222 protein-coding genes, 1 other RNA gene and 3 pseudogenes (2 of these 226 cut by a window edge) are annotated in these 225,721 nt (G+C 59.2%); 125 read left to right on the forward strand and 101 right to left on the reverse strand.

Annotated features, from left to right (window positions below):
* Positions 1-432 carry the 3' portion of a proteasome-type protease gene (locus tag AMM41_RS05760; RefSeq protein ID WP_089954311.1) on the forward strand. It extends 396 nt beyond the left edge of the window, so only the last 432 of its 828 coding nucleotides appear in the window; its start codon lies off the left edge, out of view; the stop codon is at positions 430-432.
* Complete coding sequence (locus AMM41_RS05765) at positions 432-1,235, forward strand: alpha/beta fold hydrolase (protein WP_089954314.1); 804 nt, start codon at positions 432-434, stop codon at positions 1,233-1,235. Before AMM41_RS05760 ends, AMM41_RS05765 begins: the two co-directional genes overlap by 1 nt.
* Before the next feature lie 19 nt (positions 1,236-1,254).
* Here AMM41_RS05765 and AMM41_RS05770 read toward each other — a convergent pair whose 3' ends face one another.
* The gene (locus AMM41_RS05770; protein WP_089954318.1) at positions 1,255-2,310 is read right to left on the reverse strand and encodes an HTH-type transcriptional regulator GntR; all 1,056 of its coding nucleotides are present in this window, start codon (positions 2,308-2,310) and stop codon (positions 1,255-1,257) included.
* A gap of 176 nt (positions 2,311-2,486) precedes the next feature.
* Here AMM41_RS05770 and AMM41_RS05775 point away from each other — a divergent pair, with 176 nt between their 5' ends.
* The 10 genes from AMM41_RS05775 to gndA are packed head-to-tail and all read left to right on the forward strand — an operon-like array spanning position 2,487 to position 11,271.
* Positions 2,487-3,470: a 2-hydroxyacid dehydrogenase gene (locus AMM41_RS05775; RefSeq protein WP_089954322.1), complete on the forward strand. Its 984-nt coding sequence runs from the start codon at positions 2,487-2,489 to the stop codon at positions 3,468-3,470.
* 2 nt (positions 3,471-3,472) lie between these two features.
* Positions 3,473-3,991 carry a gluconokinase gene (locus AMM41_RS05780; RefSeq protein WP_228769118.1) on the forward strand — a complete coding sequence of 173 codons (519 nt, stop codon included), beginning with the start codon at positions 3,473-3,475 and terminating at the stop codon, positions 3,989-3,991.
* A gap of 19 nt (positions 3,992-4,010) precedes the next feature.
* Complete coding sequence (locus AMM41_RS05785) at positions 4,011-4,349, forward strand: hypothetical protein (protein WP_053169794.1); 339 nt, start codon at positions 4,011-4,013, stop codon at positions 4,347-4,349.
* A gap of 40 nt (positions 4,350-4,389) precedes the next feature.
* Positions 4,390-5,364: a TRAP transporter substrate-binding protein gene (locus AMM41_RS05790; RefSeq protein WP_089954326.1), complete on the forward strand. Its 975-nt coding sequence runs from the start codon at positions 4,390-4,392 to the stop codon at positions 5,362-5,364.
* Between the two features lie 53 nt (positions 5,365-5,417).
* Positions 5,418-5,957: a TRAP transporter small permease gene (locus tag AMM41_RS05795; RefSeq protein ID WP_089954330.1), complete on the forward strand. Its 540-nt coding sequence runs from the start codon at positions 5,418-5,420 to the stop codon at positions 5,955-5,957.
* Positions 5,954-7,237 carry a TRAP transporter large permease gene (locus tag AMM41_RS05800; RefSeq protein WP_089954335.1) on the forward strand — a complete coding sequence of 428 codons (1,284 nt, stop codon included), beginning with the start codon at positions 5,954-5,956 and terminating at the stop codon, positions 7,235-7,237. The genes AMM41_RS05795 and AMM41_RS05800 overlap by 4 nt, the downstream gene beginning before the upstream one ends.
* Positions 7,219-8,001, forward strand: coding sequence for an SDR family oxidoreductase (locus AMM41_RS05805; RefSeq protein ID WP_089954338.1), 783 nt, complete (start codon positions 7,219-7,221; stop codon positions 7,999-8,001). The genes AMM41_RS05800 and AMM41_RS05805 overlap by 19 nt, the downstream gene beginning before the upstream one ends.
* 20 nt (positions 8,002-8,021) lie before the next feature.
* Positions 8,022-9,062 (forward strand): L-idonate 5-dehydrogenase, encoded by a 1,041-nt coding sequence (locus tag AMM41_RS05810; protein ID WP_089954342.1) that lies wholly within the window; start codon positions 8,022-8,024, stop codon positions 9,060-9,062.
* Between the two features lie 40 nt (positions 9,063-9,102).
* Positions 9,103-9,852 carry an SDR family oxidoreductase gene (locus AMM41_RS05815; RefSeq protein WP_089954346.1) on the forward strand — a complete coding sequence of 250 codons (750 nt, stop codon included), beginning with the start codon at positions 9,103-9,105 and terminating at the stop codon, positions 9,850-9,852.
* 9 nt (positions 9,853-9,861) lie between these two features.
* Entirely contained in the window at positions 9,862-11,271 is a 1,410-nt protein-coding gene (gndA, locus tag AMM41_RS05820) for an NADP-dependent phosphogluconate dehydrogenase (protein ID WP_089954351.1), read from the forward strand.
* A 98-nt stretch (positions 11,272-11,369) separates the two neighbouring features.
* Here gndA and AMM41_RS05825 read toward each other — a convergent pair whose 3' ends face one another.
* The 5 genes from AMM41_RS05825 to AMM41_RS05845 all read right to left on the reverse strand — a co-directional run bounded on the left by AMM41_RS05825 (position 11,370) and on the right by AMM41_RS05845 (position 16,379).
* Positions 11,370-12,563 carry a mandelate racemase/muconate lactonizing enzyme family protein gene (locus AMM41_RS05825; RefSeq protein ID WP_089954355.1) on the reverse strand — a complete coding sequence of 398 codons (1,194 nt, stop codon included), beginning with the start codon at positions 12,561-12,563 and terminating at the stop codon, positions 11,370-11,372.
* 87 nt (positions 12,564-12,650) lie between these two features.
* Complete coding sequence (locus AMM41_RS05830; protein WP_089954359.1) at positions 12,651-13,658, reverse strand: TRAP transporter substrate-binding protein; 1,008 nt, start codon at positions 13,656-13,658, stop codon at positions 12,651-12,653.
* A 39-nt stretch (positions 13,659-13,697) separates the two neighbouring features.
* Entirely contained in the window at positions 13,698-14,996 is a 1,299-nt protein-coding gene (locus AMM41_RS05835) for a TRAP transporter large permease subunit (RefSeq protein ID WP_089954363.1), read from the reverse strand.
* Complete coding sequence (locus AMM41_RS05840) at positions 14,993-15,574, reverse strand: TRAP transporter small permease (protein ID WP_089954368.1); 582 nt, start codon at positions 15,572-15,574, stop codon at positions 14,993-14,995. Before AMM41_RS05840 ends, AMM41_RS05835 begins: the two co-directional genes overlap by 4 nt.
* On the reverse strand, positions 15,558-16,379 hold the full coding sequence (locus AMM41_RS05845; protein ID WP_089955276.1) for a FadR/GntR family transcriptional regulator: 822 nt from the start codon (positions 16,377-16,379) through the stop codon (positions 15,558-15,560). Before AMM41_RS05845 ends, AMM41_RS05840 begins: the two co-directional genes overlap by 17 nt.
* A gap of 195 nt (positions 16,380-16,574) precedes the next feature.
* On the opposite strand from AMM41_RS05845, the gene AMM41_RS05850 reads away from it, so the two are divergent.
* Both AMM41_RS05850 and denD read left to right on the forward strand, forming a co-directional pair.
* The gene (locus tag AMM41_RS05850; protein WP_089954373.1) at positions 16,575-18,323 is read left to right on the forward strand and encodes an IlvD/Edd family dehydratase; all 1,749 of its coding nucleotides are present in this window, start codon (positions 16,575-16,577) and stop codon (positions 18,321-18,323) included.
* Between the two features lie 16 nt (positions 18,324-18,339).
* The gene (denD, locus tag AMM41_RS05855) at positions 18,340-19,344 is read left to right on the forward strand and encodes a D-erythronate dehydrogenase (RefSeq protein ID WP_089954377.1); all 1,005 of its coding nucleotides are present in this window, start codon (positions 18,340-18,342) and stop codon (positions 19,342-19,344) included.
* Positions 19,345-19,564: 220 nt separating this feature from the next.
* Here the strand turns inward: denD and AMM41_RS05860 are convergent, their stop codons facing one another.
* Positions 19,565-20,860, reverse strand: coding sequence for an amino acid deaminase (locus AMM41_RS05860; protein WP_089955278.1), 1,296 nt, complete (start codon positions 20,858-20,860; stop codon positions 19,565-19,567).
* A gap of 100 nt (positions 20,861-20,960) precedes the next feature.
* Between AMM41_RS05860 and AMM41_RS05865 the strand changes: the two genes are divergently transcribed.
* From AMM41_RS05865 to AMM41_RS05875, 3 genes are read left to right on the forward strand one after another with little or no spacing between them, the layout of a single operon-like run.
* Complete coding sequence (locus tag AMM41_RS05865) at positions 20,961-21,932, forward strand: sugar kinase (protein ID WP_089954381.1); 972 nt, start codon at positions 20,961-20,963, stop codon at positions 21,930-21,932.
* The gene (locus AMM41_RS05870) at positions 21,929-22,837 is read left to right on the forward strand and encodes a 2-dehydro-3-deoxygalactonokinase (protein WP_089954384.1); all 909 of its coding nucleotides are present in this window, start codon (positions 21,929-21,931) and stop codon (positions 22,835-22,837) included. The genes AMM41_RS05865 and AMM41_RS05870 overlap by 4 nt, the downstream gene beginning before the upstream one ends.
* A gap of 52 nt (positions 22,838-22,889) precedes the next feature.
* A complete protein-coding gene (locus AMM41_RS05875) occupies positions 22,890-23,528 on the forward strand; it encodes a 2-dehydro-3-deoxy-6-phosphogalactonate aldolase (RefSeq protein ID WP_089955280.1) in 639 nt (212 codons plus the stop codon).
* 24 nt (positions 23,529-23,552) lie between these two features.
* On the opposite strand, the gene AMM41_RS05880 is transcribed toward AMM41_RS05875, so the two are convergent.
* The 4 genes from AMM41_RS05880 to AMM41_RS05895 are packed head-to-tail and all read right to left on the reverse strand — an operon-like array spanning position 23,553 to position 26,501.
* Positions 23,553-24,425 carry a pirin family protein gene (locus AMM41_RS05880; protein WP_089954387.1) on the reverse strand — a complete coding sequence of 291 codons (873 nt, stop codon included), beginning with the start codon at positions 24,423-24,425 and terminating at the stop codon, positions 23,553-23,555.
* A gap of 55 nt (positions 24,426-24,480) precedes the next feature.
* A complete protein-coding gene (locus AMM41_RS05885; RefSeq protein WP_089954390.1) occupies positions 24,481-25,233 on the reverse strand; it encodes a tRNA-uridine aminocarboxypropyltransferase in 753 nt (250 codons plus the stop codon).
* Between the two features lie 15 nt (positions 25,234-25,248).
* Entirely contained in the window at positions 25,249-26,127 is an 879-nt protein-coding gene (locus AMM41_RS05890; RefSeq protein ID WP_089954394.1) for a PA4780 family RIO1-like protein kinase, read from the reverse strand.
* Positions 26,124-26,501, reverse strand: coding sequence for a VOC family protein (locus tag AMM41_RS05895; RefSeq protein ID WP_089954399.1), 378 nt, complete (start codon positions 26,499-26,501; stop codon positions 26,124-26,126). The genes AMM41_RS05890 and AMM41_RS05895 overlap by 4 nt, the downstream gene beginning before the upstream one ends.
* 222 nt (positions 26,502-26,723) lie before the next feature.
* On the opposite strand from AMM41_RS05895, the gene AMM41_RS05900 reads away from it, so the two are divergent.
* Genes AMM41_RS05900 through AMM41_RS05915 form a run of 4 tightly spaced genes read left to right on the forward strand, consistent with a single transcriptional unit; the run spans position 26,724 to position 29,208 of the window.
* Positions 26,724-27,518, forward strand: a complete 795-nt coding sequence (locus AMM41_RS05900) for an SDR family NAD(P)-dependent oxidoreductase (RefSeq protein ID WP_089954402.1) — start codon at positions 26,724-26,726, stop codon at positions 27,516-27,518.
* Between the two features lie 14 nt (positions 27,519-27,532).
* On the forward strand, positions 27,533-28,105 hold the full coding sequence (locus AMM41_RS05905) for a PaaI family thioesterase (RefSeq protein ID WP_089954405.1): 573 nt from the start codon (positions 27,533-27,535) through the stop codon (positions 28,103-28,105).
* The gene (gene gloA, locus AMM41_RS05910; protein WP_089954409.1) at positions 28,102-28,512 is read left to right on the forward strand and encodes a lactoylglutathione lyase; all 411 of its coding nucleotides are present in this window, start codon (positions 28,102-28,104) and stop codon (positions 28,510-28,512) included. Before AMM41_RS05905 ends, gloA begins: the two co-directional genes overlap by 4 nt.
* An 18-nt stretch (positions 28,513-28,530) precedes the next feature.
* Entirely contained in the window at positions 28,531-29,208 is a 678-nt protein-coding gene (locus AMM41_RS05915) for an SDR family oxidoreductase (protein ID WP_089954413.1), read from the forward strand.
* Between the two features lie 377 nt (positions 29,209-29,585).
* On the opposite strand, the gene eda is transcribed toward AMM41_RS05915, so the two are convergent.
* The 3 genes from eda to AMM41_RS05930 all read right to left on the reverse strand — a co-directional run bounded on the left by eda (position 29,586) and on the right by AMM41_RS05930 (position 32,534).
* Positions 29,586-30,233: a bifunctional 4-hydroxy-2-oxoglutarate aldolase/2-dehydro-3-deoxy-phosphogluconate aldolase gene (gene eda, locus AMM41_RS05920; protein ID WP_089954417.1), complete on the reverse strand. Its 648-nt coding sequence runs from the start codon at positions 30,231-30,233 to the stop codon at positions 29,586-29,588.
* Positions 30,224-32,065, reverse strand: a complete 1,842-nt coding sequence (gene edd / locus AMM41_RS05925; RefSeq protein ID WP_089954422.1) for a phosphogluconate dehydratase — start codon at positions 32,063-32,065, stop codon at positions 30,224-30,226. Before edd ends, eda begins: the two co-directional genes overlap by 10 nt.
* Before the next feature lie 235 nt (positions 32,066-32,300).
* The gene (locus AMM41_RS05930) at positions 32,301-32,534 is read right to left on the reverse strand and encodes a hypothetical protein (protein ID WP_089954425.1); all 234 of its coding nucleotides are present in this window, start codon (positions 32,532-32,534) and stop codon (positions 32,301-32,303) included.
* A gap of 51 nt (positions 32,535-32,585) precedes the next feature.
* On the opposite strand from AMM41_RS05930, the gene AMM41_RS05935 reads away from it, so the two are divergent.
* Both AMM41_RS05935 and pdxH read left to right on the forward strand, forming a co-directional pair.
* A complete protein-coding gene (locus AMM41_RS05935) occupies positions 32,586-33,212 on the forward strand; it encodes a gamma-glutamylcyclotransferase (RefSeq protein ID WP_089954429.1) in 627 nt (208 codons plus the stop codon).
* Between the two features lie 22 nt (positions 33,213-33,234).
* Positions 33,235-33,867 carry a pyridoxamine 5'-phosphate oxidase gene (pdxH, locus tag AMM41_RS05940; protein ID WP_089954432.1) on the forward strand — a complete coding sequence of 211 codons (633 nt, stop codon included), beginning with the start codon at positions 33,235-33,237 and terminating at the stop codon, positions 33,865-33,867.
* Between the two features lie 6 nt (positions 33,868-33,873).
* Here the strand turns inward: pdxH and AMM41_RS05945 are convergent, their stop codons facing one another.
* The 7 genes from AMM41_RS05945 to AMM41_RS05975 all read right to left on the reverse strand — a co-directional run bounded on the left by AMM41_RS05945 (position 33,874) and on the right by AMM41_RS05975 (position 40,174).
* Positions 33,874-34,779: an alpha/beta fold hydrolase gene (locus AMM41_RS05945; protein ID WP_089954436.1), complete on the reverse strand. Its 906-nt coding sequence runs from the start codon at positions 34,777-34,779 to the stop codon at positions 33,874-33,876.
* 44 nt (positions 34,780-34,823) lie between these two features.
* A complete protein-coding gene (locus AMM41_RS05950; protein ID WP_089954441.1) occupies positions 34,824-35,780 on the reverse strand; it encodes an AEC family transporter in 957 nt (318 codons plus the stop codon).
* An 82-nt stretch (positions 35,781-35,862) separates the two neighbouring features.
* Positions 35,863-37,872: a TonB-dependent receptor gene (locus tag AMM41_RS05955; protein WP_089954445.1), complete on the reverse strand. Its 2,010-nt coding sequence runs from the start codon at positions 37,870-37,872 to the stop codon at positions 35,863-35,865.
* A gap of 78 nt (positions 37,873-37,950) precedes the next feature.
* On the reverse strand, positions 37,951-38,373 hold the full coding sequence (locus AMM41_RS05960; protein WP_089954449.1) for a DUF2946 family protein: 423 nt from the start codon (positions 38,371-38,373) through the stop codon (positions 37,951-37,953).
* A gap of 25 nt (positions 38,374-38,398) precedes the next feature.
* Positions 38,399-38,638 carry a hypothetical protein gene (locus tag AMM41_RS05965; protein WP_089954454.1) on the reverse strand — a complete coding sequence of 80 codons (240 nt, stop codon included), beginning with the start codon at positions 38,636-38,638 and terminating at the stop codon, positions 38,399-38,401.
* Between the two features lie 83 nt (positions 38,639-38,721).
* Entirely contained in the window at positions 38,722-39,255 is a 534-nt protein-coding gene (msrA, locus tag AMM41_RS05970) for a peptide-methionine (S)-S-oxide reductase MsrA (protein WP_089954459.1), read from the reverse strand.
* 28 nt (positions 39,256-39,283) lie between these two features.
* Complete coding sequence (locus AMM41_RS05975) at positions 39,284-40,174, reverse strand: LysR family transcriptional regulator (protein ID WP_089954462.1); 891 nt, start codon at positions 40,172-40,174, stop codon at positions 39,284-39,286.
* A 99-nt stretch (positions 40,175-40,273) separates the two neighbouring features.
* Here AMM41_RS05975 and AMM41_RS05980 point away from each other — a divergent pair, with 99 nt between their 5' ends.
* From AMM41_RS05980 to AMM41_RS06010, 7 genes are all read left to right on the forward strand, one after another.
* Entirely contained in the window at positions 40,274-41,461 is a 1,188-nt protein-coding gene (locus AMM41_RS05980) for an acyl-CoA dehydrogenase (protein ID WP_062403789.1), read from the forward strand.
* A gap of 129 nt (positions 41,462-41,590) precedes the next feature.
* Positions 41,591-42,235, forward strand: a complete 645-nt coding sequence (locus tag AMM41_RS05985) for a TetR/AcrR family transcriptional regulator (protein WP_194944626.1) — start codon at positions 41,591-41,593, stop codon at positions 42,233-42,235.
* A gap of 32 nt (positions 42,236-42,267) precedes the next feature.
* Positions 42,268-43,446, forward strand: coding sequence for an efflux RND transporter periplasmic adaptor subunit (locus AMM41_RS05990; RefSeq protein ID WP_089954475.1), 1,179 nt, complete (start codon positions 42,268-42,270; stop codon positions 43,444-43,446).
* A gap of 13 nt (positions 43,447-43,459) precedes the next feature.
* Positions 43,460-46,615 (forward strand): efflux RND transporter permease subunit, encoded by a 3,156-nt coding sequence (locus AMM41_RS05995; protein ID WP_089954478.1) that lies wholly within the window; start codon positions 43,460-43,462, stop codon positions 46,613-46,615.
* A gap of 44 nt (positions 46,616-46,659) precedes the next feature.
* Complete coding sequence (locus AMM41_RS06000; RefSeq protein ID WP_089954481.1) at positions 46,660-47,319, forward strand: protein-L-isoaspartate O-methyltransferase family protein; 660 nt, start codon at positions 46,660-46,662, stop codon at positions 47,317-47,319.
* Between the two features lie 7 nt (positions 47,320-47,326).
* A complete protein-coding gene (locus AMM41_RS06005) occupies positions 47,327-47,656 on the forward strand; it encodes a rhodanese-like domain-containing protein (protein WP_089954483.1) in 330 nt (109 codons plus the stop codon).
* A gap of 49 nt (positions 47,657-47,705) precedes the next feature.
* Positions 47,706-49,022 carry a TolC family outer membrane protein gene (locus AMM41_RS06010; RefSeq protein WP_089954486.1) on the forward strand — a complete coding sequence of 439 codons (1,317 nt, stop codon included), beginning with the start codon at positions 47,706-47,708 and terminating at the stop codon, positions 49,020-49,022.
* Between the two features lie 105 nt (positions 49,023-49,127).
* Here the strand turns inward: AMM41_RS06010 and AMM41_RS06015 are convergent, their stop codons facing one another.
* Together AMM41_RS06015 and AMM41_RS06020 are read right to left on the reverse strand one after the other, a co-directional pair.
* On the reverse strand, positions 49,128-50,402 hold the full coding sequence (locus AMM41_RS06015; RefSeq protein ID WP_089955281.1) for a 3-deoxy-D-manno-octulosonic acid transferase: 1,275 nt from the start codon (positions 50,400-50,402) through the stop codon (positions 49,128-49,130).
* Between the two features lie 56 nt (positions 50,403-50,458).
* Positions 50,459-51,523, reverse strand: a complete 1,065-nt coding sequence (locus tag AMM41_RS06020; protein ID WP_089954489.1) for a glycosyltransferase family 4 protein — start codon at positions 51,521-51,523, stop codon at positions 50,459-50,461.
* Between the two features lie 119 nt (positions 51,524-51,642).
* Between AMM41_RS06020 and AMM41_RS06025 the strand changes: the two genes are divergently transcribed.
* On the forward strand, positions 51,643-52,437 hold the full coding sequence (locus AMM41_RS06025) for a glycosyltransferase family 25 protein (protein WP_194944627.1): 795 nt from the start codon (positions 51,643-51,645) through the stop codon (positions 52,435-52,437).
* A 1-nt stretch (position 52,438) separates the two neighbouring features.
* Here the strand turns inward: AMM41_RS06025 and AMM41_RS06030 are convergent, their stop codons facing one another.
* The 5 genes from AMM41_RS06030 to AMM41_RS06050 form a co-directional block, all read right to left on the reverse strand.
* Positions 52,439-53,353, reverse strand: coding sequence for a glycosyltransferase family A protein (locus AMM41_RS06030; RefSeq protein WP_089954497.1), 915 nt, complete (start codon positions 53,351-53,353; stop codon positions 52,439-52,441).
* Positions 53,350-54,144, reverse strand: a complete 795-nt coding sequence (locus AMM41_RS06035; RefSeq protein ID WP_194944628.1) for a glycosyltransferase family protein — start codon at positions 54,142-54,144, stop codon at positions 53,350-53,352. The genes AMM41_RS06030 and AMM41_RS06035 overlap by 4 nt, the downstream gene beginning before the upstream one ends.
* A 218-nt stretch (positions 54,145-54,362) precedes the next feature.
* On the reverse strand, positions 54,363-55,631 hold the full coding sequence (locus tag AMM41_RS06040; RefSeq protein ID WP_089954504.1) for an O-antigen ligase family protein: 1,269 nt from the start codon (positions 55,629-55,631) through the stop codon (positions 54,363-54,365).
* Entirely contained in the window at positions 55,618-56,487 is an 870-nt protein-coding gene (locus tag AMM41_RS06045) for a glycosyltransferase family 2 protein (protein ID WP_089954508.1), read from the reverse strand. Before AMM41_RS06045 ends, AMM41_RS06040 begins: the two co-directional genes overlap by 14 nt.
* 2 nt (positions 56,488-56,489) lie before the next feature.
* Positions 56,490-57,893, reverse strand: a complete 1,404-nt coding sequence (locus AMM41_RS06050; protein WP_089954512.1) for a phosphomannomutase/phosphoglucomutase — start codon at positions 57,891-57,893, stop codon at positions 56,490-56,492.
* A gap of 153 nt (positions 57,894-58,046) precedes the next feature.
* On the opposite strand from AMM41_RS06050, the gene AMM41_RS06055 reads away from it, so the two are divergent.
* From AMM41_RS06055 to AMM41_RS06065, 3 genes are read left to right on the forward strand one after another with little or no spacing between them, the layout of a single operon-like run.
* Complete coding sequence (locus AMM41_RS06055) at positions 58,047-59,642, forward strand: Ada metal-binding domain-containing protein (RefSeq protein ID WP_089954518.1); 1,596 nt, start codon at positions 58,047-58,049, stop codon at positions 59,640-59,642.
* Entirely contained in the window at positions 59,639-60,169 is a 531-nt protein-coding gene (locus tag AMM41_RS06060; RefSeq protein ID WP_089954521.1) for a methylated-DNA--[protein]-cysteine S-methyltransferase, read from the forward strand. The genes AMM41_RS06055 and AMM41_RS06060 overlap by 4 nt, the downstream gene beginning before the upstream one ends.
* Entirely contained in the window at positions 60,166-61,062 is an 897-nt protein-coding gene (locus AMM41_RS06065; RefSeq protein ID WP_089954524.1) for a DMT family transporter, read from the forward strand. The genes AMM41_RS06060 and AMM41_RS06065 overlap by 4 nt, the downstream gene beginning before the upstream one ends.
* 203 nt (positions 61,063-61,265) lie before the next feature.
* On the opposite strand, the gene AMM41_RS06070 is transcribed toward AMM41_RS06065, so the two are convergent.
* Both AMM41_RS06070 and AMM41_RS06075 read right to left on the reverse strand, forming a co-directional pair.
* A complete protein-coding gene (locus tag AMM41_RS06070) occupies positions 61,266-62,336 on the reverse strand; it encodes an RNA methyltransferase (RefSeq protein ID WP_089954528.1) in 1,071 nt (356 codons plus the stop codon).
* A complete protein-coding gene (locus tag AMM41_RS06075; RefSeq protein ID WP_053175127.1) occupies positions 62,336-62,557 on the reverse strand; it encodes a SlyX family protein in 222 nt (73 codons plus the stop codon). Before AMM41_RS06075 ends, AMM41_RS06070 begins: the two co-directional genes overlap by 1 nt.
* Before the next feature lie 321 nt (positions 62,558-62,878).
* Here AMM41_RS06075 and metK point away from each other — a divergent pair, with 321 nt between their 5' ends.
* A complete protein-coding gene (gene metK / locus AMM41_RS06080; protein ID WP_089954532.1) occupies positions 62,879-64,060 on the forward strand; it encodes a methionine adenosyltransferase in 1,182 nt (393 codons plus the stop codon).
* 405 nt (positions 64,061-64,465) lie between these two features.
* Here metK and ssrA read toward each other — a convergent pair.
* From ssrA to ompA, 4 genes are all read right to left on the reverse strand, one after another.
* Positions 64,466-64,854: a transfer-messenger RNA gene (gene ssrA / locus AMM41_RS06085) on the reverse strand.
* A gap of 13 nt (positions 64,855-64,867) precedes the next feature.
* The gene (locus AMM41_RS06090) at positions 64,868-65,533 is read right to left on the reverse strand and encodes an HAD-IA family hydrolase (RefSeq protein WP_089954536.1); all 666 of its coding nucleotides are present in this window, start codon (positions 65,531-65,533) and stop codon (positions 64,868-64,870) included.
* Positions 65,534-65,535: 2 nt separating this feature from the next.
* Entirely contained in the window at positions 65,536-66,246 is a 711-nt protein-coding gene (gene ubiG / locus AMM41_RS06095) for a bifunctional 2-polyprenyl-6-hydroxyphenol methylase/3-demethylubiquinol 3-O-methyltransferase UbiG (protein ID WP_089954540.1), read from the reverse strand.
* A 90-nt stretch (positions 66,247-66,336) separates the two neighbouring features.
* A complete protein-coding gene (ompA, locus tag AMM41_RS06100; protein WP_089954546.1) occupies positions 66,337-67,005 on the reverse strand; it encodes an outer membrane protein OmpA in 669 nt (222 codons plus the stop codon).
* Between the two features lie 231 nt (positions 67,006-67,236).
* Here ompA and gyrA point away from each other — a divergent pair, with 231 nt between their 5' ends.
* The 10 genes from gyrA (at position 67,237) to AMM41_RS06150 (ending at position 79,435) form a co-directional block, all read left to right on the forward strand.
* Entirely contained in the window at positions 67,237-69,918 is a 2,682-nt protein-coding gene (gyrA, locus tag AMM41_RS06105; protein WP_089954550.1) for a DNA gyrase subunit A, read from the forward strand.
* A 3-nt stretch (positions 69,919-69,921) separates the two neighbouring features.
* Complete coding sequence (gene serC, locus AMM41_RS06110; RefSeq protein ID WP_089954553.1) at positions 69,922-71,013, forward strand: 3-phosphoserine/phosphohydroxythreonine transaminase; 1,092 nt, start codon at positions 69,922-69,924, stop codon at positions 71,011-71,013.
* Positions 71,014-71,053: 40 nt separating this feature from the next.
* Positions 71,054-72,154: a prephenate dehydratase gene (pheA, locus tag AMM41_RS06115; protein WP_089954559.1), complete on the forward strand. Its 1,101-nt coding sequence runs from the start codon at positions 71,054-71,056 to the stop codon at positions 72,152-72,154.
* A gap of 18 nt (positions 72,155-72,172) precedes the next feature.
* Positions 72,173-73,072, forward strand: a complete 900-nt coding sequence (locus tag AMM41_RS06120; RefSeq protein ID WP_089954563.1) for a prephenate dehydrogenase — start codon at positions 72,173-72,175, stop codon at positions 73,070-73,072.
* Positions 73,073-75,064, forward strand: coding sequence for a bifunctional 3-phosphoshikimate 1-carboxyvinyltransferase/cytidylate kinase (locus AMM41_RS06125; protein WP_089954567.1), 1,992 nt, complete (start codon positions 73,073-73,075; stop codon positions 75,062-75,064). It begins immediately after the preceding gene.
* 216 nt (positions 75,065-75,280) lie between these two features.
* Positions 75,281-76,960 carry a 30S ribosomal protein S1 gene (gene rpsA, locus AMM41_RS06130; protein WP_089954570.1) on the forward strand — a complete coding sequence of 560 codons (1,680 nt, stop codon included), beginning with the start codon at positions 75,281-75,283 and terminating at the stop codon, positions 76,958-76,960.
* Positions 76,961-76,989: 29 nt separating this feature from the next.
* Positions 76,990-77,382 (forward strand): integration host factor subunit beta, encoded by a 393-nt coding sequence (locus AMM41_RS06135; protein WP_255350433.1) that lies wholly within the window; start codon positions 76,990-76,992, stop codon positions 77,380-77,382.
* 108 nt (positions 77,383-77,490) lie between these two features.
* Positions 77,491-77,781, forward strand: coding sequence for a lipopolysaccharide assembly protein LapA domain-containing protein (locus AMM41_RS06140; RefSeq protein ID WP_089954575.1), 291 nt, complete (start codon positions 77,491-77,493; stop codon positions 77,779-77,781).
* Positions 77,771-78,940 (forward strand): lipopolysaccharide assembly protein LapB, encoded by a 1,170-nt coding sequence (gene lapB / locus AMM41_RS06145; protein ID WP_089954583.1) that lies wholly within the window; start codon positions 77,771-77,773, stop codon positions 78,938-78,940. Before AMM41_RS06140 ends, lapB begins: the two co-directional genes overlap by 11 nt.
* A gap of 102 nt (positions 78,941-79,042) precedes the next feature.
* Complete coding sequence (locus AMM41_RS06150; RefSeq protein ID WP_089954585.1) at positions 79,043-79,435, forward strand: ComEA family DNA-binding protein; 393 nt, start codon at positions 79,043-79,045, stop codon at positions 79,433-79,435.
* Between the two features lie 276 nt (positions 79,436-79,711).
* Here AMM41_RS06150 and AMM41_RS06155 read toward each other — a convergent pair whose 3' ends face one another.
* Both AMM41_RS06155 and AMM41_RS06160 read right to left on the reverse strand, forming a co-directional pair.
* Positions 79,712-83,374, reverse strand: coding sequence for a hydantoinase B/oxoprolinase family protein (locus AMM41_RS06155; protein ID WP_089954588.1), 3,663 nt, complete (start codon positions 83,372-83,374; stop codon positions 79,712-79,714).
* A gap of 34 nt (positions 83,375-83,408) precedes the next feature.
* Positions 83,409-83,942, reverse strand: coding sequence for a winged helix DNA-binding protein (locus tag AMM41_RS06160; RefSeq protein ID WP_089954592.1), 534 nt, complete (start codon positions 83,940-83,942; stop codon positions 83,409-83,411).
* A gap of 214 nt (positions 83,943-84,156) precedes the next feature.
* Between AMM41_RS06160 and AMM41_RS06165 the strand changes: the two genes are divergently transcribed.
* The 5 genes from AMM41_RS06165 (at position 84,157) to crcB (ending at position 88,488) form a co-directional block, all read left to right on the forward strand.
* Positions 84,157-85,131, forward strand: coding sequence for a TRAP transporter substrate-binding protein (locus AMM41_RS06165; protein ID WP_089954595.1), 975 nt, complete (start codon positions 84,157-84,159; stop codon positions 85,129-85,131).
* Between the two features lie 4 nt (positions 85,132-85,135).
* The gene (locus AMM41_RS06170; protein WP_089954600.1) at positions 85,136-85,645 is read left to right on the forward strand and encodes a TRAP transporter small permease; all 510 of its coding nucleotides are present in this window, start codon (positions 85,136-85,138) and stop codon (positions 85,643-85,645) included.
* Between the two features lie 6 nt (positions 85,646-85,651).
* Positions 85,652-86,953, forward strand: coding sequence for a TRAP transporter large permease (locus tag AMM41_RS06175; protein WP_089954604.1), 1,302 nt, complete (start codon positions 85,652-85,654; stop codon positions 86,951-86,953).
* A gap of 79 nt (positions 86,954-87,032) precedes the next feature.
* Positions 87,033-88,043, forward strand: coding sequence for a recombination-associated protein RdgC (locus AMM41_RS06180; RefSeq protein ID WP_228769119.1), 1,011 nt, complete (start codon positions 87,033-87,035; stop codon positions 88,041-88,043).
* Between the two features lie 58 nt (positions 88,044-88,101).
* A complete protein-coding gene (crcB, locus tag AMM41_RS06185) occupies positions 88,102-88,488 on the forward strand; it encodes a fluoride efflux transporter CrcB (protein ID WP_089954609.1) in 387 nt (128 codons plus the stop codon).
* 101 nt (positions 88,489-88,589) lie between these two features.
* Here the strand turns inward: crcB and AMM41_RS06190 are convergent, their stop codons facing one another.
* From AMM41_RS06190 to AMM41_RS06215, 6 genes are all read right to left on the reverse strand, one after another.
* Positions 88,590-90,287 (reverse strand): FAD-dependent oxidoreductase, encoded by a 1,698-nt coding sequence (locus AMM41_RS06190; protein WP_089955286.1) that lies wholly within the window; start codon positions 90,285-90,287, stop codon positions 88,590-88,592.
* 110 nt (positions 90,288-90,397) lie between these two features.
* Positions 90,398-90,697, reverse strand: coding sequence for a hypothetical protein (locus AMM41_RS06195; protein WP_089954612.1), 300 nt, complete (start codon positions 90,695-90,697; stop codon positions 90,398-90,400).
* Between the two features lie 8 nt (positions 90,698-90,705).
* Positions 90,706-90,960 carry a sulfur carrier protein ThiS gene (locus AMM41_RS06200; RefSeq protein WP_089954616.1) on the reverse strand — a complete coding sequence of 85 codons (255 nt, stop codon included), beginning with the start codon at positions 90,958-90,960 and terminating at the stop codon, positions 90,706-90,708.
* A 15-nt stretch (positions 90,961-90,975) separates the two neighbouring features.
* On the reverse strand, positions 90,976-92,331 hold the full coding sequence (locus tag AMM41_RS06205; protein WP_089955288.1) for an NAD(P)/FAD-dependent oxidoreductase: 1,356 nt from the start codon (positions 92,329-92,331) through the stop codon (positions 90,976-90,978).
* A gap of 117 nt (positions 92,332-92,448) precedes the next feature.
* Positions 92,449-94,296 (reverse strand): aldehyde ferredoxin oxidoreductase family protein, encoded by a 1,848-nt coding sequence (locus AMM41_RS06210; protein WP_089954619.1) that lies wholly within the window; start codon positions 94,294-94,296, stop codon positions 92,449-92,451.
* 26 nt (positions 94,297-94,322) lie between these two features.
* Entirely contained in the window at positions 94,323-94,799 is a 477-nt protein-coding gene (locus AMM41_RS06215) for a 4Fe-4S dicluster domain-containing protein (protein WP_089954622.1), read from the reverse strand.
* Positions 94,800-94,952: 153 nt separating this feature from the next.
* Between AMM41_RS06215 and AMM41_RS06220 the strand changes: the two genes are divergently transcribed.
* Complete coding sequence (locus AMM41_RS06220) at positions 94,953-96,140, forward strand: helix-turn-helix domain-containing protein (protein ID WP_089954626.1); 1,188 nt, start codon at positions 94,953-94,955, stop codon at positions 96,138-96,140.
* Between the two features lie 12 nt (positions 96,141-96,152).
* Here the strand turns inward: AMM41_RS06220 and AMM41_RS06225 are convergent, their stop codons facing one another.
* The 3 genes from AMM41_RS06225 to AMM41_RS06235 are packed head-to-tail and all read right to left on the reverse strand — an operon-like array spanning position 96,153 to position 98,427.
* Positions 96,153-96,968 carry an ABC transporter substrate-binding protein gene (locus AMM41_RS06225; protein WP_089954631.1) on the reverse strand — a complete coding sequence of 272 codons (816 nt, stop codon included), beginning with the start codon at positions 96,966-96,968 and terminating at the stop codon, positions 96,153-96,155.
* Positions 96,965-97,687, reverse strand: coding sequence for an ATP-binding cassette domain-containing protein (locus AMM41_RS06230; protein WP_089954636.1), 723 nt, complete (start codon positions 97,685-97,687; stop codon positions 96,965-96,967). The genes AMM41_RS06225 and AMM41_RS06230 overlap by 4 nt, the downstream gene beginning before the upstream one ends.
* Positions 97,684-98,427 carry an ABC transporter permease gene (locus AMM41_RS06235; protein WP_089954640.1) on the reverse strand — a complete coding sequence of 248 codons (744 nt, stop codon included), beginning with the start codon at positions 98,425-98,427 and terminating at the stop codon, positions 97,684-97,686. Before AMM41_RS06235 ends, AMM41_RS06230 begins: the two co-directional genes overlap by 4 nt.
* A gap of 127 nt (positions 98,428-98,554) precedes the next feature.
* Here AMM41_RS06235 and AMM41_RS22185 point away from each other — a divergent pair, with 127 nt between their 5' ends.
* The 5 genes from AMM41_RS22185 to AMM41_RS06255 all read left to right on the forward strand — a co-directional run bounded on the left by AMM41_RS22185 (position 98,555) and on the right by AMM41_RS06255 (position 102,096).
* Complete coding sequence (locus AMM41_RS22185; RefSeq protein ID WP_228769120.1) at positions 98,555-98,698, forward strand: hypothetical protein; 144 nt, start codon at positions 98,555-98,557, stop codon at positions 98,696-98,698.
* Between the two features lie 60 nt (positions 98,699-98,758).
* Positions 98,759-99,247 (forward strand): substrate-binding domain-containing protein, encoded by a 489-nt coding sequence (locus AMM41_RS06240; RefSeq protein WP_228769121.1) that lies wholly within the window; start codon positions 98,759-98,761, stop codon positions 99,245-99,247.
* A 196-nt stretch (positions 99,248-99,443) separates the two neighbouring features.
* On the forward strand, positions 99,444-99,983 hold the full coding sequence (locus AMM41_RS06245) for a TRAP transporter small permease subunit (RefSeq protein ID WP_089954644.1): 540 nt from the start codon (positions 99,444-99,446) through the stop codon (positions 99,981-99,983).
* A 46-nt stretch (positions 99,984-100,029) separates the two neighbouring features.
* The gene (locus AMM41_RS06250; protein WP_089954648.1) at positions 100,030-101,544 is read left to right on the forward strand and encodes a TRAP transporter large permease; all 1,515 of its coding nucleotides are present in this window, start codon (positions 100,030-100,032) and stop codon (positions 101,542-101,544) included.
* Between the two features lie 57 nt (positions 101,545-101,601).
* Entirely contained in the window at positions 101,602-102,096 is a 495-nt protein-coding gene (locus tag AMM41_RS06255; protein ID WP_089954652.1) for a hypothetical protein, read from the forward strand.
* Between the two features lie 73 nt (positions 102,097-102,169).
* Here the strand turns inward: AMM41_RS06255 and AMM41_RS06260 are convergent, their stop codons facing one another.
* The 4 genes from AMM41_RS06260 to AMM41_RS06275 all read right to left on the reverse strand — a co-directional run bounded on the left by AMM41_RS06260 (position 102,170) and on the right by AMM41_RS06275 (position 106,441).
* On the reverse strand, positions 102,170-103,249 hold the full coding sequence (locus AMM41_RS06260; RefSeq protein ID WP_089954656.1) for a TRAP transporter substrate-binding protein: 1,080 nt from the start codon (positions 103,247-103,249) through the stop codon (positions 102,170-102,172).
* Between the two features lie 189 nt (positions 103,250-103,438).
* Positions 103,439-105,286, reverse strand: a complete 1,848-nt coding sequence (gene dxs / locus AMM41_RS06265) for a 1-deoxy-D-xylulose-5-phosphate synthase (protein WP_089954660.1) — start codon at positions 105,284-105,286, stop codon at positions 103,439-103,441.
* 1 nt (position 105,287) lies between these two features.
* Positions 105,288-106,190: a polyprenyl synthetase family protein gene (locus AMM41_RS06270; protein ID WP_089954664.1), complete on the reverse strand. Its 903-nt coding sequence runs from the start codon at positions 106,188-106,190 to the stop codon at positions 105,288-105,290.
* Positions 106,187-106,441 (reverse strand): exodeoxyribonuclease VII small subunit, encoded by a 255-nt coding sequence (locus tag AMM41_RS06275; RefSeq protein WP_089954668.1) that lies wholly within the window; start codon positions 106,439-106,441, stop codon positions 106,187-106,189. The genes AMM41_RS06270 and AMM41_RS06275 overlap by 4 nt, the downstream gene beginning before the upstream one ends.
* 287 nt (positions 106,442-106,728) lie before the next feature.
* Here AMM41_RS06275 and AMM41_RS06285 point away from each other — a divergent pair, with 287 nt between their 5' ends.
* The 3 genes from AMM41_RS06285 to AMM41_RS06295 are packed head-to-tail and all read left to right on the forward strand — an operon-like array spanning position 106,729 to position 109,638.
* Complete coding sequence (locus AMM41_RS06285) at positions 106,729-107,856, forward strand: aromatic ring-hydroxylating oxygenase subunit alpha (RefSeq protein WP_089954676.1); 1,128 nt, start codon at positions 106,729-106,731, stop codon at positions 107,854-107,856.
* A 13-nt stretch (positions 107,857-107,869) separates the two neighbouring features.
* On the forward strand, positions 107,870-108,748 hold the full coding sequence (locus AMM41_RS06290; protein WP_089954680.1) for a DMT family transporter: 879 nt from the start codon (positions 107,870-107,872) through the stop codon (positions 108,746-108,748).
* 26 nt (positions 108,749-108,774) lie between these two features.
* Complete coding sequence (locus tag AMM41_RS06295) at positions 108,775-109,638, forward strand: sulfurtransferase (RefSeq protein WP_089954684.1); 864 nt, start codon at positions 108,775-108,777, stop codon at positions 109,636-109,638.
* A gap of 8 nt (positions 109,639-109,646) precedes the next feature.
* On the opposite strand, the gene AMM41_RS06300 is transcribed toward AMM41_RS06295, so the two are convergent.
* Both AMM41_RS06300 and AMM41_RS06305 read right to left on the reverse strand, forming a co-directional pair.
* Positions 109,647-110,468, reverse strand: a complete 822-nt coding sequence (locus AMM41_RS06300; protein WP_089955290.1) for a ZIP family metal transporter — start codon at positions 110,466-110,468, stop codon at positions 109,647-109,649.
* A gap of 68 nt (positions 110,469-110,536) precedes the next feature.
* Positions 110,537-111,433 (reverse strand): dienelactone hydrolase family protein, encoded by an 897-nt coding sequence (locus tag AMM41_RS06305; protein WP_228769122.1) that lies wholly within the window; start codon positions 111,431-111,433, stop codon positions 110,537-110,539.
* Between the two features lie 141 nt (positions 111,434-111,574).
* On the opposite strand from AMM41_RS06305, the gene AMM41_RS06310 reads away from it, so the two are divergent.
* Positions 111,575-112,225, forward strand: coding sequence for a glutathione S-transferase (locus AMM41_RS06310; RefSeq protein ID WP_089955293.1), 651 nt, complete (start codon positions 111,575-111,577; stop codon positions 112,223-112,225).
* 139 nt (positions 112,226-112,364) lie between these two features.
* Here the strand turns inward: AMM41_RS06310 and AMM41_RS06315 are convergent, their stop codons facing one another.
* Positions 112,365-113,387: a metal-dependent hydrolase gene (locus AMM41_RS06315; RefSeq protein ID WP_089954691.1), complete on the reverse strand. Its 1,023-nt coding sequence runs from the start codon at positions 113,385-113,387 to the stop codon at positions 112,365-112,367.
* Positions 113,388-113,579: 192 nt separating this feature from the next.
* On the opposite strand from AMM41_RS06315, the gene AMM41_RS06320 reads away from it, so the two are divergent.
* The 10 genes from AMM41_RS06320 to AMM41_RS06365 all read left to right on the forward strand — a co-directional run bounded on the left by AMM41_RS06320 (position 113,580) and on the right by AMM41_RS06365 (position 122,207).
* Complete coding sequence (locus tag AMM41_RS06320; protein WP_089954694.1) at positions 113,580-114,083, forward strand: bacteriohemerythrin; 504 nt, start codon at positions 113,580-113,582, stop codon at positions 114,081-114,083.
* Between the two features lie 35 nt (positions 114,084-114,118).
* Positions 114,119-114,883, forward strand: coding sequence for an HpcH/HpaI aldolase family protein (locus AMM41_RS06325; protein ID WP_089954700.1), 765 nt, complete (start codon positions 114,119-114,121; stop codon positions 114,881-114,883).
* A gap of 8 nt (positions 114,884-114,891) precedes the next feature.
* Positions 114,892-115,713: an NAD-dependent epimerase/dehydratase family protein gene (locus tag AMM41_RS06330; protein WP_089954703.1), complete on the forward strand. Its 822-nt coding sequence runs from the start codon at positions 114,892-114,894 to the stop codon at positions 115,711-115,713.
* Positions 115,714-115,838: 125 nt separating this feature from the next.
* Positions 115,839-116,993, forward strand: a complete 1,155-nt coding sequence (locus tag AMM41_RS06335) for an alpha-hydroxy acid oxidase (RefSeq protein ID WP_089954708.1) — start codon at positions 115,839-115,841, stop codon at positions 116,991-116,993.
* Between the two features lie 113 nt (positions 116,994-117,106).
* Positions 117,107-118,339: a DNA polymerase IV gene (gene dinB, locus AMM41_RS06340; protein ID WP_228769123.1), complete on the forward strand. Its 1,233-nt coding sequence runs from the start codon at positions 117,107-117,109 to the stop codon at positions 118,337-118,339.
* 224 nt (positions 118,340-118,563) lie between these two features.
* Positions 118,564-118,854: a helix-turn-helix domain-containing protein gene (locus tag AMM41_RS06345; protein ID WP_089954716.1), complete on the forward strand. Its 291-nt coding sequence runs from the start codon at positions 118,564-118,566 to the stop codon at positions 118,852-118,854.
* Positions 118,855-118,864: 10 nt separating this feature from the next.
* Positions 118,865-120,226 carry a HipA domain-containing protein gene (locus AMM41_RS06350; RefSeq protein WP_089954720.1) on the forward strand — a complete coding sequence of 454 codons (1,362 nt, stop codon included), beginning with the start codon at positions 118,865-118,867 and terminating at the stop codon, positions 120,224-120,226.
* Positions 120,227-120,308: 82 nt separating this feature from the next.
* A complete protein-coding gene (locus AMM41_RS06355; protein WP_089954723.1) occupies positions 120,309-121,151 on the forward strand; it encodes an enoyl-CoA hydratase-related protein in 843 nt (280 codons plus the stop codon).
* A gap of 36 nt (positions 121,152-121,187) precedes the next feature.
* Entirely contained in the window at positions 121,188-121,667 is a 480-nt protein-coding gene (locus tag AMM41_RS06360) for a GNAT family N-acetyltransferase (protein WP_368664962.1), read from the forward strand.
* Positions 121,668-121,733: 66 nt separating this feature from the next.
* Entirely contained in the window at positions 121,734-122,207 is a 474-nt protein-coding gene (locus AMM41_RS06365; protein WP_089954729.1) for an OsmC family protein, read from the forward strand.
* Here the strand turns inward: AMM41_RS06365 and AMM41_RS06370 are convergent.
* A complete protein-coding gene (locus tag AMM41_RS06370; protein WP_368664963.1) occupies positions 122,164-122,484 on the reverse strand; it encodes a type II toxin-antitoxin system Phd/YefM family antitoxin in 321 nt (106 codons plus the stop codon). The two genes, AMM41_RS06365 and AMM41_RS06370, sit on opposite strands and share 44 nt — an antisense overlap.
* Before the next feature lie 443 nt (positions 122,485-122,927).
* Between AMM41_RS06370 and AMM41_RS06375 the strand changes: the two genes are divergently transcribed.
* From AMM41_RS06375 to AMM41_RS06385, 3 genes are all read left to right on the forward strand, one after another.
* A complete protein-coding gene (locus AMM41_RS06375; protein ID WP_089954738.1) occupies positions 122,928-123,365 on the forward strand; it encodes a GNAT family N-acetyltransferase in 438 nt (145 codons plus the stop codon).
* Positions 123,366-123,400: 35 nt separating this feature from the next.
* Positions 123,401-124,033, forward strand: a complete 633-nt coding sequence (gene yfcF / locus AMM41_RS06380) for a glutathione transferase (RefSeq protein WP_089954742.1) — start codon at positions 123,401-123,403, stop codon at positions 124,031-124,033.
* A gap of 77 nt (positions 124,034-124,110) precedes the next feature.
* A complete protein-coding gene (locus AMM41_RS06385) occupies positions 124,111-125,163 on the forward strand; it encodes a histone deacetylase family protein (RefSeq protein WP_089954745.1) in 1,053 nt (350 codons plus the stop codon).
* Positions 125,164-125,485: 322 nt separating this feature from the next.
* On the opposite strand, the gene AMM41_RS06390 is transcribed toward AMM41_RS06385, so the two are convergent.
* The gene (locus tag AMM41_RS06390) at positions 125,486-126,892 is read right to left on the reverse strand and encodes a Fic family protein (RefSeq protein ID WP_089954748.1); all 1,407 of its coding nucleotides are present in this window, start codon (positions 126,890-126,892) and stop codon (positions 125,486-125,488) included.
* Positions 126,893-127,082: 190 nt separating this feature from the next.
* Between AMM41_RS06390 and AMM41_RS06395 the strand changes: the two genes are divergently transcribed.
* Both AMM41_RS06395 and AMM41_RS06400 read left to right on the forward strand, forming a co-directional pair.
* Positions 127,083-127,436, forward strand: coding sequence for a type II toxin-antitoxin system RelE/ParE family toxin (locus tag AMM41_RS06395; RefSeq protein ID WP_089954752.1), 354 nt, complete (start codon positions 127,083-127,085; stop codon positions 127,434-127,436).
* Positions 127,433-127,756 carry a helix-turn-helix domain-containing transcriptional regulator gene (locus tag AMM41_RS06400; protein WP_089954755.1) on the forward strand — a complete coding sequence of 108 codons (324 nt, stop codon included), beginning with the start codon at positions 127,433-127,435 and terminating at the stop codon, positions 127,754-127,756. The genes AMM41_RS06395 and AMM41_RS06400 overlap by 4 nt, the downstream gene beginning before the upstream one ends.
* On the opposite strand, the gene AMM41_RS21775 is transcribed toward AMM41_RS06400, so the two are convergent.
* Both AMM41_RS21775 and AMM41_RS06405 read right to left on the reverse strand, forming a co-directional pair.
* Complete coding sequence (locus tag AMM41_RS21775; RefSeq protein WP_158273205.1) at positions 127,753-127,971, reverse strand: hypothetical protein; 219 nt, start codon at positions 127,969-127,971, stop codon at positions 127,753-127,755. The two genes, AMM41_RS06400 and AMM41_RS21775, sit on opposite strands and share 4 nt — an antisense overlap.
* 56 nt (positions 127,972-128,027) lie before the next feature.
* Entirely contained in the window at positions 128,028-128,834 is an 807-nt protein-coding gene (locus tag AMM41_RS06405; protein WP_089954759.1) for a molybdate ABC transporter substrate-binding protein, read from the reverse strand.
* 188 nt (positions 128,835-129,022) lie between these two features.
* Between AMM41_RS06405 and AMM41_RS06410 the strand changes: the two genes are divergently transcribed.
* The 4 genes from AMM41_RS06410 to AMM41_RS06425 are packed head-to-tail and all read left to right on the forward strand — an operon-like array spanning position 129,023 to position 136,877.
* Positions 129,023-131,800, forward strand: coding sequence for a DNA methyltransferase (locus AMM41_RS06410; RefSeq protein ID WP_089954762.1), 2,778 nt, complete (start codon positions 129,023-129,025; stop codon positions 131,798-131,800).
* Entirely contained in the window at positions 131,797-132,750 is a 954-nt protein-coding gene (locus tag AMM41_RS06415) for a hypothetical protein (protein WP_194944629.1), read from the forward strand. The genes AMM41_RS06410 and AMM41_RS06415 overlap by 4 nt, the downstream gene beginning before the upstream one ends.
* A 36-nt stretch (positions 132,751-132,786) precedes the next feature.
* Positions 132,787-134,508 carry a hypothetical protein gene (locus tag AMM41_RS06420; RefSeq protein WP_089954769.1) on the forward strand — a complete coding sequence of 574 codons (1,722 nt, stop codon included), beginning with the start codon at positions 132,787-132,789 and terminating at the stop codon, positions 134,506-134,508.
* A 5-nt stretch (positions 134,509-134,513) separates the two neighbouring features.
* Positions 134,514-136,877, forward strand: a complete 2,364-nt coding sequence (locus AMM41_RS06425; RefSeq protein WP_228769124.1) for an amidohydrolase family protein — start codon at positions 134,514-134,516, stop codon at positions 136,875-136,877.
* A 53-nt stretch (positions 136,878-136,930) separates the two neighbouring features.
* On the opposite strand, the gene AMM41_RS06430 is transcribed toward AMM41_RS06425, so the two are convergent.
* A complete protein-coding gene (locus tag AMM41_RS06430; protein ID WP_368664964.1) occupies positions 136,931-137,203 on the reverse strand; it encodes a C-terminal helicase domain-containing protein in 273 nt (90 codons plus the stop codon).
* Between the two features lie 223 nt (positions 137,204-137,426).
* On the opposite strand from AMM41_RS06430, the gene AMM41_RS06435 reads away from it, so the two are divergent.
* A complete protein-coding gene (locus AMM41_RS06435) occupies positions 137,427-138,593 on the forward strand; it encodes a baeRF3 domain-containing protein (RefSeq protein ID WP_194944630.1) in 1,167 nt (388 codons plus the stop codon).
* 229 nt (positions 138,594-138,822) lie between these two features.
* The gene (locus AMM41_RS06440) at positions 138,823-139,224 is read left to right on the forward strand and encodes a type II toxin-antitoxin system MqsA family antitoxin (RefSeq protein WP_089954778.1); all 402 of its coding nucleotides are present in this window, start codon (positions 138,823-138,825) and stop codon (positions 139,222-139,224) included.
* A 97-nt stretch (positions 139,225-139,321) separates the two neighbouring features.
* Here the strand turns inward: AMM41_RS06440 and AMM41_RS21780 are convergent, their stop codons facing one another.
* A complete protein-coding gene (locus AMM41_RS21780) occupies positions 139,322-139,678 on the reverse strand; it encodes a hypothetical protein (RefSeq protein WP_228769125.1) in 357 nt (118 codons plus the stop codon).
* Positions 139,668-140,855 (reverse strand): Fic family protein, encoded by a 1,188-nt coding sequence (locus tag AMM41_RS06450; RefSeq protein WP_089954782.1) that lies wholly within the window; start codon positions 140,853-140,855, stop codon positions 139,668-139,670. The genes AMM41_RS21780 and AMM41_RS06450 overlap by 11 nt, the downstream gene beginning before the upstream one ends.
* 155 nt (positions 140,856-141,010) lie before the next feature.
* Here AMM41_RS06450 and AMM41_RS06455 point away from each other — a divergent pair, with 155 nt between their 5' ends.
* From AMM41_RS06455 to AMM41_RS06475, 5 genes are read left to right on the forward strand one after another with little or no spacing between them, the layout of a single operon-like run.
* Positions 141,011-141,352 (forward strand): antitoxin, encoded by a 342-nt coding sequence (locus AMM41_RS06455; RefSeq protein WP_089954785.1) that lies wholly within the window; start codon positions 141,011-141,013, stop codon positions 141,350-141,352.
* On the forward strand, positions 141,349-141,756 hold the full coding sequence (locus tag AMM41_RS06460) for a type II toxin-antitoxin system VapC family toxin (RefSeq protein WP_089954788.1): 408 nt from the start codon (positions 141,349-141,351) through the stop codon (positions 141,754-141,756). Before AMM41_RS06455 ends, AMM41_RS06460 begins: the two co-directional genes overlap by 4 nt.
* Entirely contained in the window at positions 141,753-141,944 is a 192-nt protein-coding gene (locus tag AMM41_RS06465; RefSeq protein ID WP_089954791.1) for a hypothetical protein, read from the forward strand. The genes AMM41_RS06460 and AMM41_RS06465 overlap by 4 nt, the downstream gene beginning before the upstream one ends.
* Complete coding sequence (locus AMM41_RS06470) at positions 141,941-142,165, forward strand: type II toxin-antitoxin system RelE/ParE family toxin (protein WP_228769126.1); 225 nt, start codon at positions 141,941-141,943, stop codon at positions 142,163-142,165. The genes AMM41_RS06465 and AMM41_RS06470 overlap by 4 nt, the downstream gene beginning before the upstream one ends.
* A complete protein-coding gene (locus tag AMM41_RS06475; protein ID WP_089954800.1) occupies positions 142,146-142,502 on the forward strand; it encodes a helix-turn-helix domain-containing protein in 357 nt (118 codons plus the stop codon). The genes AMM41_RS06470 and AMM41_RS06475 overlap by 20 nt, the downstream gene beginning before the upstream one ends.
* 244 nt (positions 142,503-142,746) lie before the next feature.
* Here the strand turns inward: AMM41_RS06475 and AMM41_RS06480 are convergent, their stop codons facing one another.
* Together AMM41_RS06480 and AMM41_RS06485 are read right to left on the reverse strand one after the other, a co-directional pair.
* Positions 142,747-144,762: an AAA domain-containing protein gene (locus AMM41_RS06480; RefSeq protein ID WP_089954804.1), complete on the reverse strand. Its 2,016-nt coding sequence runs from the start codon at positions 144,760-144,762 to the stop codon at positions 142,747-142,749.
* A complete protein-coding gene (locus AMM41_RS06485; RefSeq protein WP_089954808.1) occupies positions 144,755-146,170 on the reverse strand; it encodes an exonuclease domain-containing protein in 1,416 nt (471 codons plus the stop codon). The genes AMM41_RS06480 and AMM41_RS06485 overlap by 8 nt, the downstream gene beginning before the upstream one ends.
* A 188-nt stretch (positions 146,171-146,358) precedes the next feature.
* Here AMM41_RS06485 and AMM41_RS06490 point away from each other — a divergent pair, with 188 nt between their 5' ends.
* From AMM41_RS06490 to AMM41_RS06520, 7 genes are all read left to right on the forward strand, one after another.
* Positions 146,359-147,021: an ABC transporter ATP-binding protein gene (locus AMM41_RS06490; RefSeq protein ID WP_089954811.1), complete on the forward strand. Its 663-nt coding sequence runs from the start codon at positions 146,359-146,361 to the stop codon at positions 147,019-147,021.
* 35 nt (positions 147,022-147,056) lie between these two features.
* Entirely contained in the window at positions 147,057-149,564 is a 2,508-nt protein-coding gene (locus AMM41_RS06495) for an FtsX-like permease family protein (protein WP_194944632.1), read from the forward strand.
* Between the two features lie 5 nt (positions 149,565-149,569).
* Entirely contained in the window at positions 149,570-150,685 is a 1,116-nt protein-coding gene (locus AMM41_RS06500) for a lipocalin-like domain-containing protein (RefSeq protein ID WP_089954819.1), read from the forward strand.
* A 323-nt stretch (positions 150,686-151,008) separates the two neighbouring features.
* Positions 151,009-151,263: an AbrB/MazE/SpoVT family DNA-binding domain-containing protein gene (locus tag AMM41_RS06505; protein WP_089954821.1), complete on the forward strand. Its 255-nt coding sequence runs from the start codon at positions 151,009-151,011 to the stop codon at positions 151,261-151,263.
* The gene (locus AMM41_RS06510; protein ID WP_089954824.1) at positions 151,257-151,577 is read left to right on the forward strand and encodes a type II toxin-antitoxin system PemK/MazF family toxin; all 321 of its coding nucleotides are present in this window, start codon (positions 151,257-151,259) and stop codon (positions 151,575-151,577) included. Before AMM41_RS06505 ends, AMM41_RS06510 begins: the two co-directional genes overlap by 7 nt.
* A gap of 176 nt (positions 151,578-151,753) precedes the next feature.
* Positions 151,754-153,511, forward strand: coding sequence for a DUF1800 domain-containing protein (locus AMM41_RS06515; RefSeq protein WP_089954828.1), 1,758 nt, complete (start codon positions 151,754-151,756; stop codon positions 153,509-153,511).
* A gap of 7 nt (positions 153,512-153,518) precedes the next feature.
* On the forward strand, positions 153,519-154,946 hold the full coding sequence (locus AMM41_RS06520) for a DUF1501 domain-containing protein (RefSeq protein WP_089954833.1): 1,428 nt from the start codon (positions 153,519-153,521) through the stop codon (positions 154,944-154,946).
* An 89-nt stretch (positions 154,947-155,035) separates the two neighbouring features.
* Here AMM41_RS06520 and AMM41_RS06525 read toward each other — a convergent pair whose 3' ends face one another.
* The 4 genes and pseudogenes from AMM41_RS06525 to yaaA all read right to left on the reverse strand — a co-directional run bounded on the left by AMM41_RS06525 (position 155,036) and on the right by yaaA (position 157,571).
* Complete coding sequence (locus AMM41_RS06525; protein WP_089954836.1) at positions 155,036-155,476, reverse strand: PACE efflux transporter; 441 nt, start codon at positions 155,474-155,476, stop codon at positions 155,036-155,038.
* Positions 155,477-155,656: 180 nt separating this feature from the next.
* Positions 155,657-155,866, reverse strand: a pseudogene (locus AMM41_RS06530) (DUF6429 family protein); the annotation flags it as partial.
* A 68-nt stretch (positions 155,867-155,934) separates the two neighbouring features.
* The gene (gene queF, locus AMM41_RS06535) at positions 155,935-156,792 is read right to left on the reverse strand and encodes an NADPH-dependent 7-cyano-7-deazaguanine reductase QueF (protein ID WP_089954840.1); all 858 of its coding nucleotides are present in this window, start codon (positions 156,790-156,792) and stop codon (positions 155,935-155,937) included.
* A 2-nt stretch (positions 156,793-156,794) separates the two neighbouring features.
* The gene (gene yaaA / locus AMM41_RS06540; RefSeq protein WP_194944633.1) at positions 156,795-157,571 is read right to left on the reverse strand and encodes a peroxide stress protein YaaA; all 777 of its coding nucleotides are present in this window, start codon (positions 157,569-157,571) and stop codon (positions 156,795-156,797) included.
* Between yaaA and AMM41_RS06545 the strand changes: the two genes are divergently transcribed.
* A complete protein-coding gene (locus AMM41_RS06545) occupies positions 157,570-158,280 on the forward strand; it encodes a pseudouridine synthase (protein ID WP_089954847.1) in 711 nt (236 codons plus the stop codon). The genes yaaA and AMM41_RS06545 overlap by 2 nt on opposite strands.
* A 274-nt stretch (positions 158,281-158,554) precedes the next feature.
* Here AMM41_RS06545 and acnB read toward each other — a convergent pair whose 3' ends face one another.
* The 4 genes from acnB to AMM41_RS06565 form a co-directional block, all read right to left on the reverse strand.
* Positions 158,555-161,146, reverse strand: a complete 2,592-nt coding sequence (gene acnB, locus AMM41_RS06550; protein WP_089954850.1) for a bifunctional aconitate hydratase 2/2-methylisocitrate dehydratase — start codon at positions 161,144-161,146, stop codon at positions 158,555-158,557.
* A gap of 25 nt (positions 161,147-161,171) precedes the next feature.
* Positions 161,172-161,777: a hypothetical protein gene (locus tag AMM41_RS22190; RefSeq protein WP_228769127.1), complete on the reverse strand. Its 606-nt coding sequence runs from the start codon at positions 161,775-161,777 to the stop codon at positions 161,172-161,174.
* Between the two features lie 29 nt (positions 161,778-161,806).
* The gene (locus AMM41_RS06560) at positions 161,807-162,733 is read right to left on the reverse strand and encodes an HpcH/HpaI aldolase/citrate lyase family protein (RefSeq protein ID WP_233261132.1); all 927 of its coding nucleotides are present in this window, start codon (positions 162,731-162,733) and stop codon (positions 161,807-161,809) included.
* A gap of 110 nt (positions 162,734-162,843) precedes the next feature.
* Positions 162,844-163,830, reverse strand: coding sequence for a malate dehydrogenase (locus AMM41_RS06565; RefSeq protein WP_089955300.1), 987 nt, complete (start codon positions 163,828-163,830; stop codon positions 162,844-162,846).
* A gap of 238 nt (positions 163,831-164,068) precedes the next feature.
* On the opposite strand from AMM41_RS06565, the gene AMM41_RS06570 reads away from it, so the two are divergent.
* The 18 genes from AMM41_RS06570 to accD all read left to right on the forward strand — a co-directional run bounded on the left by AMM41_RS06570 (position 164,069) and on the right by accD (position 181,685).
* A complete protein-coding gene (locus tag AMM41_RS06570; RefSeq protein WP_089954856.1) occupies positions 164,069-164,854 on the forward strand; it encodes a GntR family transcriptional regulator in 786 nt (261 codons plus the stop codon).
* Between the two features lie 129 nt (positions 164,855-164,983).
* Positions 164,984-165,415: a succinate dehydrogenase, cytochrome b556 subunit gene (gene sdhC / locus AMM41_RS06575; RefSeq protein ID WP_089954858.1), complete on the forward strand. Its 432-nt coding sequence runs from the start codon at positions 164,984-164,986 to the stop codon at positions 165,413-165,415.
* A 33-nt stretch (positions 165,416-165,448) separates the two neighbouring features.
* The gene (gene sdhD, locus AMM41_RS06580) at positions 165,449-165,814 is read left to right on the forward strand and encodes a succinate dehydrogenase, hydrophobic membrane anchor protein (RefSeq protein ID WP_089954861.1); all 366 of its coding nucleotides are present in this window, start codon (positions 165,449-165,451) and stop codon (positions 165,812-165,814) included.
* Between the two features lie 53 nt (positions 165,815-165,867).
* Positions 165,868-167,673: a succinate dehydrogenase flavoprotein subunit gene (sdhA, locus tag AMM41_RS06585; protein WP_089954865.1), complete on the forward strand. Its 1,806-nt coding sequence runs from the start codon at positions 165,868-165,870 to the stop codon at positions 167,671-167,673.
* 63 nt (positions 167,674-167,736) lie between these two features.
* On the forward strand, positions 167,737-168,441 hold the full coding sequence (locus AMM41_RS06590) for a succinate dehydrogenase iron-sulfur subunit (RefSeq protein ID WP_089954868.1): 705 nt from the start codon (positions 167,737-167,739) through the stop codon (positions 168,439-168,441).
* Positions 168,441-168,749, forward strand: coding sequence for an FAD assembly factor SdhE (locus AMM41_RS06595; protein WP_089954872.1), 309 nt, complete (start codon positions 168,441-168,443; stop codon positions 168,747-168,749). The genes AMM41_RS06590 and AMM41_RS06595 overlap by 1 nt, the downstream gene beginning before the upstream one ends.
* Positions 168,750-168,791: 42 nt before the next feature.
* Positions 168,792-170,090, forward strand: a complete 1,299-nt coding sequence (gltA, locus tag AMM41_RS06600; RefSeq protein ID WP_089954876.1) for a citrate synthase — start codon at positions 168,792-168,794, stop codon at positions 170,088-170,090.
* Positions 170,091-170,460: 370 nt separating this feature from the next.
* Positions 170,461-171,882 (forward strand): 3-isopropylmalate dehydratase large subunit, encoded by a 1,422-nt coding sequence (gene leuC, locus AMM41_RS06605; protein WP_089954879.1) that lies wholly within the window; start codon positions 170,461-170,463, stop codon positions 171,880-171,882.
* 17 nt (positions 171,883-171,899) lie between these two features.
* Positions 171,900-172,028, forward strand: a complete 129-nt coding sequence (locus AMM41_RS06610) for an entericidin A/B family lipoprotein (protein WP_089954882.1) — start codon at positions 171,900-171,902, stop codon at positions 172,026-172,028.
* A 4-nt stretch (positions 172,029-172,032) separates the two neighbouring features.
* The gene (gene leuD, locus AMM41_RS06615) at positions 172,033-172,680 is read left to right on the forward strand and encodes a 3-isopropylmalate dehydratase small subunit (RefSeq protein WP_089954886.1); all 648 of its coding nucleotides are present in this window, start codon (positions 172,033-172,035) and stop codon (positions 172,678-172,680) included.
* A 105-nt stretch (positions 172,681-172,785) separates the two neighbouring features.
* Positions 172,786-173,871 (forward strand): 3-isopropylmalate dehydrogenase, encoded by a 1,086-nt coding sequence (gene leuB, locus AMM41_RS06620; protein ID WP_089954889.1) that lies wholly within the window; start codon positions 172,786-172,788, stop codon positions 173,869-173,871.
* A 249-nt stretch (positions 173,872-174,120) separates the two neighbouring features.
* A complete protein-coding gene (asd, locus tag AMM41_RS06625) occupies positions 174,121-175,251 on the forward strand; it encodes an aspartate-semialdehyde dehydrogenase (protein ID WP_089954893.1) in 1,131 nt (376 codons plus the stop codon).
* A gap of 97 nt (positions 175,252-175,348) precedes the next feature.
* Entirely contained in the window at positions 175,349-177,061 is a 1,713-nt protein-coding gene (locus AMM41_RS06630; protein ID WP_194944634.1) for a FimV/HubP family polar landmark protein, read from the forward strand.
* Positions 177,058-177,843, forward strand: coding sequence for a tRNA pseudouridine(38-40) synthase TruA (truA, locus tag AMM41_RS06635; protein ID WP_089954900.1), 786 nt, complete (start codon positions 177,058-177,060; stop codon positions 177,841-177,843). Before AMM41_RS06630 ends, truA begins: the two co-directional genes overlap by 4 nt.
* Positions 177,840-178,547, forward strand: a complete 708-nt coding sequence (locus AMM41_RS06640; RefSeq protein WP_089954904.1) for a phosphoribosylanthranilate isomerase — start codon at positions 177,840-177,842, stop codon at positions 178,545-178,547. The genes truA and AMM41_RS06640 overlap by 4 nt, the downstream gene beginning before the upstream one ends.
* 86 nt (positions 178,548-178,633) lie before the next feature.
* A complete protein-coding gene (gene trpB / locus AMM41_RS06645) occupies positions 178,634-179,917 on the forward strand; it encodes a tryptophan synthase subunit beta (protein ID WP_089954908.1) in 1,284 nt (427 codons plus the stop codon).
* 10 nt (positions 179,918-179,927) lie between these two features.
* Entirely contained in the window at positions 179,928-180,737 is an 810-nt protein-coding gene (gene trpA, locus AMM41_RS06650; RefSeq protein ID WP_089954911.1) for a tryptophan synthase subunit alpha, read from the forward strand.
* 75 nt (positions 180,738-180,812) lie between these two features.
* Positions 180,813-181,685, forward strand: a complete 873-nt coding sequence (accD, locus tag AMM41_RS06655) for an acetyl-CoA carboxylase, carboxyltransferase subunit beta (protein ID WP_089954915.1) — start codon at positions 180,813-180,815, stop codon at positions 181,683-181,685.
* Positions 181,686-181,775: 90 nt separating this feature from the next.
* On the opposite strand, the gene AMM41_RS06660 is transcribed toward accD, so the two are convergent.
* Positions 181,776-182,324 (reverse strand): YggT family protein, encoded by a 549-nt coding sequence (locus AMM41_RS06660; RefSeq protein WP_089954919.1) that lies wholly within the window; start codon positions 182,322-182,324, stop codon positions 181,776-181,778.
* A gap of 32 nt (positions 182,325-182,356) precedes the next feature.
* On the opposite strand from AMM41_RS06660, the gene AMM41_RS06665 reads away from it, so the two are divergent.
* Positions 182,357-183,043 carry an LON peptidase substrate-binding domain-containing protein gene (locus tag AMM41_RS06665; RefSeq protein WP_089954921.1) on the forward strand — a complete coding sequence of 229 codons (687 nt, stop codon included), beginning with the start codon at positions 182,357-182,359 and terminating at the stop codon, positions 183,041-183,043.
* Positions 183,044-183,136: 93 nt separating this feature from the next.
* A complete protein-coding gene (gene lysS, locus AMM41_RS06670; protein WP_089955304.1) occupies positions 183,137-184,693 on the forward strand; it encodes a lysine--tRNA ligase in 1,557 nt (518 codons plus the stop codon).
* A 9-nt stretch (positions 184,694-184,702) separates the two neighbouring features.
* Here lysS and AMM41_RS06675 read toward each other — a convergent pair whose 3' ends face one another.
* The 20 genes from AMM41_RS06675 to AMM41_RS06770 form a co-directional block, all read right to left on the reverse strand.
* A complete protein-coding gene (locus tag AMM41_RS06675; RefSeq protein ID WP_228769128.1) occupies positions 184,703-185,737 on the reverse strand; it encodes a serine hydrolase domain-containing protein in 1,035 nt (344 codons plus the stop codon).
* Between the two features lie 68 nt (positions 185,738-185,805).
* Complete coding sequence (locus AMM41_RS06680) at positions 185,806-186,042, reverse strand: hypothetical protein (RefSeq protein ID WP_146186291.1); 237 nt, start codon at positions 186,040-186,042, stop codon at positions 185,806-185,808.
* Between the two features lie 84 nt (positions 186,043-186,126).
* The gene (nagZ, locus tag AMM41_RS06685) at positions 186,127-187,209 is read right to left on the reverse strand and encodes a beta-N-acetylhexosaminidase (protein ID WP_089954931.1); all 1,083 of its coding nucleotides are present in this window, start codon (positions 187,207-187,209) and stop codon (positions 186,127-186,129) included.
* Positions 187,210-187,244: 35 nt separating this feature from the next.
* Positions 187,245-187,670, reverse strand: coding sequence for a holo-ACP synthase (gene acpS / locus AMM41_RS06690; protein ID WP_089954935.1), 426 nt, complete (start codon positions 187,668-187,670; stop codon positions 187,245-187,247).
* Between the two features lie 252 nt (positions 187,671-187,922).
* Entirely contained in the window at positions 187,923-188,681 is a 759-nt protein-coding gene (locus tag AMM41_RS06695) for a pyridoxine 5'-phosphate synthase (RefSeq protein ID WP_089954939.1), read from the reverse strand.
* The gene (gene recO, locus AMM41_RS06700; RefSeq protein WP_089954943.1) at positions 188,678-189,427 is read right to left on the reverse strand and encodes a DNA repair protein RecO; all 750 of its coding nucleotides are present in this window, start codon (positions 189,425-189,427) and stop codon (positions 188,678-188,680) included. The genes AMM41_RS06695 and recO overlap by 4 nt, the downstream gene beginning before the upstream one ends.
* An 11-nt stretch (positions 189,428-189,438) precedes the next feature.
* Entirely contained in the window at positions 189,439-190,494 is a 1,056-nt protein-coding gene (era, locus tag AMM41_RS06705) for a GTPase Era (protein WP_194944635.1), read from the reverse strand.
* A complete protein-coding gene (rnc, locus tag AMM41_RS06710; RefSeq protein ID WP_089954948.1) occupies positions 190,491-191,177 on the reverse strand; it encodes a ribonuclease III in 687 nt (228 codons plus the stop codon). The genes era and rnc overlap by 4 nt, the downstream gene beginning before the upstream one ends.
* 25 nt (positions 191,178-191,202) lie before the next feature.
* Positions 191,203-192,168 (reverse strand): signal peptidase I, encoded by a 966-nt coding sequence (lepB, locus tag AMM41_RS06715; RefSeq protein ID WP_089954953.1) that lies wholly within the window; start codon positions 192,166-192,168, stop codon positions 191,203-191,205.
* Positions 192,168-193,976, reverse strand: a complete 1,809-nt coding sequence (lepA, locus tag AMM41_RS06720) for a translation elongation factor 4 (RefSeq protein WP_089954957.1) — start codon at positions 193,974-193,976, stop codon at positions 192,168-192,170. Before lepA ends, lepB begins: the two co-directional genes overlap by 1 nt.
* 440 nt (positions 193,977-194,416) lie before the next feature.
* Positions 194,417-195,874, reverse strand: a complete 1,458-nt coding sequence (locus AMM41_RS06725) for a DegQ family serine endoprotease (protein WP_089954961.1) — start codon at positions 195,872-195,874, stop codon at positions 194,417-194,419.
* 87 nt (positions 195,875-195,961) lie between these two features.
* On the reverse strand, positions 195,962-196,459 hold the full coding sequence (locus tag AMM41_RS06730; RefSeq protein WP_089954965.1) for a hypothetical protein: 498 nt from the start codon (positions 196,457-196,459) through the stop codon (positions 195,962-195,964).
* A gap of 14 nt (positions 196,460-196,473) precedes the next feature.
* Positions 196,474-197,718, reverse strand: a complete 1,245-nt coding sequence (gene fabF, locus AMM41_RS06735) for a beta-ketoacyl-ACP synthase II (RefSeq protein WP_089954969.1) — start codon at positions 197,716-197,718, stop codon at positions 196,474-196,476.
* Between the two features lie 6 nt (positions 197,719-197,724).
* The gene (acpP, locus tag AMM41_RS06740; RefSeq protein WP_019427049.1) at positions 197,725-197,961 is read right to left on the reverse strand and encodes an acyl carrier protein; all 237 of its coding nucleotides are present in this window, start codon (positions 197,959-197,961) and stop codon (positions 197,725-197,727) included.
* 62 nt (positions 197,962-198,023) lie between these two features.
* Positions 198,024-198,767, reverse strand: a complete 744-nt coding sequence (gene fabG, locus AMM41_RS06745; protein ID WP_089954972.1) for a 3-oxoacyl-ACP reductase FabG — start codon at positions 198,765-198,767, stop codon at positions 198,024-198,026.
* Positions 198,764-199,714, reverse strand: a complete 951-nt coding sequence (gene fabD / locus AMM41_RS06750; RefSeq protein ID WP_089954975.1) for an ACP S-malonyltransferase — start codon at positions 199,712-199,714, stop codon at positions 198,764-198,766. Before fabD ends, fabG begins: the two co-directional genes overlap by 4 nt.
* A gap of 78 nt (positions 199,715-199,792) precedes the next feature.
* Entirely contained in the window at positions 199,793-200,770 is a 978-nt protein-coding gene (locus tag AMM41_RS06755; RefSeq protein WP_089954978.1) for a beta-ketoacyl-ACP synthase III, read from the reverse strand.
* Positions 200,767-201,831 carry a phosphate acyltransferase PlsX gene (plsX, locus tag AMM41_RS06760; protein ID WP_089954982.1) on the reverse strand — a complete coding sequence of 355 codons (1,065 nt, stop codon included), beginning with the start codon at positions 201,829-201,831 and terminating at the stop codon, positions 200,767-200,769. The genes AMM41_RS06755 and plsX overlap by 4 nt, the downstream gene beginning before the upstream one ends.
* A gap of 110 nt (positions 201,832-201,941) precedes the next feature.
* A complete protein-coding gene (rpmF, locus tag AMM41_RS06765) occupies positions 201,942-202,124 on the reverse strand; it encodes a 50S ribosomal protein L32 (protein WP_005794249.1) in 183 nt (60 codons plus the stop codon).
* Between the two features lie 134 nt (positions 202,125-202,258).
* Positions 202,259-202,807 (reverse strand): YceD family protein, encoded by a 549-nt coding sequence (locus AMM41_RS06770; RefSeq protein ID WP_089954985.1) that lies wholly within the window; start codon positions 202,805-202,807, stop codon positions 202,259-202,261.
* Between the two features lie 104 nt (positions 202,808-202,911).
* Between AMM41_RS06770 and AMM41_RS06775 the strand changes: the two genes are divergently transcribed.
* On the forward strand, positions 202,912-203,478 hold the full coding sequence (locus tag AMM41_RS06775) for a Maf family nucleotide pyrophosphatase (protein WP_089955311.1): 567 nt from the start codon (positions 202,912-202,914) through the stop codon (positions 203,476-203,478).
* A gap of 2 nt (positions 203,479-203,480) precedes the next feature.
* Positions 203,481-204,260, forward strand: a complete 780-nt coding sequence (locus tag AMM41_RS06780; RefSeq protein WP_089954989.1) for an SAM-dependent methyltransferase — start codon at positions 203,481-203,483, stop codon at positions 204,258-204,260.
* 3 nt (positions 204,261-204,263) lie between these two features.
* Here the strand turns inward: AMM41_RS06780 and AMM41_RS06785 are convergent, their stop codons facing one another.
* From AMM41_RS06785 to AMM41_RS06800, 4 genes are read right to left on the reverse strand one after another with little or no spacing between them, the layout of a single operon-like run.
* Positions 204,264-205,208, reverse strand: a complete 945-nt coding sequence (locus AMM41_RS06785; RefSeq protein ID WP_228769137.1) for a S49 family peptidase — start codon at positions 205,206-205,208, stop codon at positions 204,264-204,266.
* 56 nt (positions 205,209-205,264) lie between these two features.
* Positions 205,265-205,630 carry a Rieske (2Fe-2S) protein gene (locus AMM41_RS06790; RefSeq protein WP_089955001.1) on the reverse strand — a complete coding sequence of 122 codons (366 nt, stop codon included), beginning with the start codon at positions 205,628-205,630 and terminating at the stop codon, positions 205,265-205,267.
* A 12-nt stretch (positions 205,631-205,642) separates the two neighbouring features.
* Positions 205,643-206,323 carry an HAD family hydrolase gene (locus AMM41_RS06795; RefSeq protein WP_089955005.1) on the reverse strand — a complete coding sequence of 227 codons (681 nt, stop codon included), beginning with the start codon at positions 206,321-206,323 and terminating at the stop codon, positions 205,643-205,645.
* On the reverse strand, positions 206,313-207,308 hold the full coding sequence (locus AMM41_RS06800; protein WP_089955007.1) for an RluA family pseudouridine synthase: 996 nt from the start codon (positions 207,306-207,308) through the stop codon (positions 206,313-206,315). The genes AMM41_RS06795 and AMM41_RS06800 overlap by 11 nt, the downstream gene beginning before the upstream one ends.
* A 589-nt stretch (positions 207,309-207,897) precedes the next feature.
* Between AMM41_RS06800 and AMM41_RS06805 the strand changes: the two genes are divergently transcribed.
* The gene (locus AMM41_RS06805; RefSeq protein WP_089955009.1) at positions 207,898-211,035 is read left to right on the forward strand and encodes an Rne/Rng family ribonuclease; all 3,138 of its coding nucleotides are present in this window, start codon (positions 207,898-207,900) and stop codon (positions 211,033-211,035) included.
* Positions 211,036-211,130: 95 nt separating this feature from the next.
* On the opposite strand, the gene AMM41_RS06810 is transcribed toward AMM41_RS06805, so the two are convergent.
* Genes AMM41_RS06810 through hemC form a run of 4 tightly spaced genes read right to left on the reverse strand, consistent with a single transcriptional unit; the run spans position 211,131 to position 215,235 of the window.
* Entirely contained in the window at positions 211,131-212,420 is a 1,290-nt protein-coding gene (locus AMM41_RS06810; RefSeq protein ID WP_089955015.1) for a heme biosynthesis protein HemY, read from the reverse strand.
* A 6-nt stretch (positions 212,421-212,426) separates the two neighbouring features.
* Entirely contained in the window at positions 212,427-213,449 is a 1,023-nt protein-coding gene (locus AMM41_RS06815; protein WP_228769129.1) for a uroporphyrinogen-III C-methyltransferase, read from the reverse strand.
* Between the two features lie 14 nt (positions 213,450-213,463).
* Positions 213,464-214,303 carry a uroporphyrinogen-III synthase gene (locus tag AMM41_RS06820; RefSeq protein ID WP_089955020.1) on the reverse strand — a complete coding sequence of 280 codons (840 nt, stop codon included), beginning with the start codon at positions 214,301-214,303 and terminating at the stop codon, positions 213,464-213,466.
* A gap of 14 nt (positions 214,304-214,317) precedes the next feature.
* On the reverse strand, positions 214,318-215,235 hold the full coding sequence (gene hemC, locus AMM41_RS06825) for a hydroxymethylbilane synthase (RefSeq protein WP_089955025.1): 918 nt from the start codon (positions 215,233-215,235) through the stop codon (positions 214,318-214,320).
* A gap of 184 nt (positions 215,236-215,419) precedes the next feature.
* Between hemC and ppc the strand changes: the two genes are divergently transcribed.
* From ppc to AMM41_RS06835, 4 genes are all read left to right on the forward strand, one after another.
* The gene (gene ppc / locus AMM41_RS06830; RefSeq protein WP_089955028.1) at positions 215,420-218,275 is read left to right on the forward strand and encodes a phosphoenolpyruvate carboxylase; all 2,856 of its coding nucleotides are present in this window, start codon (positions 215,420-215,422) and stop codon (positions 218,273-218,275) included.
* 116 nt (positions 218,276-218,391) lie between these two features.
* Positions 218,392-218,592, forward strand: coding sequence for a hypothetical protein (locus tag AMM41_RS21785; protein ID WP_194944636.1), 201 nt, complete (start codon positions 218,392-218,394; stop codon positions 218,590-218,592).
* A gap of 47 nt (positions 218,593-218,639) precedes the next feature.
* On the forward strand, positions 218,640-219,275 hold the full coding sequence (locus AMM41_RS21790; protein ID WP_194944637.1) for a hypothetical protein: 636 nt from the start codon (positions 218,640-218,642) through the stop codon (positions 219,273-219,275).
* A 137-nt stretch (positions 219,276-219,412) separates the two neighbouring features.
* The gene (locus AMM41_RS06835; protein WP_089955031.1) at positions 219,413-219,934 is read left to right on the forward strand and encodes a hypothetical protein; all 522 of its coding nucleotides are present in this window, start codon (positions 219,413-219,415) and stop codon (positions 219,932-219,934) included.
* A 560-nt stretch (positions 219,935-220,494) separates the two neighbouring features.
* On the opposite strand, the gene AMM41_RS06840 is transcribed toward AMM41_RS06835, so the two are convergent.
* Entirely contained in the window at positions 220,495-221,502 is a 1,008-nt protein-coding gene (locus AMM41_RS06840; RefSeq protein ID WP_089955035.1) for a tetratricopeptide repeat protein, read from the reverse strand.
* Between the two features lie 655 nt (positions 221,503-222,157).
* Here AMM41_RS06840 and AMM41_RS21795 point away from each other — a divergent pair.
* From AMM41_RS21795 to argH, 4 genes and pseudogenes are all read left to right on the forward strand, one after another.
* A pseudogene (locus tag AMM41_RS21795) lies at positions 222,158-222,298 on the forward strand (phosphoenolpyruvate carboxylase); the annotation flags it as partial.
* Between the two features lie 54 nt (positions 222,299-222,352).
* A pseudogene (locus tag AMM41_RS22195) lies at positions 222,353-222,496 on the forward strand (type II toxin-antitoxin system Phd/YefM family antitoxin); the annotation flags it as partial.
* 115 nt (positions 222,497-222,611) lie between these two features.
* Positions 222,612-223,871, forward strand: coding sequence for a serine hydrolase domain-containing protein (locus tag AMM41_RS06850; protein ID WP_089955038.1), 1,260 nt, complete (start codon positions 222,612-222,614; stop codon positions 223,869-223,871).
* Positions 223,872-223,925: 54 nt separating this feature from the next.
* Entirely contained in the window at positions 223,926-225,374 is a 1,449-nt protein-coding gene (argH, locus tag AMM41_RS06855; protein ID WP_089955042.1) for an argininosuccinate lyase, read from the forward strand.
* Positions 225,375-225,402: 28 nt separating this feature from the next.
* On the opposite strand, the gene AMM41_RS06860 is transcribed toward argH, so the two are convergent.
* Positions 225,403-225,702 (reverse strand): type II toxin-antitoxin system RelE/ParE family toxin, encoded by a 300-nt coding sequence (locus AMM41_RS06860; RefSeq protein WP_089955046.1) that lies wholly within the window; start codon positions 225,700-225,702, stop codon positions 225,403-225,405.
* Positions 225,702-225,721 carry the final stretch of a type II toxin-antitoxin system ParD family antitoxin gene (locus AMM41_RS06865; RefSeq protein WP_089955050.1) on the reverse strand. 244 nt of this gene lie beyond the right edge of the window, so 20 of the gene's 264 nt are visible here — the last part of the coding sequence; its start codon lies off the right edge, out of view; its stop codon occupies positions 225,702-225,704. The genes AMM41_RS06860 and AMM41_RS06865 overlap by 1 nt, the downstream gene beginning before the upstream one ends.

Consider the following 225,721-nt stretch of genomic DNA (forward strand, 5'->3'; position numbering starts at 1 on the left):
CAGGTCTATTCACCCGGCAACTTCATCGAAGCCACCGACGAGACGCCCTACTTCCAGATCGGCGAATCCAAATACGGCAAGCCCGTGCTCGACCGCGTCATCACCCCCAACACCCCACTGGACGAAGCCGCCAAATGCGCTTTGGTCTCGATGGACTCCACCCTCAAATCCAACCTGTCGGTGGGCCTGCCGCTGGACATGGTGGTCTACCAAGCGGGCAGCCTGCAAACCGACCGCGTGATGTGCATCGACGAGCACAACCCCTATTTCAAAATGTTGCGCAGCAGCTGGGGCGACAAACTGCGCCAGATGTTCGACAGCATCGAAGACCCGATGTGGCATGGCGGCGCGACCGAGGTGCCGCTCATGGTTTCCCCGGTGCGCAACGCCTTGCTCAAAAAAATCACCACCCCCGAAGAAAAGCTGATCTGATGAACGCCCGCATCATCTTCTCGCACGGCAACAGCTTCCCGGCCAGCACCTACCGCGTCATGCTGGACAACCTGCGCCAGCGCGGCTTTCTGGTTGATGCAGTGGAGATGTACGGCCACGACCCCCAGTACCCGGTGACCAACAACTGGCCCCACCTGGTGGAGCAATTGGCCGACTTTGCGCGGGACAAGCAAAGCGAGGGGAAACCGGCTTTTTTGGTCGGCCACTCACTGGGCGGCATTTTGAGTTTGATGTGCGCCGCCCGTCACCCCGAACTGGCGCGTGGCGTGCTGCTGATCGACTCGCCCGTGCTGGGCGGCTGGCGGGCCACCACGGTGGGCTTGGCCAAGCGAACACCCCTGATTGGGGCCCTGTCCCCCGGTCGCATCAGCCAAAAACGCCGCCACCAATGGCCCGATGCACAAAGTGCGCTGGAAAGTTTCCAGCAGAAAAAAACATTTGCCCGCTGGGAACCGCAAGTTCTGCGCGACTACATCGAACACGGCACGCACGATGCCGATGGCCAGCGTGTACTCAGTTTTGACCGCAATGTGGAAACCGCCATTTACAACAGCTTGCCGCACAAACTCGACAGCCTGCTCAAACGCAAGCCCCTCAAATGCCCTGCGGCCTTCATCGGCGGCACCCATTCCGTCGAAATGCGCCAAGCGGGTGCTGATTTGACGCACAAAGTCGTCAAGGGCCGCATCATGATGCTCGACGGCTCACACCTCTTTCCCATGGAAAAACCCCTGGCCACCGCCGCCGCCATAGAGGCCAGCTTGCGCAACCTCGGAGCCTGATTCAGCACAAATTGGGGGCTCAGGTGCTTTGACGCTGCAAGATGTCAAAACCCAAATCGATCTGTGGCGTCAGGGGCTCTTCGCCCCGCATCAGACTCAGCAGCATCTGCGCAGCTGCCTCGCCAATTTGCGCACGAGGTGTGCGCACCGTGGTCAACGGCGGCAGCATCTGGTCGCTGCCGGTCAGGTCGTTGAAGCCGGCAATGGCCACCTGCGAAGGCACAGCGATGCCTCTGCGCAAAGCGGCCATCAAAGCCCCTTGTGCCAAATCGTCGTTGCAAAAAAAGATGGCATCGACGGCAGGCCGCTGCTGCATGATTTGCTCAAACATCACCGCCCCCAAAGCCAACGATGAGGGTGCGGGGTTGAGGAACTCCAGTGTGGCCTCGTAAACACCGGCTTCTTGCAATGCGCTGCGCCAGCCGAACAACCTTTGCATGACCCGGGGATCCAGCTGCGCTGCAGCAAAGGCAATTCGACGCCGACCGGTTTGCAACAAATGCCGCGTCATGGCCGCACCGGCATCGGTTTGCCGAAAGCCCACGCAGTAAGGGCCAGCAGAGTGCGGGTCCGATGGCAAGTCCATCAGGTGCACACAAGGCACCAAGCTGCTTTCCATGAGTTTTCGGGTCACCGCGTTGTGGTCCAGCCCCGTGACCAAGAGGCCCGCTGGTCGGTGCAGCAGTTGCTCGCGCAGCAGTTGCTCTTCTTCGCTGGCGTCGTAATGCGTCACGCCCATGAGGGTTTGGTAGCCCGAGGCTCGCAATGTTTTTTGGGCTGTATCGAGCAAATCCACAAACAAGGCGTTGGACAGCAGCGGAATCAGGATGGCCACATGGTTGCTGCGCTGGGAGGCCAAGGCCCGCGCCGCCGGATCGGGCACGTAGCCAAGCCTGGCGGAGACGGCCTGCACGCGTTCGATCAAGGCGGGATCCACCGCACGCTCGCCCCGCAAAGCCCGGGACACGGTGCTGGGGCTGACGCCTGCAGCTTGCGCGACGTCGGTCAAGGTCACGCGGCCCGTGGCGCGGTGACTTTTGGTGGTCTTGGTGATCGGAGGAATGGCGTTGGGCAAGGGTTAATCCGGAGCAGGAAGGACAAGCGAAGTCGATAGGATAGCGCTATCCAAGAGTCAGGGATACAAATTGACCCAATGCAAGGGAAACCTTGATGTGCAAATGGAACTGGTCTTTTTCAGCCCTGCCTTTTTTTTGATTTTTTTGGACAGCGCTGTCCAAAGCCGAATGAACCATGGGAGTGATTGACGTGTCCAAACCCGATGTGCTGGCCGTGGCCAAACTGCACCCCTTCTACCAAAAAGCCCTGGAGTTGCTGTACACCGTGCACGACCGCACCCATGTGACCGACCCGGCCGCTTTTGCCGCCCTGGCCCCCCGCATCGTGGGTGTGGCGGGCACGGGCGAGGCCAGCGTGCCACGCAGCCTGCTGGCGCAGCTGCCCAACGCCAAAGTGGTGGCGGTGTTTGGTGTGGGTTATGACGGCGTGGATGTGCCCGCCGCGATCGAGCACGGTATCCCCGTGACCCACACGCCCGATGTGCTGACCGACGATGTGGCCGATCTGGCCATGGGCCTGGTGCTGTCGGTGGGCCGCGCCATCCCGCAAGCGGACCAATTTGTGCGTGCAGGCCAATGGCCCAGCGGCCCCATGGCCTTGGGCCGCAAGGTGTCGGGTGCCCGCTTGGGCATCGTGGGCCTGGGGCGCATCGGCAAGGCCATCGCGCAACGGGCACGCGCTTTTGGCATGTCCATCGCTTACACCGCCCGCAGCGAAAAACCCGATTCGGGTTTCCAGTTTTACCCCTCGGCGGCAGAGCTCGCAGCCAACGTGGATTTTCTGGTGGCCATCACGCCCGGCGGCGCTGGCACCAAGCACCTGATCAACGCCGAAGTGCTCAAGGCCCTGGGCCCACGCGGCTTTTTGATCAATGTGGCGCGTGGCAGCGTGGTCGATGAAGAGGCGCTGATCATGGCCCTGCAAAACGGCACCATTGCAGGCGCAGGCCTCGATGTATTTGCCAACGAGCCCCATGTGCCCGAGGCGCTGTGGAGTCTGCGCAACGTGGTGCTGACCCCCCACATGGCCAGCGCCACCACCGAAACCCGCCAGGCCATGGCCAATTTGGCATTTGCCAACATGCAGGCCGGCATTGCTGGGCAAGCCTTGCGAAGCCCCGTGCCTGAATGCGCCAACATGACGGCACGGAGCTGCTGAACATGTCCGCTTTGCGCCTGATCGTCATGGGCGTGTCCGGTTGCGGCAAGTCGACCATGGCTGCTGCCTTGAGCGAACGCCTGGGCCTCGACATGGTGGACGGCGATGACCTGCACCTGCCTGAGAGCGTGGCCAAAATGCGCTCGGGCATTGCCCTGCAAGACGCCGACCGCTGGCCTTGGCTGGACCGCATTGGTCAGTGCCTCGCGCAAGCACACGAGCCTGGGCGTGTGGTGGCTTGCTCGGCGCTCAAACGGGTCTACCGAGAGCGCATCCGCGCTCAAGCGGGCGATGTGTGTTTTGTGTTTCTGGATGGTGACTACGATTTGATTGCGCAACGCATGCACCAGCGCGTGGGCCACTACATGCAGCCGGGTTTGCTCGACAGCCAGTTCCGCACCCTCGAAAAACCCCAGGCCGACGAAACCGATGTGATTCGCCTGCCCATCACCGAACCGGTTCAGGACATGGTCGCGCAAGCGATTTTGGCTTTGCACAGCCGCCTGCACCCTGCCCTCTGATTTTTTAGAAAGTCCCCTCATGTTCATCCGCTGCGCATTTTTCCAAGGCCAAGTCAAACCCGGCATGGAGGACGCCTTCAACCGCTACATCCGCGAGAACTTGGTGCCGCTGTGGACCCGCTTCCCGGGCGCACAAGAAGTGCGGGTGCTGCGCCAAGTTGAAAGTGACGTGAATGATCCGCACTTTGGCATGGTGCTGTCGGTGCGTTACCCCAGCCGCGAGGCGATCGAGATCGCCCTGGCCTCTGAGGTGCGCATGAAGAGCAAAGAGGTTTCCAAAGACATGATCGCCATGTTCGATGGCACCGTGTTCCACACCGTCTTCAGCGCAGATGAGTACGCGCTGCCCACCGATTGAGTTTTGCGACAGTCCTTTAAATCAACCCGGAGACAACACCATGAAACTTTCCCGCATCCTGCTCGCCTGCCTGGTGGCCGCCGTCGGCTCCAGTGCTTACGCTGCCAAGTTCAACCTGAAAATGGGCCACGCCGTCAACGCCACCGACGGCCAGCACGCCGCTGCCCTCAAATTGGCCGAGCTGGTCAAGCAACGCACCAACGGCGATGTGGAAATCACCGTGTTCCCGGCCAACCAGCTGGGCAACGATGCGGCCATGATCAACGGCACACGCGGCGGCACGATCGACATCGTCTCCAGCGGCGCGTCCAACTTCAACGGCATCGTGCCCAACACCGCCGCGATGGAACTGCCCTTTGTGTTCCGCAGCGCGCAACACGCCTACAACGTGCTCGACGGTGCGGTGGGCACGGGCGTGCTCAACGAATTGGCCCCTCACGGTCTGAAAGGTCTGGCCTATTGGGAAAACGGCTGGCGCGCTTTCACCAACAACAAGCGCCCCGTGAACAAGCCTGACGACTTGAAGGGCTTGAAGATCCGCTCCACACCCAACCCTTACCACATCCAGGCTTTCAAGTTGCTGGGCATGAACCCCTCGCCCATGCCGATTGCCGAGCTTTACACCGCACTCGAAACCGGTACCTTTGACGCCCAAGAGCACCCGATCAACGTGACCTGGTCCTCCAAGTTTTACGAAGTGCAAAAACACCTGACGGTGAGCAACCACGTTTACTCGCCCTTGGTGGTGGCCATGAACAAAGCCAAGTTCGACAGCTTGCCTGCCAACTACCAAAAAGTCGTGGTGGATGCTGCACGCGAAGCGGCCACCTACCAGCGCAGCTTGAATGCTTCGAATGCGGGCAAGGTGATCTCTGAGCTGAAAAAATCTGGCATGCAAGTGATCGAGAACGTGGACATGGCCCCGTTCCAGAAGATCGTGTCGGCCGAAATCGCCAAGACCTTTGGTGAGAAAAACGGCCCGGCTTTGCTCAAGGCCATCGAAGACACCAAGTGATGGTTTGAGTGAGAACACGCCCCCTCTTTGGAGGGGGCTTTTTTGATGGCACTATGAAAAAAATCAACGACCTTTTCTTCAAGCTGGCAGAGCTCACCCTGGTCATCATGTTGTCGGCCATGGTCATCATGGTGTTTGGCAACGTGGTGCTGCGCTACGGCTTCAACGACGGCATCATCAGCTCGGAAGAGTTGTCGCGGTTTTTGTTCATCTGGATCACCTTTTTGGGTGCCATCGTCACCATGCGTGAAAACGGCCACTTGGGTTTGGACTCTGTGGTGCGCAAGCTCAGCCTTGGGGGCAAAAAAGTGGCTTTTGCCCTGTCCAACCTGTTGATGCTGGGCTGCTGCGCTCTCATGTTTTACGGCACCTTGAAGCAACACGGCATCAACGCCAGCACGCGCTCGGCCGTGACCGAAATCCCCATGAGCTGGGTGTACGGCGTGGGCTACATCACCAGCGTGGCCATGGGCCTGATGATCGTGGGCAAGCTGGTGCAGCTGGCCAAAGGCAACTTCAACGAATCCGATTTGATCCAGGTGCAAGACTCCGAAGAAGTCGTGACCGCCCACACCCAAGGGGCCTCCAAATGACCGTCATCGTGTTCATTGTGTCGCTGCTGGCGGCCATGGCGCTGGGCATGCCGCTGGCGTTTTCACTCATCGTCTCCGGCGTGGCGCTGATGCTGCACCTGGACAACTTCGACACGCAGATCGTGTCGCAAAACCTGATCAACGGCGCCGACAATTTTCCATTGATGGCCGTGCCCTTTTTCATGCTGGCCGGTGAGCTGATGAATGCGGGCGGCATGAGCCGACGCATTGTCAATTCGGCCATGGTGTGGGTCGGGCACTTTCGGGGCGGCCTGGGTTATGTGGCGGTGTTTGCCGCCATCGTCATGGCCAGCTTGTCGGGCTCGGCGGTGGCCGACACGGCAGCACTGGCTGCCGTGCTCATGCCCATGATGCGCGACGCGGGATACCGCATGGACCGCTCGGCGGGCCTGATTGCAGCAGGCGGCATCATTGCCCCCGTGATCCCACCCTCGATTGGTTTCATTTTGTTTGGCGTGATCGGCGGTGTGTCGATCTCCAAACTTTTCATGGCCGGCATTTTCCCGGGCATCTTGATGGGTTTCGCCCTGATCGTGACCTGGTGGATCGTGGCCCGCAAAGACAATGTGGTGGTGGCCGAGAAGGTGCCGTTCAAAAAACGAATCTCGGTGACCATCAACGCGTTTTGGTCTTACCTGCTGGCCATCACCATCATCGGCGGCATGAAGATGGGCGTCTTCACCCCCACCGAAGCGGCGGTGGTGGCGGTGGTGTACTCCTTGTTTGTGGGCCTGTTCATCTACCGCGAAATCAAGCTCAAAGACCTGTACGGCATCATTTTGTCGGCCGCCAAAACCTCGTCTGTGGTCATGTTTTTGGTGGCTGCGGCTTTGGTGTCGGCTTGGCTCATCACCGTGGCCAACATCCCGGCCCAGATTGTCGAAATTTTGCGGCCCTTCATCGACAACAAAACCCTGCTGATGGTCATGCTGATGCTGCTGGTGATGATTGTGGGCACGGCACTCGACTTTGCGCCGACGGTGCTGATCCTCACGCCGGTGCTCATGCCTTTGGTGCGCGAGGCCGGTATTGATCCGGTGTATTTTGGCGTGCTGTTCATCATCAACAACGCCATCGGTTTGCTCACCCCGCCTGTCGGCACGGTGCTCAATGTGGTTTGCGGCGTGGGCCGCATCCCGATGCACGACGTCATTCGTGGCGTCATGCCTTTCCTGGCTTCGCAGGTGGTGGTGATGGGTGCACTCATTGCCTTCCCGAGCCTGGTGATGGTTCCTCTGAAATGGATGCTGATGCGATGAATGTTCTGAATTCCTTCAATTTATCGGGCCACCGCGCCCTGATCACCGGCTCTTCGGCGGGCATTGGTTTGGCCCTGGCCGAGGCCCTGGCGCAAGCCGGGGCGCACGTCGTCCTGAACGGCCGCACGGCCAATAAAGTGGATGCCGCTGCGCAGAGTTTGAAAGCCCAAGGCTTGTCCGTCAGCACCTCGGTGTTTGATGTGACCGATGCCGACAGCGTGCGCTCGGCCGTCGATCAGATCGAGGCCGAGGGGCCGATCGACATCCTGGTCAACAACGCGGGCATGCAGATTCGCGGCCCGCTGCATGAGTATGCGGACAGCGACTGGCACACCCTCATGAAGACCAACCTGGACAGCGTGTACTACGTGGGCCAGGCGGTGGCCAAAAAAATGATCCCGCGTGGACGCGGCAAGATCATCAACATTTGCTCGGTGCAAAGCGAGCTGGGCCGCCCCGGTATTGCGCCCTACACCGCCACCAAGGGCGCGGTGAAGATGCTGACCAAAGGCATGGCCATCGACTGGGGCCAGTTTGGCATCAACGTCAACGGCATTGGCCCGGGCTACTTCAAGACCGAACTGAACCAAAAGCTGGTCGATGATCCGGCCTTCAGCAGCTGGCTGGTGGGCCGAACACCGAGCCGCCGCTGGGGCGATGTGCAAGACCTGGGCGGCGCGGCCGTCTTTCTGGCCTCGGACGCCTCACGTTTTGTGAACGGCCATATCCTTTACGTTGACGGCGGCGTGACCGCCACCCTTTGAAGCTTTTGCAAGGACATTCCATGAAATCCGTTGTCTGCCACTCGGCCAAAGACCTGCGCATCGAAGACACCGAGCTGCCCGCCTTGGGTGAAAACCAGTTGCGTGTGAATGTGGCCTATGGCGGCATTTGCGGCTCGGACCTGCATTACTACCAGCACGGTGGCTTTGGCACCGTGCGCATCAAGCAGCCCATTGCACTGGGCCATGAGATTTCGGGTGTGGTGGATGGCGTGGGTGCAGGTGTGAGCGGCGTGCCCCAAGGCCAGCGCATCGCCATCTCGCCGTCGCGCCCCTGCGGCCACTGCCGCTTTTGCCAGGCGGGCCAGCACAACCATTGCCTGAATATGCGTTTTTACGGCAGCGCCATGCCCTTTCCGCACATCCAGGGCGGCTTCAGCGAGCAGCTGATCATCGAGGGCTACCAGGCCCACCCGATTGCCGACCACCTGAGTCTGTCTGAAGCCGCTTTGGCCGAGCCTTTGTCGGTGGGCCTGCACGCCATCCAACGCGCAGGCAGCGTGCTGGGCAAACAGGTGCTGGTGACCGGTTGCGGCCCGATTGGCTCGCTCTTGATTGGTGCTTTGCGCCGTGCAGGTGCGGCCCGCATCGTGGCCGCCGACATCGCCGATTTGCCCCTGAAGTGCGCCAAGGAAATGGGCGCAGACGAGACCATCAACCTCAAGTCTGATGCAGCAGCCTTGGACAAATACAAAGTGGACAAAGGCCAGTTTGACGTGGTGTTCGAGGCCTCGGGCAGCGAAGCCGCTTTGCGCGTGGGCCTGGACACCATCGTGCCACGCGGCGTGCTGATCACCGTGGGCATGGGCGGCGACATCAGCCTGCCCATGACGCAGCTCGTGGCCAAAGAAGTGGACCTGCGCGGCACCTTCCGCTTCCATGCCGAATTTGCCACGGCTGTGCGCTTTTTGAACGAAGGCCTGGTCAACGGCAAGCCTGTCATCACCAGCGTTTTGCCACTGGACCGCGCCATCGAAGCCTTTGACTTGGCGGCCGACAAAAGCCAGTCGCTCAAGGTACAGATTTCTTTCCAAAACGCCTGAGAATCAGGGGTTTTCCAGCACACTTTAGAAAGTAAACACCATGTCCAAAATCGCCCTCGTCACCGGTGCCAGCTCTGGCATTGGCAAAGCCTGCGCCCTGGCCCTGTTGCAAGAAGGCTGGCAAGTCGTTTTGGTCGGGCGTCGCGCCGATGCGCTGGCTGCAGCCGTGGCTGAAGCGGGTGCCAACGCTGGCAATGCCCACGCCATCCCGACCGACCTGTCCAAAGAACCCGAAGTCAAAGCGCTGTTTGAGCAGATTCGCTCGCGTTTTGGCCGCCTCGATTTGGTGTTCAACAACGCGGGCATTTCCCTGCCCTACACCTTGCCGGGCGACTTGTCGGGCGACGAATGGCGCCGTGCAGTGGACATCAACCTGAACGGCGCGTTCTACACCTTGTCGTATGCCTTCAAGCTGATGCAAGAGCAAAGCCCACAAGGCGGCCGCATCATCAACAACGGCTCGATCTCGGCCCATGTGCCGCGCCCTGGCTCGATTGCCTACACCGCCACCAAGCACGCCATCTCGGGCCTGACCCGCGCTGCGTCGTTGGATGGCCGCCCTTACAGCATCGCCGTGGGCCAGATCGACATTGGCAACGTGGCCTCGGACATGACGCTCAAAATGGCCTCGGGCGTGCACCAGGCTGACCTGACCATCAAAGCCGAGCCGCGCATGGACATGTCCGCCGTGGTCGAGACCTTCTTGACCATGGCACGGTTGCCTTTGTCGGCCAACATCTTGTTCACCACCGTGATGGCCACCAACATGCCTTTTGTGGGTCGGGGATAAATCGGACCTATGCAGAAGATGGACATCGGCCTGGTGGGCCTGGGCGTCATGGGCGAGAACCTGGCGCTGAATTTGGCACGCAACGGTTTTGGCGTTTGTGGTTTTGATCTGGACGCGGCCAAGCGCGACAGCTTTGGCCAGCGTACACAGGGGCTCAAGGCGCAGGCGGCAACTTCTTTGGTGGACCTTGTAGGCAGCTTGCAAACACCGCGTTGTGTTTGGCTGATGGTGCCCGCAGGGGCTGCGGTCGACGCCGTGCTGGCCCAACTCTGCCCATTGCTGAGCGCGGGCGATGTGGTGATGGACGGCGGCAACACACTCTACACCGACACCCAACGCCGCATGCGGGCGCTGGAAGACTCGGGCATCCACTATGTGGGTGCGGGCGTGAGCGGTGGCGAAGAAGGCGCTTTGCGTGGCCCGGCTTTGATGCCCGGCGGTGCAAATGAAGCTTGGCCGCGCCTGAAACCCATGCTGCAAGCCATTGCCGCCAAAACCGATGGCGGTGAGCCCTGCTGCGAATGGATGGGCCCAGGCGGCTCGGGCCACTTCGTGAAGATCGTGCACAACGGCATTGAATACGCCGACATGCAAACCATCTGCGAAGCCTATTGGTTGATGCACCACTTGCTGGGCATGAGCCCGCCCGAAATGAGCGCCGTGTTCCACGAATGGAACCAGGGCGAGATGGCCAGCTACCTGATCGGCATCACCGCCGACATCCTGGCGCACACCGACCCCGAAACAGGCAGCGCTTTGGTGGACCTGATTTTGGACACCGCCGAACAAAAAGGCACGGGCAAATGGGCCAGCCAAATTGCACTGGACCTGGGTGTCACGGCCCCCACCATTGCCAATGCGGTGTTTGCACGCACGGTGAGCGGCTTGCATGCCGAACGGGCCAAAGCTTCCAAGGTCTTGCCAGGGCCCGCAGCCCGCGCCGCAGGCCCACGCGAAGCGGTGCTGGGCCAGATCAAAAATGCGTTGCTGGCCTCCAAAATTTGCGCCTACGCCCAAGGCTTCAGCCTGCTCAAGGCCGCTGACCGCGAACACCAATGGCAACTGCCCATGGGCACCGTGGCCTCGGTCTGGCGTGCGGGCTGCATCATCCGAGCGAATCTGCTGGAGGACATCCGTGCCAGCTTTGAACGCTCGCCAGACCTCGACAACCTCTTGATGGACCAGCACTTTGCCGGCGTGATGGGCCGCTGCCACCAGGACCTGCGCGAAGTGGTGGCCATGGGCGCCCTGCACGGCGTGGCCGTGCCTTCGTTCATGAGTTCACTGAGCTACTACGACGCCTACCGCTCCGCCCGTTTGCCCGCCAATTTGCTGCAGGCGCAGCGCGATTATTTTGGGGCGCACACCTACCAGCGGATTGACCGGCCGGGCAAGTTCCATACACGTTGGAACGGTTGAGTTGATCGCCCCGAGGGCGGGGCTCCTACAAAGAGCCCCCCCTCCTGTAGGAGCGACGCCCTCGTCGCGATGGAGCTTTCGCCCCGAGGACGGGGCTCCTACAAACTCACCCGCACCACCGCATCGGCCCGTTGGTGCAAATCGGGCAACAACTCCAACCCCAAACCCGGCTTGTCGTTCAGGCTGATCATGCCGTTCTTCACCTGCGGCAACTCGGTCACCAACTCCTTGTACCAGCCACTGTAAAAAGCCCGCACGCTTTCTTGAATCAGCGCATTGGGCGCGTGCAAAGACAAGTGCGTGGAAGCGGCCCACACCACTGGCCCGGTGCAGTCGTGTGGGGCCACAGGCAACTGCCAGGCGTCGGCCATGGCGGCAATTTTTCGGGCCTCGGTCAGGCCCCCGCACCAGCTCAAATCGAGCATGGCCACACCTGCCACGCCGGTTTGCAAATAGTCTTTGAAGCCCCACTTGTAGCTGAGCGTTTCGCTCGCACAAATCAGCGCCTTGCAGTCCACCGCGTACTGCTTGAGCAAATCGAGGCTGTCCATGCGGATCGCGTCTTCGTGCCAGAAGGTGTCGAACTCTTGCAGGGCGCGTGAAATCTTTTGCGCCATGGGCAAGCGCCACAGGCTGTGGAACTCGACCATGATGTCCATCTTGTCGCCCACCGCATTCCTGATTTTGCGAAAGGGCTCGAGCGCCGTGTTCAAGTCTTGTGGGCTGATGTACTGGCCGTGCGACTTTTCTGCGGCCACATCAAAGGGCCAAATCTTCATGCCGGTGATGCCTTCGCTCAAAAGCGACTCGGCCACCTCGTCGGCGCGGTGCAAAAAGCCTTGCAGGTCTTCGTAGGGCCCTGCGTTGTTACCCAGGCCCCAGTTGCTGCTGGTTTGGTTCACGTTGCTGCGGATGTACTGGTAACCCGCGCAGGTGTTGTACACGCGGATCTCGTCGCGGCTTTTGCCGCCCAAAGCGGTGTAGACCGGCATGCCAGCGGCTTTGCCAAAAATATCCCACAGCGCAATGTCCACCGCCGAGTTGCCGCGAGTCTCCACCCCGGACCCACGCCAGCCCAAGTAACCCGTGATGTCACGCTGGCGCGACTCGATGGCCAGTGGGTCTTGGCCCACCAGTTTGGGCGCAACCCATTCGTGCAAATACGCTTCGACCGCTTGCGCCCCCATGAAGGTTTCGCCCAGACCCACCAGGCCTTCGTCGGTGTGCAGGCGCACCCAGATGATGTTGGGAAATTCGCCCAAGCGGATGGTTTCGAGTTGCGTGATTTTCATGGCAAGTCCAATTTCAGTCGTTAAAAAAGCCCCACAGCGGGCGGCTGTGGAGCTTGTGGATTCAGCAAACAGGCTGAGTGCGGGGGATCAACCGCCGCGTGACTTCTTCAACTCGTCTTGCACCACCTTGATGGCGTCGGCACCGATCGAGTCCTTGTGCTTGTCATACACCGAAGCGACTTTGGCACGGATGCGGTTTTGCTCGGCCGCGCTCACCTCGTTGACTTGCATGCCTTTGGTCTTCAGGCTGGCCAGCGATTTCTCGTTCAAAGCGCGGTTGGCGGCGCGTTGCACTTTCTGGCCTTCCATGGCGGCTTCACGCAACACGGCTTGCTCTTGTGGGTTGAGCTGGTCCCACAGTTTCTTGCTGTACAAAATCAGGAACGGTGTGTAGGCGTGACGCGTCACGCTCAGGTACTTTTGCACTTCATTGAACTTGGAAGTTTCAATGGTCACAAAGGGGTTTTCCTGGCCGTCGATGGTCTTGGTTTCCAAGGCGGTGAACACCTCGCCAAAGGCCATGGGCACAGCGTTGGTGCCCAAAGTCTTGAAGGTGTCCAGGAAGATGTTGTTCTGCATCACGCGAACTTTCACACCGTCAAAGTCTTCCAGTTTGGTGACCGGGCGCTTGCTGTTGGTGAGGTTGCGGAAACCGTTCTCCCAATAGGCCAGGTTGACCAAGCCAGCAGCCTCGAGCTTGGCATTGAAGTACTTGCCAGCTGCACCGTCGAGCACAGCATCGGCTTCTTTTTCGTTGGCGAACAAAAAGGGCAGATCAAACACACCCAATTCTTTGATGATGCCCACCAGCGGCGAGCTGGAGGTGCACACCATCTCTTGCGTACCTGCACGCAAGGCTTGGGTGGCTGGCAAGTCACCGCCCGCTGCACCGCCCCAGAAGGCGGTGATCTTCATCTTGCCGCCGGTCTTGGCCGCCAGCACTTCTTGCATCTTCTTGACGCCCACGCCCACGGGGTGGTCTTCGTTCACGCCGTTGGTGAACTTGATGTTGCGGTCGGCAAACTGCGCCATAGCGCTCGAAGCCACCAGGAATGTACCCGCGATCAGGGTCACCAAATTTCTGCGTTTCAACATGACTGTCTCCTTTTAGAAAAAACACACAGGGTTAAGAAATCATCTCAGCATCCATTTCATCGGCTCGATGACGATGGCAGGGAAAGCAACCAACAAGGCCAGCACACCGAGCTGCGCCCACAAGAACGGCAAGACCCCTTTGAAGGCCGTGTCCATGTTGATCTTGGCCACGCCACACACCACATTGAGCACGGTGCCGACGGGCGGTGTGATCAAACCGATCGCGTTGTTCATGATGAACAACACACCAAAGTAAACCGGATCGATGCCCGCCTTGATCACCAAGGGCATGAGGACCGGCGTCAAGATCAACACCGTGGGTGTGAAGTCGAGCGCAGTTCCGACCACCACCACCAAGAGCATGAGCACCACCATGAGCAAGGTCTTGTTGCCCATGAGTGGCTCCATCATGCGGGCCACTTCGGCCGGAATGTTGGCCACGGTGATCAGCCAGGCGCTGACCATGGCGGCCGCCACCAAAAACATGATGACCGAGGTGGTCTTGCCGGCCGCCAAGGTCAGGCTGTACAACTTGGACCACTGCAACTCGCGGTAAACAAATGCACCCACCACAAAGCTGTAGACCGCTGCCACCACCGCTGCCTCGGTGGGCGTGAACACACCGAACTTCATGCCGCCAATGATGAAGACTGGCAAGCCCAGCGCCAAGATGCCTTCACGCGTGGCTTTGAGTTTTTCAGACAGGGGCATGCGCGGTGCGGGCTGCACGTTCTCGCGCTTGGCCAGCCACCACCAGGTCAGGCCAATGGCCACGCCCATCAAAATGCCCGGCACAATGCCCGCCAAAAACAGCTTGGTGATGGACACGTTGGCCGCCACACCAAAAATGATGAAACCAATCGAGGGCGGAATCACCGGCGCAATGATGCCGCCCGAAGCGATCAAACCCGCCGAGCGGCCGACGTTGTAGCCCGCCCGCTTCATCATCGGAATCAGCAAGGCTGCGAGTGCCGCCGTATCGGCCACCGCCGAGCCCGACAACGAAGCCATGATCACCGCCGCCATGACGGCCACATAACCCAGACCGCCCCTGAAATGGCCCACCCAGGCCATGGCCAGGTTCACGATGCGGCGGCTCAAACCACCCGCGTTCATGAACTCACCCGCCAACAAGAAGAAGGGCACCGCGAGCAAGGGAAAGTTGTCCGCGCCATCGACAAAGCGCTGCGCCAGAATCTGGCTGTCAAAGGCATTGATCATGCCGTTGCTGGCCATGTAGGCCATCAGGCTCAGGCCACACACCAGCAAGGCATAGGCAATGGGCATACCCAAGGCCATGGCCCCCAGCAAACTGAACACAAAAACGGCGATGGTCATGCGCGGCCTCGCACTTCTGAATTCAGGGACACGGGCGATGCAGCTTTGGGCGTCAGCTCATCCAACACCACGGTGTCTTCTGATTCGACCACCATCACCAAGTCTTCCTCTTTCAGACGACCGGTCAGCAGCAAGCGCAGCTGGTTGAGGTTCATCGCGGCCATGACACTGGCCGTCACATAGCCAATGCCATAAATCCAGATCATGGAAATGCCCACCACCACCGAAATGTTGGTCACTTGCAAATCATGCATCTTCCAAGTGCCCCAAAAGAACAGCACATTGCAGCCGAGCATCATCACTTCGCTCAAGAAAAAGCACAGCTTTTTGCCCCCGAGCGACAAGCGGCGCACCAAAGTGTCCACACCCAAGTGGCCCTTTTCGCGCATGGCCACCATGGCCCCGAGGTAGGTTAACCAAATGAAGCAGTAACGCGACATCTCGTCCGAGATGGAGATGCCCGAATTGAAACCGTAGCGCAGCACCACGTTGCCAAACACCATGATGACCATGGCCACCAGGCAAGCCACCACCAGAAACTCCAGCAGTTTGAAAAAGAGATCAATGATTTTTGGCAAGTGCAGCCCCTGATTTTGAAATGTTCATTTTGGACATGGCTTTGGACATCGTTTTGGGTTGAGCTTGGGTCTTGATCGGTGTGGCCATCCCCGAGACCATCGGTAACTTTTTGCGCGACGACAGCACCAAGTCGATGTCGTCTTTGGCCCCTTCAATCAGCACCATGATGGCGCGTTCGGCCTTGGCCGGTTCGCGGGCAATCACAGCATTGAGCACCGCGCGGTGCAGCGGCAGCGAATTTTTCGGGCCATCCTTGATTCGGGTCGAAATTTCGAAACTGGTGCGCAGCAAAGCGTTGAGGGCCTTACTCATTTGCACCAGCATGCGGTTGTGCGAGGCCTGCAGCAGGCCTTGATGAAAACGCATGTCGTGCGTGACGTAATCGCCCCCCTCTTCCACTGCTTTTTTCATCCCGGCGTAAGCCGCTTCGATCACTGCAATGTCTTCGGACGTGGCCCGCTCGGCCGCCAAACGCACGGCGGCAGGCTCCACCACGCGGCGCAGCTCTTGCAAGTCTTTCAAAAATTCAGGGGTCAGGCCACACTGAGCTTGCCAGGCCACCACGTCGGGGTCAAACCAGTTCCAGTCGGCATCGGGCAGCACTCGCGTGCCCACCTTGGGGCCCGTGAACAGCAAACCTTTGGCCACCAAGGACTTGATGACCTCGCGGATCACGGTGCGGCTCACGCCAAATTCTTCGCACAGCAGCGGCTCGGGCGGCAAACTGGCGCCCACCGCATAACGACCCGACAAGATGGCGTGACCCAGCAAGTCGAGGGTGTGTCTGTGAAAGTTTTTACTCATGGTGGTGTCACTGATTTGCTTATCATATGATGATTGAGCGGACACTTGGGATTCTGGAAAACCCTAGGACAGTCATCTTGGCGTCAGGGGTTTCCCTGAATGTCGCTGGCTTTACAAGTGGTGCTTGTTTTTTAATCGTCATACGATAGTATTTTGAAACCTTTGGCCATTTGACCTTTCACCGGAAGCACCACCATGAGCGACAACAACGGCAGCCCACCCCGCAAAAAACCCGAAGACCTGCGCAGCCAGCAATGGTTTGGCCGCCAAGACCGCGACGGCTTTGCCTACCGCAGCTGGGTCAAGGGCAAGGGCGTGCCGCACGACCAGTTTGATGGCCGTCCGGTCATTGGCATCTGCAACACCTTCAGCGAACTCACGCCCTGCAACTCGCACTTTCGCACCCTGGCCGAGCAGGTCAAGATCGGTGTGTACGAGGCGGGTGGCTTCCCGCTCGAATTCCCCGTCATGTCGTTGGGTGAAACACTGCTGCGCCCCACCGCCATGCTGTACCGCAACCTGGCGTCCATGGACGTGGAAGAGAGCATCCGTGGTAACCCGATTGACGGCGTGGTGCTGCTCATGGGTTGCGACAAAACGACCCCCAGCTTGCTGATGGGCGCGTCCAGCGTCGGCCTGCCCACGATTGGTGTCTCTGGCGGCCCCATGCTGAACGGAAAATGGCGCGGCCAAGAGCTGGGCTCGGGCACCGGCGTGTGGAGCATGAGCGAGCAAGTTCGCGCAGGCACGCTCAAACTGACCGACTTCTTTGAAGCGGAGAGCTGCATGCACCGCAGCCACGGCCACTGCATGACCATGGGCACCGCCAGCACCATGGCCAGCATGGTCGAAGCCCTGGGCATTGGCCTGCCCGGCAACGCCGCCTACCCCGCAGTAGACGGCCGCCGCAATGTGCTGGCCCGCGATGCCGGACGGCGCATTGTCGAGATGGTGCATACCGACCAAACCATCAGCAAGGTGCTGACCCGCGAAGCCTTTGAAAACGCCATCCGGACGCTGGCGGCCATCGGCGGCTCAACCAACGCGGTGATCCACCTGATCGCGATTGCGGGCCGTTTGGGACTGAAGCTCACGGTGGACGACTTCGAGCGCTTGGGCAGCGAGCTGCCTTGTCTGCTGAATTTGCAGCCGTCTGGTGAGCACCTGATGGAAGACTTCTGCTACGCCGGTGGCTTGCCGGTGGTGATGAAAGAGATCGAGCACCTGCTGCACAAAGACATCGTCACGGTGAGCGGCAAGACGGTGAGCGAGAACATCGCCAGCGCCGTGAACTACGACCCACGTGTCATCAAGACCTTCGAGGCCCCATTCAAAGAGAAAGCCGGCATCGCCATCTTGCGCGGCAACCTGGCCCCACGTGGCGCGGTCATCAAGCCCAGCGCTGCCACACCTGCACTGATGGTGCACACCGGCCGCGCCGTGGTGTTTGAGGACAGCCACGATTTCCACAAACGCATCGACGACGAGAGCTTGGATGTGGACGAGAACTGCATCTTGGTGCTCAAGAACTGCGGCCCAAAGGGCTACCCCGGCATGGCCGAGGTGGGCAACATGCCGCTGCCGCCCAAGGTGCTGCGCAAAGGCATCACCGACATGGTGCGCATCTCGGACGCCCGCATGAGCGGCACTGCCTACGGCACCGTGGTGCTGCACACCACGCCCGAAGCCGCGGCGGGAGGGCCTCTGGCCGTGGTGCAAAACGGCGACATGATCGAACTGAACGTGCCCGAGCGCAAACTGCAACTGCTGATCAGCGACGAAGAGCTGGCACGCCGCTTGTCGCTGTGGGAAAAGCCCGCGCCCGCCATGAATTCGGGCTACTGGAAGCTTTACATCGACCATGTGCTGCAAGCCGACGAAGGCGCAGACATGGACTTTTTGGTCGGCCAGCGCGGCTCGGCTGTGCCCAAAGACAACCATTGATTCCCAAGGAAAAACCATGCGTATTTTGATCACCGGCGGTGCCGGATTTTTGGGCGCTCGGTTGGCCCGCGAAATTTTGAAGCGCGGCCAATTGAACGGCCAAAGCGTGAGTGAATTGGTCATTGCCGATTTGTTCCCCGCCCCTGCCGATTTGTTGGCCGACCCAAGGGTCAAGGGCCATGCGGGTCCCATGCTGGAGCAAGGCGACTTGTTCAAGAGCGGTTTTGACGGCGTGTTCCATTTGGCCTCGGCCGTGTCGGGCGAGTGCGAGCTGGACTTTGATCTGGGTCTGCGCTCCAACGTGGACAGCTCGCGCTTGTTGCTCGACAGCATCCGCGCATCCGGCAAGGCATCGCGCTTGGTGTTTGCCAGCTCTGTTGCGGTATTCGGCCCGGATGCGGCCAACCCCATGCCTGCGCTGGTGGCCGACACCACCTTGCCCACGCCACAAACGTCGTATGGCACCCACAAGTTGATGATCGAGTACATGGTGGCCGACTACACCCGCAAGGGCTACATCGACGGCCGCGCCGCCCGCCTGATGACGGTGGCTGTGCGCCCCGGCAAGCCCAATGGCGCAGCATCCTCTTTCTTCAGTGGCATCATCCGCGAGCCTTTGGCGGGCACCGCCACCACTTGCCCAGTGGACGCCACCGTGTCCCACCCCATCTCTTCGCCCGGCAACACCGTGCATGGTTTGATCACCGTGTTCGAGGCCAGCCGCGAAGCCTTTGGTGGCCGCATGGCGCTGAACCTGCCCGGCTTGAATGTGAAGGTCAGCGACATGCTGGCTGCGCTGGAAAAAGTCGCAGGCCCTGCCGTGCGTGCCCGCGTGACTTTTGAAAAAGACGAGCGCATCGCGGGCATTGTGGACAACTGGGCCAAAGGTTGCACCTTCGAGCGTGCGCATGCCTTGGGTTTGCGGGCCGATACCAGCTACGAGGCCATCATTGAGCAGTACATCGAGGACTGCAAAACCCGCCCGGGCTACCCGGCCGAGGCCTTGAACGGCTTCAAGTGAGGTACCTCAAGGCCTTCACACCCCAAAAGTGTGAGGGTCCGCCAGCCATGGACGAAGCATCGTGTAGGTCGGTGCCTTCAGGTCCGACATCTTCGGTGCACCACCGCCTCTTGAAAATGTCGCTTCGCGAAAGATGGCTGTCGGACCATAAAGGCCCGACCTACGGGGAGATGGGATGCTGGAATTTGACACTTCGCAGGGAAGCATCGATAAGCTGACTTCAAAAATGCGTGCTGATCGCCCCGCTGATGCGCCCATCGTCTTCGATGACCGCCATCCAGCGCCATTTGTCGAAAGTGGTGCAGGGGTGAGAAATACCCAGTGCCACCCGGTCGCCCACCTGCGGCCAGACGCCATCCGCGTCAAACACCATGTGCGCATGCTGGTCACTCAGCGCTTTGACTTTCCAGGACTCGGGTGTGGCCTGCATGGCCCCCTCACCGCTTTGCCCATTCGCTGCCCAGCGCACCGGCATGGGCATGCACTGGTCAAAAGACAGATCGCGCCGACCCGCGCTCAAAATGGCCAGCCCCGGCTCGGGCACCGACTGCACCTTGGCCCACACCTCCAGCGCGGGCAACAGCGATGCACTCAAGCCTTCACGCGCCTCCACCAGCTTCAGGTAACGGGCGTAATTCCAGTGGTCGTGCGTGACATAACAGCCCGAACGCAACACGCCTTGCACCGGCCGGCTCTTGACCTGGGTTTTGAGCATGGGGATCACCAAATCGAACACCGCCGAGCCGCCTGCCGACAACAAGACCTCCTCACCGCCCCACAGGTGCTGTTCATCGATTTGTTGCACCAGGGCCTGCACGCTGCGCACCAAGGCGCTCACGGCTTCCATGTCGTGGGCACTGTCGCATTGGCCGAGTCCACCCTCGTAACATTCCACGCCGCCCAAGCGCACAACGGGCGACGCTGCGATGGCTTGAGCCAAAGCCAAGGCTTGTTCGTGCGTGCGGCAGCCGGTGCGGTAACCGGCAATGCCCAGCTCCAGCAGCACATCCCAGCACCGGGCATTGCCCCGACGTGCGCCCCAGTCAGCCAGGGCATCGAGCTGCGCCAGCGAATCGACCAAAAACCAAACACGCACTTGCGGGTACTGGTTGAGCAAGAAGTCCAAGCCGTCCAGGTCCGCATCCGACACCAACTGGTTGGCGATGATGGCGCGTTGTGCGCCTGCGGCCAGGCCCACACGCAGCTGGTGCACGTTGGCAAAAGTCAAACCCCATGCCCCGGCTTGCAGCTGCATGCGAAACAGCTCAGGCGACATGGTGGTCTTGCCGTGCGGGGCCAGGGCCACGCCTTTGCGCTGCACAAAATCCTGCATCCAGGCCAGGTTGTGCGTGAGCGCTGGGCGGCGCAGCACGGCCACCGGGTAAGCCAGCGCGTCATCGAGCAGGTGCCAGCCTCGCTGCCCCAGCTCCGAAACACGGCAAGGCTCGGCCGCCAAGGGGTAGCCCTTGCAGCTCGCATTCAGTACAAAATCGCTTTCAGTGCCTGCTGTCCACATGTTGTTTGTCTCCAAGATGTCGCCCATGGCGTCCACGGTTGACGATGATTCTCCCACCTCCACCCCCGAATTCACTTCAGCCCCGTCGCCCTTTTTTGACATGACCCACCCCAACAAAACCCTGGACATCGTGGCGCTTGGCGAAGCCATGGTCGAGTTCAACCAGCGGCCTCATGAACAGGCCGACGACGCCCCGCTCTACCAACAAGGCTTTGGCGGCGATACCAGCAACGCCGCCATTGCCGCGGCCCGCGCCGGAGCGCGTGTGGCCTACCTGACGCGTCTGGGCACCGACCGCTGGGGTGATCGCCTGATGGACCTGTGGCAGCGCGAAAACGTGGACACCACCACCGTGGTGCGCGACACCCAAGCGCCCACCGGCATGTACTTTGTGAGCCACGACGCACAAGGCCACCACTTCAGCTATGCGCGTGCAGGCTCGGCCGCCAGCCGCATGCAGCCACAAGACATGACGCATTGGGCCGATTCAATCGCCCACAGCCAGTGGCTGCACCTGTCGGGCATCTCTTTGGCCATTTCCGCCTCGGCATGCGACATTGCGTTTGCGGCCATGCAGCACGCCCGCAGCGTGGGCACGCGGGTGGCGCTGGACTCCAACCTGCGTTTGTCGCTGTGGCCCCTGGCCCGGGCGCAGGCCTGCATCCGCCATGGGGTGAGTCTGTGTGATCTGTTTTTGCCCAGCCTGGAAGACATGACCGCACTCACCGACCTCACCCAAGCGGCCGACATCATCGCCTGGAGCCATGCCCAGGGTGCTGCGCAGGTGGTGCTCAAACTGGGGGCCGACGGGGCGCTGGCCAGCGACGGCAAAAACCAGCAACGCCTGCCAGGCCATGCGGTCACGGCCATCGACGCCACGGGCGCGGGCGACTGTTTTGCAGGCAACCTGTTGGCGCGTTTGTCAGCGGGCGACGACCTCTGGGCCGCCACCACTTACGCCAACGCCGCCGCCTCCCTGTCGGTGCAGGGCTTCGGTGCGGTCGGCCCCCTGCCCACACGCGAGACCGTGCTGAAGGTGTTGAACACTTCATCGAAAGGCGCAACAGCATGAGCAGCACAAGACCCTTGATCGCCATCGACTGGGGCACCTCTTCGCTGCGCGGTGCGCGGCTCGGTGTCAGCGGCCAGGTGCTCGAATCCCGTGAATTTCCACGCGGCATCCTCACCGTGCCGCCCGGCCAGTTTGAAGCGGTGTTCCAAGAATTCTTTGGCGACTGGATGCAAGCGCCGGGAGCGCTGTGCCTGATCTCGGGCATGGCGGGCAGCCGCCAGGGCTGGCAAGAAGCGCCCTACTGCCCCTGCCCCGCAGGCTTTGCCGAATTGGGCCAGCACCTGCTGTGGCTGCAGCCCGGACGAATCGCCCTGGTCCCAGGCCTGAGCTGCCTGGGTGCAGACGCCCTGAACACACCCGATGTGATGCGCGGCGAAGAGGTGCAAATTTTTGGGGCATTGCACATGGCGGGCCGCGACAGCGCCACGCTGGTGCTGCCCGGCACCCACAGCAAATGGGTGCAGGTGCAAGGCGGGCGCGTCACGCAATTCCAGACCTTCATGACCGGCGAGGTGTTTGCGCTGATGAGCCAGCACTCGATTTTGGGCAAGACGATGGACCTGCAGGGCGCTTTTGACGAAGCGGTTTTTTTGCAAGGCGTGGACACAATCCAGCAAACCCAGCAAAGCGGCAGTGTGTTGCACCACCTGTTTGCGGTGCGCACACTGGGCCTGTTTGAACGCCTGAGCGCGGCCCAATTGCCCAGTTATTTATCGGGCTTGCTGATCGGAGAAGAGCTGCGCCACCAGACGGCATCAGCCCACACCGAGCCGGTGATTTTGATCGGCAGCGAAGCCCTGACCCTGCGCTACACCCTGGCCCTGCAGCACCTGCGCATTCCATGCCAAAGCCGAGGGTCCGAGGCCACTTGGGCGGGCTTGTTTGCGCTGGCATCGGCATGCTGATTTTCAAACGCTCCATCGCGGCGAGGGCGCCGCTCCTACCCAATACCTCACCATGACATCCACCACCCAACCCGCCCACGCCTTGGCACAAGCCCTGGCCCAACTGCCCTTGATCGCCATCCTGCGCGGCCTCACCCCTGCTGAAGCACCGGCCATCGGCGAGGCGCTGGTCAGCAGCGGCTTTGTCATCATCGAGGTGCCACTCAACTCGCCCGAGCCCTTGCAGAGCATCGCCGCCCTGACAAAGCTTTTTCCGCAAACCCTGATCGGCGCTGGCACGGTGCTGAACGCGCAGCAGGTCAAAGACGTGCACGCTGCGGGTGGCCGTTTGGTTGTGGCACCCAACTTCAACCCCGCCGTGGTGGCGCAAGCCCTGGCCTTGAACATGGTGGTGCTGCCCGGTGTGGCCACGCCCACCGAAGCCTTTGCCGCACTCGATGCCGGTGCGCACGGCCTCAAACTTTTTCCGGCCGAGATGATTTCACCCGCCACCGTCAAAGCGCTTCGGGCCGTGCTGCCCAAATCGGCCGCCCTCATGCCCGTGGGCGGCATCACGCCCGACAACATGGCGGCTTACCGCACAGCAGGCGCTTCAGGTTTTGGTTTGGGATCGGCCTTGTACGCGCCGGGGCGTTCGGCGCAAGCGGTTCAACAGCAGGCCCAGGCCTTTGTGAAGGCCTTCAGGGGCTGAGCCTGGGTCCAGTGCCTCGAAAATTCAGGCCTTCTCGCCCAGACGCCCGTCCCTGAAATCCGCCAAGGCCTGGTAAATCTCTTCCTTGGTGTTCATGACAAACGGGCCGTATTGCACGATGGGCTCTTTGAGCGGTTGGCCCGCGACCAAGATGAGTTTGGCATCGGCACTGGCTTCGATCACCACGCCATCGGCCTGCGGCGTGTTTTTCAAAATGGCCATGCGCTGCAGAGGCACGGCCTGCCCTGCGATGCGCACCTCGCCCCGGTACACGTACACAAAGGCGTTGTGCCCGGCGGGCAGTGTTTGCTCAAAACGTGAGCTTGCGGGCATGTGCACGTCCAGATAAATCGGCTGGGTGATGCTGCGGCTCACCGCGCCTTGCACGCCGTGGCTGGCCCCGGCAATCACCGTCACGGCCACGCCTTCGGGCGTCTGGAACTGCGGCAGCTGGTCGTTCTGAAAATCGCGGTACCACGGCGCCTTCATCTTCTCGCTGCTGTGCAGGTTCAACCAGAGCTGAAAGCCCTCCATCACGCCGTCGGCTTGCTGCGGGATTTCAGAATGGATCACGCCTTGGCCTGCGGTCATCCATTGCACGCCACCGTTTTGCAGAAGGCCTTCGTTGCCCGCACTGTCGCGGTGCAGCATGCGCCCGGCGATCATGTAGGTCACGGTTTCAAAACCCCGGTGGGGGTGGTCCGGAAAGCCTGCTATATAGTCGTCAGGCTTGTCGCTGCCGAAGGCGTCGAGCATCAAAAACGGGTCGAGCCGGTGCTGCAAATCTTGGGTAAGGATGCGACTCAGCTTGACGCCTGCGCCGTCTGACGTGGCCTGGCCGGTGACCAGGCGCTCCACAGTGCGGGGCAGCTTGACGGTATCTGGGGTGTTGGACATGGGGGTTCCTTGTGCAAATTCAGGGGCTCGGGTTCCGGTCGACTTCAGGCCGAATTCAGGCCAAGGTCAAGCCACGTAATTGTGAATGCGCCGCGCCTTCCAGGTCAGGTGGCAGCTGGTGCTTGGACTGCAAGTAGTGGTGGGTGTACACCTCAAGCCAAGCCTGAAGCGTGTGGGCTGCATGGGTTTCACCTGCCAGATCGAGGCACAGCGATGCCACTTCGCTGGTGCAAAAGTGGTCATCGCGGCGCGAACGGCGCAACTTGTAATTTGAAATCTGCTCAGGGTGCAGACTCAGCACCGGCAACTTGTCCAGATAGGGACTTTTGCGGAACATCTTGCGCGCTTCGGGCCAGGTGGCGTCCAGCAAGATGAACAAGACTCGCTTGCCCACATCGGGGGTCTGGACCGTTCGCACCACCCGCTCAGGCTCCACAAAATCACCCGGAAAAACCACAAAGGCCTGCCACTGCGGATCGGCCAGCAGCGCCAGCAAAGCCGGGTCCACCTCGGTGCGGGCCCAGCCAAACGCAAAGGTGTCGGGCACCACGTCGGCAATCAGCCAGCCGGTGTTGCTGGGTTTGAGGGGCTCGATGTCGGCCATCAGCAAACACACGCCCGCATGGGTGGGCACCACCGACCGCAAGCCGCACAGGCAGTGGCTGAGCACCAAGCGGCAGCCCGGGCAGCGCTCACCCTTGATGCCGCCCCGGGCCAAAAAGGGTTTGGCGCTGCGGGCCAGCCGGGCGGTGCGCAGACGCGACACGGCGTGGGGCGCTGGAGCCAACTCAGGCTGGGTTAAACGCATGGGCTTGGCAAAGCCTCAAACCGCCGTGGCCATGCGCAAACGTCGCGCTGCTTCTTCGTCGCGCGCATCGTCGATTTCTCGCAACACGGCCTGCATGTCCACATTGGCCGTCGAACGCTCGAAGTGGCCCGTCAGCGGCGTCTCGTTGCTGAGCAATCCTGCTTGGTACAGGCTCCAGATTTCGGGGCCGTATTCGGTCTTGAGCAAGGCGGGCGCAAATTGCCCGAAAAAATCTCGCAAATTGCCCACGTCGCGCAGCAGCATGCGTTGGGCGTGGTTGTTGCCGGCCGCGTCCACCGCTTGGGGCAGGTCGATGATGACGGGCTCGTCCACCCCGGGCTGGTCGCCCTCACCAGGAATGTGGGCCAACAAAATGTTGAACTCCGACAAGTCGCCATGCACCACACCTGCGCACAGCATGCGCACCACTTCGGCAATCAAGGTGGCGTGGTGTTGCAGGGCTTGTTCGGGCGTGAAGGCCACATCGTTCAAGCGCGGGGCCGCGTCGCCATGGGCGTCGGTCACCAGCTCCATGAGCAATACGCCGTCAAAAAAGTTAAACGGTTTGGGCACACGCACACCGGCTGCGGCCAGGCGGTACAGCGCATCCACCTCGGCACTTTGCCAGGCGGCTTCTTGCTCCTGGCGACCAAACTTGCTGCCCTTGGCCATGGCGCGGGCCGAGCGCGAGTTTTTGACCTTGCGGTTTTCGGTGTAGTCCACCGCTTGCCGAAAACTGCGGTGCGTGGCTTCTTTGTAAATCTTGGCGCAGCGGGTCTCGTCGCCACAACGGACCACGAACACCATGGCCTCTTTGCCACTCATGAGCTGACGCACCACGGTGTCGATCAGGCCCTCTTCCACGAGGGTCTGCAGCCGGGGGGGAGCCTTCATCCAGGGCGATGCAAGACGCAGATTTTGTGGCCGTCGGGGTCGCGCAGGTAAGCCAAGTAGAGTTTGCCGGCAGCGCCTTCGCGCCAGCCTGGAGGGTCTTCACAGGTCACGCCACCATGGGCCACACCCGCCGCATGGAAGGCATCCGCTTGCTCGGGCGAAGTCGCCTTGAAACCATAAGTGCTGCCATTGCCCACCGAGGCGGCTTCACCGTTGATGGGGGTGGTGATGCCAAAGGTGCCGGTCGGGCTGCGGTAAAAGTAGCGCTGGTTGTTGGCCATTCCGGGCGCAATGCCGACAGTGCCCAAAACGGCGTCGTAAAACTTTTTGGAGGCTTCGAGGTCTTTGACCCCGACCATGACGTGACTGAACATTGTGTTCTCCTTGAAAACCCGGTGGTGGGCGAATGATCGGGGTCAATGGTACTTGATACCCGTGCTTGGCATGCCGACCACAGGGGCCTTTTTGAAACCCCCTTTGAAGTCCTGGGGGTTGGTGCTGTCCGCCACACGACGAGCTTGTGCGACAAAAGGACCTCCCTTGTGGCAGCATGGCAACTTTCGCAACCAACCTTTGAGCCCCCTGAGGAGACCCCCATGACCCCATCGAACACGCTTTCATTCGGCTTGCAAGGCCGCGTCGCCATCGTCACCGGGGCAGCCAACGGCATTGGCGAGGCCTGTGCCCGCCGCTTTGCGGCAGAAGGTGCCCATGTGGTGCTGGCCGATGTGAACAGCGAGCGCGGTGCCACCGTGGCCGCCGAGCTGCGCAGCGAAGGTCACAGCGCCGGCTTCATCGCCTGCGACGTGTCGCGCAAAGCCGATGTGGATGCGCTCGTGAACCATGTGCTGCAGGCTTTTGGCCGCCTGGATGTGCTGGTCAACAACGCGGGCATCTTCAAAGCCGCCGATTTTCTGGACGTGACCGAAGAAGACTTTGATGCCGTCATCAACGTCAACATCAAGGGCTCGTTCTTGATGGGCCAAGCCGCCGCCCGCGCCATGAAAAGCACCGGGGGCGGCTCGATTGTCAACATGAGCTCGGTGAACGCCGTGATGGCCATCCCCAACATCGCCAGCTACAACGTGAGCAAGGGCGGCATCAACCAACTGACCCGAGCCATGTCGCTGGCTCTGGCCGACTTTGGCATCCGCGTGAACGCGGTGGCACCGGGCACGATTGCCACCGAACTGGCCCGCCAGGCGGTGCTGACCAGCGAAGCGGCTGAAAAGAAAATCATGATGCGCACACCCATGAAGCGTTTGGGCGAGCCGGACGAAGTCGCCAAGGTGGTTGCCTTTTTGGCCAGCGATGCGGCAAGCTACATCACCGGTGAAATCGTCACCGTGGATGGCGGACGCATGGCGCTGAACTACACCGTGCCTGTTTGAAGAAAACCCATTTTGTGAACCCCTCTCCATCTACATCCTCCTCTTTACTCGACACCTGGTTGGCCCAAGAACAGGTGGTGCGTCAACGCCTGGATGCAGGTGCTGGCCCTGGTGTGGCGCGGCCTGACCAAGTGGCTGGCAAAACCGGCCTGCAAGTCATGCAAGGCCTGCTGAGTGGCGAACTGCCCTACGCCAGCATCGCCAAGACCCTGGACTTTGTGCTGATCGAGGTCAGCGCAGGCCAGGCGATTTTTCAGGGCGCACCGGGCTTGAACCACATGAACCCGCTGGGCACCGTGCATGGCGGGTGGTTTGCCACCTTGCTCGACTCGGCCTTGGGCTGCGCGGTGCACACCATGATGCCGCCCGGGCGCGGCTACACCACGGCCGATCTGAGCGTGAAACTCGTCAAGGCCCTCACCCCCAAAGTGCAGCGCGTGCGGGCCATTGGCCAGGTGGTGCACTGCGGCCGCCAGTTGGCCACCGCCGAAGCCCGACTCGTCGGGCCCGACGGCACCCTGTACGCCCATGCCAGCACGGCCTGCCTGGTTTTTGAAATGCCATCACCCACCGGAAACAAACCATGAGACTTCTTCACACCATGCTGCGCGTGGGCGACCTCCAGCGCTCCATCGACTTCTACACCAAGGTGCTGGGCATGAAACTGCTGCGCACCTCGGAAAACCCCGAGTACAAATACTCGCTGGCCTTTGTCGGGTACGGCAACAACCCCGACCATGCCGAGCTGGAGCTGACCTACAACTGGGGCGTGGAAAGCTACGAGATGGGCACGGCCTACGGCCACATCGCCCTGGGCGTGCCCGATGCCTATGCCGCCTGCGACAAGATCAAAGCCGCTGGCGGCAAAGTCACACGCGAGGCCGGCCCCGTCAAAGGCGGCACCACGGTGATCGCCTTTGTGACCGACCCCGATGGCTACAAGGTGGAGCTGATCCAACGGGCCGAGTACGCAGCGGGACAAGGACTGCGCTGAAAAAAACGGAGCCAAGACATGATCGATCTGACCGGCCAACGCATCCTGGTGACCCAGTCCCAAGATTTCATGGGGCCCGCCCTGTGCCACGAGTTGCGGGCCTGTGGCGCTGAAGTGATCGCCGATGAGCGCCTGCTCACCCACCCGCTGGACGCGCAGGCCGTGATCGAGGCGGCTGGCCCGCTGGATGCGCTGGTGATCAACCTGGCGCTGCCTGCACCGTCCACCCCTGTCACGCAAATTGACGAAGCCGAGTGGCGGCAAGTGTTTGAGGTGATGGTGGACCCACTGCCTCGCTTGGTGCGGGCGGTGGTGCCCTGCATGAAGGCCCGGGGCGGCGGCAAGATCGTGGTCATGGGCAGCGCCTCGGCCTTGCGCGGCATGAAGCGTGCCGCCAGCTACAGCGCCGCGCGGGGTGCACAGCTGGCCTATGTGCAAGCGGCCGGCGTGGAGCTGGCCCCGGACAACATCCAGCTCAATGCTGTGGCGCAAAACTTTGTCGACAACCCCACCTATTTCCCACCCGAGGTGCAGGCCAACCCACGTTTTCAGGAGCGCCTGAAACGCGAAGTGCCGCTGGGCCGCTTGGTCAAGGCCGAAGAAGATGCCCGCTTTGTGGCCTACCTGTGCAGCAATGCAGCCAGCTGCTTTGTCGGGCAAGTGTTCCCGATCTCGGGCGGGTGGGCCGTGCGCTGACAGGTGACGGTGCAGAAGTTATGGATTTGGCCCGATTAAGTTTGCAAGAACGCTTTTTGTGAGTGCCGCGTCCTTGTCGCGATAGAGTCTCGCAGATCACTACCCATCGCCCCGAGGGCGGGGCTCCCACACGGACCGCTGTGCTCACTTTTGTGGGAGCGGCGCCCTCGCCGCGATAGAGCCGCGCAGAACACTCCCATCGCCCCGAGGGCGGGGCTCCCACACGGATCGCTGTGCTCAAGCAAAGCCATTCACTTCAAACTTCACAAGGCTGGATCCATAAGACCTGCGGGGGTATTTGCAGGTCGGCGGCTTCAGCCCCGACCAGTTTCCGTAGCGCACAAGCCATATCGGACCTGAAGGTACCGACCTACAAATCAACGTGTCAGCTGAGTCGCCTCACGGGCCAACGCCTCGATGCGAGCCCAATCGCCTTGGGCCAGTGCATCGGCAGGCACCAGCCACGAGCCGCCCACGCAGGCCACGTTGGGCAGGCTCAAAAACTCGGCGGCATTGCCCGGGGTCACGCCGCCCGTGGGGCAGAACTTCACATCAAAAAACGGACCGCTCCAGGCCTTGAGCATGGCGGGGCCGCCCGCCTGCATGGCCGGGAAGAATTTGAGTTCGGTGTAGCCATCTTCTTGGGCCATCATGATTTCGCTGCCGGTGGCCACACCGGGCAGCAATGACAAACCGTGGTCGCGGCAAGCCTGGCCCACAGCGCGGGTGTAACCGGGACTGACCGCGAAACGGGCACCGGCTTTGGCTGCTGCTGCTGCGTCAGCTGGGCTGCGCACGGTACCCGCACCGACCACGGCACCAGGCACTTCTTTGGCAATGGCTTCCATGCAAGCCAGCGCCTGCGGCGTGCGCAGCGTGACTTCGAGCATGCGGATGCCACCGGCCACCAGGGCGCGGGCCATGGGCACGGCGTGGGCTACATCGTTCAAGACGATCACGGGGATCACGGGGGCGTCCTGCATCACTTGCAGGGCGGTCAAACTTTGACTCAGATTCACAGCCATGTGCAGGCTCCTTCTTCGGCTTTGAGCGCGTTGCGGCGCAGGTTGGCAAACAGTTCACGGCCCATGCCCACACCGTTGGCGGCACGCAGCTCGGCGGGCATTTGGGCCAGCGGGCGGGCGGCCCATTCGGCCTCGCTCACCAGCACATGCAGGGTGCCCAACACGCCGTCGATCCGGATCAAATCGTCGTCTTGCACCTTGGCCAGTGGACCACCGGCTGCGGCTTCGGGTGAAACGTGGATGGCGGCAGGCACTTTGCCCGAGGCACCGCTCATGCGGCCATCGGTCACCAGCGCCACCTTGTAGCCCTTGCCTTGCAGCACGGCCAGCGGCGGCGTGAGTTTGTGCAGTTCGGGCATGCCGTTGGCTTGCGGGCCTTGCCAGCGCACCACACACACCACATCACGGTCGAGCTCTCCGGATTTGAAGGCTTGCTGCAATTCATCTTGTGAGTTGAACACGCGGGCCGGGGCTTCAATCACATGCAAGGCTTCGGGCACGGCTGAGATCTTGATCACGCTGCGGCCCAGATTGCCTTGCAAAAGTTTGAGGCCACCCGTGGCGCTGAAGGGGCTGCTCGCCGGGCGCACCACGGTGTCATCTTTGCTGGCACCGGCCTCATGCCAGACCAGTTGGCCATTTTGGGCAGACGGGATGCGGGTGAATTCACGCAGGCCACCGGGGCGCACAGTCAACACATCGGCGTGCATCAGGCCCGCATCGAGCAGTTCGCGGATCACATAGCCCGGGCCACCTGCGGCCTGGAACTGGTTCACGTCGGCACTGCCGTTGGGGTACACGCGGGTGAGCAGCGGCACCACGTCTGACAAGGCCGAGAAGTCGTCCCAGTCGATCACGATGCCCGCCGCACGCGCCACCGCCACCCAGTGGATCAAGTGGTTGGTCGAGCCGCCCGTGGCCAGCAGGGCGACCATGGCGTTGACGATGCAGCGCTCGTCGACCAAGCGGCCAATCGGCGTGAAGTTTTTGTCCTTGACCAGCGCCAGCACGGTGCGGGCTGCTTCGCGGGTCAGGTCTTGGCGCACGCCTTCGCCGGGGTTGATGAAGGCGGTGCCGGGCACATGCAGGCCCATGGCTTCGAGCAGCATCTGGTTGCTGTTGGCGGTGCCGTAAAAAGTGCAGGTGCCTTCGCCGTGGTAGGCCTTGGACTCCGCTTCCAGCAATTCAGGGCGACCCACCAAACCCAGTGCCGCTTGCTCGCGCACCTTGGATTTTTCGTTGTTGGACAGGCCGCTGGTCATAGGGCCAGCCGGAACAAACACCGTGGGCAAATGGCCAAACTGCAAAGCGCCAATGAGCAGGCCCGGCACGATCTTGTCGCACACACCCAGCATCAGGGCCGCGTCAAACACGTCATGACTGAGCGACACAGCTGTGGCCATGGCGATCACATCGCGGCTGAACAGGCTCAGCTCCATGCCCGGCGTGCCTTGCGTGACGCCATCGCACATGGCGGGCACGCCCCCGGCCACCTGGGCGGTGGCACCCAGTTTGCGGGCCTCGTCTTTGATCAGGTCGGGGTAATGCTGCAGCGGCGCGTGAGCCGACAGCAAATCGTTGTAGGCATTGACGATGCCGATGTTGGGCGCACGCGGGGCCACCACTTTGATTTTGTCGAGCGCGGTGGCGCGGCCTTTGTCGCCTTCGGGCATGGCGGCAAAGGCATGCGCCACGTTGGCACAGCCCAGGCGCTGGGCACCGGGGTCTTGGCTGGCGGCGGCATCGACCTGCTGCAAATAAGCCTGGCGGGTCGGGCGGCTGCGTTCGGTGATGCGGGTGGTGACCGCCATCAAAATCGGGTGAAGGGTCATGTTTGGACGCCGGGTCAGGCGTGGTAACTAAATTACATGCCCGATGGTAACCGCCTTACCGCCATTTGGCGCCATCTCTCGGTTACAGACAGGGTACAACCCGCAAGACAAGCAGCCGATGGACCGCTGAAGGCCCCAAAACGCCTCTCTTGAAAAGCCAGCCCTGCTGTGCTTACGGTTGCTTGCACGCGAAAAAAAACCCGCCGAAGCGGGTTTTTTCAGTGCGCCATCACGATCACTTGGCCGCAGAAGCATCAGCAGCGGGGGGCGCTGCAGGTGCAGAAGCGTCAGCGACGGGGGCAGAGGCATCGGCAGCAGGCGCTGCCACCGCAGCGGGTGCGGGTGCAGCAGGAGCGGCTTTTTTGCTTTTGGCCAAACCAAAACCAATGGCCAAGCCCACGGCCAGCACGATCACGGCCACCAAAACGGCCCACACTACAGGTTGATTGTCATCTTGAGGGGTCGACATGTTTCTTTTCTCCGAAAATGGTGGCGAGATTGTAATGGGGTCTGATTGCACATGACTGACACACCCGCCACAAGCCCAGACACCAAGGTTCTGGACCCAGGGCACCACATCACGCCAACATCCTTCAAACCGGACCTGCTTGAGCGCTTCAGAGCGCAAACCGCAGGCCAGGATTTGTGGGTGTTTGGCTATGCCTCGCTGCTGTGGCGACCCGAATTTGAAGCACAAGAACAACACATCAGCCGCGTCTGGGGCTGGCACCGTGCCCTGAAAATGTGGAGCCGCCTGAACCGGGGCAGCCCCGAATGCCCCGGCCTGGTGTTTGCCTTGTTGCCCGGCGGCAGCTGCCAGGGCGTGGCCTATCGGGTGGCCCGCGAACAAGCCGACGAGGTGCTGGTGCGGCTGTGGGAGCGGGAAATGCCCATGGACGTCTACACCCCCAGCTGGTTGCCTTGCAACACGCCACAAGGCCCCGTTCAGGCGCTGGCTTTTACCCTGCCGCGCAGCAGCCCCAGCTTCACCGGCCAGCTGCCAGCCGACGCTTACCGGCAAATTTTCAAGCAGGCCTGCGGGCGATTTGGCACGACGCTGGACTATGCCCGGCAAACCTACAGCAGTCTGCAGGCCCACGGCATCGAAGACCGGGCGCTGGCCGCCTTGCTGCGCTATGCCGACTGAGCGTATCCCTATACTCACCACCATGAACATCGCCGACCTGCGCAAGAGCTACGAAAAAGCCGAGCTCAACGAAAACGCCTCCCATGCGGACCCGCTCCAGCAATTTGAGCAATGGCTGCAAGAAGCCATCGCGTCCGAAGTGCCCGAGCCCAACGCCATGACCTTGGCCACCGTGGCCAGCAACCTGCGCCCCAGCACGCGGGTGGTGCTGATCAAGGGCTACGACGAGCGCGGCATCGTCTGGTACACCAACTACGCCAGCCAAAAAGGCCAGGAACTGGCAGGCAACCCCTTTGCCGCGCTGCAGTTTCACTGGGTTGAACTCGAACGCGTGGTGCGCATCGAAGGCCGTGTCGAGAAAGTCAGCGACGAAGAAAGTGACGCCTACTTCCACAGCCGCCCACTCGATTCGCGCATCGGGGCTTGGGCCTCGCCGCAAAGCCAGGTGATCGAGGGGCGCACTCTGCTGGTGACCAACGCCGCCAAATATGCCGCGCAATTCATGCTCAAACCACCACGCCCACCGCACTGGGGCGGCTACCGCCTGGTGCCCGACCAGTGGCAGTTCTGGCAAGGCCGCAAAAGCCGTTTGCATGACCGGCTGCGTTACACGCAAAACGGCGATCAGTGGCTGAGGGAGCGCTTGGCGCCTTGAGACAAGTCAGGCCAATGGCTTGCAAGCCGCAGCCTCAAACGCCCGGAACCCCGCCATGAAAGTCTCGATGTCTTCAAAGTAAGGCATGGCCCCGGCTTGCATCACCGTCACCTGCCAGTTGGGGCGATGGCGCACCAGGTCCAGCGCCCGGTAATCGGTGAAGTCGCCCCGCGTGCCATGCACCACCCACACCGGCAGGCGCAGGCTCTCGTACACGTTGTGCATGTCGGCGCTGAACAAACCCCCGCTCAAAAACGACAAAGGCGCTTGCTCGGCGTTGGGCACATGGGCCGTGCGCACGGCATAGGCCCACAGCGTTTCGTCAATGTCTTTGCCGCCCCAGGTGCGTTGCAAGTAGTAACGCACCACCGAAGGCCGTGACAACTGCCGGAACAAAAACCGGCCCCAGCCTGGCCCCGGGCGACGCAAAAATTGGTCAAACCCCGCCATGAAAAAAGTACTGCCCTCGGGCTTGCGCAGCGACTTGCCGCCCCGAAAGCCGGTGGGGCTGACCAAGGTCAGGGCAGCCAACAAGTCCGGCGACTGCTGGACCACGCGGGCTACAAACTCGCACGACAGCGACACCCCCACGGCTTGCAGCGGCTGGCCGGGGTGCCGCTGTGCCACCCATTGCGCGACCTGAAGAATGGCGGCGCACATGTCAGCCACCGAATAAGCACGCGGCAGGCGATCAGACAGGCCGTAGCCCGGCAAATCCAGCGCATAGACACTGTGGTCCTGGCGCAGGGCCTCAAACAGGGGACGGATTTCGGCCGCCGAAGCCAGGGCGTTGACGCTGTGCACCAGCAACACGGGTGGCCCCAAGCCGCCCGCATAGACAGCCAGACGACCACTGGCCCCACTGAGGTGATGAAGTTCAGCTGGGAGCGCGGGGGGCAAAGGTGTGTTCATGGCCTGATGTTAGGGCATGCGCTCAGCGCGAGAGAACCCCTGGATCAAACCGGCAGCACGGCCAGCAAGGCCATGGTCAGCGAGATGCCCAGCATGGAAATGAGTGTGGACACGGCCACGGCAGCCGTCACCGTGTCTTCTTCCTTGCGGTAGCGCTGAGAGAACAAGAACACATTGGCCCCAATGGGCAAAGCCGCCGCCACAACCATGACCGACAAATGCAAGCCACGCAGGCCCAGTGCCCAGCCCACCGCCAGCATGAGCGCCGGGTGCAGCACAGTTTTCACCAGCGACGGCTTGAGGGCCGATGTGAACTGCCGCCCCACAGGCGTTTGCGACAAGGTGATGCCCACCAGCACCAAGGCGATGGGGCCAAAGGCGCTGCCCAGCAAAGCCAGGGGACGGTCTACCACGGGATGCAAGCCCCAGCCGGTTTGGGCGTAGGCCAAGCCCAGCAAAATCGGCAAAGGCACGGGGTGAATGATGGCGTTGCGCACGGCCGAAGCCACGGTGCGCCAAACCGGACGGCGCTCGCCCGACAAAGTGGCTTGCTCGTGCGCCACTTGCAACTCCAGCACCAGCGTGGCGGCACTGAGCAAAACCAGGGCATGCAGCGATATCAAGGTGAACAGCAGCACCTGACCTTCTTGGCCATAGGCCAGACCGATCAGGGGCACACCGATCATCAAGGTGTTGCTGAAAATGCCAGCCAGCGCCAGCACCGAGGCCCGGCTGTTGCCGCCATAAGCCCACAGCATGGCCACAAACAAAATGCCCGCCGCCAAAAAGTATTGCGCCACCGGCTTGAAATCGAGCTGCTCGATGTGCACGCTGCTCATGGTGCGAAACAGCAGCGCTTGTGTGAGCACCAGAAACACCAGGTTGGACAAATCGCGCACCGACTCACCCCGCACCAGCTTGGCTTTGCCCGCGACAAAGCCAATGAAAATCAGCAGCACCACCGGCAAAAGCGAAGAAAGAACGGGATGATCAAGGTTCATGGCTGGATTATCCCGGCCTGCCTTTGTCTCACTGCAGGGGAAACCACGTAGCGCCGCCACTTGGGCGACGCCACGCAGCCCATCAGAACGTGGCCTGAACCCCCAACTTGACACTGCGGCCCGGCAAAGGCGACTTGCCAAACGCGGTGCTCGTGAGGATGGAACTGGCGCTGTAGGCCAGTTGGTCGCTCAGGTTGTCCAGTCGGGCAAACCAGTTCAGCACCGTGGTGTCCAGCTTTTGGCGGTAAGACACGCTGGCATTGACCAAGGTGTAGGCAGCTGTGGCCACACTGCCGTCGGGCACGCGCTTTTGGGCCGCATGCCAGTCGGCCCCCAGCTTGGCGCTCCAGGGGCCTTGACCGTGCACCAAGGTCGCGCCCACACGCATGGGGGCGATGCGGGGCAAGGGCTCGCCCGTGCTCGTGTTGCTGGCCCGCACGGTGTCGGCACGCCAATCGAGGTCGAGTGTCGAAGCGCCCTGCCACAGGCGCTGGCGGCCGCTGGCCTCCAGGCCTCTGAATTGGGCCTTGACGCCTTGATAACGCTGCACGGGCAAGTCGTCCTCCACGTCCTGCGTGTTCATCAGGCCGATGTAGTTGGCAAACTGGCTGGCAAAGGCCGTCACATTGGCACTGTTGGGGCCGGACTTCCACTGCACACCCGCATCGAGGCTCTTGGACTTTTCCAGACCCAGGTCTTTGTTGCCGATTTCCCAGGCGTTGGTGGCCAAATGAGGGCCGTTGGCAAACAGCTCGTAATCTTTGGGCGCACGCTGCGTGAGGGCGGCATTGCCGGTCATCGACCAAGTGGGCGACAACTTGAACACCGCCCCAGCGGCCACACTGAAGGGCGTGAATTTTTTGGCCCCGATGCCCTCGTCAAAACGGTCCAGCTCGGGGTTGCCCAAGGATTCGACCCGCACCGACTCCCAGCGCGCCCCGGCCGTGACTTGGCCCCAGGCGGTGGGCCGCTCTTCGTGCACAAAAAGGGCTTGGCTGCGTGTGCGGCTGAAGGGCGCAAAGGCTTCATCGCCCACCGCAGAAAAGCGGCTCGATTCGGTCTGCACCCCCACCACGCCTTGCCACCCCGCCACCGGGCGGTGCCGCGCCTCAATGCGCAGGTCCTGGCCCTTGTTGGCAAACACGGTGCCCGCTTGCCCCCCCTCAAACTCGGTGTGCTGGTAATCGGTGTGGCTCAGCCGGGCTTTAACGCTCTCAAACCAACCCGACAATTGGCGCACTTGCCCCTCCAGCGCGTAGCGGGTGGTCTTCATGCCAATCGTCACCTCGTCTTCGGCTACCGTGCCGTAATCGCTTTGGTAGGTGTTGACCGACGCGCCCAAATAGCCGTGGTCCCAGAAGGTGCTGGCCCCGAAAGCACCACCCCGGGCGGTGCTGGCCGAGTTGCAGATGCGCCGGGCGTTGGCAGGCGAGCCGGGTTTTGTGCAATCGAGCGACACCGGCACCCGCACATCGCCGGTGCGGCGGTCAAAAGCGTCCAGGTGCAGGGCATAGCGCTCATTACCCGCCTCGACCAAACCCGCCACGCTGCGCTCGTCGTTGCCTGTGCCCGCTTGCAGCTGGGCCTTGCCCAACACGCCCGAGACCGGCGCGCGTGGGATGCGGTTGTCGATCACGTTGACCACGCCGCCCACGGCGCTGCCGCCATAAAGCAAAGCGGCCGGGCCGCGCAACACCTCAATGCGGTCGGTGGACAAAACATCGAGTGGCACCGCATGGTCGTAGCTCAGCGCCGAGGCATCGAGGCTGGAGGCGCTGTTGTTCAGCACCCGGATGCGGTCGCCATCGAGCCCGCGAATGGTGGGGCGGCTGGCGTTGGGGCCAAAGTAGGTGCTGGACACGCCGGGCAAACCATTCAAGGTTTCGCCCAACGTGCTTTGCCCGCGCTCGAGCAGGTCGGCGCGGCCCATGGTGCTGACAGGCACGGTGGTGATGTCGCGGCCCAAGGGGTTGCCGGTGATGACAATTTCACCGGGTGCACCCGGTGCGGCGTTTTGCGCCCAAGCATTTGAAAAAGACAAAGTGGCCACGCAGGCGCAAGCCAAGGCCGAAAGCTGAAAAGAATGAGTCATGACAATGTGATTTGAAAAACAGGAACAGCCCAGCGCCTTCCGCCACAGACGGAAAGCCAGCCAGACAAGATCAGGGATTCAAATCAGCGCAGGCGGCGCACGGGCTTGCGCCGGGGACCAGAGGTCTTGGTCCGGAGGAAAAGCCACCCCAAAAATGGGGGGAGCCATGGCGACCATCGGGGCCAGGCCGGGTGAGCAAGGGGCACTCAGCCGTTCGGCTTGGGACAGGTGGTCCAGCAGACGACACAGATCGGCGTCGGCCTCGTGGCCCAAAGCATCCGAAGGCCCTGCATGCCAATGTTCACCATGCACCTGCCCTGCATGCGCATGCGCCGTTTGCAACTCACCGGAGGCCGAAAGCGCATGCCGAGTCCCGCGTTCACTGACATGCTCACTGCCGTGCCCAATGTTGTGCAACTGCCCCCACAGCGGAGCCCACAGCAAGGCCGCCACCAGCAGGGTGTGCAGACAAACAGGCAGGCGTGAACGCGAAAAACTCATGACAACTCAGGTGAACAGCGGCGCATCAATGCGCGTGTTTCATGCCGCAGTATTTGCCCAGCGCCAGGCCCTTGCAGGCGGTTTGCAGCTCTTTGGTGCACTGATCCGGTTTTTTGCCGGACTCCAGGCATTTGGCTGCCGCCTCGTGCGCCTCGGCCATGGCGCGGTGACGGGCGATGTCCTGCTCGACCTCCTTCTTGCTGTGTTGGGCCACAGCACTCCAAGACAAGCTCATGGCGGCAAGAAAAAAGGCAATTTTGTTCATGGTGATGCGGGGGTGATCGGGTAAACCACATTGTGAAAGGAAAGATCGGATGGGATACCAGACGATACCCGAGGCCGACATTGTCACTCACGCACCAGACGCGCAAACGTCTTTTTGAATTTGCTCACCTTGGGCGCGGCCACGGCCATACAGTAGCCTTGGTAGGGGTTGCGTTCAAAAAAGTCTTGGTGGTAGTCCTCAGCCGCACTGTAGTTGGCCAGCGCCAGCACCTCGGTCACGATGGGCTGGCCAAAGGCGCGCGCCGCCGCAAGCTCGGCAAGCATGGCTCGCGCCTCTTCGGCTTGCTCGGGTGTAGTGAAGTAGATGCCACTGCGGTATTGGGTGCCCACATCGTTGCCCTGGCGGTTCAAGGTGGTGGGGTCGTGGATCACAAAAAAGATTTCCAGCAGTTCGCGGGTGCTGACCTGCGCCGGGTCGTATTCGAGCTTGACCACTTCGTTGTGGCCGGTGCGGCCGGTGCAGACCTGCTCATAAGTGGGCGAGACGGTTTGACCGTTGCAATAACCCGACTCCACGTCGCTCACGCCGCGCACCTTGACGTACACCGCCTCGGTGCACCAAAAGCAGCCGCCGCCCAAAACCAGGGTTTGCATCATGTGGATTCCTTGTTGAAGAGGGATTGAATTATCCGTGGGGCAGCAGCCCGCCCCGCACCGCCTGCACAAAGTCCCCCAGCGCCGTCTGGTCTCGGTCGCTGCGCCACAGGCAGCGGGTGTCATAACGGGCATCGACCTCGCGCAGCGGCACAAACACCGCGCCCGCCAGGGCCGACTGCTGCAAGGCCTGCGGCACCAGCGCCACGCCCAGGCCTTGCGAGACCAGAGACACCACGCTCAGCCAATGACGCAACTCGTGCACCACCTGCGGCATCCAGCCGGCCTGTTCGCACAGCATCACGATGCGCTCGTGGTAGTCGGGCGAAACGGTGCGGGAGACCACCACCAGGTCTTGCCCGGCCAGTTCTGCCAGCGCCACACTGGCCGCCCTCGCCAAGGGGTGGCTGGCGGGCAAACACGCCACCAAGGGCTGGCTGGCCACCAAAATCTGCTCAAAGCCCAGCGGCACCCGAGGCGTGTGCACAAAGCCCACATCCAGCCGGTCGCGCAGCAATTCAGACAACTGCTCGGACGAGCTGAGTTCGCGCAGCACCAGGCGCAAACGCGGGTGGCTGGTCTGAAAACGGCTGAGGATTTGCGGCAGGCCGCAATACAACATGGTCCCGGCAAAACCGATGTGCAGCTGGCCCGACTGGCCCTCGGCCACATCACGCGCCTCACGCGCTGCAGCACTGGCCTGCGCCAGCAAGGCTCGGGCGGCGGGCACAAAAGCCTGGCCTGCCGCCGTGAGCTGCACGCCCCGGCTGTTGCGGGTGAACAGCTGCGCCCCCACCGAGGCTTCGAGCTGCTGGATGTTCAGGCTGAGCGGCGGTTGTGAGATGGACAGGCGTTGGGCCGCGCGGCCAAAGTGCAGCTCTTCGGCCAACATCAGAAAATAGCGCAGGTGACGAAATTCCATGAATTAAAATAATGTATCAATGGATAGCCAATCGATATTAGACAACTATTCATCTCAGCCTGACAATCGGCTACAAGATTTTTCAAGGAGACATCCACCATGGCCACCACCAAAAACACCTTCAGCTGGGAAGACCCCTTCAACCTCAGCGCACAACTGACCGACGACGAGCGTCAGGTGCAAGAAGCGGCCCGCGCCTACTGCCAGGAACGCCTGCTGCCCCGGGTGAAAGACGCTTTCCTGAACGAAACCACCGACGTGGCCATCTTCCGCGAGATGGGCGAGCTGGGCCTTTTGGGGGCCACCATCCCCGAACAATACGGCGGCGCAGGCCTCAACTACGTCTGCTACGGCCTGGTGGCGCGTGAAGTCGAGCGCGTGGACTCGGGCTACCGCTCCATGATGAGCGTGCAGTCTTCTTTGGTGATGCTGCCCATCAACGACTTTGGCTCTGAAGCCCAAAAACAAAAATACCTGCCCAAGCTGGCCCGTGGCGAGTGGATCGGCTGCTTTGGCCTGACCGAACCCAACCACGGCTCCGACCCGGGCAGCATGATCACCCGTGCCAAAAAGGTGGACGGCGGCTACAGCATCAGCGGCGCCAAGATGTGGATCACCAACAGCCCGATCGCCGACGTGTTTGTGGTCTGGGCCAAGGACGACGGCGGCCAGATCCGCGGCTTCATTTTGGAAAAAGGCTGGAAAGGCCTGAGCGCCCCCGCTGTGCACGGCAAGGTGGGCTTGCGCGCGTCGATCACCGGCGAGATCGTCATGGACGAAGTCTTCTGCCCTGAAGAAAACGCTTTCCCTGAAGTGCGCGGCTTGAAAGGCCCCTTCACTTGCCTGAACAGCGCCCGCTACGGCATCGCTTGGGGCGCCTTGGGCGCTGCCGAAGACTGCTATGCCCGCGCCCGCCAGTACGTGATGGACCGCCAGCAGTTTGGCCGCCCCTTGGCCGCCAACCAACTGATCCAGAAGAAACTGGCCGACATGCTGACCGAAATCAGCCTGGGCCTGCAAGGCTGCCTGCGCCTGGGCCGCATGAAGGACGAAGGCACCGCTTCGGTGGACCTGACCTCCATCCTCAAGCGCAACAGCTGCGGCAAAGCCCTGGACATCGCCCGCATGGCACGCGACATGATGGGCGGCAACGGCATCAGCGCCGAATACGGCGTGGCCCGCCACCTGGTGAACCTGGAAGTGGTCAACACCTACGAAGGCACACACGACGTGCATGCTCTGATTTTGGGCCGCGCGATCACCGGGATTCCTGCTTTCTCGAACTGAGGCTTGGCTTTCCACCACCCCAAAGGCTGCCCATGGGCAGCCTTTTTTGTTGTCGCCCAGCGTGCGCTAGCGCCTTGACGAAGACCTGTGCAAGACGTACATTACTAACCAATCAGTCATTAAATTTTCGTGAACCCCGTCGACACCCTTCCGCCCCACAAACGCGAACGCCGCAAACAAGACCGCCCGGGCGAACTGCTCGAAGCGGCTTTGGACTTGTTCGTGGAAAAAGGCTATGCCGCCACCCGCGTCGAAGAGGTGGCTGCTCGGGCGGGCGTGTCCAAGGGCACCTTGTTTCTGTACTTTCCCAGCAAAGAAGACCTGTTCAAAGCCGTGGTGCGGGCCAGCGTTGTGGAGCCCGTCGCCCAAGGTGCCGCCGAAGTGGCGCATTTTCAGGGCACATGCGGCCAGTTGCTGGAATGGATGATGCTGCAATGGTGGCACCGCTATGGCGACACCAAGGCCTCGGGTATCTCCAAACTGGTGATGAGCGAGGCCAGTAACTTTCCCGAACTCGCACAGTTTTACCGCACCGAAGTCATCGAGCCTGGCCACGCTTTGGTGCGCAATGCCTTGCAAAAAGGCATCAGCCAAGGCGAGTTTCGTCTCGTGAATGTCGAGCTGGCCTTGCATTCGGTCATGGCCCCCCTGCTGTTTTTGGTCATGTGGAAACACTCCATGGGGCCGTGCTGCCCCAACCATGAACAGATCGACCCGGAAGCCTTCATTTCGCAACACGCCCAATTGTTGATGCGTGGCTTGGCCCTCGGTTGAGCGATCACCCCCGATTTTTGCCCCCTATTCCCATGAAAAAATCAACCCTCTGGATTCTGTCGGCTGTGGCTGTGGCCGCTCTCGTGGTGATTGGCGCTCGCTGGAACAGCCAGCGCAAGGCAGCCCCCGTCCCCACAGCCACCACAGTCGCCACGGCCATCTCCAGCATTGAGCTGGCCCGCACCGATGTGTTCACCGCCCAAACCCAAAACCTGAGCTTGGGCATTGCGGTTTCAGGTCCCCTCAAAGCCACCCAAAGCGCTGTGGTCAAGGCGCGTGTGGCCGGTGAGCTGCAAGAGCTGAACGTGCGTGAAGGCGACCGCGTGCAGGCCGGGCAAGTCATCGCCCGCATCGACCCCAGCGAATACCAGGCCCGCGTGCGCCAAGCACAGCAGCAAGCCGATGCGGCCAAAGCCCAGGTGGACATTGCCCAGCGCCAGTTTGACAACAACCAGGCGCTGGTGAACCAGGGCTTCATCTCGCAAACCGCTTTGCTCACCTCGCAGGCCAGCCTGAACGGAGCCAAGGCCACACACGCGGCGGCGCTGGCGGCGCTGGACCTGGCCAACAAGTCGCTGGCCGATGCCACGTTGCGCTCGCCCTTGACGGGCGTGGTGGCGCAGCGTCTGGCCCAGCCAGGCGAGCGCGTGGCCATTGAGGCACGGCTGGTCGAGGTCATCAACCTGTCGCAATTGGAGCTGGAAGCGGCCCTGACGGCCGAAGACGCCAGCCGCGTGCGCGTGGGCATGACCGCGCAACTGCAGGTCGAGGGCGTGGCCGAACCGGTGTCAGCCAAAGTTTTGCGCATCAACCCCAGCGCCCAGATGGGCAGCCGCAGCATCGTGGTGTACCTGGGCATCAACGGACGCGAGGGCTTGCGCCAAGGCCTGTTTGCCCAAGGCAGTTTGGGCACACAAACCATGCAAGTGCTGGCCGTGCCCGTGAGCAGCGTGCGCACCGACAAACCCCAGCCTTATGTGCAGGTGGTGCAAGACGGCCAAGTGCGCCACATCACGGTGCAGCCCGGCGTGCGCAGCGAGGGTGACCGCCAAAGCCTGGTGGCGGTGACCGGCGTGTCCGAAGGGGCGCAAGTGCTTGCGGGCAGTTTGGGGGCTGTGCGCGAAGGGGTTCAAGTCCAATTCACCGCACCCGCCAAGTCAGCGCAAACCCCTGCAGCCGCTTCGGCCTTGCCGGCCAGCGCAGCCAAATAAAAGGGTTTACAGCATGTGGTTCACCCGCGTCAGTTTGCAAAACCCGGTGTTTGCCACCATGGTCATGTTGGCCTTGGTGGTGCTGGGCATTTTTTCCTTCCAGCGCCTCAAAGTTGACCAGTTCCCCAACATCGACTTTCCGGTGGTGGTCATCAGCACCGAATACCCCGGCGCATCACCCGAGATTGTGGAGAGCGAGGTCTCCAAAAAGATCGAAGAAGGCGTCAACTCGATCGCGGGCATCAGCACCCTGACCTCGCGCAGCTTTGAAAACCAGTCGGTCGTGATCATGGAGTTTCAGCTGCAGATCGACGGCCGCAAAGCCGCCGAAGATGTGCGCGAAAAAGTCGCCTCGCTGCGCCCCCTGCTGCGCACCGAAGTCAAAGAGCCCCGGGTGCTGCGCTTTGACCCCTCCAGCCGCGCCGTGTGGTCGCTGGCCGTCATCCCCGAAGGTGACAAACTCAATGCCGTGGAATTGACCAACTGGTCCGAGCAAGTGCTTAAAAAGCGCCTGGAAAACGTGCGCGGTGTGGGCTCGGTCACCTTGGTGGGTGGCAGCAAACGCGAGATCAACCTGTATTTGCAACCGGCCCATATGGAGGCGCTGGGCGTCACGGCCGAGCAGGTGGTGGCCGCCGTTCGCAACGAAAACCAAGACTTGCCCGTGGGCGCGATCCGCTCGCTGCAGCAAGAACGCATGGTCCAAATCAGCTCGCGCATGGCGCGGCCCGAAGACTTTGGCCGCATCATCGTGGCGCGCAAAAACGGCACCCCGATTCGCCTGTCGCAAGTGACCACGGTGCAAGACGGCGCGCAAGAGCTGGAGAACCTGGCGCTGTACAACGGTCAGCGCACGCTTTTGATGTCGGTGCAAAAGTCGCAAGACGAAAACACCATTCAAGTGGTCGATGGCCTGGTCAAGGCCGTGGCCGAGTTGCAAGCCCAACTGCCACCGGGCCTGCGGCTTGAGCCCATCACCGACAACTCACGCCCTATTCGGGTGTCGGTGAACAACGTGCGCCAGACCCTGATCGAGGGGGCCATCCTCACGGTGTTGATCGTGTTTTTGTTCCTCAACTCCTGGCGCTCCACCGTCATCACAGGCCTGACGCTGCCGATCTCGCTGATCGGCACCTTCATGTTCATGCAGATGTTCGGCTTCACGATCAACATGATCACGCTGATGGCGCTGAGCCTGTGCGTGGGCCTGCTGATCGACGACGCGATTGTGGTGCGCGAGAACATCGTGCGGCATGTGCAGATGGGCAAAAGCGCCTACAAGGCCTCTTTGGAGGGCACACAAGAAATTGGCCTGGCCGTGCTGGCCACCACCTTGTCCATCGTGGCGGTGTTTTTGCCCATTGGCTTCATGGAAGGCATCATCGGCAAGTTCTTCCACGAGTTCGGCATCACCATCGTGGCGGCGGTCATGATCTCAATGTTTGTGAGCTTCACGCTCGACCCGATGCTGTCGAGCATCTGGCACGACCCGGCCATTGATGCACACGGCAAAAACCAAGCACCCGCCAACTGGTATGACAAGAGCATTGGCCGCGTGACCGGCTGGTTTGACCGTAGCACCGAGCGCCTGGCCGACGGCTACCAGAGCATCTTGCGCTGGGCGCTGGTGCACAAAAAGTCCACCGTGTTTCTGGCCCTGGCGATTTTTGTGGCCAGCGTGTTCATGACCCGCCTGCTGGGCACCGAATTTGTGCCCAAGGCCGACTTTTCTGAAACCTCGCTCAAGTTCGAAACCCCGGTGGGCACCTCGCTCGAAGCCACCGAGGCCAAAACCCGGCAGGTCGAAGCCATCCTGCGCGACTTCCCGGAAGTGCGCTACACCGTCAGCACCATCAACACCGCCAACGCGCAGGGCAAGAACAACGTCAACCTGTACATCCGTTTGGTGGACCGCAAAAACCGCAGCCGCAACGCCGACCAGATGTCCGCCGCCCTGCGCGACCGCCTCAAACAAGTGCCGGGCATCGCGGTCACGCACGCCGGTTTGCTCGACGCCATTGGCGGCAACAAGCAAGTGGAGTTCTCGCTGCAAGGCCCCGACCAAAAAGAGCTGGAACGCCTGGCGCTGCTGGCCTTGGCCAAGGTGCGGGACATTCCCGGCTTGGTTGACCTGGACTCCAGCGTCAAGCCCAACAAACCCGTGATTGGCGTGGAGGTGCTGCGCGATGCAGCATCTGACTTGGGCCTGGGCACGGCGCAACTGGCCGGCCCCCTGCGCACCCTGGTGGCCGGGCAAACCGTGGGCAACTGGCGTGCACCGGACGACCAGACCTATGACGTGAATGTGCGTCTGGCACCCGAGGCCCGCAACAGCCCCCAAGACCTTGAACGTTTGCCCTTCATGGTGACACCGGCCGCTGATGGCAGCCCACGCATCGTGCGCCTGGGCCAGGTGGCCAAGGTGAGCGAAACCACCGGCTCCAACCAAATCAACCGACGCGACATGATGCGCGAGGTGGCCATCAACGCCAACGTCTTCGGACGCTCCGCCGGGGAAGTCTCGGCCGACATCCGCAAAGCCATGGACAGCCTGAGCCTGCCGCCCGGTTACCGCTACAGCTTTGGCGGCTCGACCAAAAACATGGCCGAGTCCTTTGGTTATGCCCTGTCGGCCCTGGCCATGGCGGTGATCTTCATCTACATGATTTTGGCCAGCCAGTTCAAGAGCTTCTTGCAGCCCCTGGCCCTGATGACCGCCCTGCCGCTGACCCTGATCGGCGTGGTGCTGGCCCTGATGGCATTCCGCTCCACTTTGTCGATGTTCTCCATCATTGGCGTGATCATGCTCATGGGCCTGGTCACCAAAAACGCCATCTTGCTGGTGGACTTTGCCATCCGTGCCCGAGAGGATGGACTGGAACGCGCCGAAGCCCTGCTGCTGGCGGCCAAAGTGCGACTGCGCCCCATCTTGATGACCACCTTGGCCATGATTTTTGGCATGGTGCCGCTGGCCTTTGCGCTGAGCGAAGGTGCCGAGCAACGCGCGCCCATGGGCCAGGCGGTCATTGGCGGGGTCATCACCTCCTCGCTGTTGACGCTGGTGGTGGTGCCGGTGGTGTACTGCTACATGGACGATCTGGCGCAGTGGCTGCGCCGCAAAGCCGGCCTGAGCCCGAGCCGTCAGGGCCAGGTCACGAGCGCCCCTTAAAATCATGGCTTATTTGACTTAGACCCCCCGCAGGAGTAAACGAGATGGACATGAACCAGGCCCGCTTCAACATGATCGAGCAGCAAATCCGCCCTTGGGAAGTGCTGGACCCGCAAGTGCTGGCCCTGCTGTCCACCGTGCGCCGTGAAGACTTTGTACCCTTGGCGCACAAGGCGCTGGCCTTTGTGGACATGGAAATCCCGCTGGGCGCTGCGCCCAACCAAGTCATGTTGGCCCCACGCGTGCAAGCCCGCTTGCTGCAAGACCTGGCTGTGCTGAACACCGACAAAGTGCTCGATGTGGGCACCGGCTCGGGTTTCATGGCGGCCTTGCTGGCCCACCAAGCAGCCAGCGTGTTGAGCCTGGAAATCGATCCCGCTTTGGCCAGCCAGGCCCAAGCCAAGCTGCAACAAGCCGGCGTGAGCAACGTCACCGTGCGCTGCGCCGATGGCAGCCAAGGCGCTGCTGCTGACGGCCCCTTTGACGCCATCGTGCTCAATGGCTCGGTGGCCGAAGTGCCCGCCACCTTGCTGCAACAACTCACCGAGGGTGGCCGCCTGGTGGCCATCGTGGGCCAAGAGCCCATGATGCGGGCCACCTTGATCACCCGCACCGGGCAAAACAGCTGGACCACCACCGAGCCTTGGGACTGCAATGCCCCGCGCCTGTCAGGTTTTGCCGAACCCTCCAGCTTCCACTTCTGAGACCCTTATGGAACAGCTTTACCCCTCCCAAGTGGCCGAATGGGCCAGCCAACAAACCCAACGCCCCATATTGCTTGACGTGCGGGAAGGCTGGGAACTGCAAACCGCCAGCACCCAGCCTGAAGCCTTGGATCTGGTGCACATGCCCATGCAAACCATCCCGGCGCGACTGAGCGAACTCGACAAAACCCGCCCAATTGCCTGCCTGTGCCACCACGGCGGTCGCAGCATGCAGGTGGCCAACTTTTTGCTGCAACACGGTTTCCAAGTTGTGAACGTGGCCGGTGGCATTCACGCCTGGTCGGCCCAAGTGGACCCCAGTATTCCAGTTTATTGAGTGAGCTTTTGGCCCGATGCTGGCCTGACATTTTTCAAAAAGATCCGCCATGAAACTGCGCACCCTGCCCCTGACCTTGGCCCTTATGGCCGCCTTTGCAGGCACGGCCCAAGCCCAAAACTTGGCTCAACTGTACGAATCGGCCAAAAGCCACGATGCCACCTTCAAGTCGGCTCGTTCGCAATTCGAGGCCACGCTGGCCAAGGCTGAGCAGGCCAAGGCCTTGCTGCGCCCCACCGCAGGTTTGGGTGGCAGCTTGTCAGAAACCGATCTGGACAACCAATCGAACGCCTCGGGCAGTCGCGCTTTCGGCACCCGTGCACTCACACTCAGCGCCAGCCAACCTTTGTACCGCCCGGCCAACCAGGCCAGCTACGAACAGGGCATGAAGCAAGTGGACTTGGCGCAGGCCCAGTTGAAAGTGGCCGAGCAAGAACTCATCGTGCGGCTGAGCCAGGCTTACTTTGACGTGCTGACGGCACAAGAAAGCCTGAACTTTGTCAAAGCCCAAAAGACTGCCGTGGCTGAACAATTGGCCGCTGCCAAACGCAACTTCGAAGTTGGCACCGCCACCATCACCGACACGCGCGAGGCTCAAGCCCGTTTTGATCTGGTCACAGCTCAAGAGATTGCCGCTGACAACGATTTGCGCATCAAAAAGCTGGCCTTGGATGACACCGTGGGAAAACGCGAGGTCAACCCCGCCCCTTTGGCAGGTGCAGTCAACATGGACCGTCTGCAAAGTGGCAGCATCGAATCGTGGGTGACGCAATCGGCCCAAAACAATGGCAACTTGACCCAAGCCCGCATCGCCTTGGAAGTGGCCCAGCTTGAAATCACCAAAGCCCAAGCCGCCCTGCGCCCCACGCTCGATCTGACCGGCAGCTACGGCATGACGCGCTACCGCAATGGCAGCCCCACTGCCCAGTTCAACACCAACGCCGCCACCATTGGCCTGGCCTTCAACTACCCGCTTTACACCGGGCAGGCCAGTCAAAACCGCATTCAAGAAACCGTGGCTTTGGAAGACAAAGCCAAAAGCGACCTTGAAGCAGCGCAACGCAGCGTGGCCCAAGCCACCCGCACCGCCTTTTTGGGTCTGCAATCAGGCCTGAGCCAGGTCAAGGCCTTGCAAGCGGCCGAAGCCTCCAGCCAAAGTGCCTTGGACGCCAACAAACTGGGTTATCAGGTGGGTGTGCGCATCAACATCGATGTGCTCAACAGCCAAAGCCAGCTGTTTCAGACCAAGCGTGACCTGGCCAAAGCGCGTCACGATGTCATGCTGGGCCAGTTGCGCCTCCTGCAGGCCAGCGGGACCCTCAAGGCCGACGATCTGCAAAACCTGTCTACGCTGCTGCAGAAATAAGCGGCATCAGGCGTTTGGGCGGGGCTTGAGCCCAGCGCCTGGGGTTTCAGGCCGCTGTGTCACTCTGGGCTTGGCGGCTCTTTTTCATTGTGGCTTGGAATGGTCTCAGGCCCATCGTGTGATGGCCTTAGCGTAGCGCTGGGCGGCACCCCGGCTTTGGGCCACCAAGTCCAGTCCCTTTTGGCGGGCCTTTGCCAGGTCTTGAGGTTGACGCAGCCATTCCATGACCTGGTCCAGCGCCCCGTCCATGCCGTTGACCCGCACTGCGGCCCCCGCTTGCTCGGCATTTTGGGCAGCTTCGGCAAAGTTGAAGGTGTGTGGCCCCATGATCACCGGGCAGCCAAAGGCGGCGGCCTCGATCAGATTTTGTCCGCCCAAGGGCATGAAACTGCCACCCAACAAGGCCATGTCGGCGCTCTGAAAATAAACAGGCATCTCGCCCACGCTGTCGCCCAGCCAAACGGGCACATTGTCAGCGTGAACAGGTAACGGCTGACCCAAGTCCCAGTTCGAGCGACGAACCACGCTCAGACCCTGCGCAACCAACAGATCGTGGACTTCGTCAAAGCGCTGGGGGTGCCTGGGCACCAGCAACCAGACCACGCCCGCGGCCTGGAACGCGGCCAGCCGATCCGCTTTGGCCGTCAAGGCCTGCAGCCACAGGGCCTCCTCACCTTCGCGGGTGCTGGCCAACATGACTACCGGCCGGGCTTTGCCGTCGTGCTGCCACTGTCGGCGCAAATGCTGGGCCCATGCGAGTGCCTCAGGCTGAGGCTGCACATCAAATTTGAGGTTGCCCAACACCCCCTGCACTTGGGCACCCAATTGCCCAAGGCGGGCCGCGTCTTCAGGACTTTGTGCCCACACCGCATGCAAACCCCGGTAAGCCGGGCCTGACAGCAGCGACCAGCGCAAGCCCGAGCGCAACGACTTGTCGTTCAAGCGGGCATTGGCCAGCACCAAGGGCAGCTGCGCCTGCACGCAGGCTTGCACCAACATGGGCCAGACCTCGGTCTCCATCAAGATGCCCAGGCGCGGCCGGTGGTGCTGCAAAAATTGCCGGGTGGCCTCAGGGGTGTCCCAGGGCAACCAGGCCTGCGCATCTCCGGGGCGCAACAAAGACTGCCCCTGGGCCCTGCCCGTGGCCGTGCTGTGGGTCAGCAGCAAACGCATGTCGGGCCACGCATCGCGCAATGCCCCGATCAAGATGGCCGCGGCCCTTGTCTCCCCCAAGGAGACGGCATGCACCCAGACGCGGTCGGGCTCCGGTGGGCTGCCATCGTAAAAGCCAAAGCGCTCGGGCATGTGCGCCAGATAACCAGGCTCTTGTTGGCCCCGGCGGTGGAGTTTGCGGCGCAGCAGGGGCTGCAAGGCTCGCATGATGACACCGTAGGCCCACAGCGCCAGGCCTTCTGCCCAAGACAAGCCTTTGCCCGTCAAGGCCGAGCCGCCTGGTCAAACAACTGCTGGTAGACCCGGCCAATACCCTCAGCCTCTTTGGCCAACGAGAACACCTCCGACACCCGATCGCGTGCGGCATGGCCCATCTGCACGGCAGTGGGCAAATCGGCCAACACTTGTTGCACGACTTGGGCCAGACCGGGCGCATCGCCGGTATCGACCAGCTCGCCCGTGACGCCGGGCAACACCAGTTGGTCAAACGCCCCGGTGCGTGAACACACCAGCGCACAGCCCGTGGCTGCCGCCTCGAAGGGGGTCAGGCCAAAGGGTTCGTAACGCGGGCAAGCCACGCACAGCAGGCAACGTTGGTACCACCGATGCACCTCGCCAGCGGGCACTTCGCCCAGAAACACAATGCGCTCGGACAGGCCCGCTTGGGCAATTTTGTCGATCAGGGCTTGTTGGTAGGCTTGGTGCTGAGGCTGTGCCAGCCCGGCAATCACCGCAGTGGCACCCGGCAGATGCGGCAGCGCCTCGATCATGGCGTCCACAAACACATCACTGCCTTTGTCGGGTCGGACACGGCCAAACACCCCGATGCCGTACTGCCCGGGCAAGCCTGAATCAGCCCAGGCTTTCAGCTTGTCGGGCGACGGCGCAAAACGCGACAGGTCAATGCCATGCGGCACCACAGCGGTGGTGTTGGGCACAAAAGAGGCCGCCAGCGGCGTGGTCGAGATGACCGCGTCCATTTTGGAAATCAGCCAGCGAGGAAACCGCCCATGCAAATGCTGCGCAGCCGAGGTGAAGACCAGCTTGATCGGCAAGCGCAGCACATCGCGGGCAAAAATGCCCAGCATCATTTCAGGGTCACGGCGCACATGCCAGATGCGGAATGCGCGCCCCGGTGGCGGCTGGCGCGACAAGGCAATGGCCTGTCCAGCACTCATGCCCACCACACCATTGGACAGGGTGTTGCCGCAATAGCCCAAGCGCCATTGCTGCAGTTGCAAAGGCACCAAAGCGTTGATGGTGGCGGACACACCCGTGTAGCGCTGCTTGATGTTGAAGACAATGACGTCGGGATTGGAATGGAGCACGGGGTCCGAAGCTGAGTGGGTATCGGCAAATTATAGGGAGCGCCATCGGGCCAAGGTGTTGCATCTCCAAGCCACAAGCCATGCAGGTATATTTGGCCCACGACTGGAAGACACCCTGGATGAAAACCTACATTTTGAATTTACCCTCAGCGCTGGAACGCCGGAAGTTTCAGACGCAGCAAGCCCTGCGCTTGGGCTTGGAGGCTCAGTTCATCGATGCGCAAACTCCGGCCGATATTCCCGATGCGTTTTTTCAGGCCCATGCCTTTTCTTGGGAACGTCCGATCAAAATCACCGAAGTGGCCTGCTTCATGAGCCACCACCAAGTTTGGCAACAGATTGCAGACAGCCACGAACCGGCTCTGGTGCTGGAAGACGATGCCATCTTGGCGCACAACACGCCCAACTTGCTGAAACACTTGGAAATGATCAATGGGCTGGACCATGTATCACTCGAAACCCGGCAACGCCAAAAACTGCTGGGTCGGCGCAGCAAGGCCATGCCGGATCTGAATGCCCGTTTGCACCCCCTGCTGCAGGACCGCACGGGAGCCGCCGCCTACGTGCTTTGGCCCTCTGGCGCACGCATCCTGCTGGCCAAATTTACCCAGCATGGCATGGGCTTGGCCGACGCATTCATCTCCAGCACTTACCAGCTCAAATCATGGCAAACGGTTCCAGCTTTTGCCATCCAGGCGGACATGGCCGTGGCCTATGGTGTGTCTTGCCCCATCGCATCCCATTCCCTGATTGCCCGAGAGAAAGTGCCCAGCCCACCCACCCGGGGCGGTCTGCACGACTTGCAATTGAAATGGCGCAGATTGCGCGGACAACTGCGCCTGGCCGCTCGGTATCTGGGGTGTTTTTGGCGAGCCCGACGTCAATTTGTCGGCATTGACATTCAGCAGTTCTGAATCAGCGACGCCAAAGACGCCGCCCCAACAACTCCAGCTTGTTCAGAATCAAGGGCAGCCATCGGGTGCGGTAAGCATTGAACTTGTAGGGCTTGCGCACCCTTGGATCAACCGTGTCCACAAAATCTTCGGCAAAGGGGTACACACTCAAATCCCTTTGTGCAAATGCCGCGCAGGCCTGCACACCCATGTCCTGAAAAGACTTGACCTGGTTGCCCGACATTCTGACCGCCAGTTTGGCCCCGTAGGTGAGCACGCGCCCACGGTAAGCGGGCTCCTCGGGGACATAAAAAACCCAAGGCTCGGCCGCCTGAACCATGTCGCCAAACAGGCTGTCGGCCAATGCGCCATTGGCCTCTTCGGATCCTGCAAAGCGCCAGCCACTTTGACGCAAACGAGCAACATGCAAGACGGCGATATCGGCGTACTTCTGAGGCACTTTGCCCGTTTCTAGCGGATCGGCTGACCAGCGATAGCAACGCAGTTGAGCGTCGGGTTGGTAACGTTGCTGAAAATAGGCCCTTTTGCTGCCCTTCATGAACAAGGGGCTGATGAAGACCGTTGTCGGGCTTTGTTCGAAGACCTGGTCTATCCTGAACAGGTCTTCAGGCGCAAATGGCCGGACCACCTGCAAATCGTCTTGCAACATCAGCAGGTAATCGGCCTGCGCCGCATCCAAAGCGGCTTGCATGTTGTTGTAATAGCCGCCATGACGGTCATCGCCCGCTGCCTTCATGGGCCGAACGGCCCCGCCTAAAGTCTGCAAATAAGCCACGGTTTCGGGCTCATCGCTCCCGTCGTCATAGACCGTCCAGCCGATCCCGGGCATGTTGCGTTGCAAGGAATCAACGCAGTTCTTGAGGTAGGCCCCTCGGTTGTACGAAAAAATAGCGACGTGCAGGCTGGGAGTGCTCATGCCTTCAAACCATGTCCGTTCAAACCCATCCAATTTAAAAATTCAAGCATGTCCGTGCGCTCCTGTTCAGGGGAATAAGTCTTGGCCAATGCCCGAATGGTGGGCAAACAAACGTCAAACCCTTGGGCTTGATCGATGGCCTGTACTTTAGCAAGAACCCGCTGGGCAAACCCGGCCACATCGCCCGAGGCGACTTCATCAAAGATTTCCGGCCGCCAGTATTCCTTGGCACCTTGCCCGGTGTAGCCAATGACTTGGTTGCCGCTCAAAGCCGCTTCCAGCGGGGGCAAAGGACAGCCTTCAAAATGGCTGAAGGCCATGAAAATTTTGGACCGCTCCAGCAAAGCAGCGACCTGAACTTCGGTCATGCCGTCAATGGGCACGATGGACCAATGGGCTGGCAAATGATGGCGCAGAAAAAACAGCACCTTGGAGGAATGGTCGGCCAACTTGCGAGGCATGTAGGTGATGATGTTTTCTTTGGCTTGATCGGGTTTGAAGCGCTGCGCATCCACGGCGTAGTGCACCCGCAAAATCCTCGACTCGACCCCGGGAAACGCCAGGGCCACACACCGGGTGGCATCGTCCGAGATGGTCAAAATGCAACGCGCGCCCTGGTAGGCCTTGTCCAGGTCAGACGGACGGCCCTTGGTGATGTAGTAACCGTTTTGCACGTAAATGGCATAGGGCACGCCCATCAAGGCCAATTGGGCACCGTATTTTCGGGCCCAAAGCTCGGGAATGACCACCGTGTGTTTGTTGGGATTGAATGCGCCAGCGATGTTGGACATGGAGGGTTTGCCCATCCAGCGCCATTTAAAAAAAGCGCGTTTCAAAGGCACAGTGGAATCAAACCAGCCGACCTTGAAAAAAAAAGTATTAGGGTGCATCACGGCGGCAGAAAAACCTCGTGATTGGCCCAATGTGTGAATCAACTCTGCTTGCCTGTAAATGACCTTGACCCCGCCTACAGCCTTTCGAATGGCCGGGCATAAAAAAATGAGCTCCATCACTCTCCCTTGTGTTTCCTCTCCGACATGATCACAAGGCTCAGAAGCATCACAGACAGGGTGCAAAAAGAGTATCGAAAGGCATTGCGTCCCAAAGCATTGACCGTCAGGCCAAACTCAAAAAGCATGACCACGAGCAACATGCCCAACAAAACAAAAGCCGAGGTCTGTGCCTCTTGAACTTGCTTTTTGAATTGCCAAAACCCGAAAAACACACCCACGTACAAACCCAACACAGATAAAACGCCCACCGAGCCCGCCACAGCGGCAAAGTGTAGCAAATCGTTCTCAAAGACCGGCGCAATGCCTACAGGAACATTAAAAGGCTTCAAGTGTTCGGCCAGTTTGGCAAGCGCCTCGCCCCCAGACCAGCCCAGCAGCGGCTTTTGGCTGAACAACTCCCATGCGTAAGACCACAACTCCAGGCGAATGCTGACGGACCAATCGGTGACTTCACCGGTGTCAAACCAATGCTTGGCACTGCCCCAGACCCCTTCCAAACGGCCCCAAACCAAGGCTTCAGGCGCCAGCAAGACCCCTTTGATGATGAGCGCCACGATGCACAAAAGCCCCAAAGCCCGCCACATCAACGCTTTGTCGGCGGTCAAACGCCAGGCAAAAACAAACATGACCATCACAATCGACAACCAGCCGCCTTTGGTCCCGCTCAGCAAGGAAGCCCAAACGCCCATGAGTGCGCCGAGCAGCAAATACGCCCTGAGGTAGAACGAGGATTTGGACTGCTGCGAATAAAGCACACCAAACAAGGCAATCGACGCCAGCACGACCGACAAGTCGCCAAAAATGATGGGGTGGTTCATGGCCCCTTTGGCACGCCCCACATCGAGCACCAAACTTTGGTAGCTGGCCAAGACGCCTGCCAGCACTGCTGCGCTGGCCGCGCCCAACCACAACACACCCGCTTGCAATCGTGCCGTCAACACCCCATGCAGCATCAAAGGGGCCATCAAAAAGGGAATGTAGGCCTCGTAATAGCCCGGCCCATAGCCGTACCAAACCCCGATAAAAACACCCGCCACCACAAACGCTGCAAACCCCCAAGCCACTGAGCGCAACTGTGGCCAAGCCCAAAGCGAAGCCAGACTTTGCTGCAATTGCGAGACGCCCAGCAACCCCAATGTGGTCAAGAGCAAGGCCAACAACAAAGGCCCTCCCGGGACCACCAAAATCCAAGACAAGAACAGCCAGACCAAGCCATTTTGGAGCCGCTCACCCCGGGTCAGGGTTTCAAAATCACATCGGTTCATCGGCTTGCCACCGCAACAGGCCCATCCATCGCCCGGCCATGCGTGCGATGCGTTTGGGTGAAAACAACACCACACGCAAAGGCAGCGCCAGAGATGTGGACAAAAGCAAGCTGCGCCGCTGACTCAAAGCGCGTGCCCGAGAACCATGTTTTTGCTCAAAAATCAGCTTGGACTGGGCGTGGTGAAAACCGCGCACGTACTCACTTTTTAAGGGCGAGCGTCCCTTGACCGAGCCCCGCGAGCGGTGCACCGCCTGAATGTCCGGCAACAGCAACATGGGGCGTCGGGCATTAAATAGACGAAGGCACAAATCATCGTCTTCGTAATAAAGAAAAAACCGCTCGTCAAAAAAACCCACAGGTTCAAAACGGTGCATGCGAAACAACATGGCCGCACCGCACACAAAGCCCACACAACAAGGCCCTTCAGCCGCAGGCCCTTGGGACGTCCATAAAGTGTGGGGCCAGCGGTAATTGACTTCGGCTTGCCCTTTGGCAGTGACCAACTGCGGGGCCAGCAAAGCCGCATCGGGCATCGCCTCGGCTGCCGCCATCAAGGCCAGCAAACCTTCTGGGGTGATTTCGCAATCGGGGTTGAGCAAAAAGGCCAGAGGTGTTGTGACCCGACTCAAAGCGCGGTTGTTGGCTGCGCCAAAGCCCAAGTTATGGGGGTGGGCCAAGACCTGGGCTTGGGGCCACAAGGCTTGGGCTTGTGCGGGTGTGCCATCGTTGCTGGCATTGTCTGAAACGATGATGTGCGGACAATGTGCGAGCAAGGCATTCAAACCGGCCAAGCAGTGGGCACTGTGGTGGGTGACCACCACCACCGTGACCTGATCGAGCGTTGGCAAGTCCATGCTCAGTGCGCAGAGGCTTCGATCTGCGCATCGGGCTTGACCGAACGCAGCAGGGCCAGCATTTCGCCTTCGATGCGGTGCAGCGCCGCCTCGGTCTGGCCTTCAAAGCGCAGCACCAGCACGGGGGTGGTGTTGGACGCCCGGATCAGGCCAAAGCCATCGGGCCAATCCACGCGCAGGCCGTCGATGTCCGACACTTTGGCGGGTGCACTGAAGGCGCTGGCCGCCTTGGCCTGCAGGGCGCGGGTCACGCTGTGCGGCTCGCCTTCGGCGCACTTCACATTCAGCTCGGGCGTGCTGAAGCTGGTGGGCAAGGCGTCGAGCACGGCGTTGGCATCGGGGCTCTTGCTGACGATTTCCAGCAAGCGGCAACCGGCGTAAGTGCCATCGTCAAAACCGTACCAGCGCTCCTTGAAGAAGATGTGCCCGCTCATCTCGCCGCCCAGAGGCGCCTGGCCGCCTTCGGCCTCAATCGCCTTCATCTTGGCCTTGATCAAGGAGTGACCGGTTTTGTACATCAGGGGCTTGCCACCTGCGGCCTCGATGGCAGGGGCCAGGCGCTGCGAGCACTTCACGTCAAACAAAATGGTGCCGCCGGGCACGCGGCTGAGCACGTCCTGGGCAAACAGCTGCATCTGGCGGTCGGGGTAAATGTTGTTGCCGTCTTGGGTGACGATGCCCAAGCGGTCGCCGTCACCGTCAAACGCCAGGCCCAGCTCAGCCCCGGTGGTTTTCAGGGCGTTCATCAGGTCTTGCAGGTTTTCGGGCTTGCTCGGGTCGGGGTGGTGGTTGGGGAATTCGCCATCAACCTCGCTGAACAGTTCGATCACTTCGCAGCCCAAGGCGCGGAAGATGCCGGGCGCAGACGCCCCCGCAATGCCATTGCCCGAGTCCACCACGATCTTCATGGGGCGGGCCAAGCGAATGTCGCCCACGATGCGCTGGGTGTAGTCGGCCAGCACATCCAAGTGCGACACGCTGCCACCGGCCTTGAGCTGCCAGGTTTCGGCTTCCATCATCTGGCGCAGGGCCTGGATTTCGTCGCCGTAAATGGCACGGCCCGCCAAGACCATCTTGAAGCCGTTGTAGTCCTTGGGGTTGTGGCTGCCGGTGACCTGGATGCCGCTTTGGCAGGCGGTGTTGGCCGCAAAGTAGAGCATGGGCGTGGTGGCCATGCCGATGTCGATGACCTGAATGCCTGCGGCCACCAAGCCGCGAATCAGCGCAGCCGACAAACCAGGCCCGCTCAAGCGGCCATCGCGACCCACGGCCACCTGGGTCTGGCCCTCGGCCAGCGCCTGGGTGCCAAAGGCCTTGCCCAGGCCTTCGGCCACTTGCTCGTTCAGCGTGGACGGCACCACGCCGCGGATGTCATAGGCTTTGAAGATGGAGGGGGTCACTTGCATGGGATGAAGCAATCAAAAGCCATGAGGCTTGGTTTATGAATTGAATGAGCATTGTAGGCGGCAAGGGTTACAAAACAGAGACACCATCACGGGTCCGAAAACAGCACAAAACCCATGGTTCTGTGCACAGATTTGCCGATAACATGGCTGTCGATGCATCACCTTCCATTTGCCCCACCCAGCTCGACAGCCGGATCGAGCGCAGGCCTGGACGCGCAGCGCTGTTACCAAGCCATGGCCGACAAGGATGCGGCGTGGGATGGGCTTTTTTTCACCGGGGTGACCTCCACCGGCATTTATTGCCGCCCAGTTTGCCGGGTGAGACTGCCCCGCCCAGCCAACTGCCGCTTTTTTGAAACAGCCGCTCAAGCCGAGGCACAAGGCTTCAGGCCCTGCCTGCGCTGCCGCCCAGAACTAGCCCCCGCTCGTCGCTTTTGGTCCACCACCGATGCCCAGGCGGTGCTGGCCGAAAGCGCGGCCCAACAGCTGCAATCGGCCATTCAGCAAGGCCTCAAGCCGCCGAGCATGGCGGCATTGGCGGCGCAGCTGGGCGTGAGCGACCGGCACTTGAGGCGTCTGTTTTTGCGCCATTGGCAGGTCTCGCCCCTGCAATTCCTGCAAACCCAAAGGCTGCTGCACGCCAAACAGTGGCTGCAAGACAGCCCCCTGTCGGTGGCCCATGTGGCGCGAGCCAGTGGCTTTGGCTCGGCCAGGAACCTTTACGCCGCATTTGCCCAGCACTACCAACTCAGCCCGGGGCAACTTCGAACCGCAAGCGCGCCGCTGCGCAAGGCACCCCAGCCCGGCACCGCCCTGGTTTTGCCCTACCGTCCGCCTTGTCAAATCGCCACGCTTTGGCAGTTTCTGCAAGACCGCAGCTTGAGCGGCATGGAAAGCTGGGAGGGCCAAGGCCCGCACGCCGTGTTGCGCAGGACGGTGCGCTGGCCCCATGCAAGCCACGCCACCACCGGCTGGCTGGAGCTGCGCTGGGACCGCACGCAAGCCGTGGTGCACCTGCGGGTCAGCGCCTCATTGGACCCCGTTTTGCCCCAAGTGGTGGCGCAGGTGCGGGACTGGCTGGACCTGGACGCCGAGCCCGCCCGCATCGCACAGGTCATTGGGCTTGATTTTCCGCAAGCCCTGGGCCAACGTCTGCCCGGCTGCCTGGATGGTTTTGAGCTGGCCGTGCGGGCCATTTTGGGTCAACAAATCAGCGTCAAAGCCGCCCGCACGTTGGGCCAGAGGCTGGTCAACACCCTGGGCGAGCCCTGCAACACCCCCTGGCCCGAGCTGAACCGCACGTTTCCCAGCCCGGCCACTTTGGCGCGCGAAGAAAATGCCGCACTCATGGGCAGCCTGGGCTTGGTGCGGCAACGTCAAAGAGCCATACAGGCCCTGGCGCAGGCGGTCGAATCGGACAGCCTGGACCTCAGCCGCCGCGCGCAGCTCGAGCCCACCTTGCAGGCGCTCATGGCCTTGCCGGGCATCGGCCCCTGGACGGCCCACTACATCGCCATGCGCGCCCTGCGCTGGGCAGACGCCTGGCCCGTGCAGGACGTGGCCTTGCAAACCGCCTTGGGGGTGCGTCAGCACCCGCGCCCCACCCAAGCCCTGGAAGTTTTGGGCCAAGCCTGGCGGCCCTGCCGCAGCTATGCCCTGATCGCGGCCTGGCAGCGCTTGGCCCCTCAACCCGAGCCCTCCGATCACCCCGAGCCCCACAACCAGAACCACAACCACCCCGCACCATGACACCCCTGTTGACCCAACAATGGAACAGCCCCTTGGGGCCGATGACCCTGGCCGCCTCAGACCTGGGCCTGTGCGGCGTCTGGTTTGAAGGCCAGCGGCATGGCCCCAGCGATGAACGCCTGCGCGGCTGGACAAGCGTCACCGCACACCCGCTGCTGCAAGACGCCAGCGCGCAATTGCAGGCCTATTTCACGGGCGATTTGAACCGCTTTGATCTGCCGCTGGACCTGTCGGCAGGCACCGCATTCCAGCAATCGGTTTGGCAGGCTTTGCTGGCCATCCCGTCTGGCCACAGCCAAAGTTATGGCGACCTGGCCCGGCAACTGAACAACCCCAAGGCTGTTCGGGCGGTGGGCGCGGCCGTGGGGCGCAACCCGGTGAGTATCATCGTGCCCTGTCACCGCATCCTGGGCGGCGGTGGCCAACTCACGGGCTATGCAGGCGGGCTGTGGCGCAAACAGGCGCTGCTCAAACTGGAAGGCCACCCCATCGCCCTGCCCTCCTCTGATTCCCTCTTTCCTGAATGACCACTTCTCACGCCAAAGGCTGGCTGGCCGACTTTCTGATTCTGTCGGCCATCTGGGGCTCGTCCTTTTTGTTCATGCGCATGGCGGCCGTCGAATTAGGTGCCTTGCCCACCGCCGCCATTCGGGTGGCCATTGCCGCTGCTTTTTTGCTGCCCATCATGCTGGCCAAAGGGCATTGGGCTCAGCTGCGCCGTCATTGGAAACCCGTGCTGTTTGTGGGCGCACTCAACAGCGGCATTCCGTTTGCCCTGTATTCCTTTGCGGTCATGCACATCACCACGGGTTTTTCATCCATCTTGAACGCCACTGTGCCTTTGTTTGGCGCAGTGGTGGCCTGGCTCTGGCTGGGCGACAAGCCCAGCCTGTCACGCACCGTGGGTCTGGCCATCGGCTTTGGCGGCGTGGTGCTGCTGGCCGGTGGGCAGGCCAGCTTCAAGCCCAACGCCTCGGGCATAGCGCCCGCATGGGCGGTGCTCGCTTGTCTGGCGGCCACCACCTGCTATGCGCTGTCGGCCAGCTTCACCAAAAAGCACATCCCCAGCCTGCCCCCGCTGGTCACCGCCACCGGCAGCCAGATCGGGGCCACCTTGGCTTTGCTGTTGCCAGCGCTGTGGTTTCATCCCGACCAATGGCCCAGCGCCTCGGTCTGGTGGTCCTTGATCATCGTGGGTGTGCTGTGCACCGGCGTGGCCTACATCCTGTATTTCAGACTCATCGAAGTGGCGGGGCCAGCACGCGCTTTGACGGTCACGTTTTTGGTGCCCGTCTTTGCCATCGCTTACGGCGTGCTGTTTCTGGGCGAAACCGTCACCGCCTGGATGCTGCTGTGCGGCGCGGTGATTTTGCTGGGCACATCGCTGTCCAGCGGGCTGGTCAAACTGCCTGGACGTTGAGCGGGCAGCCATGCATTTGTAGGTCGGCGGCTTCAGCCCCGACATGTGACCTTCGCAAAACCAGCAACGTCGGACTCTGCGAGTACCGACGGGGAATTCGGCATTTTGTCGGCGCGAAGACCCGGGGCGTTTTGTAGGTCGGCGGCTTCAGCCACGACATGAGCTTTCGCAGAAACCAACAATGTCGGAGCTGAAGCTCCGACCTACGGGGCGTGGCGTGTGGCCTGGGGCTTCGAGCCTGACATGAACATTTTCACGGGCTGTACGCGCTGCACATCGCGGGCGCGCAACTGGCCGCAGCCGCCGTCCACGTCCTGCCCGGCTGACTGGCGCAGTTTGGTCAGCACGCCGCGCTGGTGCAGGGTGCGGGCGATGTCGGCGGCGCGTTCCCAACTCGGCCTGGCATAGGGCAAGTCGGGCACCGCGTTGTAGGGGATCATGTTCATCAGCGCGTATTTGCCTTTCAGCAAACGCACGATGCCTTCGATTTCTTCGGCACTGTCGTTGACGCCTTCGATCAAGGTCCATTGGTACTGGATCGGGTAACCGGTGGCGCGGGCATAAATCTCACCCGCTTCCACCAAATCTTGCGGGTCAAAACGCGGGGCTCGCGGCAGCAGCTGCTCTCGAAGATCGGCACGCGTGGTGTGCAGCGACAAAGCCAAGGCAGGCTTGACGCGGCCTTGCGGCAAACGCTCGAACACGCGTGCATCGCCCACGGTGGAAAACACCAGATTCTTGTGCCCGATGTTGCCCACCGTGCCCAGCAGGTCGATGGCGTCCATCACCGCATCCAGGTTGTGCGAAGGCTCGCCCATGCCCATGAACACCACTTTTTTGACGGGCCTGAGCGTGCGGGCCAAAGCCACCTGCGCCACGATCTCGGCACTGCCCACCTGGCGAATCAGGCCCTCACGGCCGGTCATGCAAAACACACAGCCCACCGCGCAACCGACCTGGCTGGAGACACACAGGCCATCGCGCGGCAGCAAGACGCTTTCCACCGTCTGGCCGTCTTGCAGACCCACCAGGAAGCGGGCCGAGCCGTCTTGAGCCGGGTGCTGTTCGCGCAAGTTGACCAAGGCTGCGAGGGCCTCACTCAAGACAGGCAGTGCCTCACGCACCGCCGTGGGCATGAAGCTCTCCAGCGGCCTGCGCCCACTGTTTTGCGGTTTGGCTTGCGCCCACAAACGCAGCACACGCTGCTCGTGCAAGGCGTTGGCGCCCAGGGCACGCAAATGGTCCCGAATGTCCTGAATGCTGTGAAATTTCATCAGTAATGCGGCGGAATCTCGTCACGCAAATTGCGCACTTCAGCGCCACCGCCCGACTCGGGCAGGCGTTCGCGCATCTGGCGCAGTTCCTGAATGAGCGCGTCAATTTGTTGTTGCTGGCGGTACACCTGCGCATTGAGCTGGTCCAGCAGGTCTTCGGTAAAGCCCGCCTTGATTTCCAGATCAACCAGGCGGTTTTCAATAGGGGTTGGAATGTCCATGGGCTGTATTGGACATGATTTTTGATGCACGCGGACAAGATGCCAACCACGTTGGCGCTGAAGCAGCAGAACGAGAGGGCTTCGATTTGGAAGGCCGGCACAGAAGCGCACAGACGATCAGCCTTGAGTGAGAGTCGGGCTCAATTTCATTGACAGTGCGTTCTCCAACACAGACTGCCAGCAAATTGATACAATCAAAAAATCGCCGAGTTAACTGAACTACTTGCAGGGCGATTCATAAATTCTGCTAAAGCGTTCGCCAGGCTCCGGGTTTTCAGGGTCGGCAACGCCGACAAACCATTGAAAACAGGAGCCTTTTTTATGTCCAACGACTTCCTCTTCACCTCCGAATCCGTCTCGGAAGGCCATCCCGACAAAGTTGCAGATCAGATTTCTGACGCAATCCTTGACGCCATCTTTGAACAAGACCCCCGCAGCCGCGTGGCCGCCGAAACCCTGACCAACACCGGTCTGGTAGTCTTGGCCGGTGAGATCACCACCAACGCGCACGTCGACTACATCCAGGTCGCCCGCGACACCATCAAGCGCATCGGCTACGACAACACCGATTACGGCATCGACTACAAGGGTTGCGCGGTCATGGTTTGCTACGACAAGCAATCCAACGACATCGCCCAAGGCGTGGACCATGCCTCTGACGACCACCTCAACATCGGCGCGGGCGACCAAGGCCTGATGTTCGGCTACGCCTGCAGCGAAACGCCCGAGCTGATGCCCGCCCCCATTTTTTACGCCCACCGCTTGGTCGAGCGCCAGGCCCAGCTGCGCAAAGACGGCCGCCTGCCATTTTTGCGGCCCGATGCCAAGAGCCAGGTGACCATGCGTTACGTGGACGGCAAGCCCCACAGCATCGACACCGTGGTGCTGTCCACCCAGCACAGCCCCGACCAGTCGGAAACATCGACCAAGATGAAGGCCAGCTTCACCGAAGCCATCATCGAAGAGATCATCAAGCCCGTGCTGCCCAAAGAGTGGCTGCAAGACACCAAGTACCTGATCAACCCCACCGGCCGTTTCGTCATTGGCGGCCCCCAGGGCGATTGCGGTTTGACTGGTCGCAAGATCATTGTGGACACCTACGGCGGTGCCTGCCCCCACGGCGGTGGTGCCTTCTCTGGCAAAGACCCGTCCAAGGTGGACCGCTCGGCCGCCTACGCAGCCCGCTATGTGGCCAAGAACATTGTGGCCGCAGGCTTGGCCACCCAGTGCCAGGTGCAGGTGGCCTACGCGATTGGCGTGGCACGTCCCATGAACATCACCGTCAACACCGCCGGAACGGGTGTTATTTCAGACGACAAATTGTCCGCCTTGGTGGCTGAGCACTTTGACCTGCGCCCCAAAGGCATCATCCAGATGCTGGACCTGCTGCGCCCAATCTACAGCAAGACCGCAGCGTATGGCCACTTTGGCCGTGACGAGCCCGACTTCACTTGGGAACGCACCGACCGTGCTGCTGCACTGAAGGGCGCTGCAGGCCTTTGATTCCAGCCTGCCAGCACTGGGTCAGACTCAAGCCACCCGGCATGATACGGGTGGCTTTTTTTATGCAGGATTGCCCGCTGGAGGGCATTCCAACGCTTCTTTAAAAAGCGCTAAAACGGGGCTTGCAGGGTCAAAACCATGTTTGGGGGAATGCGATCTAGATCCCAAAAAACCCCGCCAAGACTTGCATCGATCAGCATGGGGGCGTTCTCTCAGGTGTCCGGGGGGCAAACCGGGGAACGTTCCCCGTTTTTTCAGATTTTGCCCCGGTTGTTCCCCGCTTTGTTCCCCCGTTTGGTTTGGCTGTCAACGAACGCTAATGAACGTCCTTGCACTGCAAACACTTGATTTCCCAAAGAAAAAGGGCGTTTACTGAAACTCAGTAAACGCCCTTGAGCTTGCATATGGTGGAGCTGGGGGGATTTGAACCCCCGTCCATAAGTCTTTTTCGTACAGTTCTACATGTGTAGTCGTCTGATTTGAGTCTCGCCAAATGAACCGCGCAGCGACACGCTGAACACCCAGCCAGCACCCTTTTTTCTCACACCACCTCAAGGTACCCGAGGTGATGCCAGCCCATATGTTTTACCTTGCAGCCAGGACTTTGAGGGGTTTAACCCCCTCATCACCCTAACCCAGCCTATCGGCCAACTGTTGCAAGGCTCACCGGATTAAGCGGCGAGTGCGAAACGTTCGTCGTTTGCAGTTAGTTTTTTTTCCGAAGATTAACGAGGATCAGAACCTCGACATGCCCTGCCACGCGTCCGAACCCATGTCGAAACCAGTGCAGCCCCTGAACGTTCTATTTTAGGCGCTCTTGAGGGATTTCAAGAGGTCCATCGGAGAATCAATGTGCAAATGGGCATTCCAGCGCGAAATATCGGTCTGTTGGCCCAAATAACCGTAAGTGGCTGCCACCGTGCCCATGCCTGCGGCCAAACCCGCCACGATGTCACGCTCATCGTCGCCCACATACACGCACCGGGCCGGATCGATGGCCAAACGCCTTGCGGCTTCGAAAAGAGGTTCGGGATGCGGTTTGGCGTGTGGGGTAGTGTTGCCGCTGACGATGGTCCCGGCCGTAGCGAACAAAGGCATGGCCGATGTGAGCGGATCGGTGAATCTGCTGGATTTGTTGGTCACCACACCCCAGGGCATGCCTTGCGCCACCAAACTCGCAATCAGCTCAACCACGCCATCAAAAATGCGGGTGCGCTCAGTCATGCAGCGCTCATAGTTGACGAAGAACTCTTCCTTCATCGCCTCAAAGTCGGCGTGATCGGGTGTCATGTCAAAGCCAATGCCCAACATGCCTCGGGCACCCGCACCAGCCATGTGGCGGTAGTGGTCCAAGGGAAAAGAAGACAAACCACGGTCAACCCGCATTTTGTCTACCGCTGCGCCCAAATCAGGGGCACTGTCAATCAAGGTTCCGTCCAAATCAAACAAGACGGCTTGTACGTTGTGGAACATGTTCAGGCTTTCCTGCACGCCAGCAAATAGTTGACACTGGTGTCTTGACTGAGCCAATAGCGCTTGGTGAAGGGGTTGTATTCCATGCCTTTGAAGCCTTGGGCGTCCAGCCCTGCTTCACGCGCCCAAGATGTGAGTTCGCTGGGCTTGATCAGGCGGGCAAACTCATGCGTGCCCTTGGGCAAGAGTTTGAGGATGTACTCGGCACCGACGATGGCAAACAGAAAGGATTTGGGATTTCGGTTGAGTGTGGAAAAGAACACCCAGCCCCCAGGCTTGACCATTTGGGCGCAGGCCTTGACCACCGAGGCCGGATCCGGGACGTGTTCCAGCATTTCCATGCAGGTGACCACATCAAATTGCTGGGGTTTTTCTGCGGCCAAAGCTTCAGCACTGACTTCGCGGTACTGCACGCCTTGCGTGCCCGCTTCGAGGGCATGCAATTGGGCCACTTTGAGGGATTTGGTGGCCAAATCAATGCCCAAAACCTCTGCCCCTTTGCGGGCCATGGCGTCGGCCAAAATGCCGCCACCACAACCGACATCCACCACTTTCAATCCCGTGAGTGGCACCAAGCCGTGAATCCACTCCAAACGCAAGGGGTTGATTTGATGTAAGGGACGGAATTCGCTTTCGGGGTCCCACCAGCGGTGGGCGAGGTCTGAAAACTTGGCCAATTCGGCCGGATCAACATTGGATGAGCTTGGATTCATGGGCTGGATTGTCGGTTAAAGCACAGCACTCAGAAAATTTGAGGCAAAAAAAAGCCCCATTGCTGGGGCTTTTGGGCAATCCAGAGAGGATTACTTGTTGGCGCGGGTGCCGACCACTTCGATTTCAACGCGGCGGTTTTTAGCGCGGCCAGCAGAAGTCTTGTTGTCAGCCACAGGCTGCTTCTCGCCTTTGCCTTCGGTGTAAACGCGGTTCTTTTCGATGCCTTTGGACACCAAATAGGCCTTCACAGCGTCAGAGCGCTTGACCGACAGCTTCTGGTTGTAAGCGTCAGAACCCACGGAGTCGGTGTGACCGACAGCGATGATGACTTCCAGGTTCACGCCTTTGACTTTACCAACCAAGTCGTCGAGCTTGGCTTTGCCTTCAGCTTTCAACACGGCTTTGTCGAAGTCAAAGAACGCGTCAGCAGCGTAAGTCACTTTGGTCGCAGCAGCAGGCGCAGGAGCGGGTGCTGGTGCTGGTTTTGGAGCGGGTGCTGGAGCAGCCACTGGAGCTGGAGCTGGTGCAGGAGCGGGAGCAGGCGCTGGTGCAGCTTTAGGAGCCACGATGGCACCGTCGCAACCGACAGCAGCTGTAGCAGGTGTCCAGTTGGCATCGCGCCAGCACAGTTCGTTGGTGCCGTTTTTCCACACCAAGTCGCCGGAGCCGTTGCGCCAGTTGTCAACGGTTTGAGCGCCGGCTGCGGTTGCGAGAGCTGCGGAGGCAAACAACATCGCCACTTTGTTGAGTTTCTTCATGGTCTTCCTCTTGAGGGATAAAGCCGCAGACTCGCTGCGTAAAAATGACACAGCAAATGACCGTCACTTACTGCGTTGACATTTATTGTGCCATAGACGGCGGTGACTTCTGTCAAATGCTGAACAGACGATAAAAGCATTCGTTGAAAACACTGACAAATGTTGCAACGAAGCTACACTCGCATGCACTTAAAATGAGTGGTTTACACCGCGTTACTTTTCTTCCTACATATGACCCAGTTCGCCAAAGAAACACTGCCCATCAGTCTGGAAGAGGAAATGCGGCGCAGCTACCTCGATTACGCCATGAGCGTGATCGTGGGTCGCGCCCTGCCCGATGCGCGCGATGGCCTGAAACCCGTGCACCGCCGTGTGTTGTTTGCGATGCACGAGCTGAACAACGACTGGAACCGTCCGTATAAAAAGTCGGCCCGTATCGTGGGTGACGTGATTGGTAAGTACCACCCTCACGGTGACCAGTCGGTATACGACACCATCGTGCGAATGGCACAAGACTTTTCCATGCGCCACATGCTGGTGGACGGCCAGGGGAACTTTGGCTCGGTCGACGGCGACAACGCGGCGGCGATGCGTTACACCGAAATCCGCTTGGCCAAGATTGCCCATGAGATGTTGGCCGACATCGACAAGGAAACCGTGGACTTCGGGCCCAACTACGACGGCTCCGAAAAAGAACCCCTGGTCTTGCCTTCGCGACTGCCCAATTTGCTGATCAATGGCTCAGGCGGCATCGCTGTGGGCATGGCCACCAACATCCCGCCGCACAACTTGAACGAGGTGGTGGACGCTTGCTTGCATTTGCTGCGCAACCCCGAAGCATCCATCGACGAACTGATGGAAATCGTGCCCGCGCCGGATTTCCCCACGGGCGCCATCATTTACGGCATGACCGGCGTCAAGGATGGCTACCGCACCGGCCGCGGCCGCGTTGTGATGCGAGCCAAATGCCACTTTGAAGACATCGACAAAGGCCAACGCCAGTGCATCGTGGTTGACGAACTGCCTTACCAGGTCAACAAAAAGACCCTGCAAGAGCGCATGGCCGAACTGGTGCACGAAAAGAAAATCGAGGACATCAGCCACATCCAGGATGAGTCCGACAAGTCGGGCATGCGTTTGGTGATCGAGCTCAAGCGCGGCGCAGTGCCCGAAGTGGTGCTGAACAACCTGTACAAACAGACGCAGCTCCAAGACACCTTTGGCATGAACATGGTGGCCCTGATCGACGGCCAACCCAAGCTGTGTAACCTGAAGGACCTGATCCAGGTCTTCTTGCAGCACCGCCGCGAAGTGGTGACACGCCGCACGGTGTTCGAGCTGCGCAAAGCACGTGACCGTGGCCATGTGCTCGAAGGCCTGGCCGTGGCTTTGGCCAATATTGACGACTTCATTGCCATCATCCGCAATGCGCCCACACCACCCGTGGCCAAAGCCGAGCTGATGACCCGCTCTTGGGACAGCCAGATGGTACGCACCATGCTGACGCGTGCCCGTGACGATGGCTCCGTGGTCAATGCCGACGACTACCGCCCCGAAGGACTCGATCGCGGATACGGCATGGGTCAAGACGGCCTGTACCGCCTGTCAGACACGCAAGCGCAAGAGATTTTGCAGATGCGCCTGCAGCGCCTGACCGGTCTGGAGCAAGACAAGATCGTGGCCGAGTACAAAGAGGTCATGTCCGAAATTGAAGACCTGTTGGACATCCTGGCCAAGCCCGAACGCGTGTCCACCATCATTGGTGACGAGCTGGGCACCGTGCGCCAAGAATTTGGCCAGACCAAAATTGGCGCTCGCCGCAGCGAGATCGAGCACAGTGCGCAAGACCTGTCTACCGAGGACCTGATCACGCCCACTGACATGGTGGTCACGCTCAGCCACAGCGGTTACATCAAGAGCCAGCCTTTGAGTGAATACCGCGCCCAAAAGCGCGGCGGTCGTGGCAAACAAGCGGCCGCCACCAAAGAAGACGACTGGATAGACCAGCTCTTCATCGCCAACACACACGACTACCTGCTGTGTTTCTCCAACCGTGGCCGTCTGTATTGGCTCAAGGTCTGGGAAGTACCGGCCGGCTCACGCGGCTCACGCGGTCGCCCCATCGTCAACATGTTCCCGCTGCAAGAAGGCGAGAAAATCAACGTCGTGCTGGCCCTGACCGGTGCAGCACGCACCTTCCCCGACAACCAATATGTGTTCATGGCCACCTCCATGGGCACGGTCAAGAAGACATCGCTGGACGAATTCAGCAACCCGCGCAAAGGCGGCATCATCGCCGTCAATTTGGACGAGGGTGACTTCTTGATTGGCGCTGCCCTCACAGACGGGCAGCACGACGTGATGCTGTTCAGCGACGGTGGCAAGGCCGTGCGTTTTGACGAAAACGATGTGCGCCCGCTGGGCCGCAGTGCACGCGGCGTGCGCGGCATGATGATCGAAGACCACCAAAGCGTGATCGCCATGCTGGTGTCGGAACAAGAAAACCCCGACACCCCCGCCGATGAAGCCAAAGCCCGCGCCAGTGTGCTCACGGCCACCGAAAACGGCTACGGCAAACGCACCAGCATCACCGAATACACACGCCACGGTCGTGGCACCAAAGGCATGATCGCGATCCAGCAATCCGAGCGCAACGGCAAAGTGGTTGCCGCCACCTTGGTGCATGCCGACGACGAGATCATGCTGATCACCGACACCGGCGTTTTGGTGCGCACCCGCGTGTCCGAAATCCGGGAACTGGGCCGCGCCACACAAGGTGTGACCCTGATTGGTCTGGACGCCGGTGCCAAGCTGTCAGGCCTGCAACGCATTGTGGAAAACGACGCGAATGCCAGCGATGGTGAAAGTGACAGCACCAACACTTCTGATGACAACACACCCGCAGCGGAATAAGGCATGAGTCGCGCTTTCAATTTTTCGGCCGGTCCGGCCGTCATGCCCGAAGAGGTCTTGCAACAAGCCTCGTCCGACATGTTGGACTGGCACGGCTCGGGCATGAGCGTGATGGAGATGAGCCATCGTGGCAAGGAGTTCATCAGCATTTACGAGCAGGCCGAAGCGGACCTGCGTGAACTGTTGGCCGTGCCCGCCCATTTCAAGATTTTGTTCATGCAAGGCGGTGGCCTGGCTGAAAACGCCATCGTGCCCCTGAACCTGTCGCAAGGCGGGGCCATGGACTTTGTGCTCACGGGCAGCTGGAGCCAAAAGTCGCTCAAAGAAGCGGGCAAATACGGCACCGCCCGCGTGGCGGCCTCGGCGCAAGCCGACGGCTTCACCACCCTGCCCGCGCCAGCCACTTGGCAAATTGGCTCGGACAGCCGCTATGTGCACATTTGCGGCAACGAAACCATCCACGGCGTTGAGTTTCATGAACTGCCCGACCTCAAAGCCTTGGGGTGTGACGCCCCGCTGGTGGTGGATTTTTCGTCGCATGTGGCCTCCCGCCCTGTGGACTGGTCCCGTGTGGGTTTGGCTTTTGGTGGTGCACAAAAGAACCTCGGCCCCGCAGGCCTGACTTTGGTCATCGTGCGCGAAGACCTGATCGGCCACGCCCTGCCCCATTGCCCCAGCGCCTTCGACTACAAACTGGTGGCCGACAACCAGTCGATGTACAACACGCCGCCCACCTACAGCATCTACATCGCCGGGCTGGTGTTCCAGTGGCTCAAGAAAAACGGCGGCATTGCCGCCATGGAACAGCGCAACATCGCCAAGGCCCAGCTGCTGTATGACTTTCTCGACAGCTCCAGCCTGTTCGAAAACCGTGTTGCCCAAGACTGCCGCTCACGCATGAATGTGCCCTTCTTCTTGCGCGACGAATCGCGCAACGACGCCTTTCTGGCCGGGGCCAAAGCCGCCAATTTGTTGCAGCTCAAGGGCCACAAATCAGTCGGTGGCATGCGGGCCAGCATCTACAACGCCATGCCGATCGAAGGCGTGCAGGCCTTGGTGGCTTACATGCGCGAATTTGAAAAAACACAGGCTTGAAGTTTTCTCCCGAAACAGGCCGCCAGAAAGTAGAAGAGACATGAGCCAACAACCCATTCAGTCGGATGCCTTGGGCGCTTTGCGTGTGCAAATTGACGCGCTGGACAAACAGCTGCTGAGCCTGCTCAACCAACGTGCCCATGTGGCCGAACAAGTCGGCGAAATCAAACGCGCCGAAGGCTCGCCCTTCTTTCGCCCCGACCGCGTGGCCCAGGTCATCGACAAGATCACCCACGCCAACCCCGGCCCGCTCAAAAACGAGCATGTGGCCTCTATTTGGCGCGAGATCATGTCGGCCTGCTTGGCCTTGGAAGCCCCGCAACGCGTGGCGGTGCTCGGCCCGCAGGGCACGTTTTGTGAACAGGCGGCCATCGAGTTTTTTGGCAGCGCGGCCAACCTGATTTACTACGCTAACTTCGACGAAGTCTTCCACGCCACCGCAGCGGGCACCGCCCAATACGGCGTGGTCGGCATGGAGAACTCCACCGAAGGTGTGGTCGCGCGGTCGCTCGATTTGTTCTTGCGCTCGCCCGTGCATGTGGTGGGCGAAGTCAGCCTGCAGGTGCGCTTCAATTTGCTGCGTCAACTCAACTCCGACGCGGGCATTGAGGTGGTGATGGCCCACCCGCAAGCGCTGGCCCAGTGCCAGGGTTGGTTGTCCAAACACTTGCCGCATGTGGAGCGCCGCGCCGTGTCGAGCAACGCCGAAGGCGCGCGCTTGGCCGCCACCAACCCGGCTTGGGCCGCTTTGGCCAGCGAACGCGCAGCCAGCCAGTTTGGCCTGCACATCGTGCACCACGCCATCCAGGACGAAGCGTTCAACCGCACACGCTTTGCCGTGATCAGTTTGCCCCAAACCCTGGCCACGCCACCGGCTTCGGGCAAGGACTGCACCAGCTTGGTGGTGTCGGTGCCCAACCGCCCCGGTGCCGTGCACGACTTGTTGGTGCCGCTCAAAAACAATGGCGTGTCCATGACGCGTTTTGAGTCGCGCCCCGCCAAATCCGGTCAGTGGGAGTATTACTTCTACATCGACCTGCAAGGTCACATCAGCGAGCCGCATGTGGCGGCGGCCTTACAAGAGCTGCAAGGCCTGTGCGCGTTCTACAAGGTGCTGGGTTCTTACCCCGTTCCTGAATGACCCCCGAGTGAGCGCACAGTGAAGTTCCAACGCCTGGCCCTGATTGGCTGCGGCCTGATGGGCGGCTCGTTTGCGCTCGCCCTGCGCCAAGCGGGCCTGGTGCAGCACATCACCGGTTTCAGCGCCTCCGAAAAAACACGCCAACGCGCCCTTGAGTTGGGTGTCATCGACCAAGCCTGCAGCAGCGTGGCCGAGGCGGTGCAAGGTGCGGATTTGGTCTTGCTGGCCGTGCCTGTGGGCGCCATGCACAGCAGCTTTGCTGCATTGCGAGACGCCCTGTCCCCCAACGCCTTGCTGATGGACGTGGGCTCCACCAAATGCGATGTGATCGCAGCAGCGCAGGCCGCTTTGGGCGAACGCCTCAATTGCTTGGTACCTGCCCATCCGATTGCGGGCAAAGAAGTGGCCGGCATCGAGCATGCCGAAGGCACGCTTTACCAAGCGCGCCGCACCATCCTCACGCCATTGCCACACAACAGCATCCACCAAATCAAAACGGCGAGCGAGGTCTGGACCGCCATCGGCAGCCATGTGAGCCACATGACGCCCGAGGTGCACGACGCCACCTTTGCGGCCGTCAGCCACCTGCCCCACCTGTTGGCCTTTGCAGCCGTCAATGCCCTTACCGCACAACCGCAAGGCGCTGCGTTTTTGGAGATGGCAGGCCCGGGCTTTCGAGACTTTTCACGCATCGCCGCCAGCGACCCGTCCGTCTGGCGCGACATCCTGAGCGCCAACCGGGCCGAAGTGCTCACGCAGATGGCGCACTTTCGCGCTGCACTCGACCAATTTGAAAACACCTTGAAGCAAGGCGACACCGCCGCGCTGCAACAGTTGATTGAACAAGCCAGCGATGTGCGCTCGGCTTGGACCTTGCAAGCGGGCAACGCTTGCAGCAAAGTTTCTGAAAACCCTTAAATGTTCTCCACCCCTTTTCTCGACCTCCCTGCGCTGCAAGGCGCGTCCGGCACTGTCACCCTGCCCGGCTCCAAAAGCATCTCGAACCGCGTGCTGCTGCTCTCGGCCCTGTGCCAAGGCACCACCGTGGTCCACGACCTGCTGGACTCGGACGACACCCGCGTCATGCTGGCCGCGCTGCGCCAACTGGGCTGCGGCGTGAAGGTGCAAGGCACAACAGTGACCATCACGGGCCTCGGTGGCCGTACCTGGCCCAGTGAAGCCATTGAATTTTTCATGGGCAACGCGGGCACGGCCATGCGCCCGCTCACTGCTGCGCTGGCCGTTCAGGGCGGCGACTTCACGCTCAAGGGCGTGCCCCGAATGCACGAGCGCCCCATTGGGGACCTGGTGGACGCCCTGCGCGAGTTGGGCTGCGCCATCGACTACCTGGGCAACGAGGGCTACCCGCCGCTGCGCGTACGCCAACCAACACTGCAGCTGGACAAACCCATCCCCGTTCGTGGCGATGTGTCCAGCCAGTTCCTCACGGCGCTGCTGATGGCCTTGCCGCTGGCAGCGCAGGACCGCGCCATCACCATCGAGGTGGTGGGCGAACTCATCAGCAAGCCTTACATCGAGATCACGCTCAACCTGCTGGCGCGTTACGGCATTGCCGTGGAGCGCCAAGGCTGGGAACGTTTTGTCATCCCGGCGGGCAGCCGCTACCAGTCGCCCGGCAGCATCCACGTCGAAGCCGATGCCTCTTCGGCCAGCTACTTCATCGCGCTCGGTGCCATCGCCCAAGGCAGCGGCATCCGCATCCAGGGCGTTGGGGCCGACTCGATTCAGGGCGACATCCGCTTCATGGATGCCGCAGCGCAAATGGGTGCCAAGATCACCAGCGGCCCCAACTGGCTGGAGATTCAGCGCGGGGCCTGGCCGCTCAAAGGCATCACGCTGGACTGCAACCACATCCCGGACGCCGCCATGACGCTGGCCGTGATGGCGCTCTATGCCGACGGCCCCACCACGCTGCGCAACATCGCCAGCTGGCGCGTGAAAGAAACCGACCGCATTGCGGCCATGGCCAACGAAAGCCGCAAGCTCGGTGCCACCGTCGAAGAAGGCCCGGACTGGATCACCATCCACCCCCTGCCTGCGGACCAGTGGCAACGCGCCAGCATCCACACCTACGACGACCACCGCGTGGCCATGTGCTTCTCTCTGGCAGCGTTCAACGCCGACCAAGTGCCTGTGCGCATCGAAGACCCCAAGTGCGTCGCCAAGACCTTCCCGGACTACTTTGAAGCCCTGTTCTCGGTGGCGCACACAGCCGCACAAAACATCCCGGTGATCTGCATCGACGGCCCCACGGCCTCGGGCAAAGGCACGCTGGCCAGCCGCGTGGCCGCTCAGCTGGGCTACCACTACTTGGACTCGGGCGCGCTCTACCGCGTCACGGCCCATGCCGCTTTGCAAGCAGGCCTGACGCTCGAAGCCGCCGACGAAGCCAAGATCGCCGAGCTTGCCCGCAGCCTGCCCGTGCGCTTTGAAGGCGAGCAAGTGCTGCTGAACAACGTGGACGTGACCGATGCGATCCGCAGCGAGCAAGGCGGCATGAACGCCTCCAAAGTCTCTGTCTTGCCAGCGGTGCGCCAAGCGCTGATCGACCTGCAACACAGTTTTCAGCGCCTGCCTGGCCTCTTGGCCGACGGCCGTGACATGGGCACGGTGATCTTTCCAGAAGCCGCGTTGAAGGTGTTTTTGACCGCCAGCGCTACCCAAAGGGCTGAAAGACGGCATAAGCAATTGATTTTTAAGGGTTTTTCGGCTAATATCGACGCTCTTCGCGCTGACTTGGAAGCACGCGACGCCCGGGACATGTCCCGCAGCGTGGCGCCTCTGAAGCCCGCACAAGATGCCTTGCAACTGGACAACTCGTCCTTGACCATCGAAGCCTCGGTGGAACAAGTGATGGTCTGGTGGCAAAGTCGGCAGGTTTTTGGTTGATCGACACAAATTGATCCACTGACAACAGCCACCCCAGCCCGCCGAGTGCAGGCTGACCTGAAGTTCCACCCGGCTCTCCTCGTGCAGCTTGCACACTGGCCAGGTGGTTTTTGACAAACCAACCGCGGCTCACACCGCACAACCAACCGCCACAGTCAGCTCCTGGAAACGACGCATTCCGCGCTCGTCAGTCCTGTTTGTGGATGAGGAAATCACATGTCTGAATCTTTTGCCGCCCTCTTTGAGGAATCCCTGCAACGTACCGAAATGCGCCCTGGTGAAGTCATCACCGCTGAAGTGGTGCGCATCGAACACAACTTCGTGGTCGTCAACGCTGGTCTCAAGTCCGAGTCCTACGTGCCCCTCGAAGAGTTCAAGAACGACCAGGGTGAAGTCGAAGTCCAGGTCGGCGACTTTGTCTCGGTGGCCATTGGCTCCATCGAAAACGGTTACGGCGACACCATCTTGTCGCGCGACACCGCCAAGCGTTTGGCTTCCTGGATGTCTTTGGAAAAAGCCCTGGAATCCGGCGAATTCGTCACTGGCGTGACCAGCGGCAAAGTCAAGGGTGGCCTGACCGTGTTGGTCAACGGCATCCGCGCTTTCTTGCCCGGCTCTTTGGTCGACACACGTCCTACCAAAGACCTGTCACCCTATGAGAACAAGACCCTGGAATTCAAGGTCATCAAGCTCGACCGCAAGCGCAACAACGTCGTGTTGTCACGCCGCGCTGTGGTGGAAGCCTCCATGGGCGAAGAGCGTGCCAAGCTGATGGAAACATTGCGCGAAGGCTCCATCGTTCACGGTGTGGTCAAGAACATCACCGAATACGGTGCGTTCGTGGACTTGGGCGGCATCGACGGCTTGCTGCACATCACCGACATGGCATGGCGCCGTGTCCGTCACCCCTCCGAAGTGGTCACGGCCGGTCAAGAAATCACCGCCAAGATCCTCAAGTTCGACACCGAGAAAAACCGCGTGTCCTTGGGTCTGAAGCAAATGGGCGACGACCCATGGATGGGCGTGAACCGCCGCTACCCACAAAGCACCCGCATGTTCGGCAAGATCACCAACATCGCCGACTACGGCGCGTTTGTGGAACTCGAGCCAGGCATCGAAGGCTTGGTGCACGTGTCCGAGATGGACTGGACCAACAAGAACGTGGCTCCTTCCAAGATCGTTGCCTTGGGTGACGAAGTCGAAGTCATGGTCCTCGAGATCGACGAAGACAAGCGCCGCATCAGCTTGGGCATGAAGCAGTGCCGCGCCAACCCATGGCAAGAGTTTGCTCAAAACACCAAGCGCGGCGATCGCGTCAAAGGCCCGATCAAGTCGATCACCGACTTCGGCGTGTTCGTGGGCTTGGCTGCCGGCATCGACGGCTTGGTGCACTTGTCTGACCTGTCTTGGAACGAAACCGGCGAAAACGCCGTGCGCGAATTCAAGAAGGGTCAAGAAGTCGAGGCGTTGGTCTTGGCTGTGGACGTGGACCGCGAGCGCATCAGCTTGGGCATCAAACAGCTCGACTCCGATCCTTTCACCACCTTTGTGTCGATCAACGACAAAGGCCAGATCGTCACCGGCAAGGTCAAGACTGTGGATGCCAAGGGCGCTGAAATCGACCTGGGCGAAGACATCGTGGGTTACCTGCGCGTGTCCGAAATCTCGCGTGACCGCGTGGAAGACGCCAGCCACGTGCTCAAAGTCGGTGACGAAGTCACTGCCGTCGTGGTGAACGTGGACCGCAAGACCCGCAACATCCAGTTGTCGATCAAGGCCAAAGACCAAGCTGACCAACAAGAAGCCATGGCGAACTTGTCTCAGCAGTCGTCACGCGAAAACGCGGGCACTACCAGCCTGGGCGCTTTGTTGCGTGCCAAGTTGGACAACAACTGAAGTGAAAGCTGAGCGTTGAGCGTTTGACGTTGAGCGACAAGCCGGGTTTTCCGGCTTGTTCAGCTCAACGCACAACCCCCAACGCTCAACATCCAACGCACATGACCCGCTCCGATCTGGTTGAAGAACTTGCTGCACGATTTGCGCAGCTGACCCACCGTGACGCCGAACTGGCGGTCAAAACGGTGCTCGAAGCCATGAGCGATGCCCTGGTCAAAGGCCACCGCATCGAAATTCGCGGTTTTGGAAGCTTTTCCATCAATCGCCGTCCACCTCGCATTGGCCGCAACCCTCGCTCTGGGGAAAGTGTGCACATACCCGAAAAACGGGTCCCTCACTTCAAGCCAGGCAAAGCCTTGAGAGAAGCCGTGGATGCAGGCACTTTGGCTGCCGCACAAACCAACCCCAAGACCCATGCCTGAGGCCCAAGGCCCAGCCACACACCAATACCGAGGGCTAGGGCTTGTTCGTGGTTTTGCTGGCCACTGAAATTGCGCCATTAGAATGGTTTCAGCTTCCAAGGTCGAATCATGAAACGTCTGCTCCGGCTGCTTCAGTGGCTACTGAAGGCGGCTGTTTTTTTTACCCTCTTTGCTTTTGCGCTGAACAACCAGCAAGAAACGCGCGTGAATTTCTTTTTTGGCACCCATTGGTCTGCGCCCACCGTGCTGGTGGTTTTGTCAGCCTTCACTCTGGGTGTGGTGGTTGGCGTTTTGGGCATGGTGCCACGCTGGTGGCGTGAACGGCAAGCCGTGAAACACCGACTTAAACCCGCCAGCGATGCGGTATCACCCCCACAGGAGGCCCCACGTGGAGTTTGACCTGACCTGGATTTTGCTGGGTTTACCCGCGGCTTTTGCATTGGGGTGGATCGCTTCTCGTTTGGACTTGCGCCAGATGCGCATTGCCAACCGCCAAGCCCCTCGCGCTTATTTCAAGGGCTTGAATTACTTGCTCAATGAACAGCAAGACCAAGCCATCGACGCCTTCATTGAAGCCGTACAAAACGACCCGGACACCTCGGAATTGCATTTTGCATTGGGCAATTTGTTTCGCCGCCGTGGCGAATACGACCGAGCCGTCAGGGTCCACGAACACCTGCTGCAACGCGCCGACATCAGCACTGCAGACCGTCAAAGAGCGCAACATGGTTTGGCACTTGATTATTTGAAAGCCGGCTTGCTGGACCGCGCTGAAGAGGCGCTGCGCAAGCTGGAAGGCACCTCTTACGAAGGGCAAGCCAGGCTGGCACGCATGGCCATTTACGAACGATCACGCGAGTGGCCTGAAGCTGCGGCCGTGGCACGCTTGCTTGAAAAATCAGGCGAATCCAACTTTGGCATTCGTTTGGCCCATTACCAATGTGAGCAAGCGCGAGAAGCGGTACAAAAAGGAGACAGTGCCAAAGCCCTGGCCCTGCTGGCACAAAGCCTGAAAGAACAATCCGAAGCGGCGCGGCCTCGAATTTTGCAAGGGCAATTGCTTCTGAGCCAAGGGCAGGCTGTGCCCGCCTATGCCAGCTTGGCCGTGTTGTTTGAGCGCAATGACACAGCGGCCCCATTGGCAGCGGCCAGCTTGGCGCAAGCTGCTCTGGCCTGTGGCCAAACAGACGAGGCCCTGGCCCTGCTCCAAGCCCACTACCAGCGCAAGCCCTGTATTGACGTGCTGGATGCCATGATGACTTTGAGCCCCAGCGACTCACTCACCGACCCCGTGGCACAAGCCAAGGTGATGCAGCGCTACTTGGATCATCTGCAAAAATACCCTTCTTTGATGGCAGCCAGTCGCTGGCTGAATGGCGTCCAAAACAGTGACCATGCCTTGCCGGCACCGGTGCAAAAAGCACTGGAACACGCCACCAAACCCCTGGCCCGTTACCGCTGTGCGGCCTGTGGTTTTGAAGCCAAAGAGCACTTTTGGCATTGCCCTGGATGCCAGGCTTGGGACAGCTACCCCCCCAGACGGATCGAAGAACTCTAGCCCTGCGAGGCTGACAAGGGGTTTACCCTGTTTTCAAAATAGCATTTAAGTTCTCAAAATAAAGATCTGCAAATTTTTGCAGTGAACCAAAGGGGAATAGACATGCTGAGGAAAATTGCAGGGGTATTTCTGGCATTCAGCTTTGCGGGACTGAGTTGGGCACAACAAATTGACTTGAACAAAGCCACCGAAGTCGAGCTCGACGCCCTGAAAGGCGTGGGGCCGGTCCTCACCAAGGCAGTGATGGACGAGCGCAAAAAGGCCGCGTTCAAGGACTGGGAAGATGCCACCAGCCGGGTCAAAGGATTAGGCCCTCAAAAGGCCAGCAGCTTGTCTGAGCAAGGTGTGCGGGTGCAAGGCAGTGCATACAAGGTCAAAGTGGCTGATCAAAAGCCTGCCCCCAACAAGGACGTGAGCGCCGACAAGGCAGCGGCCAAACCCGCCAAACCGGCAGCAGCAGATGCCAGCGGCAAACCCGCGCCCGCGAAAAACTGAAAACTGCCACACCCGGCCTGCCGAATCGGCCCAATCGGTCAATTCGGCAGGCATGACCGGCCTACAGACGGTCGGTCGTACAACTTATTGATCCGGCCCTGTGAAGTTCGAAGTGCAAGGCTTGCCTTGGGGACAGTGATCAGCGATGGGGGCATTGTGGGAGCCCCGCCCTCGGGGCGATTCTTGGTGGTCTGCGGGGCTTTATCGCGACGAGGGCGTCGCTCCCACAAAAAAGCGTTCATGCAAACTTCACCTGGCCGGATCAATTGCCGCTGCCTAGGCCTTGCCAAACCCGCCGCCGCCGGGCGTGTGGATCTCAAACACATCGCCCGCCTGCATCTCCACCTGGCCAATGTGCGCCAGCTCTTGCACGCTCCCGTCGCTGCGCACCACGCGGTTGATGCCCGGCAAGCCACTGTGACCGCCTGCCATACCAAACGCGGGGTGGACACGCCCATTGGACAAAATGCCCGCCGTCATCGGCTCCAAAAAGCGCACGCGGCGCACACCGCCATCACCGCCATGCCAGCGACCCGCGCCGCCTGATCCCTGGCGGATGGCATAACTTTCCAGCCGGACCGGAAAGCGGAACTCCAGCACCTCGGGGTCCGTCAGGCGTGAATTGGTCATGTGGGTTTGCACCACCGAGGTGCCGTCAAAACCCCCCACCAGTTGGCCTTGCGCATCAAAGCGCCCACCCGCACCGCTGCCGCCTGAGATGGTTTCGTAATACTGCACCCGCGCATTGCCAAAGGTGAAGTTGTTCATGGTGGGCTGGCTGCCTGCCATCACGCCCAAAGCGCCAAACAGCGCGTTGGTGATGCAGGTCGAGGTTTCTACATTGCCCGCCACCACCGAAGCCGGGGGATTGGGATTGAGCATGGAGCCTTGAGGAATGATGACCTTGAGCGGCTTCAAGCAGCCAGCGTTCAGCGGGATGTCGTCGTCCACCAAACTGCGGAACACGTAGAGCACGGCCGCCATGCACACCGCCCGGGGTGCGTTGAAGTTGTTGGGCAATTGGGCGCTGGTGCCGGTGAAGTCGATCTCGGCCGTGCGCTCAGCAGCGTTCACGCGCACCGCCACCTGGATCTGCGCACCGTTGTCCAAGGGGAAAGTGAAAGCGCCGTTTTTGAGGCGTGTGATGACACGGCGCACCGATTCTTCGGCGTTGTCCTGCACATGTCGCATGTAGGCCTGTACCACGTCCAAACCAAACTGATCGACCATGCGGCGCAGCTCCTGAACGCCTTTTTCGTTGGCGGCAATTTGCGCTTTCAGGTCGGCCATGTTTTGCGCCGGGTTGCGCGAAGGGTATTCACCGCTTTGCAGCAAGGTCACCATCTCGGCTTCGCGCAGATGGCCCGCCTCGACCAGCTTGACGTTGTTGATCTGCACGCCCTCTTCTTCGATGCGCGTGGAGAACGGCGGCATGGAGCCGGGTGTCAAGCCGCCCACATCGGCGTGGTGGCCGCGTGAGCCCACATAAAAGACCGGGGCGGCGTGGCCATCCAGGTACACCGGGGTGATGACCGTGATGTCGGGCAAGTGCGTGCCGCCGTGGTACGGGTCGTTCAGCACAAACACATCACCCGGCTGCATGCGTCCCTTGTTTTCGTGGATCACGGTCTGGATGCTCTCGCCCATGGAGCCCAGATGCACCGGCATGTGGGGTGCGTTGGCAATCAAATGGCCTTCGGCGCTGAACAGCGCACACGAAAAGTCCAGCCGCTCCTTGATGTTGACCGAGTAGGCCGTGTTTTGCAGCTGCAGCCCCATTTGCTCGGCGATGTTCATGAACAAGTTGTTGAACACCTCCAGCAGCACCGGGTCGGCCTGCGTGCCCGCCGCATGCTGTACCGCCCGCGCTTGCACGCGCACCAGCAACAAATGGTCGAAAGCAGTCAGCCGTGCCTGCCAACCGGGCTCCACCACCGTGGTGGCATTTTTCTCGGCAATGATGGCCGGGCCGTCGATCACATCGCCGGGGCGCATGTCTTCGCGCACCACCAATGCAGCCTCCTGCCACTCGGCCACGCCTTGTGCATTCGCGGCGTACACCCGCACCGTGTCGCGGCGCGGCACCTCGCGCTCAGCGTTCAGCACATGAACAGCCTCTTCGGGCGCATCGCCGGGCAGCACGGCCTCCACCGATACGGCCTCCACTACCAAAGCCTTGCCCTGCATCAAGAAGGCAAAGCGCTGGCGATACGCCGCCTCAAAACCCGCCACCAAGTGGTCCAAATCGCCCCAGGGCACGACCAGCGCCGAGTCGGTGCCTTCGTAGCGCAAATGCACGCGTTGGCGCAACTCGATGCGGTCGGCATGGGCCGCGTCCTGGCCCATTTGCGCCAGCAAGGCCAGGCGGGTGGATTCGCCCAAAGCTTGCAAGCGCTCGGCCATCAGGGGCATGGCGGCAGCTTCCAGTCGTCGCTCCACCGATTCTTCGCGCATCACGTTCTGGTCGGCCAAGCCCATGCCATAAGCCGACAACACACCCGCCAGCGGGTGCACCAACACCTGCGACATGCCCAAGGCATCGGCCACCAGACAGGCGTGCTGCCCACCCGCACCGCCAAAGCATTGCAAGGTGTAGCGCGTGACGTCGTAGCCCCGCGCCACCGAAATTTTCTTGATGGCATTGGCCATCTGCTGCACCGCGATCTGGATGAAACCATGCGCCACGTCTTCGGCAGCGCGGCCGGTTTGCGTGGCCAGTTTTGCAAAATGGCCATGCACCACCTCGGCGTCCAACGGCTGGTTCGCCTCCGGCCCAAACACCGAAGGGAAAAACTTCGGCTGCACCTTGCCCACCATCACGTTCGCATCGGTCACGGCCAGCGGCCCGCCCCGGCGGTAACTGGCTGGGCCGGGATTGGCCCCCGCGCTTTGCGGGCCCACCCTGAAACGCGCACCGTCATAAGCCAGCAGCGAGCCACCACCCGCAGCCACGGTGTGGATGCTCATCATGGGCGCACGCATGCGCACACCCGCCACCTGGGTTTCAAACTCGCGTTCGAACTGCCCGGCAAAGTGCGACACATCGGTGGAGGTGCCACCCATGTCAAAACCAATCACCTTGTCGTGACCCGCCAGCTGGGCCGTACGCGCCATACCCACAATGCCACCCGCCGGGCCACTCAAAATCGCGTCTTTGCCCGCGAACACCTGCGCGTCTGTGAGGCCACCCGACGACTGCATGAACATCAGTTTCACGCCCGGCATCTCGCTCGCCACCTGGTCCACGTAGCGGCCCAAAATCGGTGACAAATACGCATCGACCACCGTGGTGTCGCCCCGACTGACCAGCTTCATCATCGGGCTGGTCTGGTGCGAAGTGCTGACCTGGGTGAAGCCCAGTTCTCGTGCCAGCCTCGCTGCCGCCTGCTCGTGCGCGGTGTGCCGCCAGCCGTGCATGAAGACCACCGCCACCGAGCGCACGCCTTGAGCAAAACTGTTCACCAATTGGGTGCGCAAATGCACCTCGTCGAGCGGCAACAACACCTCGCCGTCCACCGTCACCCGCTCCTGCGCCTCCACCACCGCGCTGTAGAGCAACTCGGGCAAGACGATCTGGCGGTCAAACAAACGCGGGCGGTTTTGGTAAGCGATGCGCAGCGCGTCGCCAAAGCCCTGTGTGGTCACCAGCAGCGTGGCCTCGCCCTTGCGCTCCAGCAGAGCGTTGGTGGCCACAGTGGTGCCCATCTTCACGCACTCGACTTGTTCAGGTGTGACGGGTTCTCCAGCTTTGAGGCCCAGCAAATGGCGAATGCCCGCCACCGCCGCGTCGCGGTATTGCTCGGGGTTTTCGCTCAGCAGTTTGTGCGTGACCAAAGTGCCGTCAGGCCGCTTGCCCACCACGTCGGTGAAGGTGCCGCCCCGGTCAATCCAAAACTGCCAACGGTTTTTGCCAGCGGGTGTGATGGTGGGTTCGTTCATAAGTCGCTCAACAATCAGAATATAAATACCAAGGTCACAAAGAAGCCGCCGCACGCGCAGCCTGGTCGTACATGCCCGACAGCACACGCAGCAATCGGGCCAACTCGCCAATGTCGCGGTTCAAGCCATCATCGGCCTTCAAAGCGTCAATCAAGCAGCTCTCGCGGATTTCGCGGTAACGCTGCACATAAGCACGGCCTTCGTCGGTCGCGGCATAAGTCACGTCTTTGCCATTTTTTTGAGACACCACCACGCCCAAGCCTTGCAGCTTTTTCAGGGCGTAATTCACCAAATGGGTGTCTTCGATGTTCATGATGAAGCAGATGTCGGCCAGGCGCTTGTCACGCGCACGGTGCGTGACGTGGTGCAGCACCAGCACATCGAGCGGCGTCAGGTCTTTCAAGCCCGCCGCCGCCATGCAGTGGATGATCCAGCGGTGAAACGCGTTGCCCGCCACGATCAGGCCGAACTCGAACTCGCTCATCTCGGCGCTGTCAGGCGAGACCAAATGGGCCGAGGACACGATGGGGCTCGGGGCAGAGATGCTCAGAGAATTTTTGCGCGGCATGGGTTCAGTCCAGGCTGGAGAGATGAGAAAGTCTATGCCCGATGCCGACAATTTGCCAACAATTTGTTGACGTTAAGGGAAAACACCGATCACGGATTGGCTCCGCCTTGCCTACAGTGGGCACCAGACAGATGCACCCGATGCACGCGTGAAGCGGGCACCTTTCTTGCACTGCCCAGTGAACCGTACATTCCCATCTTTCACAGGAGTTTTCATGCAACGTCGCGCCCTTCACCTCAGCCTGCTGGCTGGCCTGCTCGCTGTTTCCGGCTTCGTGTCGGCCCAAACCAAATGGGACCTGCCCGCCGCTTACCCGGCCACCAACTTCCACTCGGTCAACATGACCCAGTTTGCGGCCGATGTGGACAAAGCCACGGCGGGCAAGCTGAAGATCACGGTGCACGCCAACGCATCCCTGTTCAAGGCCCCCGAGATCAAGCGTGCCGTGCAAGGTGGCCAAGCCCAGTTGGGCGAGATTTTGCTGGTCAACTTCCAGAACGAATGGCAACCCTTTGGTGCGGACGGCCTGCCCTTTTTGGCCGACAGCTACGACGAATCCATGAAGCTCTACAAAGCGCAAAAGCCGCTCTTGGAAAAGAAATTGGCCGACCAAGGCATGATGCTCTTGTACTCGGTGGCCTGGCCCCCACAAGGCATTTACAGCAAAAAACCGATCAACAGCGCCGCCGACCTCAAGGGCATCAAATGGCGTGCTTACAGCCCCACCACCGCCAAGATCGCTGAACTGGTTGGCGCCCAACCTGTGACCGTGCAAGCGGCCGAGTTCTCGCAGGCCTTGGCCACGGGTGTGGTCGAATCGACCATGACCTCGGGCGCCACAGGCGTGGACAGCAAGCTGTACGAGCACCTCAAGTACTACTACGACGTGCAGGCCTGGTTGCCCAAAAACGCGGTCATTGCCAACAAAAAAGCCTTTGACGCGCTGGACAAGCCCACCCAAGACGCCTTGCTCAAAGCCGCCGCTGCGGCCGAAACACGGGGCTGGGCCGAATCGCGCAAGGTCAACACCACCACCCTGGAAACCCTCAAGGCCAATGGCATGACGGTGGCTCCACCGTCTGCGCAACTCAAAGCCGACATGAAAAAAGTGGGCGACACCATCATGAAAGAGTGGCTTGAAAAGTCTGGGGCTGAGGGGAAGGCCATCGTCGACGCGTTCAACCGCTGATCGCATGCGCCGACTGCTCAACGCCATTTATGACAGCACCGCCGCCTTGGCGGCGCTGTGCATGTGCGGCCTGCTGTTCATGGTGCTGTTGTCCGTATTGAGTCGGCAGCTCCATGTGCATGTGCCCGGCACCGACGCCTATGCGGGCTACCTCATGGCCGGGGCGGGCTTTTTGGCGCTGGCCCACACTTTAAAGCGCGGTGAACACATCCGAGTGACTCTGGTGCTGGGCTTGTTTAAGGGGGCCGCACGCCGGGGCATGGAAGTGTTCAGCCTCTCGCTGGCCAGCCTGCTGGCTTGCTTGTTCGCCTTCTACAGCTGCCGCCTGGTGTGGCAATCCATCGAGTTTCATGACATCTCGACCGGCAATGACGCCACCCCTTTGTGGATACCGCAGCTGGCCATGGCGCTGGGCACGGTGATTTTTGCACTGGCCTTTGTGGATGAACTGGTGCTGGAAATCCGGGGCCAACGTGCCGCGCCCGAAAGCGGCGAGATGCTGCGCAACGAATGAGCCGCCATGAATGACTTGATGATCACAGGGCTCTTGGTCCTGACCTTGTTTCTGATTTTGGGCAGCGGTGTTTGGATTGGCCTCACGCTTTCGGGTGTGGCCTGGGTCGGCATGCAAATGTTTTCCGCCAGACCCGCCGGAGACGCCATGGCGGTCACCATCTGGGGCTCGGCTTCAAGCTGGACACTCACCGCCTTGCCCCTGTTCATCTGGATGGGCGAAATTTTGTTTCGCACACGCCTGAGCCAAGACATGTTCAAAGGCCTGGCCCCTTGGATGCAAGCCCTGCCCGGGCGCTTGCTTCACACCAATGTGGTGGGCTGCGCGATCTTTGCAGCCGTGTCGGGCTCGAGCGCGGCCACCTGCGCCACGATCGGCAAGATGACCCTGCCAGAGTTGCAAAAACGGGGCTACCCTGAAGACATGGTCATTGGCACCCTGTCCGGCTCCGGCACCTTGGGTCTGTTGATTCCGCCGTCCATCATCATGATCGTGTACGGCGTGGCGGCCGATGTGTCGATTGCCCAGCTCTTCATTGCCGGGGTTTTGCCCGGCTTGCTGCTGGCCGGGCTGTTTTCGGGTTACATCATTTACTGGTCACTGCGCCATCCGGACCAGATCCCGCCGCGTGACGCGCCCATGAGTTTCATGCAAAAGCTCGAAGCCTCCAGCAGCCTGATCCCGGTGGTCTTGTTGATTGCGGCCGTTTTGGGCTCGATCTACACCGGCTTTGCCACCGCCACCGAAGCAGCGGCGGTGGGTGTGGTCGGCTCTTTGGTCTTGTCGGCTCTGCAAGGCTCCATGAGCTGGGCCGTGTTCAAAGATGCCTTGATGGGGGCCACGCGCTTGTACTGCATGATCGCCCTGATCTTGGCGGGGGCCGCATTTTTGACCTTGTCCATGGGCTATATCGGCCTGCCGCGCCACCTGGCCGAATGGATTGGCAGCCTGGGCCTCAGCCCCTTTGCGCTCATCATGGCCTTGATGGTGTTTTTCATCCTCTTGGGTTGCTTTCTGGACGGCATCTCGATGGTGGTGCTGACCATGGGCGTGCTCATGCCTACCGTGCAAAAAGCGGGCATCGACCCGATCTGGTTTGGCATCTTCATCGTGTTTGTGGTGGAGATGGCGCAGATCACACCCCCTGTGGGCTTCAACCTGTTTGTGCTGCAAGGCATGACGGGCAAGCAACTGCCGTACATCGCCCGGGTGTCCATGCCCATGTTCTTTTTGATGATGGGCGCGGTCTTGTTGATTTACTTTGTGCCGGGCATCGTGACCTGGCTGCCCACCCAGATGAAACTCTGAGCTTGCAGGCAAGTTCATCCTCTATGATTCAACCCGTCCCCAAAGGACGGGTTGTTCATTTGGGCAGTAAGGATTGTTTGTGTTCAAAAATGTGATGGTTTACCGCATCGGCGAGGGCTTTGCGCCCACATTGGCCGATGTGCAAGCGGCCTTGGAGCCGGTGCAGTTTGTGGAATGTGGCGCCAGCCAGGAAAAATCCATTGGCTGGGTGCCCCCACGGGGCGAAGCGCATGGCCCCTTGGTCGAATCGGTGGCCGGGCAGTGGATCATGAAACTCATGATCGAGTCCAAGGCCGTGCCCGGCAGCGTGGTGCGGCGCAAAGCCGACGAGCGCATCGCCGAAATCGAAGCGGCCACTGGGCGCAAACCCGGCAAAAAGGAAAAGCGCGACCTGATGGACGACGTGCTCCTGTCGCTGCTGCCCCAGGCCTTTGCCCGCCAATCGAGCGTGATCGTGTGGATGGACCTGGAAAACCGCCGTTTGGTGCTCAACGCAGGCAGCCAGGGCAAAGCCGACGAAGTGATGTCGGCCCTGATGAACGTGCTGGCAGGCCTGTCGGTCTCGCTGATCCAGACCGTGACCTCGCCCCAGGCCGCCATGACCCAATGGCTGCTGGCCCCGACCGAAGACGAATGGCCGTCCGACCTGACCGTGGAACGCGAAACCGTGCTCAAGTCCACCGGCGAAGATGCTGCCAGCGTGCGCTTTACCCGCCACCACCTCGCCAACGACGACGTGCGCAAGCATGTGATGGAAGGCAAACTGCCCACGCAACTGGCGCTCAGCTGGGACGGCCGCGTGGCCTTTGTCCTGACCGAGACCTTGCAGCTGAAAAAAGTGCAGTACCTCGACGGCGTGATGGACGAATCGGGCACCGACAAGAACGAAGACCGCTTCGACGCAGACGTGGCCCTGTCCACCGGCTTGCTGGGGCCTCTGATCGACAGCCTGATCGAAGCCCTGGGCGGCGAGATGGAGCTGGGTGCCGCTGCGGCCGATGCCAACACGTCGAACCCGACCCGCACCGTGCTCAATTCCACTGTCACAACGGGTGCCGCTGCAGTCGACGAAGAAGACCCGCCTTTTTAAAACCTGGGGCTTCAAGGTCCCCCTCATCCCCTAACGCCCTGCCGAAAGGACCCACCCCATGCTCACGGTGATCGCGATTTGCATTGGTGCCAGTGTGGGCGCACTCTCGCGCTGGCAGCTCGGCTTGTGGCTCAACCCCGCCAGCGCTGGTCTGATGCCTTTGGGGACTTTGGCGGCCAACCTGATCGGCGGCTATCTGGTAGGCGTGTGTGTGGGTGTGTTCCAGCAACTGCCGGACCTTGACCCGGTCTGGCGACTGGCCCTGGTGACCGGTTTTCTGGGCGCACTGACCACGTTTTCCAGTTTCTCGGCCGAAGTGGTGGGCATGCTTCAGCAAGGGCGTTTGGCGTGGGCCCTGGGCACCGCCACCTTGCACTTGCTCGGCTCCTTGATGCTCACGGTGCTGGGCCTGTACACCGTCACATGCTGGTTCAGCCAGAACTGAGCGGCGGCTCCATCCCCTTCAAACGCATGAAACACCAGGCGGGTGACGGGCCGCCTACCCGAGGAACAAACCCTGCCCGCTTTCGCCCATGCCGGGCGTCTTTAAAACCCAATGGCTTGGCGCAGCACCTGCAAGGCGTGTTGGTCATCTTGCCCTCTCCAAGCCACGATCTGATCGGGTCTGATCAGCACCCATGGGGCTTGGTAGAGTGGGCGCAAGCCACTGGCGCTGTGGTCCAAACGCTTCAGGTTCAAACCCAGACTCTGGGCGGCCACCTCAAAACCCGCACCTGCCGAATTACTGGCGTCCAGCTGCAACAAGGTCCATTCGCTGTGAAACGTGTCGTACAGCGAGCGACCATCGGCCAGCCAAGCATGCGGCGGTCGACCACCTGGGCAGGCACTGGGCTGGTAGCTGTTGGCGGCGTCGGGTGGGGGCGTGGTGCCGTCTCTCACCACAATGGGCGAATCGTCGTATCGGCCCCCAAAGGTCACGCCGGGAATGTTGAATTCCATGCGCACATGACCGTTCAAGTGAACGCTGGCCTGTTGGCGAGCTGCTTGACCGGAGGGCTTGTCGTCTTCCAAGGCCGATGTGGCTTCAAACAAGCCGACCGAATCGGCAAATTGCCGGGCATAGGCGGTGTTGCGGTGGGCCAAAGGCATGCGCTCTGAGGCATAACTGTCGAGCAAGCTGGGCGGTGCGATGCCTTGAACCACACTGGCCAGCTTCCAGCCCAGGTTGATGGCATCTTCGACGGCCGTGTTGTAACCCAGCCCACCCGTGGGGGTGAAGAGATGCGCGGCATCACCGCCCAAAAACACCCGCCCTTGCCCAAACGATTCGGCCACCAAGGCGTGCCCCGCCATCCAGGTGCCCACCGACAAGACCTCGATGGGCAGCTCACAACCCATGGCTTGGTTGAAAATGCGCTGAGCGTCTTCGGCCGTCCAAGCATCGGCGTCTTCACCATCGTGCACCGCCGCATGGAAGGCAAACTCACCTGCCCCGTCCACCGTGGCCATAAAGGCCCGGCGCTGCGCGTTGACCGTGACATACATCCAGGCTTGGCCATGCTTAAAAACCTGCTCAAAACCTGGCGCACGCAGGTACACGGCAAACATTTTTCCACCCATGAAGTCGCGCTTGGCCCAGGTGCTGCCGCCCCAAGCAATGCCCAACTGGTGACGAACCGGGCTGCGGGCCCCGTCTGCACCCACCAGGTAACGGGCTCGCACCACAACAGGCTCACCACCGGCCAAAGGGGTCACGGTGGCATCGACCCCCTCAAGGTCTTGCACAAAATGGGTGAGCGACCAGCCGTAACGCACATCGTTGGAGGGACAAGCCTGGGCCTGCTGGCGCAAGGTTTTCTCGACAAACTTTTGCGACACGCGGTGAGGCAACTCGGCCGCACTCCAAGAGCCCTGCAGGGTCTTGATGGTCTGAGTGGCTTGCGCGGCCGTAGGCAAAGGCAAACGCGCCAATTCATGGCCCGTGAAACGGGTGAAATAAGCGATATCGGTGGGGTGATCGGCAGGCAGACCTTGCGCCCGGATCTCGGCGGCAAACCCCAGACGCCTGAAATGCTCCATGGTGCGAGCTTGCGTGGCATTGGCCTGGGGGTTGAACGCGGTGCCCGGTTTGGGGTCCACCAACAAAGTCCGCACCCCACGACGCCCCAACTCGATGGCCAGCATCAAACCAAAAGGCCCACCGCCTGCGATCAGCACATCCACAGTCAAGGGTGGGGTTTGAGGTTTGCCGCTGTGGGTTGAATTTGCAAAAGAAGCACTCATGGGCTGATCCATTCCGGTTGATCCATGGGCTCATTCTGACTGAACAGTTGCCTCAAATTTCTAGGGTTCTCATACGTCCCTTGAGAGTGCCCCACCACTCTGCAGACAGCTCACCCACCCCCGCGCTGGGTGTACAGGTCAAAGTGGCGCATGAAGGCGTAGCGTTCTTGTTCGCTCAGGCCTTCAAACTGGAAGTGCATGCGCAGCACGGGCAGGCGAATTTGTGCAATGACGCGTGGGGGCATGACTTGCCAGCGCAATTGCAGATGCCCCGCACCGATGGTGATGTTTGCGCTGCTGGCCTGGCATTGCAGCGGGTGTTGGCCCACCGCGCGAGGCAGCCACCCCAGCCATTCGGCTTCGGTACAGCCCATGTCGCGCTGGAAGGTTTCGGCGTAGCTTGCTTGCATCGAAGACTTCAGCCGCCTGCAACAGGCGGCCAGATGGCCAGCACATCGTTCTCAACCAGGGCGTGCGTGCCTCGGTCTTCGGGGGCAATGTATTTGCCATTGACCAAGACCAGATGCACCAGCTTGGGGGGCAGACTGAAGGAGTCGATGACTTGCATGATGGTGGTGCCAGATGCCACGTCCATGACGATCTGATTGCTGCGGCGAACCTCGGCAGGCAGATAGTCGGTGAGCGTGGCAAACAGTTTGAAGGTGATGTTCATGCGAAGATTGTCACTTCATCGGCGACGCGTGTCTGCCGCACCACTCCATTGACCCTGGCCTTGTGCACAGGCCAGATAGGCGTCCACGAGGCGGGTGGGGTCTTGCATCAGGCGTTCTTTCCAGTCGCCCAAACGCACTTGGCCTTCGACCAGCCCACGCATGACGCCCACATGCTCGGTCCAGCCCACCGAGTTGCAGCCCACCATGACATCGTCCTTGAACTGCAGGCTCAGGTGTTTGCCAGCGGCTTGGTCGGTCAGCTGGGCTTGTTCGCCACCTTCCACCCCTTGCCAATTGCCAAAACTGGTGGAAATCAGGCCCAGGGTGTCGAGCACGTTGATCTGGGTCACGCCCTTGAGGGTGGTCTGTTGACCGGCCATGTTGAGCGCAGCCACGCGGGCTTGTTCAGCCGCGTTGGGCTGGATGGCGCTGACGATGGTCTGGCCACTGACTTTGTCAAAGGCTTCGGCACAGTCCCCGGCGGCATAAATGCCCGGCACATTGGTTTGCAAGAACTCGTCGGTCAAAATGCCTTGCAAACAAGTGATGCCACTGTCTTTGAGGAAGCCGATGGCCGGGCGCACGCCGGTGGCGCTGATGACCAAATCGGCCTCGACGGTTTGACCGTTGGACAGGCGCACATGCAAACCTTGAGCTGCTGGGGCTGGACTGCCCAGGCCAATGGCGCTGGCCAATTTGCCCAAGATGCCGCTGGGGGCAGCGGCCGCAGCGGCAGGTGCAATCGACTCGACACGGGTGCCCACATAGACTTTCACGCCTTTGGTTTCGCACCAGTCGCGGATCATGCCGCCCGCCATGGGACCCATCATGCGGGGCACCATGCGGTCACCCATCTCGACCACCGACAATTCGACGCCGCGTTGCTTGAGCGCTTCCATGATGATGCAGCCAATGAAGCCCGCGCCCATTTGCAAGACCTTGGCACCAGGCTGGGCCAGTGCGGCAATGGCACGGGCGTCGGCCAGCGTCCAGCAAGGGTGCACACCGGGCAGGTCCATGCCTGAAATGGGGGGACGCACGGGCTGCGAGCCGGTGGCGATCAGCAGTTTGTCAAACGCCAGCTTTTGGCCGTTGTCCAGCACCACTTGCCGCGCCACGGTGTCCACCTGGGTGGCGCGTGCGTTCATGATGTCGATGCGCAAGTCGGCAAAGTGGGTGTCGCCCTTGCGCAGCCAAGTGCCTTTTTCTTCGACGTTGCCAATCAGCAAATAAGGAATCGCCATGCGCGAATAAGGCGCTTCATTTTCGTCACCGACGATGGTGATGCGGTCTTGCGGGCAGTGCTTGCGCAAGGTCTCGGCGGCGATGACGCCTGCAGGGCCAGCGCCCAGAATCACGTGATGGGTCATGGTGTTTTCTCCAAAAGCAGGCAGCGGCCATTGAAGGCCGCTGCGCATTTCATTCAAGCCTCACCAAGCGGGGACCATGGGTTTGACGACATGACCACGCCCTGTGGGCAATGACCGTCAAAGTCCCAGACGTTCCCGGGTGGCCGATGTGGGTCGGCCTTCGCCATCCCAGCCACGCGCGTCGTAGTACTTGGGCAGCATCTCGTCCAACTTGCTGACCATGCCTTTGCCGGGGCCGGTTTTGGCGGCTTCGGTCATCAGGCGCTTGGGCAGGTTGTCGTCGGCCTTGGTGAAGCCTGCGGCGTTGTTGAACTCGCGCTCCATGTTCCAGATGCGCTCACCAATGTGGGCCAAGTGTTCCATGGTGAACTCTTCGCCGCATGCAGCTTGCACCTGAGGGGCCACGTCGGCCAGGGTCCAGGCGAAGCTGGTGAAAACACAAATACCGGCCGAGTCAAACGCAGCGGTCGCGTCCTGGAAAGCCTTGACCAGTTCTGGCTTGCCTTCGTGCTCGGTAGGCTCGGTCTTGACCGGGATGCCCAGCACTTCAGAAGCGATGGTGTAACCACGCAGGTGGCAGGCACCACGGTTGGACGTGGCGTAAGCCAGGCCAATGCCCTGGATCACACGTCCGTCATAGGCTGGGAATTCCTGGCCCTTGACGCTCATGGACAGGTCGGGGTGGCCGTACTTGGCGGTCAGGCGCTTGGAGCCCAAGCCAATTTCCTTGCCAAAACCAATGCCCTTGGCGGTCATGTCGACAAACTCGCACAAGGCTTCGGCGGAGCCAAAAGGCGCGTCCACACCAATTTGCTCTTTGGTCAGCACGCCCATTTCGTACAGCTCCATGACGGCGCCAATGGTGGCACCGAAGCTGATCGGGTCAAAGCCTTCTTCGTTGCAAATCATGTTGGCGTATTGCAGGGCTTCGAGGTCCTTCACACCGTTGGCTGCACCCAGCGCCCAAGCGGCTTCGTATTCGAGACCACCCGATGCGCCCCAGTATTCGGGCTTGTTCTTGACCGAGAAGTGGCCCTCGTCCATCTTGCTGATGCGGCCGCAGGCGATGGTGCAACCGAAGCAGGCTTGGTTGGTCACCAGGTGCTTTTTGCCGTCGGTCTCGCGGGGCGTGACCATGGCTTCAGCCGAGATGTCCTTGGCGCTTTCGAATTGCACGTCGCGGTGGTTGCGGGTAGGCAAAGCACCGACTTCGTTGATCACGTTCATCAGCACTTGAGTGCCGTAAGCAGGCAGGCCCTGGCCGGTGACGCCGTTGTCGGCCAGCACCTTTTTGGCGGCCTTGGTCGCCGCCATGAAGGCCTTGGGGTTTTGCACGTTGCCCACACCAATCGTGCCGCGCACGGCGATGGCCTTGAGGTTTTTGCTGCCCATGACGGTGCCCACGCCCGAACGGCCAGCCGCACGGTGCAGGTCGTTCACCACAGCGGCATACAGCACACCGTTTTCACCGGCCTTGCCAATGCTGGACACGCGCAGCAGCGGGTCTTGCAGGCTGGACTTGAGGATTTCCTCGGTCTTCCAGACGCTTTGGCCCCACAGGTGACCGGCGTCACGCAGCTCGACTTCGTCGTCGTTGATGTAGAGGTACACCGGCTTGGCCGATGCGCCTTCAAAAATGATCATGTCCCAACCGGCCATTTTCAGCTCGGCACCCCAGTAGCCACCCGAGTTGGAGCAGGCAATGGCGCCCGTCAGTGGGCCTTTGGTGATGACGGTGTAGCGGCCACCGGTAGAGGCCATGGTGCCGGTCAGCGGGCCGGTGGCCCAGATGATTTTGTTGTCGGCCGACAGCGGATCGACTTTGGGGTCGACTTCGCTGATCAGGTATTTGCTGCCCAGACCGCGTGAACCCAGATAGGCCTTGGCCCATTCCATGTTCAGAGGTTCAGATTTGACGGTGCCCGCGGTCAGGTCGACGCGGAGAATTTTTCCAGCCCAAGACATGTTGATGCTCCTTAAGGGTGGGGGGTTTAAGCCGCAGAGGGCTGATTGCCCAACTTGTCGGCCCACTGTTTCATTTTGTCCATACCAGTCCAGTTGGCATCGACGAAGGTGATGGCGCCGGTGGGGCAGGCATCAGCGCAAGCTGGATCGCCACCGCACAGGTCGCACTTTTGCACCTTGCCAGTTTCTTGCACATAGTTGATCGTGCCAAATGGGCAGGCAATGGTGCACACCTTGCAACCCACGCAGGTGGACTCGTTGACCACCTTGGCGCCCGTGACTTTGTCCACGGTGATGGCTTCCACTGGGCAGGCGTGCAAGCACCAAGCCTCGTCGCACTGGGTGCAGGTGTAAGGCACTTTTTTGCCGGTGTGGTGGAAGTCGAACACCTTGATGCGCGACTTGGATGTGGCGTATGTGCCGTAGTTCTCGAAAGAACAGGCCATTTCGCACTGCAAGCAGCCGGTACATTTGTCCGGATTGATGTGCAGGACTTTCTGCATGTGGATCTCCTGTGAATTGGCGGGCTGGTCAAGCTCGCGCTTATGAATCAGAATGCATAGCCATTGTTGGTACTTGCCCCCACAAACCGATGCGTATTAACCCTAGGTTTTGCAGGGTTGCCGCAAAAATTCTCAGCTTGATACACATCTGACATGCCCCTGACTGCCCACAACAGCGACCGCCTGGAGCGGATAGAACGAGCCCGTGAACTGGTGTTGGAGGGGCGCACTGGCCACTTGCGACCCGGTGAATCACTGGCAGGCGTGTCGCCTTGGCTGACCCAGTCCTGGAAACGCTGCCTGGCCATGGGCCTGCAGCCGCAGCAAAGCGTGGGGTTTGACACCGTTTCGGCTCAGCAAATGCGCCGCGTACAAGAAAACAGCCGCCCACTGGTGCAGGCGGCCCAGCCTGTGCTGGTGGAGCTGGCCCGTGCGATTGCCGACATCCGCTATTTCGCCATCTTGACCAATGCACAGGGCATCGTGGTCGATGTCCACGGCCCGGTGGACCGCCAAGACCGCCGCGCCGACGCCATTGCCCGTGTGGGTGTGGACCTGTCAGAACGCTCGGTGGGCACCACGTCCATCAGTGCTGCCTTGAGCGAACTGCAACCGGTCTGGCTGCACCGGGGTGAGCATTTTTTTCAGGACAACAGCGTCTACAGCTGCGCCGGAGCACCGGTTTTTGGTCCTGACGGCTTGTGCGCGGGCATGCTGGACCTGACAGGCATCGAAACCACCGAACGCCCGGCCCTGAAACATCTGGTGCGGCGCTCGGCCCGCAGCATCGAAAACAGCTGGCTGCTGTCCACCGGACACGCGCTGGTGCTGCGCCTGAACTGGCCCGGCAACCAAGCCGGCGACGACAGCGACGGCTTGATCACCTTGGGCCCCAACGGCCACATCTTGGGTGCCAACCCGACCGCGCGTCAAATGTTGTCTTTGTCGCCCACGCCGCAAGGCGAGTCCTTGCACGCCAGCGATGTGTTTGCCTCTGCCTGGGAAAACCTGTTCGACGCCGCCCGGCGAAACAGCAAAGGCGCAGCGCAGACCCAAGAGTTGCCCCTGTGGTCAGGGCTGCGCTTGCAAACGCAGGCTTGGCTGGCAGGGTCTTCGGCGCAAGCTTTTCACGCTGCACCGTCAGGCCATGGTGCCCACACCGCGCACTCCGAGCCCCAATTTGCGGCCATGGTCCAGGCCCCCAAAGGCCTGAAAGACGCACAAACCGAGATGATCCGCGAAGCCGTCAAACAGGCGCGAGGCAATGTGGCCGAAGCGGCCCGGGCCTTGGGCATCAGCCGCGCCACGGTGTACCGCAAACTCGGCTTGCCCAAAAGCTGACCCAGTGTCAGATCACTTCCCCGCGTTCGGGAAAAACAACTGCTCGCCGCCGATTTTGTAGTCGGCAATCACACCCTGACCTGCGGCCGAGGTGATCCAGTCAACAAACTTCTGCGCATCGGCCTGCTTGACATGCGCATGTTTGGCCGGGTTGACCACCATGACGCCGTATTGGTTGAACAGACGTTGGTCACCCTCCACCAAAATGGCCAGATCGGCGCGGTTTTTGAAGTTCAGCCAAGTGGCGCGGTCGGCCAACACATAGCCGCCGGAAGACGCCGCAATGTTCAAAGCCGGGCCCATGCCGCAGCCGCATTCCTTGTAGCCGCTGCCTTTTTTGTCGGTCAAGTTGGCCATTTTCCAAAAACGCAGTTCGGCCGCGTGTGTGCCGCTCTTGTCTCCGCGCGACACAAAGGCGGCATTGCCTGCCGACAACTTGGCCAGGGCCGCCACAATGTCTTTGCCTTTGGTGGCTGCCGGGTCAGCCTTGGGGCCGATCAGCACAAAGTCGTTGTACATCACAGGCAAGCGCTTGATGCCAAAGCCATCGGCCACAAATTTCTCTTCGGCCACTTGGTCGTGCACAAACACCACGTCGGCGTCACCGCGCCGCGCCATGTCCAGCGCCTGGCCCGTGCCCAGGGCCACCACTTTCACATCCAACCCACTGGCTTTCTTAAAGGCGGGCAAGAGGTGCGCAAACAAACCTGACTGCTCAGTCGATGTGGTGGACGACATGACGATGGACTGGGCTTGTGCCCAAACCGAAGTGGTGGCCAACACCGCGCACACCAGAGCGCGACGGGTCATAGAAGATGGGAAGGTCATGAAAGTTCTCCTTGAACAAAAGCATGGGCCGCCGGGCTGCATTCAGCCAACACGGCGGGGGTGAAAAAATCGGCCACGGGCAAGTCGGCCATCACTTGACCGAACTCCAGATAAATGACGCGGGTGGCCAAGCGCTTGACTTGGCCCAGGTTGTGGCTGGCCCAGACCAAGGTCAGCGGCCGTTCTGGGGCACAGGCAAAGTCGGCCATCAGGGCTTCGACTTCGCGTTTGGCATGCGGGTCCAGGCTGGCCGTGGGCTCGTCCAGCAGCAGCACATCGGGCTGACGCGCCCAAGCGCGGGCCAAGGCCAAGCGCTGCTGCTGCCCGCCCGACAACTGGCGGCCGTTTTGCTGCGCCACAGACAACAAACCGACGCGCTCTAAAGCCTGCAGTGCCAGCGCTTTGGCGGCCGACCAAGACAGGCCGCGTGCACGGTCCAGCCACAAGCCCAGCCCGACATTGTTCAAGGCGGACAGGCGCAACAAATGCGGCCTTTGGAACAACATGGCCTGGCGCACCCCCGGCACTTGCAAAACCTGGCCTTGCGAGGGCAGCACCAGACCATGCAGGGTGCGCAGCAAAGTGCTTTTGCCCGAGCCATTGGCTCCCACCAGCGCCACGCGCTCGCCCGCTTCGATGCGCAAGCTCACGCGCTTCAAGGCTGCTTGTGACCCCAGTTGCACGCTCACGGCGTCCAAGCCAATCTGCGCGGCACTCATGGCTGCACCTCAGTGGTTCTACCCTCTGGCGCGGGTCGCGCGGAGCGCCGCTCACCCCACAGGCGAAGCCCCGCCACCAGCGCATTGAGCAGCAGCACCACCGCCAGCAAAACCATGCCCAGCCCCAGCGCCAGCGGCAAATCGCCTTTGCTGGTCTCCAGGGCAATGGCGGTGGTCATGACGCGCGTGAAGCCGTCGATGTTGCCGCCCACGATCATGACCGCGCCCACCTCCGAGATGGCGCGGCCAAAGGCGGTGACGCCAATGGTCAGCAAGGCCAGCCGTTCATCCCAAGCGAGCAACAAACTGCGCACCCAAGGCCCTGCGCCCAGTGAGGCCCACTGCTCGCCATGCTGGCGCTCCACGTCTTCAACCACTTGGCGCGTGAGCGCGGCCACCACGGGCACCACCAAAATAAACTGGGCCAGCACCATGGCCTTGAAACTGAACATCCAGCCCAAAAAGCCCAAAGGCCCGGTGCGCGACAGCAGCAAATACACCACCAAGCCCACCACCACCGAAGGCAGCGCCAACAAGGTGTTCAAGCCCACCAGCACAGCGCCCCTGCCGCGAAATCGCGACACCGCCAGCCATGCCCCCAGCGCCACGCCCACGCCATAGGCCAGCAGGCAGGCTGTGGCACTGACGGCCAAAGACCGGGTGACGACCACCCACAGGGCAGGATCGAAAGAGGTGACGAGGTTCAGCGCCGTCAGGACGCTGTCGGAGAAGGTGTTCATGAGCTGGGATGGATGCTAACGGACGATACGTCCCGTTTTCGTAAGGGATGTCCGCTATGAATTACCTTGCATAGGTCCAATCTGCACCACGAATCGCTGCCGCGCAGAATGAGTCAAACTGATTCCCGTGCAACACATCAACCTCTCTTACAGCTGGACACCGCACCAAGCGCAAGCCGATGTGCTGGTCAAACACAGGGAACACAGCGCCCGCCAATCCCTGCACTTGGACATGCGCTTTCGTGGCAGCGTGGACGCGATTCGCGCCTAAATGGAAAGCCGCTGCGTTTTAGCGGGCTTTCACGCCCCTTCGCAACCTGATGCCGACTCCTTGGTTGCACGCACTTACAAGCCACTGCTCAAGACGGGTCTGCACGATTTGACGCGTGCAGGCGTGAGATTTGTGAACCGCAGCCCCGGTACAGGCACCCGTTTGTTGTTGGACCAGTGGCTGAGACAAGCATCGATCGACAGCGGATCACTCTTGGGTTATGGGCTAGAAGAGCCTTCCCACGCTGCTGTGGCTGCAAGCATGGGATCTGGTCAAACAGATGCAGGGCTGGGTATGGAGTCCGCTGCGGCAGTGCAAGGCCTTGACTTTGTGCCCTTGGCCGCCGAGGACTACTGGCTGGTTTGCCTCAAAAGTGCGGTGAACTCGCCAGCAGTTCAATTGTTGATGGACACACTGCAATCGAGCGGCTGGGCGACACAAATGAATGCCTTGGCCGGCTACATGATCAGCTCAGCGTCTGGGCAAATTCAGTCCCTGAAACAGCGACTGCCTTGGTGGGCCCATAGCACCCACAAACCATCGACCTAAGTAAAACTACTTAGCCGAAGGGGTTTTTTCACCCTTCTTGAACAAAATTCAAAGCATCCTCAAGAAATATCCGATTGACATAGCCAAGATGGTCAACAGAAGTCCTCTGGCGTTGTTAACATCCCGGGTTATCGCGAAATTGATGTTCGCTACGGGGGCTGTGCAAAGCCCTTTTCTTTTTGAATGGAGAGATGTCTTGACTGCCTTACTCAAATTCGCAAGCTTCATGGACTGGGTGAGCAAAGGCTTTGGCATGCTGGCTTCATGGGCGGTTTTGTTGGCTGCCATGATTTGTGCGGGAAATGCTTTTGTGCGCTACGGTTTCGACTGGAGCTCGAACGGCCTGATCGAAATCCAGTGGTACCTGTTTGCGTGGATGGTCATGGTGGGATCGCCCTACGTGCTCAAAGTCAACGAACATGTTCGAGTGGACCTGATTTACGGCAAGCTCAAGGGCAATGGTCCTGTTTATGTCGATATTTTCGGCATCATCGTCTTTCTGATGCCCATCATGGGCTACCTGGCTTGGCTGTCCTATCCCTATTTCATGAACACCTTGGTTTCGGGTGAGGTGAGCCAAAACGCAGGCGGTCTGATCCGCTGGCCAGCCACCCTGGCATTGCCTTTGGGCTTTGCGCTGGTTTGGCTCCAGGGTTTGGCCGAATTGATCAAGCGTGTAGGTTACTTGACTGGCCAATACGCCATGGACACCCACTATGAAAAACCCCTGCAATAAAACACAGAGCTTTCAAGGTCTCTGAAAACAAAAGCAAGGAAACAAAATGCAAATGGAAAATTTCGCCCCGATCATGTTCGCGGGCCTCGTTGTGGTGATGTTGGTGGGTTTCCCCGTCGCTTTTTCGTTGGCAGCTCTGGGTTTGGCCAGCGGTTTTTACGCCATTGAAATGGGGTGGTTTCCGGTCGCTTTCATGAGCAACCTGCCCATCTCGATTTTCTCCATCTTGAGCAATGACTTGTTGCTGGCGATCCCTTTCTTCACTTTCATGGGCACCATCCTGGAAAAGTGTGGGCTGGCCGAAGACATGCTGGACTCCATGGGACAACTGTTCGGCCCTATGAAGGGGGGCTTGGGCTATTCGGTCATCATTGTGGGTTTCATTCTTGGCGCGATCACCGGCACTGTGGCGGGTCAAGTCATTGCCATGGCATTGATTTCCTTGCCCGTCATGATCCGTTATGGCTACAACATGCGCTACGCCACTGGTGTGTTGGCGGCATCGGGCACCATCACACAGCTCGTTCCGCCATCTTTGGTTCTGGTGGTTTTGGCTGACCAGTTGGGCAAACCCGTGGGTGACATGTACAAAGGTGCATGGGGCCCGTCGTTGATACAGATTGGGATGTTTGCTCTGTACACCTTTGCTTTGACTCGTATCAAACCAGATTATCTGCCGGGCATTCCCAAGAAAGACCGCAGCCTCAACGGCTGGGCGCTTTGGAGCAAATGTCTCAAGGGCATCATCCCTTCGGCTATTTTGATCTTCACGGTCTTAGGCTCCATGGGTGGCTTGCCTTTCCAAGACTCCGCTTTGGCAACCCCTACAGAAGCGGGTGCCATGGGTGTGGTGGGTGCGATGATCTTGGCGGCCATGCACAAACGTTTGAACTGGGCCGTGTTGTGGGAAGCGATGCATGGCACCATGCGCTTGACGGCGATGGTGGTGTTCATCCTCATTGGTTCACGGGTTTTCAGTCAAGTCTTTCAAGGCGTTGACGGTCACAAATGGGTTGAACATTTGCTGACGGGTTTGCCAGGGGGCCAAGTGGGTTTCCTGATTGTGGTGAACCTGTTCGTATTTTTCTTGGCTTTCTTCCTCGACTTCTTCGAGATCGCTTTCATCATCGTGCCCATGCTGGCCCCGGTAGCTGACAAGCTGGGCATTGATTTGATCTGGTTTGGCGTGCTGCTGTGCGTGAACTTGCAGACCAGTTTCATGCACCCTCCGTTTGGCTTTGCACTGTTTTACCTGCGTGGCATCGCAGACACCTTGTTCAAGGACAAACGAATCCCGGTGGCGGTCAAATCCAATGACATTTACATGGGATCGATCCCCTGGGTGATCATGCAGCTTCTGCTGGTGGTGATTGTTATTTTTATGCCCCAGACCGTGACGGCATTTCTTGACAAAGAAATCAAGGTTGACATCGACAAAGTGGTCATTGAGATGCCACAGGACAGTCCAGTCGAAACCGAAAACACGCTCAAGACTGAAGAAAATTCAGACTCATCTTCAAAAGACGAGCAACAAAAAATTGACGATTTATTCAAGAAATAAATCTCTCATTCACACTGAAACGCCTCTCTAGAGAGGCGTTTTTTATTCGCTGCTCACATGACATCACCTCACGACAATCCTCTCACCGAGCATTTGGGTCCCGCCCCTTTTCGCTTCACCCCTTCACATGAAAAATTGACCGTGACGTCCTACAGTCGCACGTTCAAACTGCTGGCTGTGAGCTTGCTGGCGGGCTTGGGATTTTGGGCTTATCAGTTACATGGCCCTCAAGTGGCCCAATCCAACCATCTGTGGATTTGGGGTGCCTGGGGCATCATGGCCTACACCGTTGGTCATGTGCTTTTCGGACGAACCAGCCTCACGGCTCAAACGCTTGAACAAACCTGGATTTGGCACAAAAAAGTTGAATTGCGTGATCTCGCATATGCCAAGCTGATCCGAATCCCCGGATTAGACGCCGTGGTAGCGCCACGGCTTTATGTTCGGACGTTGATGGGCAAATTCACTGTGATTTACGCAAGCAGCCCAGAAATGGTGGATGAATTCAAGCGCTTGGTTTCTGAGTTGACTCAATTCCGTAAACTCAGTTGATACTCATCAGTCCAACAGGTCAATTTTGATGATAAAAAAACCGGCCTAAGCCGGTTTTTTTATAGAGCTCAAATCAGAGTTTCTGTGCTTGCATGAACTTGTCAAAAGTCATCTCTGTAAATCGGAACCACAAGTTTTGGTCAGCTTGGAATTTACGGTAGTCACCGTATATTTTCTTCCAATCAGGGTTTTTCGCGTTGAGTTCCTCATAAACCGCCATGGACTGATTGAAGGACTCCTTCATGACCGCTTCTGGGAATGCGCGCAGCTTGGTGCCTTTACCCACAAGCTCTTTCAAAGCAGCAGGGTTTTTGGCATCGTACTTGGCTTGCATGGAGGTGTGGGCCACAGCAGTGGCGGCTGCCACGATGGCCTTGTTTTCAGACGACAGCGCATCGTAGGCTTTCTGATTGATGAAGAAGTCCAACTGAGGACCGCCTTCCCACCAGCCTGGGTAGTAATAGAAGGGGGCCACTTTGTTGAAGCCCAGCTTCTGATCGTCGTAGGGGCCAATCCACTCAGCCGCATCGATCGTGCCTTTTTCCAAGGAGGTGTAGATCTCGCCACCAGGAATGTTCTGGGGCACAGCGCCCATACGCTCCATGATTCTGCCGGCGAAACCACCAACCCGGAATTTCAGGCCCTTGATGTCCGCGACAGTTTTGATCTCTTTGCGGTACCAGCCACCCATTTGGGCACCAGTATTGCCGCCCAAGAAGTTGATCATGTTGTACTGGGCGTAAAACTCGCGCATCAACTTCAGACCATTGCCCTCGAGCATCCAAGCGGTCATCTGGCGGCTGTTCAAACCGAAAGGAATGGAGCAGCCAAGCGCGAAGGATTCGTTCTTGCCAAAAAAGTAATATGCGGCGGTGTGTGCCATCTCGACAGAGCCTTGCTGCACCGCGTCCACCACGCCAAAAGGTGGGGTGATTTCACCGGCTGCGTGCACCGAGATTTCGAACTTGCCGCCCGACATGGCTTTGACGTTATCGGCGAACACGCTGGCTGCGCCGTGAATGGTGTCCAGAGCCTTAGGAAAGCTGGAGCTCAGGCGCCAGCGAATGGCGGCTTGTGCGTGAACGGCAGGTGCAACACCAGCGGCCAGCACGCCAGCCAAACCAGTGTTTTTGATGACGGAACGACGATCCATGAATGGACTCCTGTTGAAATTAAATGACACATCCGGGACAACCGGACATCGACTCACAAGTCAAATCTTATTGTAAGAAGCTGAACAAGCCAAAAATGGGGGGGTTTACCCTTTTAATGGGGATTGAAATTCAACAAAGTTGAAGCAACAACAAAAATTGAAAGCTTTTCAAAACTTGTTGAATTGAATTCAAGCAGGCCAACGCTGACCAATGGACTTTTCTATGCCCGCCGCATCAAGCCCTTGCATGGACAAAAGCTTGGCCGGGTCGCCATGCTCAATGAACACGTCGGGCAAGCCCAGGTGCAAGACGGGCCGGGTGATCTGCAAGGTCTGCAGGGCCTCGGCCACAGCGCTGCCCGCGCCACCCATGATGCAGCCCTCCTCCACCGTCACCAAACGCTCGTGGCTTTGGGCGATTTGGGCCAACAACGCCACATCCAGTGGTTTGACCCAGCGCATGTTGACCACGGTGGCATTGAGCTTTTCAGCGGCCTGCAGGGCCGGGGTCAACAAGGTGCCGAAGGCCAAGATGGCCAGCTTTTCGCCTTGGCGGCGCACTTCGCCTTTGCCAAAAGGCAAGGTGTCCAGGTCGCGCCCGGGCTCTGTGCCCACACCTGCGCCGCGCGGGTAGCGCACCGCCACCGGGTGGTTTTGTGCATAAGCCGTGCTCAGCAGCTGGCGGCATTCGCGCTCATCGGCCGGGCAGGCCAGGCTCATGTTGGGGATGCAGCGGATGTAGGCGATGTCATAAGCCCCCGCGTGGGTGGCCCCGTCGGCACCCACCAGGCCCGCGCGGTCCAAGGCGAACACCACCGGCAGGTTTTGCAGCGCCACGTCGTGGATCAGCTGGTCATAGCCGCGTTGCAAAAAGGTGGAGTAAATCGCCACCACAGGCTTGAGCCCTTCGCAGGCCATGCCCGCAGCAAAAGTCACGGCGTGCTGCTCGGCAATGCCCACGTCGTAATAGCGTTTGGGAAAGCGCTGGTGAAAGGCCACCATGCCCGAGCCCTCGCGCATGGCGGGGGTGATGCCCACCAAGCGCATGTCTTTTTCGGCCATGTCGCACAGCCACTGGCCGAACACCTGGGTGAAGGTGGTTTTAGAAGGTGTGGCCGCAGGCATCAGGCCCACATTCGGGTCGAACTTGCCGGGGCCGTGGTAGGCCACCGGGTCGGCCTCGGCCTTTTCATAACCTTGGCCCTTTTTGGTCACCACATGCAAAAACTGCGGTCCGTCCAGGTGCTTGATGTTTTCCAGCGTCGGAATCAGCGACTCCAGGTCATGGCCATCAATGGGGCCGATGTAGTTGAAGCCAAACTTTTCGAACAGCGTGGCGGGTACGACCATGCCCTTGGCGTGCTCTTCCAGGCGCTTGGCCAGCTCAAACAGGGGCGGTGCGTTTTTAAGCACATTCTTGGCCCCGGCCTTGGCCGCCGAATAAAAACGCCCGCTCATGAGCTGAGCGAGGTAGCGGTTGAGCGCCCCCACGGGTGGGCTGATCGACATGTCGTTGTCGTTCAGGATCACCAACAGCTTGCACTCTTCGACGCCCGCGTTGTTCAGCGCCTCAAAGGCCATGCCTGCGGTCATGGCGCCGTCGCCAATCACGGCAATCGAATGGCGCGACTCGCCTTTTTGGCGGGCCGCCACGGCCATGCCCAAAGCGGCCGAAATGCTGGTGGACGAGTGCGCGGTGCCAAAGGTGTCGTATTCGCTCTCGTCGCGGCGCGGAAAACCCGACAGGCCGCCAAACTGACGCAGCGTGGGCATGCGGTCACGACGGCCGGTGAGGATTTTGTGGGGGTAAGTCTGGTGGCCCACGTCCCAGACGATGCGGTCTTCGGGGGTGTTGAAGACGTAGTGCAAAGCCACTGTCAACTCCACCGTGCCCAGGTTGGAGCTCAGGTGCCCGCCGGTTTTGGAGACATTGTCGAGCACGCAGTGGCGCAGTTCGTCGGCCAACTGGGGCAAGTCGGTGCGCTGCAGGCGGCGCAGATCGGCCGGGGTGTCGATGTTTTTGAGCAAATCGGACATGTCAGTTGTTTCTTTCTACCACCATGGCGGTCAAGGCACGTAAAGCAGCCAAACGAACTTCAGGCAAGCCCGTGTCGGTCAAGGCTTGGGTGGCCTGTGCGGCCAGTGCGTCGGCAAATGCTTTGGCACCCTCCAAGCCCATGAGGGCCACATACGTGGGTTTGTCGGCAGCTTCGTCTTTGCCTGCAGTTTTGCCCAAGGTGGCCGAATCTGCCGTCACATCGAGCACATCGTCCACCACCTGAAAGGCCAGGCCCAAGGCCTCGCCAAAACGACACAAAGCGGCCTGAACCGAGTCGGATACGCCAGGCACACAAGCCGCCCCCATCTGCACGCTGCACAGCAGCAGCGCCCCGGTTTTGAGGCGGTGCATCTGGCGCAACTGGTCTTCGCTCAGGCGTTGGCCCACACTGGCCAGGTCAATCGCCTGGCCCCCAGCCATGCCCTGGTAGCCCGAAGCGCGGGCCAACAAAGCCACACAGGCCGCTTGCACCGCCGCAGGCACACGGTCGTCCAGCGGGGTCAAAAATTCGAAGGCCAGGGTTTGCAAGGCGTCACCCGCCAACAGGGCTTGCGCCTGCCCAAATTGCACATGCACCGTGGGTTTGCCGCGCCGCAGCACGTCGTTGTCCATGCAAGGCATGTCGTCGTGCACCAAAGAATAGGCATGGATCAACTCGATGGCGCAGGCGGCATTGAGCGAGGCCGGACTGCTCAGGTCATCGCCCACCGCCTCGGCGGTGGCCAGCACCAACAAGGGGCGCAGGCGCTTGCCGCCGTCGAGCACAGCGTAGCGCATGGCCTGCCCCAAAGCAGCGGGTGACTCGGCCACCATGCCGGTCGACAAAGCCGACTCCACTCGTTCCAGATGCGCTTGCATCCAGGCTTTCAGGTCCAGGCTCATGCGCCACTCCAGGGTTTGAGTTGTCCGCCGTCCAGCACCTGGATTTGGTCTTCCACGGCTTTGAGTTTGTCACGGCAATAGGCCAACAGCACCGCGCCGCGCTGGTAGCCCGTCAACAGCTGGTCCAAAGGCATTTGCCCAGACTCCAACTGGCCAACCAGCAACTCCAGCTCCGACAAAGCTGCTTCGTAATTCGCAGGCAGGTTGACCGCCTCCGTATCGGCGGGGTCGGGTTTGGCAGCCTTGGGCATGAGGGTATTCCGGCAAAAAACCCGATTTTAGGCCTTAAGCCTTGATGGAGCTGACAGTGCCCCATGTCAAGCCCATAAGACAAAAATGGGCGATGGGTGCTGTCGCTCAGGGGAACAAAGACCGGAATTTTCACGGCCTGTGTCCTGATGCACAGCAGCGCAGACCCCCCGGGGTAGAATCGGGCTACATCGGCAGGATTTTCCTGTCATTTTTTTGCGCCGTTTTCCTTGAATTCAGCGCTTTGTCCCTGCCCCTTCATAGGGGGAGTCTCTAGGTCAGGTCACCCATGTCTGATTTAAGTCTTCAACTGCAGCAGGCCGCAAGCCAACTACCAGTTTCAACTTATTTCGATGAGGCGCTGTTTCAGCGCGAATTGAAAACCCTCTTCCAGCAAGGCCCACGCTATGTGGGTCACCAACTGGCCGTGCCCCATGTGGGTGACTATTACGCCCTGCCCCACGAGGCCCAAGGTCGCGCTTTGGTGCGCAACGCCCAAGGCGGGGTCGAGCTGGTCTCCAATGTGTGCAGGCACCGCCAAGCCATCATGCTCAACGGTCGGGGCAACCTGCAGACCCAGCAAAAAGGCAGCGCAGGCGGCAACATCGTCTGCCCGCTGCACCGCTGGACGTATTCGCCCAAAGGCGAGTTGCTGGGTGCCCCCCATTTTGGGCACGATCCCTGCCTCAATTTGAACAACTACAAGTTGCAAGAATGGAACGGCCTCTTGTTCGAGGACAACGGCCGCGACATCGCTGCCGATTTGGCCGGCATGGGCCCCAGAGCCCAACTGAACTTTGAAGGCTACGCACTCGACCGGGTCGAGCTGCACGAGTGCAACTACAACTGGAAAACCTTCATCGAGGTTTATTTAGAGGACTACCATGTCGGCCCCTTCCACCCGGGGCTGGGCCAGTTCGTCACCTGCGACGACCTGAGCTGGGAGTTCAAGGAACACTATTCGGTGCAGACCGTGGGCGTGTCGGGTGGTTTTGGCCAGCCTGGCTCAGACGCTTACAAAAAGTGGCATGAGGTGTTGCTCCAATACCGCAACGGCCAACTGCCCGAGCGCGGCGCCATCTGGCTGACGTATTACCCCCACATCATGGTCGAGTGGTACCCGCATGTGCTCACCGTGTCGACCCTGCACCCCATCAGCCCGACCAAGACGCTGAACATGGTCGAGTTCTACTACCCCGAAGAAATCGTCGCCTTTGAGCGTGAATTTGTCGAAGCCCAGCAAGCGGCCTACATGGAAACTTGCATCGAGGACGATGAGATTGCAGAGCGCATGGACGCGGGCCGCAAAGCCCTGCTGGCACGCGGCGACAACGAAGTGGGCCCTTACCAAAGCCCCATGGAAGACGGCATGCAACACTTTCACGAGTGGTATCGCCGTCAAATGAGCACGCTTTGAGCTGAAAGCGCCGATGCAAGCCTCCTGGATGATCCTGGCGTCGTTGTTTTTTTCAATGATGGGGGTTTGCATCAAATATGCGTCGGCGCACTTCCACACCTTTGAACTGGTTTTTTTCCGGGGCTTGATTGGCGTGGTCTTCATGGCCTGGATCTGCCGCATGCAAGGCATCACTTTGCGCACCCCCATCCCCATGATGCACGTCTGGCGCTCGGTGGTGGGCGTGACGTCCTTGGCGGCTTGGTTTTACGCGCTGGGCCATTTGCCGCTGTCCACCGCCATGACCCTGAACTACATGAGTGGTGTGTGGGTAGCGGTTTTTTTGGTGGGTGGCACCTTACTGAGCGGGAAACTGCGTGAAATCCGCCGCCAAGTCCCGATTGTTTTGGCGGTGTTGGCCGGTTTTGGAGGCGTTGTCTTGCTGTTGCGCCCCACCATCGAACAGGACCAGTGGGTGGCCGGTGTGGTCGGTCTCTTGTCGGGTCTGATTGCCGCCCTGGCCTATATCCAGGTGGCTGCACTGGGGCGACTGCATGAGCCCGAAGCCCGCACCGTGTTTTATTTCTCAGTGGGCACCACCGTGGTCGGGGCCGCCTTGATGCTGATCACCGGCATGAGCACTTGGCTTTGGCCCAGCGTCTTGTGGCTGCTGCCTGTGGGGGTGCTGGCCGCATTGGGGCAGCTGTGCATGACCAAAGCCTACAGCAGGGGCTCCACGATGGTGGTGGCCAATTTGCAATACTCGGGCATCGTGTTTGGTGCCTTGTTTGGCCTGCTGCTGTTTGGTGACCAAATCGCCCTGATGGGCTGGCTGGGCATGGCCTTGATCATGGCCAGCGGTATCGCATCCACCATTTTGCGCAACCGGGGCCTGCCCCGCACACCGGATTGACAACCCCCAACGGAGACTGAACTTTCATGCACACCCTGCTGATCACCGCCACCGAACTGCAACAACTGCAAGCGCAAGGAAGCCCATGCGCAGTGCTCGACTGCAGCTTTGATTTGATGAAGCCCGAGCTGGCCGATGGTTTTTTTGACAGCGAACGCATCGCAGGTGCCTGGCCAGCCCACTTGGACAAGGACCTGAGCACACACGCCCCGGGTCAAGCTGTCAATGGCGGTCGCCACCCCTTGCCGCAGCGCGAGATCGTGGCGCAATGGCTGGGCAGTCTGGGCATTCACAATGGCATGCAAATCGTGGTGTACGACCGCAACAAAAGCCAGTACTGCGGCCGGCTGTGGTGGATGCTCAAGTGGTTGGGGCACGACGCGGTGGCCATCCTCGACGGCGGCTTGCAAGCCTGGAAAAATGCTGGCGGTGCGGTGGACTCAGGCCCAGTAGCCACAGCCCCAGCCACCCCCGCTCAATTCAACTTGAATGCCCCCCTGCGCCAGCTGGTGCTGACCGACACCGTGTCAACCGCCCTGGGTCAAGACACCCAAACCGTGGTGGATGCACGCGCAGGTGCCCGTTACCGGGGTGAGGTGGAGCCGCTGGACCCGGTGGCGGGCCACATTCCCGGAGCGCTGAACCGCCCATTCACAGAAAACTTCACTGACGATGGGCGCTTCAAAAACCCTGACTTGCTCAAAGCCGAGTGGGACCAAGTGCTGGCGGGCCGTCCGGCCAGCACCGTGATGCACCACTGCGGCAGCGGCGTGACTGCCGTGCCCAATTTGTTCGCGATGGAATTGGCCGGATTTGGCCCCACTGCCCTGTATGCGGGCAGCTGGAGCGAATGGTGCCGAACGCCCGGCCTGCCCTGCGCCAAAGGCTAAGACACCAGTCAGTGCTGATGCCCCGCTAAAGCACTGACCAGCACCACCATGCCAATGCCCAAGCCCAGCCAAATGATCTGGGCGGCCGTCTCGCGAGCAGACAGGCGTTTTTGCAGTTGGGGGATCAGGTCGGCCAAAGCCACATAAACAAAACTGCTGCTGGCCACCACCAGAAAATACGGCAGCCAGTCGTGCAGGGCATCGACCAACACATAGCCCACGGCACCGCCCAAAGCGGTGATGGCGCCGGCCATTGAGACCTTGAGGATGGCCGCTTGGCGGCTGCTGCTGCCTTGGCGCAACACGGCCAAATCGCCCATGTGGTGAGGAATTTCGTGGGCCAGCACGGCCAGCGCGGCAATCACGCCCAAACGCATGTCGGCAATGAAGGCCGAGGCGATCAGGATACCGTCACCAAAACAATGCACGCTGTCGCCTGCCAACACCGCCCACTGCCCGCGAAGCGGCTCTTGGTCGGCATGAGCGCTGTGCGCATGGGCATGGTCGGCGTGATGCACATGGTCGTGCCCATGACCGTGTCCATGGTCGTGGCCATGTTCATGTCCGTGGTGCCAAAGTTCGGCCTTGTCGAGCAAAAAGAAAAAGACCAAGCCCACCAACAAGGTCAAAAACAGCTCGTGCGCCCCAGCCTCACTCTCGAAGGCCTCGGGCAAGAGGTGCAAAAACGCGGTGGCCATCAAGGCCCCTGCGGCCAGGCTCAGCATGTGCTGGGTGTAGCGGCTCAAAATGCCAAAACTGAGCCAAGCCGCCACCCAGACGCTGCCAATGCCCGCCACCAAAGTGCCCAACAAAATTGCCAATAAAGTCATCATGTTTCCCGAGGTGCCCTGCACCCCATTAGAAACCGCCCCGAAGGGCGGTCTCTGCGTTCAAAAAATCAGGCCACGCCATGGCGTTTGAGCCAGGCCAGCAAACGCTGCCAGCCGTCTTCAGCGGGTCCTTTGCGGTAGCTGCCCCGGTAGTCGGCATGAAAAGCGTGCGGAGCCTCAGGATAAACCACAAACTCACTGGCTTTGGCCGCTGCGGGCCCCTGAGCCAGTTCCGATTTCATCTTATCCACCGTGTCAAGGGGGATGCCCGTGTCGGCTGCGCCATACAAGCCCAACACCGGGGCCTTCAGGCTGCCCACCAACGCCAGCGGGTGAGCAGGCGTTTGCGCCGTGGCATTGCCCACCAGGCGGCCATACCAGGCCACACCCGCCTTCAGTTTGGGCTGGTGCGCCGCATACAGCCAGGTGATGCGACCGCCCCAACAAAAGCCCGTGATGGCCAGTTTGTCGGTGTTGCCCCCGTTGGCCGCTGCCCAGGCCACACAGGCGTCCAGGTCGCCCATGACCTGCGCGTCGGGCACTTTGGAGATGATTTCGGCTTGCAGCTTGGCGATTTCGCCATATTCATTGGGGTCGCCCTGGCGCACAAACAACTCAGGCGCAATGGCCAAGTAACCGGCTTGGGCCAAGCGGCGCGTGACGTCGGCAATGTACTCGTGAACCCCAAAAATTTCGGAGATCACCAACACCACCGGCAAACCGGTCTTGCCCGCAGGCGCACTGCGGTAGGCGGGCATCTTGAACCCATTCACCTCGATGGTCACTTCGCCCGAAACCAGGCCCGTGACAGGGGTTTTGATGGCTGTTTGCGCCATGATCGGTACGGCAGCGGCGGCATAGCCCACGCCCAAAGCCGCTTTCAAAGCCGTGCGGCGAGTGGCCACGGCGTCTCCCAAGTGTCCGCCCAGCAAGGCTTGTGTGTCTTCAATCAGGTTGTTGTTCAAGGGATGTCTCCTCATTCGAGCCATAAAAAGGGGCTTATCTTGGCACAGTCGCTGAGCGATTGCACAAGACCCACTCGGAAGGCAGCGATGGGCCGCCATGGCGCACAAAAAGCAATGGCGTCAGACATTTACACTGCCCCCATGTCTGACACTGCCCTGCCTGTCCTGTATTCGTTTCGCCGCTGCCCCTACGCCATGCGAGCCCGGCTGGCCCTGCACGCCAGCGGCTTGGCGCATGAACACCGTGAAGTGGTGCTGAAAAACAAGCCTGTCCACATGCTGGCCCTGTCACCCAAAGGCACCGTGCCGGTTTTGTGGCTGCGCGGCACGGCAGGCGAAAAGGTGCTCGAAGAAAGCCTGGACATCATGCTGTGGGCGCTGGGCCAACGCGATCCGCTGAGCTGGCTGCCCGCCTCGGATGAGGCCATGGCCGATGCCCGGACCCTGATCGCACACAACGACGGCCCCTTCAAACGACAACTGGACCGCTACAAATACCCGAATCGATCAGGCCTGGAAAGCGGTGCAGCCGACCGCGATGAAGCGGCACTTTGGCTGCAAACACTGGATGCACGCCTTGGCCATCAGCTTTTTTTGGCCGGCGATCGCTGGAGCTTGGCTGACGCCGCCATCGCGCCCTTTGTGCGTCAATACGCCCACACCGACCCGGCCTGGTTTGCAGCGCAGCCTTGGCACGCGTTGAGGCCATGGCTGGCGGCTTTTGAAAGTTCAGCGCTCTTTGCAGCCATCATGGTCAAGTACCCGCCCTATGGGCCAAGGGAAGTGGCCTGACAGGCTTGCTCAAGTTGTCCCTTTCTTCTGTGCATGAAGCTGTGGACAAACGCAGGGGAATCCGTGCAAACCCTGATGCCATGCGCCCTGCCACACCGTGCGCAAAAAACAGGCAAGGCGATGCAAAGCAGTTTTGGGCTCAGTTGTTGACCGTGCCTGGCGCAGGAAGGTCGCGCCCCAACATGCGCTGGCCCAGCCATGTCAGTCCCTCAGCCACACGCATGCGGCGGCTCAATGACTCGGACTGGGGTGGGGTTTGGCCACTTTGCAAGGGCGCTCCAATGTCGAATGCGAAAACGTAATCGGGCTCTTGTCCCATTCGCAAATCGGTCACCACCAAGCGATCGCCCTGGGTGTGGACCTTGAAAAACCCATCGGTGAACCTGGCCAAACGCTGAATTTGCGGGTGATCCGCGTTTTGCGCAGCCAAAGCGCCACCGCGTGGGTAGGTCACAAATCGGATGGCGCGATCGCCATCCAGCCATGAATAAAAACCTTCATGAAACTGATCACCGTCCAAGGCCACCACACGCCACAGCAGCGTGTTCAAAGGTGTGGGTGTCACGAGCAGGGACTCGCTGGGCAAATTCAGTGCCTGCAAGGACTGGCGGGCATGTTGTGCGACCCCAGCTTGCCCCAGTGCACTCCAGACCAAATAGGCCGTGCTGAAAGCCAAGGCCCAGCCATTGATGGCCAAAGCTCGCCCCACCGTCTTGATGCGCAAAGCCGCCACCACCCCCCACAGCAAAGGCAATGAATAGACAGGGTCCACAATGAATATGCTGCCCAGGCCATAGGCTTCATCGGTGAATGGCTGAAAAACCTGGGTGCCATAAATGGTCATCAGGTCCAACAAAGGGTGTGTGACCAGCGCCAGCATGATGGCCCACCACCATCGCCCATACAACTGTGGCTGGCGGTGGATGCGGCAAACCGCCCAAGCCATGGGAAAGGCCCACAAGGCCAGCAACAGCAAGGCGTGGCTTTCAGCACGGTGTCGGATCATGTTGAGGATCGGGTCACCGTGGTTGATCAACACATCCAAATCGGGCAACAGACCCGCCACGCCGCCCCACAGTGCAGACTTCCAAAGCGCCGTGCGCCGCCCCATGACGGCCACACCCACAGAGGCCCCCAGCAGTATTTGTGTGACGGAATCCATGGTTTTGACTCAGCGCTAAAAAAACCCTGAGATTAACGGCATTTCAATGCCCCATGCACCTGCGCACCCTCTGGCGGCGCAGGGCCACCGTCTTGACTTGGCCCCTGCCCTGTGGGGGCTGCTGATGTGGCGTGATAATCAAGCGCTGGCCCATTAGCCGCCTGATTGATCCACTTTTTCAACTGTTCAGCCATGTCCCACACCGCCACTGAAATCGCCACACGCCCCACGCTCATGCCCTGGACCGATTCGCTCTACACCGGCGACGCCCGCATGGACGAGACGCACCAGGAGTTTGTGGACATGATCAACCAGATTTTGGCCACCCCCGAAGACCAGCAGCTGCCGGTTTACAAGGCGTTTTTGAACCACACGGTTGAGCACTTCGCACAAGAAGAGCGCTGGATGCTGGCCACCGGGTTTTCGGCCGACAACTGCCACGCCGAGCACCACGCCACCATTTTGGAGACCATGCGCGTGGTCGAAGCCCATTACCTGGACAGCGACCCCACCATCATCACCCGCATGGCCGAAGCGCTGGCCGAGTGGTTTCCGGGTCACGCCAACAGCATGGACGCGGGCCTGGCCGCGCACCTCAAGTCAGTGGGTTTTGACAGTGTGACCGAAACCCTGACCGACCCCTCGTCGATCAAAAACGTGACCATGTCAGGTTGCGGCAGCGTCAGCTGCAGCTGATTGACCGCTCAAAGCCAAACACGGAGACAAGCCCCATGGACATGCCCATCAACCATTTCAAACACGCCATCCAGTCCGGCCAAAAGCAAATTGGCCTGTGGTCGCACCTGTGCAGCAACATCAGCACCGAAATTCTGGCGCACTGCGGTTTTGACTGGCTGCTGCTGGACATGGAGCATTCGCCCAACGACCTGAGCGAAATTTTGGCGCAGTTGCAAGCCATGAAGGGCAGCCCCACCACGCCCATCGTGCGCCCACCGTGGAACGACATGGTGACCTTCAAGCGTTTGCTCGATGTGGGCGTACAAACCCTGTTGGTGCCCTACATCCAAACCGAAGAAGAAGCCCTCCAGGCCGTGTCCTACACCCGCTACCCACCCCACGGCGTGCGCGGTTATGCGGGTGCACCCCGGGCCAGCCACTATGGCCGCATCAAGGGCTACGCCCACCACAGCAGCGAAGAAATTTGCGTGTTGCTGCAGGTGGAGACCCTGCAAGGGCTGGACAACCTGGAAGCCATCGCCAACGTCGACGGTGTGGACGGCGTGTTCATCGGCCCTGGCGATTTGTCGGCGGCCCTGGGCCACTTGGGCAACCCCAAGCACCCCGAGGTGCTCCAGGTCATTGACGAATCCATCGCACGCATCAAGGCCTGCGGCAAAGCGGCCGGCATCTTGACCGGCGACGAAGCCCTGGCCAAACACTATGTCGAACAAGGCTGCCTGTTTGTGGCCGTGGGTGCCGACCAGAACGTGCTGCGCGACAGCGCCACCGCCTTGGCCAGTCGCTTCAAGGCTTGAGCACAGCCATGTTGACCACGCCTGCGTCGCCTCTGCGCTTTCACCGCTTGTTGCTCACAGGTGCCGCCGGTTATCTGGGGCGCGAGCTGCGCCCGCGCCTCAAAGCCTACTGCGAGGTGCTGCGCCTGAGCGACCGCGCCGACCTGAGCCCTGCCACCCAAGGCGAAGAGGTGCAAATCACGGCACTGGAAGACAAGGACCAGGTGCTGGCCTTGCTGACCGAGGTGAGCGCTGTTGTGCATTTGGGTGGTGTGTCCACCGAACAGCCCTGGGACGCCATCTTGGCTGGCAATATTTCGGGCATGGTCAATTTGTATGAAGCGGCACGCCTGAAGGGCGTTAAACGCATCGTGTTTGCCAGCTCCAACCATGTCACGGGGTTTTACCGCCAAGACGAAGTCGTCAACACCCGCATGCCCCCCAAGCCCGATGGGTTTTATGGCCTGTCCAAAGCCTTTGGCGAAGACGTGGCGCAGATGTACTGGGACCGCTGGGGCATCGAGACGGTGAGCATCCGCATTGGCTCTTCCACCCCCGAGCCCAAAGACCGCCGCATGCTGGCCACCTGGCTGAGTCATGACGACTTGGAGCGCCTGGTGGTGGCCGCGCTCACTGCGCCCATCGTGGGCCACAGCATCGTCTACGGCATGTCGGACAACCAGACCACCTGGTGGGACAACACGCACGCCAGGCACCTTGGTTACCGACCGCTCGACTCCTCCGACGTTTTCAGGAACGCCGTCGAGGCCCGCCAGCCCAGCATCGACACCCAAGACCCTGCAGCTATTTTTCAAGGCGGCGGCTTTGTCAAGGTTGCTCCGCACGGCTGAATCCCCTGCCGGAGGGCTCAGAAATTAATTTCAAACGCACTGTCCCAAGTTTCACAGCCTGCAGTGCGGCCAGCCGATACGATAGGTGCCACTGACTTACGCATCCAACCCTCTGGAGACAACCCATGCCCGTGATCACCAACATCGAAGACCTGCGCGTTCTGGCCGAAAAGCGCGTGCCGCGCATGTTCTACGACTACGCCGACAGCGGCTCCTGGACCGAGGGCACCTACCGCGCCAACGAGACAGATTTCCACAAGATCAAGCTGCGCCAGCGCGTGGCGGTGAACATGGAAAACCGCACCACGGCCACCCAAATGGTCGGCATCGACACCAAAATGCCCGTTTGTATTGCCCCCGTGGGCCTCACGGGCATGCAGCACGCCGACGGCGAAATGCACGCCGCCATGGCCGCCAAGAAGTTCGGCATCCCCTTCACGTTGTCGACCATGAGCATCTGCTCCATCGAAGACATCGCGGCCCACACGCAAGCGCCGTTCTGGTTTCAGCTGTACATGATGCGCGACCGCGAGGCCATGGCCCGCATGATCGACCGCTGCAAAGCCGCCAATGTGAGCGCCATGGTGCTCACACTCGACTTGCAGGTGATTGGCCAGCGCCACAAAGACCTGAAAAACGGCCTGACCGCGCCCCCCCGCCCCACCATCGCCAACATCATCAACCTGATGACCAAGCCGCGCTGGTGCTTAGGGATGGCCGGCACCAAACGCCACACCTTTGGCAACCTGGTGGGACACGTCAAAGCTGTGACCAACATGAAGTCGCTGGCCTCGTGGACCAACGAACAGTTTGACCCAACGCTCAACTGGGAAGACATCGCCTGGGTCAAAAAGCAATGGGGCGGCAAGCTGATCTTGAAGGGCATCATGGACGTGGAAGACGCCAAGTTGGCCGTGGCCAGCGGTGCCGACGCGATAGTTGTGAGCAACCACGGTGGTCGCCAACTCGACGGCGCACCCAGCTCCATCGAAGCCTTGCCAGCCATCGTGGCGGCTGTGGGCGACCAAATCGAAGTCTGGATGGACGGAGGCATCCGCAGCGGCCAAGACGTGCTCAAAGCCTGGGCGCTGGGTGCCAAGGGCGTGATGATCGGCCGCGCCATGGTCTATGGCCTGGGCGCCATGGGCGAAGAAGGCGTGACCAAAGCACTGCAAATCATCCACAAAGAGTTGGACGTGACGATGGCCTTTTGCGGTCACACCGACATCCAGAACGTCAACACCAACATCTTGCTGCCGGGCACTTTTCCGACCGCATAAAACCTCGCTGGGCACCTCCCGCCACATGAGAGGCCCAGCGCTGGCGCTATGCTCCAAGGGTGACTGAAACTGCACCTTCAACCCCTCTGCCTAGGCGCATCGCCCACCTCGACATGGACGCGTTTTACGCGTCCTGCGAGTTGCTACGCTACCCGCAGCTCAAGGGCCTGCCCGTGGTCATTGGCGGCGGCCGCCGCAAAGAAGATGATTTACTGGGCAAGCTGCAAACGGCCTACCCCGACGGTGAATGGACCGAAGAGACTTTTGCCGAACGGCTGGACCGCATCCCGGTCGACTTCTTCCCTCGCTTGAATGGCTACACCGGTCGCGGCGTCATCACCACCGCCACCTATGCGGCCAGGCAGTTTGGCGTGGGCTCGGCCATGGGCTTGATGAAAGCCGCCAAGCTCTGCCCGCAGGCGATCCTGCTGCCTGTGGACTTTGACCGCTACCGCTACTTCTCACGCACCTTCAAAAGCATCATTACCGACATCGCGCCCGTCATGCAGGACCGGGGCGTGGACGAGGTCTACATCGACTTCACCGACGTGCCCGGCGGCCAGCGTGAAGGCGGACGCGTGCTGGCGCGGCTGATCCAGAAAAGCATTTTTGAGGCCACGGGCCTGACCTGCTCGGTGGGCGTGGCCCCCAACAAGCTGATCGCCAAGATGGCCAGCGAGTTCAACAAACCCAACGGCATCTCAGTCGTGCACGAAGCCGACCTACAGACCCACATCTGGCCACTGGCCTGCCGCAAGATCAACGGCGTTGGCCCCAAGGCCGATGAAAAACTCAAGGCCTTTGGCATCCACACCATCGGCGACCTGGCTGCACGCGAACAGCACTGGCTGATTGAAAACTTTGGCAAAAGCTACGGTGCTTGGCTGCACGAAGCCGCTTGGGGCCGCGACGACCGCCCGGTCGAGACCGAGAGCGAACCCGTCAGCATGAGCCGCGAAACCACCTTTGAGCGCGACCTGCACGCCGTGCGCGACCGCGCCGAGTTGGGGGCCGTCTTCACCCGGCTGTGCGAACAAGTGGCCGCCGATTTGCAGCGCAAAGGCTACGAAGGCAAAACCATCGGCATCAAGCTGCGGTACGACAACTTCCAGGCCGTCACCCGCGACCAAAGCCTGACGGAATACACCGCAGACGCCAAACGCATCCGGCAAGTGGCCGGCCAGTGCCTCAAACGCGTGGACCTGTCGCGCCGCATTCGGTTGCTGGGTGTGCGGGTGGGCTCGCTGGTCAAGGCGGGGACAGCGCCTGATTTGGTGAGTCACCCCATGAAGGCCGAAGAGCCGGGTCATGAATGGCAAACGCAGCTTCTGTTCACAGACGACTGAGAGGCATGCCGCTGGTCTGCGGTTTGGGTCCAGAACTGTCCCGGAAGATGACACTTTTCATTTCGGAATAACTGAAATAAGTTCCTGGCCACGCATACCAAGATGTAAATTTCTGAAATACCGAAATATTTGTTGACGACGGAAGCAAAACCCGATAGTTTCGGATTGTAAGAAATACCAACCCCAAACCATGCCCCCGGATGCCTCTCAACCGAAAGTTCCACATGGATGATCAGCCCACCCGACAAGCCACAGTTTTGACGACAGCCAACGCACTCGGCCCCATCGTGCGCGAGCGGCGCAAATCCCAATCGCTGCGCATCGACGACGCGGCCGGGCTGCTGGGCGTGTCGGTGGACCTCATGTCCCGGCTCGAAAACGGTCAAGGCACAGTGCAACTGGACAAAGCCATGGCTGTGCTCGACGGCTTGGGCCTGGCGCTGATGGTCTTGCCCAAAGAACACCCTTGGGCGCGCGAAGCCAGCACCCAAGGCGGCGGCTCGCCCAAGGCATGAAAGCACTGCCATGACCGACGCGCTGCATGTCTGGACCGACCAAACACCCATTGCTGTCATCGAGCACGAAGGCCGCGATGACCAGTGGCGCTTGCGCTATGCACCGCCCTGGCTCGCCAACCCCCAAGCTTTTCCGTTGTCTCCCGCGCTGCCCTTGGCCAGCGCAAAAAGCGCACACGATGGGTACGGCTCTGCCACGATCAAGCGCTTCATCGAACACCTGCTCCCAGAAGGCCGGGCACTGGACGTGGCGGTCGTCTACAAGGGCCTGACCCCAAGCAATGTCTTTGGACTCATCCGGGCGCTCGGTGCCGAGACGGCAGGCGCCTTGCAATTCACAGGTGATGCCACGGCCGCACCCGCCGATGCGCCCATGCAGCGCGAAATACCCCTGAGCGAACTGGCAGAGCGGATCGCCCAGCGCGAGCAGCTGCCGCTGACCGTGTGGGACGGCCAAGTACGCATGTCGGTCGCAGGCTTGCAAGACAAGCTGGTGGTTTTCATCGACACACCGCTGGCCGAAGGGGGGCGGCTGTGGCTGGTGGATGGGCAGCGCCTGGCCTCCACACACATCCTCAAACCCGACACAGGCAACCCCAAGACACCGCACCTGGCCGTCAACGAGCACTTTTGCATGTCACTGGCCCGACGCATGGGCCTGCCGGTGGCTGAGGTGACCTTGTTGCGCACACCACGCCCCGTGCTGGTGGTGCGCCGTTTTGACCGGGCGATTCTGGGCTCTGGCGATCCGGTGCAGGTCCAGCGCCTGCACATCATCGACGCCTGCCAAGCCTGCGACTTGCCGGTGAGCTACAAATACGAACGCAACCTGGGCAACGCTGCCGAAGTGCGGCACATCCGCGATGGCCTGAGCCACGAAAAGCTATTCGCCTGCGCCGAACTGAGCGGCAACAAGGCCAGCACGCGGCTGGCGATGCTGCGCTGGGCACTGTTTCAGTTTCTCATTGGCAACAGCGATGCACATGGCAAGAACTTTTCGTTTTTCGTGCGCCCTGGCGGACTGCTGGAGCCGACGCCTTGGTACGACCTGGTGAGCGTGGTGCAGTACGACGGCTTTGACACCGAACTGGCTATGGCCTGGGGCGATGTTTTCGAGCACGAAGCTGTGAGCCCCTTCGCCCTGGCCGACTTCGCCACCCGCTGCGGCATCGACCGCAAACTGCTGCGCCGAGAAGGTCAGCGCCTGGCCAAACTGGCCGAACCCGCAGCCATGGCACAAGCCCAAGCAGCGGATTACGAACAAGACGAACGAGCCTTTGCCCAAGACATCGCCAGCTTTGTGGCCAAACAGGCCAAACGGCTGACACAGCTTGTCGAAGACGCTGCCCGCATCAAGGCCGAGTATCTGTGAATGCGACAACCCACCGACAGGTCAAAACCGAGACACAGCCGACCTTCCGCAACGGCTACATTGCAAAAACAGGAGACCACATATGAACAAACTCAACTGCTTTTCCCTAACGACTGAAGGCCACGTCGCCCACCTGGTGATGAACCGCCCCGAGGCGATGAACACCATGCACCCGACCTTTTGGCGCGAGCTGCACGAGGTGCTGACCAACATCCACAAGGCGGGCACCGCCCGGGCGCTGGTGATCTCCAGCACGGGCAAACACTTCAGCGCGGGCATGGACCTGCAGACCTTTGGCAGCGCCATTCAGATGGACGACACCAGCGCCGAAGGCCGCTCGGCCGTGTACGACCTGCTGACCGACATGCAGCACACCTTCACCCTGCTTGAAGAACTGCGCATCCCGGTCATTGCCGCCATCCACGGCGGCTGCATTGGCGGCGCGGTGGACATGGTGACCGCCTGCTGCATGCGTTATGCCTCAGCCGACGCGTTTTTCTGCATCCAGGAAATCAACATCGGCATGGTGGCCGACGTGGGCACCTTGCAACGCCTGCCCAAGCTGCTGCCCATGGCGCTGGTCAAAGAACTGGCCTACACGGGTCGCCGCCTGAGTGCCGACAAGGCGCTCGCCCACGGCCTGGTGAACGAGGTGCTGCCCACCCACGAAGCCACCGTGGCCGCCGCCCTGCAAGCGGCCAAAGAAATCGCCAGCAAACCACCCGTGGCCATCTGGGGCACCAAGCAAGTGCTGCACTACGCCCGCGACCACAGCACCGAAGACAGTCTGCGCCACATGGGCTGGCTGCAAGGCGCGATCTGGAGCAACGCCAACGTGCGCGAAGCCATCAGCGCCATGCAACAAAAACGCGAGGCCAACTTCGCGCCGCTGCCAGCGCTCAAGGGGTTTCGGGAATTTGGCTGAGGCGAGTTGGGCCACCACACAAAAACACCACACGCCATGTCAATGACCATTGCACCCGACGATCCCGCTCGGCCAGATGTGTATGCGCTGCTCGACGAGCACTTGCGGCACATGCATGAACTTTCACCGCCTGAAAGCGTGCATGCACTCGATGTGGCCCAACTCAAACGTCCCGAAATCACCTTCTGGACCGCTCGCGATGGCGATCTGCTTTTGGGATGTGGTGCCCTCAAGGAACTGTCCCTTGATCATGGCGAGATCAAATCCATGCGAACCCCAACGGTCCAGCGACGTCGGGGCGCGGGTCGTGCCATTCTGAATCACATCATCAGCGAAGCCATCGTGCGTGGCTACCAACGACTGAGCCTGGAAACCGGGCCAGCCAGTACGTTTGCGCCAGCGCACCAACTGTATAAAAGCGCCGGATTCCGGCCCTGTGGCCCCTTTGGCGACTACCAACTCGACCCCCATAGCGTCTTCATGACCATGGACCTCCAAAGTCATACGGCAGCTTGACTTCAGGTCACGCACGCCTGCGTTAAAGCTCTGAAAAAAATCACGCACAGGGAAGCGACAAACCACATGGCCATCTACACCGCCGAAATTCTTTGGGCTCGGTCTGATCAAAAGTTCACCGACAACCGCTACAGCCGCCAACACATCCTGCGCTTCGACAGCGGCATTGAGATTGCGGGGTCTTCATCCCCTCACGTTGTTCCACTGCCCTATTCCGTGGTCGATGCGGTAGACCCCGAAGAGGCCTTCGTCGCGTCACTGTCCAGCTGCCACATGCTTTGGTTTTTATCCTTTGCAGTCAAACATGGTTTTGTGGTCGACACCTACCATGACGCAGCAGAGGGCGTGATGGGCAAAAACCCAGAAGGCAAGCTCATGATGACCACCGTCACGCTCCGCCCTGAGGTCAAATTTTCTGGGGACAAACTACCGACCCAGGCTCAGCTGCAAGAGATGCACCACTTGGCGCACGACGAATGCTTCATCGCTAACTCTGTCAAGACAGACGTGCGTTGCGAGCCAAGGCAAGTGGCTCACTGAATTCCGCTGGCTTCTGAGCCATTTTTTTGACTTGTCCGCGTCGCGGGACGAGCATGTCGGTTCGTGCTTGGTCTGAGAGCAGCAGTTCTTTCAACGAAGGGCGTGCTGCAGATTGCAACCGTCGCCACTGCAGCAACGGCACCAAAACAGCGACCCCAATGCCATGCCGCGTGACCATTTGGGGCCCTTCGGACAGGCATGCATCCAACAATTCACTGAACCGGACTTCCGCGTCTTTTACTGGCCATGTGCGCATTGCTAGCCCTGAACTGGTCATCTCAATTGCCAGGTGACTTCATTGTTTGTCATCCCGAATGCCACCGTCCTATCCTTGGGCATCGTAGCCAAAAATAATGCGAAAAAATTTTCAAGATGATTGCGTTTGAGAAAAAATCATCAAAAATTACACCATAATTTCTTGAACAACTAATCCGAGCTCTTAGCGTGGCATGACCATCTGGAGCACGGGGGGAAAAGCCGGCAAAAGCCGGTTTTTTCGTTTCAGGGGGTCCTTTGGCTTCGTACCGCGTTTGCATCGACAGCTGCCTGAAGGGTACAAGCGACAAATGGCTTGACCTGGGGAGGTTGTTCAAAGACAAGGTTCTTCCGTCCTTCTCAGCGCAGCCAACGGCGTGCAAAGGGTTTTGAAAATTTGGGTGTATCGACTTTCCCTTAGGGTTTATGTAGCGAACGATAAATCACAAAAATTGGAGGACTGACATGAACGAATTCACCATCACATTTGATCAATCACGTTTTGACGTGGATGCCATTCATGCGTTTCTCACCGAGGCTTACTGGTGCGTTGGCATTCCTCACGAGGTTGTGCGCAAGGCCATTGAAGGCTCCTTGTGCATCGGGGCACTGGCCGATCAACAACAAGTAGGCTTTGCACGCCTTGTGACAGATCGTGCAACTTTTGCGTACCTGGCTGATGTGTATGTTCTTCCTGCGTATCGCGGACAAGGCCTGTCTTACCGGATGCTCAATGCCTTGTTTGATCATCCTGATGTTCAAGGACTCAGGCGTATGCTGCTCGCCACACGCGATGCACATGGTCTCTATGCCAAATTTGGGTTTACACCACTGGCCGCTCCACCCCGTTTCATGGAGCTGCACAAACCTGATGTGTATCACACGCCAAACATCAGCCCATAGAAATCATCCACAACACCCACCGCAGCAGGAGCCTTATGGAACACGCCACCCTACGCCTTTATGTTGATGCGCAATTCGCAAGTCCGTACGCGATGTCTGCATTCGTCGCGCTTCATGAAAAAGGCTTGTCATTTGAAGTCTCGACCGTAGACCTCGCCGCGAAAGAGAATCACGCTGACGACTTCGCCAGCATGTCCATCACACGCCGAGTGCCCACCTTGGTTCACGGCGACTTCTCTCTTTCGGAGTCGTCAGCCATCACCGAGTACATCGACACATTGTTTCCAGGGCCACCGCTGTATCCCGTTGACCCACGCGGCAAAGCCAAAGCACGCCAAGTTCAGGCTTGGCTTCGCAGCGATCTGATGCCCATCAGACAAGAAAGGTCTACCGAGGTTGTTTTTTACGGTCCAAAGATGCCACCGCTTTCCTCTGCCGCACAAGAATCGGCGCAAAAGCTCTTCTCAGCTGCAGAGTCCTTGCTTGTTGACGACTCCGAAAACCTGTGCGGCCAATGGTGCATTGCGGATGTAGACCTTGCGGTCATGCTCAATCGGCTCATCATGAATGGTGATTCGGTTCCAGAAAGACTGATCGCTTATGCCCAGCGACAGTGGCTTCGCCCCACCATACAGCTCTGGATCAACCAAACACGACCGCCTTTGTGATGACATGGGCAACACTTGACTTCAATCGATAAGACCTGTGGCGATACATTCATCAAGTCAACCGCAACACAATCACCATGAAAATCTTCCACAACACCCACCACGCCCAACACGCAGGCCGCCAGGAAATGTTCCGGGGCCGCTTGGTCGATTGCCACGAAGTGCCTGACCGTTTGCGATATGTGCTCGATGAACTGCAGCGCCGCCCTGTGGTGCAGTTGCTGACGCCCGATGCCGCGGCGGATGTGAACGCCGCCATGGCCCGCGTACATGCACCGGACTATTTGGCTTTTTTGGCTCGGGCGTGGAACGACTGGGTGGCGCTGGACCCGACCAATGCCGAGCGCGACGCCCTGCCCTCGGTCTGGCCGCTGGCCTCCAAACACGGCTTTCGCACCGATGTGCCGCCGCTCAACTTTGCGGCGCGGCTGGGGCAGTTTGCGTTTGACTCGGGCACGCCTTTGACGGCGGGCAGCTGGGCCGCCGCCCGCGAGGGCGCGGCCTGCGCATTGGCGGCCGCGCAAGCGGTGCTGGCGGGCGAGCGCTTCGCCTTGGCCCTGACCCGCCCGCCGGGCCACCATGCGGGGCCCAACTACATGGGCGGTTATTGCTTCATCAACAACGCCGCCGTGGCCGCGCAAGCCCTGCGCGACGGTGGGCTGCAGCGCGTGGCCGTGCTGGATGTGGACTACCACCACGGCAACGGCACGCAGACCATTTTTTATGAGCGCAGCGACGTGTTCACCGCGTCCATCCACGGCGATCCGCGCACCGAATACCCGTTCTTTTTGGGCCATGCGGATGAGCGCGGCGCGGGGGCTGGCGAGGGCTACAACCTGAACCTGCCGCTGCCGCGTGGCACCGGGTTTGACGTTTGGTGGGCCACGCTGCAAACCGCCATGCAAGCGGTGAGCGACTTTGCCCCGCAAGCGCTGGTGGTGCCGCTGGGGCTGGACACGTTTGAGGGCGATCCGATCTCGGGATTCAAATTGCGCAGTGCCGATTACCTGAAGCTGGGGCAAGCCATTGCGCAGCTGGGCTTGCCGACGGTGCTGACGTTTGAAGGCGGGTATGCCGTGGCCGAGGTGGGCGTGAACACGGTGAACGTGCTGGAGGGTTTGCGCGGCTGACAGGCTTGGCCATAGTGGTTCACCAGCGCCACGTCGGAGCTGAAGCTCCGACCTACGGGGAGCGTCTCTTGTAGGTCGGCGGCTTCAGCCCCGACATGGACCTGCGCCAAATCGGATCGATGTCGGAGCTGAAGCTCCGACCTACGGGGGGCGTCTCTTGTAGGTCGGCGGCTTTAGCCCCGACATGGACTTGCGCCAAATCGAATAAACGTCGGAGCTGAAGCTCCGACCTACAGGGAGCGTCTCTCGTAGGTCGGAGGCTTTAGCCCCGACAAACCTGCGCATGTCGGACCTGAAGGTGCCGACCTAAAAATAAGACTAATCACCCCTGAATGCTGCGCCAGCGCTCCATCTCTGCAGGGCGCAGGCCATAGCGGGCCAGCACGCCTTCGTGCAAACGGCGCAGCTCTTGCATGACCAAAGCCCGAACATTTTCACGATCTGGCCCGGGTGCGGCCAGGGCCACTTGGGTGGCCACCAGCGCCAGCGGGTCTTGCTCCGGGTTTTGCACCACGGCTTTGACAATGTGGCGAATGGCATCGCGGTAAGTCAGGCGCAGCACATCGGGCTCCACCACGCTCGACTTAGCAGTGAGGTATTCCTTGGTCGAGCGCTCATAGGCCCACATGAACAAATCGCGCAGCAGCTCCACGCGCCTCATCTCGTAAACGCCCAGCACCGAGGCGGTGTACCAGTCCTGCGACACGCCCAAAAACGTGAGCGGGCACAGGTTCGCCTGCAGCAGCGGCCAGTTGGCCAGAAGGCGCGACGTGCGCTTGTTGCAGTCGGCAAAGGGCTGCAAATACGGCAAGTGCACCATGGCAAAAAACGACTGCTCAAACGGGTCTTCGATGGCGTTGAATTTGGCCAGCGCTTCATCCAGCAAGGTGCCAATCAGCGACTGACCCGACGGCGGCTGGTATGGGCTTTGGCCTATTTGCACCGGATGCAACCGTAAGCGGCCTTCGTCCTCGGGTCTTTCGAGCAAGTTTTCTGACAAAGCGCTGTGCAGGTTCATCAGCAGGTAGCGGCTGAACTGCGGCGCGTCCATGTTGTCCATGAGCAGCTCGATGGCAGCCTTGTGGTTCAGGATCATCTGCGTCTCGGTCACGCCATGGCCTTGCGCCTGCTGACCGTGGGCGATCAGGGCGCGGGTGTCCAGGCGCGTGTAGGTGTTGCCCTCCAGGTGGCTGGACGCCCAAGACAAATCGATCAACAAACGGTCGAGCACGGCACGGCCATAAGTGCCCGCCGGTTGCGGCCCCGGCCCGGTGCGGCCCATGCGGTGCAACTGCGCCCGCACAGGCTGGGGCAGATAAAACGTGGCGTTGGGCTGGTAGGCCTGCAAAAACTCAGACTGGTAACCCACGGCTTGGCGCGTGCTCCAGGGCTGGGCCAGATAGGCGCGGATGTCTTTGCTGTCGGGCGAGAGCGGCCACTGGCCGCTAGAGAGTTCTTCTTCGGCCCGCCAAGTGGATGACTCGGACAAACCCACCGAAGTGGGTAAAGCGTGAACCACCACTTTTGGCGCGATTTCAATATTAGCCACATAACGGGTAGCACGAGCCTTGCCAACTGGCGCGATTTCACCTTCCGCCACCCACTTTGCCAAAGCTCTTTGCATGCTGCGGCGCGGCACATCGGGCCATTTTTCAGAGGCCTCTGCAAGCGACAAGCCGTCCGACTGGGCCTGAATGACGGTCAAGAGTTGGGTATTGAAGTCTGACATGATTGGCGCGATTATAAATAATCGCGCCAATTTGGCAAATCACGCCATAAGCTGTTAGCGGATTTCTGGTCTGCTTGGACTCGAAAAAATCAACGCTTGTCACCACGCCCAACGCTTCCTACACTGACTGGAAAAAAAGGGAGGCACAGATGATGACCAAGAAAAGTAACACAAGTGTTACCATTGAGCCATGAAGCGCCGGCTCGAAGAATACGTCCGGGAGGATGGCGGTAACCCCTACCAAAAGTGGTTCAACGGATTGGATGCCCAAGCGGCGGCCAAAGTCACTGTCGCCAAGGCCCGTCTGGAATTGGGGCACACCTCCAACTTGGAATGGTTCAGGGGAATCGGTGAATACAAGATCGATTGGGGTCCGGGGTATCGGATCTATCTGGCCAAAGAAGGTGATGCCTTGATCATTTTGTTCGGTGGCAGCACCAAGAAAGACCAGCAAAAGGCGATTGATCAGGCTGTCGCCCTGCATGATGAATACAAAGCCAGAAAGAAGGCCTTGGCTGTCAACAAAAAAGGAAAGTCAACATGACCTTGACGCGTGATTTCAGGCAAACCGTGGTTGAACGTGTGCAACGTGATCCGGCTTTTGCCAAAGCATTGCTCGACGAAGCGGCCACGCTGTTTCTGAGCGGTGAGCCCGATTCGGCGCGATTGATCCTGCGCGATCTGGTCAACGCCACGGTGGGGTTTGAAGGCTTGGCCGAACTGACCCAAAAACCCAGCAAGAGCCTGCACCGCATGCTTTCGCCCAAAGGCAACCCCAGCATGGACAACCTGGCCGCTATTTTTGATGCCATCAGAAATTGGCTCAAAGTGACTTTCGATGTTCGCGTTGTCGAGCTGGCTTAGACCCAAAAAAATGAATTATCTTTTTCCAGATAAAAATGGGTAATTGCTTGATCGCATTCCAACGTACAGCCTTGGGCCAGCAGCTGGGTCAGGCATTGCAGGGGCGTTCTTTGATGGGCGATGCCCACAACGGTGTGTTTTTGGCTGCTCCCACGCCAACCAGCAAAAGTACTTTTTTGCAAGGCGGCCTGCCCTTCGACGACGAATGAAACCATTCGGCATTCCAAAGTCAGCCAAGCCAGTAAGCCACTGACCTCACCCACTCAAAAAATCAAGGGCTGCCAAAGCCATAGCGTGCAAAGATGGTCTGTGCGCTGGGTGCCAGCAGGGCGTCGGCGAAGGCCTGTGCAGCGGGGTGGGCACCACGGCGCACGGTGAGGCCATAGCCCGCAGAGACCTGCAACTGCGGCGGCACGGCCACGATCTTCAAACGCGGTACCTCTTGTTGTGCCGCCACCGCATTGGTGCAATAGGTCAGAAAAATGTCGGCTTGCCCCTGGTCCATGACCCAAGCGTAGGCACCGCGACCTGCCGGGGGTTTGGGCGAACTGGGGCCGCCGGTCAACTGCAAAGCCTTGCGGTCCAGCGTGGCGTAAGCGCCTGCGCTCAGCGCATCGGCTTTGCGAAACAGTGCCCACGCATAGTCACCCGCCGGATCGGCCTTGGGCGTGCTGGTGCCCAGGCGGATGGCTGGATCGAGCAAGGCACCCAGTAAACGCTCAGGCGTCAAATTCAGATGGGCTTGGGTGAGCGCACACAGCTGGTTGCGCACAAACACGCGGGGCGGGCTCCAACTGCCAGCGTCAGCCAGCCTTTGAGGATGGCCCATGTCGGCCGACGCAAAAACCTGGGCCGCTTCCCCCTTTTCGATGCGCTCGCGAAGCAGGCCAGAGGCAGCAAAAGACAAAGTCAATTTTTGACCGGTACGCGCTTCATGCGCTCTTGCAATGTCGGTCATCGCTTCACGCAAACTGCCCGCCGCGACCACGGCAATGGGGTCAGCACTCAACGGCGTTTGGGGCGTGGCGCAGGCGGTCAGCAAACTTGTTGCCAGCAAAGCAGGGGTGATGAGTCGCATGGTGATGTTGGGGGCTCGGTCAGTAACAAGGGCAAGAGACCGATGCTAACCAGCCCCAAGGGTTGTGCCATACGTGAAGACACGGTAGGAAATTCTTTGCATAGCCCGTTTTGTGATCCATATAGATCCAACAATCTTAAAAATAGAGAACTTTCCATTAACATCCATACTCACTTTATGAGTACCAAATGGGTCTTAATTGGAACGAAATCAAATCCAGGGCATTGCAATTCAGCAAAACCTGGGCCGACGCCTGCAACGAAGACAGCGAAGCCAAGCCCTTTTGGATCGACTTTTTTGAAATCTTTGGCATCACCAACAAACGCGTCGCCACCTTTGAGCTGAACGTCAAAAAGCTGGGCGGTGCTCAAGGCTTTGTGGACCTGTTTTGGCCCGGCGTGCTGTTGGTGGAGCACAAATCACGCGGCAAAAGCCTGGACGACGCGGTGGACCAAGCCATTGGCTACCTGCACAACCTGCCCGAGCGCGACCTGCCCCAGCTGGTGGTGGTGTGCGACTTTGCCCGCTTTCGGGTGCGGCGGCTGGCCACGGGCGAGACGGCGGAGTTTGAGCTCAAGCACCTGCACAAACACGTCAAGCTCTTTGGCCTGCTGGCGGGCTACAAGGTGCAAGACATCCAGGCCGAAGACCCGGTCAACATCAAGGCCGCCGAACGCATGGGCCGCCTGCACGACGCCCTGAAGGCCAGCGGCTACAGCGGACACGCGCTTGAGGTGCTGCTGGTGCGCCTGCTGTTTTGTTTGTTTGCCGACGACACGGGCATCTTTCAGCCCGCGCAATCGTTCAGAGACTTTGTCGAAGAACGCACCGCGCCCGACGGCTCGGACCTGGGGCCACGCCTGGGGCAACTGTTTCAGGTGCTCAATACACACGAAAGCCAACGCAGCAAAAACATCGACGAACAGCTGAACCAATTTGCGTACATCAACGGCCGCCTGTTTGAAGAAACCCTGCCCATGGCCGACTTCAACACCGCCATGCGCGAAGCCCTGCTGGACGCCTGCGGGCTCGACTGGTCGGCCATCAGCCCGGCGATTTTTGGCAGCCTGTTCCAAAGCATCATGGACGAAAAAGCCCGCCGCATTTTGGGCGCGCACTACACGTCTGAAAACAACATCCTCAAAGTCATCAAGCCCCTGTTTCTGGACGAACTGCACGCCGAGTTTGAGCGCGTCAAAGGCAACCGCAACAAGCTGTTTGAGTTTCACAAAAAGCTGCGCCAGCTGACGTTTTTTGACCCGGCCTGTGGGTGCGGCAACTTCTTGGTGATCAGCTACCGCGAACTGCGCGAGCTGGAGCTGAAGGTGCTGCGAGCCGACCACGAACTGAGCGCCCACAAAGGCCAGCTGACGATGGATGTGCACAGCCTGATCGGCGTGAACGTGGACCAATTCTTTGGCATTGAGATCGAAGAGTTTCCGGCCCAAATTGCCCAAGTGGCCATGTGGCTGGTGGACCACCAAATGAACCTGCGCGTGAGCGTGGAGTTTGGCCTGTACTTTGCCCGCATCCCGCTCAAAAGCTCACCCGGCATCCGACACGCCAATGCGCTGCGGCTGGACTGGCACGAGGTGCTGCCTGCGGAGCGGTGCAGTTATGTGTTGGGCAATCCGCCGTTCATTGGTCATCAGTGGAGAACGCCAGCGCAAGCAGAGGACATGAGTTACGTGTGGGGTGACGAGGGGAAATTCGGCCGCCTCGACTTCGTTACTTGTTGGCACAAGAAGACGGTTGACTACATGAAAGGCAGCAGGATTTGCAGCGCTGCTTTCGTTTCAACCAATAGCATTTGCCAAGGGGAACAAGTTGGCGTTTTATGGAGCTGGATGCTTTCACAAGGCGCAATCATTCACTTCGCGCACAAAACCTTCGCATGGTCAAACGAAGCAAGAGGCAATGCCGCCGTTCATTGCGTGATCATCGGATTCAAACTCTCCAATTCAACTGAAAAAATACTGTTCGAGTATGAGGACATTAATGGTCAACCTCATGTCACACGGGCACAGAACATCAACCCTTACTTAGTAGATGCTCCTAACGTCATCCTTCCTTCAAGAGCCGATACGCCAAGAGGATTACCGCAACTCATAAAGGGCAGCCAGCCAACAGATGGCGGACACCTGATCCTGACCGATTCTGCAAAAGAAGAATTAATTGCAGCAGAGCCAAATGCTGTGCAATGGATTCGACCGTACGTTGGCGGTGTCGAGCTGATCAACTCAATACCAAGATGGTGCCTTTGGTTAAAAGGCATATCGCCAGCTGAGCTACGCGCTATGCCGAAAGTTCTTGAACGCGTAAAACGTGTGACTACCGCAAGAACAGAAAGCCCAACAAAAAGCGTAAGAGATTTCGCTGCACAACCTACGCTGTTCACTCAAGACCGCCAGCCGACCACAGACTACCTAGCCATTCCTGAAGTCTCCTCGGCAAATCGTCGATTCATTCCAATCGCCTTTTTAACTACGCAGACGATCGCCAGCAATAAATTGCAGATCATCAGTAACGGCTCACATTTTCACTTCGGAATTTTGTCTAGCACTATGCACAACGCATGGATGCGAACTGTTTGCGGGCGAATGAAAAGTGACTACAGCTATTCGCCTGCTGTCTACAACAACTACCCTTGGCCCGGCTTCGCTGGCGAACCACTCAGCGACAAACACCGCACCGCCATCGAACAAGCCGCCCAATGCGTGCTCGACGCCCGCGCCCAATTTGCAAGCTCGTCACTGGCCGACCTCTACGACCCGCTCACCATGCCCCCGGCCCTGCTCAAGGCCCACCAAAAACTAGACACCGCCGTAGACGCCGCCTACCAACCCAGCGGCGGCAAAAAGACCTACGCCTCCGACGCCGAACGCGTGGCCTTTCTGTTCGAGCTGTACCAACGCATCACCAGCTTGCTGCCTAGTGGAAAAGAATCTAAAAGGAAATTGAAATGAGCAACCCCGACACAAACTCACAGGAAACAACAAACAAGGTTGCAGGTTCTAGCAATTTATCCACTATCTGCATTGATTTGGAGACGGTACATGCACAAACAGAGCTAAAAGAAGATGGCCTGATCCAGAAACATGTGTTCGACGCGCTTAAGACTCGAATTTCCAAGCGACTGGCATGGGTGCAAGCCAACACCAAGGGAAAGGAGAACCCTAACCCGCTTGACGCGTACATCGCCGTCCCCTCAGGCTCTGGCTGGGTCAGCTTCATCGACGGCACCCGAGGGGCGGGCAAGTCCACCTTCATGCACACCGCCCTCAGACTTATTTGCGAGAACAAAACCAAAGAATTCGAAAAATTGGCCGTTGTTGGTTGCATAGACCCGAGTCGCATTGAGTCGAACGAAATTCTTTTGCTAACGCTGCTGCATGCGCTCAAAGAAAAGGTGGAGGAGGCACTTAGACGTCCATCTCAATGCGAAAAAGGCCACACCAATCGCAAATACTGGGAAAAAGCCTTTCGCAAAGTGGCGGGTGGCTTGGTGATGTTTCAGAAAGATCACCACCCTTTGAAAGATCTGGACGAAGACCTGTTTTTAGACATCGGCATCGAACAGGCGGGGCACAGCGCCAAACTACGCGAAAACTTGACCCAATTGTTTGAGGTGGCATGTAACTTGATGGATGTGAATGCATTGTTGTTTGCTTTTGACGATGCGGACACCAATTCAAAGCATGCCATTGCCTTGCTAGAAATGATTCGAAACTACCTGGACACGCCAAGGGCATTGGTTTTGCTGACCGGTGATCTGGAGATGTACTCGCTTCTGGTCCGTCAACACTTTCGACACGAACTGGCCTGCGGCAAACGTGACGAGTGGGGCACCGAAGGCTCTGCTGGTGGACGAGCGACACAACAAATGCGAATGCTTGACCATTTGGAGGAGCAATAACTGCTCAAACTGTTCCCGCTTCGTGAGCGCCATCACTTGTTTCCGCTTTGGCGGTTAACCGATGATTCAGGCAACCGCAAAGCAGCAGCCAACTTTAAAGTCAGCACGAAGATCGCAAATGATCAAGAGCTGAAACCTTTCACCAGAAAGCTGATTCAAAAAGGGTTCCGTTTAACGGACAGTGACACCGGTCTTTACACAGAATACCTGCTGATGCAACCAATACGCAGCGTTCTGCAAGTTCTCTCACGCATACAAGAAGACGAAAGTGTCGATGGCAACAACCAATTTGGATTGGCAATTCAGGATTTGGCTTTGCAGTACTTCTACCACTACAACATTGCAGCAGAAGAACTTGCGATGGGAGATTTCCGCACATTGGTAGAGGCTGTGTTTGAAGTGGCGATGGATGATGGCGACCCAGACACCTCGGCTTATCTTCGCCCGAGCAACGCACAACCCCACAACCGAGGCGCAATGTATGGCTTGTCCGCCGCAGTGTCGCAACAACTCCGTGGCAAACCCAGCACCTGCATTGCATATTTGCTGCGTGGACCAGGCATGGTCAAACTCGCACACGATGCTGCCAACTCAAATCTCCGTAAGTTAGACGAGAAGGTATTGCTTCAAGAATTTAAACGTTACATGGGCGTCGGCAAAAATGACGACGCATTGGGCTGTGCAAGATTAGCGACTGTGGCCTTGGTGAGCGAGCATGCCATTGCGCATAATCAACGAGTGATTAGGTACGGCATCGTAGGCCTTAACCAAGACAGCAGTAGCGGCTACACAGGCTACCGGAAAGTATTCGCAGACCTCGATCACATCCCAGCTGCTGCATTCAGTTTGGTTAACTCTTCAGGAACGGGGCCAAGAACATTTGCCTCAATTTACAACGTCTTGGGTTTGATGGGGCGTTTGTTGGAACTACCTGAAACACAAGTATGGCAGGCATTTGGACCCGGCCAAAAGAAAAAAAGTATCAGGCGTGCACTTTCTGGCTTTTATCCAAACACCAACAGCATCAGTGTTCCGCCTTGGATTGCAATTGCAAATACTGACAACGACAAAGCAACAACCAGTTCACAGGAAAACAGTGATTACGAAGAAGGCGGAGATAACTCACCTCAAGATCTGCACGAGGCAGGCATTACAACTGCAATCCATACACAAGAGAACGTATCGATAGAGCTGTGGACTGAGCGCTTGCTCACGTGGCTAAATGCGACACAACTTATCACGCCACATATTCAACCGTCTTCAGTTTTCATGGGCAAAGTGTGGCCGCGCTTATTCTTTGGATTAGAGAATATTTCTGATGCTCTTCGTCCGCTGCACACAAAAACAGATCGTGACTTTGCGACCCTAATGGAGTTGTTTGCCTTGTGCGTGGTCAACGCCTTCCTGGCTGAGGAGTCGACCTATCACTTAACGGGTTCAACAGTTGACGAACTAAATCCAATTGTTTTGGCCAATCCACGCTCGTCCGCAACTGACTACTTAAACCGTTTAAGTACAGTCAGAAATGAACTTTCTACCGAGCGGCTGCCATTAACCCACATCGTGGCAACTTGCCCACTGATCACTGGATTAATTTCTGACGCGAAAGTCTTTGATGCCAAAGGTTGGCCTTTTACTCTTGCTCGAAAAAACAAACAACCCGCCGCTTATGATTTCATCTCGGATGCAGCGTGGGAAGAACTCACGAAAGTTGCTATACAGGGCAAAAAGATTGTCTTGAAAAGCCCTGTTGCATAACCACGATGACAGAAGCTCGCCTTTCAGTTCCTGGTCTTCTGTGCGTCTGGTTGCTTTCCAACCATCGGCTTCTCACTGAACAACCCCTTCGCGAGGCCTTGTACGACTGTTACCACGCCTGGTTGACCCGAAGCCCAGACCATGTGTTTGACAACGCGTGGCGCATGCTCAACTTTGATAACAAAGAACGGCACCCCTGCATCGAATCGCTGGATTTCTTACAAAATGAGTTGCTGGTGCGGCGGCACCAGCGTTGGTACGTCAAACCCGACTCCATGGGCGCATGGCAGCAGGGTTTGTGCAGCCGCATGTCGAAACTGCCTTTGATGGCGTGGGTAGATGCTAAACACCTACCAGTGAAGCCGCATTCCGAGATAGTGGAAGACTACCTCAGCCGTGAGGGCCTGCACGAAACCCACGTTCACCTCAATGGCAGCAGCCATGGGGAAAGGGCCTGGCTACACGCCTTAGAACACCCCCTTGAAAGCACTGCGGATTTCAGCAAGAAATTCCGCAATAAACCAAACAAAGAAAACGCGACTCGCGACTTGGCGCGCAACATTGACCCAACTTTAACGCCCACCAGTCTGATTCATCACCTGCGAGAAGCCCGCAAGCTTCGACGTCTGTTGAAGCGTGCAGCATTCGATGATTGCTGGTGGGCACCTGCAAAGGTCATCGACATTGAAGACGCAGAGTCCTACCCTGACAGAAACAGCTTTTGTTTGAAGACGGAGTTGCATTGGCAGACTGCTTTTCTAAGCAAGTGCCGCGATCACCCTGGGCACCGTGTACTGCCTGAGGCTTATCACCAATACCTATTGTTGATGAACCAGTACTACCAACTCACGGTGCAAAATGAACAACGGGTAGGGTTTGATCAATTTCAAAAACACGCCGATGCAGGCTTGCGCGAACATTTAGAAGACGATTTTTTCGAGCGGTTCAAAGACGCCCACGGCAACAACCTGCGCCGAAGTCGCGTGCAGTTTTACGAAGGCCGATTTGCACCGAAAGAAAACACGACCAAACTGCAAAATTTACTCTTGAAAATCTTGCATGGCTACCACCGCTATTTGTCGTCATGTCTTCCGCAAGAATCCGTTCTGCAGAAAAAACGCCCACCCCATCAGTTGCCGGTTTTATTGACCGAACTTGATGAACTCACCGCTGCATTAGCAAATTCAGGCATTGAGCCACTTCGACTGACGTTGGTTTGTCACTTCATAAAAAAGCGTTGGTCAACAAGTGACATCAAACATGCGCCTTACCGCCATCATGCATTGGTTAAATCACTGCGAAATAGCACCAATGCGCTGCTGTGGCTTTTGAAACGCTACCCCAGGCTAAAAGACTGGGTGCGCGGCATTGATGGTGCAGCCAACGAACTGCATGCACCGCCCGAGTTTTTTGCACCCGTCTTTCGCAAGTGCGCAGCCCATGGCGTTACTCACAAAACCTTTCATGCAGGGGAGGACTTTCCGCACTTGCTTTCTGGCCTGCGCTACATGCTGGAGGCGTTGGTATTTTTGGACTTGCAAGCGGGGGACCGCTTGGGGCACGGCACGGCCATGGGCATCAACCCCCAGCTGTGGCTCAACCGCATGCCACAAACCATCATCATCAAACGGGGCGATTGGTTTTTGAGTGTGCTGGCCGCATGGCGGTTGATGTGCAAACAACATGCGGGCTTAGAAACCGTTGCTCACACACTGACTGCGGAGTTGGGGCAGCTCGCTGTCAAGTTATTTGGAAAACACCTGACGCCCTACGAGTGCGAAAACGCCATGGCGCTGCGAAGCCTCAGCTTGCCGGAGGTGTTCAGGTGGGTTAACAACGACCGGCAGTTGCCGATTGCGCAGCCCCTCAACGAACATTGGCGCAACGAGATACAAGACGTGCATGCCAAGGGCACCGCCAATTCCGCAGCTTTTGATGTGTATTGGCAATGGCAAAGCGACAAAGGCCTTTGGAAAGGGGCAGAGGAATTGATTGAAGTCAGGAGTGATTTTTTGCAAGCTGCACATTACCTGCGTTTGCAACAAGCCCTGATGCATGAGGTGGCAGACCGTGGTGTTGTGATAGAGACCTTGCCGAGCAGCAACGTGCGCATTAGCCAGTACAAGCATTTTTCTGAACACCACGCATTGCGATGGATGAAGGCGCCGTCGGCTGTTCAGCCGGACGATCCAGACATCCTCGTTTCATTGGGCTCAGACGACCCTGGCATCTTTTCGACCGACATTGAAACCGAATTTCATCACTTGTTCCTCGCACTTAAAAACAGCAACCTCAACGAAGCCGAAGCTTTACAGCGTGTTACCCAGGTCAACGAACGTGGGCGAATTTATCGGTTTCACCCAAAGTGAGGATCAAAGAATTTAGTTTTCAGCACGGCCTTAGCTAGGTTGATTTGCTCATCTCATGCGCAGTGCGCAATCCCCACCCCCCTCACATACGCCAACAACTCCCCAAAAAACGGATGCCTGCAAAGCGTGGATGAATCGCCCACCAGCAGCAGCTTGCGCTGTGAGCGGGTCATGCCCACGTTCATGCGGCGGATGTCAGACAGGAAGCCGATCTCGCTTTGGGGGTTGCTGCGTGTCAAGGTGATGGCCATGATGTCGCGCTCTTGGCCCTGAAACGAATCAACGGTGCCCATGCTGAGCCTGCGTTGCAGCAGCTGTTCACGCAGCCGTCAAAGGCAACATGCGCACCACGGCACACGCACCCACAGCACGGGCACAGCGCTAGACCGTTCGTTGAAGTACAGACTTTGCAGGGTTGACAACGCAGACTGCATGCAAACCTTGGCTCGAGCCCAGGCCCCAGGTGCCGCGCTCTGCGGCGCTGTCAGCGCACTGCCCATGGGCCAGGTCTCGCCGTCATGGTGTCAACACCAACAAAGAGGAATTTGCATGCAAGCTCGTCACACCCCACTCAATCTGACCAGCGCCAGCCTGGAGGAACTTGTTGGGTTGCACACCCGGCCCTGCCTGTCTCTGTACATGGGCACCCACCGCAGTCACCCCGATAACCAGCAAGACCCGATCCGTTTTCGCCATCTGGTTGGTGCACTGAAAACATCTCTGCACCACCAAGCGCCCGATGCCCTGCGCGCCCTCATTGCGCCATTTGAGGCCTTGGAAAACGACCACGCGTTTTGGGAGCACACGCTCGACGGGCTGGTGGTGATGGGGGCGACTGATTTTTTCCGCATCTACGTGTTGCCCAGACCGGTGGCCGACTTGGCGGTGGTGGCCGACAGCTTTCACACCCAACCTTTGCGGCAATTTTTGCAATCGGTTGAGCGTTACCAAGTCTTGGCTTTGAGCTTGAACAAGGTGCAGCTGTTCGAGGGCAACCGCGACAGCCTGGAGGCTTTGAGCTTGGCGTCAGAGGTCCCGCGCTCTTCAAGCGACACGAGCAGCGATCGCCAACAAACGGCGCACAGCTCGGTGTCATCGTACGGTGGCCTGGGCGCTGGCCATTCGGCCATGCACCACGGGCAAGGCGGCAAGAAAGACGGCATGGACAGCGAGGTGGAGCGCTTTTTCCGGGCGGTGGATCGGGCGGTGCAGGCGCACCACTCCGACGTTTCGGGCTTGCCCCTGATGCTGGCAGCTTTGCCTGAACACCACCACCTGTTTCAGGCCATCAGCCACAACCCGCGGCTGATGAAGCAGGGCCTGCTCATCAACCCCGAGAGCCTGAGCCCCACCGAGTTGCAGCAACGCGCCTGGGCAGTGGCCGCCCCGGCACAACAGGCCCAACAAAGCGCTTGGTGCGACGAATACGCCGCAGCCAAAGCAAAGGGGCTGGGCAGCGACAACCTGGCCGATGTGGCGCATGCGGCCACAGCCGGGCGCGTAGGCACCTTGTTGATCGAAGCCGGTCGCCTGGTCCCCGGGCGCATCGATGGCACAACAGGCCGCATCGACTTTTCCGAACTCGGCTACCCCAGGGTCGACGATGTGTTGGACGACCTGAGCACGTTGGTTGAGAAATTAGGCGGCCAAGTGCATGTTCTGGCGGCCGAACGCATGCCCACAACCACGGGTGTTGCGGCGAGTTATCGCCACTGAAACCACCAAGCCCCATCCCTGTCATTCGTGGATGGTTTTTCCAATCCGTTCACGGGCCGGCTCAAACTCGGGTGCCTGTCCACCGTCAAAAACATATCGAGGTCTGATTTTGAAGATGCCGCATGGCTTGACCGTTAAGCTACCTGCCTAATCAACCTACTTGCTTATGATTTGCCATGGAGAAAAGTACCCCTCACTGGGATCACCTTATTTGGCAGGAGCTGTGACCATGAAATGCCCATGCTGTGGAGCGGCTGAACTGATCCACGATACCCGCGACTTGTCCTATGTCTACAAGGGCGAAAGCACCACCATTCCTGACGTGACGGGTGATTTCTGTCCTGCCTGCGGCGAAGTCGTTTTGAACCGCGAACACGGTGACCGATACAGCGAGTTGCTTGGGGTGCATCAAAGGCAAGTAAACGCTGCTTATGTTGACCCCAGCTACATTGCCAAAGTCCGCAAAAAGCTCGACCTGGACCAACGTGAAGCTGCCGATATTTTTGGCGGTGGCGTGAATGCGTTTTCTCGCTACGAGAACGGCAAGACCAAACCGCCGCTGGCTTTGGTCAAGTTGCTCAAGGTGCTGGATCACCACCCCGATTTGCTGAGCGAGGTCAGAGCGGCCTAACGCCCTCCATTGATCTGGCAGAGGATTTGCGCAATGGTGGATTGGCGCAGCACCGCACGGATCCAGATGTTGTCGATCCTGAACGATCGCTCAAAACTCATGTTGCTTTGGATTTGAGCTTCTTGAGGGTTTGAGCACGTTGTCGTGCCACATTGAATTCAGCAACGACGGCGTCCACATCAACACCCTTCAGCGCAAGCAGACGATCCAGCGTTTTGCTCGCTTTTTGAAGCGAGGCATGATCGGCATCGCCTTGCGTCAGGTCCCCTAGCGTGCGTGCTGCAATCAGTTCACGGGCCAGCTCAAACTCTGGCGCTTGTGCGTCATATGCTTTGCGAGCAACGGGGTTGGCCAACAGTTGGGCTTTTACGTCTTTCAAGCTTTTCACGTCGATTCCTCCAAGCGTTTCAATGCGGCATAAACCGCGCTTTGTGTCATGCACCTCAAGTCCCACTGGCTTTTCCCAACTTGGCATTGTCCTCGGCCCAGCCTTCTATCGCAGGGTAATACCGTGTCGAACGGCCCTCACCGTATCGGGTGAGCAGCCCAAGCCGTTCCAGATCGATGAGATCTCGGGCTGCGGTGGGTGTGGAGGTTTGCGCAATACGCTCGTGCTTGCGCGTGGTCATGCCGCCTTCGTAACCTTTGGGGCCAGCATCCAGCAGCTTCTTCATGGTTTTTTGCTGACGCTCATTGAGCGAGACCGATGACATTTGGGCCTGAAACCGAATGCGTTGAATGGCCGAATCAATGGTGCGGTTGGCGAACTCGCTGGCCAGTGTGACTTGCTCCAGCATCCATTCGACCCATGCCGTCACGTCCATGCTTTTGGAACGCTGCGCCCGCTCCAGCTCGCTGTAATACCGGTCTTTGCAGGACTCGATTTGCCTCGACAGCGTCACGATGCGCCCAGGCTGCCCCATGTCTTGGCCCAGTGCCAATTGCAAGATAGCCCGGCCGATGCGCCCATTGCCATCGTCAAAGGGGTGCAGCGTCTCGAACCACAGATGCGAGACAGCGGCACGCACCAAGCCGTCCATGGGGTGAGTGCCGACCTTGGGCTGGGTTTGGTTGAACCACGTCAAAAAAGCGTCCACTTGGCTAGCCAGGCCTTCAGCGGGTGGCGCGGCGTAATGCACCTTGCTGTGGCCCACGGCCCCACTCACGATCTCCATGGGCACAGAACGCAGTGCGCCCACATCGATGCGCTGCATGCCCGAAAAACCCGTTGGGAAAAGCGCCCCGTGCCAGCTGCACAGCCGCTCCAGCGTCAAGGGTGAATCGGTGTTCAGGGTGGCGTCTTGCAGCACATCGATCAGTCCCTCGATGTTGCGCCTGCCTTCGCGTACGGGGGCACCAGACGTGTCCAGCCCCAAGCGCCGGGCCACGGAGGAGCGAACGCTTTCAGGGTCCAGCTTTTCGCCTTCAATGGCTGAGGTGGTCAATGCCTCTTGCGTCAGCGAGTCGCGGATGTGGGGCTGCAGCCCTTCCAGGCCAATCGCCTCCGCTTTGCCAAGAAGAATTCCTTGGGATGTTCTTGCGGCCGCCAATGCCGCCTGGATTCGCTTCGCGTCGAACACCAATGCTGGCCACTCTGGCAGCTGCCAAATCCAACGTTGATATGATTTCATGGCTTAATCATATCAATATATGATTTGAATGGAATGGAAATCGTATCGTGCGCGGTGTCAAGATCAATTCAGCTGTGGGTTTTTGACTTGGCCTGAATCATTTTCTTGGTGATAAAGTAGGTACGTTTTCATAGATACATTCCAAGGAGGGTGCCATGCTCGCTACCGCCAAAGTTTTTACCAACGGCAACAGCCAGGCGATTCGCTTGCCCAAGGCATTTCGTGTGGATGTCGATGAAATGTGGATTGCCCGCAACGAGGTGACGGGAGAGATCACGCTCAAGCCCAAGGACGCGGAAACATTGCGTCAGCGTCGACTGGATGCGCTGATGGCTGCCATTGCGGACAACCCATTGCCCGACGACTTTTTGTCGGATGCCCTCCGGCAAAACAATCCACCCAAAAATCCGTTTGCGGACTGGGATACGCCAACAGCTCCCAAAGCCACAGCAAAAGCCTCTGCTAAACGCACAGTCAAAACCAAGGCCCGCAAGTGATCAAGTTCTTGGTGGACACCAACATCTTGGGCTACTTTGCACGCAACAATTCTGCCGCGCTGCAAACGCGCATGTTGGCGGCGCTCAAAAAGCAGGAGGTCGCCATCTCCGCCATCACCCGCGCCGAAACACGGTTTGGGCAGGCACTGCTGCAAGCCGAAGACAAACGCCGTCGAACCATTGATTTGCTGCTGAATGAGTTGCCCGTTTTGCCATGGACACTGGAGGCCGCAGACCGATATGGCGAAATTGCCGCCCACCTGCAGCAAACCGGGCAGCCCATTGGCGACATGGACACCCAAATCGCCGCGCATGCATTGGCGCTGGGCCTGCCCTTGGTAACCCACAACACACGGCACTTCAAGCGGGTGCCGGGTTTGAAAATTGAGGACTGGATGACGTGAAAAAGAAGATCGTTTACACGGATGAGCCCATGGGCGATGTTGAGGTGGTCGCGGATTTTCTGCTCTCTCCTGCCGAGCTGGCATTCAAGGAAGATGGTGTGAAAGTCACGCTGGCCTTGAGCAAGAGCAGCGTAGACGAATCGCAGCAAGATCAGGCCTCAATGTCCACCTCATGCGCCGCAACATGAAGGAACTTCGGTTTTCCTGGAATGGTCAGGTTTGGCGAGTGGCCTTTGCCTTCGATCCCCGCCAACAAGCCATCTTGCTGGTGGGTGGAGATAAAGGTGGGGCAGATCAGCGCAGGTTTTACAAGCGCTTACTCACGGTGGCCGATGCGCGTTACGACGATCATCTGGGCACTTTGAGTCAATCAACCAAGGAGTCCAAAAATGGCAAGAAAACTCGATGACGTGATGGCTGCACTGCCCAAAGATCGCAAAAAACGGGTGGAGGATCGGGCCATGGAGTTGGCGACACTCAAAGACCTTCGCCATGCAGCTCAGCAAACACAAGAGCAAATGGCTGCCGCCTTGGGGGTGCGTCAGGACACCATTTCTCGTTTGGAAAAGCGCAGCGACATGCTGCTTTCAACGATGCGCCACTATGTGGAGAGCATGGGCGGCAAGCTGGAACTGGTGGCCAAGTTTCCTGATCGCCCGTCCGTGGTGATCGACCACTTGGGAGGTGAAGTCACCCTCAACAAGCGCGCAGGTGCTGCCCGCCGATCACGGGCAGCGGCCTATTGATCCGGCCCTATGAAGATTGAACTGCCCCTGTGTTTGTCGGTTGTAGGTCGGTGGCTTTAGCCCCGACATGCAGCCTACGCCGAAGCCAGCAATGTCGGGGCTAAAGCCACCGACCTACGGGATGTCTGTGCAATAAATTTCAAACATCAGCGTGCCGGATCAATAGTTGCCAACTGGGGTACAACTTGCACCCCCCTTGCGCTGCAAGTCCCTGACGGCAAACAGCGCTCAAGCAGGCACCCATTTAGGCCACCTCACGCGCCGTGCGATACCCCCCCACCCCCTTCACATAAGTCAACAAATCCCCAAAAAACGGATGCTTGCACAGCGTGGACGAATCGCCCACCAGCAGCAGCTTGCGCCGTGCGCGGGTCATGCCCACGTTCATGCGGCGAATGTCAGAGAGGAAGCCGATCTCGCCTTGGAGGTTGCTGCGCGTCAAGGTGATGGCAATGATGTCGCGCTCTTGGCCCTGAAACGAATCGACGGTGCCCACGCTGAGCCTGCGTTGCAGCAGCAAACCATTCAGCACTTCGCTGTCTTCGATGGCGTCTTTTAAATAGTTGATTTGGGCGCGGTACGGTGCGATCACGCCAATGGTCAGCGGGCGCTGGTCTGGGTCGGTGGGCTCGCCCAGCGCGAGCAGCTGCGCCAGGCGCTCCAGCAGCAAGTGGGCTTCTTCGGGGTTGGCGTTTGAACGGCTTTCGGGGATGGCCAGTTCTTGATAACCGCAACCCGCCGTGTCGATGAACTCCACGGGCAGGTCGGGCGAAAAACGTGGGTCATCAAAGCGCGGGTCATAAGCGGCCAAGTCGGCGTGGCGCACGCTGGGGTGCGCCACCAGTTGGCCGCCATAAAACTTCTCGGAGCTGAAGCCCATGATGTGCGCGTGCATGCGGTATTGCACCTTCAGCATGCGGGCCGTGTTGGGTTGGCGCTGGATGCACTTTTCAAACAGGGTTTCGCGCAGGCCTTCGCGGGCGGCTTTTTCGCTTTTCACGGTGGGCGGCAGCTGGTGGTGGTCGCCCGCCAACACCAGACGCTGGCCCTTGGCAATCGGAATCCAGCAACCCGGCTCCAAGGCCTGGGCGGCTTCGTCGATGAAGACGGTCTCAAAGCCCAGGTGGCGAATGTGGCGGTGGCTGGCGCCCACCAGCGTGCAGGTGATGACCTGCACCGATTCGAGCACGTCTTCGGTCATGAAGCGCTCCAAATCGTCGGCGGCTTGGCGCAGCGTGCGGGCTTCTTCGCGCAGCCATAGGCGGCGCTCTCGCTCTTCAAAACCAAAGTTGCGCACACGTTCGCTGGCAGCCTCTCGGTGCTGCTCGGCGGTTTGGCGCATGGCGTGCATCTTGGCGTAGCTGGCGTGGGCCATCACCCCGGCGTCCAGCGTGTGCTGGAGCAGCAGCTCCGACACGCGGCTGGGGTTGCCCAGGCGGATCACATTCACACCGCGCTCGGCCAGCTTTTCGGTCAACAGGTCCACGGCGGTATTCGAGGGCGCGCACACCAGCACGCGCCGCTCGCGCCGAATGGTTTCCAAAATGGCTTGCACCAGCGTGGTGGTTTTGCCCGTGCCGGGCGGGCCGTGAATGATGGCCACGTCTTGCGCCGTAACCACATGGCGCACCGCCGCCAGCTGCGAGTCGTTGAGCGCACTGGGGTAAAAAATGTCGTCGGCTTGCGGCTCGCGAAAGCGGGCGGCCTGAGCGCCCAGCAGCACGTCGCGCAGTTCGGCCAGGCGGTTGCCGTGTGCGGCCATGACCGCGCTCAGGGCCTGGTTCATCTCGCGGTAGCTGACCTCGTCAAACGTCAGGTCAATGCCGAGGGTGCTGCCGTCCAGCACCCAGTCGGGCAGCGCTTCTTTGGTGGTGGCCAATAGCAGCTTGTTGCGCCGCACGCGGGTCACCACGCCGCTCACCACGGGCCGGTCTGGCCCCGAGTAGCCAGGCGCACTGCTGAACAGCGCCACAGCCGCCCCCACCTGAAACAAATGCAGGTCTTGCCGATGTGCAGGCCGCTCCAGCTCCAGCACCACCTTGCCCCCAAAACCGATGTCTTCTTGGGTGATGGTGACGGGGTACCAGGTCAGGCCACGCCGACGGCGCTCTTTGATGCTGGCACTGGCGTTTTTGAGCTTGAACTGCGCTTGGTCTTCCTGTTGCTCAAGGTGCATGAGGGCACGCACATGGCGCAACTCACTTTGAACATCATGTTGAACAGCGCCAGGGGCAGTGGGGGTCGGGTCTTGGTCAGTCAAAGGAATAGGTGTGAGACGAAAGTTTCACCACATTGGTTTTGTGAGAGCCAGCCATGGCTTTTTTGACGACCTTGTAAATGTCGAGATCAAACTCAAAATCTTCTGATCGAGCGATGACGTCCAGCTCATCGTGGTCGTTGGCGGTGCCCAAGTAACACCATTTGTTGATGACCAGCAGGCTGTGCCCGTCTTGGATGGCCACCGCCCCCTCAAATGGCCAAACGGGAACCTTGTAAAGCTGAAGGGCCATTTGCAGCTTCAAGTTGTGCACCGCCAAGGACACTTGGCCAATGCAAGCGCCTTGGCATTGTTTGACTTGGTAGCCAAAACAAGGCTTGCCCTCCTCCACCTTCTCCAGGCCCATCAAGGCCTCGCACAGTTGGTATTTTTTGGCGACGGCAGCCAAGTAAGCCAGTGCTTCTTTCTTGTTGCTAAAGAGCCCGTACAAATGGTCTTGAAAGCCAGGCTGCAAATGCTTGTGTGTGATGAGTTTGGGGCGTTGCAGGCCGGAGGGTTCTGGGCTCAATTGCCAGGCGCACAGGTCTTTGGAGCGGCGCAGCTTGATGTTTGCGCTCGGCATGCGCTCTTTGATCAGCTTGGCCTCCAAGATCAAAGCGCTCAACTCACCACCCGTCTCGATCCATTCGATGTGGTGCACCTGTTGAGACAGTTTCATTTCTTTGCGCACGGTGAGCGCACTCTGAAAATGGCTCATGACGCGGCTGCGCATCGTGATGCTTTTGCCGATGTACAAGGGCGCTTTGTGCTCGCCATAAAAGATGTAACAACCCGGCGTGTCGGGTATGGCGTCAATGACGGATTGGTTGATGTTGGGCGGCAGGCTCACACTGCCCAGCAACTCATTGACCGCTTCCAGCAAGCGTGCGGAGCCAAAAGTTTTTTCACACACGCGCCAAAACTGGAGCAGCAAATCGGCGTCGCCCAATGCCCGGTGCCGCGCACTGACCGTGAGCCCGTGCGCAGCGACGATGGTGTCCAGGTTGTGCCGGGCCTGATGCGGAAACAGCAGCCGCGAGAGCTTGACGGTGCACAGCACCTTGGGTCGAAAATCCAGCCCCAGGCGTTTGAATGAGGCTTTGATGAAGCCATAGTCAAAGCGGGCGTTGTGCGCGACAAAGATCTTGCCTTCGAGCTCTTTCTTGATTTGCAGCGCCAGTTCGTCAAATGGAGGCTGGCCGGCCACCATGTCTGGCGTGATGCCCGTCAGTCTTTGGATGTTCTGCGGAATGAAGGTTTGGGGGTCTAGCAGGCTCTCCCAAACCGTTTCTTGGCCTTGGTCCAGTGTCTTGATGCCGATTTCGATGATCCGGTCACGTTCGGAGTTGCCACCCGTGGTTTCGATGTCGACAAAGGCAAGAACAGGAAATTCGGTGTCTGGGGGTTTCATTGAATAGCCATGGATGGGCGCGTGTGAGGATCGTACCTAAACCCACAAAGTGTGATGGTTGTCAGGCCCATTGCGCAAAGCTTGGCGGCGCGAACCATAATCAGCGGCACAAGCGTTCTGGCATCACGCCTTAAGCACTTCTCCCTCCACACTTCGCCCTCTCCCCTCACGCACCACGACTTGGATCCATGTCTGTTTTAAGTTTAATTTCAGTGGGCCACGCCCATCTGCCCGGTGAATGGCTGTTTGAAGACCTGTCGTTTGACCTGGCCTTGGCCGAGCATGTGGCCATTCAAGGCACGTCGGGGTGCGGCAAGTCCACCTTGCTGAACATCATGGCCGGGCTTGAAGTGCCGACCCATGGTGCGGTGCATTGGTCTGGCCAGCCCACGTCGGCGTGGTCGGCTGAGCAGCGGCGCGCTTGTCGTCAAGCCGACATGGGTTTTGTGTTTCAGGCGTTTCACCTGCTGCCACATTTGTCAGCGCTTCAAAATGTCATGGTGCCTTGTTTGTTGGGCGGCGCGTCTGGCCAGAACGCCACTCAGTCGGCGCGGGAACTTTTGGGCGATCTGGGCTTGTCCTCACGGCTAGACGCCAAACCCACGAGTTTGTCGGGTGGTGAACAGCAACGCGTGGCACTGGCACGGGCGCTGGTGCATCGGCCCAAAGTGGTGTTTGCCGACGAGCCCACCGGCAATCTGGACACCGACACCGCCGCCAAGACCCTGGCCCTGCTGATTGGCTTGTGCACAGAGCGCCAGACCAGCCTGGTCATGGTCACCCATTCAGACGAGGCGGCAAAGGCCATGGGCAGAACGCTGCGCCTGACCAAAAAGGGTTTGGTTTGTTGAGCTTGACGGGCCAGCAGGTCCTTTTCCTTTGGCTCTTGAAAGGTGCTTCCATCCAAGCCTGGACGCGCTGGTTGGTCGCGCTGGTGATGGTGGCCATCGGCGTCATGCTGGCGGTGGCCATTCACACCGTGAACCATTCGGCACTCGCCTCGTTTGGCCAAGCCTTGGACACGGTCAATGGCCAAGCATCGGCGCAGTTGGTCGCGCCTTTGGGCGAAATGGATGACCGGCAAATCGAACATTGGGACCGCCGCCGGGCGGCTTTGGGCATTCACACCGTGAGCCCTGTGCTGGTGGTGCGCACCGAGCAACTGACGGTGCTGGGCCTGGATATTTTCAAAGCCGCCGTGGTGTCGCCGTCTTTGCTGCCTTCTTTGTCACCCTCTTCCACAGGCGATGCCGGTGATTTTTTCAACGCCAAGACACTGTTTTTGTCGCGTGCAGCCTTGGACGGTTTGAATGTCAAAGTGGGCGACAGCATCACTCTGCGGCATGGCCTGGATTCGGTGTCCTTGCGGGTGGCGGGTGAAGTGCCAGGCGCTGAAGGTCAAGTGATCGGTGTGATGGACATTGGCAGTGCGCAATGGGCCTTCAAGCGACTGGGTGTGGTGTCCAGACTGGACCTGCGCCTCGAAGACTGGCAAAGCACTCAGGGGCTGAGTGATGCCTTGAAAGCGCAGTCTGAACCCCTGCAATTGGTGGCCACACAAGACCGCGACCGGCGCATGTCGCTGCTGTCGCGGGCCTACCGGGTGAACCTGACGGTGCTGGCCATGGTGGCCTTGCTCACGGGGGGATTTTTGGTGTCCACAGCGGTGCATTTGTCCGTTGTTCGTCAGCGGGGCGAGTTGGCATTGTTGGGCGTGCTGGGGGCCAGCGAGTCGTGGCTTCGGCGCTTTGTTTGGGCGCAAGGCGGGCTGATTGGTGCTTTGGGCGGTGCCTTGGGTGTGGGCATGGGCTTGTTGTTGGCGGCCGTTTTGATGCGTATCGTGGGGGGTGACTTGGGCGGCAACTACTTTTCGGGCGCACCCGCTGCCATGGTCATTGACTGGGTGGCGCTGTTTGTTTTTGCCATGGCCGCGGTGCTGATGGGCTTGGCATCTGCTTGGCTGCCTTTGTCGCAAATCCATTGGCGTCGGCCCATGGCTTTGTTGCGTGCGGGCCAAGCCGAAACCCTGGTGCTGAGCTTGCCCACTTTGAAATGGAGTTTGTTGAGCGCTGCGCTGGCCGTTGTGTTGCTGATGTTGCCCACGCTGGGTGGCTTGCCCTGGGCGGCCTACGGGGCGATTGCAGCGCTGCTGTGCGCCGGGCTTTTGGCGGTGCCGTGGATTTTGTCCAAGCTCTGGGGTGCGCTGTCGCGCAGGGTGGCGTCTGTGCGCGTGCCTGCGGTGGTGCGCTTGGCCGTGTGGCGGCTGGCGCAAGCGCCCTCTGCGGCCACGCCTTTGATTGCGGGCACGGTGGCGGCGTTTTCATTGACCGTGGCCATGATGGTCATGGTCAGCAGTTTCAGAACCTCGGTGTCGGATTGGTTGGGTTTGGTCTTGCCCGCTGACCTGTACACCAGCAGCCAGTCCATGGTCGATCAGCCAGGGTTTGACCCGGCGGTGCAGTCTTTGGTGGCCCAAGTGCCTCAAGTGCAAAAGGTGGAAACCAGCCGTCAAAGAAATCTGCGCATCGTCAACGACCGGCCTGAGGTGGTGTTGATTGCGAAGCCTGTGAACTTGCAAGACCCGATGCAGTCGGTGGCCTTGGTGGGTTTGTCCAAGTTGCCAGCTGTGGATGGGCAAAAGCATCGGGTGGTTTTTGGCTCTGAGGCCATGGCCGATTTGTACGGCTGGCGTGTGGGCGAAGAAGCCAGCTTGCCACTGGGCCCACAAGGCCCGTCCAAAGTGTGGGTCGGCGGCTTGTACAGAGACTACGGCCGCCAACACGGCTCGGTGATCATGTCGACCGCAGACTACGAGGCCATCACGGGCGACCGTTCGCGCTCCAGCGTTTCGGTTTGGGTGGAAAACGGTGCAGACACGGCGCAAGTCATCGCCAACATCCAGCGCCAAGTGCCTGAACTCACGCAACTCAAATGGATCAGCGCCAGCGATGTGCGTCAGCTGTCGCTCAAAATTTTTGACCGCAGCTTTGCCATGACCTACGCCCTGGAAGCCGCAGCTTTGTTTGTGGCCCTGTTCTCGGTGGCGGCGGGTGTCACCGGTCAGTTGCTTTTGAGGCGGCGCGAGTTCGGCTTGCTGGCGCACTTGGGTCTATCACACCAAGACAGCTTGCGCCTGGTGTCTTTGGAGGTTGGTTTGCTCTTGGCTGTGGCCGTGGTGTGGGCCAGTGTCTTGGGAGGGTTGATGAGCCAGATCTTGATCCACAAAGTGAACCCTGAGTCTTTCCACTGGACCATGAACACGCATTGGGATGTGGGGCAGTGGTTGGCGATCAGTGCTGTGCTGCTGATGCTGGGCGTGCTGGCGGCGCGTTGGGCGGCAGGCCAAGGGCTGGATTCCAAACGCTTGGCAGAGAGCTTGAGGGCCGATTGGTGAATGACATGACACAACCCCCTGCAAATCGGCGGCTCGCCCTACAAACCGCCGCCATGATGGTGGCAGGCCTGTCAGCCTGGCCCACGCAGATTGCCGCTGCGTCCACTTTAGAGGCTCCGTTTTATCCACCCGTCAAACCGCGTCGCTTGAACTTTCCCAGAGATCACGGTTCACACCCCGACTACCGCACCGAGTGGTGGTACCTGACGGGATGGCTGGGCCAAGGCCCGACGGCCATGGGTTTTCAGTTGACCTTTTTCCGCAGCCGAACCCAGCATTCGCCAGAGAACCCCAGCCGACTGGCCCCAACCCAATTGCTTTTTGCGCATGCGGCCGTGGCGGTGGCCGCCAAAAATGTTTTTTCACATGCCAACCGGGCGGGTCGTTTGAACGGAACCCTGCTTCGCGCAGAGACAACGGACACCGATGTGCAGTTTGAAGATTGGCACTTGCGCCGTGTGCAAGGCGCAGCGGGCGAGGTGTACGCAGGCCGCTTTGCAGGCGAAGGTTTTGCCGTGTCTTTGGATGCCAGCGCTGCGCAGCCCGCCCTTTTGCGTGGCCAAGAGGGCTTTTCGTCCAAAGGCCCAGCCGCCCTGCAGGCCAGCCACTATTACAGCCGTGCGCCATTGCGTGTGAAAGCCGCTGTGACTTTGGCAAAGCAAACCCAAACGCTCGAGGGCAAAGCTTGGCTCGATCACGAGTGGTCCAGCCAATTGATGATGCCTGGGGCCGTGGGGTGGGACTGGTTGGGCATCAACTTGCTCGACGGCGGCACGCTGATGGCTTTTCGGATTCGCAACGACAAAGCGGCTGCGATTTATGCCCATGTGGACGCCCGTGACGCAGCAGGCCGCCCTGCCAAAGGCTGGCAGGGTATGCGGTGGCAGAGCGCAGGCCGTTGGCGTGCCAAGTCCTTGATCGACTACCCCATCCCCATGGACTTGTGGGTGGGTCAAGAGCGCTATAGCTTGGTGCCGCTCATGCTGGGCCAAGAGGTCGATGCACGGGCCAGCACGGGCGGTTTTTATTGGGAAGGTGCGGTCAGTCTGATGCATGGCGAGCGTTTGCTCGGCCATGGTTATTTGGAGCTGACGGGTTACGGCGCACCTTTAAAAATTTGACCCTTGCACGATTTTGGCTGTCTTTTGGTGCGATCTGGCCCTGAACCATGGGGCCAATCGCTTGGACTGGCAACATGTTGCAGTGGCCTTCTTGAATGGCTTTGACCCCAGCTTGAGGCCATCTTCCCAATCGGGTCTTGGGAATTGGCTTGTCAGGGCAAACTCTTTTTTTCATATGCGCCCATTCATGGCTACGCCATGACCTACACAAGGACAAGCATGATCCGTCTTGGCAAGCGCCAACGATGAGCTCAAATGGCTGCCAATTTTCTCTTGAGAATCCATCCATCATGGAATAACATTGTTGCAACAGGAGGCCTCTCATGGAAATTGCAATTCGAAACATCGGAAACAGCAAAGGCGTGGTGTTGCCCAAGCCGTTTCTGGCCCAAGTCGGGCTGGACGGTCAGGCAACCGCCATCATCCAAGTGGAAAACGGCTCGATCGTCTTGCGAAAGCCCGTCAAAACCGTTCGTGCGGGTTGGGCAGAGGCTGCTGCAGCCGTGTCCGCCAAAGGTGGTGATGCGCTTTTGATGGGTGAGTTCGGCAACCTGGACGACGAGGAGTTGGGCTGGTGAAGCGCGGCGACATTTGGCTGGTGAACCTGGACCCGACCGTGGGCAGCGAAATCAAGAAGTCGCGGCCCTGCGTCGTGCTGTCCCCGGCAGAGTTGAACGACCACCTGCGCACCGTGATGGTGGCACCCATGACCTCCAAGGGTTTTGCCGCGCCGTTTCGGGTGCCAGTCACCCATGCTGGCACCAAGGGCTTGATCGTGCTGGATCAGCTTCGGGCGGTTGACAAGCTGCGCTTGGTCAAGCGACTGGGCGCTGTGTCTGCCAAGACATTAACGGCGGCCCTGACCACGCTGCAGGAAGTGTTCGCGGCGTAAGCAGGCAAAACCCCCATCAATCCACTTTCCGACTGGCTTTGCCCAACTTGGCATCGTCCTCGGACCAGCCTTCTATTGCGGGGTAGTACCTTGTTGAGCGGCCGTCACCGTACCGGGTGAGTCTCAAGTGATTACAAAATAACTAAAATCAGGTGATCATGTCCACATGAACACCTATGAATCCCGTCCAACCCTGCGCCCCACACACTGTCCCCTCTCTTGGCGCAGCAGTGTGCAGCCAAGCGCCATCCGAGGTCTTTGCCCCGTCTGTTGAGCCAACGGCTTCTTTGGGCTTGTCCTCGCCCACGCTCAAGAGCACGCCCTTGGCTGCGACCGGCCTGCTGCTGACAGCGTGCGGGGGTGGGAGTGGCGGGAGTGGCGGCAGTGAAAATGGCACAAATTCTGCGTCCGCCCCCTCCGACGCAGAGGCTGTTCGCTTCCTGAATCAAGCGGGGTTTTCAGCTTCGGCCGAATCCATTGCAGCGGTCAAAGCCTCGGGCTTCGCCAACTGGTTGGATTCGCAATTGGACCTGCCTGTGCAAGCGATCACGCGCTACGACTGGATGGTGGCCAACGGTTATGCCGTAGAAGCCAACCGAAGCAACTTCACGGGGACTGACAACGCCATTTGGCTCAAGTTGATGAGCAGTCCCGACCCCGTGCGTCAGCGCATGACACTGGCCTTGTCCGAGATTTTTGTGGTGTCCATGCAGGGTTTGCCCATCGAATGGCGGGGCCTGTGCATGGCCCATTACGCCGACTTGCTGGAGAAAAATGCCTTTGGCACTTACAGACAGCTTTTGCAAGAAGTGACCCTCAGCGTGGGCATGGGCAGTTACCTGAACATGTTGGGCAACCGCAAGGAAGACACGTTCACGGGTCGCGTGCCCGACGAAAACTACGCCCGCGAAGTCATGCAGTTGTTCAGCATCGGCTTGGTGCAACTGAACAGCGATGGCACGCCGCGCCTGAACAACGGCCAAACCATCGACAGTTACTCGCCGCAAGACATCAGCCAACTGGCCAGCGTGTTCACTGGTTGGGAACGCGATCGCGTGGATGCGATGGATTACGCGCATGTCACCCGCCCCATGAAACACAACACCGCCAACTTCCAAACTGGCGACAAGACAGTTTTGGGCACCACCATCGCGGGCTCACTCAGTGGCCCACAAGCGCTGTCTTTGGCCTTGGACACCTTGGCCAATCACCCCAACGTGGGGCCTTTTATGGGGCGTCAACTCATCCAGCGCTTCACCATGAGCCACCCCAGCCCCGCTTACGTGGGCCGTGTTGCCGCCGTGTTCAACAACAATGGGCGCGGCGTACGCGGTGACTTGAAAGCCACCCTGCGCGCCGTTTTGCTTGACTCTGAAGTACGCGCTGCGCCCTCAGGCAATGCATCGGGCCGCCTGCGTGAGCCGGTGCACCGTTTTGTGCAATGGGGGCGCAGCTTCGGCATCACCAGCACCACAGGTCGCTGGGCCATTGGTGACACCAGCGACCCTGCCAGCCGCCTGGGCCAAAGCCCCTGGCGCAGCCCATCGGTGTTCAATTTCTTTCGCCCAGGCTATGTGCCACCGGGCCATGAATTGGCTGCCAACCAGATCACGGCCCCGGAGTTTCAGCTGCTCAACGAAAGCACAGTGGCGGGTTACCTCAACTACATGCAGTCGGTCATCGGCAATGGCATCGCCAGTGGTGATGTCACCGCCAATTACGCTCACGAGCTGAGCCTTGCGGCTGACGCACCCAAGCTTTTGGCGCACCTGAATTTGCGCCTGGCGGCAGACGCCATCCCCGCCACGACTTTGTCTGAATTGAGCACCGCCGTGGCCACCATCAGCGCAGCGAATGCAACAGGCCAACTCAACCGCGTCAAAGCGGCCATCTTGTTGGTGATGGCCTGTCCTGAATACCTGATCCAGAAATAAGCCGCCCATGAAACTCAATCGACTGCCTGAATTACAGCGCCGCGAATTTTTGCGGCGCTCTGCACAACTGGGCTTGGCTGGCATGGCTGCGCCTTGGGCCTTGAACCTTGCGGCCCTGGGTGAAGCCGCCGCTGCCGATGCCCGTGGAGGCTACAAAGCGCTGGTTTGCGTCTTTTTAGCGGGTGGCAACGACAACGGCCGCACCTTGGTGCCCGTTGACGTGGCCAGTCACGCCAATTTGGCGAGCTTGCGTGGAGGCACCACCGACCTGGGTGGCTTGGTGGCTCCACGGGCCAGTTTGATCGCTACCACCTTGTCACCCAGAGTGCCGCTGACAGGCACTGGCGTCAATGGAACACAACTGGCCATGGCGGCAGAACTGTTGCCGCTCAAACCCTTGTTTGACGCCGGCCAACTGGGCTGGCTGCTCAATGTGGGCTCTCTGATGGAGCCCACCACCAAAGTGCAATACCTGGCCAAGTCAGTTCGATTGCCGCCCAAGCTGTTCAGCCACAACGACCAACAATCGTTTTGGCAAAGCAGCGGTGCCGAAGGGTCCACCAAAGGCTGGGGCGGTGCCATGGGCGACCTGTTTTTGTCCAGCAACGCCACCAGCACATTCACCTGCATCAACGCCAGCGGCAATGCGGTTTTTTTGATGGGTGATCAGGCGGTGCAATACCAAATCAGCAACAGTGGCGCGGTCCCCGTCAACGGGGTGGTCTCGAATTTGTTTGGGTCAGCGGCATGCAGCCAAGCTCTGAACAAAATGATCACGGCGTCGCGCACGCACTGGATGGAGGCCGAACTCAACCGCGTGGCTTTGCGCTCCATCAACGCCCAAGCCACCGTCAAAGCCGCATTGGGCAATGCCAATGCCTTGCCGTTTTCAGCCACATTCGACACCACCCAAAGCCTGGGTCGCCAATTGCAAATGGTCGCCCGGCTGATTGCGGGACGCAGCACACTGGGTGCGCAACGACAGGTTTTCTTTGTCAGCATCGGGGGCTTTGACAACCACGATTTTTTGCTCACCCAGCACCCCGGCTTGCTCGGGCAACTGGCCAACGGCTTGAGCACCTTCCAATCCGCCATGACCGAGTTGGGCATGGCAGACAATGTGACCACCTTCACGGCCAGCGACTTTGGCCGCACGCTGAGCAGCAACGGTGACGGCAGCGACCACGGATGGGGTGCGCACCATCTGATCATGGGTGGTGCCGTTCGCGGTCGGCGCTTTTGGGGCAAGTGGCCCTTACAGGCCCACAATGGCCCGAACGACCTGGGTCAGGGGCGCTTGATCCCCACCACCAGCGTCGACCAACTGGGCGCCACCTTGGCCAAGTGGATGGGGGTCAGCCCGACCGAGGTCAGTGCTTTGTTCCCCAACATCAACCGTTTTGACCAGCCCGACTTGGGGTTTTTCAGCGCCTGAATCTCCGCCGTGGACATGGGACACGGCGTTCAGAGCGAGTGTTGTGCACGTCTACCGCGCCATCAACCCTGCGCCACCAACACACACCATCAGGGCCGATCTGCAGCGCCCACTTGGGCCGATGCGGGCAAGCCGAAGACCCGGTCGAAACACCAGGTGAATGCAATGGCATAAAAGAAAAAGAAGGCCAGCAGGCCCAAATTGGCCACCAAGGCAGCGGTGAGCGAGATGTCCAGCCACAGCGACATGACAGGCAAAAGAATGATGACCAAGCCGCCCTCAAAACCCGCCCCATGAGCCAGCCGTCGGGCAAAGGAGCGGCCACGCACCGATTGGCGCGACTCCCAGCGCTCAAAGAGCGAGTTGAAGACGTAGTTCCATGTCAGTGCAATGCTCGACAACACCACCGCCAGGCCCAATGTGGAGGCGGGCGACTTGTCAAAGGCCAGGCTCAACACGGGCCCGACCACGGCGATGGCAATGGCCTCGTACAAAAGGGCTTGGAGAACGCGGCGGCTAGTGGGGGTCATGTTGGCGAACGCGGTGAGGTGGGCGGTGAGGTGGCCAGCAAGGCGTTGCAGAATTCAAGAAGGCAACACATCCTGATCTTCAGGGGCTTGCCCGCCTTGACGGCTCAAGAATGCCAGCGCTGCATTCACATCGCCAACTCGTTGGCCGTTTGCGGCCAACGGCTCGGCTTGGGGCCGGTTGAACAATTCCTCAAACAGCTGGCGCGAGGCTTTCAAACCCTCTTCTGTCAAGACCACCGATTTGCTCTTGTTGATCGGGTCACCAATGAAACCCTGGTCGCAGAGGCGGTTCAGAACATCCCAGTCAAACCCCTTCCAGGCCCGGTTGCCATCGTGCAGGGTCAGTTGCAACAGGGCCAGCACGGCCTTGTCAATGCGGTCGGTGTCCATGGTGGCTTGATTCTTTTGTGGTTGATTTGAAGGCGACAGATGTATGCGCTGGTTCATTCGCATAAATTTCACTGCCGCGCCGTGCGCACATTGGGCGGCAATGCGCCCGGTGCGCTGGTGCGCCAGGGGTTGATGTCCAGCCCGCCGCGGCGGGTGTAGCGGGCGTAGACCGTCAGCTTGGTGGGTTTGCAGCGCGTCCAGATGTCCATGAAGATGCGCTCGACGCATTGCTCATGAAACTCGTTGTGGTTGCGAAAACTCACGATGTATTGCAGCAAACCCGCTTGCTCGATCTGCGGGCCGCTGTAGGTGATTTGCACGCTGCCCCAGTCGGGCTGGCCGGTGACCAGGCAATTGCTTTTGAGCAAATGGCTGACCAGCGTTTCACTGACCGGCTGCTCGTCTTGCTTGGCCGTCAGCAAGTCGGGCGCGGGCTGGTAGCGGCTGCATTCGATGTCCATGCGGTCGAGGTTCAGGCCGTCGAGCTCGTGCACGGGCTCGGCGTCAAACTGTTCTTGCAGCAGCAGCTTCACACCCACGCTGGCCTGCATGGTGCCGCCGTGCCAGATGGCCGCGCTGATGTCGCGGCGGATCATGTCGCGCACCACGTCGGCACTCTCCAGCCGCGTGTTGTTGAAGCTGTTGAGATACAGCTTGAAGGACTTGCTCTCCACAATGTGTGTGCTTTCGGCAGGCACGGTGATGTGCGCCAGTGCCACCTGCGGCTTGCCCTTGGTGTTGAGCCAGGACAGCTCAAACGCGGTCCACAGGTCGGCCCCAAAAAACACGGGCTGCCCGGTGACACCGATTTCGGCGCGTTTGGTGGCGCGGGGGATTGGGAACAGCAGGCTGGCGTCGTACTGGTCCACATAGGCGCTGGACTTGCCCAGCTGTGACTGCTCGGGTGTGTGTTCTGGGGAGTTCATACTCATGCTTGCACCTTGCGACGGAAAACGAGACGGTCTGGCTCGGACACGGCCGAGTCGTAGGCGTAGCCTTCCAGATCAAAACTCAACAGGCCTTCGGGGTGGGTGATCTTGTTTTGGATGGCGAACCGAGCCATCAAGCCCCGCGCCCGTTTGGCGTTGAAGCTGATGATTTTGTATTTGCCGCCTTTGAAATCTTCGAACACGCACTCGATCACGCGGGCCTTGAGGGTTTTGCGGTCGACCGACTTGAAATACTCTTGCGAGGCCAGGTTCACGATGACCGGGGTTTTGTCTTTGGCCAGCTGGGTGTTCAGGTACTCGGCAATTTGCGGCCCCCAAAACTTGTAGAGGTTGCTGCCCTTGTCGGTTTGGAGCGTGGTGCCCATCTCCAGCCGGTAGGGTTGCATCCAGTCCAGCGGGCGCAACACGCCGTACAGGCCACTCAAAATGCCCACATGGGTTTGCGCCCAGTCCAGGTCTTGTGCTGACAGACTCTTGGCGTCCAGGCCTTCGTACACGTCGCCATTGAAGGCCAGCACGGCCTGCTTGGAATTTTTGGCAGTGAACTTCGGAACCCAGGCCTCGTAGCGGGCCACGTTCAGGGCCGACAGCGCGTCCGACAAGTCCATCAATTCGGCGATTTGCTGCGGCGACTTTTGGCGCAGCACCTCGATCAGGGCCTGCGATTGCGGCACAAACTGCGGCATCGTGTGCGGCACGCCCGCAGCGGGGGTTTCGTAATCCAGAGATTTGGCGGGTGACAATAAGAACAACATGCTCGACATCCTTTACTTGGACGATTATCTCGCCATCGTCAACAAACCCGCCGGCTGGCTGGTGCATCGCACGCCTTTGGACAGGGGTGAAACCCGCTTTGTGCTGCAAACCCTGCGCGACCAAATCGGGCAACACGTCTGGCCCGTGCACCGGCTCGACAAAGGCACCAGCGGCGTGCTGGTGTTTGCGCTGAGCGCCGAGGTGGCCCGCTCGTTGGGGCAGGGTTTTGAAAGCGGCGCTGGCCTGCTAAAAACCTACCGCGCTGTGGTACGCGGTTGGCCTTTGCCTGAGGGCCTGATCGACCACCCCTTAAAGCGCATGCCCGACGACATGCGCACTGAGCGCATCGAAATTCAGCCCGCCCAAAGCCGATTTGCCACCTTGCGCCGCTTTGAACTACCGCTGCCGCAGCAAGGCTTTGCCACCACCCGCTGCGCCGAAGTGGCGCTGGAGCCGCTGACCGGCCGCCGCCACCAGCTGCGCCGCCACATGAAGCACATCGCCCACCCCATCATTGGCGACGCCACACACGGCAAAGGGCCACTCAACCGGGCTGTGGCAGATTTGATCGGGTTGCAGCGGCTGTGGTTGCATGCAGAAAGTCTGGAACTACCTCATCCGGTCAGCGGGCAGCGGCTGCATCTGGCATCTTCCCTGCCCAGCGAGTGGGGGCTTTGGGATGCTTTTCAGATGCCTATCGTTGCTTGAATCGAGTGAGGCATCTCGATGCGGGGTGGACTGCGGGGGTTTTCGCGACGGGGGCGTCGCTCCTACAGGTGACTAGCCCCGCACTCGGGGCGATGCGGGGTGGTCTGCGGGGGGTTTCGCGACGGGGGCGTCGCTCCTACAAAATTGCTGCACCTTGATCTGGTTCATGCCTTCAGGCTGATCGGGCGCAATTCGCTGTTGAAGTTGCCGCCAGTTAAAAAAAAACGGCCCAAGGATCACTCCTTGAGCCGTTTCTTCAGTTTTGCGCCAACACTTAAGCGGTCACACCCTTGGCGTTCTCCACGTACTCTTCAATCTGGTTGAAGTTGAGGTACTTGTAGATGGCTTCGCCGTCCTTGTTCACCACACCCATGGCTTCGTGGTATTCGGCCACAGTGGGGAACTTGCCCATCTTGGAGGTGATGGCGGCCAGCTCGGCAGAGGCCAAGTACACGTTGGTGTTCTTGCCCAAACGGTTGGGGAAGTTGCGGGTGGAAGTCGACACCACCGTCGCGCCTTCGCGCACTTGCGCCTGGTTGCCCATGCACAGCGAGCAGCCGGGCATTTCGGTGCGGGCACCGGCTGTGCCAAACGCGGCGTAGTGACCTTCTTTGATCAGCTCGCTCTCGTCCATCTTGGTGGGGGGTGCCACCCACAACTTGACAGGGATGTCGCGCTGGCCGCCGAGCAGCTTGGCGGCTGCGCGGAAGTGGCCGATGTTGGTCATGCACGAACCGATGAAGGCTTCGTCGATCTTGGTGCCAGACACTTCAGACAGGAACTTGGCGTCATCGGGGTCGTTGGGGCAGCAAACGATCGGCTCTTTGATGTCGGCCAAATCGATTTCGATGACGTGTGCGTACTCGGCATCTTTGTCGGCTTCGAGCAAATCAGGCGCGGCCAGCCATTGCTCGACTTTTTCGATGCGGCGGGCCAAGGTGCGGGCGTCTTTGTAGCCGTCGGCGATCATGTTTTTCATCAAGACCACGTTGGACTTCAGGTATTCCTGCACAGGCTCTTTGTTGAGCTTGATGGTGCAACCCGCAGCAGAACGTTCGGCAGACGCGTCGGACAACTCAAATGCTTGCTCAACTTTCAGGTTAGGCAGGCCTTCGATTTCCAGGATGCGGCCTGAGAATTCGTTGATCTTGCCAGCCTTGGCCACGGTCAAGAGACCTTGCTTGATGGCGTACAGCGGGATCGCGTGCACCAGGTCGCGCAGGGTCACACCAGGCTGCATGTCGCCTTTGAAGCGAACCAGGATCGACTCGGGCATGTCCAAAGGCATCACGCCTGTGGCCGCGCCGAAGGCCACCAGACCGGAGCCAGCGGGGAAGCTGATGCCGATGGGGAAACGGGTGTGCGAGTCGCCACCGGTGCCGACGGTGTCGGGCAACAACAGGCGGTTGAGCCAGCTGTGGATCACGCCGTCACCAGGACGCAGGGACACGCCGCCACGGTTGCTGATGAAGGCGGGCAATTCGCGGTGGGTTTTGACGTCCACGGCCTTGGGGTACGCTGCGGTGTGGCAGAAGGACTGCATGACCATGTCGGCCGAGAAGCCCAAGCAAGCCAGGTCTTTCAGTTCGTCGCGGGTCATCGGTCCGGTGGTGTCTTGTGAACCCACGGTGGTCATCTTGGGTTCGCAGTAAGTGCCGGGGCGCACGCCTTGGCCTTCTGGCAGACCGACGGCGCGACCGACCATCTTCTGGGCCAATGTGAAGCCAGCTTTGGTGCTGATCGGTGCTGTGGGCAAACGGAACACGGTGGATGCGGGCAAACCCAAGAACTCGCGCGCCTTGGCGGTCAAGCTGCGGCCGATGATCAAGTTGATACGGCCACCAGCACGCACTTCGTCAAACAGCACATCGCTCTTGAGTTGGAAGGTGGTGATGGTTTCGCCATTCTTCACGATCTTGCCGTCGTAGGGCAACACGTCCACCACGTCGCCCATGTTCAGGGCAGTCACGTCCACTTCGATCGGCAAAGCGCCCGAGTCTTCTTGGGTGTTGAAGAAGATGGGGGCAATCTTGCCGCCCAAAGTCACGCCACCAAAACGCTTGTTGGGCACAAAGGGGATGTCTTCGCCAAAACCCCAGATGATGCTGTTGGTGGCTGATTTGCGGCTGGAGCCTGTGCCCACCACATCGCCGACGTAAGACACCAAGTGGCCTTTTTTCTTCAGCTCTTCGATCATGGCCATGGGGCCGCGCTTGCCGTCTTCTTCGGGCTTGAAGGGGGCGCCTTCACGGGTGTTTTTCAACATCGCCAAGTAGTGCAATGGGATGTCGGGGCGGCTCCAGGCGTCAGGCGCTGGCGACAAATCGTCGGTGTTGGTCTCGCCTGGCACCTTGAACACGGTGATGGTGATTTTTTTCTCGACTTCAGGGCGGGTGGTGAACCACTCGGCATCGGCCCAGCTTTGCATGACTTCCTTGGCCTTGGCGTTGCCAGACTTGGCTTTTTCAGCCACATCGTTGAAGAAGTCAAACATCAACAAAGTCTTTTTGAGGGCTTCAGCGGCCACGGCGGCCACTTCGGCGTCGTCCAGCAACTCAATCAGGGGGTGCACGTTGTAGCCACCGACCATGGTGCCCAGCAACTCGGTGGCCTTGGCTTTGGAAATCAGGCCAACTTGAACTTCACCATGGGCGACAGCGGCCAAAAACGAGGCCTTGACTTTGGCCGCATCGTCCACGCCTGGGGGCACGCGGTGGGTCAGCAGGTCCATCAAAAAGGCTTCTTCGCCTGCGGCGGGGGCTTTGATCAACTCGATCAGTTCAGCCGTTTGCTTGGCGTCCAGTGGCAGTGGAGGGATGCCCAGCGCTGCGCGCTCGGCTACGTGGTCACGGTAGGCTTTCAACATGGTTTTTTTCTCCGGTCAGTCAAAATTAATCGTTGGGACGCCCCATGCCTGTTGTGTCAAACAGGACGGGGGGTGGGTTGGTTTTCATGTTTTCGGCAAAGGCCATTTGTTCGGGGTGTGCGCACTCGTCAGCCAGACGACGGCCTTTGCTTTGGTCCATCAACATGGATTTGTTGGCCAATTGCAGCCAGACAGCGCCGGCTTTTTTGTCTTCCAGCCGAATGGCTCCCGTGGTGGTCGTCACAGGGTGCATGCGGTAATGAAAGCCCTTGCCCAAGACGTGGAAGTAGCCAGGCTGGGTGGCATCGGCTTCGAGCCTCACACTGGCCCCCAATTCGCAGGGCAAACGGCCCAAATGGACCCGCTCTGCGATGGCCAATTCGTCGACTCCCATGGGCAGGGGGGTGTGCACCGCCGCCGCTGGCTGCAACCACTGGGGTCGTGAAAGAGGGTCGGATTGGCGTGAAACGCGGGTCTTGGGTTGGGTCTTCTTTTTGTCCACCGCTTTTTTGGACGACGCTTTGTAGTTTGCCGACTTGCTGACGCCAGGCTTGGTCACAGGCACTGCGGTTTGTGCACCCACGGCCCAAGGCAGCAGCAGCACCGAGACAATGACAAAAACTGGTTTCATGACAAGCGACCTCAGGTTTGAAACAGCCATCATGAACCAGTTCCGGACAAAGCCACGGGTTCAGAAAAAAACAATCGGATTTCGGGGGGCAAGGAACAACCGGTCTGATGGGCTCGCTCGAGCAACTGCCAGAAAAAGCGGTAGCTGGCCCGATCATGCAGCTGTCCCGCATGACTGATCGGTGCCCATGCAGCGGCCTGAGCAGCCAACACGATTGCGCTGGCCTGCTCAATCTGCGCCTCGCTGGGGGACATGGCAGCCAAAATGGGGCGAATCTGGTCCGGGTGGATGCTCCACATGCGTGTGTAACCCAGCTCACAAGCGGCTTTGTGGGCGGCCATGCGCATGGCCTCGGTGTTCTTGAATTCGGTCACCACGCAGTGCGAAGGCACCTTGCCGTGCGCGTGACAGGCACTGGCGATGTCGAGCTTGGCTCGCAGCACCAAGGGGTGCGTGAATTGGCCTTGGATGCCCATGCCTTCTGCGGGTATGGCCCCGCCATGGGCCGAGACAAAGTCCATCAGGCCAAAGCTCAGCGACTGCACACGGGGGTGGGCAGCGATGTCAAATGCCCGGTGCACGGCTGCCGGTGATTCAATCAACACATGCAGTGGCAAATGGCCTGCCCCTGCTTGCAACAGGGCCGCTTGCGCACGCTCAACATCGGCCACGGTTTCGACCTTGGGCACCATGATGTGCGACAGGCATGAACCCGCTTGGGCCGCAATCAGCGCCATGTCGGCATCAAAAGAGGGGTGATCGACAGGATGGACACGCACGGCCACACGGGCCCCAGGGTTGGCAGCCGTAGCGGCCAATGCCAGCTCGGTGACCAAGGCGGCATGTTCGGCTTCGCCACCCACGGGTGCACCATCTTCGCAATCCAGGGTGACATCAAAGACGCAAGCACCGAACTCTTGCATCATGTCTGCCTGCAATTGAAGGCTTTTACGCATCCTCGCTTCGACACCAGAGTAATGGTCACACACCGGCAGCTGGACGGCTCCGGCTTGTGCTCCCAACAGTACGTCGCGAGGATGGCTCACTTGGACTTCTCGGCCTGAAATCAGATCAGGTGAGCGACGCCAGCTTGCTCGTCGGTCAACTCTTTGAGCGTCTTGTCGATGCAGCCTTGGCTGAAGGCGTCGATGTCCAGACCTTCCACGACTTTGTATTCGCCGTTTTCGCAGGTGACGGGGAAACCGAACATGACGTCTTTAGGAATGCCGTACCAGCCTTGTGATGGGATACCCATGGTGACCCACTTGCCGTTGGTGCCCAGGGCCCAATCGCGCATGTGGTCGATGGCCGCATTGGCAGCCGAAGCCGCCGAAGACAGGCCACGGGCTTCAATGATGGCTGCGCCGCGCTTGCCCACGGTGGGCAGGAACACGTTGGCGTTCCATTCCTGGTCGTTGATCATGTCCTTGACCGATTCGCCGTTGATGGTGGCAAAGCGGTAGTCGGCGTACATGGTGGGCGAGTGGTTGCCCCAGACGCACAGTTTTTCGATGTCGGCCACGGCTTTGCCAGTCTTGGCTGCGATTTGTGACAGAGCACGGTTGTGGTCCAAACGCAACATGGCAGTGAAGTTGCCGGGCTTGAGGTCAGGCGCGGCCTTCATGGCAATGTAAGCGTTGGTGTTGGCGGGGTTGCCCACGACCAGCACTTTCACGTCACGCGAAGCCACCGCGTTCAGGGCTTTGCCTTGTGCAGTGAAGATGGCGCCGTTGATGGCCAGCAACTCGGCACGCTCCATGCCAGGGCCGCGTGGACGCGAACCGACCAACAGGGCGTAGTCCACATCCTTGAATGCGGTCATGGGGTCGCCGTGGGCTTCCATGCCCACCAGCAATGGGAATGCGCAGTCTTCGAGTTCCATCATCACGCCCTTGAGCGCTTTTTGGGGGCCTTCAACGGGCACTTCGAGCAATTGCAGGATGACGGGCTGGTCTTTGCCCAACATTTCGCCTGAGGCGATGCGGAACAACAATGCGTAACCGATTTGACCTGCTGCGCCGGTGACGGCAACGCGGACGGGCTTTTTGCTCATGGTGGAAAACTCCAGAAGTGTTGTAAACAAGGGTTGCAGTCCGTTGCCAACATCTGTGTCAGCAAGGCTGTCCAGCGCACCGGACCCGCACCCCCAACCCACCAAATAGGCCAAAAGCGCTGGCAAACAGCCAAGGAGTGTACCCGCGAAAACCCTGATTCGTCAATTTGTCTTATGTCTTATATAAGATATGATGCGGCATCTGACATGCACCTGACCGCATGAAGCATTGGCGCCCATGAACCTCCCTTTGACACCGACCGACGCTGCCTCGCCTGCTGTACAGGCCGCCGCCGTGACTCCGGCATTCAGCCCCCTTTATCAGCAAATCAAAGGGTTGATTTTGCAAAGTCTGCAGTCCAGCGAGTGGAAGCCCGGCGAGTCCATCCCGAGCGAAATGGAACTCGCTGCTCGTTACCGGGTCAGCCAGGGCACGGTGCGCAAGGCCATCGACGAATTGGCCAGTGACCACCTTTTGATCCGCAAGCAAGGCAAAGGCACCTTTGTGGCCACCCATGCCGAGCACCAGGTGCAATACCGTTTTTTGAAACTCGTGCCCGACCAAGGTGACTTGAACACCGAAGGCCCTGCCCAGCGTCAAATCGTCGATTGCAAGCGTTTACGCGCCTCGGCCGACATTGCCAGAGCGTTGGCGCTGAGGACCGGAGACGCCGTCTTGCAAGTGCGGCGCGTCCTGTCTTTTGCGAGCATTCCCACCATTTTGGAAGATCTGTGGCTGCCGGGTGTCCCTTTCAAAGGCTTGACTGCAGAAAGGCTGACGGCCTATCACGGCCCCATGTATGCGCTGTTTGAGACCGAATTTGGCGTACGAATGGTGCGGGCAGAAGAAAAAATTCGGGCGGTCTTGGCGGACAAGTCTCAGCGAGAGTTGATGCAATTGGCCAGCAACACCCCCTTGCTGAGTGTCGAAAGGGTGGCCTACACCTACAACGACACCCCCATGGAACTGCGGCGCGGTTTTTACCGCACCGACACCCACCACTACCACAACGCCCTGAATTGATGAAAACCACCCTTTACAAGTCTGTTTTGAGACTGTCGCTGAAATGCTCATGTCAGTTTGCTGCGTTGCAATAGAATTCGATCGTTAGCCTCAAATGTCAAGAACGCGTTACACCCAGAAAGTACCCACATGACCGAACTCGCCCGCAAGCGGCCTGAATTCCGCAACATCAACGCCCTGAAAGACTTGCCCAGCTACCGCCTTCCAGTGGCCGGCATTGTGTCCATCTTGCATCGCATCAGCGGTTTTCTGATGTTTTTGCTGATGCCGCTGATCATCTGGATGTTTGACAACTCCATCTCGTCCGAAATTTCGTTTGCCAAGTTCTCTGCCGCTTTTAACATCGGTATTGGTTTTGTACCGGGCTGGTTCATGAAACTGGTCGCCCTGGCATTGATCTGGGCATACCTGCACCACTTCATTGCAGGTCTGCGTCACCTGTACATGGACACCTTCCACGCCGTGACCAAAGAGTTCGGCAAGTCTTCGGCCATCGTCACCTTGGTTTTGAGCATTGGCCTCACAGCCGTGCTGGGTGCCAAGCTGTTCGGCTTGTACTGATCTGCCCCCTAACAACAAAAAGGAAACTCCACTATGTCCGTGAACTACGGCTCCAAGCGCATCGTGACCGGTGCAGGCTACGGCTTTCGTGACTGGCTCGCGCAACGCGTGACCGGCATTTTGATGGCCCTTTTCACCGTGATTTTGCTGGCCCAGGTGATCTTCACCACGGGTCCCATCGGTTATGAAGAATGGGCGGGTATTTTTGCTTCCCAGTGGATGAAGGTCTTGACCTTTTGCGTGATCCTTTCCCTGCTGTACCACGTCTGGGTGGGCATGCGTGACATCTGGATGGACTATGTCAAGCCCTTGGCCGTGCGCCTGGCCTTGCACGTTTTCACCCTCGTCTGGCTGATCGGCTGTGCTGGCTGGGCTGTTCAGGCCCTGTGGCGCCTGTGATGCGTCAGCCCTCGCCTGTCATTGCGCTGAAACCACACCAACCAAGATAAACCATGAGCTATACCAAAGACAAAATCACCACCCGCAAGTTTGACGTCGTGATCGTCGGCGCCGGTGGTTCGGGCATGCGTGCCTCGCTGCAACTGGCCCGTGCTGGCCTCAATGTCGCCGTGCTGTCCAAAGTGTTCCCCACCCGTTCGCACACCGTGGCGGCCCAAGGCGGCATCGGTGCCAGCTTGGGCAACATGTCGGACGACAACTGGCATTACCACTTCTACGACACCATCAAGGGCTCCGACTGGCTCGGCGACCAGGATGCGATCGAATTCATGTGCCGTGAAGCCCCCAAAGTCGTGTACGACCTGGAACACATGGGCATGCCTTTTGACCGCAACCCCGATGGCACCATTTACCAGCGTCCGTTTGGCGGCCACACCGCCAACTACGGTGAAAAGCCCGTGCAGCGCGCTTGCGCTGCCGCTGACCGTACCGGTCACGCCATGCTGCACACCCTGTACCAACAAAACGTCGCTGCCAAAACCAGCTTCTTTGTCGAATGGATGGCTTTGGACTTGATCCGGGACGCCGAAGGCGATGTGGTCGGCGTGACCGCACTGGAGATGGAAACGGGCGACTTGCACATCCTGCACGCCAAAACCGTGCTGATGGCCACCGGTGGTGCTGGCCGCATTTATGCCGCCTCCACCAATGCCTTCATCAACACCGGTGACGGCTTGGGTATGGCTGCCCGTTCAGGCATCCCGCTCGAAGACATGGAGTTCTGGCAATTCCACCCCACCGGCGTGGCTGGTGCTGGCGTGTTGTTGACCGAAGGCTGCCGTGGCGAAGGCGCGATCTTGCTCAACAGCAATGGCGAACGCTTCATGGAACGCTACGCCCCCACCCTGAAAGACTTGGCCCCGCGTGACTTCGTGTCCCGTTCCATGGACCAGGAAATCAAGGAAGGCCGTGGCTGCGGTCCGAATAAGGACTATGTGCTGCTCAAGCTCGACCACCTCGGTGCTGAGACCATCCACAAACGTCTGCCCTCGGTGTACGAAATTGGTGTCAACTTCGCCAACGTTGACATCACCAAAGAGCCGATTCCTGTTGTGCCCACCATCCATTACCAGATGGGCGGTATCCCGACCAACATCAACGGCCAAGTCGTCATCCAGAACCCCACCGACCACAACGCCGTGGTCAACGGACTGTACGCGGTGGGCGAATGCTCTTGCGTGTCGGTGCACGGTGCCAACCGCCTGGGCACCAACTCCTTGCTCGACTTGCTGGTGTTCGGCCGCGCAGCGGGCAACCACATCGTGGACTTCGCTTCCAAAACCAAGTCGCACAAGCCTTTGCCTGCCGACGCTGCAGACTTCACCCTGAGCCGCTTGAACAAGCTAGAAGGCCGTGGCGGTGAATACGCCCAAGACGTGGCCAACGACATGCGTGCCGCCATGCAGCAACACGCTGGCGTGTTCCGCACCCAGGCCTCCATGGACGAAGGCGTGCAAAAGATCGCGGCCATCCGCGAGCGCGTCAATGCCATTGGCCTGAAGGACACCTCCAAAGTGTTCAACACCGCCCGCATCGAAGCCCTAGAAGTGGACAACCTGATCGAAGCTGCCCAAGCGACCATGGTTTCGGCCGCTGCCCGCCGCGAGTGCCGGGGTGCCCACACCGTGAGCGACTACGAGCGCCCAGCCGATGACGCCGTGGCCCCATTGGGTCGCGACGACGCCAACTGGATGAAGCACACCTTGTGGCACAGCGCCGACAACAGCCTGACCTACAAGCCGGTCAAGCTCAAGCCTTTGACTGTGGACTCCGTGCCACCCAAGGTTCGTACTTTCTAAAGATTGTCTGGACCGCTCACCCTCATTGGCGGTCCACCACCCGAATACACCAGGAGTTCTTTCATGACCCTACGCACTTTTCAGATCTACCGCTACGACCCCGACAAGGACGCCAAGCCCTACATGCAAACCATCCAGGTCGAACTGGACGGCAACGAGCGCATGTTGCTCGACGCCCTGATGAAGCTCAAGGCCGTGGACCCCACGATCTCTTTCCGCCGCTCGTGCCGCGAAGGCGTGTGCGGCTCGGACGCGATGAACATCAACGGCAAAAACGGTCTGGCTTGCCTGACCAACATGAACACTTTGCCCGGCACCATCGTGTTGAAACCCCTGCCAGGCCTGCCCGTGATCCGCGACGTGATCGTGGACATGACCCAGTTCTTCAAGCAATACCACTCGATCAAGCCCTACCTGATCAACAGCACCATCCCGCCCGAGACCGAGCGTCTGCAAAGCCCGGAAGAGCGTGACGAGCTGAACGGCTTGTACGAGTGCATCTTGTGCGCCAGCTGCTCTACCAGCTGCCCCAGCTTCTGGTGGAACCCCGACAAGTTCGTGGGCCCCGCCGGTTTGCTGCAGGCCTACCGCTTCATCGCCGACAGTCGTGACGAAGCCACCGCCGAGCGCCTGGACAACTTGGAAGACCCTTACCGTCTGTTCCGCTGCCACACCATCATGAACTGCGTCGATGTCTGCCCCAAGGGTCTGAACCCCACCAAGGCGATTGGCAAGATCAAAGAGATGATGGTTCGCCGCGCTGTCTGATGACCGTCACCCCCATCCTGGAAGACGCGTCTCTGGTTGGCGCAGACCGCCTCGCTCTTTTGAGCGAGCGGTCGCTGAGCAAGCTGCGCTGGCGCAGCCGACGCGGCCTGCTTGAAAACGATTTGTTCATCGAGCGCTTTTTCAACCGGCACGCTGCTGCGCTGACGGTTGGCCAGGCCCGGGGCATGTACGTGCTGATGGACCTGTCAGACAACGATCTCATGGACTTGCTGCTGCGCCGCACGGAGCTGCAGACCGAGATCAGCACCGAAGAGGTGCGCGAAGTCCTGGACATGTTGAGAGCGTGAACCCAACAGGTTCACCCCCCTGAATTTTTGAGGAAACCCACCATGAAACTCGCCGATAACAAAGCCACCCTGTCGTTCTCCAACGGCAGCCCCAGCATCGAGATGCCCGTTTACTCCGGCAACATCGGTCCCGATGTGATCGACATCCGCAAGCTGTACGGCCAAAGCGGCATGTTCACTTATGACCCGGGTTTTCTGTCCACGGCTTCATGCCAGTCCGCCATCACCTACATCGACGGCGACAAGGGCGAGCTGCTGTACCGCGGCTACCCCATCGAACAGCTGGCCAACAAGGCCGACTACCTGGACACCTGCTACCTGCTCTTGAATGGCGAGTTGCCCGTCGGCCAGCAAAGCAAGGACTTCCACAAGCTGGTCAACAACCACACCATGGTCAACGAGCAAATGCAGTTTTTCCTGCGTGGCTTTCGCCGTGATGCGCACCCCATGGCCGTGTTGACCGGTCTGATTGGCGCTTTGTCGGCCTTCTACCATGACAGCACCGACATCAACAATCCAGAGCATCGCCACATTGCGGCGATCCGTTTGATCGCCAAAATGCCCACCTTGGTGGCCATGGCCTACAAATACGGCGTGGGCCAGCCCTACATGTACCCCCGCAACGAGTTGTCCTATGCGGGCAACTTCCTGCGCATGATGTTTGGTACACCGTGCGAAGACTACGTGGTCAACCCCGTGCTCGAACGCGCCATGGACCGCATCTTCACGCTGCACGCAGACCACGAGCAAAACGCATCGACCTCCACCGTTCGTCTGTGCGGCTCGTCCGGCACCAACCCGTTTGCGGCCATCGCTGCGGGCGTGGCTTGCTTGTGGGGCCCTGCGCACGGCGGTGCCAACGAGGCTTGCCTGAACATGCTCGAAGACATCCAGAAAATGGGGGGCATCTCCAAAGTGGGCGAGTTCATGGAAAAGGTCAAAGACAAAAACTCCGGCGTCAAGCTGATGGGTTTTGGTCACCGCGTTTACAAAAACTACGACCCACGCGCCAAGTTGATGCAAGAAACTTGCGACGAAGTGCTAAAAGAGTTGGGCCTGGAAAACGACCCACTGTTCAAGTTGGCCAAGGCTCTGGAGAAAATCGCTCTGGAAGACGACTACTTCGTCAGCCGCAAGCTCTACCCCAACGTGGACTTCTACTCCGGCATCGTGCAACGCGCCATCGGCATTCCAGTGAACCTCTTCACTGGTGTGTTCGCCTTGGCCCGTACTGTGGGCTGGATTGCCCAACTGAACGAAATGATCAGCGACCCCGAGTACAAAATCGGCCGCCCACGTCAGCTGTTCACCGGCTCTGTGCGCCGCGACGTGCAGCGTTGATCGGTTTTCAACCGAACCCGAAAGCCCGCCTTGTGCGGGCTTTTTTCATGCCTGGTGCAACCCCGTAGGTCGGCGGCTTCAGCCCCGACAATCTTGTCCCATACAAATCTGCGAGCCACATGTCGGGGCTGAAGCCGCCGACCTACAAAATCACAACCACTTGAGGGGACGGGTCCGGGGCCTGGCTGGCCGATTTGCTGGCGCGAAGCGACTGATGAGGCCTGGCAGGCCCCGGATTCGTCCCCTCGAGCCCACGCGAGGGGGGCACTTCATCTGTCCATTGACACAAGCCTTGGCTAGGCATTAGCCAACGCGACTGACACAGCATGCGAACCGCATAAAATGGCAGGTTGCACAGCAAGGAAGCTCCATGGCACGCACGCTCTACGACAAGATCTGGGACGAACACGTCGTCCACACCGAAGAAGACGGCACCTCCGTCCTCTACATTGACCGCCATCTGGTGCACGAAGTCACCAGCCCCCAAGCCTTTGAAGGCCTGCGTCAAGCCGGCCGCAAGGTCTGGCGTGTCAGCTCCATCGTGGCCACCGCCGACCACAACACACCCACCACCGGCTGGGAGTTGGGCTATGACGGCATCACCGACCCGATCAGTAAAGAACAAATCACCACGCTTGACGCGAACATGGCCGAATATGGCTCTGCCGCTTTCTTCCCCTTCCTGTCCAAGCGCCAGGGCATCGTGCACGTCATCGGCCCTGAAAACGGCGCCACCCTGCCCGGCATGACCGTGGTCTGCGGCGACTCGCACACCTCCACCCACGGCGCATTTGGCGCTCTGGCCCACGGCATCGGCACCTCCGAAGTCGAACACGTCATGGCCACGCAAACGCTCTTGGCCAAAAAAGCCAAAAACATGCTGATTAAAGTCGAAGGCACGCTGGCCAAAGGCCTCACGGGCAAAGACATCGTGCTGGCCATCATCGGCAAGATCGGTACCGCAGGCGGCACCGGCTACACCATCGAATTTGCAGGCTCGGCCATCCGGGCACTCAGCATGGAAGGCCGCATGACGGTCTGCAACATGGCCATCGAAGGCGGCGCACGCGCGGGCTTGGTGGCGGTGGACGAAAAAACCATCGAGTACGTCAAAGGCCGTTTGCTCTCGCCCACGGGTGTGGAGTGGGACCACGCCGTGGCCTACTGGAAGACCTTGCAGTCTGACCCCGGCGCGCACTTTGACGCCGTGGTCGAGCTGGACGCCAGCGCCATCGTGCCGCAAGTCACCTGGGGCACCTCGCCCGAAATGGTACTGGGCATCGACGGCCACACGCCGGACCCCGACAAGGAAAAAGACGACGTCAAGCGCGATGCCATTGAGCGTGCACTGACTTACATGGGCTTGCAGCCCGGCAAAGCGCTGGCCGACATCACCATCGACAAAGTCTTCATCGGCTCGTGCACCAACAGCCGCATTGAAGACATGCGCGAAGCCGCTGCCGTCGTCAAAAAGCTCGGCCAAAAAGTTGCAAAGAACGTCAAATTGGCCATGGTCGTGCCCGGTTCAGGTTTGGTCAAAGAACAAGCCGAGCGCGAAGGCCTGCACGAAATCTTCAAGGCCGCAGGCTTTGAGTGGCGCGAACCCGGCTGCTCCATGTGCCTGGCCATGAACGCCGACCGCCTGGAGCCCGGCGAGCGCTGCGCATCGACCAGCAACCGCAACTTCGAAGGTCGTCAGGGCGCGGGTGGCCGCACCCACCTGGTCAGCCCCGCCATGGCCGCTGCGGCTGCCGTGCACGGCCACTTTGTTGACATCCGCAAATTCGCCTGAACCCAAGGAGCCTGGACATGAACACCCTGATTCGCCTGATGCTGATCGCCAGTGTGCTGAGTTTGACCGCGTGCAACACCGTGCGCGGCATCGGTCAGGACATTGAAAAACTGGGTTCCACCATTGAAGGCGCTGCCAAGAAATAAAGCCATGCAAAAATTTACTTTACTCAAAGGCCTGGTGGCCCCGATGGACCGCGCCAACGTGGACACCGACGCCATCATCCCCAAGCAATTCCTCAAGTCGATCCGCAAGACGGGCTTTGGCCCCAACCTGTTCGACGAATGGCGCTACCTCGATGTGGGCTACCCCGGCCAAGACCCGGCCAGCCGCAAGCCCAACCCGGACTTCGTGCTTAACCAGCCGCGCTACCAAGGCGCCAGCATCTTGCTGGCGCGAAAGAACTTTGGCTGCGGTTCTTCGCGTGAGCACGCGCCTTGGGCGATTGACCAATACGGCTTTCGCTGCGTGATCGCACCCAGCTTTGCCGACATCTTTTTCAACAACTGCTTCAAAAACGGCCTGCTGCCCATCGTGCTGCCCGAAGCGGTGGTGGCCCAGCTGTTCGACGAAGTGGCCGCCTTCCCCGGCTACGAACTCACCGTCGATCTGGAGCGTCAAGTGGTGGTGCGCCCCCAAGGCCAGGAAATCCCATTTGAAGTGCAAGCCTTCCGCAAGTACTGCCTGCTCAACGGCTTGGACGACATTGGCCTGACCCTGCGCCACGCCGACAAGATCAAAGCCTATGAAGCCGAGCGTCTGGCCACCAAGCCCTGGCTCGCACACACCGCCCATTGACCCCTTGTAGGAGCGGCGCCCCCGCCGCGATGAGCGCACGCCCACCGGTGCACGCGCCATTGCCAAAGGCCGCGCCATCTGTCCAGACACCCCCTAGGAAACCCCATGAAAATCGCAGTCCTCCCCGGTGATGGCATCGGCACCGAAATCGTCGCTGAAGCCGTCAAAGTCCTGAAAACGCTCGACTTGAAGTTCGAGATGGAAACCGCCTTGGTCGGTGGTGCCGCTTACGACGCCTATGGCCACCCCCTGCCCGAAGCCACACTCAAGCTGGCCATGGACAGTGATGCCGTGCTGTTTGGCGCGGTCGGCGACTGGAAATACGACAAGCTCGACCGCCCCCTGCGCCCCGAGCAAGCGATTTTGGGCCTGCGCAAAAACATGGGCCTGTTCGCCAACTTCCGTCCTGCCATTTGCTACGAGCAGCTGGTGGGCGCGTCCAGCCTCAAGCCTGAGCTGATTTCGGGTCTGGACATCCTGATCATCCGCGAGCTGACGGGTGACATCTACTTTGGCCAGCCTCGCGGCCGCCGCATCGCGACCGATGGCCACTTCCCCGGCGCCGAAGAAGCCTTCGACACCATGCGCTATTCCAAGCCCGAGATCGAGCGCATCGCGCACGTCGCCTTCCAGGCCGCCCGCAAGCGCAAAGCTGCGGGCACCGAGGGCCGCGTGACCAGCGTGGACAAAGCCAACGTGCTCGAGACTTTCCAGTTCTGGAAAGACGTTGTCACCGAAGTGGGCAAAGAGTACCCCGACATCGCGCTGGACCACATGTATGTGGACAACGCCGCGATGCAACTGGTCAAAGAACCCAAGCGCTTTGACGTGGTGGTCACTGGCAATATGTTCGGCGACATCCTGAGCGACGAAGCCTCCATGCTGACCGGCTCCATCGGCATGCTGCCCTCGGCCAGCCTGAACACCAAGAACCAAGGCCTGTACGAGCCCAGCCATGGCAGCGCCCCCGACATCGCGGGCAAAGGCGTGGCCAACCCGCTGGCGACCATCTTGTCTGCGGCCATGATGCTGCGCTTTAGCCTGAACCAGCCCGAAGCTGCCCAGCGCATCGAAACGGCCGTGCAAAAAGTGCTGGCCCAAGGTCTGCGCACGGGTGACATCTGGAGTGAAGGCACCACCAAGGTGGGCACCGCGCAAATGGGCGATGCGGTGGTCAAAGCGCTGGGTTGAGCACCCAAAGGATGCTGTCAGGAAGCACTCAGGCAGCATCCATTACAATTTCGGCCATGTTTCACTCCCACCTGTTCTCCCTGAATCTGATCACTGCCGCTGCAGTGGCAGCTGGTGCGCGTGCAACTTCCACAAAAACCACGACCATTAAGGGCTGATCCGGCCTGGTTCGTCGTGCGCCCTCCCGGCCAGACGAGCCGGGCAAACAGTCTGGTCAAACACTGTTTTAAATACTGAAAGGGCGTTGAAATGAGCAAGTTAGTAGGTTTGGTCGGCTGGCGCGGCATGGTCGGCTCGGTTCTGATGGACCGCATGATTCAGGAAAAAGACTTTGACCTGATCGAGCCATTGTTCTTCTCCACATCGAACGCGGGTGGCAAAGCCCCTTCGATGGCCAAGAACGAAACCACACTCCAAGACGCCTTCAACATCGAGCAGCTCAAGCGCTGCGAGATCATCATCACGGCCCAAGGTGGCGACTACACCTCTGAAGTCTTCCCCAAACTGCGTGCAGCAGGCTGGAACGGGCACTGGATCGACGCGGCTTCGACCCTGCGCATGGAAAAAGACGCGGTCATCATTCTGGACCCGGTCAACATGCCCGTGATCAAGAACGCCTTGGCGCACGGTGGCAAGAACTGGGTGGGCGGCAACTGCACTGTGTCGTGCATGTTGATGGGCGTAGGTGCTTTGTACAAAGCGGGTTTGGTGGAATGGATGAGCACCCAGACTTACCAAGCGGCTTCAGGCGGTGGTGCGCAGCACATGCGCGAATTGCTGACCCAATACGGCACCCTGAACGCCGAAGTCAAATCCTTGCTGGACGATCCCAAGAGCGCCATCCTCGAAATCGATCGGATGGTTGTAGCCAAACAACGCGCCCTGACCGCCTCTGAGACCGCCAATTTTGGCGTGCCACTGGGTGGCTCTTTGATTCCCTGGATCGACAAGGACCTGGGCAACGGCATGTCCAAAGAAGAGTGGAAAGGCATGGCCGAAACCAACAAGATTTTGGGCATGGGCGAGGGTTTTGACTCTGCCGCCATCCCGGTCGACGGTTTTTGCGTGCGCGTAGGTGCCATGCGCTGCCACAGCCAGGCCTTGACCTTCAAACTCAAAAAAGATGTGCCCGTGGCCGACCTCGAAGCCATGATCGCTGCCGACAACGAGTGGGTCAAAGTGATTCCTAACACTCGGGAAGCCACCATCCAGGGCTTGACACCAGTGGCCGTCACCGGCACCATGGCAATCCCGGTGGGAAGAGTACGAAAGTTGGCAATGGGTCCAGAATATGTAGGAGCATTTACCATCGGGGATCAACTTCTTTGGGGTGCAGCGGAACCGCTGCGCCGCATGCTGCGCATTCTGTTGGAAGCCTGAATCTCAGGCCAACGACAAACCATCTTCAGGGAAAAAAATGGGTTCATCAAAACAGGTCAGAGTGACCAGCTTCAAAGTAAAAGCAATCAGTGCTTTGATGGTTTCTGTCTGGGGTTTGCCCACTTTTGCCCTTGAATTAGGCCGACTGCAACTTCAGTCGGCCATTGGTGAGCCCTTGCGTGCAGAAATTGAAATCGCCAAGCTTTTGCCTGAAGAGCTCAAGAGTTTGCGTGTACAGCTGGCTTCACCCGAAAGTTTCCGCAAGGTCGGCATGGAATTCAACCCCGCCTTGAGGGGGGTCACCGCCACACTGAGAACCGGTGCCAATGGCAACTCCGTGATCGTCCTGAATGGCAAAACACCCGTTCAGGACAACTTCATCGATTTGGTCATCGAAAGCCAATGGGCGACCGGTAATGTGGTCAAAAACTATGCGGTCCTGCTCAATTCGGTCAGTGACAAAAGCAGTACCAGCGCAGCACCCGCATTGCAGTTGCCTGTGACCGGCAACGCAGCCGACACAGCCGCCACCCGTTCGACAGCGTCCAGTTCACGACTCAACCCCAGCAGCGTCGAACTCAATGCACAAAAAGTGCCGGTTTATCGCTTTGAGCCGGTCGACAACAAAGCGGCTCCACCCGCCCCTGCCCGGACAGCCAATGGCGCTGCGCCAACGGCCAACGCATCAGAATCGGCACCGGCCGTTCAAGCGCAACCCAAAGCCATTGCCAACCCTCAAGAGGGCGACCGTGTGCTCGTCATGCCAGGGGACACCGCCTCACGATTGGCCATTCGGCATTTGGCGGCCAACATTTCGCTGGACCAAATGCTTTTGGCCATGCTCAAGGCCAATCCCGATGCCTTCATCGAAAACAACGTCAATTTGATCAAGGCGGGAGCCTCATTGCGCATCCCCACCCCGGATGAAGCAGCTCAGATTTCCCGGGGTGAAGCCCGTCAAACGGTGATTGCACAGACTCGCGACTTTGCAGAATACGCCCGACGACTGGCGCAATCGCCCATGGTGATCGGCTCTCGCAACACCCGCGAAATGACGGGCAAAGTGGGCGTCGATGTGCAAAACGTCGATGGACAATCACCCCAGCAAGACAAGCTCACTTTGTCAAAACCCCAAGTCAGCACGGACAGTGCTGAAGCCAAATTGGCCGTTCAGCGTGAAAGTGCCGACAAAGCCAGCCAACTCGAGAGTCTGAACCAGAACCTGAAAGACCTGGAGGCCTTGGCCTCCGGCAAAACCCCTGCCGCTGCAGGCCTTGCTGCCTCAGCCCCTCAAGATGCATCGGCATCGGTGGTCACCGCGCCCGCCCCTGACGCGTCCGAGTCCAATTTGTTCTCGTCCATTCTTGAAAAAACCCAACAAAACAAGGACATCTGGCTGTGGGCTGCAGCGCTCTTGAGCCTGATGCTGCTCTTGGTGTTGTGGGTCAAAAAAAAGACCGAACCCCAAGAAGATGTTTTTGCGCCTTCTTACAACGACATCACCGAAAGCGCCATCGAGCCCTCTGCGACACCTGCGCCAGCAGATCAGGGTATTCCAGCCCAAATGTCGTCGATTGACTTGAATTTGAATGCAATGGCCTCGGCACCTTCACCGGCAAGCGTGCCAGTGCCCCCCCCTTCGGCGACCCTTGCCGCCGATGAAACCGAAAACAACAAATTGAATCTGGCGCAACAACTGCTCTCCAAAGGGGACCATGATTTGGCACGCGCCCTGATTTTGTCTGTGGCCTCGACCGCCACAGGAGATTTGAAATCACGGGCCTTGCAGATGCTCGGTCAAATCCGGTGAGGCTGGCACTGGGCGTTTGTTACTCGGGTTCAGCCTATCAAGGTTGGCAAAGCCAGTCTTCGGGCCTGACGGTTCAAGACAAGCTGGAGAAAGCGCTCACCCAGTTTGCCAATGTGCCGCGCATCAGCACCCTGTGCGCAGGCCGCACCGATGCGGGGGTCCATGGACTCATGCAAGTGGTTCATTTCGACACCGATTTACTACGCGATCCACAGTCTTGGGTGCGCGGCACCAACCGGTATTTGCCTTCCGACATCGCTGTGCAATGGGCGCAGGTCGTGCCCGAGACCTTCCATTGCCGCGCCAGCGCCACGGGCAGGCGCTACATCTATGTGGTGCTCGACTCGGCCGTTCGCCCCAGTCTGGAAACCGGCCGGGTCGGTTGGGTGTACCGGCCTCTGGCCGAAGACGCCATGCGTCAGGCCAGCTTGTATCTGCTGGGCGAACATGATTTTTCATCCTTCCGGGCCAGCAGCTGCCAGGCGTTGTCGCCTGTCAAAACACTGCGGCACATCCGCATTTCCAAACAGGGTGCCTACTGGCGATTTGAGTTTGAAGGCAATGCCTTTTTGCACCACATGATTCGCAACATCATGGGCTGCCTGGTGACCATTGGACAAGGCAACCACCCTCCCGAGTGGATGCAAGAGGTTTTGCTGGCCAAAAGTCGTGACGCTGCTGCACCCACGTTTTCACCCGACGGTCTGTACTTTGCAGGCCCTATTTACAGCCCCGACTGGGGTTTGCCCGACACCACCCCGGCTTTTGATTGGTTGCCATGACCCAACCGAACACCACAGTTTGCAACGCTGTACAGCAGCGCACACGCATCAAAATGTGCGGCTTCACCCGCGAAGCCGATGTGCTGGCGGCCTGTGCTGCGGGTGCAGACGCCATCGGCTTTGTGCTTTACCCACCGAGCCCTCGCGCTGTGAGTGTGAACAGGGCTGCCGAGCTGGCCAGCGTGCTGCCCCCCTTTGTGTGCCCGGTGCTGTTGTTCGTCAACGAAAATGCCGACCGCATTCAAGCCGCTTGCAGACAAGTGCCTGGCGCTGTGCTGCAGTTTCATGGCGATGAGTCTCCCGAATTTTGCGAAGCCATGTCGCTGCTCACAGGCCGCCCGCACCTCAAAGCGGCCCGAATCCCCCTGTCCGAAGTCCAGGACTTCGACTTGCTAGAATTCTCCGAAACTCACCACGCTGCCCAAGCCCTCTTGCTCGACGCTCATGTCGACGGATACGGCGGGGGCGGGAAAACATTCAATTGGTCACTGCTGCCACCAAACGTCAATGCTCACCTCGTTTTGTCTGGTGGACTCACACCTGCAAACGTGGGCGATGGCATTCGGGCACTGCGCACGCACGGCCTGTCTCTGGCCGTTGACGTGAGCTCTGGCATCGAGGCAAGCAAGGGCCTCAAAGATGCCGACAAAATGCGGCAGTTTGTCCAAGCGGTGCGCACCGCAGACAACAACCTCTCCTTTTAAAGTATTGAAGGGCTTGCTTCGGCACCCTCTGCAGCGTTCACCACTGCAAGCACCGAGCGGCCCCCGCCCCAACCAAGGCCATCACCATGTTCGAATACCAACAACCCGACCTCAAAGGCCATTTCGGCATCTACGGCGGCAGTTTTGTCAGCGAAACCCTGACGCATGCCATCAACGAGCTCAAAGCCGCTTACGCCCAGTACCAGCACGATCCGGCCTTCATGGCCGAATTCAAGTCCGAATTGGCGCACTTTGTGGGCCGTCCCTCCCCCCTCTACCACGCAGCCCGGATGAGCCTTGAGATGGGCGGTGCGCAAATCTTTTTGAAGCGTGAAGACCTCAACCACACCGGTGCCCACAAAATCAACAACACCATTGGCCAAGCCATGCTCGCCAAGCGCATGGGCAAACCGCGCATCATTGCCGAAACAGGCGCTGGCCAACACGGCGTGGCCACCGCCACCATCTGTGCCCGTTATGGTTTGGAATGTGTGGTCTACATGGGCAGTGAAGACGTCAAGCGCCAAAGCCCCAACGTTTACCGCATGAAGCTCTTGGGTGCCACCGTGGTGCCCGTGGAAAGTGGCAGTCGCACCCTCAAAGACGCGCTCAATGAAGCCATGCGCGATTGGGTGGCCAACGTGGACAACACCTTCTACATCATCGGCACCGTGGCCGGTCCACACCCCTACCCGATGATGGTGCGCGACTTCCAGAGCGTGATCGGCGAAGAGTGCCTGACGCAAATGCCCGAGATGTTCAAGTCACTCAAGATGGCGGAGCAGCAACCGGATGCGGTGATCGCCTGCGTGGGCGGTGGCAGCAACGCCATGGGCATTTTTTACCCCTACATTCCGCACGAGAACACCCGCCTGATCGGCGTAGAAGCGGCTGGCGAAGGCATGGATTCGGGCAAGCACTCGTGCTCGCTGCAACTGGGCAGCCCCGGTGTGTTGCACGGCAACCGCACCTACATCCTGCAAGACGACAACGGCCAAATCACCGAAACCCACAGCGTGAGCGCGGGACTGGACTACCCCGGCGTCGGACCCGAACACGCATTCCTCAAAGACATCGGCCGCGCCGAGTATGTGGGCATCACCGACAAAGAAGCGCTCGAAGCCTTCCACTACCTGTGCCGTACCGAGGGCATCATCCCGGCGCTGGAGTCGAGCCATGCCGTGGCCTACGCCATGAAACTGGCCAAAACCATGCGCCCTGACCAGTCGATCCTGGTCAACCTGTCGGGCCGTGGTGACAAAGACATCGGTACTGTGGCCGATTTGTCGAATGCCGACTTTTTCTGCCGACCCAGCTGCCAAGGCCAGTCGGTCAAAGGCGCTGAGCAGCCTGTGAACTTTGTGAAGTGAGGGCAAAAACATGAGCCGCATCGACACCACCCTCTCCGCCCTCAAAGCCCAAGGCCGCAAAGCCCTGATCCCGTATGTCACGGCTGGTTTTCCGCAAGCGGACACCACCGTCCCCCTGATGCACGCCATGGCCCAAGCCGGGGCCGACGTCATCGAGCTGGGGGTACCGTTTTCGGACCCGTCAGCCGACGGTCCGGTCATCCAGAAAGCCGGTGACAAAGCGCTGGCTTTGGGCATTGGCACCGCGCAGGTGCTGGCCATGGTGCGTGAGTTCCGCCAAACCAACAGCACCACCCCGGTGGTGCTGATGGGTTACGCCAACCCGGTGGAGCGCTACGACCAAAAACACGGCGCTGACAGCTTCATCCGCGACGCCTCGGCAGCGGGTGTGGACGGCGTGCTGATCGTGGACTACCCACCCGAAGAGTGCGTGGAATTTGCCGCCAAGCTCCGAGCACACAGCATGGACCTGATCTTTTTGCTGGCCCCCACCAGCACCGACGAGCGCATGCAGCAGGTGGCCCAGGTGGCCAGCGGCTATGTGTACTATGTGTCGCTCAAGGGCGTGACCGGCTCGGGCACGCTCGACACCGACGCGGTCGAAGCGATGCTGCCGCGCATCCGACAGCACGTCAGTGTGCCCGTCGGCGTGGGGTTTGGCATCCGCGACGCGGCGACTGCCCAAGCCATCAGCCGCGTGGCCGATGCGGTGGTGATCGGCTCACGCCTGATTCAGCTGATCGACGCGGCCCCAGCCGATCAGGTCAATGCTGTGGCCGCCGAGTTCCTGAGCGGTATCCGCCAGGCGCTGGATGCTTGAACAGGCTTGCGTGCCAAAGTCATCAAAAATGACAAAAGCGTTTCGACGATAATCCGCCCCTGAAGGAGAACCCTCATGAGTTGGCTAGAAAAACTGCTTCCCCCCAAAATCCAGCACACCGACCCGGCCGAGCGCCGCACGGTGCCCGAAGGTTTGTGGGTCAAGTGTCCCAGCTGCGAGACCGTGCTTTACAAGACCGACCTCGAAGAAAATCAGAACGTCTGCCCCAGCTGCTCGCATCACCTGCGCATCGGTGCCCGTGCCCGACTCAATGGCTTCCTGGACGGCGAAGGCCGCTACGAAATTGGCCAAGAAGTTTTGCCAGTGGACGCCCTCAAATTCAAGGACAGTCGCAAATACCCCGAACGCCTCAAAGAAGCCATGGACAACACGGGTGAAACTGATGCGCTGGTGGTCATGGGCGGTGCGGTACACAGCATTGAACTGGTCGCGGCGTGTTTTGAGTTCGACTTCATGGGCGGCTCCATGGGCTCGGTGGTGGGTGAACGCTTTGTGCGGGGTGTTGAAACCGCCATCGCACAAAAAGTGCCTTTTGTTTGCTTCACCGCCACGGGCGGTGCACGCATGCAAGAGGGCCTGCTGTCCCTCATGCAAATGGCCAAAACCAACGCCGCGTTGACCCGTCTGGCCAAAAAGGGGCTGCCTTACATCAGCGTACTGACCGACCCGACCATGGGTGGCGTGTCCGCAGGGTTTGCCTTTTTGGGTGACGTGGTCATTGCCGAACCCAAAGCCCTGATTGGCTTTGCAGGCCCGCGCGTGATTGAAAGCACTGTGCGCGTGACTTTGCCCGAAGGCTTCCAGCGTGCCGAGTTTTTGCAAAGCAAAGGGGCTGTGGACTTCATCTGTGACCGCCGCGAACTGCGCAAGACCATTGCCAGCACCTTGGCCATGTTGCAACGCCAACCCGCCGATGCGGTGAGTTGATCACTCAAGACCCGATGACAAAGGCCCTCTTTCGAGGGCCTTTGTCATGGCATGTACCGCCACACGCCCTCAAAATTGGAAAGAACCCCTTCAGCGCATCAGGCTCATTTGCAGGCCTGACAACAGCATGCCGAGTAATTGGAGCACCAACAGCAGCGCCATGGGCGACAAATCAATCCCGCCCATCAAAGGCAACACACGCTGAAATGGGCGCAAAAACGGCTCACACAAACGCATGGCCAAGACATGCATGGGCGTGCCCGGGTTGACCCAAGAGGTGATGGCCAGCACCAGCACCAAGGCGCTCAGGGCAGAGGCGAGCAATTGCGCCAGCCCAACCAGGCTGACCAGGGGCAGCAGACCCCAATTGCCATGTGCCCCTGCGACCAGCCAAAGCAAAATAAACTGCACCAACTTGACCAGCCAGGCGCCCACCAGACTCGACAAATCCCAAGACAAGGCGGGGGGAATCACTTTGCGCAAGGGCAGGATGAGCCAGTCGGTCATCGCGAACACAAAACGCCCCAAAGGTTGATTGAACGATATGCGCTGCCACTGCATCAAAAGACGCAGCAAACACGTGCCCGCCACCAAGCCCGCAAGCACATCCAACACCATATTGACCATTTGAAACCACATTGCTGTTCTCCTGCTCGTGCGATGATACCCAGATGTCCAAGCTGCCCCCTCCACCCCATGACTTGTCGCCGCCATTGCCGCTGTTCCCTTTGTCTACGGTGTTGTTTCCCGGGGCTTTGTTGCCTTTGCAACTGTTTGAACTGCGTTACCTGCAAATGATTGGTGAGTGCGAACGCAAGGGCACCGACTTTGGCATCGTGACGCTGACTCAGGGCCGGGAAGTGCATCGCCCCGGCGAACCCACTGAGCAGTTTGAACTTTTGGGCACCCGCGTGCGGATCGAACGCATCGACAGGCCCCAACCCGGCTTGGTGATGGTCTGGTGCCGGGGGCTGGAGAAATTCCGCATTCAAGACACTCAGCAACGCAGCGACGGCCTTTGGCTCGGTCATGTGCAGGCCTTGCCACCCGAACCCGCCGTGCAAGTGCCCGACGACTTGCAACATTTGTCCACACACATGCACGAAGCCTTGAGCCAACTGAGTCAGCGGCCCAGCGTGGTGCCGCACTGGTCAGAGAGCTGGCGACTGCAAGACTGCAGTTGGCTGTCCAACCGTTGGGGTGAATTACTGCCCCTGCCTTTGCAAATGAAATACCGGCTGTTTGCCCTGAACGAGCCGCTCATGCGGCTGGAACTTGTGGGCGATCTGGTGGCCCCGGCAGAGCCTTCCTCGCAATCCCAAGGTAAACCCGACACCAAGCCCCCTGCGAACTCTTAAAATAGCAGGTTTTGCGCTTTGGCGCAGTCTCACCATTCTTTGCAACCCAGGTACAGGTCGCCCCCGCGCAACCGTCCCCAAACACCGCCCGACATGTCCGATACAAATGCCTCTGCCGCCGCGCAAACGCCAGCCCCACAAGATGAAAACCAGCTGATCGCCGAGCGCCGCGAAAAACTCAAAGCCATGCGCCAGGCGCAGGCCGATGGCAAAGGCGTGGCCTTCCCCAACGACTTCAAACCCGAGCACCACGCCGCCAACCTGCACCAAGCCCATGGCGAGAAAGTCGCCGAAGAACTGAACGGCGAAGGCGTGGCCAAGACCACCGCCAAAGTCGCAGGCCGCATGATGCTCAAGCGCGTGATGGGCAAGGCCAGCTTTGCCACGCTGCAAGACGCCACGGGCCGCATCCAGGTCTATGTGACCCGTGACGATGTGGGCGAAGACCTGTACGCCCTGTTCAAGCACTGGGACTTGGGCGACATCGTGGGCGTGGAAGGCCATTTGTTCAAGACCCGCACGGGCGAGTTGTCGATCCACGCGACCAGCATCCGCATGCTCACCAAGAGCCTGCGGCCCATGCCCGACAAGTTTCATGGTGTGGCCGACCAAGAGGTGAAGTACCGCCAGCGCTATGTGGACCTGATGACCGACGAAGCCGCCCGCAAGCGCTTTGCAGCCCGCAGCAAGGCCGTGAGCGGCATCCGCGAGTTCATGGTTCAGCACGGCTTTTTGGAAGTCGAAACGCCCATGCTGCACCCCATCCCAGGTGGTGCCAATGCCAAGCCGTTTGTGACGCACCACAACGCACTGGACCAAGAGATGTTCTTGCGCATTGCCCCTGAGCTGTACCTCAAGCGCCTGCTGGTGGGCGGCTTTGAACGTGTGTTCGAGATCAATCGCAACTTCCGCAACGAAGGCATCTCGGTGCGCCACAACCCCGAGTTCACCATGATGGAGTTCTACGCGGCGTACTGGAACTACCAGGACCTGATGGGTTTCACCGAAAGCCTGATCCGCGACGCGGCCATGACTGCGGCTGGCACGCTCGATTTGACCTACAACGGCAAGCCGGTCGACCTGAACAAGCCATTTGCCCGCATGACGATCCGCGAAGCCATCGTCAAACACACCGAAGCCGGTGACAACGTCGACAACGCCGAGTGGCTGATCAACGCCCTGAAAAAGCTGGGCATGAGCGAAGCCAAGGACAAACTGTCCACGCGTAGTTTGGCCAGCCTGCAGGTGTTTTATTTCGAGGAAACCGTGGAAGACAAGCTCTGGGAGCCGACCTTCATCATGGAGCACCCGACCGAGATCAGCCCGCTGGCCCGCGCCAACGACACCCGCCCCGAAGTGACCGAGCGCTTTGAGCTCTACATCACAGGGCGCGAATTCGGCAACGGCTTCAGCGAGTTGAACGACGCCGAAGACCAGGCCGCTCGCTTCCAAGCCCAAGTGGCCGCCAAAGACGACGGCGATGACGAAGCCATGTACTACGACCACGACTTTGTGCGTGCGCTCGAATACGGCATGCCCCCCGCAGGCGGCTGCGGCATCGGCATTGACCGCCTGATGATGCTGCTGACCGACAGCGCCAGCATCCGCGATGTGATCCTGTTCCCTGCCCTGCGGCACGTTCAGGAATAAACCTCTTGCTTACTCCAACCGTGTGCGCGTTTTTTGCAGGAAATCCACCAACAGTTTTTCTGTTTTGACGCCACCGTTGGACAGCATCAGCAATTGAAAATTGCGCTGCTTGTTGAAATACAAGGCTGTTCGGTAGGCCCCTAACCTGCCTGTGTGCCCCACACCAGCAGCGGGCAGCGTGCTCGACATGGCGGCCCATCCCCCCAATTGACCGATGTACCAACCATAACCATAACGTTTGCCATCCTCAAAAACGGCGTGTGGAACCATCATGGTGGCCAGTGTTTCGGGTCGAATCAGTTGCTTGTCCATCAATGCATTGACAAATTTCGCCAGGTCATGGATTGAGCTTTTTTGATTGATGGCACCCAACAGGTTGTAGTCTGCCTCGTGGATTTTGCTGTTTTCGGCATAAGGCAAAGCATGGAAAACGCCCATGGCACGCCAACGCTCAGAAGACACTGTGCTGGAGGCCATGCCAGCGGGGTCAAAAACATGCAGTTTCAGGTAATCCCCAAAGTCTTGGCCTGAAACCTGCGCCACCAATTCAGCCAGGAAAATGTAGTTGGTGTTGCTGTAGGCCGCTCGTGTACCGGGTTCAAACTGAAGACGCACATTGTGTTCAAAATGCGCCATCATCCCCTTCAGGTCAAGACCATTGACGCGTCTGCGGGACCACTGATTCATCAAGTCGGGCAAACCCGATTGGTGAGACAACAAGTGGTGAACGGTCACGCCTTGCCACGCTCGCGGCAGACCACGAATGTAGGTGCCGACGGGTGCGTGCAATTCAATGAGACCTTGCTCCTGCAACTGCATCACGGCCAAAGCGGTGAATATTTTGGACAAGGAGGCCAACTCGAAAGTCGTGTCCTCATGAATCAAGTTAGAAAACCCCGCACCCGCATAACCGGTGTCGTGGGCATAGACCAATTGGCCTTGCGAATAAACCCTTAAAGCATACCCGGGCAAATCGGCCGATTCACCCGCTTTGGCAAGGTCTGACAGCTCTTGCCGCAAGCTTTGGCTTGGCTGTGACAGCACACCAAGTGAGGAAACAGGGACACAGGCAACACTCAGAAATCCGCACAAAACGGCGAATACAAGCCGCTTCATTTCAAAAGTTTGACGGGATCAGGGGTCGGTTTGACTTCGCGCACTTCCACATCCACCACATCATCGGACATGCTTTGCGCTGGGCCCGCAGGCCGCCATGCGCCGGCTCGCGCACTGCGCATCTCACGGTATCGCTGCCAGACCACCGCCACTTGGGGTTTTTGGCCCGTCAACAGCCAACGCACACTGGCCCAAACGATGTAAAGCAGCAAAAACACAAGCATGCCCAACATCAACACCAGTCCAAAAAAAGCTAAAAAAAGCTTGAATACCCAGCCGACCATGGTTTGTTTACTCTTCGTTGAAATTCAGTGGTGTCACGGTAACAAATCCAGCGCACGCATGTAATCGGCCGAACGCACCAAGGTTTCCCAATCTCGGGCAATGGCCGTCGGCAACAAGCCCAAACGGCGTTGCTCGCTCACCTCACTCGGCAGCCAATGCCCTTTGACCGCCGCTTCGCTCAAATCGTCCAGCACTTGGTCCAGTTCGGCCCCGCCCCCGACCGATCGGTTGCACAGCAAAGCCAGATCACAGCCCGCATCCAGCGCGGCACGCACGGCTTCGGTGGAGCTCAGGCTGCGACCGTCCATTTGGCGAGCACCGGCCATCGACAAATCGTCGCTGAAAACTGCGCCTTGAAATCCCATCTGGCCACGCAAAATGTCTTGCAACCAGCGCTTCGAAAAACCAGCGGGCCGGGAGTCGACCCGGCTGTAAATGACGTGTGCTGGCATCACGGCGGTGAGCACGCTGCCCAACCAGGAATAAGGCGCGGCATCGTCCGACAAAATGGTCTTGAGGCCGCGCTTGTCCACGGGGATGTCGGTGTGTGAATCGGCCTTGACCGCGCCGTGGCCTGGGAAATGCTTGCCGCAATTGCCCATGCCAGCCTGGAGCAGGCCGTGCATCAGACTGCGGGCCAGCAAGCTCACCACACGCGGGTCTCGCGCCAAAGCGCGGTCACCGATCACCCCACTTTCGCCGTGATCGAGGTCCAGCACTGGGGTAAAGCTGAAATCGACACCACAAGCACGCAATTCGCTGGCCAACACAAAGCCCACCGAAGTCGCCGCCTCGCAGGCCTTGAGCACGCCCGAGCCGGGCTGGCCCTTGTCGTCTTGACCCCAAAGCTCGCCAATGGCCCGCATGCTGGGCAAGTGGGTGAAGCCGTCGGTGCGAAAGCGCTGCACACGACCACCCTCGTGGTCCACCGCGATCAAAAGGTCCGAGCGGATGCTTTTGATCTCGGCGCACAAATCGGTCAGTTGCGCCCGGCTTTGCCAATTGCGGCCAAACAAAATCATGCCGCCGGTCAGCGGGTTCGCCAATCGGCGGCGGTCCACCGCCGTGAGGCTGTGGCCTTCAATGTCCAGGATCAGGGGGGCGTGGATGCTCATGGGTGTCTCAACAGTTCAGGGTGATCGTGTGCAAATCAAGGGCCTGGCATGTCTGCAGCCGCTGCTGGTGCTCGGGTCTCGACCACACAAAAGCTGGCCGCGTACTCGGACTCGTCGGTCACGGTGATGTGGGCGCTCAGGCCTTTGGCTTCAAACCAGTCTTTCAAGCCCCCATGCAGCACGATCACCGGCTGGCCACTGGGGAGTTTGCCGATTTCGCACAGCCGCCAGGTCATGGGCATTCGCATGCCCAAGCCAATGGCCTTGCTAAAGGCCTCCTTGGCCGAAAAGCGTGTGGCCAAATAGCGCACTCCCCGCTCAGGCCAACGGGCACTACGGGCTTTCCAGGTGGCCATTTCGGCATCAGACAGCACCTTGGCAGCAAAGCGATCGCCGTGCCGCTCCAAGCTGGCCCGGATGCGGCGGATGTCGCAGATGTCAGTACCGATGCCGTAAATCATATGTTGGGGGTTGGGCGTTGGGCGTTATGGATCCGGCCCTGTGAAGTTTGAAGTGAAAGGCTTGTATTGGGCACAGCGGTAAGCGAGGCAGTCACTGTGAGAGCTCCGTCCTTGGGGCGATGGGTGGGGGTCTCAGAGAGATTATCGCGACGAGGGCGTCGCTCCCACAAAAAAACCTCAGTCCAAACATCATCGGGCCAGCTCCAAGGCGGGGTTTTGATGTCTTCACTCTGAACGCTCAACCCAATGCGCTCAACCCAATAGCGCCATATAGGCTTGAACGCTCGCGGCATAGCCCATCTCCAGCGCATCGGCCATGAAGGCGTGGCCAATCGAGACTTCTTGCAGGCCCTTGACCGCGGCTACAAAGGCGGGCAGGTTGTCGCGGTTCAGGTCGTGGCCAGCATTCAGGCCCAAGCCTGCTTGCATGGCCGCCACGGCGGCAGCGGCGTAACGTTGCAGCTGCGGGTCTTGATCTGGCGTGCCAAAGGCAGCGGCATAAGGCTCGGTGTACAGCTCCACCCGGTCGGCCCCCACGGCACGGGCGGCAGCCATTTGCTCCGGGATCGGGTCCATGAACAGGCTGACGCGCACGCCCAGCGCCCTGCATTCGTCAATCAGGGGCTTCAGGCGTTCGGCATCTTGCGGGAAGGTCCAGCCATGGTCGCTTGTGAACTGGCCCTCGCTGTCGGGCACAAAGGTCACTTGGTGCGGGCGCACGGCTCGAACGTGCTCCATCAGGTTGTGGAAGGGGTTGCCTTCGATGTTGAACTCACGCTCGGGCCAGGCCTGCATGAGGGCGTGCAGCTCGGGCACGTCGCTGGCGCGGATGTGGCGTTCGTCCGGGCGGGGGTGGATGGTGATGCCGTTCGCGCCCGCTTGCAAGCACAGCTCGGCCGCACGCCTGACGCTGGGAATGCCCAAGTGGCGCGAGTTGCGCAACAAAGCAACTTTGTTGACATTGACCGACAGGGCCACACGTTGGGAAGAAGTCGTCATGGAGGTGTTCATAAGGTTTGCAAGTCCAGCATCATTTGGCGGGTGCGCAAAGCGCCCACACCGCAATGGTAGTTGAGCAAGAGACGCAAGGGGCGCTGCAGTTGCACCAGCAGGTCGGCGCACTCGCGCAGCAAAGCCGCCAAGGGGCTGGGGGACGCCAGCGCCGCGTGCAGCGCCAGCCACTGTTCGCCGCGCAAGGCGCGGCGAGGGTCATCGCTCACCCACTGCAACCCCGCTTCAGGTACCAGGGCATAACAGTCGGTGGGCGACAAAGGCTTGAGGGTCAGGGTTTGTTGGTTCAGAGCGGGCAGCAAGCCCATTTCGCGCAGCAGCAGCAACTCAAAGCCACGCAAGGCCCATTGCAGGGCGTCCGGGTCGCCACTGGCCAAGAGGCGCACGGCAGCGGCATACACCTCGAACAGCTGTGGGTGCGGATCATCTCGCGCGGTCAAGCGCATCAGCAGTTCATTGAGGTAGTACCCCGACAGCAGCGCCTCGCCCGTGGGCATGACGTGCCCGCCCACCCATTCGGCCGACTTGAGGGTGCGGATGTCACCATCACCCCCAAAGGCCAGCGACAAAGGCTGCAGCGGCAAAAGCACCGGGCGAAAGCTCGATGTGGGGCGTTTGGCCCCTTTGGCCACCAAAGCCACCCGTCCGTGGTGGCGGGTGAAGACCTCCAGAATCAAACTGGTTTCGCTCCAGTCGTAGCGGTGCAGCACATAGGCTGGCTCGTCTGCGATCCGCTTGGAGGCCATTGGCTGTGGAATTACTCGTAGCCGAAGCTGCGCACGCGGGCTTCGTCGTCGGCCCAGCCCGAACGCACCTTGACCCACAGCTCGATGAAGACCTTGGCGTCCAGCAGCTTTTCCAGCTCCACGCGGGTTTCGGTGCCGATGCGCTTGAGCTTTTCGCCCTTGTCACCGATCACCATGGCCTTGTGGCCTTCGCGCTCGACCACGATGGTGGCCGCGATGCGCAACATGCGCTTGGCCGTGCGCCCGGCTTCTTCTTCGAACTTGTCGATCACCACCGTGGAGGTATAAGGCAGCTCGTCACCCGTCAAGCGGAAGAGTTTTTCGCGCACCATTTCGCTGGCCAGGAACTTCTCGCTGCGATCGGTCAGTTCGTCTTCGGCGTGCCACCAGGGCTGCTCGGGCAGGTATTTTTCGCAAATGTCGAGCAAGCGCACGATGTCTTTTGGCTGCTTGGCCGACATGGGCACAAACTCGGTGAAGGCATGGCGCTCTTGCATGCTTTGCAGCCAAGGCGCGATGTCGCCACGGCGGTGCACATTGTCGAGCTTGTTCGCCACCAGCAAGACCGGAATGCCGGGCTTGAGCAGCGCCAGCACTTTGGCGTCTGCCGTGGTGAAGCTGCCCGCCTCCACCACAAACAGCACCAAGTCCACATCGCTCACCGCACCCACCACGGTTTTGTTCAGCGACTTGTTGAGCGCGGTGCCGTGGATGGTCTGGAAACCCGGGGTGTCGACAAACACATATTGGGCAGCGCCCTGGGTGCGAATGCCGGTGATGCGGTGGCGCGTGGTTTGTGCTTTGCGCGAGGTGATGCTGATTTTTTGACCGACCAAGGCGTTGAGCAAAGTCGACTTGCCCACGTTGGGCTTGCCCACAATGGCCACGAGGCCACAGCGCTGGCCTTCAACGGGCACGGGGGTTGCTGTAGCCGTCACCGGGGGTAAATCGGCGTCTTCCGATGCATCGCGTGGCTGGATGGTCACACCCGCGATTTGCACAGGGCGGCGCATGGTTTGCTCTTGCGGCGTGCGTTCAGTTTCAGGTGTTTTTTTGTCGGTGCTCATGCGGCGCTTTCGGATTTCAGGGTTTGCAGCATGGCGGCGGCCGCTGCTTGTTCGGCGGCGCGACGCGATGCGCCCGAGCCTTGTTGGGTTTGGCGCAACTCGGTCACTTCGCAAGAGACCTCGAACTGCTGGCGGTGCGCCGCACCGGAGGTGCCGACCACAGTGTATTTGGGCAGCGCGAGCTTGCGCCCTTGCAGCCATTCTTGCAATTCGGTCTTGGGGTCTTTGCCCACGGCTTGCATGTCAGGTTTGATGTCCACTTTGGCAAACAGGCGCTCGACCAAGGCTTGTGCATCCTTGTAACCACCATCGAGGTACACCGCGCCAATGATGGCCTCGACCATGTCCGCCAAAATAGAGGGCCTGCCCTGACCACCGGAACGCATCTCGCCTTCACCCAAACGCATGACCTCGGCGACATCCAGCGTTTTGGCCAGTTGGTGCAGTGTGTCTTGCTTGACCAAGTTGGCCCGCACGCGAGACAAATCACCTTCTGGCATGTGCTGCAACTGGGTGTAGAGCATGTGCGAGACCGCCAAATTGAGCACCGAGTCACCTAAAAACTCCAGACGCTCGTAATGATCTGCACTGAAACTGCGGTGGGTCAGCGCCTGTTGCAGCAAACTCCATTGGCGAAAGGCATAACCCAAACGGATTTGAAGCTGGGACAAGCCTGAAGGCATGGGGGATTGAACGACCACACCCACCTCAGTCAAAAGCGCCAATGCGCTGGAGGTTGCCAAAGTTCATCCAGACAAAAAAGGCTTTGCCCACAATGTTGGCATCCGGCACAAAACCCCAATAACGCGAATCCAAAGAGTTGTCGCGGTTGTCACCCATCATGAAGTAGTGACCCGCAGGCACCTTGCAGGTCACCCCTTCCACGGTGTAATGACATTGGTCGCGACCAGGAAATGGGTCTGCGCCGGGTATAAAAGCTGGTCGCTCATCGTCTTGCAAAATTTGGTGTGGTTTGGCACCCACATTTTCGCTGTAGTGCTTGAAATAACGCATGGTGGATTCATCAAAGAAATCCGGCAATGCCTTGGTCGCAATGGGCTGACCATTCACGGTCAAACGCTTGTTCAAGTAAGACACTTCGTCACCTGGCACCCCCACCACACGCTTGATGTAATCCACATTGGGCTTTGGGGGGTAGCGAAACACCATCACATCCCCACGCTGTACGGCCGAACCCTCGGTCAATTTGGTATTGACCACAGGCAAACGCAGACCGTAATGGAACTTGTTGACCAAAATCAGGTCACCAATGTGCAGGGTCGGGATCATGGAGCCCGAGGGAATTTTGAAGGGCTCAAACAAAAACGAGCGCAGGATGAACACCACCACAATCACCGGAAACAATCCCGCTGTCCAGTCCAACCACCAAGGCTGCATCAGCAGTTTTTCGCGGCTTTCGCGGATGTCTGTGTCCACCTTATCAATGCCCATTTTGGCCAATTCGGCCCGACGCTGAGCCGTCTGCGCCTCTAATTGGGCCACCGCCTTTTGTCGCTGGGGCAAAAAGAAGAAGCGCTCTGCCAGCCAATAAATGCCTGTGACCACCGTGGCCAGCAGCAAGAGCAATGCAAAATTGCCCTCTAAATAGCCGAAATACCAAGAACCGGCATAGCCGACAAAAGCCGCCAAGACCAAAGATGTGAGGAACTGCATCAATCTTCCACCTGCAAAATGGCCAAGAATGCCTCTTGGGGCACCTCGACCGAGCCAATTTGTTTCATGCGCTTTTTACCGGCCTTTTGCTTTTCAAGCAGTTTGCGCTTGCGCGAAATATCGCCGCCATAGCACTTGGCCAGCACGTTTTTGCGCAAGGCCTTGATGCTTTCACGCGCAATGATGTTGGCACCAATGGCGGCCTGAATGGCGACATCGAACATCTGGCGGCTGATGATCTCGCGCATCTTGGCCACCACCGCACGCCCCCGGTACTGGGACTGCGAACGGTGCACGATGATGGACAGGGCATCGACTTTTTCGCCGTTGAGCAAAATGTCGACCTTGACCACATCGGAAGCGCGAAACTCCTTGAACTCGTAATCCATGGACGCATAACCTCGGCTGACCGACTTGAGCTTGTCAAAAAAGTCGAGCACGATCTCGCCGAGCGGCATTTCATAGGTCAACATGACCTGGCGACCGTGGTAGGCCATGTTCATTTGCACGCCGCGCTTTTGGTTGGCCAGCGTCATCACGGGGCCCACATAGTCTTGCGGCATGTACAGGTGAACCGTGACGATGGGCTCGCGGATCTCTTGCAGCTTGCCTTGATCGGGCATCTTGGACGGGTTTTCGACCATGATGACTTCCCCACCGGGCTGGACCACTTGGTAGACCACGCTGGGGGCTGTGGTGATCAGGTCCTGATCAAATTCGCGCTCCAAACGCTCTTGCACGATTTCCATGTGCAACAAGCCCAAAAAGCCGCAGCGAAAACCAAAACCCAGCGCCTGCGAGACTTCGGGCTCGTAATGCAAAGACGCATCATTGAGTTTCAGCTTTTCGAGCGCGTCGCGCAGACCGTCGTATTGGTTGGCTTCCGTCGGGTACAAACCGGCAAACACTTGGGGCTGAATTTCCTTGAAACCCGGCAGGGCCTCGGCGGCAGGGCCCAAGTTATTGGGCAGCTTCTTTTCCAAGGTCACGGTGTCACCCACCTTGGCCGCCTGCAATTCCTTGATGCCCGCGATGATGTAACCCACCTCGCCGGCTCGCAGCGACTGGCGCGGCTCGTTGGCGGGGGTGAACACGCCCAAGCTGCCTGCTTCATAAACCGCATTACTGGCCATCATCTTGATGCGCTCGCCTTTGAGCAATTGGCCATCAACCACACGCACCAACATGACCACACCGACGTAACTGTCAAACCAGCTGTCAATGATCATGGCCCGCAATGGCGCATCGGGGTTGCCCTTGGGCGGCGGGATGCGTGCGACCACGGCTTCGAGGATTTCTTCGATGCCCATGCCGGTTTTGGCAGAACACGGAATCGCATCGGTCGCGTCGATGCCAATCACGTCTTCGACTTCGCTGCGGGCATTGTCGGGATCGGCGTTGGGCAGGTCCATCTTGTTGAGCACTGGCACCACTTCCACGCCCAAGTCGAGGGCGGTGTAGCAGTTGGCCACGGTTTGCGCTTCCACGCCTTGGCTGGCATCGACCACCAGCAACGCGCCTTCACAGGCCGACAGCGAACGCGACACTTCGTAGGAGAAGTCCACATGGCCGGGCGTGTCAATCAGGTTCAGGTTGTAGATCTGCCCGTCTTTGGCTTTGTAGTGCAGCGCAGCGGTCTGCGCCTTGATGGTGATGCCACGCTCTTTCTCGATGTCCATCGAGTCGAGAACTTGAGCCTCCATCTCACGGGCCTCAAGGCCCCCGCAGCGTTGAATCAAGCGATCGGCCAGCGTGGATTTGCCATGGTCAATGTGCGCAATGATCGAAAAATTTCTGATGTGATTCATCAAGCAAGTTCTGCAAGTGTTTGTGGATCAAGGACCCGTAAAAGAAAAAAGGGCGCGTCTGGTGGCGACGCGCCCTGAACCAACAATCATTGGCAACTGCGATGGCTGGGGCTTCATTGTAGGCAAATTGGCCCATTCTCACAGCCCCCAACTCGCTAGGCAGGTCATTGCATCCATGCAAGTCGAAATTGATGAACAACTTATCCACAAAACAATCAGAACGCCATTGAATAACTTGTGGACTGTCTGTGGATCATCGGTGGAAGGCCCACTCAAATATCACTTCATGGTTACAAACCTGCTTGATATGCCACGAACGTAGATCAAGACCGTCGATTTTATCCAAAATTGGCATGAAAAAAGATATTTGTTAGCGCCCACCCACCTCAATGAAGTGGCATGGACTCCACCGTGCTCACAGCTTCAACAGGTTGCTGAACTCAGGGCGCCGGGCGAATCAGCACATATTGCGCAGCATCACCTCGTCGAATCAAGACGCTCACAGGACGGGTCTTGTCGATGCGAGACATCAAGGCTTCAAACACCTTGACCGAACCAATTTCCGTGTTGGCAACCGCCAAAATCAAATCGCCCTCACGGATGCCGGCCCGGGCTGCCGCTTCAACGGCAGCATCCACACGAACACCCGAACGAATTCTGGCCTCTTTTTTCTGAACATCGCTCAAATCACTGAGGGTGAGCCCAAGATGTTGAATGGTGGCAACCGGTGCTTTTTTCTCTGGGGCAGCGGCAGCTGTTTTTTCCGGCTCGACTTCGGCCACCGTGACGTTCACATCTTTGCTGGCACCGCGATGAAACACCGTGACCACCACCCGGCTGCCCGGCTTCGTGTTGCCCACAGCGCGTGGCAAATCAGCCGGTTTTTCAATGGCTTTGCCATCAAATTTGGTAATGATGTCGCCCGCCTCGATGCCCGCCTTGTCAGCTGGCGAGCCCTCCTCCACACCGCGCACCAAAACACCCTGCAATTTGCCCAAGCCGATGGACTCGGCCACCTCTTTGGTCACGGGCCCGATTTGGACACCAATGCGTCCCCGGCTGACACGTCCACTTGCGCGTAACTGCTCGCTGACGCGCATGGCTTCATCCATGGGAATGGCAAATGAAATGCCCATGAACCCACCCGAGCGCGAATAAATCTGGCTGTTGATACCGACCACTTCACCACGCATATTGATCAAGGGACCACCGGAGTTGCCGGGATTGATGGCCACATCGGTTTGAATAAAGGGCAAGTAGTCACCCGTGTCGCGCTGCTTGGCACTGACAATGCCGGCCGTCACGGTGTTTTCCAATCCAAAGGGCGAGCCAATCGCCATGACCCACTCACCCACACGCAAGCGACCCACATCACCCACCTTCACGGCGGGCAGGCCTGTGGCCTGAATTTTGACCACGGCGACATCGGTGCGCTTGTCTGCACCCACGATGCGGGCCTTGAATTCGCGTTTGTCGGTCAGGGTGACCATGACTTCGTCTGCACCCTCGACCACATGGGCATTGGTCATGATGAATCCATCAGAGCTCAATATAAAACCCGAACCTACACCGCGAGGTTGTGCCTCTTGCTCGGGTCTGTTTTGGCGCGGACCTTGACGAGGAGCATTGGGCATGGGGACGCCAAAAAACCGCCGAAACAGTTCTTGCATCTCTTCGTCCTGTGCGCTTGCACCGGGCGCAGAAGAACGCGCCTTCTCCAAGGTGCGAATGTTCACCACCGAAGGCCCGACCAATTCGACCAGATCGGTAAAGTCAGGCAAACCCCTGGCACCCGCACTTGGGTTTTGAGCCCAAACCGACGCCGTAGGAACTCCGGCCAAACCCAACAACAAGGCACCGCCAAGAATGGCCGATGCTGCCCCTTTGGTCCAATTCATTTTCAGCACTCAAGACTCCTTGTGTACAGTCAACCGTTGTGGAAATCAGATGGTAAATAAAGTCGAAAAAGGCAAATTCAAGGCGCATCAGGCACGGACATCGTCTGCCGTGGGTGTATGAATTTCTTCTCTGCTGCGCGAATATACAGCGCATCTAAATCCATGCCATTTCGAGGGCAACTGTGCTTCGCAGAGCCAGGCAGCACGCAAAGAAGATCGACCATGGTCTGGTGTATCCATCGGTTTGACCCAGAGCAAAAGTCCTGTGCCTGTATCCCAACCTTTTTCCAAAAGCACCTGATGTACTTGAAATTGACAGTGTGGGTCACGGTACTGCCAAAACCAAGCTTCACCAGACCAAAACAATTCCCCATGGCTCAGGGTTTGCCGAGGCCCCCACACTGCAGTTCCGATCAAACAGGCCAGCCATCCGAGCCAAGCAGCATTCCAAACAACGCTGTAAGCACCTTGCATTTGCCAAACCAACAAACCCAAGGCGGACAACAAAGCTGTCGTCACAAAGACAACACGACCCCAAACAAAATGCCCCACCGGGTAAACCACAAGTGGGGCATGATGGCGCATCAGCGGCTTTCAAGTCAGATGCGCTTGAACACCAAGGATCCGTTGGTACCACCAAAACCAAAATTGTTTTTGAGAGCCACGTCGATTTTCACATCACGCGCTGTGTTGGCGCAGTAGTCCAAATCACACTCAGGATCGGGATTGGTCAAGTTGATGGTCGGCGGCACTTTCTGGTGATGCAGAGCCAAAACCGTGAACACACTCTCAATGCCTCCTGCTCCACCCAAAAGGTGACCGGTCATGGACTTGGTTGAGCTGACCACGGTTTTGTAGGCATGGTCGCCCAAGGCCGCCTTGATGGCATTGGTTTCGTTGATGTCACCCAGCGGCGTAGACGTGCCGTGCGCGTTCAAGTAATCAATTTGGTCGGCGTTCACACCGGCATTGCGCATCGCATTGATCATGGCCCGACGTGGTCCATCCATGCTCGGTGCAGTCATGTGACCGGCATCGGCACTCATGCCGTAACCGCCCAGCTCGGCATAAATTTTGGCACCTCGGGCCTTGGCGTGTTCGTACTCTTCGAGCACCATCACGCCTGCACCTTCACCGAGCACAAAACCATCACGGTCTTTGTCCCACGGGCGTGAAGCAGCCGCAGGGTCGTCATTGCGTGTAGACAAAGCACGCATGGCGGCAAAACCACCCACGCCCAAAGGAGACACACAGGCTTCCGCTCCACCTGCCACCATCACGTCGGCGTCACCGTATTCGATCAAACGGCCGGCTTCACCAATGGAATGCAAACCCGTCGTACAAGCGGTGACAACCGCCAGGTTGGGGCCTTTGAAACCGCTTCGCATTGAAACATGTCCAGAGATCATGTTGATGATCGAAGCAGGGACAAAAAATGGGGAAATGCGGCGTGCACCCCGCGCTGTGTACTCGGTATGTGTTTCTTCAATCAGTGGCAAACCACCAATACCAGAACCAATCACCACACCGATACGACAAGCATCCTCTTCATCCAGCGCAGCCCTTGTAGGCAAGCCAGAATCCTCAATGGCCTGAGCAGCAGCTGCAATACCAAAGTGGATGAATCGGTCCATGGTCCTCGCTTCTTTGGAGGACATGTAAGACTCAAGATCAAAGTTTTTGACCTCACCCGCAAACCGGCAGGCTACAGCTGAAGCATCAAAACGAGTGATCAGACCAATGCCGGACTGGCCGGCAATCAGGTTGGACCATGCATCAGCGACCGTGTTGCCCACGGGGCTGATGCATCCCAAACCCGTGACAACAACGCGGCGCCGGGTCATTGCCTGTCAGGCCTTCTTGCTTTGGGCGTAGTCGATCGCAGCTTGCACCGTGGTGATTTTTTCTGCGTCTTCGTCAGGAATTTCGATGCCGAACTCGTCTTCGAGTGCCATCACCAGTTCCACCGTGTCCAGGGAGTCGGCACCCAAATCGGCCACGAAGGCTTTTTCATTGGTGACTTGTGACTCTTCAACGCCGAGTTGTTCAGCAATGATTTTTTTGACACGTGCTTCGATATCGCTCATGGGGTCCCTCTGAGGGTTGTGAAAAATGAAGATTTTACCTGTCCGGAAGGGGTTTCCGAAAATCAGGCCATGAACATGCCACCATTGACATGCAATTCTTGTCCGGTGACATAGCCCGCATGGCTTCCAGCCAGGTAGGCCACTGCGTGTGCGATGTCATCGGGTTTGCCCAAATGGCCCAGAGGAATCTGGCCCAACAAGGCTTTTTGTTGCTCTTCAGGCAGGCTGGCGGTCATGTCGGTCTCGATGAAACCGGGGGCCACGCAGTTGACCGTGATGCCACGGCTGCCCAGTTCGCGGGCCAGCGCACGGGTCATGCCCGCCACACCGGCCTTGGCGGCGGCGTAATTGGCTTGGCCGGGATTGCCCGATGCACCCACCACGCTGGTGATGCTGATGATGCGGCCGTAGCGCTGCTTCATCATGGGGCGGATCACGGCGCGGCTCATGCGGAACACCGCCTTGAGGTTGGTGTCGAGCACCGCGTCCCAGTCGTCGTCCTTCATGCGCATGGCCAAGGTGTCGCGGGTGATGCCCGCGTTGTTGACCAGCACCTGCAAGCCACCGTGTTCTTTGACGATGGCGTCGATCAAGGCCGCGCCAGCCTCGGCGTCGTTCACGTTCAGATTGGCACCTTGGCTGCCGGGGAAGGCCGACAAAGCCTGGCTGATTTTGGCGGCGCCGTCATCGCTGGTGGCAGTGCCAATGACCACAAAACCTTGTTGGGCCAAATGCAGGGCAATCGATGCACCGATGCCGCGTGAAGCGCCTGTGACCAAGGCAACTTGTTTGTGTGCTTCGCTCACGAGAGGAGTCCTTTCACTTCAGCCAAGGTGGCGGGGTCGTACAGGGCCACGCCGTTCAATTCAGCGTCAATGCGCTTGGTCATGCCCGCCAGCACCTTACCAGGGCCGCACTCGACCACAGTGGTCACGCCTCGGGCCTTGATGGCCTGCACACACTCAACCCAACGCACCGGGCCAAAGGCCTGACGGTACAGCGCATCGCGGATGCGGTCGGCATCGGTTTCGATGGCCACATCGATGTTGTTGAGCACCGGAATCTGGGGCACACCCAAGCTCAGCGTGGCGAGCTTCTCGCGCAGTTTTTCAGCGGCAGGCTTCATCAGGCTCGAATGAAAGGGGGCCGATACGGGCAACAACAGCGCACGTTTGGCCCCCATGCCTTTAAGCACTTCGCAGGCTTTGTCCACCGCCGCTTTGCTGCCCGCAATCACGGTTTGGGCGGCGTCGTTGAAGTTCACGGCTTCAACCGCTTCGGCGCTGCCCGCAGGAAATGTGGCTTGGGCTTCTTGGCACCCGGCGATGACTTTGTCTGAGGCCAAACCCAAAATGGCGGCCATGGCACCCACGCCCACGGGCACGGCTTCTTGCATGGCAGCGGCACGCAAGCGCACCAAGGGTGCGGCTTGTGCCAGGGTCAATACACCCGAAGCCACCAGGGCGCTGTACTCGCCCAGCGAATGCCCCGCCACCACGGACGGCTTGGCACCACCTTCGGCCAGCCAAGCGCGGTAAGCGGCCACAGCAGACACCAGCATCACGGGCTGGGTGTTGGTGGTCATGGCCAGTGCTTCTTTGGGGCCTTCGTGGATCAGTTGGGCCACGTCTTCGCCCAGGGCGTCGGAGGCTTCTTTCAGGGTTTCGAGCACCACGGGGTGGTCACCCCAAGCGTCCAGCATGCCCACCGATTGGGAGCCCTGGCCGGGAAAAACAAAAGCAAATGTCGTCATGTGCAAATTTTGTAACTGTAAAAAATGAGCTTGAGCGTGCCGCGCATCACTGACCACGGGATGTCTGTCAACTGCCCCTCAGTAGCGCAGGAGCACCGAGCCCCAGGTGAAGCCGCCGCCCACGCCTTCGAGCATGAGGGTCTGGCCGCGCTGGATGCGCCCGTCTCGCACGGCAGTGTCCAGCGCCAGCGGGATCGAGGCAGCCGAAGTGTTGCCGTGCTGATCGACAGTCACCACCACTTTGTCAGCAGACATCTTCAACTTCCTGGCCGTGCTCTGCATGATGCGGATGTTGGCTTGGTGCGGGATCAGCCAGTCGATGTCGGCATCGGTCATATTGGCCTTGGCCAGACTTGCACGGGCCGTTTCTTCGAGCACACCGACGGCCAGCTTGAAGACGGCCTGCCCGTCCATCTTGAGCACAGGATCGCCCAGAATGCCACCCCGGTTGACATGGCCAGGCACACACAAAATGTCTTTGTATTTGCCATCGGCATGCAAGTCAGTGGCCAAAATACCGGGCTGCTCTGAGGCTTCGAGGATGACCGCGCCAGCACCATCGCCAAACAACACACAGGTCGTGCGGTCCTTGAAATCGAGGATGCGACTGAACACTTCCGAACCAATGACCAAAGCACGCTTGGCCGAACCGGACTGGATCATCGAATCGGCGATCGTCAGCGCATAAATGAAGCCACTGCACACGGCCTGCACGTCAAACGCCGGGCAGCCTGCGGTGCCCAGCTTGTGCTGCACCATGGTCGCCACCGACGGAAACACCATGTCGGGCGTTGAGGTCGCCACAATGATCAAGTCCAGCTCTTCGGCCGAAATGCCGGCTGCCGTCAGCGCCTGGCGAGCGGCTTCGGTTGCCAAGTCGCTGCTGCCTTGGGTGTCGGCCGCAAAATGACGGGCCCGAATGCCGGTGCGTTCAACGATCCAGTCGTCAGAGGTTTCAACGCCTTGCTGCGACAGTTCGGCGGCAAGGTCGGCGTTGGTCAGGCGTTTTTCTGGCAAGTAACTGCCGGTGCCCAGAATGCGGGAATAAATTCTCATGGTGTGGTGACCGCGGGTTCTGACCGATCGGCTTGCGCTCCCATCAACAAGGGGGCGGCATGCGCGATGCGTTCACGAACGCGGTCCAGCAATTGGTTTCGGGCTGCATCATAAGCCCGGTTCAGTGCCGTCTCAAATGCCACCTCATCGGCCGAACCATGGCTCTTGAACACCAAACCACGCAAGCCCAACAATGCTGCACCGTTGTAGCGGCGGTGATCTACCCGATTTTTAAAAGCAGATAAGACCGGATAAGCCAGAATTGCCGCTGTTTTCGTGAAAATATTGCGCGAAAACTCGGTTTTTAAGAAGCCGCCAATCATGGTCGCCAGACCTTCGCTGGCCTTCAAAGCCACGTTACCCACAAAGCCATCGCACACCACAATGTCCACAGTGCCCTTGAAAATGTCATTGCCTTCGACGTTGCCATGAAAATTCAGATCACCCGAACTGCCCGCTGATCGGAGCAATTCACCGGTTTTTTTGATGATCTCATTGCCCTTGATGGCTTCTTCGCCAATGTTGAGCAAACCCACTGTGGGGTTTTCCTTGTTTTGCAAGACCGACACCAAGGCCGATCCCATGACCGCAAATTGCAGCAAATGTTCGGGTGTGCAGTCCACATTCGCACCGAGGTCCAACATGGTGGTGCCGCCACCCTTGAAGTTGGGCATCTGCCCTGCTATGGCCGGGCGGTCAATGCCGTCCATGGTTTTGAGCACGTAACGGGCTATGGCCATGAGGGCACCTGTGTTGCCCGCAGACACCGCTGCCCCAGCTTTGCCGTCCCGCACTTGCTCGATGGTCACACGCATCGAAGAGTCTTTTTTCTTGCGCAGCGCCACTTCAAGCGGATCGTCCATCTCGACCACTTCGGAGGCAGCCACCACTTCAGCGCGAGGATCGACAAATCCGGCCAAAGCCTCTGAACGGCCCACCAACAAAAGGCGTGCATCGGGATGGGTCGACAAGAAGCGGCGGCAGGCCGCCAGCGTGACGCGGGGACCGTGGTCACCGCCCATGCAATCGACAGCCAACGTGATCGTAGTGGGCGAAGTCATGAAATCCTTGGGCACAAAACCTGAATGTACAAATCAGAGCCAGAAATACAAAAGCCCGAGGCTACTGTGAAGTAGCGCCGGGCCTCATTAGGCTGAAGGGCTGACGCCGATCAGGCTTCGGATTTGTTTTTCAGCACTTGACGACCACGGTAAAAACCATTGGGGCTGATGTGGTGACGCAAGTGGGTTTCACCCGTTGTAGGTTCCACGGCAATGCCTGGCACATTCAAGGCATTGTGTGAACGGTGCATACCACGCTTGGAGGGTGATTTTTTGTTTTGCTGAACAGCCATGATGGCTCCTTGGAAGCTTGGAGGCCGCGCAGTCAAACGCAGCTTCTGGTTGATGGGAATGTCCCCCGGCGTACCGGGCGAAGCCATTGATTATAGCCCAAGCCAAAACCAAATGGAGACATTGCGCAGAATGGTCAGCTGGTCGAGCCTTTTTTGAGCCCAGCCAAGACACCAAATGGATTGGGGCGTTCGGCGGCCATTTCAAATTCCGGGTCAACGGCTGTGGTGGGCAACACCTCTGGGCATGTGTCATGCAAAGGAACAAGAGGCAAAGACAAAATCAACTCGTCCTCGACCAAGGCCAATGCATCGAAATCGCGGCTGATCACCAAAATATCCTCCTCAGCCTCATCGTCCAAAGCGGCAGCTGTGGCCTCATCTGCCACAAAACGAAAGGACTGCTGGGCCAGCACCTTTGTCAAAACAGGTGACAAACAACGCTGACACTGCATGGGCAAACTCACTTCAGCGTTCAAATCGAGCCAAATTTCATCGCCATGACCCAGCTTGGGGACGCTTCGACCTTGCAAATGCCACAGCACAGGGCCCGCAAGCACGTCGACTCCAAATTGCTCTTCGAACAAACGTGGCCAGGCGGTCAAAGCCCCCTCGCCCGACAATGCAGCACCCTCACGGGCAAACGACAACAAATCCAAATGTTGAGGGTCTAATTTTTTATCCATGACGCCAGTGTAAGAGAATCACCTCTTTGAATTTCATTTGGATTTGCGCTTTGACATCGACCAAGACCTCAAATCACAACCCGCACGCCAGCGGCCCGAACCTGGTGTTGGGATCGACTTCACGCTACAGACGCGAGTTGCTTGAACGCCTGCGCATTCCCTTTCAGGTGGTTGCCCCTTTGGTTGACGAAACCCCCATGCCTGGCGAGCAGCCTAAAGCCTTGGCATTGCGCTTGGCCTTGGCCAAAGCCCGCGCCGTGGCTGCCTTGAATCCCCATGCGGTGGTCATTGGCTCTGATCAGGTGGCCGATCTGGCTGGACAAGCTCTGGGTAAACCAGGAGACCATGAGCGAGCGGTGCAACAACTGCGTCAAATGCGTGGCCAAACGGTGATTTTTCAAACCGCATTGGCCGTGATTTGCCTGGCAACCGCTTTCGAACAAGTCGAATTGGCCGAAGTGCGGGTGGTGTTTCGCGACCTGAGCGATGCAGAAATCGAGGCTTATCTTCAAGCAGAAAAGCCTTACGACTGCGCCGGCAGCGCCAAAAGCGAAGGACTGGGCATTGTTTTGCTTGAATCCATTGACAACGATGACCCCACCGCACTGGTCGGTCTTCCCTTGATCCGCACAGCACGCCTGCTGCGCCAAGCTGGCATCAAATTGTTGTGAACATGTCCTCATCTCTCATGAAAAACGATCCAGGGCATTTGTTTTTGGTACCCACTCCTTTGGACTTTGGCTGCGCTGAGTCATCGCCCATCACCGATGTATTGCCGCAAGCGACTTTGAAAACCGCATCGGAAATCAGGCACTGGGTCTGTGAAAACGCCAAATCGACCCGCGCATTTTTAAAACGCGTGAATGAAATTCACCCTTTGGCCGTTCCGTTGTCCGAGCAGACCATCACCGAACTGCCACGCCATGTGCACAAAAAAGGAGATCATCAATCTGGTTTTGATGGCAAACCGCTTCTATCGGCTGCATTAGATGGACATCACGTGGGCCTGCTCAGCGAAGCAGGCATGCCTGCTGTGGCGGATCCCGGCAGCTCGGTGGTGCGTGCCGCTCACGATCTGAATTTGAAGGTGGTGCCCTTGGTGGGTCCCGTGTCTTTGCTGTTGGCCTTGGCCGCCAGTGGCCTGAACGGTCAAAATTTTGCTTTTGTGGGGTACTTACCGCAAGATACCGCTGAACGAGCAGCACGGGTCAAGCAACTTGAAAATCTAGCGCAAAGAACCGGTCAAACACAACTTTGGATCGAGACCCCGTACCGCAATGCGGCCATGCTGTCGACCTTGGTACAAGGTCTTCAAGGGTCAACCCGATTGGCCATTGCCAGCGGCCTGACCTTGGCCACGGCCAACATCCAAAGCCACAGCGTGGGCCAATGGAAAAAGGGAATCAAAGGTCCGGATGGCCACACGCCTGCGGTGTACGCCATCGGACCTTGATGGTCAACGCAATCCTGTGCTCGCACGCAAGGCTCGAACAGAGCCCTCGCCCACGGCTGCGCCAAAACGCTTGACCAAGCGCTCTGCCACGTTTTCGCGCTGGGTGTAATCAATCACATCGGGGGCTTGTACCACCTCACGGGCCACCCCATCCACGCTGCCCAAACTGTCTGCCAAGCCCAAATCAACCGCTTGCTGACCGCTCCAAAACAAGCCACTGAACATGTCAGGCGTTTCTTTCAGCCGATCACCCCGCCCTTTTTTGACCACGTCAATGAATTGATTGTGAATTTGATCCAGCATGGCTTGGGCGTGTTTGCGTTGGGCCTCGGTTTGCGGGCTGAAAGGATCCAAAAATCCCTTGTTGGCACCCGCCGTCATCAGTCGACGCTCCACACCCAGCTTGTTCATCAGTTCGGTGAAACCAAAACCATCCATCAACACCCCGATGCTGCCCACGATGCTGGCCTTGTCCACATAAATTTTGTCAGTCGCTGCGGCAATGTAGTACGCCGCCGAAGCACAAGACTCTTCAACCACCGCATAAATGGGTTTGTTGTGAACGGCTCTCAGACGAACAATTTCATCGTTGATGAGACCCGCTTGAACCGGACTGCCCCCTGGAGAGTTGATCAACAAGATCAAGGCCTGCGACCCCGAATCCTCCAGAGCCAATCGCATGGCTGACATGACGTTTTCAGCGCTGGCTTCGGTTTCTGCGCCAATTTCTCCCACAATGGTGACCAAAGCGGTATGCGGCAAGGCAGGATGACTTGTGGGAGATTTGTAGCTGAACGCTTGCCAAAAAACAAACACAAACAAAATGAGCCAAGCAAGGCGCAAGCCAACCCGCCAACGACGTGCGGCGCGTTGTTCATTCAATTGCGCAAAAGCCAAGCGCTCCAAGGTCTGTCGCTCCCACCCGTCGGCAGCGCTTGGGGTTGGCATTTTCAAAGGATCATGAGGCGCGGTGGAGGACGTCAGGTCCTGTGGTTCTTGCATGTTCAAAATTCAAGGGGTTTCAAGTTGTAGGCAGTATGCCAGTGAACCACGCCATCACGTTCTGAGAGTTCAATTTTCACCAAACCACCACGGCATGGGCCGCCCGAGCAAGCCCCTGTATCGGCGTGGTAAGTCGCTCCATGCGTGGCACACATCAACCAGCGACCGGATTCATCGAAAAAACGGTCTGGCTGGTAATCCATTTCCATGGCCACATGGGTGCACCGGTTGAGGTAAGCATGCACTTGCCCCTTGTATCGAATGGCAAAAGCGCGACACGTCTGGCCGGCATAAACAATGTCAAATGGCACAGCGCGACCGCTGTTGGTCAAATCCGCACTGTTGCACAAGGGGATCATCGGCTCCATGAAAACTCCTGTTCATGCGTGTTGTAACAACCATTGGTGCAAATCAAGCACGCTGTGGGCCACATATCGGGGCTTCAACTCATGAAATGCATCCGGTTCATGAGCGCCATAACTCACGCCCACACTGGCACAGCCCGCATTCAATGCCATTTGCAAATCGTGGGTGGTATCTCCAATCATCAAAGTGCGCTCAGGTTCAACGCCAAATTCACGCATCAACTCAAGCAGCATCAAGGGATGCGGCTTGCCTGCCGTTTCATCCGCCGTACGTGATCCGTCAAAACGTTCCCGCAATTCCACGGCTTGCAAAGCTTCATTCAGTCCCTGACGGCTTTTGCCCGTTGCCACGGTCAACCAATGGTGGCGACTCTTCAAATCGTCCAGCATGTCCAGCACACCTTCAAAAAGGCTGATGTCGTTTTGGTGTTGAATGTAATGGTGGCGATATCGCTGACCCAAGGCAGGGTATTTTTCCTGGGGTACATCGGGAGCAGCGTGGGCCAAAGCGGGCATCAAGGCCATGCCAATCACGTAGGAAGCCGCCTCTCGCGTCGGCTCGCGCCCGCCCACATCCACGACCGCCCGCTGAATACAACGGGTGATGATCGCGGTGGAATCGAACAAAGTGCCGTCCCAATCAAAGGCAATCAGATCAAATTGCCGAGGTCGAAACTGATTCAAATCAAGTGACATGGTCTAAATATGCTTTCAATTCAGGAGGTAAATCGGCCTGCAAGGCCACCCGTTCAGCAGTCCCAGGATGGTTGAACTGCAAACGCCAGGCATGTAAAAACATGCGCTTGAGTCCCTTGCTTTCCAATTTTTGAAGCTGACGATTCCATTCAAAATCACCATATTTGTCATCCCCTGCGATGGGATGACCTTGGGCAGACAAATGAACCCTGATTTGGTGAGTTCGCCCGGTTTTGATGGTCACCTCCAGCAAAGTAGCGCCAGCCCAGCGCTGGGCCACCTTGACCAAGGTGATGGAGCGCATGCCATCCGGATCGTCAGGCGTGGTCACACGCACCCGGCGTTCGCCATCTTGACCCTCTTGGCCAGGCAACAAAAACTTGAGCAGGGGCTGATCAATCACTTTCAGTTTGGCTGGCCACTCGCCCTTGACCAAGGCCAAATAAGTCTTGCCCGTCTCTCGCTCACGAAACTGGTCTTGCAAATGCTTGAGGGCACTGCGCTTTTTGGCTACCAGCAAAATGCCGCTGGTGTCGCGGTCTAAGCGATGCACCAACTCGAGCAGCTTGGCTTGTGGGCGGGCTTGGCGCAATTGTTCGATCACACCAAAGCTCACACCCGAGCCGCCATGCACGGCCACCCCGGAAGGTTTGTCAATGGCCAATAAAAAGTCATCTTCGAGCAGCACAGGAAACTCTCGTCCAGGCGCGGGATGCAGGGCCTTTTCAATCACCTTTTCAGACACCCGCACGGGGGGTAAACGCACTTGGTCCCCCGCTTCGACACGACTGTCCGCCGACGCGCGACCTTTGTTGATGCGCACTTCACCGCTGCGAATGATGCGATAAATGTGGGTTTTAGGGACCCCCTTGAGATGACGCATCAAAAAGTTGTCCAAACGCTGTCCCACGGACTCCTCATCCACCAACAACCATTTGACGGCAGGTGCTGCAGCTGGGGTTTGGGCCTCTATAATGTGTTTCACTGGCAACTGGCTGTAAGTGGTTGATTCAGATGGAAATGAATTCCTGCAAATCAGGAGTTTAGTTCACCACCACCAAGCCAATCCAGATGGTCGATGCCACCCTCGGCACGTTTTGCAGACTGAAGGCGAGTGCCAACAGTGGCCAAACGACCCGGAGGTTGGGCCGACGCCCAGAAACCCAGATACGGAATACCCCAAGTTCAGCAGCCCTTTTGGCTGCTGAACGGATCAAAGCGAGATGGCTGTGTTGTTCGGAAATTTGTTGATGTGGATGAAATGGCTCACGAAGCCAAGCACACCCGTCACGCCTTGTGCCCGACAATTTGTCTTGGACACCGGAGGAAGCCTCCGGCAGTGGACGAATATTTGCATGCCCCTAGCCTCGCCCCATCCACGCGCCACGATCCCCCTTGCTGTACTTACCCACAGCTGAGCGGACGATCCTCCAAGGCAATTCCCTTCGTTTCTAGCGTCAGCTCCGGCAACGTGGGCTTTGCGGTTTTCTGAACCCAAAGCCGGTTGTGTAATCAGGCTTCAAATCGCAGACACTTCTGCGCTGGGGCCGCCGCTGTCAATAAAGGAACGCATCATGAAACGGATGCTGATCAACGCCACGCAAGCTGAAGAGCGCCGCCTGGCCATCGTCGACGGACAAAAACTCCTCGACTACGAAATCGAAATCGAAGGCCGCGAACAACGCAAGGGCAACATCTACAAAGCCATTGTGACCCGCGTCGAGCCCTCGCTCGAAGCCTGCTTTGTGGACTACGGCGAAGACCGCCACGGCTTTTTGCCCTTCAAGGAAATCTCGCGCCAATACTTTGCTGAAGGCGTGTCCGTCAGCCAAGCCCGCATCCAGGACGTCATCAGGGAAGGCCAATCCCTCTTGGTGCAGGTCGAAAAAGAAGAGCGTGGCAACAAAGGCGCGGCGCTGACCACCTTCGTCAGTCTGGCAGGCCGCTATGTCGTGCTCATGCCCAACAACCCCCGTGGTGGTGGTGTCAGCCGCCGCATTGAGGGTGACGACCGGGCCGAGCTCAAAGAGGCCATGGACCAGCTGGAATACCCCAAGGGCATGTCCATCATCGCCCGCACCGCAGGCATCGGCCGCACAGCGCCAGAGCTGCAATGGGACCTGAACTACCTGCTCAAACTTTGGACCGCCATCGATGGTGCCACCCAGGGCAAAGGCGCTTTCCTGATTTACCAAGAATCGTCGCTGGTCATCCGCGCCATTCGTGACTATTTCAACAACGACATCGGCGACATCCTGATCGACACCGATGACATCTATGACCAGGCTCAGCAGTTCATGAGCCACGTCATGCCCGAATTCGCACCGCGCGTGAAGCGCTACCGCGACGACGCGCCCCTCTTTAGCCGTTTCCAGATCGAGCACCAGATCGAGTCGGCCTACGCCCGAACCGTGCAACTGCCCTCTGGCGGCGCCATCGTGATCGACCACACCGAAGCTTTGGTGTCGGTGGACGTCAACTCCGCCCGAGCCATCAAAGGCGGCGACATCGAGGAAACCGCGACCCGCACCAACCTGGAAGCCGCCGACGAAGTGGCCCGCCAGATGCGACTGCGCGACCTGGGTGGTCTGATCGTGATCGACTTCATCGACATGGATGAAAGCAAGAACCGCCGGGAGGTGGAAAACCGCTTGCGCGATGCGCTGCGCCAAGACAGGGCACGTGTTCAGTTCGGCTCCATCAGCAAGTTCGGCCTCATGGAGATGAGCCGCCAGCGTTTGAAACCTGCCCTGTCCGAAGGTGCGTCCATCCCCTGCCCACGTTGCGGCGGTGCGGGCCACATCCGTGACACTGAAAGCTCGGCGCTGCAAATTTTGCGGATCATTCAAGAAGAGTCCATGAAGGACAACAGCGCTGCCGTGCACGCCCAAGTGCCCGTCGAAGTCGCGTCTTTCCTGCTCAATGAAAAGCGCTCCGAGATTGCCAAGATCGAACTGCAGCAACGCATCAACGTGCTGCTGGTGCCCAACAAGTCGCTGGAAACGCCGCACTACAAGCTCGAGCGCTTGAAGCACGACGACCCACGCCTGGACCGCATCGAAGCCAGCTACAAAATGGCCGAAGAGATCGAAGACGCGACCACCGTGACGCGCCGCTCGCAAGAGCCCACCAACAAGCAAACGCCGGTCATCAAAGGCGTGCTGCCCGATGCACCAGCGCCTGTGGCTCAGGCCAAACCCGAAATCGCCAAACCGGCCCCCAAAGCTGTCCAAGCCCCAGCGGTTGCAGCCGCTGCCCCCACAGCGCCTTCCACAGGTGGTGGTTTCTTCGCTTGGTTGAAAAATCTTTTTGGTTCAAGTGCCACACCCCAAGCGCCTGTTGAACCCGTCAAAAAAGACATCAACACACCTGAATCACGCCGTGACAACGAACGTCGGGACAACGAGCGCCGAGAGGGACGCCGTGGTGGCCGCCGTGGTGAACGCGGTGAGGCCGCCACAAGCGAAAGCCGCGCTCCACGCGAAGGTTCACGCGAAAACGGACGCCGTTCAGAAGGACGCATTGAAGGACGCGACAACGAAACACGCCCAGCCCGCAGCGAGCGACCTGAGCGTGGCGAACGCACGGAGCGGTCTGAGCGCCCCAGCGGCGAACGCATGGAGCGTGCTGAGCGACCCAATGGCGAACGCATGGAGCGTTCTGAGCGTCCCAACGGCGACCGCCCACAGCGCGACAGCCGCCGTGGCGAAGCACGCGGTGAACCCCGAAACGAAGTGCGCGTAGAGACAACGGCTGAACTGAACGCTGAAAACACCGAAGCACGCACAGACCGCGCACCTCGCGCTGATCGCAGCGAAGGCCAAGGTCGCCGCGAACGGGGCGAAAGAGGCGAAGGTCGTCGGGATCGGGCTGAACGCGGCGAACGTCGACAAGACGACAAAGCGCCCATGGAGCCCACGGTCACAGAACCCACAGGCAACGTGGCCGAAACCTCTGACAACGCGGTCACAGAAGGCCACGCGTCAGACAACACGTCTGAGCGCCGCGAACGTCGCTCCAGGGATCGTTATGGTCGCGATCGCCGTGAACGCAATGCGGAGCCGCGTCAAGAAAACCCTGCGGAGCAAGACACCGCTCCCACCGGCCATGCATTGGCTGCACCTGCAACGGAAACCTTGTCAGAAGAGCGTCCTGCGCCCCGCTCGTATTTCGAGCGGGCTCAGCAAGCTGCAGTGCCCACCGTCACGGAAACCACCGCTGCAGCAAGCGACTCCAGCCCTGCGATGGTCAACGCAGAAGCGGCCTGCGCAAACTCAGAACCCCTTGCCAATACTGCAGCTGATCACACCCCGACTGCCGCAGCCCATGCCAGTCCTGAGCCTGTGGTATCTGCACCTGTGGCATCTGCACCGGTGACCACCAAGCCCGTGACGATCGAACAGACCACAACGCCCGCAGAAACCGTCAAGCAGGCGACCCACACAGAAGTTGCGCCCGTTGTTCAGGGATTACCTTCGGCCGTTCTGTACGAACTGCCCGTGGATCGTTTGCAACAAGTTGCACATGACTCTGGACTCATTTGGGTCAACTCGGATGCCGAAAAAATTGCAGCTGTTCAGGCCGCCATTGCAGCGGAGCCTCCCGTTGTGCGTATTCCGCGCGAACGCCCTGCTGCGGTGGTGGTGAATGAGGGCCCACTGGTGTTGGTCGAAACTCGCAAAGACCTGAGCCAACTGAAAGTTCCCTTTTAACAAAGGTACTTTGGCTGCCTGAACCCTGACCTTTGGGGCTCTACAAAAAACCGGACCCAAGGTCCGGTTTTTTCATGAGGCTTCAACTGGGATTTTCAAATCGTTTGAGCAGCTTGCTTCCAAGCGTTTTTGGCCGCCTCTGCATCTTGTCTTTGCTCGGCCAATTCGGCCAGGGCACACCAAGCTTGGCGTCTGAGGGTTGGCTCAACCAAGGACTTGATCGATTGTGACAACAGGCCTTGGGCTTTGCCCCAGAGCTTGTGCCGCCAGCAAAGCATCCCGGCTAAAAACTGCAAATAGGGATCGCGGGGCAAGGCCTGTTGTGCACGTTCAATGCGCGACAACCAATCGAGGGCATCTTGCGACTGAGTATCGGCCAGACTGGCCTCTAAGGCTTGAACGAAACGCATGTCCACGGCATCTCGCCATGCCGTTGGGGTGTCCAACAAGGGCATGATCACTGCTTGCAGCCATTGCCGGGCCTGAAAGGGTTCACCGCCCAATTGCAACCAACGCAAAGCGGCTTCAGCAGCCACTTCGGGCATCAACTTCTGAGCCGGTGTGAGTTTTTTCCAAACACGCTGCATTCCCTCTGCATCGTGCGTGCTGGCCACCCATTCCAGGATCAGCCGAGACACCAGACTCTGAGCCACCGAGGGAGAAAACGCCCGGTGCTTGGCCAGCAAAACCGCCGTCTCCAGCGCCTGCGCAGGTTGACCCGCCAAGCGGGCCGCCTTGAGTTGCAAACGCATGGCCACCATGCGGCGACCCGAAGCGGGTGGCAACTCCTTCAAACGGTCCAAGCTGCCTTGGGCATCCCGGTCGTCGAGCAACCAACGTGCTGCCCGCAATTGAACACCTTCCGTCAAGGTTTGCCGTTGGGCACTTTGCCCTTGCTGGGTGTGCAAGACCGCTTGAGCCAAATGATGTTGACGGCGGTCCCTGTCTTGCAACGCATGACTGGCCTCAGCGGCCATGATGTGGGCTACAGAGCGCAAAGAAACCGCATGGTCCAACTCGACACCGACCTCGCGCAGGTGTTCCTCTTTGTCAAGCACTGACTCTGCCGCTTTGCGAGCACGCAAAAAACGCCCAGCCATGAAGTGCCCCATGGCATCCAACAGATCGGCGTGCGCCGCTCTTTCTTTTTGTTGCACACGCCAACGCTGCGCCTGCTTGGGCAGTGACAACAAAGCAGCCAGTGCCTTTTGGGCCAAGACCACCAAGAGGACCACCAACAAAAAGGCCAAAACGGCTAAATTGAGTGAAACATCGACCCGCAAAGGCGAAAGGAAAAGGGTGACCGTGCCCTGGTTGTGACCGGCCAACCAAGCACCCGCCGCCGCAAGGGCAAACAAACTGATGAGCCATAAAGCAGCACGCATCGCGAATTACCTTCCCGCTGCAGCCGTGGCCAAGGCGGTCAATGACCCCTCCAGACCCGGCATGTCACCCGCACGCATTTGCACACTCGCTTGCTCCAAGAGTTGCAGCAACTGCGTGGTTTTACGCGAATTGACATCGGCATATCGACGCACCAAGATGGCCGCTGACCCCAAGTCCGCACGGGCCGAATCTTTTTGGCGGGCCAACAAACCCATGCGGGCGTTGAGCAATTTGAGTTTGAGGTTTTCTCGCAAGAAAAACCCTTGCTCGGGTGACAGCAAGGCAGCATCAGGGGAATCGATGCGGCTGACCCTGATCAGACCTTTGAGCTGATCCCCAAAAGCATTCAAGCCAGCAACCCACCTCGATGGCGCTTGCGAATCGGCTTGGGGCGTGGGCGCAAGTTCTTGGCGCTGCCTGACACGGCCCAAAGCCTCATTGGCCAAGGCCAGCCCATCCACCAAAGCCACCCCCTCGTCCAGCTGGATCAACAAGCCCGGCAAATCAAACACCTGCGTCGTGGTCAGGCGGTCGAGGTCTTTTTCCAAAGCACGCAATACCGGTGCCAAACGAGGCTGAGCCGAGCGTTGAACGCGTTTTTGAGCCGACTTCAAAGCAGCCAACATGGGCTCCAAGCTGCCCGTCAATTGCCCCTGCTGCTGCGCCATGCGCAATGCCGCCTCAATGTCCACCACCAGATTTTCATCGCGCGAGCGCGACAAGCTTTGCATCAACTCTTCCAGCTGGGTGCGCTGCAAGGCCACTTCGGCCAAACGAACCTCCATGAGTGCCACACGGGCAGCGCTGTCTTGCACCAATTCCTGAGATTGTTTGGCCCACGTCTTGGCCTCCAGCGCTTGCAAGCCTGTGTCGGCGCTTTGACGGGCCAACTGCTCTTGAATGCGTGAAAGCTTTTGCCAAAGCAACACCGACACCCCCAAGGCGATGACCGCCACAGCGGCCACCAAAGAAATCGCCAGCCGCGAATGCACAGCAGATTTGGGGGCAGACCGGTCGGATGCAGTCATGTCAGGTGTGGGTGTCATGCCCACGATTTTATCGACACGGCTTGCGCCTCGAGGCTGGCGGGTACGGTCTGCACACAGCCCCAACCGGCCGCTTGCAAGCGTTGGGCAATGCGGGGGTGCGTGGCAAAGGCCCGGGCTTGACCCCAAGGCAAATCGGGGCAAGATTCAAGCAGGTGCTGCGCCGCTTCTGAACTGCTGAACAACCACCAAGCCCCCTCAGCAAGGGCCTTTTCAATGCGATGCCGCTGGGCCACATTCAGGACTGGCGCTTGTCGCGCGTAAGCCACGGTCTGGCTCACTTCAAGCCCTGCAGACATCAATTGCCGTGCCAGCCAATCGCGCCCGGCCAATTGTCCCTGTGCATCGGCACCACGAACAATCAAAACCGAAGGCTTGCTTGGGCACTGATGGACGGCCAAATCCACCCGTTCTTGCACCTTTTGCCACAAAGCTTCTGAGTCGAACTGCGACGAAGTTGCATCCGGGGAATCGATCAACTCAGCAGGCCAGCCTGCAGCCAACAAGGCCGAGTCGGTGCCTGGGCCAGTGGACCAGGCACGACAATTGGGCATGGGCTGAGCTGCAGGCCGGGCAGCCATGAAAAAACGCACCGCATTGGCGCTGACAAACATGAGCGCCAAGTGGCTTGGCACACCGGCCCAAACGCTGGCCAACACCGAAGTTTCGGGCAAAGGCGTAATTTGAATCAAAGGCAGGGTTTCGCAGTCAATGCCTTTTGACTGCAAAGCGGCCGCCCAGACCTTGGCTTCACGCTCCGGGCGCGTCACCATCACCCGAATCGAATGCCCTTGGCGCTCCAAGCTTGGCACTTGTACAAGGCCTGACGGGGGCATGGCAGCGTGAAAAGTCAATGCGCCCCGTCGCGTTGCAGGGCTTGCGCGACACGCAGGCCCAAAGCCTCAGCCCCGGCCAGGTCTTGGGCGAGCACGTCTTCGGCAGCGGTCACCAGCGTGGCCGCCCCTTCCGGATCACCCCAGGCCGCTTGCAGCTTGAGCACACCGCCCTCAATCGTGGCGTGTGCGGCCAAAGGCATGGAGCAGCTGCCGCCCATGGCGCGGCTCACGGCACGCTCGGCCGCCACACGCTGCCAGCTCACGCTGTCGGCCAGCGGTGCCAGCAAGGCGCGCAAATCGGGCCGGTTACTGCAAATTTCGATGCCCAGTGCGCCCTGCCCTGCGGCGGGCAGCATCTCGCTGGTTTCAAAGATGTCGCGAATCCGCTCGGACAAACCCAAGCGCTTGAGCCCCGCTGCCGCCAGCACAATGCCTGCGTACATCCCTTCGTCCAGCTTGCGCAATCGCGTGTCCAGATTGCCACGCAGGGGCTCGATCTTCAAATCGGGGCGCAGTGCCCGCAGCAACACCGTGCGGCGCAGGCTCGATGTGCCCACCACCGCGCCGTGTGGCAAATCCTCCAGACGGGCGTATTGCGGCGAGACCCAAGCATCGCGCGGATCTTCACGCTCCATCACACAGGCCAGCTCAAAGCCCTCGGGCATGTCCATGGGCACATCTTTGAGCGAATGCACCGCGATGTCAGCGTGGCCCTCTTGCAGCGCCACCTCCAGTTCTTTGACAAACAAGCCCTTGCCGCCCACCTTGGACAGACTGCGGTCCAGAATTTGGTCACCCTGGGTGGTCATGCCCAGCAACTTGACCGTGCAGCCAAGCCCCTCCAGCAAAGATTTGACATGCTCGGCTTGCCACAAAGCCAAACGGCTCTCACGGGTGGCGATGACGATGGAGGGTTGGGTGGTCTCGGTCACGGCGGGATTCCTGAAAATAATTTTGATCCCATCAAAATGAAATCAATTGGTAATTTTGTCTCTCTTGGCGATGCTAGCATGACGTCAAGGCTGATTGACACCCGATTGTCTCTCGGTTGGCACTTCTGCCACAAGGCCTCCAACCTTTGCTCACCCGATCCACCCCCCATCCGCGCAGCACACCATGAAACAGGCCCTCCCCAAAGCCACCCTATCTGCCAAGGCCAGCGCCAGCGTCCCCAACAAAAGCGAAAAACGCGACAGCGAACGCCCCCTGGTCGAAGACATTCGCTTGCTGGGCCGCATTTTGGGCGATGTGATCCGCGTGCAAGAAGGCCCCGAGGCCTATGAGCTGGTCGAGCAAATCCGCAAACTCTCTGTCGCTTTCCGGCGCGACGCGGACCATGAAGCGGACAAAGCCCTGAAAAAACTGCTCAAAAGTCTGACCGGCGACCGCGCGGTGAGCGTGATCCGCGCCTTCACCTATTTCAGCCACCTGGCCAACCTGGCCGAAGACCGCCACCACATCCGCCGCCGCGCCATCCACGAACGGGCGGGTCACACCCAAGAAGGCAGCATTGACGTGGCGCTGCAGCGCCTGCGCTGGGCCGGCATCACACCCAAAAGCATCTCGGACATGCTGGCCACCAGCTATGTCTCGCCCGTGCTCACGGCCCACCCCACCGAAGTGCAGCGCAAAAGCATTCTGGATGCCGAGCGCGACATCGCCCACCTGCTGACCGAACGCGATGCCATCAAGGCCCGGGCCGCCGTGGTCAACGCCGCCAAAGACGCCCTGACGCCCAAAGAGCTGGCCGCCAACGAATTGCAAATGCGTGCTCGCGTGATGCAGCTGTGGCAAACGCGACTGCTGCGCTTTACCAAACTCACCGTGGCCGACGAGATCGAAAACGCGCTGAGTTACTACGAAGCCACCTTTTTGCGCGAAATCCCCAAGCTCTACGCCGAACTCGAACACGCCTTGCCCGGCCAGCCCATTGCCAGCTTTTTGCGCATGGGCCAGTGGATTGGCGGCGACCGCGACGGCAACCCCAACGTGACCGCCCCCACACTCGAACATGCCCTGACCCGCCAAGGCGACGTGGCCCTGCGCCACTACCTGACCGAGGTGCATTTTCTGGGCGGTGAGCTGTCGCTGTCGGCCATGCTGGTGCCCTTTGGCCCCGAGATGCTGGCCCTGGCCGAGCGCTCACCCGACACCAACGAACACCGCCAGGACGAGCCTTACCGCCGGGCGCTCACGGGCATTTATGCACGCCTGGCCGCCACCCTGAAAAACCTGACCGGTGGTGAAGCCGCTCGTCATGCAGTGGCCCCGCAAAACCCCTATGCCAGCGCTGAAGCCTTTTTGGCCGACCTGCGGGTGATCGAAGCGTCTTTGTGCAGCCACCACGCCGAAGCCCTGGCCGCGCAACGCCTGCACCCGTTGATCCGTGCGGTGGAGGTGTTTGGCTTTCACCTGGCCACGGTGGACCTGCGCCAAAGCTCGGACAAGCACGAAGACGTGGTGGCCGAGCTGCTGACCACCGCCCGCGTGGAAAAGCATTACAGCCAGCTGGACGAGCACGCCAAACAAGCCCTGCTGCTCGGCCTGCTGAACGACGCCCGCCCACTGCGCGTGCCTGGTGCCAACTACAGCGCACACGCCGTGTCCGAATTGGCCATCTTTGAAACCGCCAAACGCATGCTGAGCACCTTTGGCAGGCAGGCCATTCGCCACTACATCATCAGCCACACCGAAACCGTGAGCGACTTGCTCGAAGTGCTGCTGCTGCAAAAAGAAACAGGTCTGCTGCGTGGCACGCTCGACAGCGAAGCGATCAACGACCTGATCGTGGTGCCGCTGTTCGAGACCATCGAAGACCTGCGCAATGCCGCGCCCATCATGCGCGACTTTTACGCCCTGCCTAGCGTGGCCGCGCTGATCCAGCGTTCGGGCGGCGAGCAAGACATCATGCTGGGATACTCCGACAGCAACAAAGACGGCGGCATCTTCACCAGCAACTGGGAGCTGTACCGCGCCGAAATCGCGCTGGTCGAGCTGTTTGACAAACTCGAACGCAGCCACGGCATCACCTTGCGCATGTTCCACGGCCGAGGCGGCACCGTGGGCCGGGGCGGCGGCCCCAGCTACCAGGCCATCCTGGCCCAGCCACCCGGCACCGTGCGCGGCCAAATCCGCCTGACCGAGCAAGGCGAAGTCATTGGTGCCAAATTCGCCAACCCCGAAATCGGCCGACGCAACCTCGAAACCCTGGTCGCCGCCACCTTGGAGGCCACCTTGCTGCAGCCCACCAAACCCGCCACAAGGGCGTTTTTGGACGCTGCCGCCGAATTGTCTGAAGCCAGCATGGAAGCCTACCGCGCCCTGGTCTACGAGACCCCCGGCTTCACCGACTACTTCTTTGGCGCCACCCCGCTCAAGGAATTGGCGCAGCTCAACATCGGCTCGCGCCCAGCGTCGCGCAAAGCGCTGGAGAAGATCGAAGACCTGCGGGCCATTCCCTGGGGCTTCAGCTGGGGCCAATGCCGCCTGACCCTGCCCGGCTGGCTGGGCTTTGGCTCCGCAGTGGCGGCCTTTTTGGACAAACCCGAGGCGGCCGAGCGCCAAGCCGCGCTGGCCTTGCTGCAAAAGATGTACCGCCAATGGCCGTTTTTCCGCACCCTGCTGTCCAACATGGACATGGTGCTGGCCAAGAGCGATTTGGCCCTGGCCTCAAGGTATGCCGAACTGGTGGGCGACGCCCGACTGCGCAAAAAAATCTTTACCGCCATTGAGGCCGAATGGCACCGTACCGCCGATGCGCTCACGCAAATCACGGGCGAGAAAAGCCGCCTGGCCAGCAACCCCGCGCTGGACCGTTCGATCCGCCACCGTTTCCCCTACATCGACCCGCTGCACCACCTGCAAGTCGAGTTGATCCGCCGCTACCGCGCAGGCTTGGCCGACGAGCGTGTGCAGCGCGGGATTCACATCTCGATCAACGGGATCGCAGCGGGGCTGCGCAATACGGGTTGAGACAACAGGGTTGCCCTTCTAGACAATAAAAAATCATTCTAAAAATATAAAAAATAGTATATATTGATCATAATTAACTGATTTCAACTGCTGATCTATCCAACCTGGGGAACTGCATGAATTACTTGCATCGGACAGTCTGCGATAAATTTGAAAAAAAGAACTGGCTTGTAGTCAGTCAATACGAGTCTAAACAAGGTGTGATCCTTTCCTGCATGCTGGATGCTATTGACTTATTAGCTTCAGACCCAAACCCTCAGTTACCTCCATCTGAGTGTCGAGAGTTCGAAATTAATGATGTTTTTTTAGTTGCGTGAATTTATCCACGCAGGTTTTGCAGCTTAAATTGCTTCAGTCCACATAGATGAACCACCTTACCCGTTTTGCAGTCGCCACTGTTGCGCTTTATCTGGCTGTTACGTCCACTCATGCCCAACACGCCTCATACGCCCGTGTGCGCTTAGCAGATGGCCCAGTACTCGAATATCCTTCACATTGGAAGATAGCGGATGATGCAACGGTTCAAAACCGTGTGCATGCTAGCCAAGCTACTGCTGAGGCCGCAGGCATTGACTTGAATAGTTTTCAAAAGCGAAACAGAATCATCATCGAGTCTCAGCCATCACCAAGTGCAGCACAAATTCGAGCAAGCATCATCACACCACAGGAATACACGCAGGAAGATCTACGCGCAGCGACAGCAAATGACCTTCGTACACTCAAAACTCAATTCGAAACAATGTTTCGTAGTATGTCGGCATCTGGGACAGTTAAGCTCCATAAAATGAGTGAACCAAGGATTGAAAAAGTAGCTGGCAAATTTGCACTTGTCATTCCTTATACACGGTACACAGAGTTCGATCCCGTACTTTGGGTCGTTGAGCAAGTAAAGATTCCATTTGAGGATAAAACTCTTTCAATATCAATCTCGTATCGAACGTCAGACGCCTCTGCAATGAAGCCTATTCTAGAACGCATAAAAAGAACATTGTTATTTTAATATTTGTAATTTTTATAAAAATATTACTTATTTTTGTGTTTTGAGCCTCTGATATCTGCCATCATCCTAATCCAATGTTAGCTTTACATTAAGCAACAGACCAAATCAGAAATTCAATCTCACAATTCAATATATTCATGCATAAGCCATTCTCACTTGCAAAGCGGAGCCGCTATCCGATCGTATTTTTATCAGTATTCGGCTTTCTCGTTTTTTTAATTTTTTTCATTATACCGGAAACAAAGCGAGGTGATGCATATTTACCAGCTACCGCTATAGCAGCTGGCTTTGCATATTTCCTTTACTCTCAACACATCCAGGAAACTAAGCTTTTTATTGAATTATTTAAACAATTCAATAAAAAGTACGACTCATTAAACGAGGCATTGAACAAAATAGCAAATCAAAAGCAGGTCACAGTTCTTTCACAACCAGATAAACAGTTTCTCTTTGATTATTTCAACCTGTGTGCTGAAGAATATCTTTACTACAAGACGGGATATATTGACATTGAAGTCTGGCAATCTTGGTTGAAAGGCATGAATTATTTTGCTGACGTACGCCACATTCGAGACCTATGGTCAGAAGAGTTGTCAAATGGTTCGTACTATGGATTCACCCTTGAACTTCTGCCAAAGTCTAATGACTCACAGTCTTAAATGTACCGATTCATAAAATTATAAAATATTTTCACTCGAGATCCAGTACTTAGATCAATTTTAACAAATCGAAAATTCAATGCATAGCTTTCCAGCATCAAATAAATATAAAAAAATTTCAATTTTAAAATATTTGCGTTGGCTGTATTTTTTTCCACAAATTCACCGGCACAGGAACCATGCACCCCTACAATAGTAATTAAAAGTGGTTTGTTTGAACGCGCTAGCGGCTATTACTCTTGCACGATTAAAAAACATAATAACAACATCATTACTGCATGGACGTGGAATGATGATTCGGCATGGCTAAGCTCGCATCGGCATAAAGCCAAATACGCATTTTCGTGTAGTACCCGTATGATGAAACTTCTTGAACGCGATATTTATGGCAAAGATGATACAGAATGGAGCAAGCCAGCAATAGGGACCGTTGGTGATAGATGGATGACTGCGATTTGTTCAAGCGCACGATTCTTCTAAGCAACGAACATAGGCACTCTAACCTAACGCTTAAAAGTTAATAAAATAAAAATCCATAAATCATTTATTTTGATTATAAATTAATGCATACTACTTTTAGGTTTCCAATTGCGTGCGGCGGCTTGTGCATTTGATCGCTCATCAACTGTAAGACTACGCTCCAATGCATCACGAAGGCTAATAAATAATTGATCACCGTTTATACTAGCATGTAACATCCAAAAATAAGCAGATTGTCGATCTCTAGGAACACCTTTTCCGTCAATATATGCCATGGCTAACATAAATTGTGAATATGAATCACCCTGATCAGCAGCTTTTTTAAACCATGCTACGGAATTTTGTAAATTTTGAACAACACCTCGTCCATTGGCATATAACCATCCTAATTGTGATTGAGCTTTTACATGACCTTGTTCGGCTGCCTTAATGTACCAATTTAATGCCTGTTGTTCATCTTTAAGTACTCCTTCACCAGCCATATAAGCTCCACCAAGAACAACTTGAGCATCAATATTTCCTTGTGTAGCGGATCTATGAATCCATAACATTGCCTCCTGTAAGTCGCGTTCAACACCCTCACCCTTAGCATACAACTCACCTATTTTTAATTGGGCAATTGGGTCACCCTGTTCTGCAGCCTTTCGATACCAGAAGGCCGATTGATTCACGTCTTTCGGTTGCACAGTTGAACTTAAAAATATTCCCCCAAGATATAACTGAGCGCCAATATTTCCTTGTTCTGCAGCTCTTTTTAGCCAAGAAATTCCTTTTGTATTATCACTGGAAACACCTATACCGTTTATGTACATCCAACCAAGGGTTCCCCACGCCTGTGAATTACCCTGTTCTGCAAGTTTTCTAAAACTAGAATATGCCGAACGATACTCTTTACGCTTAAGTTGTGCATTTGCTTGTTCTAATGTTTGCGCACAAACTGGAAAAGACAAAGTTAAAATTAAAGCAAACAAAAAAATTGAATTGCTTTTCATATTTGATTTTTTAACGTTAAACATAAACTTGAGTTGGTTAAACAATAAAGTTATTTCATTAAATTCAATGATTACAACAAATGATGGATTCATCATTTTCACATCCTCTAACTCACAAAAAATTATTTACCATATTAAAAAAGAGGTGCAACACAGTTTAACAAGGCGTAATACACTTCGGATTTAACATTGCCATATTTAAAAAATCATTGATAACGCACAACTATAACAAAATTTAAAACACAAATTGTAAAAATTTGATACAAAAGTTACTTCTATGAAAGAGATTTCATTACGACCACCTGTACAAGGCGGCGGACTCAAGAGTCATGTGCAACTCCTGCCAACCCTCTAAGGTCCGCAGATGCATCCCAACTCAAGCGCCACAAACAGACCTAACTCGAAGAGCGAGTGACACTGGCCAGCCTGCATTTTCAGAACGTCACAATGCGAAAGATTGCTCGCCCCCTTGGGGGTTCGCCCAGCAGCATCGCGCTGGATCTCACCCGCAATGGCTGCGATGGCGTTACGTAGGCAAGATCGCGGTGGTTTGTTCGGACAATCACCTGATACAGACCCGTCGAGTCCCAAAGTTTCATAAAGAATGCTTCCGAAAGGCATCGAGCACCACCTGCTGAGCATTCGGTAGTCACACGACCAAATATCGATGACACTGCCTACCTCTTAACCCAAGGGATATGAGCACAGCTTACAGCACGAAACCATCTAAAACTGCTTCTACGCCCAGCCCGTAGTCGAGCTCAAGCGTGATCTGATCAAAGCCCTGCGCCGATCACACAACAAGCGCGCAGGCTTGGCCGACGAGCGTGTGCAGCGCGGGATTCACATCTCGATCAACGGGATCGCAGCGGGGCTGCGCAATACGGGTTGAGCAGCACCCAAAAGGTGCCCACATGAGCACCTTTAAAAGCACTCTTAACAGCTCATGACCCATCAAATTCTGTCCGAAACGGCCGCCAGCATTTCGGAGCTCAAGCGCAACCCCATGGGTACGGTTGCGGCTGGGGATGGCTTTCCAGTGGCCATCCTCAACCGCAATGAGCCGGGCTTTTATTGCGTGCCCGCCAAGCCCATGTGCATGCGACTTTGCGGGTTTTTTCCCATTTCAGCACAGGCCCTCGCCGCCCATAATGTTTTTGAGGTTTGCCGCCAGGGCATGCCCGCTGTTGTTTTGAAAGCCTCGCATGTCCACGCTCAACCCCCTGCCCACGTTTCCTGCCGCCAAAGACTGTGACCCTGTCCAACTCGGCTGGATGCAAGGCTCGCCACCGCCCGCCGACAAAATCATCCGCTTTCAAGATGGCAGCGGCTACCGTTTTCCGCAACTGCGCTGGAGCTTTGCGCATTACCGGCAGCTGGTGCCCACTGTCACAGTGTCCAAAGGGCTGACACCCTGCACGCCTTTGCCATTGGCCCAACGTGCCTTGCCAAGCGTCAGTTACACCCCCATGGGCGGCACAGGCCTTTGCAACTGGGCCGACATGATGGAGGCCACCTACACCGATGCGCTCGTGGTCATGCACCAAGGGCAGGTGATTTTTGAGCACTTTGGCGGTGTGATGAACCCCGGGCGTGAGCACATTGCCATGTCGGTGTCCAAGTCGTTCATGGGTTTGTTGGCTGCGTGCCTGGTCGCAGATGGGCTGCTGGACGATGCGCAGCAGGTTGACCATTACATCCCCGAACTCGCGGGCAGCGGCTTTGGCGATGCCACCGTGCGGCAGGTCATGGACATGACCACCGGCATCGACTACACCGAAAACTACGCCGACCCACAGGCCGAAATCTGGAACCACATGCGTGCAGGCGGCGTGATGCCCAGCCCACCGGGCTACAGCGGCCCGGGCAGCTTTTATGACTACCTCAAAACCGTGCGCAAACTCGGAGAGCATGGTGAATGCTTCACCTACCGCACGGCCAACACCGATGTGCTGGGCTGGATCGTGCGCCGCGTGAGCGGTCAAAACACAGAGCAAATGCTGTCCGAGCGCATCTGGCAGCCCATGGGGGCCGAGCTGGACGCGTATTACACGGTGGACCCGATCGGCACCGCCTTTGCGGGCGGGGGCCTGAACACCGGCCTGCGCGACTTGGCGCGGTTTGGCGAATTGGTGCGCAACCATGGATGCGTCGGCCACCAACAAGTCCTGCCCGCAGCCGCCGTGGCCGACACCTTTGCGGGAGCCGACCCGGCCCGTTTTGCGGCCAATGGCCCACCCACGCTGGCGGGCTGGAGCTACCGCAACATGTGGTGGGTGTCGCACAACGCGCACGGCGCCATCATGGCGCGGGGCGTGCACGGGCAAAACATCTACATCGACCCCCAGGCCGAGATGGTGATCGCCCGCTACGCTTCGCACCCGGTGGCGGCCAACATCGCCAACGACCCGCACACCCTGCCCGCCTACCACGCCTTGGCGCTCGCCTTGCTGGCTGAACGATAAGGGCTGAGGGCTGGAAAGCCCAGGCGGATCGAAGCCCGATAAAATTGCGGGCTTATGACAAACCAACTCGACAAAAAATCCCAAGCCTGGTCCGCCCTCTTTTCTGAACCCATGAGCGAGTTGGTCAAGCGCTACACCGCCAGCGTGTTCTTTGACAAGCGCCTGTGGCAAGCCGACATCCAGGGCTCGCTGGCCCACGCCGACATGCTGGCCGCGCAAAAGATCATCGGTGCCAACGACCTGGCCGACATCCAGCGTGGCATGGCGCAGATCACCCAAGAGATCGAATCCGGCGCTTTTGAATGGAAGCTCGACCTGGAAGACGTGCACCTGAACATCGAGGCACGCCTGACCACTTTGGTGGGCGACGCGGGCAAGCGCCTGCACACCGGCCGCAGCCGCAACGACCAGGTGGCCACCGATGTGCGCCTGTGGTTGCGCGGCGAGATGGACCTGATCATCGACTTGCTGGTCGACCTGCAAAAGTCACTGGTCGATGTGGCCGAGCAAAACGTCGAGGTGATCCTGCCGGGCTTTACCCACTTGCAAGTGGCCCAACCCGTGAGCTTTGCGCACCACCTGCTGGCCTATGTGGAAATGTTCAGCCGCGATGCCGAGCGCATGAGCGACGTGCGCCGCCGCACCAACCGCCTGCCGCTGGGCAGCGCCGCCTTGGCCGGCACCACCTACCCGCTGGACCGCGAACGCGTGGCGCGGACGCTGGGCATGGTCGATGAACAAGGCAATGCCCAGGTCTGCCAAAACAGCCTGGACGGCGTGAGCGACCGCGACTTCGCCATCGAGTTCACCGCTGCCGCCAGCCTGTGCATGGTGCACATCAGTCGCTTCTCTGAAGAGTTGATTTTGTGGATGAGCCAGAACTTCGGCTTTGTGCGCATTGCCGACCGCTTCACCACCGGCTCGAGCATCATGCCGCAGAAGAAAAACCCCGATGTGCCCGAGCTGGCACGCGGCAAAACAGGCCGTGTGGTCGGCCACCTGATGGGCCTGATCACCCTGATGAAGGGCCAGCCCCTGGCCTACAACAAAGACAACCAAGAAGACAAAGAACCACTGTTTGACACGGTGGACACCCTCAAAGACACCCTGCGCATCTTCAGCGAAATGGTCGGCGGTCAGGTCAACCCCGCGACGGGCGTCAAAGAAGGCGGCATCACCGTCAACGCCGCAGCCATGGAAGCGGCCGTGAAAAAGGGCTACGCCACCGCCACCGACTTGGCCGACTATTTGGTCAAAAAGGGCCTGCCCTTCCGCGACGCCCACGAGGTGGTGGCCCACGCGGTCAAGACCGCTCAGGGCCTGGGTGTGGACTTGTCAGAGCTGCCGCTGGAAACCCTGCAAAAATTCGACAGCCGAATCGAAGCCGATGTGTTCGGGCCACTCAGCCTGCAAGGCTCAATGAACGCACGCAACACCTTGGGCGGCACGGCACCTGAGCAGGTGCGCTTTCAAATTGCACGCCACCGCAGCCGCTTGGGCTGAGGCGGTGTAGCCCATCCAAGCCGTCCATTCAGATCAAGAAATTGCGGCTTTGGACATCACGCGAGTGATGAAGAACACGAACGACCGTGATGCCGCAGTCACTTGGGCAGTAGTACAAGTTGTAAGAGCTTGAGGTGGGCCAACACCGAATGCCTTCAGCAAGTTCCGGCCTTGCACGCCCCATCAAAGGCTGAAGGGCAAGCGTTTGAGCTTCCTGTTCAATGACATCTAATACATGGTCTGCCGCTTCAAAGCTTTGTTCAGCGATGAAGGTCCATGCTTCCAGCAAATCCGTTTCTGCGCTTTGCGCAAACGATACCGTGGACATCAGGGCATCTTTTGAGCGG

Source organism: Limnohabitans sp. 2KL-3 (genome assembly GCF_001269405.1).
Lineage (GTDB): Bacteria > Pseudomonadota > Gammaproteobacteria > Burkholderiales > Burkholderiaceae_C > Limnohabitans_A.

Bases quoted from the DNA above. Each gene is read 5' to 3' on its own strand.
- AMM41_RS05765 (WP_089954314.1), top strand. From the start codon at position 432: ATGAACGCCCGCATCATCTTCTCGCACGGCAACAGCTTCCCGGCCAGC.
- AMM41_RS05775 (WP_089954322.1), top strand. From the start codon at position 2,487: ATGGGAGTGATTGACGTGTCCAAACCCGATGTGCTGGCCGTGGCCAAA.
- AMM41_RS05780 (WP_228769118.1), top strand. From the start codon at position 3,473: ATGTCCGCTTTGCGCCTGATCGTCATGGGCGTGTCCGGTTGCGGCAAG.
- AMM41_RS05785 (WP_053169794.1), top strand. From the start codon at position 4,011: ATGTTCATCCGCTGCGCATTTTTCCAAGGCCAAGTCAAACCCGGCATG.
- AMM41_RS05790 (WP_089954326.1), top strand. From the start codon at position 4,390: ATGAAACTTTCCCGCATCCTGCTCGCCTGCCTGGTGGCCGCCGTCGGC.
- AMM41_RS05795 (WP_089954330.1), top strand. From the start codon at position 5,418: ATGAAAAAAATCAACGACCTTTTCTTCAAGCTGGCAGAGCTCACCCTG.
- AMM41_RS05800 (WP_089954335.1), top strand. From the start codon at position 5,954: ATGACCGTCATCGTGTTCATTGTGTCGCTGCTGGCGGCCATGGCGCTG.
- AMM41_RS05805 (WP_089954338.1), top strand. From the start codon at position 7,219: ATGGATGCTGATGCGATGAATGTTCTGAATTCCTTCAATTTATCGGGC.
- AMM41_RS05810 (WP_089954342.1), top strand. From the start codon at position 8,022: ATGAAATCCGTTGTCTGCCACTCGGCCAAAGACCTGCGCATCGAAGAC.
- AMM41_RS05815 (WP_089954346.1), top strand. From the start codon at position 9,103: ATGTCCAAAATCGCCCTCGTCACCGGTGCCAGCTCTGGCATTGGCAAA.
- gndA (WP_089954351.1), top strand. From the start codon at position 9,862: ATGCAGAAGATGGACATCGGCCTGGTGGGCCTGGGCGTCATGGGCGAG.
- AMM41_RS05825 (WP_089954355.1), bottom strand. From the start codon at position 12,563: ATGAAAATCACGCAACTCGAAACCATCCGCTTGGGCGAATTTCCCAAC.
- AMM41_RS05830 (WP_089954359.1), bottom strand. From the start codon at position 13,658: ATGTTGAAACGCAGAAATTTGGTGACCCTGATCGCGGGTACATTCCTG.
- AMM41_RS05835 (WP_089954363.1), bottom strand. From the start codon at position 14,996: ATGACCATCGCCGTTTTTGTGTTCAGTTTGCTGGGGGCCATGGCCTTG.
- AMM41_RS05845 (WP_089955276.1), bottom strand. From the start codon at position 16,379: ATGAGTAAAAACTTTCACAGACACACCCTCGACTTGCTGGGTCACGCC.
- AMM41_RS05850 (WP_089954373.1), top strand. From the start codon at position 16,575: ATGAGCGACAACAACGGCAGCCCACCCCGCAAAAAACCCGAAGACCTG.
- denD (WP_089954377.1), top strand. From the start codon at position 18,340: ATGCGTATTTTGATCACCGGCGGTGCCGGATTTTTGGGCGCTCGGTTG.
- AMM41_RS05860 (WP_089955278.1), bottom strand. From the start codon at position 20,860: ATGTGGACAGCAGGCACTGAAAGCGATTTTGTACTGAATGCGAGCTGC.
- AMM41_RS05865 (WP_089954381.1), top strand. From the start codon at position 20,961: ATGACCCACCCCAACAAAACCCTGGACATCGTGGCGCTTGGCGAAGCC.
- AMM41_RS05870 (WP_089954384.1), top strand. From the start codon at position 21,929: ATGAGCAGCACAAGACCCTTGATCGCCATCGACTGGGGCACCTCTTCG.
- AMM41_RS05875 (WP_089955280.1), top strand. From the start codon at position 22,890: ATGACATCCACCACCCAACCCGCCCACGCCTTGGCACAAGCCCTGGCC.
- AMM41_RS05880 (WP_089954387.1), bottom strand. From the start codon at position 24,425: ATGTCCAACACCCCAGATACCGTCAAGCTGCCCCGCACTGTGGAGCGC.
- AMM41_RS05885 (WP_089954390.1), bottom strand. From the start codon at position 25,233: ATGCGTTTAACCCAGCCTGAGTTGGCTCCAGCGCCCCACGCCGTGTCG.
- AMM41_RS05890 (WP_089954394.1), bottom strand. From the start codon at position 26,127: ATGAAGGCTCCCCCCCGGCTGCAGACCCTCGTGGAAGAGGGCCTGATC.
- AMM41_RS05895 (WP_089954399.1), bottom strand. From the start codon at position 26,501: ATGTTCAGTCACGTCATGGTCGGGGTCAAAGACCTCGAAGCCTCCAAA.
- AMM41_RS05900 (WP_089954402.1), top strand. From the start codon at position 26,724: ATGACCCCATCGAACACGCTTTCATTCGGCTTGCAAGGCCGCGTCGCC.
- gloA (WP_089954409.1), top strand. From the start codon at position 28,102: ATGAGACTTCTTCACACCATGCTGCGCGTGGGCGACCTCCAGCGCTCC.
- AMM41_RS05915 (WP_089954413.1), top strand. From the start codon at position 28,531: ATGATCGATCTGACCGGCCAACGCATCCTGGTGACCCAGTCCCAAGAT.
- eda (WP_089954417.1), bottom strand. From the start codon at position 30,233: ATGGCTGTGAATCTGAGTCAAAGTTTGACCGCCCTGCAAGTGATGCAG.
- edd (WP_089954422.1), bottom strand. From the start codon at position 32,065: ATGACCCTTCACCCGATTTTGATGGCGGTCACCACCCGCATCACCGAA.
- AMM41_RS05930 (WP_089954425.1), bottom strand. From the start codon at position 32,534: ATGTCGACCCCTCAAGATGACAATCAACCTGTAGTGTGGGCCGTTTTG.
- AMM41_RS05935 (WP_089954429.1), top strand. From the start codon at position 32,586: ATGACTGACACACCCGCCACAAGCCCAGACACCAAGGTTCTGGACCCA.
- pdxH (WP_089954432.1), top strand. From the start codon at position 33,235: ATGAACATCGCCGACCTGCGCAAGAGCTACGAAAAAGCCGAGCTCAAC.
- AMM41_RS05945 (WP_089954436.1), bottom strand. From the start codon at position 34,779: ATGAACACACCTTTGCCCCCCGCGCTCCCAGCTGAACTTCATCACCTC.
- AMM41_RS05950 (WP_089954441.1), bottom strand. From the start codon at position 35,780: ATGAACCTTGATCATCCCGTTCTTTCTTCGCTTTTGCCGGTGGTGCTG.
- AMM41_RS05955 (WP_089954445.1), bottom strand. From the start codon at position 37,872: ATGACTCATTCTTTTCAGCTTTCGGCCTTGGCTTGCGCCTGCGTGGCC.
- AMM41_RS05960 (WP_089954449.1), bottom strand. From the start codon at position 38,373: ATGAGTTTTTCGCGTTCACGCCTGCCTGTTTGTCTGCACACCCTGCTG.
- AMM41_RS05965 (WP_089954454.1), bottom strand. From the start codon at position 38,638: ATGAACAAAATTGCCTTTTTTCTTGCCGCCATGAGCTTGTCTTGGAGT.
- msrA (WP_089954459.1), bottom strand. From the start codon at position 39,255: ATGATGCAAACCCTGGTTTTGGGCGGCGGCTGCTTTTGGTGCACCGAG.
- AMM41_RS05975 (WP_089954462.1), bottom strand. From the start codon at position 40,174: ATGGAATTTCGTCACCTGCGCTATTTTCTGATGTTGGCCGAAGAGCTG.
- AMM41_RS05980 (WP_062403789.1), top strand. From the start codon at position 40,274: ATGGCCACCACCAAAAACACCTTCAGCTGGGAAGACCCCTTCAACCTC.
- AMM41_RS05990 (WP_089954475.1), top strand. From the start codon at position 42,268: ATGAAAAAATCAACCCTCTGGATTCTGTCGGCTGTGGCTGTGGCCGCT.
- AMM41_RS05995 (WP_089954478.1), top strand. From the start codon at position 43,460: ATGTGGTTCACCCGCGTCAGTTTGCAAAACCCGGTGTTTGCCACCATG.
- AMM41_RS06000 (WP_089954481.1), top strand. From the start codon at position 46,660: ATGGACATGAACCAGGCCCGCTTCAACATGATCGAGCAGCAAATCCGC.
- AMM41_RS06005 (WP_089954483.1), top strand. From the start codon at position 47,327: ATGGAACAGCTTTACCCCTCCCAAGTGGCCGAATGGGCCAGCCAACAA.
- AMM41_RS06010 (WP_089954486.1), top strand. From the start codon at position 47,706: ATGAAACTGCGCACCCTGCCCCTGACCTTGGCCCTTATGGCCGCCTTT.
- AMM41_RS06015 (WP_089955281.1), bottom strand. From the start codon at position 50,402: ATGCGAGCCTTGCAGCCCCTGCTGCGCCGCAAACTCCACCGCCGGGGC.
- AMM41_RS06025 (WP_194944627.1), top strand. From the start codon at position 51,643: ATGAAAACCTACATTTTGAATTTACCCTCAGCGCTGGAACGCCGGAAG.
- AMM41_RS06030 (WP_089954497.1), bottom strand. From the start codon at position 53,353: ATGAGCACTCCCAGCCTGCACGTCGCTATTTTTTCGTACAACCGAGGG.
- AMM41_RS06035 (WP_194944628.1), bottom strand. From the start codon at position 54,144: ATGTCCAACATCGCTGGCGCATTCAATCCCAACAAACACACGGTGGTC.
- AMM41_RS06040 (WP_089954504.1), bottom strand. From the start codon at position 55,631: ATGAACCGATGTGATTTTGAAACCCTGACCCGGGGTGAGCGGCTCCAA.
- AMM41_RS06045 (WP_089954508.1), bottom strand. From the start codon at position 56,487: ATGGACTTGCCAACGCTCGATCAGGTCACGGTGGTGGTGGTCACCCAC.
- AMM41_RS06050 (WP_089954512.1), bottom strand. From the start codon at position 57,893: ATGCAAGTGACCCCCTCCATCTTCAAAGCCTATGACATCCGCGGCGTG.
- AMM41_RS06055 (WP_089954518.1), top strand. From the start codon at position 58,047: ATGCATCACCTTCCATTTGCCCCACCCAGCTCGACAGCCGGATCGAGC.
- AMM41_RS06060 (WP_089954521.1), top strand. From the start codon at position 59,639: ATGACACCCCTGTTGACCCAACAATGGAACAGCCCCTTGGGGCCGATG.
- AMM41_RS06065 (WP_089954524.1), top strand. From the start codon at position 60,166: ATGACCACTTCTCACGCCAAAGGCTGGCTGGCCGACTTTCTGATTCTG.
- AMM41_RS06070 (WP_089954528.1), bottom strand. From the start codon at position 62,336: ATGAAATTTCACAGCATTCAGGACATTCGGGACCATTTGCGTGCCCTG.
- AMM41_RS06075 (WP_053175127.1), bottom strand. From the start codon at position 62,557: ATGGACATTCCAACCCCTATTGAAAACCGCCTGGTTGATCTGGAAATC.
- metK (WP_089954532.1), top strand. From the start codon at position 62,879: ATGTCCAACGACTTCCTCTTCACCTCCGAATCCGTCTCGGAAGGCCAT.
- AMM41_RS06090 (WP_089954536.1), bottom strand. From the start codon at position 65,533: ATGTTCCACAACGTACAAGCCGTCTTGTTTGATTTGGACGGAACCTTG.
- ubiG (WP_089954540.1), bottom strand. From the start codon at position 66,246: ATGAATCCAAGCTCATCCAATGTTGATCCGGCCGAATTGGCCAAGTTT.
- ompA (WP_089954546.1), bottom strand. From the start codon at position 67,005: ATGAAGAAACTCAACAAAGTGGCGATGTTGTTTGCCTCCGCAGCTCTC.
- gyrA (WP_089954550.1), top strand. From the start codon at position 67,237: ATGACCCAGTTCGCCAAAGAAACACTGCCCATCAGTCTGGAAGAGGAA.
- serC (WP_089954553.1), top strand. From the start codon at position 69,922: ATGAGTCGCGCTTTCAATTTTTCGGCCGGTCCGGCCGTCATGCCCGAA.
- pheA (WP_089954559.1), top strand. From the start codon at position 71,054: ATGAGCCAACAACCCATTCAGTCGGATGCCTTGGGCGCTTTGCGTGTG.
- AMM41_RS06125 (WP_089954567.1), top strand. From the start codon at position 73,073: ATGTTCTCCACCCCTTTTCTCGACCTCCCTGCGCTGCAAGGCGCGTCC.
- rpsA (WP_089954570.1), top strand. From the start codon at position 75,281: ATGTCTGAATCTTTTGCCGCCCTCTTTGAGGAATCCCTGCAACGTACC.
- AMM41_RS06140 (WP_089954575.1), top strand. From the start codon at position 77,491: ATGAAACGTCTGCTCCGGCTGCTTCAGTGGCTACTGAAGGCGGCTGTT.
- AMM41_RS06150 (WP_089954585.1), top strand. From the start codon at position 79,043: ATGCTGAGGAAAATTGCAGGGGTATTTCTGGCATTCAGCTTTGCGGGA.
- AMM41_RS06155 (WP_089954588.1), bottom strand. From the start codon at position 83,374: ATGAACGAACCCACCATCACACCCGCTGGCAAAAACCGTTGGCAGTTT.
- AMM41_RS06160 (WP_089954592.1), bottom strand. From the start codon at position 83,942: ATGCCGCGCAAAAATTCTCTGAGCATCTCTGCCCCGAGCCCCATCGTG.
- AMM41_RS06165 (WP_089954595.1), top strand. From the start codon at position 84,157: ATGCAACGTCGCGCCCTTCACCTCAGCCTGCTGGCTGGCCTGCTCGCT.
- AMM41_RS06170 (WP_089954600.1), top strand. From the start codon at position 85,136: ATGCGCCGACTGCTCAACGCCATTTATGACAGCACCGCCGCCTTGGCG.
- AMM41_RS06175 (WP_089954604.1), top strand. From the start codon at position 85,652: ATGAATGACTTGATGATCACAGGGCTCTTGGTCCTGACCTTGTTTCTG.
- crcB (WP_089954609.1), top strand. From the start codon at position 88,102: ATGCTCACGGTGATCGCGATTTGCATTGGTGCCAGTGTGGGCGCACTC.
- AMM41_RS06190 (WP_089955286.1), bottom strand. From the start codon at position 90,287: ATGAGTGCTTCTTTTGCAAATTCAACCCACAGCGGCAAACCTCAAACC.
- AMM41_RS06195 (WP_089954612.1), bottom strand. From the start codon at position 90,697: ATGCAAGCAAGCTACGCCGAAACCTTCCAGCGCGACATGGGCTGTACC.
- AMM41_RS06200 (WP_089954616.1), bottom strand. From the start codon at position 90,960: ATGAACATCACCTTCAAACTGTTTGCCACGCTCACCGACTATCTGCCT.
- AMM41_RS06205 (WP_089955288.1), bottom strand. From the start codon at position 92,331: ATGACCCATCACGTGATTCTGGGCGCTGGCCCTGCAGGCGTCATCGCC.
- AMM41_RS06210 (WP_089954619.1), bottom strand. From the start codon at position 94,296: ATGTCTTGGGCTGGAAAAATTCTCCGCGTCGACCTGACCGCGGGCACC.
- AMM41_RS06215 (WP_089954622.1), bottom strand. From the start codon at position 94,799: ATGCAGAAAGTCCTGCACATCAATCCGGACAAATGTACCGGCTGCTTG.
- AMM41_RS06220 (WP_089954626.1), top strand. From the start codon at position 94,953: ATGCCCCTGACTGCCCACAACAGCGACCGCCTGGAGCGGATAGAACGA.
- AMM41_RS06225 (WP_089954631.1), bottom strand. From the start codon at position 96,968: ATGACCTTCCCATCTTCTATGACCCGTCGCGCTCTGGTGTGCGCGGTG.
- AMM41_RS06230 (WP_089954636.1), bottom strand. From the start codon at position 97,687: ATGAGTGCCGCGCAGATTGGCTTGGACGCCGTGAGCGTGCAACTGGGG.
- AMM41_RS06235 (WP_089954640.1), bottom strand. From the start codon at position 98,427: ATGAACACCTTCTCCGACAGCGTCCTGACGGCGCTGAACCTCGTCACC.
- AMM41_RS06250 (WP_089954648.1), top strand. From the start codon at position 100,030: ATGCAAATGGAAAATTTCGCCCCGATCATGTTCGCGGGCCTCGTTGTG.
- AMM41_RS06255 (WP_089954652.1), top strand. From the start codon at position 101,602: ATGACATCACCTCACGACAATCCTCTCACCGAGCATTTGGGTCCCGCC.
- AMM41_RS06260 (WP_089954656.1), bottom strand. From the start codon at position 103,249: ATGGATCGTCGTTCCGTCATCAAAAACACTGGTTTGGCTGGCGTGCTG.
- dxs (WP_089954660.1), bottom strand. From the start codon at position 105,286: ATGTCCGATTTGCTCAAAAACATCGACACCCCGGCCGATCTGCGCCGC.
- AMM41_RS06270 (WP_089954664.1), bottom strand. From the start codon at position 106,190: ATGAGCCTGGACCTGAAAGCCTGGATGCAAGCGCATCTGGAACGAGTG.
- AMM41_RS06275 (WP_089954668.1), bottom strand. From the start codon at position 106,441: ATGCCCAAGGCTGCCAAACCCGACCCCGCCGATACGGAGGCGGTCAAC.
- AMM41_RS06285 (WP_089954676.1), top strand. From the start codon at position 106,729: ATGTCTGATTTAAGTCTTCAACTGCAGCAGGCCGCAAGCCAACTACCA.
- AMM41_RS06290 (WP_089954680.1), top strand. From the start codon at position 107,870: ATGCAAGCCTCCTGGATGATCCTGGCGTCGTTGTTTTTTTCAATGATG.
- AMM41_RS06295 (WP_089954684.1), top strand. From the start codon at position 108,775: ATGCACACCCTGCTGATCACCGCCACCGAACTGCAACAACTGCAAGCG.
- AMM41_RS06300 (WP_089955290.1), bottom strand. From the start codon at position 110,468: ATGACTTTATTGGCAATTTTGTTGGGCACTTTGGTGGCGGGCATTGGC.
- AMM41_RS06310 (WP_089955293.1), top strand. From the start codon at position 111,575: ATGTCTGACACTGCCCTGCCTGTCCTGTATTCGTTTCGCCGCTGCCCC.
- AMM41_RS06315 (WP_089954691.1), bottom strand. From the start codon at position 113,387: ATGGATTCCGTCACACAAATACTGCTGGGGGCCTCTGTGGGTGTGGCC.
- AMM41_RS06320 (WP_089954694.1), top strand. From the start codon at position 113,580: ATGTCCCACACCGCCACTGAAATCGCCACACGCCCCACGCTCATGCCC.
- AMM41_RS06325 (WP_089954700.1), top strand. From the start codon at position 114,119: ATGGACATGCCCATCAACCATTTCAAACACGCCATCCAGTCCGGCCAA.
- AMM41_RS06330 (WP_089954703.1), top strand. From the start codon at position 114,892: ATGTTGACCACGCCTGCGTCGCCTCTGCGCTTTCACCGCTTGTTGCTC.
- AMM41_RS06335 (WP_089954708.1), top strand. From the start codon at position 115,839: ATGCCCGTGATCACCAACATCGAAGACCTGCGCGTTCTGGCCGAAAAG.
- dinB (WP_228769123.1), top strand. From the start codon at position 117,107: ATGGACGCGTTTTACGCGTCCTGCGAGTTGCTACGCTACCCGCAGCTC.
- AMM41_RS06345 (WP_089954716.1), top strand. From the start codon at position 118,564: ATGGATGATCAGCCCACCCGACAAGCCACAGTTTTGACGACAGCCAAC.
- AMM41_RS06350 (WP_089954720.1), top strand. From the start codon at position 118,865: ATGACCGACGCGCTGCATGTCTGGACCGACCAAACACCCATTGCTGTC.
- AMM41_RS06355 (WP_089954723.1), top strand. From the start codon at position 120,309: ATGAACAAACTCAACTGCTTTTCCCTAACGACTGAAGGCCACGTCGCC.
- AMM41_RS06360 (WP_368664962.1), top strand. From the start codon at position 121,188: ATGTCAATGACCATTGCACCCGACGATCCCGCTCGGCCAGATGTGTAT.
- AMM41_RS06365 (WP_089954729.1), top strand. From the start codon at position 121,734: ATGGCCATCTACACCGCCGAAATTCTTTGGGCTCGGTCTGATCAAAAG.
- AMM41_RS06370 (WP_368664963.1), bottom strand. From the start codon at position 122,484: ATGACCAGTTCAGGGCTAGCAATGCGCACATGGCCAGTAAAAGACGCG.
- AMM41_RS06375 (WP_089954738.1), top strand. From the start codon at position 122,928: ATGAACGAATTCACCATCACATTTGATCAATCACGTTTTGACGTGGAT.
- yfcF (WP_089954742.1), top strand. From the start codon at position 123,401: ATGGAACACGCCACCCTACGCCTTTATGTTGATGCGCAATTCGCAAGT.
- AMM41_RS06385 (WP_089954745.1), top strand. From the start codon at position 124,111: ATGAAAATCTTCCACAACACCCACCACGCCCAACACGCAGGCCGCCAG.
- AMM41_RS06390 (WP_089954748.1), bottom strand. From the start codon at position 126,892: ATGTCAGACTTCAATACCCAACTCTTGACCGTCATTCAGGCCCAGTCG.
- AMM41_RS06395 (WP_089954752.1), top strand. From the start codon at position 127,083: ATGAAGCGCCGGCTCGAAGAATACGTCCGGGAGGATGGCGGTAACCCC.
- AMM41_RS06400 (WP_089954755.1), top strand. From the start codon at position 127,433: ATGACCTTGACGCGTGATTTCAGGCAAACCGTGGTTGAACGTGTGCAA.
- AMM41_RS21775 (WP_158273205.1), bottom strand. From the start codon at position 127,971: ATGGTTTCATTCGTCGTCGAAGGGCAGGCCGCCTTGCAAAAAAGTACT.
- AMM41_RS06405 (WP_089954759.1), bottom strand. From the start codon at position 128,834: ATGCGACTCATCACCCCTGCTTTGCTGGCAACAAGTTTGCTGACCGCC.
- AMM41_RS06410 (WP_089954762.1), top strand. From the start codon at position 129,023: ATGGGTCTTAATTGGAACGAAATCAAATCCAGGGCATTGCAATTCAGC.
- AMM41_RS06415 (WP_194944629.1), top strand. From the start codon at position 131,797: ATGAGCAACCCCGACACAAACTCACAGGAAACAACAAACAAGGTTGCA.
- AMM41_RS06425 (WP_228769124.1), top strand. From the start codon at position 134,514: ATGACAGAAGCTCGCCTTTCAGTTCCTGGTCTTCTGTGCGTCTGGTTG.
- AMM41_RS06435 (WP_194944630.1), top strand. From the start codon at position 137,427: ATGCAAGCTCGTCACACCCCACTCAATCTGACCAGCGCCAGCCTGGAG.
- AMM41_RS06440 (WP_089954778.1), top strand. From the start codon at position 138,823: ATGAAATGCCCATGCTGTGGAGCGGCTGAACTGATCCACGATACCCGC.
- AMM41_RS06450 (WP_089954782.1), bottom strand. From the start codon at position 140,855: ATGAAATCATATCAACGTTGGATTTGGCAGCTGCCAGAGTGGCCAGCA.
- AMM41_RS06455 (WP_089954785.1), top strand. From the start codon at position 141,011: ATGCTCGCTACCGCCAAAGTTTTTACCAACGGCAACAGCCAGGCGATT.
- AMM41_RS06470 (WP_228769126.1), top strand. From the start codon at position 141,941: ATGAAGGAACTTCGGTTTTCCTGGAATGGTCAGGTTTGGCGAGTGGCC.
- AMM41_RS06475 (WP_089954800.1), top strand. From the start codon at position 142,146: ATGGCAAGAAAACTCGATGACGTGATGGCTGCACTGCCCAAAGATCGC.
- AMM41_RS06485 (WP_089954808.1), bottom strand. From the start codon at position 146,170: ATGAAACCCCCAGACACCGAATTTCCTGTTCTTGCCTTTGTCGACATC.
- AMM41_RS06490 (WP_089954811.1), top strand. From the start codon at position 146,359: ATGTCTGTTTTAAGTTTAATTTCAGTGGGCCACGCCCATCTGCCCGGT.
- AMM41_RS06500 (WP_089954819.1), top strand. From the start codon at position 149,570: ATGACACAACCCCCTGCAAATCGGCGGCTCGCCCTACAAACCGCCGCC.
- AMM41_RS06505 (WP_089954821.1), top strand. From the start codon at position 151,009: ATGGAAATTGCAATTCGAAACATCGGAAACAGCAAAGGCGTGGTGTTG.
- AMM41_RS06515 (WP_089954828.1), top strand. From the start codon at position 151,754: ATGAATCCCGTCCAACCCTGCGCCCCACACACTGTCCCCTCTCTTGGC.
- AMM41_RS06520 (WP_089954833.1), top strand. From the start codon at position 153,519: ATGAAACTCAATCGACTGCCTGAATTACAGCGCCGCGAATTTTTGCGG.
- AMM41_RS06525 (WP_089954836.1), bottom strand. From the start codon at position 155,476: ATGACCCCCACTAGCCGCCGCGTTCTCCAAGCCCTTTTGTACGAGGCC.
- queF (WP_089954840.1), bottom strand. From the start codon at position 156,792: ATGAACTCCCCAGAACACACACCCGAGCAGTCACAGCTGGGCAAGTCC.
- AMM41_RS06545 (WP_089954847.1), top strand. From the start codon at position 157,570: ATGCTCGACATCCTTTACTTGGACGATTATCTCGCCATCGTCAACAAA.
- yaaA (WP_194944633.1), bottom strand. From the start codon at position 157,571: ATGTTGTTCTTATTGTCACCCGCCAAATCTCTGGATTACGAAACCCCC.
- acnB (WP_089954850.1), bottom strand. From the start codon at position 161,146: ATGTTGAAAGCCTACCGTGACCACGTAGCCGAGCGCGCAGCGCTGGGC.
- AMM41_RS22190 (WP_228769127.1), bottom strand. From the start codon at position 161,777: ATGAAACCAGTTTTTGTCATTGTCTCGGTGCTGCTGCTGCCTTGGGCC.
- AMM41_RS06560 (WP_233261132.1), bottom strand. From the start codon at position 162,733: ATGCGTAAAAGCCTTCAATTGCAGGCAGACATGATGCAAGAGTTCGGT.
- AMM41_RS06565 (WP_089955300.1), bottom strand. From the start codon at position 163,830: ATGAGCAAAAAGCCCGTCCGCGTTGCCGTCACCGGCGCAGCAGGTCAA.
- AMM41_RS06570 (WP_089954856.1), top strand. From the start codon at position 164,069: ATGAACCTCCCTTTGACACCGACCGACGCTGCCTCGCCTGCTGTACAG.
- sdhC (WP_089954858.1), top strand. From the start codon at position 164,984: ATGACCGAACTCGCCCGCAAGCGGCCTGAATTCCGCAACATCAACGCC.
- sdhD (WP_089954861.1), top strand. From the start codon at position 165,449: ATGTCCGTGAACTACGGCTCCAAGCGCATCGTGACCGGTGCAGGCTAC.
- sdhA (WP_089954865.1), top strand. From the start codon at position 165,868: ATGAGCTATACCAAAGACAAAATCACCACCCGCAAGTTTGACGTCGTG.
- AMM41_RS06590 (WP_089954868.1), top strand. From the start codon at position 167,737: ATGACCCTACGCACTTTTCAGATCTACCGCTACGACCCCGACAAGGAC.
- AMM41_RS06595 (WP_089954872.1), top strand. From the start codon at position 168,441: ATGACCGTCACCCCCATCCTGGAAGACGCGTCTCTGGTTGGCGCAGAC.
- gltA (WP_089954876.1), top strand. From the start codon at position 168,792: ATGAAACTCGCCGATAACAAAGCCACCCTGTCGTTCTCCAACGGCAGC.
- leuC (WP_089954879.1), top strand. From the start codon at position 170,461: ATGGCACGCACGCTCTACGACAAGATCTGGGACGAACACGTCGTCCAC.
- AMM41_RS06610 (WP_089954882.1), top strand. From the start codon at position 171,900: ATGAACACCCTGATTCGCCTGATGCTGATCGCCAGTGTGCTGAGTTTG.
- leuD (WP_089954886.1), top strand. From the start codon at position 172,033: ATGCAAAAATTTACTTTACTCAAAGGCCTGGTGGCCCCGATGGACCGC.
- leuB (WP_089954889.1), top strand. From the start codon at position 172,786: ATGAAAATCGCAGTCCTCCCCGGTGATGGCATCGGCACCGAAATCGTC.
- asd (WP_089954893.1), top strand. From the start codon at position 174,121: ATGAGCAAGTTAGTAGGTTTGGTCGGCTGGCGCGGCATGGTCGGCTCG.
- AMM41_RS06630 (WP_194944634.1), top strand. From the start codon at position 175,349: ATGGTTTCTGTCTGGGGTTTGCCCACTTTTGCCCTTGAATTAGGCCGA.
- AMM41_RS06640 (WP_089954904.1), top strand. From the start codon at position 177,840: ATGACCCAACCGAACACCACAGTTTGCAACGCTGTACAGCAGCGCACA.
- trpB (WP_089954908.1), top strand. From the start codon at position 178,634: ATGTTCGAATACCAACAACCCGACCTCAAAGGCCATTTCGGCATCTAC.
- trpA (WP_089954911.1), top strand. From the start codon at position 179,928: ATGAGCCGCATCGACACCACCCTCTCCGCCCTCAAAGCCCAAGGCCGC.
- accD (WP_089954915.1), top strand. From the start codon at position 180,813: ATGAGTTGGCTAGAAAAACTGCTTCCCCCCAAAATCCAGCACACCGAC.
- AMM41_RS06660 (WP_089954919.1), bottom strand. From the start codon at position 182,324: ATGTGGTTTCAAATGGTCAATATGGTGTTGGATGTGCTTGCGGGCTTG.
- AMM41_RS06665 (WP_089954921.1), top strand. From the start codon at position 182,357: ATGTCCAAGCTGCCCCCTCCACCCCATGACTTGTCGCCGCCATTGCCG.
- lysS (WP_089955304.1), top strand. From the start codon at position 183,137: ATGTCCGATACAAATGCCTCTGCCGCCGCGCAAACGCCAGCCCCACAA.
- AMM41_RS06680 (WP_146186291.1), bottom strand. From the start codon at position 186,042: ATGTTGGGCATGCTTGTGTTTTTGCTGCTTTACATCGTTTGGGCCAGT.
- nagZ (WP_089954931.1), bottom strand. From the start codon at position 187,209: ATGAGCATCCACGCCCCCCTGATCCTGGACATTGAAGGCCACAGCCTC.
- acpS (WP_089954935.1), bottom strand. From the start codon at position 187,670: ATGATTTACGGCATCGGTACTGACATCTGCGACATCCGCCGCATCCGG.
- AMM41_RS06695 (WP_089954939.1), bottom strand. From the start codon at position 188,681: ATGAACACCTCCATGACGACTTCTTCCCAACGTGTGGCCCTGTCGGTC.
- recO (WP_089954943.1), bottom strand. From the start codon at position 189,427: ATGGCCTCCAAGCGGATCGCAGACGAGCCAGCCTATGTGCTGCACCGC.
- era (WP_194944635.1), bottom strand. From the start codon at position 190,494: ATGAGCACCGACAAAAAAACACCTGAAACTGAACGCACGCCGCAAGAG.
- rnc (WP_089954948.1), bottom strand. From the start codon at position 191,177: ATGCCTTCAGGCTTGTCCCAGCTTCAAATCCGTTTGGGTTATGCCTTT.
- lepB (WP_089954953.1), bottom strand. From the start codon at position 192,168: ATGCAGTTCCTCACATCTTTGGTCTTGGCGGCTTTTGTCGGCTATGCC.
- lepA (WP_089954957.1), bottom strand. From the start codon at position 193,976: ATGAATCACATCAGAAATTTTTCGATCATTGCGCACATTGACCATGGC.
- AMM41_RS06725 (WP_089954961.1), bottom strand. From the start codon at position 195,874: ATGAATTGGACCAAAGGGGCAGCATCGGCCATTCTTGGCGGTGCCTTG.
- AMM41_RS06730 (WP_089954965.1), bottom strand. From the start codon at position 196,459: ATGCGCCATCATGCCCCACTTGTGGTTTACCCGGTGGGGCATTTTGTT.
- fabF (WP_089954969.1), bottom strand. From the start codon at position 197,718: ATGACCCGGCGCCGCGTTGTTGTCACGGGTTTGGGATGCATCAGCCCC.
- acpP (WP_019427049.1), bottom strand. From the start codon at position 197,961: ATGAGCGATATCGAAGCACGTGTCAAAAAAATCATTGCTGAACAACTC.
- fabD (WP_089954975.1), bottom strand. From the start codon at position 199,714: ATGACGACATTTGCTTTTGTTTTTCCCGGCCAGGGCTCCCAATCGGTG.
- AMM41_RS06755 (WP_089954978.1), bottom strand. From the start codon at position 200,770: ATGAGAATTTATTCCCGCATTCTGGGCACCGGCAGTTACTTGCCAGAA.
- plsX (WP_089954982.1), bottom strand. From the start codon at position 201,831: ATGACTTCGCCCACTACGATCACGTTGGCTGTCGATTGCATGGGCGGT.
- rpmF (WP_005794249.1), bottom strand. From the start codon at position 202,124: ATGGCTGTTCAGCAAAACAAAAAATCACCCTCCAAGCGTGGTATGCAC.
- AMM41_RS06770 (WP_089954985.1), bottom strand. From the start codon at position 202,807: ATGGATAAAAAATTAGACCCTCAACATTTGGATTTGTTGTCGTTTGCC.
- AMM41_RS06780 (WP_089954989.1), top strand. From the start codon at position 203,481: ATGTCCTCATCTCTCATGAAAAACGATCCAGGGCATTTGTTTTTGGTA.
- AMM41_RS06785 (WP_228769137.1), bottom strand. From the start codon at position 205,208: ATGCCAACCCCAAGCGCTGCCGACGGGTGGGAGCGACAGACCTTGGAG.
- AMM41_RS06790 (WP_089955001.1), bottom strand. From the start codon at position 205,630: ATGGAGCCGATGATCCCCTTGTGCAACAGTGCGGATTTGACCAACAGC.
- AMM41_RS06795 (WP_089955005.1), bottom strand. From the start codon at position 206,323: ATGTCACTTGATTTGAATCAGTTTCGACCTCGGCAATTTGATCTGATT.
- AMM41_RS06805 (WP_089955009.1), top strand. From the start codon at position 207,898: ATGAAACGGATGCTGATCAACGCCACGCAAGCTGAAGAGCGCCGCCTG.
- AMM41_RS06810 (WP_089955015.1), bottom strand. From the start codon at position 212,420: ATGCGTGCTGCTTTATGGCTCATCAGTTTGTTTGCCCTTGCGGCGGCG.
- AMM41_RS06815 (WP_228769129.1), bottom strand. From the start codon at position 213,449: ATGACTGCATCCGACCGGTCTGCCCCCAAATCTGCTGTGCATTCGCGG.
- AMM41_RS06820 (WP_089955020.1), bottom strand. From the start codon at position 214,303: ATGCCCCCGTCAGGCCTTGTACAAGTGCCAAGCTTGGAGCGCCAAGGG.
- ppc (WP_089955028.1), top strand. From the start codon at position 215,420: ATGAAACAGGCCCTCCCCAAAGCCACCCTATCTGCCAAGGCCAGCGCC.
- AMM41_RS21785 (WP_194944636.1), top strand. From the start codon at position 218,392: ATGAATTACTTGCATCGGACAGTCTGCGATAAATTTGAAAAAAAGAAC.
- AMM41_RS21790 (WP_194944637.1), top strand. From the start codon at position 218,640: ATGAACCACCTTACCCGTTTTGCAGTCGCCACTGTTGCGCTTTATCTG.
- AMM41_RS06835 (WP_089955031.1), top strand. From the start codon at position 219,413: ATGCATAAGCCATTCTCACTTGCAAAGCGGAGCCGCTATCCGATCGTA.
- AMM41_RS06840 (WP_089955035.1), bottom strand. From the start codon at position 221,502: ATGATGAATCCATCATTTGTTGTAATCATTGAATTTAATGAAATAACT.
- AMM41_RS06850 (WP_089955038.1), top strand. From the start codon at position 222,612: ATGTCCACGCTCAACCCCCTGCCCACGTTTCCTGCCGCCAAAGACTGT.
- argH (WP_089955042.1), top strand. From the start codon at position 223,926: ATGACAAACCAACTCGACAAAAAATCCCAAGCCTGGTCCGCCCTCTTT.
- AMM41_RS06860 (WP_089955046.1), bottom strand. From the start codon at position 225,702: ATGTCCACGGTATCGTTTGCGCAAAGCGCAGAAACGGATTTGCTGGAA.